The organism is Flavobacterium fragile, assembly GCF_023634865.1.
GTDB classification, from domain to species: domain Bacteria; phylum Bacteroidota; class Bacteroidia; order Flavobacteriales; family Flavobacteriaceae; genus Flavobacterium; species Flavobacterium fragile.
The window spans coordinates 57672-288357 of the sequence record NZ_JAMLJN010000001.1; the positions used below are offsets into that span (position 1 = coordinate 57672).

The 230686-nt window shown below is 31.6% G+C and carries 211 protein-coding genes, 6 tRNA genes and 1 pseudogene (2 of these 218 only partly in view); 113 read left to right on the forward strand and 105 right to left on the reverse strand.

The genetic code is table 11. The features are described from left to right. Positions 1 to 31 carry the start of a crossover junction endodeoxyribonuclease RuvC gene (ruvC, locus tag NAT47_RS00290; RefSeq protein WP_250579352.1) on the reverse strand. The gene continues 524 nt to the left of window position 1, outside the view, so the window shows 31 of its 555 coding nt (coding positions 1-31); the start codon lies at positions 29 to 31; its stop codon lies off the left edge, out of view. Positions 32 to 84: 53 nt separating this feature from the next. Between ruvC and NAT47_RS00295 the strand changes: the two genes are divergently transcribed. After that, positions 85 to 1011 (forward strand): hypothetical protein, encoded by a 927-nt coding sequence (locus NAT47_RS00295; RefSeq protein WP_250579353.1) that lies wholly within the window; start codon positions 85 to 87, stop codon positions 1009 to 1011. A gap of 7 nt (positions 1012 to 1018) precedes the next feature. Continuing rightward, positions 1019 to 2122: a glycosyltransferase family 2 protein gene (locus tag NAT47_RS00300; protein WP_250579354.1), complete on the forward strand. Its 1104-nt coding sequence runs from the start codon at positions 1019 to 1021 to the stop codon at positions 2120 to 2122. A 257-nt stretch (positions 2123 to 2379) separates the two neighbouring features. Here NAT47_RS00300 and NAT47_RS00305 read toward each other — a convergent pair whose 3' ends face one another. Further along, a complete protein-coding gene (locus NAT47_RS00305; RefSeq protein WP_250579355.1) occupies positions 2380 to 2862 on the reverse strand; it encodes a hypothetical protein in 483 nt (160 codons plus the stop codon). 66 nt (positions 2863 to 2928) lie between these two features. Here NAT47_RS00305 and NAT47_RS00310 point away from each other — a divergent pair, with 66 nt between their 5' ends. Continuing rightward, on the forward strand, positions 2929 to 3429 hold the full coding sequence (locus tag NAT47_RS00310; protein ID WP_250579356.1) for a DUF456 domain-containing protein: 501 nt from the start codon (positions 2929 to 2931) through the stop codon (positions 3427 to 3429). A 31-nt stretch (positions 3430 to 3460) separates the two neighbouring features. On the opposite strand, the gene NAT47_RS00315 is transcribed toward NAT47_RS00310, so the two are convergent. The 7 genes and pseudogenes from NAT47_RS00315 to NAT47_RS00345 all read right to left on the reverse strand — a co-directional run bounded on the left by NAT47_RS00315 (position 3461) and on the right by NAT47_RS00345 (position 11873). Then, the gene (locus NAT47_RS00315) at positions 3461 to 4729 is read right to left on the reverse strand and encodes an NAD(P)/FAD-dependent oxidoreductase (protein WP_250579357.1); all 1269 of its coding nucleotides are present in this window, start codon (positions 4727 to 4729) and stop codon (positions 3461 to 3463) included. Between the two features lie 671 nt (positions 4730 to 5400). After that, entirely contained in the window at positions 5401 to 6024 is a 624-nt protein-coding gene (locus tag NAT47_RS00320) for a hypothetical protein (RefSeq protein ID WP_250579358.1), read from the reverse strand. Further along, a complete protein-coding gene (locus NAT47_RS00325; RefSeq protein WP_250579359.1) occupies positions 6011 to 7480 on the reverse strand; it encodes an RHS repeat domain-containing protein in 1470 nt (489 codons plus the stop codon). Before NAT47_RS00325 ends, NAT47_RS00320 begins: the two co-directional genes overlap by 14 nt. 472 nt (positions 7481 to 7952) lie before the next feature. After that, positions 7953 to 8804 (reverse strand): annotated as a pseudogene (locus NAT47_RS00330) (RHS repeat-associated core domain-containing protein); the annotation flags it as partial. 172 nt (positions 8805 to 8976) lie between these two features. After that, the gene (locus NAT47_RS00335) at positions 8977 to 10356 is read right to left on the reverse strand and encodes a Fic family protein (RefSeq protein WP_250579361.1); all 1380 of its coding nucleotides are present in this window, start codon (positions 10354 to 10356) and stop codon (positions 8977 to 8979) included. 111 nt (positions 10357 to 10467) lie between these two features. Continuing rightward, positions 10468 to 11205, reverse strand: a complete 738-nt coding sequence (locus NAT47_RS00340) for a hypothetical protein (RefSeq protein ID WP_250579362.1) — start codon at positions 11203 to 11205, stop codon at positions 10468 to 10470. Positions 11206 to 11330: 125 nt separating this feature from the next. Beyond that, complete coding sequence (locus NAT47_RS00345) at positions 11331 to 11873, reverse strand: site-specific integrase (protein ID WP_250579364.1); 543 nt, start codon at positions 11871 to 11873, stop codon at positions 11331 to 11333. A gap of 32 nt (positions 11874 to 11905) precedes the next feature. On the opposite strand from NAT47_RS00345, the gene NAT47_RS00350 reads away from it, so the two are divergent. Then, the gene (locus tag NAT47_RS00350) at positions 11906 to 12412 is read left to right on the forward strand and encodes a hypothetical protein (protein ID WP_250579365.1); all 507 of its coding nucleotides are present in this window, start codon (positions 11906 to 11908) and stop codon (positions 12410 to 12412) included. 175 nt (positions 12413 to 12587) lie between these two features. Here the strand turns inward: NAT47_RS00350 and NAT47_RS00355 are convergent, their stop codons facing one another. The 19 genes from NAT47_RS00355 to NAT47_RS00445 form a co-directional block, all read right to left on the reverse strand. Continuing rightward, on the reverse strand, positions 12588 to 13046 hold the full coding sequence (locus tag NAT47_RS00355; protein ID WP_250579367.1) for a WapI family immunity protein: 459 nt from the start codon (positions 13044 to 13046) through the stop codon (positions 12588 to 12590). Between the two features lies 1 nt (position 13047). Further along, positions 13048 to 14424: an RHS repeat domain-containing protein gene (locus tag NAT47_RS00360; protein WP_250579369.1), complete on the reverse strand. Its 1377-nt coding sequence runs from the start codon at positions 14422 to 14424 to the stop codon at positions 13048 to 13050. 280 nt (positions 14425 to 14704) lie between these two features. Continuing rightward, complete coding sequence (locus NAT47_RS00365) at positions 14705 to 15163, reverse strand: hypothetical protein (RefSeq protein ID WP_250579370.1); 459 nt, start codon at positions 15161 to 15163, stop codon at positions 14705 to 14707. An 85-nt stretch (positions 15164 to 15248) separates the two neighbouring features. Beyond that, the gene (locus tag NAT47_RS00370; RefSeq protein ID WP_250579371.1) at positions 15249 to 18689 is read right to left on the reverse strand and encodes a DUF6443 domain-containing protein; all 3441 of its coding nucleotides are present in this window, start codon (positions 18687 to 18689) and stop codon (positions 15249 to 15251) included. 12 nt (positions 18690 to 18701) lie between these two features. Next, a complete protein-coding gene (locus tag NAT47_RS00375; protein WP_250579372.1) occupies positions 18702 to 22079 on the reverse strand; it encodes a hypothetical protein in 3378 nt (1125 codons plus the stop codon). Positions 22080 to 22091: 12 nt separating this feature from the next. Further along, a complete protein-coding gene (locus tag NAT47_RS00380) occupies positions 22092 to 23576 on the reverse strand; it encodes a T9SS type A sorting domain-containing protein (protein WP_250579373.1) in 1485 nt (494 codons plus the stop codon). A gap of 401 nt (positions 23577 to 23977) precedes the next feature. Continuing rightward, positions 23978 to 24622 (reverse strand): NUMOD1 domain-containing DNA-binding protein, encoded by a 645-nt coding sequence (locus NAT47_RS00385; protein ID WP_250579374.1) that lies wholly within the window; start codon positions 24620 to 24622, stop codon positions 23978 to 23980. Between the two features lie 57 nt (positions 24623 to 24679). After that, positions 24680 to 26137, reverse strand: coding sequence for a hypothetical protein (locus NAT47_RS00390; RefSeq protein WP_250579375.1), 1458 nt, complete (start codon positions 26135 to 26137; stop codon positions 24680 to 24682). 354 nt (positions 26138 to 26491) lie between these two features. Continuing rightward, a complete protein-coding gene (locus NAT47_RS00395) occupies positions 26492 to 26749 on the reverse strand; it encodes a hypothetical protein (protein ID WP_250579376.1) in 258 nt (85 codons plus the stop codon). Positions 26750 to 26799: 50 nt separating this feature from the next. Then, a complete protein-coding gene (locus tag NAT47_RS00400) occupies positions 26800 to 27798 on the reverse strand; it encodes a DUF3871 family protein (RefSeq protein ID WP_250579378.1) in 999 nt (332 codons plus the stop codon). Between the two features lies 1 nt (position 27799). Next, a complete protein-coding gene (locus NAT47_RS00405; RefSeq protein WP_250579379.1) occupies positions 27800 to 28672 on the reverse strand; it encodes an AAA family ATPase in 873 nt (290 codons plus the stop codon). Positions 28673 to 28770: 98 nt separating this feature from the next. Continuing rightward, on the reverse strand, positions 28771 to 29112 hold the full coding sequence (locus NAT47_RS00410; protein ID WP_250579380.1) for a hypothetical protein: 342 nt from the start codon (positions 29110 to 29112) through the stop codon (positions 28771 to 28773). A gap of 333 nt (positions 29113 to 29445) precedes the next feature. Then, a complete protein-coding gene (locus NAT47_RS00415) occupies positions 29446 to 29763 on the reverse strand; it encodes a hypothetical protein (protein ID WP_250579381.1) in 318 nt (105 codons plus the stop codon). Next, positions 29764 to 29970 (reverse strand): hypothetical protein, encoded by a 207-nt coding sequence (locus tag NAT47_RS00420; RefSeq protein ID WP_250579382.1) that lies wholly within the window; start codon positions 29968 to 29970, stop codon positions 29764 to 29766. Positions 29971 to 29979: 9 nt separating this feature from the next. Next, positions 29980 to 30465 (reverse strand): hypothetical protein, encoded by a 486-nt coding sequence (locus NAT47_RS00425; protein WP_250579383.1) that lies wholly within the window; start codon positions 30463 to 30465, stop codon positions 29980 to 29982. Continuing rightward, positions 30466 to 30807, reverse strand: a complete 342-nt coding sequence (locus NAT47_RS00430) for a hypothetical protein (RefSeq protein WP_250579384.1) — start codon at positions 30805 to 30807, stop codon at positions 30466 to 30468. A 145-nt stretch (positions 30808 to 30952) separates the two neighbouring features. Then, positions 30953 to 31456 (reverse strand): hypothetical protein, encoded by a 504-nt coding sequence (locus tag NAT47_RS00435; protein WP_250579385.1) that lies wholly within the window; start codon positions 31454 to 31456, stop codon positions 30953 to 30955. Further along, positions 31457 to 31633, reverse strand: coding sequence for a hypothetical protein (locus NAT47_RS00440; RefSeq protein WP_250579386.1), 177 nt, complete (start codon positions 31631 to 31633; stop codon positions 31457 to 31459). A 10-nt stretch (positions 31634 to 31643) separates the two neighbouring features. After that, the gene (locus NAT47_RS00445) at positions 31644 to 32066 is read right to left on the reverse strand and encodes a hypothetical protein (protein ID WP_250579388.1); all 423 of its coding nucleotides are present in this window, start codon (positions 32064 to 32066) and stop codon (positions 31644 to 31646) included. A 78-nt stretch (positions 32067 to 32144) separates the two neighbouring features. Between NAT47_RS00445 and NAT47_RS00450 the strand changes: the two genes are divergently transcribed. Further along, positions 32145 to 32375 carry a helix-turn-helix domain-containing protein gene (locus NAT47_RS00450; protein ID WP_250579390.1) on the forward strand — a complete coding sequence of 77 codons (231 nt, stop codon included), beginning with the start codon at positions 32145 to 32147 and terminating at the stop codon, positions 32373 to 32375. A 30-nt stretch (positions 32376 to 32405) separates the two neighbouring features. On the opposite strand, the gene NAT47_RS00455 is transcribed toward NAT47_RS00450, so the two are convergent. Beyond that, positions 32406 to 33629, reverse strand: coding sequence for a site-specific integrase (locus NAT47_RS00455; RefSeq protein ID WP_250579391.1), 1224 nt, complete (start codon positions 33627 to 33629; stop codon positions 32406 to 32408). Between the two features lie 711 nt (positions 33630 to 34340). Here NAT47_RS00455 and NAT47_RS00460 point away from each other — a divergent pair. Continuing rightward, the gene (locus NAT47_RS00460; protein ID WP_250579393.1) at positions 34341 to 35519 is read left to right on the forward strand and encodes a site-specific integrase; all 1179 of its coding nucleotides are present in this window, start codon (positions 34341 to 34343) and stop codon (positions 35517 to 35519) included. 1 nt (position 35520) lies between these two features. After that, on the forward strand, positions 35521 to 35940 hold the full coding sequence (locus NAT47_RS00465; protein WP_250579394.1) for a hypothetical protein: 420 nt from the start codon (positions 35521 to 35523) through the stop codon (positions 35938 to 35940). Here NAT47_RS00465 and NAT47_RS00470 read toward each other — a convergent pair. Next, positions 35924 to 36226: a helix-turn-helix domain-containing protein gene (locus tag NAT47_RS00470; protein WP_250579395.1), complete on the reverse strand. Its 303-nt coding sequence runs from the start codon at positions 36224 to 36226 to the stop codon at positions 35924 to 35926. The genes NAT47_RS00465 and NAT47_RS00470 overlap by 17 nt on opposite strands. A 30-nt stretch (positions 36227 to 36256) precedes the next feature. Between NAT47_RS00470 and NAT47_RS00475 the strand changes: the two genes are divergently transcribed. The 12 genes from NAT47_RS00475 (at position 36257) to NAT47_RS00530 (ending at position 47631) form a co-directional block, all read left to right on the forward strand. Further along, positions 36257 to 37576, forward strand: coding sequence for an energy transducer TonB (locus tag NAT47_RS00475; RefSeq protein WP_250579397.1), 1320 nt, complete (start codon positions 36257 to 36259; stop codon positions 37574 to 37576). A gap of 190 nt (positions 37577 to 37766) precedes the next feature. Further along, positions 37767 to 38036 carry a hypothetical protein gene (locus NAT47_RS00480; protein ID WP_187656019.1) on the forward strand — a complete coding sequence of 90 codons (270 nt, stop codon included), beginning with the start codon at positions 37767 to 37769 and terminating at the stop codon, positions 38034 to 38036. A 5-nt stretch (positions 38037 to 38041) separates the two neighbouring features. Next, positions 38042 to 38503, forward strand: coding sequence for a hypothetical protein (locus NAT47_RS00485; protein WP_250579399.1), 462 nt, complete (start codon positions 38042 to 38044; stop codon positions 38501 to 38503). Beyond that, complete coding sequence (locus NAT47_RS00490; RefSeq protein WP_250579401.1) at positions 38500 to 39522, forward strand: hypothetical protein; 1023 nt, start codon at positions 38500 to 38502, stop codon at positions 39520 to 39522. Before NAT47_RS00485 ends, NAT47_RS00490 begins: the two co-directional genes overlap by 4 nt. A 251-nt stretch (positions 39523 to 39773) precedes the next feature. Next, positions 39774 to 40742 (forward strand): ABC-three component system protein, encoded by a 969-nt coding sequence (locus NAT47_RS00495; protein ID WP_250579403.1) that lies wholly within the window; start codon positions 39774 to 39776, stop codon positions 40740 to 40742. Then, positions 40717 to 41187 (forward strand): ABC-three component system middle component 2, encoded by a 471-nt coding sequence (locus NAT47_RS00500; RefSeq protein ID WP_250579405.1) that lies wholly within the window; start codon positions 40717 to 40719, stop codon positions 41185 to 41187. Before NAT47_RS00495 ends, NAT47_RS00500 begins: the two co-directional genes overlap by 26 nt. Further along, the gene (locus NAT47_RS00505) at positions 41184 to 43097 is read left to right on the forward strand and encodes an SMC family protein (protein WP_250579406.1); all 1914 of its coding nucleotides are present in this window, start codon (positions 41184 to 41186) and stop codon (positions 43095 to 43097) included. The genes NAT47_RS00500 and NAT47_RS00505 overlap by 4 nt, the downstream gene beginning before the upstream one ends. A gap of 101 nt (positions 43098 to 43198) precedes the next feature. After that, the gene (locus NAT47_RS00510; RefSeq protein ID WP_250579407.1) at positions 43199 to 44461 is read left to right on the forward strand and encodes a DNA cytosine methyltransferase; all 1263 of its coding nucleotides are present in this window, start codon (positions 43199 to 43201) and stop codon (positions 44459 to 44461) included. A 39-nt stretch (positions 44462 to 44500) separates the two neighbouring features. Continuing rightward, a complete protein-coding gene (locus tag NAT47_RS00515; protein ID WP_250579408.1) occupies positions 44501 to 45244 on the forward strand; it encodes a SinI family restriction endonuclease in 744 nt (247 codons plus the stop codon). 2 nt (positions 45245 to 45246) lie between these two features. Further along, complete coding sequence (locus NAT47_RS00520; protein WP_246915038.1) at positions 45247 to 45804, forward strand: hypothetical protein; 558 nt, start codon at positions 45247 to 45249, stop codon at positions 45802 to 45804. Positions 45805 to 45926: 122 nt separating this feature from the next. Then, positions 45927 to 46964: a hypothetical protein gene (locus NAT47_RS00525; RefSeq protein ID WP_250579409.1), complete on the forward strand. Its 1038-nt coding sequence runs from the start codon at positions 45927 to 45929 to the stop codon at positions 46962 to 46964. Then, the gene (locus NAT47_RS00530) at positions 46954 to 47631 is read left to right on the forward strand and encodes a hypothetical protein (RefSeq protein WP_250579410.1); all 678 of its coding nucleotides are present in this window, start codon (positions 46954 to 46956) and stop codon (positions 47629 to 47631) included. Before NAT47_RS00525 ends, NAT47_RS00530 begins: the two co-directional genes overlap by 11 nt. Before the next feature lie 244 nt (positions 47632 to 47875). Here NAT47_RS00530 and NAT47_RS00535 read toward each other — a convergent pair. Continuing rightward, positions 47876 to 47952, reverse strand: a tRNA-Asp gene (locus NAT47_RS00535). Positions 47953 to 48038: 86 nt separating this feature from the next. Beyond that, positions 48039 to 48965, reverse strand: a complete 927-nt coding sequence (locus NAT47_RS00540) for a DUF58 domain-containing protein (RefSeq protein WP_250579411.1) — start codon at positions 48963 to 48965, stop codon at positions 48039 to 48041. Between the two features lie 193 nt (positions 48966 to 49158). On the opposite strand from NAT47_RS00540, the gene NAT47_RS00545 reads away from it, so the two are divergent. The 3 genes from NAT47_RS00545 (at position 49159) to aat (ending at position 51152) form a co-directional block, all read left to right on the forward strand. Further along, the gene (locus NAT47_RS00545; RefSeq protein WP_250579413.1) at positions 49159 to 50034 is read left to right on the forward strand and encodes a flavin reductase family protein; all 876 of its coding nucleotides are present in this window, start codon (positions 49159 to 49161) and stop codon (positions 50032 to 50034) included. An 11-nt stretch (positions 50035 to 50045) separates the two neighbouring features. Further along, positions 50046 to 50429 (forward strand): DUF3127 domain-containing protein, encoded by a 384-nt coding sequence (locus NAT47_RS00550; protein WP_250579415.1) that lies wholly within the window; start codon positions 50046 to 50048, stop codon positions 50427 to 50429. An 87-nt stretch (positions 50430 to 50516) separates the two neighbouring features. Further along, the gene (aat, locus tag NAT47_RS00555) at positions 50517 to 51152 is read left to right on the forward strand and encodes a leucyl/phenylalanyl-tRNA--protein transferase (RefSeq protein ID WP_250579416.1); all 636 of its coding nucleotides are present in this window, start codon (positions 50517 to 50519) and stop codon (positions 51150 to 51152) included. Here the strand turns inward: aat and NAT47_RS00560 are convergent. The 8 genes from NAT47_RS00560 to rplM form a co-directional block, all read right to left on the reverse strand. Beyond that, on the reverse strand, positions 51149 to 51361 hold the full coding sequence (locus tag NAT47_RS00560) for a VF530 family protein (protein WP_250579417.1): 213 nt from the start codon (positions 51359 to 51361) through the stop codon (positions 51149 to 51151). The two genes, aat and NAT47_RS00560, sit on opposite strands and share 4 nt — an antisense overlap. Then, complete coding sequence (locus NAT47_RS00565; RefSeq protein ID WP_250579418.1) at positions 51354 to 51926, reverse strand: DNA-3-methyladenine glycosylase I; 573 nt, start codon at positions 51924 to 51926, stop codon at positions 51354 to 51356. Before NAT47_RS00565 ends, NAT47_RS00560 begins: the two co-directional genes overlap by 8 nt. After that, positions 51916 to 52569 (reverse strand): queuosine precursor transporter, encoded by a 654-nt coding sequence (locus tag NAT47_RS00570; protein WP_250579419.1) that lies wholly within the window; start codon positions 52567 to 52569, stop codon positions 51916 to 51918. The genes NAT47_RS00565 and NAT47_RS00570 overlap by 11 nt, the downstream gene beginning before the upstream one ends. Before the next feature lies 1 nt (position 52570). Then, entirely contained in the window at positions 52571 to 56269 is a 3699-nt protein-coding gene (locus tag NAT47_RS00575) for a TraB/GumN family protein (protein ID WP_250579420.1), read from the reverse strand. Positions 56270 to 56376: 107 nt separating this feature from the next. Then, positions 56377 to 57198: a translation elongation factor Ts gene (gene tsf, locus NAT47_RS00580; protein ID WP_250579421.1), complete on the reverse strand. Its 822-nt coding sequence runs from the start codon at positions 57196 to 57198 to the stop codon at positions 56377 to 56379. A 136-nt stretch (positions 57199 to 57334) separates the two neighbouring features. Beyond that, positions 57335 to 58096 carry a 30S ribosomal protein S2 gene (gene rpsB / locus NAT47_RS00585; RefSeq protein WP_111566196.1) on the reverse strand — a complete coding sequence of 254 codons (762 nt, stop codon included), beginning with the start codon at positions 58094 to 58096 and terminating at the stop codon, positions 57335 to 57337. Positions 58097 to 58271: 175 nt separating this feature from the next. Beyond that, complete coding sequence (gene rpsI / locus NAT47_RS00590; RefSeq protein ID WP_111566195.1) at positions 58272 to 58658, reverse strand: 30S ribosomal protein S9; 387 nt, start codon at positions 58656 to 58658, stop codon at positions 58272 to 58274. Continuing rightward, positions 58658 to 59113 carry a 50S ribosomal protein L13 gene (gene rplM / locus NAT47_RS00595; protein WP_250579422.1) on the reverse strand — a complete coding sequence of 152 codons (456 nt, stop codon included), beginning with the start codon at positions 59111 to 59113 and terminating at the stop codon, positions 58658 to 58660. The genes rpsI and rplM overlap by 1 nt, the downstream gene beginning before the upstream one ends. 197 nt (positions 59114 to 59310) lie before the next feature. Between rplM and NAT47_RS00600 the strand changes: the two genes are divergently transcribed. Then, positions 59311 to 60333 carry a LacI family DNA-binding transcriptional regulator gene (locus tag NAT47_RS00600; RefSeq protein WP_250579423.1) on the forward strand — a complete coding sequence of 341 codons (1023 nt, stop codon included), beginning with the start codon at positions 59311 to 59313 and terminating at the stop codon, positions 60331 to 60333. Here the strand turns inward: NAT47_RS00600 and NAT47_RS00605 are convergent. The 5 genes from NAT47_RS00605 to polA all read right to left on the reverse strand — a co-directional run bounded on the left by NAT47_RS00605 (position 60328) and on the right by polA (position 66372). Beyond that, positions 60328 to 61038: a nicotinamide mononucleotide transporter family protein gene (locus tag NAT47_RS00605; RefSeq protein ID WP_250579424.1), complete on the reverse strand. Its 711-nt coding sequence runs from the start codon at positions 61036 to 61038 to the stop codon at positions 60328 to 60330. The two genes, NAT47_RS00600 and NAT47_RS00605, sit on opposite strands and share 6 nt — an antisense overlap. A 2-nt stretch (positions 61039 to 61040) precedes the next feature. Beyond that, on the reverse strand, positions 61041 to 62408 hold the full coding sequence (locus NAT47_RS00610) for a serine hydrolase domain-containing protein (protein WP_250579425.1): 1368 nt from the start codon (positions 62406 to 62408) through the stop codon (positions 61041 to 61043). A gap of 40 nt (positions 62409 to 62448) precedes the next feature. Continuing rightward, entirely contained in the window at positions 62449 to 63090 is a 642-nt protein-coding gene (locus NAT47_RS00615; RefSeq protein WP_250579426.1) for an SdpI family protein, read from the reverse strand. 3 nt (positions 63091 to 63093) lie between these two features. After that, positions 63094 to 63348 (reverse strand): autorepressor SdpR family transcription factor, encoded by a 255-nt coding sequence (locus NAT47_RS00620; RefSeq protein ID WP_111566189.1) that lies wholly within the window; start codon positions 63346 to 63348, stop codon positions 63094 to 63096. Positions 63349 to 63519: 171 nt separating this feature from the next. Continuing rightward, complete coding sequence (polA, locus tag NAT47_RS00625; protein WP_262918723.1) at positions 63520 to 66372, reverse strand: DNA polymerase I; 2853 nt, start codon at positions 66370 to 66372, stop codon at positions 63520 to 63522. A 137-nt stretch (positions 66373 to 66509) separates the two neighbouring features. On the opposite strand from polA, the gene NAT47_RS00630 reads away from it, so the two are divergent. The 3 genes from NAT47_RS00630 (at position 66510) to NAT47_RS00640 (ending at position 69775) form a co-directional block, all read left to right on the forward strand. Further along, positions 66510 to 68042 (forward strand): DUF4394 domain-containing protein, encoded by a 1533-nt coding sequence (locus NAT47_RS00630; protein WP_250579427.1) that lies wholly within the window; start codon positions 66510 to 66512, stop codon positions 68040 to 68042. 132 nt (positions 68043 to 68174) lie between these two features. After that, complete coding sequence (locus NAT47_RS00635; protein WP_250579429.1) at positions 68175 to 69404, forward strand: metallophosphoesterase; 1230 nt, start codon at positions 68175 to 68177, stop codon at positions 69402 to 69404. Between the two features lie 74 nt (positions 69405 to 69478). Continuing rightward, positions 69479 to 69775: a thioredoxin family protein gene (locus NAT47_RS00640; protein ID WP_250579431.1), complete on the forward strand. Its 297-nt coding sequence runs from the start codon at positions 69479 to 69481 to the stop codon at positions 69773 to 69775. Here the strand turns inward: NAT47_RS00640 and NAT47_RS00645 are convergent. Next, positions 69772 to 70410 (reverse strand): polysaccharide deacetylase family protein, encoded by a 639-nt coding sequence (locus NAT47_RS00645; protein WP_250579433.1) that lies wholly within the window; start codon positions 70408 to 70410, stop codon positions 69772 to 69774. The two genes, NAT47_RS00640 and NAT47_RS00645, sit on opposite strands and share 4 nt — an antisense overlap. Positions 70411 to 70483: 73 nt before the next feature. Next, positions 70484 to 73684, reverse strand: coding sequence for a glycosyltransferase family 117 protein (locus NAT47_RS00650; RefSeq protein ID WP_250579435.1), 3201 nt, complete (start codon positions 73682 to 73684; stop codon positions 70484 to 70486). A gap of 152 nt (positions 73685 to 73836) precedes the next feature. Here NAT47_RS00650 and NAT47_RS00655 point away from each other — a divergent pair. Further along, a tRNA-Gln gene (locus NAT47_RS00655) sits at positions 73837 to 73907 on the forward strand. Positions 73908 to 74009: 102 nt separating this feature from the next. Here NAT47_RS00655 and NAT47_RS00660 read toward each other — a convergent pair. Continuing rightward, the gene (locus tag NAT47_RS00660; protein ID WP_250579437.1) at positions 74010 to 74834 is read right to left on the reverse strand and encodes a universal stress protein; all 825 of its coding nucleotides are present in this window, start codon (positions 74832 to 74834) and stop codon (positions 74010 to 74012) included. 169 nt (positions 74835 to 75003) lie between these two features. On the opposite strand from NAT47_RS00660, the gene rimP reads away from it, so the two are divergent. The 3 genes from rimP to infB are packed head-to-tail and all read left to right on the forward strand — an operon-like array spanning position 75004 to position 79575. Then, positions 75004 to 75471: a ribosome assembly cofactor RimP gene (gene rimP, locus NAT47_RS00665; RefSeq protein ID WP_250579439.1), complete on the forward strand. Its 468-nt coding sequence runs from the start codon at positions 75004 to 75006 to the stop codon at positions 75469 to 75471. A gap of 13 nt (positions 75472 to 75484) precedes the next feature. After that, positions 75485 to 76726, forward strand: coding sequence for a transcription termination factor NusA (gene nusA / locus NAT47_RS00670; protein WP_250579441.1), 1242 nt, complete (start codon positions 75485 to 75487; stop codon positions 76724 to 76726). A 50-nt stretch (positions 76727 to 76776) separates the two neighbouring features. Then, positions 76777 to 79575, forward strand: coding sequence for a translation initiation factor IF-2 (infB, locus tag NAT47_RS00675; RefSeq protein WP_250579442.1), 2799 nt, complete (start codon positions 76777 to 76779; stop codon positions 79573 to 79575). Between the two features lie 54 nt (positions 79576 to 79629). On the opposite strand, the gene NAT47_RS00680 is transcribed toward infB, so the two are convergent. Further along, positions 79630 to 80022: an SPOR domain-containing protein gene (locus tag NAT47_RS00680; RefSeq protein ID WP_250579443.1), complete on the reverse strand. Its 393-nt coding sequence runs from the start codon at positions 80020 to 80022 to the stop codon at positions 79630 to 79632. Between the two features lie 217 nt (positions 80023 to 80239). Here NAT47_RS00680 and NAT47_RS00685 point away from each other — a divergent pair, with 217 nt between their 5' ends. The 26 genes from NAT47_RS00685 (at position 80240) to NAT47_RS00810 (ending at position 113791) form a co-directional block, all read left to right on the forward strand. After that, on the forward strand, positions 80240 to 81517 hold the full coding sequence (locus NAT47_RS00685) for a c-type cytochrome (RefSeq protein WP_250579951.1): 1278 nt from the start codon (positions 80240 to 80242) through the stop codon (positions 81515 to 81517). Positions 81518 to 81549: 32 nt separating this feature from the next. Then, on the forward strand, positions 81550 to 84585 hold the full coding sequence (locus NAT47_RS00690; RefSeq protein WP_250579444.1) for a TAT-variant-translocated molybdopterin oxidoreductase: 3036 nt from the start codon (positions 81550 to 81552) through the stop codon (positions 84583 to 84585). A gap of 30 nt (positions 84586 to 84615) precedes the next feature. Next, complete coding sequence (gene nrfD, locus NAT47_RS00695; RefSeq protein ID WP_250579445.1) at positions 84616 to 86025, forward strand: NrfD/PsrC family molybdoenzyme membrane anchor subunit; 1410 nt, start codon at positions 84616 to 84618, stop codon at positions 86023 to 86025. 4 nt (positions 86026 to 86029) lie between these two features. After that, on the forward strand, positions 86030 to 86554 hold the full coding sequence (locus NAT47_RS00700; RefSeq protein WP_250579446.1) for a DUF3341 domain-containing protein: 525 nt from the start codon (positions 86030 to 86032) through the stop codon (positions 86552 to 86554). A gap of 9 nt (positions 86555 to 86563) precedes the next feature. Then, a complete protein-coding gene (locus NAT47_RS00705) occupies positions 86564 to 87109 on the forward strand; it encodes a c-type cytochrome (protein ID WP_250579448.1) in 546 nt (181 codons plus the stop codon). A 27-nt stretch (positions 87110 to 87136) separates the two neighbouring features. Next, positions 87137 to 88627 (forward strand): quinol:cytochrome C oxidoreductase, encoded by a 1491-nt coding sequence (locus tag NAT47_RS00710; RefSeq protein WP_250579450.1) that lies wholly within the window; start codon positions 87137 to 87139, stop codon positions 88625 to 88627. Between the two features lie 19 nt (positions 88628 to 88646). Beyond that, the gene (locus NAT47_RS00715; RefSeq protein WP_250579451.1) at positions 88647 to 89798 is read left to right on the forward strand and encodes a cytochrome c oxidase subunit II; all 1152 of its coding nucleotides are present in this window, start codon (positions 88647 to 88649) and stop codon (positions 89796 to 89798) included. A 29-nt stretch (positions 89799 to 89827) separates the two neighbouring features. Next, the gene (locus NAT47_RS00720) at positions 89828 to 91594 is read left to right on the forward strand and encodes a cytochrome c oxidase subunit I (RefSeq protein ID WP_250579453.1); all 1767 of its coding nucleotides are present in this window, start codon (positions 89828 to 89830) and stop codon (positions 91592 to 91594) included. A 70-nt stretch (positions 91595 to 91664) separates the two neighbouring features. Beyond that, a complete protein-coding gene (gene ruvB, locus NAT47_RS00725) occupies positions 91665 to 92687 on the forward strand; it encodes a Holliday junction branch migration DNA helicase RuvB (protein ID WP_250579455.1) in 1023 nt (340 codons plus the stop codon). A gap of 1 nt (position 92688) precedes the next feature. Next, complete coding sequence (gene queG / locus NAT47_RS00730; RefSeq protein ID WP_250579457.1) at positions 92689 to 93615, forward strand: tRNA epoxyqueuosine(34) reductase QueG; 927 nt, start codon at positions 92689 to 92691, stop codon at positions 93613 to 93615. 89 nt (positions 93616 to 93704) lie between these two features. Further along, positions 93705 to 94586, forward strand: coding sequence for a DUF808 domain-containing protein (locus NAT47_RS00735; RefSeq protein WP_250579459.1), 882 nt, complete (start codon positions 93705 to 93707; stop codon positions 94584 to 94586). Positions 94587 to 94694: 108 nt separating this feature from the next. After that, positions 94695 to 96977, forward strand: a complete 2283-nt coding sequence (locus NAT47_RS00740) for an NADP-dependent malic enzyme (RefSeq protein WP_250579461.1) — start codon at positions 94695 to 94697, stop codon at positions 96975 to 96977. An 8-nt stretch (positions 96978 to 96985) separates the two neighbouring features. Then, positions 96986 to 97567: a Holliday junction branch migration protein RuvA gene (gene ruvA, locus NAT47_RS00745; RefSeq protein ID WP_250579463.1), complete on the forward strand. Its 582-nt coding sequence runs from the start codon at positions 96986 to 96988 to the stop codon at positions 97565 to 97567. Positions 97568 to 97630: 63 nt separating this feature from the next. After that, positions 97631 to 104791, forward strand: coding sequence for a T9SS outer membrane translocon Sov/SprA (gene sov / locus NAT47_RS00750; RefSeq protein ID WP_250579952.1), 7161 nt, complete (start codon positions 97631 to 97633; stop codon positions 104789 to 104791). Positions 104792 to 104911: 120 nt separating this feature from the next. Next, positions 104912 to 105292 (forward strand): glycine cleavage system protein GcvH, encoded by a 381-nt coding sequence (gcvH, locus tag NAT47_RS00755; RefSeq protein ID WP_250579465.1) that lies wholly within the window; start codon positions 104912 to 104914, stop codon positions 105290 to 105292. After that, on the forward strand, positions 105282 to 105632 hold the full coding sequence (locus NAT47_RS00760) for a VanZ family protein (protein WP_250579466.1): 351 nt from the start codon (positions 105282 to 105284) through the stop codon (positions 105630 to 105632). The genes gcvH and NAT47_RS00760 overlap by 11 nt, the downstream gene beginning before the upstream one ends. A 147-nt stretch (positions 105633 to 105779) precedes the next feature. Then, on the forward strand, positions 105780 to 106523 hold the full coding sequence (gene deoC / locus NAT47_RS00765) for a deoxyribose-phosphate aldolase (RefSeq protein WP_250579467.1): 744 nt from the start codon (positions 105780 to 105782) through the stop codon (positions 106521 to 106523). A 10-nt stretch (positions 106524 to 106533) separates the two neighbouring features. Next, positions 106534 to 108636, forward strand: a complete 2103-nt coding sequence (locus NAT47_RS00770; RefSeq protein ID WP_250579468.1) for a capsule assembly Wzi family protein — start codon at positions 106534 to 106536, stop codon at positions 108634 to 108636. 90 nt (positions 108637 to 108726) lie between these two features. Beyond that, positions 108727 to 109629 (forward strand): heme o synthase, encoded by a 903-nt coding sequence (gene cyoE, locus NAT47_RS00775; RefSeq protein WP_250579469.1) that lies wholly within the window; start codon positions 108727 to 108729, stop codon positions 109627 to 109629. Between the two features lie 2 nt (positions 109630 to 109631). After that, entirely contained in the window at positions 109632 to 110219 is a 588-nt protein-coding gene (locus tag NAT47_RS00780) for a cytochrome c oxidase subunit 3 (RefSeq protein WP_250579470.1), read from the forward strand. A gap of 45 nt (positions 110220 to 110264) precedes the next feature. After that, positions 110265 to 111245 (forward strand): cytochrome c oxidase subunit 3, encoded by a 981-nt coding sequence (locus NAT47_RS00785; RefSeq protein WP_250579472.1) that lies wholly within the window; start codon positions 110265 to 110267, stop codon positions 111243 to 111245. 20 nt (positions 111246 to 111265) lie between these two features. Beyond that, positions 111266 to 111616 (forward strand): cytochrome C oxidase subunit IV family protein, encoded by a 351-nt coding sequence (locus NAT47_RS00790; protein ID WP_250579474.1) that lies wholly within the window; start codon positions 111266 to 111268, stop codon positions 111614 to 111616. A gap of 77 nt (positions 111617 to 111693) precedes the next feature. Further along, the gene (locus NAT47_RS00795; RefSeq protein WP_250579475.1) at positions 111694 to 112401 is read left to right on the forward strand and encodes a hypothetical protein; all 708 of its coding nucleotides are present in this window, start codon (positions 111694 to 111696) and stop codon (positions 112399 to 112401) included. Beyond that, positions 112401 to 113027 carry an SCO family protein gene (locus NAT47_RS00800; RefSeq protein WP_250579477.1) on the forward strand — a complete coding sequence of 209 codons (627 nt, stop codon included), beginning with the start codon at positions 112401 to 112403 and terminating at the stop codon, positions 113025 to 113027. Before NAT47_RS00795 ends, NAT47_RS00800 begins: the two co-directional genes overlap by 1 nt. A gap of 2 nt (positions 113028 to 113029) precedes the next feature. After that, positions 113030 to 113569, forward strand: a complete 540-nt coding sequence (locus NAT47_RS00805) for a DUF420 domain-containing protein (RefSeq protein WP_250579479.1) — start codon at positions 113030 to 113032, stop codon at positions 113567 to 113569. After that, positions 113570 to 113791 (forward strand): hypothetical protein, encoded by a 222-nt coding sequence (locus NAT47_RS00810; protein ID WP_250579481.1) that lies wholly within the window; start codon positions 113570 to 113572, stop codon positions 113789 to 113791. A 32-nt stretch (positions 113792 to 113823) separates the two neighbouring features. Here the strand turns inward: NAT47_RS00810 and NAT47_RS00815 are convergent, their stop codons facing one another. Then, complete coding sequence (locus tag NAT47_RS00815; RefSeq protein WP_250579483.1) at positions 113824 to 115215, reverse strand: DUF4403 family protein; 1392 nt, start codon at positions 115213 to 115215, stop codon at positions 113824 to 113826. 102 nt (positions 115216 to 115317) lie between these two features. Here NAT47_RS00815 and NAT47_RS00820 point away from each other — a divergent pair, with 102 nt between their 5' ends. From NAT47_RS00820 to tsaB, 3 genes are all read left to right on the forward strand, one after another. Beyond that, positions 115318 to 116640 (forward strand): TolC family protein, encoded by a 1323-nt coding sequence (locus NAT47_RS00820; RefSeq protein ID WP_250579485.1) that lies wholly within the window; start codon positions 115318 to 115320, stop codon positions 116638 to 116640. A 21-nt stretch (positions 116641 to 116661) separates the two neighbouring features. Beyond that, positions 116662 to 117984, forward strand: coding sequence for an efflux RND transporter periplasmic adaptor subunit (locus NAT47_RS00825; protein ID WP_250579487.1), 1323 nt, complete (start codon positions 116662 to 116664; stop codon positions 117982 to 117984). A gap of 98 nt (positions 117985 to 118082) precedes the next feature. Continuing rightward, positions 118083 to 118742 (forward strand): tRNA (adenosine(37)-N6)-threonylcarbamoyltransferase complex dimerization subunit type 1 TsaB, encoded by a 660-nt coding sequence (tsaB, locus tag NAT47_RS00830; protein ID WP_250579489.1) that lies wholly within the window; start codon positions 118083 to 118085, stop codon positions 118740 to 118742. Positions 118743 to 118754: 12 nt separating this feature from the next. Here the strand turns inward: tsaB and NAT47_RS00835 are convergent, their stop codons facing one another. Further along, positions 118755 to 119543, reverse strand: a complete 789-nt coding sequence (locus NAT47_RS00835) for a mechanosensitive ion channel family protein (protein WP_250579491.1) — start codon at positions 119541 to 119543, stop codon at positions 118755 to 118757. 55 nt (positions 119544 to 119598) lie between these two features. Further along, complete coding sequence (locus tag NAT47_RS00840) at positions 119599 to 121119, reverse strand: GH3 auxin-responsive promoter family protein (protein WP_250579493.1); 1521 nt, start codon at positions 121117 to 121119, stop codon at positions 119599 to 119601. A gap of 100 nt (positions 121120 to 121219) precedes the next feature. Between NAT47_RS00840 and NAT47_RS00845 the strand changes: the two genes are divergently transcribed. Then, entirely contained in the window at positions 121220 to 122011 is a 792-nt protein-coding gene (locus NAT47_RS00845; protein WP_250579495.1) for a DUF2797 domain-containing protein, read from the forward strand. A 49-nt stretch (positions 122012 to 122060) separates the two neighbouring features. On the opposite strand, the gene NAT47_RS00850 is transcribed toward NAT47_RS00845, so the two are convergent. Next, positions 122061 to 124664, reverse strand: a complete 2604-nt coding sequence (locus NAT47_RS00850) for an AsmA-like C-terminal region-containing protein (protein ID WP_250579497.1) — start codon at positions 124662 to 124664, stop codon at positions 122061 to 122063. Positions 124665 to 124804: 140 nt separating this feature from the next. Then, on the reverse strand, positions 124805 to 126571 hold the full coding sequence (gene sppA, locus NAT47_RS00855; RefSeq protein ID WP_250579499.1) for a signal peptide peptidase SppA: 1767 nt from the start codon (positions 126569 to 126571) through the stop codon (positions 124805 to 124807). A 115-nt stretch (positions 126572 to 126686) separates the two neighbouring features. Between sppA and folK the strand changes: the two genes are divergently transcribed. After that, complete coding sequence (gene folK, locus NAT47_RS00860) at positions 126687 to 127826, forward strand: 2-amino-4-hydroxy-6-hydroxymethyldihydropteridine diphosphokinase (RefSeq protein WP_250579500.1); 1140 nt, start codon at positions 126687 to 126689, stop codon at positions 127824 to 127826. A 167-nt stretch (positions 127827 to 127993) separates the two neighbouring features. Here the strand turns inward: folK and NAT47_RS00865 are convergent, their stop codons facing one another. Next, positions 127994 to 128521, reverse strand: a complete 528-nt coding sequence (locus tag NAT47_RS00865; protein ID WP_250579501.1) for an RNA methyltransferase — start codon at positions 128519 to 128521, stop codon at positions 127994 to 127996. A gap of 129 nt (positions 128522 to 128650) precedes the next feature. Here NAT47_RS00865 and NAT47_RS00870 point away from each other — a divergent pair, with 129 nt between their 5' ends. From NAT47_RS00870 to NAT47_RS00890, 5 genes are all read left to right on the forward strand, one after another. Next, positions 128651 to 129460 (forward strand): tetratricopeptide repeat protein, encoded by an 810-nt coding sequence (locus NAT47_RS00870; protein WP_250579502.1) that lies wholly within the window; start codon positions 128651 to 128653, stop codon positions 129458 to 129460. A 225-nt stretch (positions 129461 to 129685) separates the two neighbouring features. After that, the gene (gene mutS, locus NAT47_RS00875; protein WP_250579953.1) at positions 129686 to 132253 is read left to right on the forward strand and encodes a DNA mismatch repair protein MutS; all 2568 of its coding nucleotides are present in this window, start codon (positions 129686 to 129688) and stop codon (positions 132251 to 132253) included. A 152-nt stretch (positions 132254 to 132405) separates the two neighbouring features. Beyond that, a tRNA-Gly gene (locus NAT47_RS00880) sits at positions 132406 to 132478 on the forward strand. 26 nt (positions 132479 to 132504) lie between these two features. Beyond that, positions 132505 to 132590: transfer RNA gene (locus NAT47_RS00885), tRNA-Leu, on the forward strand. 57 nt (positions 132591 to 132647) lie between these two features. After that, on the forward strand, positions 132648 to 133001 hold the full coding sequence (locus NAT47_RS00890) for a YegP family protein (protein WP_250579503.1): 354 nt from the start codon (positions 132648 to 132650) through the stop codon (positions 132999 to 133001). 50 nt (positions 133002 to 133051) lie between these two features. On the opposite strand, the gene NAT47_RS00895 is transcribed toward NAT47_RS00890, so the two are convergent. The 5 genes from NAT47_RS00895 to NAT47_RS00915 form a co-directional block, all read right to left on the reverse strand. Next, positions 133052 to 133267, reverse strand: a complete 216-nt coding sequence (locus NAT47_RS00895; protein ID WP_250579505.1) for a hypothetical protein — start codon at positions 133265 to 133267, stop codon at positions 133052 to 133054. Between the two features lie 96 nt (positions 133268 to 133363). Continuing rightward, positions 133364 to 133570, reverse strand: a complete 207-nt coding sequence (locus NAT47_RS00900) for a hypothetical protein (RefSeq protein ID WP_250579507.1) — start codon at positions 133568 to 133570, stop codon at positions 133364 to 133366. A 164-nt stretch (positions 133571 to 133734) separates the two neighbouring features. Beyond that, the gene (locus NAT47_RS00905; RefSeq protein ID WP_250579509.1) at positions 133735 to 135888 is read right to left on the reverse strand and encodes a S46 family peptidase; all 2154 of its coding nucleotides are present in this window, start codon (positions 135886 to 135888) and stop codon (positions 133735 to 133737) included. A 10-nt stretch (positions 135889 to 135898) separates the two neighbouring features. Beyond that, positions 135899 to 136348 carry a GNAT family N-acetyltransferase gene (locus NAT47_RS00910; protein WP_250579511.1) on the reverse strand — a complete coding sequence of 150 codons (450 nt, stop codon included), beginning with the start codon at positions 136346 to 136348 and terminating at the stop codon, positions 135899 to 135901. Further along, positions 136348 to 137601 (reverse strand): 3-deoxy-D-manno-octulosonic acid transferase, encoded by a 1254-nt coding sequence (locus tag NAT47_RS00915; protein WP_250579513.1) that lies wholly within the window; start codon positions 137599 to 137601, stop codon positions 136348 to 136350. Before NAT47_RS00915 ends, NAT47_RS00910 begins: the two co-directional genes overlap by 1 nt. A gap of 270 nt (positions 137602 to 137871) precedes the next feature. Between NAT47_RS00915 and NAT47_RS00920 the strand changes: the two genes are divergently transcribed. Beyond that, positions 137872 to 138999: a DegT/DnrJ/EryC1/StrS family aminotransferase gene (locus tag NAT47_RS00920; protein ID WP_250579515.1), complete on the forward strand. Its 1128-nt coding sequence runs from the start codon at positions 137872 to 137874 to the stop codon at positions 138997 to 138999. Between the two features lie 65 nt (positions 139000 to 139064). After that, positions 139065 to 140081: a UDP-glucose 4-epimerase GalE gene (gene galE / locus NAT47_RS00925; RefSeq protein ID WP_250579516.1), complete on the forward strand. Its 1017-nt coding sequence runs from the start codon at positions 139065 to 139067 to the stop codon at positions 140079 to 140081. Between the two features lie 23 nt (positions 140082 to 140104). On the opposite strand, the gene NAT47_RS00930 is transcribed toward galE, so the two are convergent. The 10 genes from NAT47_RS00930 to NAT47_RS00975 all read right to left on the reverse strand — a co-directional run bounded on the left by NAT47_RS00930 (position 140105) and on the right by NAT47_RS00975 (position 149596). Beyond that, complete coding sequence (locus NAT47_RS00930) at positions 140105 to 140359, reverse strand: hypothetical protein (protein ID WP_250579518.1); 255 nt, start codon at positions 140357 to 140359, stop codon at positions 140105 to 140107. 44 nt (positions 140360 to 140403) lie between these two features. Further along, complete coding sequence (locus tag NAT47_RS00935) at positions 140404 to 141084, reverse strand: peptidoglycan DD-metalloendopeptidase family protein (RefSeq protein ID WP_250579520.1); 681 nt, start codon at positions 141082 to 141084, stop codon at positions 140404 to 140406. Between the two features lie 103 nt (positions 141085 to 141187). Beyond that, entirely contained in the window at positions 141188 to 142420 is a 1233-nt protein-coding gene (gene clpX / locus NAT47_RS00940) for an ATP-dependent Clp protease ATP-binding subunit ClpX (RefSeq protein WP_250579522.1), read from the reverse strand. 72 nt (positions 142421 to 142492) lie between these two features. Next, entirely contained in the window at positions 142493 to 143149 is a 657-nt protein-coding gene (clpP, locus tag NAT47_RS00945) for an ATP-dependent Clp endopeptidase proteolytic subunit ClpP (RefSeq protein ID WP_250579524.1), read from the reverse strand. A 161-nt stretch (positions 143150 to 143310) separates the two neighbouring features. Beyond that, on the reverse strand, positions 143311 to 144636 hold the full coding sequence (gene tig, locus NAT47_RS00950) for a trigger factor (RefSeq protein WP_250579526.1): 1326 nt from the start codon (positions 144634 to 144636) through the stop codon (positions 143311 to 143313). A 101-nt stretch (positions 144637 to 144737) separates the two neighbouring features. Continuing rightward, a complete protein-coding gene (locus NAT47_RS00955; protein WP_250579528.1) occupies positions 144738 to 145082 on the reverse strand; it encodes a phage holin family protein in 345 nt (114 codons plus the stop codon). A 79-nt stretch (positions 145083 to 145161) separates the two neighbouring features. Further along, on the reverse strand, positions 145162 to 146727 hold the full coding sequence (locus tag NAT47_RS00960; protein WP_250579530.1) for a G-D-S-L family lipolytic protein: 1566 nt from the start codon (positions 146725 to 146727) through the stop codon (positions 145162 to 145164). A 17-nt stretch (positions 146728 to 146744) separates the two neighbouring features. Beyond that, complete coding sequence (locus NAT47_RS00965) at positions 146745 to 147998, reverse strand: OmpP1/FadL family transporter (RefSeq protein ID WP_250579532.1); 1254 nt, start codon at positions 147996 to 147998, stop codon at positions 146745 to 146747. Between the two features lie 118 nt (positions 147999 to 148116). Next, positions 148117 to 148878, reverse strand: coding sequence for an alpha/beta fold hydrolase (locus NAT47_RS00970; protein ID WP_250579954.1), 762 nt, complete (start codon positions 148876 to 148878; stop codon positions 148117 to 148119). Positions 148879 to 148882: 4 nt separating this feature from the next. Further along, complete coding sequence (locus NAT47_RS00975) at positions 148883 to 149596, reverse strand: pyridoxine 5'-phosphate synthase (protein WP_250579534.1); 714 nt, start codon at positions 149594 to 149596, stop codon at positions 148883 to 148885. A 93-nt stretch (positions 149597 to 149689) separates the two neighbouring features. Here NAT47_RS00975 and NAT47_RS00980 point away from each other — a divergent pair, with 93 nt between their 5' ends. The 8 genes from NAT47_RS00980 (at position 149690) to murI (ending at position 157923) form a co-directional block, all read left to right on the forward strand. Then, a complete protein-coding gene (locus tag NAT47_RS00980; RefSeq protein WP_250579535.1) occupies positions 149690 to 150349 on the forward strand; it encodes a CBS domain-containing protein in 660 nt (219 codons plus the stop codon). Between the two features lie 11 nt (positions 150350 to 150360). After that, positions 150361 to 151245 (forward strand): NAD kinase, encoded by an 885-nt coding sequence (locus NAT47_RS00985; protein WP_250579536.1) that lies wholly within the window; start codon positions 150361 to 150363, stop codon positions 151243 to 151245. Between the two features lie 120 nt (positions 151246 to 151365). Next, the gene (gene porG / locus NAT47_RS00990) at positions 151366 to 152049 is read left to right on the forward strand and encodes a type IX secretion system protein PorG (RefSeq protein ID WP_250579537.1); all 684 of its coding nucleotides are present in this window, start codon (positions 151366 to 151368) and stop codon (positions 152047 to 152049) included. Between the two features lies 1 nt (position 152050). After that, positions 152051 to 152794: an isoprenyl transferase gene (locus NAT47_RS00995; RefSeq protein ID WP_250579538.1), complete on the forward strand. Its 744-nt coding sequence runs from the start codon at positions 152051 to 152053 to the stop codon at positions 152792 to 152794. Then, on the forward strand, positions 152724 to 155417 hold the full coding sequence (locus NAT47_RS01000) for a BamA/OMP85 family outer membrane protein (protein WP_250579539.1): 2694 nt from the start codon (positions 152724 to 152726) through the stop codon (positions 155415 to 155417). The genes NAT47_RS00995 and NAT47_RS01000 overlap by 71 nt, the downstream gene beginning before the upstream one ends. Before the next feature lie 110 nt (positions 155418 to 155527). Then, positions 155528 to 156541 (forward strand): OmpH family outer membrane protein, encoded by a 1014-nt coding sequence (locus NAT47_RS01005; protein WP_250579541.1) that lies wholly within the window; start codon positions 155528 to 155530, stop codon positions 156539 to 156541. Positions 156542 to 156565: 24 nt separating this feature from the next. Continuing rightward, positions 156566 to 157072: an OmpH family outer membrane protein gene (locus NAT47_RS01010; protein ID WP_250579543.1), complete on the forward strand. Its 507-nt coding sequence runs from the start codon at positions 156566 to 156568 to the stop codon at positions 157070 to 157072. Between the two features lie 71 nt (positions 157073 to 157143). Further along, positions 157144 to 157923, forward strand: coding sequence for a glutamate racemase (gene murI, locus NAT47_RS01015; protein ID WP_250579545.1), 780 nt, complete (start codon positions 157144 to 157146; stop codon positions 157921 to 157923). Between the two features lie 2 nt (positions 157924 to 157925). On the opposite strand, the gene NAT47_RS01020 is transcribed toward murI, so the two are convergent. Both NAT47_RS01020 and NAT47_RS01025 read right to left on the reverse strand, forming a co-directional pair. Next, positions 157926 to 158438, reverse strand: a complete 513-nt coding sequence (locus tag NAT47_RS01020; protein ID WP_250579546.1) for a gamma carbonic anhydrase family protein — start codon at positions 158436 to 158438, stop codon at positions 157926 to 157928. Positions 158439 to 158501: 63 nt separating this feature from the next. Then, positions 158502 to 159491 (reverse strand): PorP/SprF family type IX secretion system membrane protein, encoded by a 990-nt coding sequence (locus tag NAT47_RS01025; protein ID WP_250579547.1) that lies wholly within the window; start codon positions 159489 to 159491, stop codon positions 158502 to 158504. A gap of 288 nt (positions 159492 to 159779) precedes the next feature. Here NAT47_RS01025 and NAT47_RS01030 point away from each other — a divergent pair, with 288 nt between their 5' ends. Next, positions 159780 to 160679, forward strand: coding sequence for a NifU family protein (locus tag NAT47_RS01030; protein WP_250579548.1), 900 nt, complete (start codon positions 159780 to 159782; stop codon positions 160677 to 160679). Between the two features lie 62 nt (positions 160680 to 160741). Here the strand turns inward: NAT47_RS01030 and fabD are convergent, their stop codons facing one another. From fabD to NAT47_RS01075, 9 genes are all read right to left on the reverse strand, one after another. Further along, complete coding sequence (gene fabD / locus NAT47_RS01035) at positions 160742 to 161611, reverse strand: ACP S-malonyltransferase (protein WP_250579549.1); 870 nt, start codon at positions 161609 to 161611, stop codon at positions 160742 to 160744. A gap of 60 nt (positions 161612 to 161671) precedes the next feature. After that, positions 161672 to 162196 carry an NADPH-dependent FMN reductase gene (locus NAT47_RS01040; RefSeq protein WP_250579550.1) on the reverse strand — a complete coding sequence of 175 codons (525 nt, stop codon included), beginning with the start codon at positions 162194 to 162196 and terminating at the stop codon, positions 161672 to 161674. A 6-nt stretch (positions 162197 to 162202) separates the two neighbouring features. Then, the gene (locus tag NAT47_RS01045) at positions 162203 to 162415 is read right to left on the reverse strand and encodes a hypothetical protein (RefSeq protein WP_250579551.1); all 213 of its coding nucleotides are present in this window, start codon (positions 162413 to 162415) and stop codon (positions 162203 to 162205) included. Next, positions 162415 to 162696: a GNAT family N-acetyltransferase gene (locus NAT47_RS01050; RefSeq protein WP_250579552.1), complete on the reverse strand. Its 282-nt coding sequence runs from the start codon at positions 162694 to 162696 to the stop codon at positions 162415 to 162417. Before NAT47_RS01050 ends, NAT47_RS01045 begins: the two co-directional genes overlap by 1 nt. A 44-nt stretch (positions 162697 to 162740) precedes the next feature. After that, entirely contained in the window at positions 162741 to 163454 is a 714-nt protein-coding gene (locus NAT47_RS01055) for a pirin family protein (RefSeq protein WP_250579554.1), read from the reverse strand. A 78-nt stretch (positions 163455 to 163532) separates the two neighbouring features. Further along, a complete protein-coding gene (locus NAT47_RS01060; protein WP_250579555.1) occupies positions 163533 to 164108 on the reverse strand; it encodes a Crp/Fnr family transcriptional regulator in 576 nt (191 codons plus the stop codon). 73 nt (positions 164109 to 164181) lie between these two features. Continuing rightward, positions 164182 to 166053 carry a peptidase U32 family protein gene (locus NAT47_RS01065; RefSeq protein ID WP_250579557.1) on the reverse strand — a complete coding sequence of 624 codons (1872 nt, stop codon included), beginning with the start codon at positions 166051 to 166053 and terminating at the stop codon, positions 164182 to 164184. Positions 166054 to 166222: 169 nt separating this feature from the next. Continuing rightward, complete coding sequence (locus NAT47_RS01070; protein WP_250579559.1) at positions 166223 to 167407, reverse strand: pyridoxal phosphate-dependent aminotransferase; 1185 nt, start codon at positions 167405 to 167407, stop codon at positions 166223 to 166225. Positions 167408 to 167464: 57 nt separating this feature from the next. Further along, positions 167465 to 168559, reverse strand: a complete 1095-nt coding sequence (locus tag NAT47_RS01075; RefSeq protein WP_250579561.1) for a fatty acid desaturase family protein — start codon at positions 168557 to 168559, stop codon at positions 167465 to 167467. Between the two features lie 108 nt (positions 168560 to 168667). On the opposite strand from NAT47_RS01075, the gene rsmG reads away from it, so the two are divergent. Continuing rightward, positions 168668 to 169297, forward strand: coding sequence for a 16S rRNA (guanine(527)-N(7))-methyltransferase RsmG (gene rsmG / locus NAT47_RS01080; protein ID WP_250579563.1), 630 nt, complete (start codon positions 168668 to 168670; stop codon positions 169295 to 169297). A 103-nt stretch (positions 169298 to 169400) separates the two neighbouring features. On the opposite strand, the gene pruA is transcribed toward rsmG, so the two are convergent. From pruA to map, 5 genes are all read right to left on the reverse strand, one after another. Next, a complete protein-coding gene (gene pruA, locus NAT47_RS01085; protein WP_250579564.1) occupies positions 169401 to 171026 on the reverse strand; it encodes an L-glutamate gamma-semialdehyde dehydrogenase in 1626 nt (541 codons plus the stop codon). 128 nt (positions 171027 to 171154) lie between these two features. Further along, complete coding sequence (gene apaG, locus NAT47_RS01090) at positions 171155 to 171541, reverse strand: Co2+/Mg2+ efflux protein ApaG (RefSeq protein WP_250579565.1); 387 nt, start codon at positions 171539 to 171541, stop codon at positions 171155 to 171157. A gap of 153 nt (positions 171542 to 171694) precedes the next feature. After that, complete coding sequence (locus NAT47_RS01095) at positions 171695 to 172942, reverse strand: type IX secretion system plug protein (RefSeq protein WP_250579566.1); 1248 nt, start codon at positions 172940 to 172942, stop codon at positions 171695 to 171697. Positions 172943 to 173290: 348 nt separating this feature from the next. Next, positions 173291 to 174055 (reverse strand): class I SAM-dependent methyltransferase, encoded by a 765-nt coding sequence (locus NAT47_RS01100; RefSeq protein WP_250579567.1) that lies wholly within the window; start codon positions 174053 to 174055, stop codon positions 173291 to 173293. After that, entirely contained in the window at positions 174055 to 174873 is an 819-nt protein-coding gene (gene map / locus NAT47_RS01105; protein ID WP_250579568.1) for a type I methionyl aminopeptidase, read from the reverse strand. Before map ends, NAT47_RS01100 begins: the two co-directional genes overlap by 1 nt. A 197-nt stretch (positions 174874 to 175070) precedes the next feature. Here map and NAT47_RS01110 point away from each other — a divergent pair, with 197 nt between their 5' ends. Beyond that, a complete protein-coding gene (locus NAT47_RS01110; RefSeq protein ID WP_250579955.1) occupies positions 175071 to 176348 on the forward strand; it encodes an acetyl-CoA hydrolase/transferase family protein in 1278 nt (425 codons plus the stop codon). A gap of 186 nt (positions 176349 to 176534) precedes the next feature. Continuing rightward, positions 176535 to 176864, forward strand: a complete 330-nt coding sequence (locus tag NAT47_RS01115; protein WP_073580748.1) for an RNA recognition motif domain-containing protein — start codon at positions 176535 to 176537, stop codon at positions 176862 to 176864. A 50-nt stretch (positions 176865 to 176914) separates the two neighbouring features. On the opposite strand, the gene NAT47_RS01120 is transcribed toward NAT47_RS01115, so the two are convergent. From NAT47_RS01120 to NAT47_RS01150, 7 genes are all read right to left on the reverse strand, one after another. Next, entirely contained in the window at positions 176915 to 178300 is a 1386-nt protein-coding gene (locus NAT47_RS01120; protein WP_250579570.1) for a TolC family protein, read from the reverse strand. Continuing rightward, on the reverse strand, positions 178300 to 179646 hold the full coding sequence (locus NAT47_RS01125) for an HlyD family secretion protein (RefSeq protein WP_250579571.1): 1347 nt from the start codon (positions 179644 to 179646) through the stop codon (positions 178300 to 178302). Before NAT47_RS01125 ends, NAT47_RS01120 begins: the two co-directional genes overlap by 1 nt. Before the next feature lie 2 nt (positions 179647 to 179648). Continuing rightward, a complete protein-coding gene (locus tag NAT47_RS01130; protein WP_250579572.1) occupies positions 179649 to 181301 on the reverse strand; it encodes a peptidase domain-containing ABC transporter in 1653 nt (550 codons plus the stop codon). Next, positions 181298 to 181969 (reverse strand): TetR/AcrR family transcriptional regulator, encoded by a 672-nt coding sequence (locus tag NAT47_RS01135; protein ID WP_250579573.1) that lies wholly within the window; start codon positions 181967 to 181969, stop codon positions 181298 to 181300. The genes NAT47_RS01130 and NAT47_RS01135 overlap by 4 nt, the downstream gene beginning before the upstream one ends. A gap of 108 nt (positions 181970 to 182077) precedes the next feature. After that, positions 182078 to 182266, reverse strand: a complete 189-nt coding sequence (locus NAT47_RS01140) for a hypothetical protein (RefSeq protein WP_250579574.1) — start codon at positions 182264 to 182266, stop codon at positions 182078 to 182080. After that, the gene (gene gpmI / locus NAT47_RS01145; protein WP_250579575.1) at positions 182266 to 183783 is read right to left on the reverse strand and encodes a 2,3-bisphosphoglycerate-independent phosphoglycerate mutase; all 1518 of its coding nucleotides are present in this window, start codon (positions 183781 to 183783) and stop codon (positions 182266 to 182268) included. The genes NAT47_RS01140 and gpmI overlap by 1 nt, the downstream gene beginning before the upstream one ends. An 83-nt stretch (positions 183784 to 183866) precedes the next feature. Next, the gene (locus tag NAT47_RS01150) at positions 183867 to 186278 is read right to left on the reverse strand and encodes a DUF5916 domain-containing protein (protein WP_250579576.1); all 2412 of its coding nucleotides are present in this window, start codon (positions 186276 to 186278) and stop codon (positions 183867 to 183869) included. A 150-nt stretch (positions 186279 to 186428) separates the two neighbouring features. Here NAT47_RS01150 and NAT47_RS01155 point away from each other — a divergent pair, with 150 nt between their 5' ends. Beyond that, the gene (locus NAT47_RS01155) at positions 186429 to 187199 is read left to right on the forward strand and encodes a murein L,D-transpeptidase catalytic domain family protein (RefSeq protein WP_317236564.1); all 771 of its coding nucleotides are present in this window, start codon (positions 186429 to 186431) and stop codon (positions 187197 to 187199) included. 74 nt (positions 187200 to 187273) lie between these two features. Here NAT47_RS01155 and NAT47_RS01160 read toward each other — a convergent pair whose 3' ends face one another. After that, on the reverse strand, positions 187274 to 188863 hold the full coding sequence (locus tag NAT47_RS01160; protein WP_250579577.1) for a L,D-transpeptidase family protein: 1590 nt from the start codon (positions 188861 to 188863) through the stop codon (positions 187274 to 187276). A 48-nt stretch (positions 188864 to 188911) separates the two neighbouring features. Then, positions 188912 to 189364 carry a GNAT family N-acetyltransferase gene (locus tag NAT47_RS01165; RefSeq protein ID WP_250579578.1) on the reverse strand — a complete coding sequence of 151 codons (453 nt, stop codon included), beginning with the start codon at positions 189362 to 189364 and terminating at the stop codon, positions 188912 to 188914. 141 nt (positions 189365 to 189505) lie between these two features. Between NAT47_RS01165 and NAT47_RS01170 the strand changes: the two genes are divergently transcribed. Both NAT47_RS01170 and NAT47_RS01175 read left to right on the forward strand, forming a co-directional pair. Beyond that, positions 189506 to 189581 (forward strand) — tRNA-Gly (locus tag NAT47_RS01170). A gap of 31 nt (positions 189582 to 189612) precedes the next feature. Then, positions 189613 to 189685 (forward strand) — tRNA-Gly (locus tag NAT47_RS01175). A gap of 33 nt (positions 189686 to 189718) precedes the next feature. On the opposite strand, the gene pepE is transcribed toward NAT47_RS01175, so the two are convergent. Next, entirely contained in the window at positions 189719 to 190426 is a 708-nt protein-coding gene (pepE, locus tag NAT47_RS01180; protein WP_250579579.1) for a dipeptidase PepE, read from the reverse strand. 112 nt (positions 190427 to 190538) lie between these two features. On the opposite strand from pepE, the gene NAT47_RS01185 reads away from it, so the two are divergent. The 6 genes from NAT47_RS01185 to NAT47_RS01210 all read left to right on the forward strand — a co-directional run bounded on the left by NAT47_RS01185 (position 190539) and on the right by NAT47_RS01210 (position 195977). After that, entirely contained in the window at positions 190539 to 191315 is a 777-nt protein-coding gene (locus NAT47_RS01185) for a hypothetical protein (RefSeq protein WP_250579580.1), read from the forward strand. Next, the gene (locus NAT47_RS01190; protein WP_250579581.1) at positions 191305 to 192141 is read left to right on the forward strand and encodes a hypothetical protein; all 837 of its coding nucleotides are present in this window, start codon (positions 191305 to 191307) and stop codon (positions 192139 to 192141) included. Before NAT47_RS01185 ends, NAT47_RS01190 begins: the two co-directional genes overlap by 11 nt. 16 nt (positions 192142 to 192157) lie before the next feature. Further along, on the forward strand, positions 192158 to 192664 hold the full coding sequence (locus NAT47_RS01195) for a DUF6702 family protein (RefSeq protein ID WP_250579582.1): 507 nt from the start codon (positions 192158 to 192160) through the stop codon (positions 192662 to 192664). Positions 192665 to 192678: 14 nt separating this feature from the next. After that, a complete protein-coding gene (locus tag NAT47_RS01200; protein WP_250579583.1) occupies positions 192679 to 194955 on the forward strand; it encodes a M1 family metallopeptidase in 2277 nt (758 codons plus the stop codon). A gap of 99 nt (positions 194956 to 195054) precedes the next feature. Then, the gene (locus tag NAT47_RS01205; RefSeq protein WP_250579584.1) at positions 195055 to 195402 is read left to right on the forward strand and encodes a Sec-independent protein translocase subunit TatA/TatB; all 348 of its coding nucleotides are present in this window, start codon (positions 195055 to 195057) and stop codon (positions 195400 to 195402) included. Next, positions 195402 to 195977 (forward strand): phosphatase PAP2 family protein, encoded by a 576-nt coding sequence (locus tag NAT47_RS01210; protein WP_250579957.1) that lies wholly within the window; start codon positions 195402 to 195404, stop codon positions 195975 to 195977. Before NAT47_RS01205 ends, NAT47_RS01210 begins: the two co-directional genes overlap by 1 nt. Here NAT47_RS01210 and NAT47_RS01215 read toward each other — a convergent pair. Beyond that, entirely contained in the window at positions 195961 to 196602 is a 642-nt protein-coding gene (locus tag NAT47_RS01215) for an O-methyltransferase (RefSeq protein ID WP_250579585.1), read from the reverse strand. The genes NAT47_RS01210 and NAT47_RS01215 overlap by 17 nt on opposite strands. 9 nt (positions 196603 to 196611) lie before the next feature. Continuing rightward, positions 196612 to 197664 (reverse strand): glycosyltransferase family 9 protein, encoded by a 1053-nt coding sequence (locus tag NAT47_RS01220; RefSeq protein WP_250579586.1) that lies wholly within the window; start codon positions 197662 to 197664, stop codon positions 196612 to 196614. Positions 197665 to 197748: 84 nt separating this feature from the next. Here NAT47_RS01220 and rlmN point away from each other — a divergent pair, with 84 nt between their 5' ends. Both rlmN and NAT47_RS01230 read left to right on the forward strand, forming a co-directional pair. Continuing rightward, a complete protein-coding gene (gene rlmN / locus NAT47_RS01225; protein WP_250579587.1) occupies positions 197749 to 198789 on the forward strand; it encodes a 23S rRNA (adenine(2503)-C(2))-methyltransferase RlmN in 1041 nt (346 codons plus the stop codon). A gap of 76 nt (positions 198790 to 198865) precedes the next feature. Then, complete coding sequence (locus NAT47_RS01230; RefSeq protein WP_250579588.1) at positions 198866 to 199846, forward strand: polyprenyl synthetase family protein; 981 nt, start codon at positions 198866 to 198868, stop codon at positions 199844 to 199846. An 11-nt stretch (positions 199847 to 199857) separates the two neighbouring features. Here the strand turns inward: NAT47_RS01230 and NAT47_RS01235 are convergent, their stop codons facing one another. Both NAT47_RS01235 and NAT47_RS01240 read right to left on the reverse strand, forming a co-directional pair. Then, entirely contained in the window at positions 199858 to 202239 is a 2382-nt protein-coding gene (locus NAT47_RS01235; RefSeq protein ID WP_250579589.1) for a PAS domain-containing protein, read from the reverse strand. Continuing rightward, entirely contained in the window at positions 202202 to 202648 is a 447-nt protein-coding gene (locus NAT47_RS01240; protein WP_250579590.1) for a hypothetical protein, read from the reverse strand. Before NAT47_RS01240 ends, NAT47_RS01235 begins: the two co-directional genes overlap by 38 nt. 114 nt (positions 202649 to 202762) lie before the next feature. Here NAT47_RS01240 and NAT47_RS01245 point away from each other — a divergent pair, with 114 nt between their 5' ends. From NAT47_RS01245 to dnaG, 5 genes are all read left to right on the forward strand, one after another. Then, positions 202763 to 203527 carry a response regulator transcription factor gene (locus tag NAT47_RS01245; protein WP_250579591.1) on the forward strand — a complete coding sequence of 255 codons (765 nt, stop codon included), beginning with the start codon at positions 202763 to 202765 and terminating at the stop codon, positions 203525 to 203527. Between the two features lie 105 nt (positions 203528 to 203632). Beyond that, positions 203633 to 204202: an RNA polymerase sigma factor gene (locus tag NAT47_RS01250; protein WP_250579592.1), complete on the forward strand. Its 570-nt coding sequence runs from the start codon at positions 203633 to 203635 to the stop codon at positions 204200 to 204202. Continuing rightward, positions 204189 to 204875: a hypothetical protein gene (locus NAT47_RS01255; protein WP_250579593.1), complete on the forward strand. Its 687-nt coding sequence runs from the start codon at positions 204189 to 204191 to the stop codon at positions 204873 to 204875. The genes NAT47_RS01250 and NAT47_RS01255 overlap by 14 nt, the downstream gene beginning before the upstream one ends. Before the next feature lie 34 nt (positions 204876 to 204909). Beyond that, the gene (locus tag NAT47_RS01260) at positions 204910 to 205962 is read left to right on the forward strand and encodes a kinetochore Spc7 family protein (protein ID WP_250579594.1); all 1053 of its coding nucleotides are present in this window, start codon (positions 204910 to 204912) and stop codon (positions 205960 to 205962) included. 138 nt (positions 205963 to 206100) lie between these two features. Next, a complete protein-coding gene (gene dnaG / locus NAT47_RS01265) occupies positions 206101 to 208074 on the forward strand; it encodes a DNA primase (RefSeq protein WP_250579595.1) in 1974 nt (657 codons plus the stop codon). On the opposite strand, the gene NAT47_RS01270 is transcribed toward dnaG, so the two are convergent. Both NAT47_RS01270 and nadE read right to left on the reverse strand, forming a co-directional pair. Then, complete coding sequence (locus tag NAT47_RS01270; RefSeq protein WP_250579596.1) at positions 208071 to 208700, reverse strand: response regulator transcription factor; 630 nt, start codon at positions 208698 to 208700, stop codon at positions 208071 to 208073. The genes dnaG and NAT47_RS01270 overlap by 4 nt on opposite strands. A 78-nt stretch (positions 208701 to 208778) precedes the next feature. Continuing rightward, the gene (gene nadE, locus NAT47_RS01275; protein ID WP_250579598.1) at positions 208779 to 209582 is read right to left on the reverse strand and encodes an NAD(+) synthase; all 804 of its coding nucleotides are present in this window, start codon (positions 209580 to 209582) and stop codon (positions 208779 to 208781) included. An 80-nt stretch (positions 209583 to 209662) separates the two neighbouring features. On the opposite strand from nadE, the gene gldB reads away from it, so the two are divergent. Continuing rightward, positions 209663 to 210625 carry a gliding motility lipoprotein GldB gene (gldB, locus tag NAT47_RS01280; protein ID WP_250579600.1) on the forward strand — a complete coding sequence of 321 codons (963 nt, stop codon included), beginning with the start codon at positions 209663 to 209665 and terminating at the stop codon, positions 210623 to 210625. A 4-nt stretch (positions 210626 to 210629) separates the two neighbouring features. Next, positions 210630 to 210956 (forward strand): gliding motility protein GldC, encoded by a 327-nt coding sequence (gene gldC / locus NAT47_RS01285; RefSeq protein ID WP_250579601.1) that lies wholly within the window; start codon positions 210630 to 210632, stop codon positions 210954 to 210956. A gap of 34 nt (positions 210957 to 210990) precedes the next feature. Here gldC and NAT47_RS01290 read toward each other — a convergent pair whose 3' ends face one another. The 3 genes from NAT47_RS01290 to NAT47_RS01300 form a co-directional block, all read right to left on the reverse strand. Then, entirely contained in the window at positions 210991 to 211413 is a 423-nt protein-coding gene (locus NAT47_RS01290) for a hypothetical protein (RefSeq protein ID WP_250579603.1), read from the reverse strand. A gap of 154 nt (positions 211414 to 211567) precedes the next feature. Then, positions 211568 to 212185 (reverse strand): ribosome biogenesis GTP-binding protein YihA/YsxC, encoded by a 618-nt coding sequence (yihA, locus tag NAT47_RS01295; RefSeq protein ID WP_250579605.1) that lies wholly within the window; start codon positions 212183 to 212185, stop codon positions 211568 to 211570. A gap of 36 nt (positions 212186 to 212221) precedes the next feature. Continuing rightward, positions 212222 to 212977: an alpha/beta fold hydrolase gene (locus NAT47_RS01300; protein ID WP_250579607.1), complete on the reverse strand. Its 756-nt coding sequence runs from the start codon at positions 212975 to 212977 to the stop codon at positions 212222 to 212224. Positions 212978 to 213312: 335 nt separating this feature from the next. Here NAT47_RS01300 and mraZ point away from each other — a divergent pair, with 335 nt between their 5' ends. From mraZ to NAT47_RS01375, 15 genes are all read left to right on the forward strand, one after another. Next, on the forward strand, positions 213313 to 213783 hold the full coding sequence (mraZ, locus tag NAT47_RS01305) for a division/cell wall cluster transcriptional repressor MraZ (RefSeq protein ID WP_250579609.1): 471 nt from the start codon (positions 213313 to 213315) through the stop codon (positions 213781 to 213783). Further along, positions 213758 to 214666 (forward strand): 16S rRNA (cytosine(1402)-N(4))-methyltransferase RsmH, encoded by a 909-nt coding sequence (gene rsmH, locus NAT47_RS01310; RefSeq protein WP_250579611.1) that lies wholly within the window; start codon positions 213758 to 213760, stop codon positions 214664 to 214666. The genes mraZ and rsmH overlap by 26 nt, the downstream gene beginning before the upstream one ends. 6 nt (positions 214667 to 214672) lie before the next feature. Then, on the forward strand, positions 214673 to 215029 hold the full coding sequence (locus tag NAT47_RS01315) for an FtsL-like putative cell division protein (RefSeq protein WP_194093226.1): 357 nt from the start codon (positions 214673 to 214675) through the stop codon (positions 215027 to 215029). After that, positions 215020 to 217002: a penicillin-binding protein gene (locus NAT47_RS01320; protein ID WP_250579613.1), complete on the forward strand. Its 1983-nt coding sequence runs from the start codon at positions 215020 to 215022 to the stop codon at positions 217000 to 217002. The genes NAT47_RS01315 and NAT47_RS01320 overlap by 10 nt, the downstream gene beginning before the upstream one ends. Next, positions 216999 to 218462, forward strand: a complete 1464-nt coding sequence (locus tag NAT47_RS01325) for a UDP-N-acetylmuramoyl-L-alanyl-D-glutamate--2,6-diaminopimelate ligase (RefSeq protein WP_250579615.1) — start codon at positions 216999 to 217001, stop codon at positions 218460 to 218462. Before NAT47_RS01320 ends, NAT47_RS01325 begins: the two co-directional genes overlap by 4 nt. Before the next feature lie 52 nt (positions 218463 to 218514). Next, positions 218515 to 219735, forward strand: a complete 1221-nt coding sequence (gene mraY / locus NAT47_RS01330) for a phospho-N-acetylmuramoyl-pentapeptide-transferase (RefSeq protein WP_250579617.1) — start codon at positions 218515 to 218517, stop codon at positions 219733 to 219735. 1 nt (position 219736) lies between these two features. After that, positions 219737 to 221071 carry a UDP-N-acetylmuramoyl-L-alanine--D-glutamate ligase gene (gene murD / locus NAT47_RS01335; RefSeq protein ID WP_250579619.1) on the forward strand — a complete coding sequence of 445 codons (1335 nt, stop codon included), beginning with the start codon at positions 219737 to 219739 and terminating at the stop codon, positions 221069 to 221071. A gap of 12 nt (positions 221072 to 221083) precedes the next feature. After that, positions 221084 to 222439 (forward strand): FtsW/RodA/SpoVE family cell cycle protein, encoded by a 1356-nt coding sequence (locus NAT47_RS01340; RefSeq protein ID WP_250579620.1) that lies wholly within the window; start codon positions 221084 to 221086, stop codon positions 222437 to 222439. After that, positions 222439 to 223527: an undecaprenyldiphospho-muramoylpentapeptide beta-N-acetylglucosaminyltransferase gene (murG, locus tag NAT47_RS01345; RefSeq protein ID WP_250579621.1), complete on the forward strand. Its 1089-nt coding sequence runs from the start codon at positions 222439 to 222441 to the stop codon at positions 223525 to 223527. Before NAT47_RS01340 ends, murG begins: the two co-directional genes overlap by 1 nt. Next, positions 223524 to 224729 carry an aspartyl protease family protein gene (locus NAT47_RS01350; RefSeq protein ID WP_250579622.1) on the forward strand — a complete coding sequence of 402 codons (1206 nt, stop codon included), beginning with the start codon at positions 223524 to 223526 and terminating at the stop codon, positions 224727 to 224729. The genes murG and NAT47_RS01350 overlap by 4 nt, the downstream gene beginning before the upstream one ends. Before the next feature lie 44 nt (positions 224730 to 224773). Beyond that, on the forward strand, positions 224774 to 226120 hold the full coding sequence (murC, locus tag NAT47_RS01355; protein WP_250579623.1) for a UDP-N-acetylmuramate--L-alanine ligase: 1347 nt from the start codon (positions 224774 to 224776) through the stop codon (positions 226118 to 226120). Further along, positions 226107 to 226829, forward strand: coding sequence for a cell division protein FtsQ/DivIB (locus NAT47_RS01360; protein ID WP_250579624.1), 723 nt, complete (start codon positions 226107 to 226109; stop codon positions 226827 to 226829). Before murC ends, NAT47_RS01360 begins: the two co-directional genes overlap by 14 nt. Before the next feature lie 9 nt (positions 226830 to 226838). After that, positions 226839 to 228215, forward strand: a complete 1377-nt coding sequence (ftsA, locus tag NAT47_RS01365) for a cell division protein FtsA (protein ID WP_250579625.1) — start codon at positions 226839 to 226841, stop codon at positions 228213 to 228215. An 11-nt stretch (positions 228216 to 228226) separates the two neighbouring features. Continuing rightward, positions 228227 to 230209: a cell division protein FtsZ gene (ftsZ, locus tag NAT47_RS01370; RefSeq protein ID WP_250579627.1), complete on the forward strand. Its 1983-nt coding sequence runs from the start codon at positions 228227 to 228229 to the stop codon at positions 230207 to 230209. Positions 230210 to 230312: 103 nt separating this feature from the next. Continuing rightward, positions 230313 to 230686 carry the 5' portion of a GatB/YqeY domain-containing protein gene (locus tag NAT47_RS01375; protein WP_250579629.1) on the forward strand. It continues 76 nt past the right edge of the window, so the window shows 374 of its 450 coding nt (coding positions 1-374); it begins with the start codon at positions 230313 to 230315; its stop codon lies beyond the right edge, outside the window.

The following is a 230686-nucleotide window of genomic DNA, read 5'->3' on the forward strand; positions in this document are numbered from 1 at the left end:
CGATTCCTAATATGATGCGTTCGTTTGCCAATTATTTAGTTTCAAGATTAAGGTTTCAAGTTGAAAGTTTTGTTTCTTTGCAACATGATTACAATTCCTCACAAAGCTAAGCAATTCCTTGTTTTTACCATCAAACTTTTGATTGTAATTGGAGCGTTTTATTTTATTTACGACCAAATTGCCAATAATTCAAAGTTAGAATGGAGTAAATTTCAGACTTTAGTTTTAGAAAAAACTTCGATAACAACCATCATTTTTATTTTATTGTTTAGTGTTGCGAATCGTTACTTCGAGATTTTAAAATGGCAAAACTTAGTCACTTTTATCAAACCAATTTCCGTTGGTGAAGCAAGTAAACAAGTTTTAGGGGCTTTAACTGCAGGGATTTTCACCCCAAATGGTTTAGGAGAGTACGCAGGAAAAGCCATGTTTTTCAAAAAAGAACAAACTAAAAAAGTGGTGTTTTTAAACCTGATTTGCAACGGAATTCAAATGATTTTGACTATCATTTTCGGAACTATTGGATTGATTTTAATTGGATATTGGAAATGGGCTTTAGCGATTATTGGAATTGCAATCGTATTATTTTTTGCTTCAATTCTTTCGAAAAACATTACGATTAAAGGTTATTCTATTCAGAAATTGCTTCATAAAATCAACGAAATTCCGAAGAAGATTCACCGAAAAAATATTTTATTAGGAGTTTGTCGTTACTTGGTTTTCTCACATCAATATTATGTTTTGTTTTTGGTTTTTGATGTCGATTTACCTTATCTAACATTGATTAGCTCGATTGCGGCAGTTTATTTTTTAGCTTCTTCGTTACCGAGTTTTCAATTTCTAGATTTCGCCGTAAAAGGAAGTGTGGCGATGTTTTTCTTTGGAAAATATGGGATTAACGAATGGATTGTAATTTTCATAAGTACGTTAATGTGGTTTTTGAACGTAGTTTTACCTGTAGTGATTGGAAGTTATTACGTAATGCGATTTAAGTTGAATACTTCAAAATAAATTCATTATGCTGGAATTAATTCTCGGAATTGTTTTTTTTGTTTACATCTTGTTTATTGGGCAATTGATTTATGGATTTCTTCAAATGAAACGATTTTCTAAAAAAGAATTCACTCTAAAAACAACCTTTTCAATTGTAGTTTCGTTTCGAAATGAAAAAGAAAATCTTCCGAATTTATTGCACTCGATTTCTTTATTGCATTATCCGAGAGAATTGGTTGAAGTTATTTTGGTGGATGATGATTCTGAAGATGAATTTAGAATTCAGAATTCAGAATTTAGAATTCAAATAGTAAAGAATATTCGTAAGTCAAATTCCCCAAAGAAAGATGCCATTGAAACTGCGATTCAAGTTACCAAAAACGATTGGATTATTACTACCGATGCCGATTGTTTGGTTCAGAAAGATTGGTTGACGATTTATGATCAATATATTCAAAAAAATGAAGTGGAAATGGTGGCTTCTGGCGTTTGTTATGTTCCAAAAAATGGCTTTTTATCGGCTTTTCAGAATTTAGATTTCTTGAGTTTACAAGGCGCTACCATTGGAAGTTTTGGAATTGAAAAACCTTTCATGTGTAATGGAGCCAATTTTGCGTACTCAAAAACATTTTTCAAGGAATTAAATGGATTCCAAGGTAATGAAACTATAGCGAGTGGTGATGATGTTTTTTTACTTCAAAAAGCGGTTTCAGCTGCTCCAAAGAAAGTTGGATTCTTGTTAGCCAAAGAAAGTATCGTAGCTACAAAACCAGTAGAAACTTGGACTGAATTGTTTCAACAACGTGTTCGCTGGGCTTCTAAAAGTACGGGATATTCTTCTGTTTACGGTAAGTTGTTAGCGCTTGTAGTTTTTGTCGGGAATCTGGCTTGGATAGTGAGTTTTTTGCTTTGGTTGACAAGTGTATTAGACCAAAACATTTTCATGCTTTTTGTCGCTTTGAAATTTCTTATCGATTTTATCTTGATTTACAAAACCGCAAATTTCTTCGAATCGAAATTACAATATGTGTTAGCGAGTAGTTTGCTGTATCCGTTTTTTAGTGTTTCAGTGGCGGTGTATTCTTTGTTTGGGAATTATAGTTGGAAAGGAAGAAACTTTAGGAAATAATTAGCTCGAAAAGACAAAATAAGCAAAGTTTTCGGAACACAGATTTATGAAATTGGAGAAATTAATAAATCTCGACTTCGCTCGATTTGACAAAATAGTACAATAGTTACTAATTGTTTTAACGTATAAGTCATGTAATTCTTTTGAAGTGGACAGCTTTTTCAAATTAAGTTCCGATAAGATTTTAAAAATTATTGAAATTTCTTAAATCTGTGTTCCTAACTTGAAATTGAACTTGAAATTGATTTTGCCCTTGCTTACTTCTCCATTTTGATAATCACGGGAAGCACAAATTGTGTTTTTACTTTCACGCCTCTTTTAATGGCTGGTTCTACTTTTGGAAAATCGGATAATCTGGAGGTTAAAATACTATCGATTTTTGTTTTATCTGCTAAGGCGATGCTGTCGTTGGGATATAGAGTTTCAAATTGCAAACTCGAATCGGGATTTACAGTAATTTTTACGTTGATAGTGTCGATTTCTGGATATTCAACACGTAACGTATCAATTCCTATTCGTTCTTGAATGGTTTGTGCTATATAATCGAAGAAACATTGTTTTTTTATTTCCGCATCTTTTATCGTATCACATTGCAAAACCGACGGAAATTCATCCACTTCACTCCAATTGATTTTTTTCAATTCTTGTTCCAATAGTTCTCTCTCATCAGGCACTTGTTTATCGAAGTACTGACAAGAAACCATTGAAAATAAAAGAAGTAAAACAGAAAATAATTTCATTAGTTGATTTTTAATGTATCGTATGAAAACAAAGTTATAAATTTGTTAGACAATAACTAAAATCTTATGGAATACTTTTTATTGATTCTGGGTTTCATTTTAATGATAATTGGCATTTTAGGAAGTTTACTACCTGCTTTACCAGGACCGCCAATAAGTTGGGTTGGGGTTTTACTGCTTTATTTTTGTCAAGGAATCGAAACCAATTATTGGTTACTAGGAATTACTTTAGTAATTGCTATTGTGATTGGGATTTTAGATTATGTGATTCCAGCACAAGGCACGAAATACTTTGGCGGTAGTAAATACGGAATATGGGGAACGAATATCGGTTTAGTAATCGGCTTGTTTTTTCCTCCTTTTGGGTTTTTGATTGGGCCTTTTTTAGGAGCTTTGATAGGCGAACTCATTTACAATTCAAACGAAGGAAAACGCGCTTTTAAAGCTGCTACTGGTTCGTTCTTAGGTTTCTTGGCGGGAACGTTTATAAAGTTTCTAGTGAGTTTACTTTTCTTAGGATTGTTTTTAGTTGTTGTTTGGCAGAATAAATCAATATGGTTGAAATAAAAATTCCTGAAGTAATTCAGGAATTTTTTTCTTATATTTTTTCTTTTGGTCTAATAATGATACGAAGTGATTGATCTTTTGTAAAATAGGCGATAGCCCAATTGTATAAAGTTTGTAAACGATTTCTGTAATTAACTAACGACATAATGTGAACAAACAACCACATAATCCATGCAAAAAATCCGTTAAAATGAGTGTTTCCTGGAATATCAGCAACAGCTTTAGCTCTACCGATAATTGCCATTGAGCCCTTATCTTTGTATTTGAAAGATTGTAAAGGTTTATTTAAGGATATATTTTTAAAGTTCTGTGCTAAGTTTTTTCCTTGTTGAATTGCTACCTGTGCTACCTGTGGGTGACCTTGCATGAATTTTTCATCAACATTTTCCATGATACAGGTATCTCCAATAGCATAGATATTTTCGGTGTCTTTAATTTTGTTAAATTCATCTACAATAAGTCTTTTTGCTCTGCCGTAAGATGTTGCTGGAATACCATCAAATGTAATAGCAGAAACTCCAGCTGCCCAAATTAAATTTTTAGTTTTAATATAACTTCCGTCTTTAAAAGTTACAACTTCACCATCATAATCTACTACATGAGTGTTTAATTTAATTTGAACACCTAATTTTTTTAATGATTCTAACGTATATTTTTGTGATTTTTCACTCATTGGAGAAAGAAGACTATTCCCTCCGTCAATTAAGTAAATCTGCGTTTTTCTTACGTCATTCAATTCTGGATATTCTTTTCTGATGATGGTTTTGCTCATTTCTGCAAACATTCCAGAAACTTCAACTCCCGTAGGACCACCACCAACAACTACCATTGTAAGTAATCGCTTTTTTTCCGCTTTATTTTTAGTGATGGTGGCTTTTTCGATACGTTGTAATAAGATATTACGCATGTTAAGTGCGTCATCTAATGTTTTCATGGGAATGGCGTGTTTTTTTACATTTTCCATCCCAAAAAAATTGCTTTGTGTGCCAGTTGCAAAAACTAAGTAGTCATAACTAAGTTCGCCATTATTTAGTTTCAGTTTGTTTTCTGAGGAAATGACTTCTACAAATTCTCCAAGCCAAAAACGAATGTTTTTATTTTCTTTTAATAATTTTCTAAACGGATAACTAATAGAGGAGGGTTCTAGAAAACCTGTAGCAACTTGATATATCAAAGGAGGGAAAAAATGATAGTTGTTTTTGTCAACTAACGTTATTTTGAAGTTTTTATTTTTCGACAATGAGTTTGCCAAATTTATACCAGCAAAACCACCTCCAATAATAACAATATGCTTCTTCATTTTAGATTGCTTTAAACACTAACAAAGGTATTTTTAATTGTACAGAATTGCTATACAATTAACATAATCTAAACAAAATTTGATGCCTCATAAAATCAAAAAAGCCCTGCATCAAATGCAAAGCTTTTCATTGGTCTAACTACTAAACCTTTTGGTACTTTCGTACCTAAACAACACAACTATTTTAAATATTGTAAGAGGGCAAAAAAGCCTTTCTTATTACGAAAGGCTTCCTCTAAACTGGCGGTCTGGACGGGACTCGAAGAAACTCAATTTAGCATAACAAAATTAATCCTTCACAGAGTTAGCAATTTAATTGCTCCCTTTTTAGAGTTTTAAAACAAAAAAGAATCCTAACTTTTAACGGTTAGGATTTCTTGTTTTTACTATTAAAAAAACGGCATTTCTGAATCATACATCAATGCCGTTTATTTTTTTGCGAACTAGTTAACTAATCCTATTTTAATTTAGGTTTATAATAGTATTAATGCTTAATCTGATTCATCACTACTATACAGCTCATCTTTTTTACAATTATTTTTAATTTTGTTTGATTATCAATTTGTTAAACATCAAAAAAGTGCTCATCACTAAATCTGATACATTACCAATAAATTATGAATTTTTATTTGGAATAATCATAGTAATCGGGGGGGGAAACATTACCTTAATTAAAAGACAATAAATTCATCAAAACAAGATTTTAAACATGGATATTCCTTATAATCTATTAATCTCTCAGATTTCAAACCTTTATACATGCATAACAAGTCAATATCTTTAATGTGATGTTTCTTTATAATAGACTTGAAACTTATTTTTTTATAATTTTTATAGTAATATTCCTGTATGTTAAATAATAAACTTATTAAATCATTTCCGTTAAAACCAGCTATTCTATATGAAGTCCCTTTTTCAATATCAAAAACTAAAACTAATTTGCCATCGCATTGGTTGTTATAAAAAAAACTATTTACATCAAAATTATATGGTGTTAAATCTTGATTTGTATTAATAACATTTTCATTATTTAATAACAAACATTTAACTATATATTTATTTGGCAAATTATTACTTAAATCAGTTATTTTTAATTTAATATTATCTTTAAATAAATTAAAAACTGAATCATTTTTTATAGAAACTGTATTCATACTTCCTTCTGTAAGAATATACTCCGACGTTTTTTCAATGTATATCCATTTTTTAAAAATATGCTCATAATCAATATTTTTTTCATTTTGAGAAAAGGCAATAAAAGATAATAATAAAAATAAGGTTTTAATATTTACCATAATTATAAAAATTTGTTTGAGGAATAGGGTAATATTTTTTTAAATTGTTGTAAGCTTCTTGCCAATCCATTGCTGATTTTGATTGGGTATGATTTCTATTAACTGGTTCTTGACAATCATGTAAAACTTTACAAGCATCAACATATTTTTGTTTAAATAAAGCTAAACCAAATATGTGTCCGATCTCATGGCTTAATACATCAGAAGGCCTTACATAAGGTTCAATAGTAATTTTAACTATATTATTTATTAACATACCATCTTTAAAAAAAAATTTATTTTGTGCTTTTTCTACTCCATTATCGACCCTACCTGAATAAATAATAATTTTTATTTCATTTTTAACTCCATTACCATCAGTGTAATTTAATAATTCAGCTTCTATATAACCCCAAGGATCAATATTCATGAAATTATTAATATGTGCTTCAACTGCTTGATATTTTTTATCCTCTGTTTTAAATATATCTTCTAGCTTTTCTAGATTATCCCTACTCTCTTTATATTCTTTCCAATCTTTTTTATTACTACCAAAATCTTCTTCTTTAAGATTCCTATTTGAATAAGAACTATTAAATGCTTCTTCTGCACTTGTAAAATTACGCAAAGCAGCTTGTCTAGATTGCTGATGGCCATTAATAATTCTCATCCCATCAGGATCTATAAATCTCATTGGGCTATTCATAACGTAATTATATGGAGACCATCTACGATATTGCTCCGCCAACGGGTCAATATTCATCCATCTACCTAGAGCAGGGTCGTAATTCCTTGCTCCATAATCATACATATTAAGCCCTAACTCGTCTTGCAATTCTTTACCGTTGTATTTATACTTGTAAGCACTACTATAACCATCAGGTAATTGTTCTATGTTGATAAAATAATTAGCCCCATCTTCTACTTCAACAAACTCATATTTTGTGGTGTTGTAGCTGGTGTGTTTTAAACCAAATGGGTAATAGTGGTTTTCTTCTAATATTTTAAGAACGTTTATATTACTTGGATCTTGAGCATAACTTAATCTAATATTTCCTAAATGGTCAGTGTAGTTAAACACGTAATTAAAGAAATAAAATTGTATTTGCCCATTTCTACCAACATTTCCAGTTACTTTTACATATCCTTCTGCATGTGGGAAAAATTGTAAAACACCATTTTCATAATGAAAACCACTTAAATAATCTGTAAGTGTTTCATTTTGAAATTCATCTTCAACTAATTTGTTTATTTTTTGACCAACCGCATTGTAAAGATAATAAATTGTTCCGTTTGTAGTTCCTGAAAATATTATTTCTGTAGGTAAATTTAAATGATTGTATATGATATTATGAATTTCTTTATTGTTATCTATTTTCAAATTCCCATTTAAATCATACTTATAATCATCACCACTTGAATTGTAATTATCTTTAAATCCTTGTGGACTTTGACTAGGGTCATCTACTTTTAACAACAAGTTTTTATTATTAGTATCATAGGTAAAATGTAATTCATCAATAATTAACTATTTGTTTTAAGATTAAAATAAGATGGATAGAGATAAATAATTAGAATTAATAATAAAATTAATAAACAACTAATTAAAAAATAGTTTCTTCCCCATTTACTTGAACAATTATTATATTTTGACAACAAAATTTGATGTTTTGAATTAAAAACTAGAATAAAATAATTTGGTAATAAAAACGCACAAACAAATATAATAATTGATAAAAATTTGTTTTGTATATTAAAAAAATTAAAGAATTGAAATTCAATTTTAAAAAACAATAATAAAACAAAACATATAAAAAAATAGTTAATGATATTAGTAAAAGAAATTGTTAATAAAGAAAATAATAGAGCAATATTTTCATTGTTGTTTTGAGCTTTTAATATATTATTATACATACTTACCCATATCTTGTAATATAATTTCATCATTTTTATTGTTTTTTTTCTGGTTCTGTTGCTGATGTATATAAAGCCCATGCAATTTGAGCAACACCTATAGATATCTCTACAGGATTTGATAACTTCCTAAATGTAGTACCTACACTTACCATACCGCCAATAAAAGATACAGTATCTCTTACACTTGGAAGTTCACCATTAGAAATTGAATCATACATTTTCACTCCGCTATCAATTGCTTGGAGAGCACCTGTTCCAACACCAATTACTTTTAATGCAGTAGAATATTTTCCTAAATCATCAACAACTCCAGCAGCAGTTAATAATGTTGATTTTACATCATTTGCCAAACTTAATCCTGAAGAGACTTGATTTATTTTTTCAGTGTCAATTTCACAATTAGAAGAATTCTGCTCTGGAATATTTTCAGTAGCTGCAGAAATTTCAGGACTTACACCATTATCTAGTTTTACATTTTTTTCTTCTGTAGTTGTTTTTGCAACAGTAGGTTCAGCTAAGTAGGCTTTACCGTTGGCATTTAATTCATAAGTTTTACCATCAGTTGCATTAATTTGACCTGATTTGCCTATATAAATATTACCTTTTCCAATATCTTTATCTCCTTTTCCAGTAACATTGTCTCTCCATTCTGGACGATATGTATTATTAGCAACTTTTACACCAATCCAATCATCAGCTTGCATCCCATCAGGGTCAACAAATACTAAAGGATTATTATAAGCGTAATTATATGGAGACCATCTTCTGCTTTGTTCAGCTTTCGGGTCAAAATTCATCCAACGCCCAAGTGCTGGGTCATAATTCCTTGCTCCGTAATCATACATATTAAGCCCCAACTCGTCTTGGTATTCTTTACCGTTGTATTTATACTTATACGCCTTTGTGAAATTTGTCTAAACCACATAAAGCACCTCAACTTTTTACCAAATAAGAACGTTTCAACTTCATTTTCTAAATAACGAAAATAAGATTAATCTTATTATTTTCCTAACTATTGAACATAAAAAAACTCCCAAATTAGGGAGCTTTCTGTATTTATTGTATATATTTTTTAAGAACTCTATCAAAATTATTAGATTTAATAAAGTTCTGTTTCTTTTTATTAACATGAATAATTTCTAAAAATCCCAAATCTACTAATGCTTTTAAATCTGTTCTAGCTGTAAAATTAGAAACATTAAATCTAGTTTCCATTTCTTTAATATTCAGAACTCTATCAGAATCATCATTCAAAATTTTTAGAATTTGAGCCATTCTTTCATTAACACCAGAAATTCTCATAAATCTAGCAGCTTGAACTACTTCACGTTGTTTTCTGCTTATATATTCCTTCAATGCGGCATAAGCCTTTTCCATTGTCTTAATATGATAAGTAATAAAATAGCTCAAATCATTACCATCTGCTTCAGTATATAAATAAGCCTTCTCGTATTGAGCTTTTGTATCTTTAATAATTCTTGATATTGATAAATATTCCGTCAACCAATATCCCCTTTTCAACATATACCAATAAAATAATGCTCTAGCAGTTCTTCCATTTCCATCTGAAAAAGGATGAATCCACCCAATCATAAAATGTATAATACTACCTTTAATAATTGGATGTATAAAATTTTGATTATCATTATTAAAAAAATCACATAAACCTTTTATTAAACCTTCTAATTCTTCGTGTGGGGGTGGTGTATGAACAACTTCACTATTTACATGGTTAACAACATGAACCTCATCATTATCTCTAAACATTCCTTCATCTTCAACATCTTCTAACGTTCCGTTTGTAATTAGTTTATGCAAGTATAGAATTTTTTCGGGACTAATCTCTTCGTCTTTATGCTGAACGATATGTTTCATTGTAATGTAGTTATTCATTATCATTTGTTCAGACTTATTTTTTGGCTTTTTCTCTTGTTGAATCATCTCCTTAGCCTTTTTTCTTGTCGTACTCGCTCCTTCCATTTGACTACTTGAAATTGCCTCTTCCATAATCGAACTTATCATGAACTTAGTTTTATCCGTTTCAGCTATTCCTACATTACTCCCAAGAGTCCCACCAATATTTAAGTCAAATTGGTGCAATGTTCTTTGCATATAATCAGTGATTACATACCCAAACCTATATTTACCAAAACTAATTCCACTACTTCTCAGATATCGAAAAAACTTTACAGCATTCCATAATTCCTCAGCAGAACAACTTTTAGCTTTATACTTAATCTTGTCCCAGTATAAATAATTGTCTTGAATATCTTTAATAACGCCTTCATTTTGTAATTTCACCATTAAAGGAATTACATCATCTTCTTTTTTAAATTCTGGTGGCATTTCTATCATACTATTTTTTCTTATTTTCAAAACAAAAATAAACAAAATTGCGAGATTATTTAAAAATCTCGCAATTTTTATTTTTATCATATATGTTGGAAAATTGATTTAATTGTAGTCAATCATTACTAGAACCCTAAAAAGTAATCCTCAAAAAAGTAAGGTTCTTAGAATACTTTTAAAATCTCAGTTCATTAAAAATTAAAAGAAAAGTTCTTCTTTTGTAACTTCTTTTCCCAATTGCCTAGATAGAGATTCTAAAAGCCTTTTTGTTAATTTTTCTTGTATTTCTATACTTTTCTTAATAGTTTTCTCAGAGTTAAATTGAGCTATTAGAATTTTAAATTCATTAGTTGTTTCAGCCTTTTGTGAAAGTTCATTAATAACATCATTAAACATATCATCTAAAAACTCACATATTGAATATACAAAAGCCCTTTTTAAAATAAGCTTATTATCTTGCAAATAAGAATCCGATTCATTATCTCTAAATTGTTTAGACATAAATAAAAATCTATTTAAAACCTCTAATAGTTGATGCAATTGCATTGTTAATTCAGGTATAATTTCGGTCTCATTATTAGCCACAAAATTAAATCTTTCAATTTCATTTTCAAAACTATCAATTTCATCTAATATTTGAAGTAAATAATTGTCTGGTATGTTATTTACACCATTTTCATCGAGTAACTGCTTATGTTTTACGTAAGAATGAAAAAGTTTTAAAAGATTTCCTAAAACTCTATTATATGCTTTAGATTTTTCTCTATTTTCTTTTTCATTTTGTAAACTATTTATCTTGGCTTGAAGTTCAAAATTTCTGTTGTTATTATGAGCATTAAATATTAAAGTTATTATCGCTGACAAAAATCCTAAACCACCAACAATTAATGAAGCAATTGCTGTAGAATTATTTAATAAAGTTACTTTTTCACTCATTTTAAATTGTTAAGATTACGAATATACAAAAAAGCTCTAAATGTCAATAATTTTAACTAATTGAGAATAATTAAAACATATTTAAAAGCAATGAATCCAGTATTTAAGGTAGGTTCATAGTTTTACTATATAGGAAAATACCTATTTATCAATTCCCGCTCGTTTGTAGCATTCGATTTGATGTATTTCTCCGTTGTTCCAATCCATTTATGCCCTGAGAGTTCTTGCGTTTGCTCCAATGTCAGTTTACGTTCGTTTAACCAATTACAAATAACGCTCATGCGGATAGTTTGTGGATTGAGTTTCCTATCAGGGAACAAACACTTCAACGGTTCAATTATAGACCCAACGCCATCAACGGTAAAAGGTTTTCCTAGTTTGTTTAATACCAGTATATCGGTTCTCATCATCAGTGTTTTTGGTCTAACCTCATCAATATACTTGGCTAACTGCAAATTCCAGTGATATTGACCACCCAATTCCAATTTAAAGTGACCACCTGATTCCAATTCAAATTGACCACTTAATTTCGGTGCAAAATGACCACTTCCATATTCATTAAAAACTACTTTTTTTCTTGTGTTAATTTGTGTGCAAATTCCAGTGATATTGACAACCCAAGACTTCGAGAGGCAGTTTATGTTCACATCGAATGTAGGAATCCCCACTTTTCGGTTACTATTCCAAACACGAACCCGATATGCTACAGCAGATTTACAACGACAAACAAGCCAACGGATATAAAATTACTTCTAAGAAAATGTTTGCAGTTGAGGTACAAATTATGACCGATGTAATAAAATATTTGAATTCTGTTGGTGTTAATGTTTTATACGTTTACGATGCGTTATTGTGTGAAGAAAAAGATAAAACTGTGGTAATTGAAACGATGAACAGGGTTGTACTGGAACATGGTATAAAAACAACCGTTAAGCAAGAGAATAGCGCAGAAATAAATATTGATAACGCTATTGTTGATGAGGTTGTCGAGGCATCAACTACCAATCGAATAACTTTGAAGGAATATTTTAGAAGGTTTAATATACGATACGGAACATTCGTAACCGAATCGAGCCTTGATTTAAACTATAAGGTACTTTCAAAGTATTTTACTTACGTAGATGAGGTTACTGATGAATGGAAAAAAAGAGCAATGATTGAAACCTATATCAATGGCGAATATGGCAAAAGACAGCTATTTGAATGAATAAAAAAATCCTAAGTTCAACACTTAGGATTTTTTGCTTTATAGCCTTACCCGTTATCCCTACAACCTCAATACGGCTCATTTAAGACCTTTTAAATCGTTTGAATGATTGTGATTGGTTTTAGGTTTTGGTGTGGTTTATGGGCATATGGGTTTGTGGATTGAGGCGAAACGGTTAGGAATCGCCTTTCTCATCTTTATTAGGAAACTTTAAAATTAAAGTTCTCAAACTTAATAATATCTTTTCAAGATTCAATTTATTCAATTCAAAAAAAAGTTTATACTCATAATCTTGCCCATAAACATATTTTTCTTTTTTTGGATGAAAGTTAAAATCTAAGTTTACACTAATCTGTCTTAACTCTTTATAATATTCAAATGAAATTTCATTTTCCAAAAAAAATAATTTTTCATTAATTGTTTCATGATTGAGATATAATTGTTCAAACCAATTTAATAATTCAACCAATTCATCAGTTCTTAAAAAAGCTCCCTTTGCTTTCCAAGAATAAAAATTATCTTCCGCTAAAATCTCAATGTTTAACCAATTCAAATCATCAATAAAATTAGATACTAAAAATTGATAATCTAAAATTCTAAGTTCAAATCGAACACTTTGTTGCTTTAATACCATATTATCTAACTTTTGCAGGTCTTATAGTAATAATTACTTTAGTTTTAGGGTTCCAAATGACTTCCATTCCTTTATAAGATTTTCCTATAGACCCACCTCCAGCATTGAAGGTGGTTCCTTTATTAAAAATTTGTTTAATATCATTTAAATTATTAAACCCTAAGTTAGAGGTCCTAATATCTTTTAATCTTTTAACAGCATGTCCAGATAGCTTAAAACCTGAACCTTCAAAAGCTCTAACTATTTGTTGATGTGTTAAACCTCTTAACGATAAATTTTGTATTAGTCCTCTAAATTTAAGAATATTAGCACCACCACTAGGTCCAAAAGAAACAGCACCACCAATAGGTCTTAATCTCAAAATAGTTCCATCTGCAGCTACTTGATAAACTAAACCTGTCTCAGGGTCTTCCCATTCTCTTGGCTCTAAAGTTGCCCAAAGTTTTCCTAATATTGTTTTTTTAGCTTCTAAAACTTTTTTTGCCTTTGGAGGGTCTTGATTAGCAGAATTAATTCCTGTATCTGAGTCAGAATTACTTCCTGCACTATCATGTTCACCACTTGAAATACTTTCACCATTTGAATTTGAGAAAGAACCATTACCATTATTTGTCCACTTTGTTTCTCCATCACCAGACTTATTCCACATTTCGTCTATAAAAGATTGCGACAACATTCCGTCAGGGTCAACAAAATAAACAGGATTGTCCATTGCGTAATTATATGGTGACCATCTACGACCTTCTTCAGCTAATGGGTCAATGTTCATCCATCTACCAAGTGCAGGGTCATAATTCCTTGCTCCATAATCGTAAAAGTTAAGCCCCAGTTCATCTTGATATTCCTTACCGTTATATTTATACTTGTAACTACTCACACCACCAGCAGGTAATTGCGTAATGTTTATGTAATAATCATTGCCATTTTCTACTTCAATAAATTCATATTGATTTGTATTATAGTTGCTATGTTTTAAACCAAAAGGATAATAATGATTCTCTTCTAAAATTGTTAACGGTATTGGCTCATCTATCAATAGTATTGCATCTATATCAAATGTATAACTTAATCTATTATTACCTAAATGATCTTTGTATTGGTATACATAGTTATAAATTATTGTACCTTTTCTTCCAACCGTAACATTCACATAACCCTCTGCATGAGGGAAGAAATTTAATTTTCCTGCAACATATTGAAAACCTCCCATGTAATCTGTATTGGTGACGTCTAACTGTCTCACAATTTTTCTAACTTTCTGTCCAACGGCATTGTAAATATATTCAATAGATGTGCCATTTGCAAATGTTATTTTATGTGGTAAGTTTAAATGATTGTAACTTATTCTATCAATATCTTTATTATCATCTTTGATCAAATTTCCATAAACATCATAATCATAATCATCATCAGTATCTGTAATACCATTACTATCGTCTTTAAAACCTTGTGGATGGTTGCTTTGATCTAGTACTTTTAACGGTTAGGATTTCTTGTTTTTACTATTAAAAAAACGGCATTTCTGAATCATATAGCAATGCCGTTTATCTTTATTATAAATTCTCCTCGTTTCTAATATTTTAATTACCTCATTTTTAAGCAGTTCCTTAAATGGAACCGTTTATTTTAAAATGGTTGCGGATGGTGCATGGGTATTATTATTTATCAAAAAAATAATTAAAAATATTGATATAATTACTTAATTCTACTTTTTCAGCATCACTGATTCCTGAGAAAGTAAGCTTACTCGAATAATATTTAAAATATGCTTGATTACTTTTAATTAGAAAAGTATAATATTGACAATCAAAACAAATTCCACAATACTGAAAGTATCCGTTAGTTTCCAATTTATTTAATGAATCTATAATTTCAGATTCACTAAAATTTAAAATCGTTTGAATTCTTTTCCCATTTATAATTGTAACTTTTATCCATTCATTTTGTTCATTTTTAAAAAACCTCTTTAAATTATAGTTAATACTACCTTCTTCATGATTGTAGAATATTATGTCAAAATTATTATTAGCATTATAAAATTGATTTAGTTCCAAATTACTTAGTTCACTCTCATTATCAGAGAATGACACTCTACTTAAACTATTATCTTTAATCAATTTACATTTGTCATCGATTATATTGTTTTTCGAATTTTGGGAACTACAAGAAAAAAGGAATACCAAAAATAAACTGAAAATATTTTTATTTATCTTTTTTATAATAATCATAACCATCTTTTATTGTTTTTAAATCCTTCTTATAAGGTTCTACTTTATTGTTAAATGGATTTCTCCTATAAAGCTCTTTATTATCATAGGTAGAGCGAAGTGGATACTTTTGTCCTGTAGGGTCTAATTGAGCTCTTATAATATTTTCGATATGAGTAGCCTCTATTTCTTCTTTTTCTAATATTTTTGATATATGTAGTAACATTAAATTAAAATCATCAGGATTTGTGCTATCATTTATGTAATCTCCCTCAACCATTCCTTGGTCAATTCTGTATGCATGTCCTTCTTCATGACCTATACCAATAATATTTGTTCCTAATTCTTCACCCTGTACTACTGTAGTATTTAAATTTATATAAATATCAGAACCACCACCATTTCCTTCTCCTGACTTATAACCACTCTTGGCTCTTACGTGATTCTTAATGAAATCTCCTTTTGAATCTTTTTCATTTAAATGTATTGTATGTACATTTTTTGAAGATTTAAGAGCTTTCCAATTTTTTTTTGCTTCAGGAGAATTCCTATTAAGCTCTCTTTGAGACTTTTTAAATTCTCTTCTAGCTTGTCTATTTTCTTTTTTGGTTTTGTTTGGGTCGTCTGCATATTCAACAATCATACCCGTAGGGTCAACTAATTGAACTGGATTATTAAAAACATATGCATATGAATTAATACCATAATAAAGTTCTTGCATTGGGTCAGGAACGCTAAATCTACCTAAAGCTGGGTCATAATTTCGTGCTTGATAGTCGTACATGTTCAGTCCTAGTTCATCTTGGTATTCCTTTCCATTGTACTTATAATTATAACTTCCATCCCCAGCAAACCTAGGCATAATTTCTAAAATAATTTGATTTAATTCTTCGTTGTTAAGATACTGTCGGTGGCTGGTGTTATAGGCGGTGTGTTTTAATCCAAAAGGGTAGTAATGGTTTTCTTCTATAATTTCATCTTGTGTTATTAAATTGTCGCTGTTGGCGTCTGAATAGGAAAGTCTTATGTTGCCCAAATGGTCGGTGTAGTTAAAAACGTATTTAAACTTGTAATCTTCTATGCTAACTACATCTACATAACCCTCGGCATGCGGAAAATGTTTCAGCTTATTTTGATGATACTGAAAACCTTGTAAATAATGTGTTACTATTTGCTCTGAACCGCTAACCACTTTTTGTACTTTTTGACCTGTTGCATTGTAAAGATAAGTAATTTTTCCTGATGCAAAAATAATTTCAACTGGCAAGTTTAAATGGTTGTAAGTTATATGTTTTATTTGTTTGTTAGCATCATAAGTAAAATTTCCAAAATTATCGTATTTGTAATCTAACTCTGGGTCTTCAGAACCATCAGAATCATCTTTAAAGCCTTGGGGCGAATTGCTACCATCAAACACTTTCATTAGTTGGTTTTGCTTTTGAAAATCGTAGGTGTATTCTAATTGGTCAATTACAAATTCATAATCATTCGCATCGCTATCGCCATGGCGAAGTAACGATTGTATGTTTCCGTTTTTATCGTAGGTAAGTTTTTCTAAATAACTGTCTCTGTAATTACCACCCTCGCGCTTATAATTACCTTCTAACAATCGATTTAAATGGTCATATTGATAGGCATACATTCTAAAAATATTATCAGAAGCCGTTTTCCAATGGGTCTCTGAAATATTGCCATTGAAAAGTGCTGTGCTTTCTAAAGGATTGTTGTAATTAATCTTAAACGAAAACAAATCATCGTTTAATTCCTCTGTGTTATTGATACTCGTTAACCATCCTCTAATGTTATAAGAATAGTCAACCGTTTGTAAAGCTTGTCTTGCTGAAATATCTAGACCCCCCACTTTTTTGCTAATGAGTTGGCCTAATTCGTCATAAATGTTTTTAGCAATTAACTGTTCTCGTGCATCATTGATTTGATGCGAATGAAGATCTAATTTGTCTTGTGGTGTGTAGTTAAAGGTTTCGGTAGTAGTTAAAACCGTTGCGTTTGTATTGTATTTGTGTTTGGTTACGGTTTTTTGTACTCTTCCTGCCCAATCTAATTTGCTGTCCACTTCGGTATAACCTCCTAAGAAATTTGTAGTTCTTGTTCTTATAGGACGGTATTTATAGTCATAAAGCGTATAAGAGATTTCCGCTGTTGTACTTCCTGGTGTATCTAAAACTTTAACCCAAGAACCCGTTTGCAAGCCTTTTACAGCTGTTATTGCACCTTCTCCTTCCACTGTTTGAGGCATGGTAGGAGCACCTGCAAACGAATAATTATCGTAGAAATTTTTAGTTAAAATATCACTTTGTACTAACACAAATGGATTACCTCCAGAGTTTACTGTGTTTTGGTTGTTTTTACGTTCCGTTTCAGAAACAGTCATTTGTTTCCAGCCTGTTTGCGTTACTCTTCCAAAAACATCATACTGGGTAATCATCCAACCTAAAGTTTGAGTTCCATAAGGATTATAGGCAGGACCTGTAGCAACGGGTCTGTCTAGTTTATCATACACAATAAACTCCCATGCTTTTCCTGGTAGTTTCTTTTCTACTAAACGATTTCTGCTGTCGTATTTGTATTGGTAGCCTAAATTTTCCAAATTTGTTTGAGAAGCATTCCCTTCTGCCAATGGTGGAATTACATAGGTAAGATTTCCAAATTGGTCATAGATATAATAAGTATCGTGTTTCTCTCCACCATTGTAAGTGCGTTTCAACACTACTTTGCCTTCTTTGTCTTTGAATTCTTCGGTTGTATTGTTTTTTCCTGAAGTCCAATTTTCATCCTTGGTTACCGTTTTGTATAATTGATTAGGTAAATAATGGCTGGTTTGAACAATGGCTGGTTCATATAATACTTTAGAAGCATTCCATGATGAAACCACTTTGAAAAACTTTACTTCGTTTTCTATATTGGTTTGATAGTCAAACTTAATTTCTTTACCACTTCCCATTGCCCATGGATTTCCTGGAGCTGCTTGTTTGAAAACTCTATTTAAAGGTGAACTTTCCAATTGTTTTTCACTAAAGGGATTACCTGTTGCCTCAAAATGAAGGTTTCCTGTTTGTGTTGGGTTTGGACTAGCGTAAAAATTTAATACATCTGTTTGTGCTGATGGTATATAATTTAAAGAAGCTCCTGTACTTACATAAGGCAAATATTCTCTGGTTTGTCTACCAAATTGGTCGTATTCAATATGGGTAATAATATCTTTACCTGTATTGGATTGTTTGTGTGCTACTTGCTGTATAGGTCTTCCTAGTCCATCAAAGTAACTTACTTGAATATTGGCTACATTTACATCAGGATTAGGATTTGATGTGGTAGTAGGTTGCTTGTATGTTGTTGATTTAACGTAATTCTGGTCAGTGCTTTGTCCTAAAGCAAGAACAGGGATGCATATTGCTAAATAAAATAATTTCTTCATATTACTCTTGCTTTAGTTTTGTGTTTTGTAATGATATTGATTCTCGCTTAAAATTTTATCTTGAGCATCTTTCACATACTGTAATCTACCAAAACCATCATAATGATAGGTTTGCTTGTCTCCTTTAGGGTCTGTTACTGAACTTATCCCTACCAATGGTTTGTAAGTATAAGTAGTTATCATAGCGTTTGATAAAGTAGTATCATTACGAAGCGCATTTAAAGCTATGATTAAGTTTGCTTCATTTGTAGCGTTTTCAATAGCTTGAATATGACTTGATGGAATAGCACTATAAGCTATATTCTCTAACTTAGCAACAGGTTGGGTTTTGTTATACCCCCAGATGTAGCAAATAGTCATCCCTCCTTCTTTTTGAACTTGTTTAGGGTTTCCGTTATCAGCATCTACTAAATTGTAAATAACACGTGTTTCTAATGGAGCTGTACCTTTTGAAGCTTTTATGAATTCTGGTGCTAATAAAGTAATATTTGCATCGGCATTCCAATCTTTGTAAACGGTTTCAATTGTTGAAAGCTTTTCTCCATTTTTATAAGATTCCGTTACTAATGGAATAGCCACCATGTTTTTAGCCACCATAGCATTATTTACAGGATTTGATGTATTGGAAGCATATTGGTATTTTGTTTCAGAAGTTTCCCCTAATGAATTTGTAGTGGATACACTAGCAACGTTGTAATGATTGTTATAATCATATCCATAAGTCGTTACCGTCTCCATTTCTTGACCGTTATCAAAATACTCCGTTACTTTGGTTTGATGTAAATCTAATGTACCTCCTGTTAGGAAAGAAGTTCTGTAGCCTAAGACAATAGGAGCGTTGTAAACATAGTGATTTAAATTAAATCCCGTAGAGTTAGGATAACTAAATTGTGTTCTGTTTTTTGTATAGGGAAAAGTAGAAAAATTTTCAGCCATTGGCTTTTCAATTTCAATACCATGTGTATACATTCCTCCAATAAAATCTGAATTAAATAACGAAATTGTAATTGAATTATTTAATAAATATTCGTTATTAATTTCTTTTACTTTTTTAAACACACCATTATCTTTTTTATAAAATATTTTAGATAAATCTAATCCTCTTAGCCATTCATTGTCTGAAATGGGATGATAAGGATATCTGTAATAATTTCCTAAATCTTTATAAAAACTATATCTATTTGTAATTTTATCTTTACTATTATTATCTCTATCTAAAAAATATTCGTTTACTGTATGATACCCAAAATTATCTTTTGAAAATGAACTAAAAACACCACCTAATTGATAATCTCCTTTATCATAAATAGGAAATTGTCCAACCATATATTTTATTACTCTAAAATTTGAAGTACTAAATAACGAACCGTTTGGCACATTATTAGTTTCATTTACGTAAGTGTATAATTTAGAAAATTCAATATTAGACTCAGCTGTAAAATTGCTAATCTTTTTTATTCTATTACCTGGTGCATAAATATAATTCCCATCTATTGCTTCTATCCAACTTAAGTGAACCCAAAAGATTCTTTCCAAAGTGGTTTCATCAACTGTACCATCAGGATTAGTTGTTGGAAATTGATTCCAATCTGATACATCTGGATCAAATATTAAGGTATAAGTCCCAGGTTCTAATGCTATCGAGTTTGTTCCTAAATTTTGTAGCGAAATAATATTATTATTAGAATTTCGTAAATAACAAAAATATCGGTAACTTCCACTAGTATTGATATTTACTTGGCAACGTCCAAATACATTTGAAGAAACAGTAAAAGTCGATTCATACCTACCTCTTGCTATACTATATTTTTCATAATTAAAATAACCTATAGTTTCCTCTCTATTATCGATAGGATTGGTATTAGGTATTTTATAACTATATGCATTTGCTGTTATTGTAACATCTTGAATTACATTTGAAGTTATTGGTAGTTCATTTAATACAATATTTGGTTCGTATTCAAAAGTAGTATAACCACCTGTAGGATAAATAATCTTTTTTAACAATCCCGCTTGAACTTTGATTGGATTTACAACGGCGTCATCGTAATTAGTATTTCCCCAATTGATAAAATCTCCTCTATTTTTTCCATTGTAATACCCCCAAAAGTCTATTGAATTTGAATGTCTACTTGGTAATATTTGGTCATCATACTCAAATTGATATTTTTTCTCTGTGTTTGTTCCTAAACTATCTTTAAATTCTACTGATTCCAAAAACAATCGTTTTTTGGCATAATTATCATTCAAAAGAACAGAATTACTATTAATATTATCAGTTCCTGTAAAGTTGGTATAGTAATAGTTTAGTTGTATTTGTTTAACACATTTATTGGATTTATTTATTAATTTTATTTTATCTAAACTAAACCCTCCTTGAACATCATCCCTTTGGTTTTCTGATTTGAACTCGACCTTTCCACCATCAAAATGAATTGCAGAAAGCCTTTTCTGATGAGATTGAATTTTTGAAAAATGACAAGTAACAGGTTGAACTACTCCGTCAGTATATTGATCTTTATCTCCATTTCTTCTTATGTATGTTGTGATTTCATCCTGGTATTCAAAATCAATTTCTTCATTTGTATTGGTAATAATCTTCTTTAAAAACCAAGAACTGTATTCAAAATTTGTATTAGTTCCTTGAGTACTTTCTAAACCACTACTATTAAATGTGTAAGTAGTTTCAACCCATTCATATTCATTAGTAAATTGATCTGGATAAATATTATCAACCTCTACATTCCCAAAATAATAATTATTTCCTTGATTATCTATTACTTGAAACCCAATTATTCGTAAATTATTTTCATATTGAGGAATAATTTTTATATCACTAAACTTTTGCGTTAAAAATGTTCCTGTATTTTTATCATAATAAAATTCGCCACTAAAAAAGTTGGTACTTATCATATATTTATCGGGATAAATATCAAATTCACCATCGTTTAAAGTTAAACTCAATTCATCTTCACGATGTGATTGATTCAAATAAAAACTTGAAGTTGAATTACGGTTAGGAGCATTAATTGCTGCAATAGTTCCATTATAACCATTTGTACTATCATCAGCCTTACCTCTTATTTGTCTTGAAATCATTCCACCATAGCTCAATGCCCATCCTGTTCCAACTCTTGAGGCTATCTCATTTACTTGCACTCCTCTTGAATGATAACTTAATGAAATTGGAATGGTTACTCCTCCAGAACTAACTTCTAATAAAGGGATAGAAGTATTGTGTAGTCCATTATTCAAAGAAACTGGTATCTCATTAAATTTAAATAATGCCGAAGCCTCTGGGCTTGGGGGCACTACTTGTGGTAATTCTTGAGCATTTAAAGTCACACTCAGTATTACTAAAAATAATATTGTATATAATTTTGTTTTCATTTTATTTGATTCTTACTTCTTAATCACTTTAACACTATCACTACTTACATCCGTTTTTACTTCAATTAAGTAAACTCCTTGCGGAAGTCCACTTAAATTAATTGGTATTGTGCGCTCTCCATCAATCTTAATGGTTTGCAAGCTTCTTCCGTTTAAATCAAAAAGGGTTGCTGTTCCTTCTTTATATTCGTATCCAATAATCGCATTGGTATAAGATAAAGCAGGGTTTGGTATAGCTTCAATATTTTGCTTAACCTTTTCTTCTTTGTCTTTGTCTTTTAATTTTACAATCCAAAAATCTTGTCCACCTTTCATGGAGTTTTTATCTCTTGAAATCGTTCCATTGGATGTTCCTGCTAACAGATAACCACCATCTCGCATTTCAAATAACTTTTTCAACACTTCATCTCCGTTACTTCCCACTGTTTGTGTCCAAATCTCGTCGCCATCCGCTTTTATCTTTAAAGCAATGTAATCGTTGATTCCTTCTTCGTCTTTTTTTGTAGTTTTTAAACCTTTTGCATTTGTTGTTTTGGATTTAACTTCTGATTGTGCATAACCCCCAATTAAAAAGGTACCATCTGGATTCTCTACAATAGAAGACAATACATCGTATTTTCCGTAATCATAGGTTTCTTGCCATTGTACATTTCCTGTTTCGTCTAATTTAAGTATCCAAAAATCTGAACCATTTTTGCTTGTTTCTGATTTAGTATCCGTAGCGCTTGAATTAGAACTTCCACCAACAATAAATCCTTTGTCTTTTGTTTGAATTAATGCAAATAAGTTATCGTCTTTATCTCCTCCTAATGTGCGTTGCCATTCTATTACACCTTCCTTATTTATTTTAACAACCCAATAATCTCCTTGTCCCACATTTGCCTCCGTTTTATCTCCTGAAATTGGAGAATTGGAATAACCTCCTAAAACATATCCTTCATCAGCAGTTTGAACAATGCTTTTTAATTCATCGTAGTATTTTCCACCAATGGTTTTATTCCATTGTACTTTTCCTTCTTTGTCTAATTTAACAACCCAATAGTCTAAATTACCCTTACTGTTTTCAGATTTTCCATATTCATCTACTTTCCCTTTACTATCGGCAAGAGTTCTATTAGAACTTGAAGAACCTCCTAAAATATAACCTCCATCTTTTGTTTGGATAACGCTTAATAATTTTTCCTGACTAACTCCTCCGATAGTTCTTTGCCACATTTCATTTCCTTTAGCATCTAGTTTTATTACCCAAAAGTCTTCTTGACCTTTACTATCGTCTTTTTTGTCGGAACTTTTATTAGATGAAGAGGTTCCTGCTAAAATAAATCCACCGTCATTGGTGTTTTTTACACTATACAGCATATCAACGCCACTACCTCCAAAACTTTTTTGCCATTCTGGAGTTCCTTTTTCATCCATTTTCCAAATCCAGTAATCTAAATCGCCTTTATTGTCTTCCGTTTTATTTCCATTTTTATTAGAAATAGAACTTCCAGCCAAAATAAATCCATAATCGGCTGTAGGAATTGCGTCAAGTAAGTACTCTGCATGTTTGCCTCCGTAGGAGCGCTCCCAAAGAATGTCTTGGGCTTGAAGGGATGTAACTGCTAGTAAACCAGCAATTAAAAAAAATCGAGTTCTGTTTTCATATTATAGGGGGTTATTCTTACAAAATTCGCCAAATATATACTTATTTTCTTATACAAAACAACCGTAAAAATACCTGATTTTTAAACCAGGTAAAAATACGGGGGTAACCAGGTATTTTTACGGGGGTAATACTTTAACATCTGACAAATGAATGAAAATAGTATAGAGTAATTGTTGAATAAATATGAAAATTAAGTTAAGTTTTAAGTTTTTTTATACAAAAAAAGACAGCCCTTTCGAGCTGCCTAAAATTAATTTATAAACTTCCAAATAAAGTTTCCTGCTTTTTTTCGTTCTCCTCTACAACATTTAGCAATACTTGATTTGTTAGTTTCTGTTGCTTTTGAAGCTTCGGCTATAGAATCAAAAACATTAAGTGTTTTTCCTTCAAAATCATATTGAATGACTTTCTTCTTCCTAATATCTTCTTTTAGATCAAATGTATACGTATAAGTCCAATAAAAACCATTACTAGTTTTCCTATCTCCAACACATGCATGGCTTATTGATTCTTCTGAAATTGAAGAAGATTTTGAAGCTTCTTCCAATGATTGAAAAGTTGATTCTAATTCTCCAGTTAAGTTATATTGGAATATGGTTTTTTTGAATCCACCACCTCTATCTGAATTATATCCATTATTAAACGAATCAAATTTTTGAATATAATATTTTTCTTTTAGTGCTAATTCGTCAGTATTGATTCCAGTATCAATTTGCTCCCAAATAAAACTTTCAAACCCATATTCTCTGATGGCATTTTGGAATTTATGTCCGTAATTTTTTGTTGCCTTGTTATAATGATCATTAATTCTTTCTTGTAAATTAATTGTTGTTGCTCCAATATAAACTTCTTCTGTAGCAACATTTGTTGCTTTGTAAATTATTCCTTCTTTCATCTTCTTTCTTCATTTTAAAATTAACTATAAACTTTTTCCCTGATTTAATAACTTTGTCTATTTAGCTACAGTATAAATATTGTTTTTTATTGCAACTTCATTCATAACTTTCTCTACATAATCTCCAACACTTTTTTTACAGAAAAGAGCATCAAATGTATAACCTACAACTATGTCTTTTTTATTTAATTGTTTTATTATTTCACTCATTATTTTTACTTCTAACTCAAATAATCTCCTAGAAGTAATTTCATGTCCGTTATTGTATTTATCACTTATAATTCTTTCTAACATTTCTGGTTCGTTTTCTTTATAGTATTGGTAAACAATACTTTTTTCCATTTGCTTTGGATGTTGATTAAAGAATGATAGGTGTTCTTTTTTTACAATACTAACTTCAATATTTAACACTTCTGCAATTTTTTCATGTGTTATATATTTAGCATTTCCATCATATATTTGGATTACTAAATTAGGATGTAAGGCTTTAAAATCTTTTTCAATAGTTTCCTCACCATCTATTTTATTTAATTCTCTAATCCATCCATGCATGGTATTTAAACTATCGTAAACCCTACCTCCAGCTTTTTTAAATCTTGGAGTAGGTATTTTAAATCCATCATCAACTAACAAATGAAATTTTGTAATACCCATTTCTACAAAAGATTTGTTTTTATAATCTTTAACATTTTCTCTTTTACGTTTATTTAAGAACGTTAAAACCTTTCCTTTTTTGGTTCGATAGTTATCTTTTATTTTTCTACGTGCATGTTCAATAATTTGTTTGTCATTAGGTAGTGTTAGTCTTCCGCAAAGCATTATTAAATTTTTTCCAATAGTGTTCTGCATTGCTTCATTTAGTTTTTTTAAATGCTCTTGCTTTTTTACAACTAATATTGGTTTACTCTGTATTGTATATGTTTCAAATTTCTTTCCATAAAAACAAGCATTAAGTTTAAATTGCTTTGAATTATAATTTTTGCGATATGTTTCCTTATTTTCAGCATTTTTCTTAACTTCTATAATTGGTCTTACTTTTTCAGAGGAATATTTTAAAACATCTAAAATATGTTTATACTTTCTAGTATTATCTTTATTTATTTTGGTGAGTTCATGCAATTTTTGAGCATTGAGTGAAATCCATTTATCATTATATAAAGACTGATTTAAATAAGAAACTACAAGTAAGCATAATTCTATCGCTTGATTTCTGTCAGGATTTATTTTGTCAAGTAGTGCTTTAGGAATTTGTCGTTCTAAAATTCTTCGCACTCCTCTTGGAATCTTTATTTTTGCGTAATCAATTAAAAATTTCGGGAAAGTGGTATTCTCAAGTGTGTAAAAATCACTGTTAACCCCTATGGATAAAGGGTTTTTGTTGTTTCTTTCTTTAGTAACATATATATAATTATTACTAAGGTTAATATTATTATTAGTAGATTGAAATAATAATATAGGATTAAATAATTTTGTCTTTTTTTCTCCTTCATTAAGACATTCTTCATTAAAATTCATAAATAATTTTTTAAATTAAACATTTTTTTGTCTAATTCAGTACTATGAATTTTTTTGATTTATTAGAATTGTAGTATTTGTGTAGTAATTTTAGGACTTTCAGAAACTGAAATATTTTGCAAATATATAAAAAATAATCGAGAAATCCTAATTTTTTATAAACTATTTTTATAATTAGCATTAAAAAAATGAGAATTATTTAAAATAAACACCATATTTCAGGTGTTTATTTAAATTTAGCTAAAAACTTTTTCAGTGTTTTTTTGATAAAGCAGAAAACGGCTCAAAAGTTTGGATATACAAAATACAACATAACTGCTAAAAGATACCTATTATACCTTTATATGGTGAGAATTAATACTCATCTATGATTATTTCAAAGTTGTGATAATAATAGGCTTGATTTTCAATTATAAAAATTGTTTTCAAGTTTATATCAACTTTTACTTCTTGTACTAAAACAACATCTCCAACTCTTAAATCTCCAACATTTTTTATAACAAAAACTCTAAATGGGCAGAATACTTTTTTTAGTAAGTTATTCCATGTTACGACATAAATTATGTTTGGAGATGTGTATTTTAGTATATCAGCCAATTGTTTTCTTGTCATTTTTTTGGTAAATTTTGTGTTGTTTTTTAAATGGTAACTCCAAAATTTTACTATGAAAACGCTATTATATTAGTATGCAAGAAATAATTAGACTGATTGTTTTCGAGCAAATTACCTATGTAATTCATAAACTCGTATGCATTTACATTTCGTTCTAAATTAGAATCAATATAAGTGCTTTTATTGGCTTCAGTGAAGAGATTATAAACATTCCACAAGCTAATTTTGTCATCCGTAGATTTTGAGAAATTAGTATCTAAATGATAATCTTTTACAATTGTGTTTATTTGAGAATCATTTACTTTTAATGGAAATAATGTCTTTTTAAACTCTTTCTCTAAAAAAGGATATAATTTCATTTTACCTATAAGATGAGCAAATTGATTTTCATTTAAAAAGTAATCATTCATTTTTTTCATTCTGTTTAAATGCTCCTTTTTATCGTACTGATTAATTAACGTATGAATTCTTTCACCCAATTCATAAACGGAACTTACTCTTAAATCATCTAATAATCCATCTGTTGAAATGCACAAATTAGTACATACTTTATTTTGGAATCCAACAAATACTTTGAATTTTTCAATTGATTTTTTACTGAACAAGTTTTCTTGATTGTAGGCTCTAACTCCTCCTACACAAAGGTTCAGCTTATTTCCATTTACAATTTCCGTGATTTCTGGAATCTCAAAAACAAATGCCATCCTTTCGTAGTAAATGGTTTTTTCGCTGTCCAAAAGTTCTGAAGCAGGTTTCCCAATTGCAGTAGGCACTCTGCCTTTAATGACATGAGAAACTCTTATATCAGGTATTAAGTCGCCTTGATAACCCAGTATTTCCTGAATTACATTTTTTGTTGTTGTAATAAATTCATAGTGAGAAATAGTGGTTTCATTGTCTTTTGCGAAAACTGGAATTGTACATTCATTTTTAAGATGCTCTAAAGAAACTTCAATGGTATTAGCTTCAATAAAATGTCTTTTTTCTGATGTAACAATATTGCTTTCTTCAATAACTTGATTGTCGAAATTTTGTATTACTAATTCCATATTATTTAGGGTTTTGATGGTTTATGATTGATGTTTCAGGCACCATTTGTGAACTCAATGCAGCTAATGCACTTTGTTTGGCTACAATTAAAGAATAGGTTTCTTTACTGAATTGTGGGTAAGCACTATAAACAGCCTTTAACTCCTCTTCCGTACTGCAATCATCGATTTTAGCTTTTACAGCTTCAAGTGATATGCCTTGATTACACCAATCTTTCAAAAGTTTTCCAGTATTTGAGGAGATAATAAACTCTGGTTTTCCTACAAACAACCCTGTTCTGTCTTTACTTGCATTTACAAGATGTTTGTCATTTAGAAATTCAAAATTTACGGTTAATTCATACTCGTATCCTTCACGTTGAATTTCTTTTGTACCAAGTTTCATAACCTTAGTTTTACCATTGCTGTCTTGATCTAAGCTATAATCTACTTTTCTTCTAGATGTAGTTATGATATGAATTTTAGATTGAATGATAGCATCTAAAAAGGAATTATGACGTGGAGTAACACGAGCCCAGTCATTGAAACGTCCTCCAAGTTGTTCATGAATTTCTAAACAACCGCCTTTTCCTGACCACTCGTGGCTGATACTATCAATAATTAAAACTTCAATTCCTGATTTTTCACACACTTGAATGGCTTGAATGTAGCGTTCGGGTGTAAATGGTTCTTTTAAAGGAAGGACATTAAAATCTCCTAAATGAGAATATAAACTTGCGCTATTATTTTCTGTGTCAATAATGGCAATTTTATCCCAATTCTCTGTAATTCCGTAAGCTAATAAAAGTGCGCTGTACGTTTTACCGTAGCCACTTGGTCCAGATAAGCCTACTCTTAATTTTACTTGCTGTCTTTGTGCTTTTTGTAAGTTCATAATAATTAATAATTTTTTAGTTAAAAAGAAAAGAGGCTACTCATTACAAGTAACCTCTTAAATACTAATTCTGTATGGCGTATAAATGATAATCTAGACTAAAGAACTTCTTCTCTGTGAAGATTCTTTGTTAACACAGCATCCTCATCACTCATGTACTCATAGCGATGAGTTCTTTGAATAATTTCACCAGTTTCTTGAATTGTAAATTCATAAGGTTCTACTTCAATCTTTGAAATTGTTCCAGGAAGTGAAGTGCCTACGAGTGATTTACACATTGCCTCATCGAATGTACATGAAACTCTTGCTGTTCTAGCAGTTAAATAAGTTTTGCCAGTTTGTTTACTAACAACAGCTTCAACTCCTCCTTGAACAATTAAGGAGAAAAATAAATCTCCATTTTCTTTTTCGAAAACCTTGTAACCTGTAATTTGTACCATAGTTTTATAAATTTTAAGATTAAACAAATACGAGTACTTCCCGCAAAATTTTATTTAAGTGGAATGATGATTCTACTTCTAACATTTAGTGGGGGAGTATCTCCAAATTATTGTTTAAGTCGGGGTATACGTTGGACTTATTTCACGTACTCTTTAAAATTTTAAAAAAATTTTTTTTTTAGTTAAAATGAGAAACTTTTCTAACACTAAACTTCTTTTAAAATTTAATCAATAATTAATTTAATGATGTTATTGATTTACATTAATAATAAAGCCCCTCTAGTAAGGGGCTTATGAACTGTTTTAATTATTTTATTAATGTCCGTTTTCCAATTAACAAAAAATATATATTTGAAAATTTAAACTAAAATTTTTACAATTTGGACAATAATTATCTTTTTGATTCAATGACAAATCAAAATTTCCAAAACAATTATTTCCTTCATTTTTTCCTTTAAGTTCATTATCAGTATAAAATATATAATTAGGATTGTCTTTTTCTGTTTTATAATTTATACTCTCTAACTCTTCTGTTGTCTTATTATAGGCTGGAACTGGATTGTTTGTTTGATAATCAAATCTACTACCACCGTACTTAAAACTTGTATTATAATTACAAATTCTACATTCTCCTTTTAGTATTTGCGCCATCTATTTTTTTGAAAATAATTTATAAAACACATAAATAAATAATACCATTACTACTAATAGAAAAGCAGCATAAATTTGTTCTGTTATTCCATGAAAAAAACCTTTACCATTAACCATTGAACTTAATCCCCAGAATGTAAATGCAATTATTATCAAAACAAGATAACCACATCCAGTATTATTACTTTTTTCTTTATTTTCACTCATCTCATTGTTTTATTTAAGACACTGTAATTGATTCATAAATAAACTTTTATTTTCAGTAATAGTAGAACCATATATTTTACTATTCATTTCGAAAAATATAGATTTAAGAGTGTTATTTTTCAATATGATTAAACTCCTTTTATCAATTTCAAACATACCAATAGTAACTCTCTTTCCATTCATAACAACTTGTTTATTTTCAATATTTTTTAATGAAATTCCATTATTACTATTTGTCTGTATTTTTAAATCACCAGAGATATCCTGAGAATAACCGTTTTTATGTAAAACTATAATACTCACTAAATATTGACCTGAAGTTTGATTTTTATAGATGGATGCTCCTAATTCATATTCTTTTTCCTTAATTATAGGTTTTGGATTAAAATACTTAATTACATTTCCATCTTGTCTAATATTTGTTTTGATGTCACATTGAGCATACAAATTAACAAAGGAATGACAAGCTATAATTAGAATGATTAACTTTTTCATTTATTTGCAATATAGGTTATATCCTTTTTCAGTAAAATAAAATTTTCCTTTATTAATCCCATTATTATAATCATATTCAAAAATATACAAAAGATCACCACCTCTTCTTTCATATAGTATTTTATGATAGTAAATTGTGGTTTCTTTGAATGCATCTACACCATATTCATTCAGTACAAAATCTGAACTTCTAAGTTCATAATAATAACCATTGTCTTCATAATTAGTGTCAGTTATTTTTGAATATCCATTTATGACTTTACCACTGTATGAATCCATTTTTTCAAAGGTTTTATTATTAAATGAAAAGATAAAATATTCATTAGCACAATATGTTGACATTTTTCCTCTTACAAAGTTTGTTTCAAATTCTTGAGCATTTGATTTCAAAGAAATTAAGAGCAGAATGCACAAGCTAAAAAATGTTGTTTTCATATAATATTATTTAAGTTAATGATTAATTTTTTTTTAAAATGAGACAATTTAATTATTTTTTAAAAATGTCATCAATTTCATTATTTGCTGATTTACCATTAATTATATTTTTAAAATCTTTTAGCATTTCAATATTATCAATAATAATAAATCCATCATAATTATGTTTCTTAATTTCAACTTTAAAGTCCCCGTTTTCGTAACCGTAAAAAGTAATTATATATTCATCTGCAAACTGATCAATATATTTTTTATAAAAATCATAAGTCTTTTTATCAATTGCCTTGAATCTTGAAATTTCTTTAGTAAATTGTTTGTTGTAATTATTGTTTAATTCCACCCATTTGATAGCTGTACTTATACTTGATTTTAAAATTTTCATTCCAGATGGGCCAATTCTAATAGCATCAGTTAAACTATATTGCTCATTATAACTATAATATTTATAAGTTTCGATATAAGTGTCCTTACTATTTGATAAGACATTAATTTTATCTTGTGAGTATATTGTACTTGTGAAAAGTATTAATATATATGATTTTAAATTTAGTTTCATTTAATTATTTTTAGTCTTTAATAATGCATAAATACCCCATGAAATTAATGCAAGGGCAATCAGATGTCCAATAAGTTCAGGTCCTTCATAAGTGTTTACTTGTTGAAAAAAACTTATTAATGAACCAAGACCTCCTATAGTAAGTAGTATAGCTAAAATAATTTTTATTATTCTCATATTTTTATTTTTAAATTATTGTCATTGAGTATAAAGGTTTGCCATCATCTGGGTCTTTAAGTGTGGTTATTATAACTTTACTTTTGCCTTTTGAATATTTTTCTACTTGGTTCCTCTCGCTGTAGGATTTGCCTTCATAGTTGTACCCATTAGATTTTATTTCTTTTAAAATCTTTGTGTGAAGTTGTAAATTTTTATTCATAAACAACACAGCTCCTTTACCATTGAATACTATTATGCCTTTACCATCTGTGGCTTTCCATTGAATTCCTCCTTCAAATGTTTTTAAATATTTATATTTTTTTTCTTTTAATTTTTTTTCTGTAGTAATTATGGGTTGATTTTTAAATGATTCTAAATCTTTAAAAGTGACATCTTGACCAAATAGAATATTAAAGAATAATATACAACTTACAATGATTATTTTTTTCATAATGGTTAAAAATTAGATTAATCAAATATAGGCAAATATGCCTATAGTTAAAAAATTTTATTCAACGAATTTTATCCTATGCTATTAAAGGATAAATCTGAAATATTAAAATTGTTTGGTAAAAACCTCAGAAACCTTAGAATTTCTAAGGGTTTTACACAAGAACAACTTGCAAATGAATTAGGTTTAGAAATTTCACAAATAAGTAGAATAGAGAGGGGTGTTATCAATACATCAATTTATACACTCTATCAGATTTCAACTTTTATGAAAATTGAGATTAATGAATTTTTTGTTTCTACGGAATAATCCATTTGTGTTTTTAAAGATTAAACGAAATTATCCCTTATCATTAAACTCATTTTTGGAGGTTATTTTTAAAGATAATCTACTCATCTGCTCACTAACTTTTTTATTTACAATTTTTGCATAATAATCCTGAGTTGTTGACAATTTTGAATGCCCAAGTAATTCGGAAACAATCTCCATTGGAACATCATTAAATAACAGCACTGTTGATGCAAATGTTTTACGAGCTATATGATGTGTTAGATTCTTTTTTAAACCAACAATATCAGCAATTTCTTTTAAATAAGAATTGAAGCGCTGGTTTGAAATCACAGGGAGTAATATCTCTTCATTTTGATATTTATTAATCATATCAAGTGCTTTTGGTAATAAAGGAATCATTAATGGTTTAGAAGTCTTCTCTCTATTCATTTTAATCCATTTATTCCCATCAAAACCATTTACAATGTGTTCAGGCTTTAAATTACTCATCTCTTTAAAGGCTAATCCAGTGTAGCAACAAAACACAAATAAATCCTTGACTTGCTGCAATCTTGTTTGTGAAAAATCATAATTCTCTAAAGATTTCAATTCATCATCTGACAAATAAATTACTTCTTTCTGAAGCCTTTTTGCTTTGTATCCTATAAAAGGATTCTTGTCAATATACTCTTGTTCTAATGCAAATTGGATTACTTTTCTAAAACGTTGAATTGCTTTATTAATAGTACTCTGTTCTAATCCTTTCTGTGTTTTTAAGAAGTACTCATATTCATTAAGAAAGTTTAATTTAAGGTCTTTTAACTTAATGTCATTAGCTTTATAATAAGCCTTTATAAAGGATTTTAAATGAACGAATGACTCAATATACTTTTTGTATGTAACCTTCTGTAAATCCCTTCCAATTAACTTAAGGATACGTATATTGAATAATTCATAAACCTCTAAAACTCCAAATTCTTTTTTAGGCGTATTTCCTTTAAACTTAGTGTAAATATCATCAACTGTAAACTCAGAATTGTTGATTTGTAGGTACAAAAAAACCTGATTAATTTGGTTCTTAATCAGGTTCAATTGTGAATTTATATAGTTATTATCATTATTTGGAGGTTCACACTCTTGAAGTGAATTATTCCAATTTTTGGGATTAATAAATAATCCAGTAGAAAATTGTTTTCTTTTTTCCAAATAGGTTAATCTGCAAAATAATGGGGCTTTACCATCCTTTCTAATTCGTGATTTGGACACGATAAATAATAGATTTAATTTTTTCATGGCGTATAATTTTAATTAGTTGAAATTCAAATGTTTAATATGCAACCTCTAAAATAAAAACTGCAACCTTTTTTGTAACCTTTTTTGGGGTAATTAATATGTTTTTAGTGGGAAAATTGAAAATGTAATTATATACAAAATAACTACGAAAAGTATAAAAATCAAAAAAGCCCTGCATTAAATGCAAAGCTTTTCATTGGTCTAACTACTAAACCTTTTTGGTACTTTCGTACCTAAACAACACAACTATTTTAAATATTGTAAGAGGGCAAAAAAGCCTTTCTTTACGAAAGGCTTCCTCTGTACTGGCGGTCTGGACGGGACTCGAACTTGACCATATATCTTGAGTAAATACTAGGCTTTACAAAGGCTAAAATTAAATAGGTAATGTCCTAGGGGATGTTTCCTGTAAATTTCAACACTGCAAATATATCATTTTATTCAAAAAAAACACTCCCTAATCTCTTTTTTTAAATAAACTGTCATTTAAAATTCATTTTTTGTAGTTTTTTTCCTTAAAAATAGGCTCTTAATGTTATTTTAATGTTATATTTATGTTAATTTAATGTTACCGAATTTAGTTAAATTTTTATAATTATTTGATAATCAGTAGTTTAATTGTAAAAAAGTATCTAATTTAGCTCTTGAAAAAATAAGAGAAAAAAATGCTTACTAGAGTTAATGTAAGTATTAATATTAAATATTTTAAAAATGACAATTAATTATTACACAGTAAGAGCCGTTTTAAGAACGGACAAAATTAGAAAAAATGGAACTTGTCCAATCTACGTTGTACTACAATACAACAATGTAACTCAAAAATTTTCTACATCTGAATTTATTGAAGAGAAGTATTGGGATAAAGATAAAGAACAAGGTATCGGAAAAGGCTTTGGAAATCTAAATGCTGTAATTAAAAAGAAAAAACAAAATCTGGAAGACTTTATCAGAGAATCTAAAAGTATTGGCAGACCATTATCTAAAACTGACATTTCAAACTTTTGGAATGGAAAAACTGAAACCGATAATGAAATTTTGTTTTCTACATTTTATGAATCTTATTGTAAACGCCATTTCCAAACTATTAGAAAAAGTACTCAAATCCATTACACTACACTTGGAAAAAAAATAGACGACTTTAAACCTAACTTAATGGTTTCAGAAATTGATTATTCTTTTATGGTTGAGTTTGATAATTATCTTGTAGAAACTAAAAGTGGTAGATACAATATGATTAAATTTTTAAAGACTGTTTTAAAAGAAGCTGTAAAACTAGGTGTGCTAAAAAATGAATCTTGGAAAGGTTTAAAAAATGTAAGTCCAAATGCTAGAGAAGTATATTTAACTCCTGCTGAAATAAACAAAATTGAAATTTGCGATTTATCTACAAAAAAACATTTAGAACTAACCCGATGTATGTTTTTATTCAGTTGTTATACTGGAATGCGTTATAGTGATGTAGTAGCTTTAAAAAAGGAAAATTACAAAAATGGAGTAATTACACTAAAACAAGTTAAAACTGGAGTTGATTTAAAAGTCCCTGTGAATTTAGAAGCCAAAAAAATTATCTGTAAATATTGGTCTAAAAGGAAAGAGAATGAAAATATTTTTCCACGAATAGAAAACCAAACAGTAAATAGATACTTAAAGAAAATTGGAGAGATAGCTGAATTAAAAAAGACACTTCATTTTCATGTTGCACGTCATACTTTTGGGACTACCCTATTAAATAATAATGTTAATGTATTTTATATTTCTAAAATGATGGGACATAAAAAATTGAGCCAAACTTATGCTTATACTGGTATTAATGTAAATAAAATGAAAGACATAATGGGTACTGTAAACTTTCAGCCAAAAAACGAGAATAATAACCTTAATAGATTGTAATATGTTAGATAATTTTGAATTGACTTGCTATAATTACTCCCCAACAGAAAGAATAAATTGGGTAAGTGTTGATGATACCTATAAAAAGAAAACCTTGTTTGTAGCTTTATTATACAATAGTAATAAAAAAAAGGAAAACTATTTTTTAACCTTATTTATGCTAGCAGATGAACATAAGGAAAAATTTACTTTGCTTGTAAGAGGCAATTTAAACAATTGGTATTCTCAAAAAGTTCTAGGAAGAACTCTAACTGTTGAAGAATACAAAGATTGTATAAATTTATTATTAGGTCAACTTGATGTTGAAAGAAATGACCTAATAAATGCGAAAATGAAAAATGCTGAAATTAGATTGTCTGTATTATTAAATCCGACTAGTAGAAGTAAAAAACACAAAAGTAAATTTACTCCAAATCTTTAAAAAATTCTTGTAACGTTAAGTTGTGAATTTTAAGCACTTTGATAAGGGTCTTGAGCGTAATGTTCTGACCCTTTTCTATTCTATAATATTGTACTCTATTAATATCGTTTGTAAAAGCAAAAGTTTCGTAGCTTGTAAAACCAGCTTTTAACCTTAAAGCTTTAATTTTTTCAGCAACTAGTAGTATCTCTTTATCTAATTCTTCTTTTGACTTTTCCATACAGCGAATTTTGGAAATTTGTCGCTTAAAATTTACCACATTAATAAAACTTAATAAATGCGACATTTTTTATATTTTAGCTGAAAAATTAAGACAATGAAAAAAATAATATTTACACTAGTATTTCTGATTTGTGGTATGACAAATTGTAATTCTCAAATTAATAATCTAAAAGATTTACTTGAAATCTCTGAACTAAACGTTGAAGAAATGGTAAGTGAATTACAAGGAATATGGAAATTAAACAATCCCGAACAAGACACTTCAGAGAAAGGATTTATTACTGAACGATATATTTTTTCATACAATCGAGATAATAAAAAGCAAGTCTTGAAAAAATGCGGAAGAATGGATCTCCTATCTAGTCAGACAATGTGGCTAACTAATTTTATTTCTAATGATAAAGAATTATTGAATAGAATAACAAAAAATCTAGTTTATCAAGGATTTGAATTGAAAGGAAGATTGAAATCTAATTCAATGTATGAAGATGGAAATAGAATTGTAACTATTCAAACCGAATCTGATGATGATTATAAATTACCAAAAGACTGTTATTCTATAATCGTAATTGTAGATAAAAGAATAAATGGTGGATATATAAAATCGAACAAAGAAAATCAAAATATTAAAAATAAGACTAGTAATAACGCACTTAACAATATTTCCAATTCGAGTAATTCAGTAAAAGAAAAAATTAACCTTGTCAAAAATCTTTCTGAATTGATTCTAATTTCAAAAACTTCATCTAGCGAAATCTATTCAAAATTAAATTCTAATTGGAAAAATATTGATTACCCAAAAAATGAAGAACCGCTTAATGAATGGTATTCTTTTGTTAATGAAAAGCAATATTTAGAAAGTTATGTTGGTTGGGATAATGGAACTAGAAAAGATGTCAGAATAACTACTTTTGAATTTTCAGATAAAAATCTATTGGACAATATCATAATTGATTTGAGTAAAACCGATTTTAAGCTTGAAGAAACGACAAAAGAATATTCAACTTATGTAAATAATGACGATATAATTACAATATTCTTTGATAATAAAACATCTAAAAAAGGAAATTACAAGGTTGAATTATCCATTACTCCATTAAAAGCTACAATTAATAGCAAAAGTAATTATGAAAACTACAATGATAACGGTACGGGATTGAACGGAAGAAAAATTATTAAAAAACCATCCCCAGAGTATAATTGTAATGAACAAGGTAAAGTAGTTGTTGAAATTACTGTCGATAAAAATGGAAATGTTATTAACGCAATTGCGGGAGTTAATGGAACTACAAATAAATCTGCTTGTTTATTGAATGCTTCAAAAATTGCTGCTTTAGGAACGAAATGGCAACCCGATAATAACGCTCCTGATGAACAAATTGGAAAAATTGAATATAACTTTCGATTGAATTAAAATTGTAAAAAAATCAAAATTTATTAAAGCGACCTGAAAAAATCAGGTCGTTTTTTTATTCATACAAAATACTGATTATCTGATGTTTATATTTTTTAATAAAATAAAAATGTTAAATTATTCATTTTTCAAAACAAAAAAATTGATTTCCGAGTATTATGTATTTATACACGGCAAATTTTTTTAAAGTATGAAAACAAAAATTGAAATCGAAAGAAGAGTTTACAGCAACCTAGTTAAAACTGTAATCCAAACTAAAAAACTATTAACGGAACTATCAAATCGTCCCGAATTTAACAAAGAATGGATGTCAATTTCTGATGTAGAAGTAGAGTTCGGATTGAGTAGAAAAATCATTGATGGGTTTAGAAGAAAAGGTTTAAACACTAATCAGAAAACCCGAAATGGAAAAATTCTAATCAGAAGAAGTGAACTTGAAAAATTTTTAACTAAAAAATAGAAAACATGATAATATATGATATCGCCTTATGTTGTGAAAATTATTATCCAATCAAAAAAATAAAATGGATAAGAGATGTCTCATCTGACACTAAAAATTTAACATTTTTTGAAGCTCATTTGTACAATAGTGTTAAGAAGAGAAAAAAGTATTCATTAAAATTATATACTATATACAATGAACTTGATAATTCTTGTGTCTTATTAATTATGGGCAAATTAAAGCTTTGGTTCCATCAAGAATATTTAGTAAATGAATTAACAGATGAAGAATATGAAGAGTGTTTGAAATTATTACATACAGAACTTGATTTGATTTTTACTCCTAGAAAAAGAAGAATTTTTAAATCAAAACATATGCTTTTATATCATAAAAATGATGAGTATAGATATCGTATTTGTATGGATTATCTTAGTTATGAAAAATTAGATAGACTTGAAAAACACTTAAAGGAAACATGGATATGATAGATAAAATTAAATTAATGGCTGAAAATTTTAATCCCGACTTCATTAAGGAAAATTTTAGATGGAGAGAGATTGAAATTGACGATGAAGAGTTTACAGAACTTGATTTTGAATTAAATAGATATTTACAAACTAATATAACTAAAAAAACAAGGATGTTTAGTTTAAGAATGCTTTTGACTGAAAATTTAAGAACTGGTACTTATTCATTATCAATAAACGGAAGTATTAGAAAATGGTATTTTGATAAAAATTCTCGAAAAGACTTAAACTATTACGAATTTATTGATTGTATAGAAATACTGGGTTGTAAACTTGGTTTAAAAAAAGGTGAAATCTGGAGAATATTTAAAGTTACTCAATTGGAAATTGGAGTTACATTATTATTAAAATCATTTACTAATGACATACTGGATTGTTTTGTAAAATATAGAAATGCTAAAAGAGATGATAAAAATGTAACCAGCATCTACTTTAGATTTACTAATTACGATTTGTTAATTTATGACAAATATCTTGAAATTTTAGGCAAAAAAGAGTTAACCGAAACGGATAAAAATATTATCAATAAATATTTAATGTTAAGATTTGAAATAGACATTAATAAAGTTAGTATTCCTACTTTTAAAATGAAATATCACAAATTAAGTTCATTAAAATCGAATTGGAATGAATTGCCTAACGAACTTTACAAATATCTGAATGCGGTTAAATTTGTAGATACTATTTCAAAGAATGAAGTAATCAATGAAAATCATAAACCGAAAATCTCTAAAAATGATTTTGTAAATTGGGGTTTTTATTCCTACATGAAAATTACTGGAATACATAAGACAATAATGGACTTTAATGAAATGGTTTTGCCAAATAATAAATCTAAACATTTTAATGATTTAATGAATATATATAAATCGCATATTATCAGCGAAAAGGATTACAAGGCTATTATTTTATATGAATTAAAGAAGAAAACGGACAGGTTATATAATAAGGGTAACTTTCGATATATAAATACCTAATGTAAATATAACAAGGTATATAATAAATAAAATACCCTTTTAGAGCCAAACGAAATTGAAAAATAAGCCAAAGCGGAGTTAAGTAAACAAGGTCAATTACTTTCTCTGCTTTGTTTGTTTTTTTAAACCTTAAATGATAAACTATTTTGAAATTATTCTTTAGAATTATAAATTTTGATTTGAAAGTTAATATGTACGATTTGTTGTGTTTATTTTGTTAAATTTGGAGATATTATAATAAATTGTTATTTGTGAGTAGAGATTTTGATTATTTATTGAAGAAGCACGGAAAAGATGGCTCAAGAGCTGTTTTTGAAGATGCTTGTACTAAAGCATTTTCTGCGAAATATAAAGATGCCTTTCCGATTAAATGTGATCCAGGTGATGAAGGAATAGATATTTTTATTGGAGACTTTAAAGAACCTATAGAAGTTTACCAATGTAAATGTTTCTTTTTTGAAATTGGAGAAAGTCAAAAAAAGCAAATTAATGCCTCTTTTAAAAAAGCTATCGAATCTACTACCTATGAGATGAAAAAATGGTGCTTATGTGTGCCTAAAAGTCTTACTATTGATGAAATGAATTGGTGGTCTGACTGGAAAAAGAAAAAAGTTAATAATCATTCCATTGAAATTGAACTTTTAGATAGTACAAAACTTTTAAAGTTAATTAAAGAAACGGATATACATTTGGAAATATTCGATGAAGAAGAACTCCAAAAATTAAATGAAATATTATTACTACTAGAAAAAAAAGAGGAACGTCTAAAAGAGATTTTTTCTGTTCCAGATGAAATAGATTACGATGAACGGATTTTTACTTTAAAATTAAAATCCGCAAATATTAATGAGAATTTAGACGTTTACAACAAGCAATTTTTTAATGCTGAAATATTAACTAAAGAAGTTCAAAGTAAAGGGATTGAAGAAGAGTTAAAAGAATTGAAAAGTCTTAAAAGTCTAATACAAGATATGTGGCTAACTCAATATTTAATGTATGAAGATGAAATTGATGGGAATAAATTATTGGGAATGGTTAATATGAGAATTGAAGATAAGAATAATGATATTTTAAAAACGGTTTTGTCAGTTGGAACTATTGAAAAGAAAGGGATTTTACATCAATTAGCTGACGAATGTACTGTAGGTTGGGTAAAAAAATATAAAGAAAGATTAAAAGATTTTTTAGAAAAAAATGATAAAACTAGAGGGGAAATATAAGTATTTAATTGGTATGATGAGAGTACTTACATTGATGAGTGCTTTTGAAAAGTCTAAATCGTATCAAATGACTTTTGATAAATTGATTTTGCTTGATTTTTATATGAGATTTCCAAAAACTATGTTGAATTTAGAAAATTATTCTTTGGATTTTGAAGAGCTTTATTCATTTTATCATTCTTATCCTGATAGAGAGTATTATCAAGAAATATTGAGAATATTGATTTCAAAAAAATTAATTGAAAAAGAGATACGTAATTCTAATTTTATATATACTATTAGCCATTCAGGTTATGAATTAGTAAATAGTATTGATAATCTTTATTCAAAAAATTTAATAAGTACTGCCCTATTGATTAAAAAGAATATTTCAAAATTGAGTGAAGCGAATATGAAAGAGGAAATATCAAGTAAAAGTTTAAACAACATCCATCTTTTAATATGAGAATAAAATTTAATAAATTATTGCTTATTGGCGATAATCATAACTATGAGGTTAAGTTTAAAGATGGCTTAAATTTTATTACTGGTCCAATTGCTACTGGTAAATCAACTATTTTAGAATTAATAGACTATTGTCTTGGTAAAAAGAGTCATAAAGATTATCAAGAAGTAAAACTAACTTGTAAATATGTTAGTTTAGACCTTTTTTTGAATAATGAAAGGTTTTTAATTCAAAGACCTCTTTTTGCTTTTGATTTACCTGTAAAAGTATTTAAATGGAGTGCTGAAAAAAATGATTTTTTGAGTGAGTTTGAATATTATTCAGTGGCTATTCCTAGTGATGAAAAATCATTATCTCGTTTTTTAAATGAAAAAATTGGAATGCCTGAATTTAAGCTTTCAGGACAAACTTTTAGTTTTAGAGATTTATATAAATACTGCTACATTGGACAAACTAAAATTGATAGTGAAGATTTACTCAATGAAAAAATCTATGCTGTAGGATTTAAACGTAAGCCAACTTTGGAAATTATTTTAAACTCATTAAATCAACTTTTAAATGAGTTAAAAAATGATGAAAAAAAACTAAAAGATAAGATTGGTATTTTATTAGACAAAAAAGAAGCTATCGTAAAATTTTTACGAGATGTTGAACTCTTTTCTTCAAGTGCTGAAAATGAAAAAAATAAAGCAGGATTGATTTCTAAAAAAAATGAATTATTTAAAGCTTTAAATGAATTTAAAACTAATGGAAAAATTGAGAATGATAATACAAAATCTAAAGAACGAGAATTATTCCTAAATAGAAATCTATTATCCAAGATAGAAACTGATATTGAAGAAATTAAAAACTATATTAAAAAATTAGTTGTATTGAGTAATCAATATTCCAATGAAATTATTAAAATAGAATATTTAATTCTTTCTAATGGAAAGCTTCAGAATATAGAGTTTTGTAATTGTCCCTCTTGTAATGGAGAAATTGAAAAGAAAGATTTTAATGTATGTAATTTATGCGGTAACGACCTAACCGAATTTAATGATGAAGAAGAAAAAGCAATTAAGCTTGAAAGAAAAAGATTGAATTCAAAATTAACTTCTTTACTTACTTTTATTGAAAACCAAAATGAAATATTGGCAGACCTAGAGAATAGAAGAAATAAAATATTATTTTCAATAAACAAAATTGAAGTTGAAATTAACAACATTCAGAAAGAATTTATAAGTCCATTTATTGAAAAAATTGAGACATTGAATAGAGAAATAGGAGAAATAAATAAGCAAATTGAAAACCTTGATTTAAACTTAAATGTACAAAACCAATTAGCTACTTTATCTAACGAAATCCAAAGAGAAGAAAATAAACTATCTGATATAAAAAATCAAATTAAAGATATTGAAGATGAAGAAACTAATTTTGATGAAATAATAAAAAAATTAAGTGATATATTCCAAAAAACATTAAAAGCTTTTGATTTTCCAAAACTCTATGATGCTTACATAGATAATAAATCTTATTTGCCTTATGTTAGAGGTGTAAAGTATGATAATATTGGAAGTTTAGGAGCTGTTACATTGATAAATATTGCTTACTTTATGTCAATACTAGAAGTAAGTTTATCATTAAAAAAATCTTTTCATCCAAAAGTAATATTATTTGATACAATTGGTAAAAATTTAGGAACGAGAGAATCAAATAATGAAAATGATGAATTTAAGGATAGTAAAATTTTCAAATCTTTATTAAAATATTTTTCTGAATTTTCTAAAAAACATAACGATAGGATTCAAATTGTTATAATTAACAATGATTACACATCTGATATAAAAGAAGAAGATATTATTATAAAATTTGACGGAGAGGGAAATAAAGGTTTTGATTATGGATTGATAAATGATATTTTGAATTAATCATTTTTTTATTATATCTAGGTTAATAACGTAGTTTTTTGTTTAAATTTTATAAAAAAGTTGAGCTTTTTAAAAGAATAAAAAAATTATACCTTTACGGAATGGTAAAAGAAGTAATTGAAGATAGAATTTCTAAAATAAAATTGAATAAAAATGAATTGACTACTCTTTCATTTTTTTCAGGTGCTTTAGGTTTAGATATTGGTTTAGAAAAAGAGGGTTACAATATTGTTTTAGCTTGTGAATTTGATAAAGCTTGTAGAAATACTATAACGCTAAATAAACCTGAAATTGGTTTAATTGGAGATATAAGAAACTATTCAGCCGAAGAAATAATTAAATTTTCTGGATTAAAAAATAAAAATCAAGTTGATGTTATAGTAGGCGGTCCACCTTGTCAGGCATTTAGTACTGCTGGTAAACGATTGGGTTTTGCTGATTCTCGTGGAAATGTTTTCTTAAAATATTTAGAAGTTATTGAAGAAATCTCACCTAAATATTTTGTAATAGAAAATGTTAGAGGATTAATGTCTTCTATTCTCCAAATTGATGAAAAAGATTCTATAATTGAGCAAATACCTGATTGTATTTTAAACGAAAAAGGTTCTTCTTTATACTATGTTATTAAGAGATTAGAAAGTGCTGGATATAACATTAATTTTGATTTGTATAATTCAGCGAATTTTGGAACTCCACAAATTAGAGAAAGAGTTGTAATTATTGGAACTAAAGGAGATAAAAAGGTAAATAGATTAACTCCAACTCATACAGAAAATGGGGAATTTGGATTACCTAAATGGCAAAATTTAAAAGACGCTTTTAATTCACTTAATGGTATTAAAAATCATGAGTTTATTACTTATTCTGATAAAAGAAAAAAATTATACGAAAACCTAAAAAGTGGTCAAAACTGGAGAGATTTGCCTTTAGATTTACAAATGGAAGCTTTAGGTAAAGCTTTTTTTCTAGGAGGAGGTAAAACAGGTTTTATGAGAAGATTAGATTTGAATAAACCATCTCCAACTGTAGTAACTAATCCTGCTATGCCAGCCACGGATTTATGTCATCCTACCGAAATTAGACCTTTGAGCGTTGAAGAATATAAAGCTATACAACAATTCCCTATTGATTGGATTTTGGCTGGTAATTCTTCGGATAAATATAAACAGATAGGCAACGCCGTTCCTGTTGGATTAGGTCAAGCTATTGGTAGAGAAATAAAAAATCATTTAAAAAATATTGATAATAAAGATTTTGAAAACTTTAAGCATTCAAGATACCTTAACACTAAATATGAAGACTTTATTAAAAAGTTTGAAAAACTGAATATTCCCAAAGAAGTAACTTACTCCCTATTTGATTAATTATCGAATTATTCATACATTGGCTAAAAATATTTGCCGATGGATAATAAAGTAAAATTTGATGATAAATTAGACAAAATTTTCACTTACGCTAAAGAATATTTAGGAAATTTACCTAAAGATATTGAAGTCGTTTTAAAAACGGCTTTTAGTGACGTGAAAAATTTGCCAACTCTTGGGTATAACGCAAAAAAAACTAATGATTATAACGATGTAATTTCTTTAAAAGAATACGTTGTAAAGTTTGTTGATAAATATACTAAAGGTTTTGAAAATAGACCATCGGTAAGAACTGGAAATAGTTCTAAAACTTTTCCTGATCCAATTGTTGGAAAAATACTATCAATTAGAATAAATACTATAAATAACAATGATTTAAAAAAAATCCTTGATGGACATAGTTTACAAATGTCTATTGAAAATATTGTTGGGGATTTACTTGAGGAATATTTATCATTGAGATTAGCCGATTTAGGTTGGTATTGTTGTTGGGGAAGTTCTATTGATGCAGTTGATTTCTGTAATGAAAAAGGAGAACTACTCCAAATTAAAAATAGTGATAATTCCGAAAATAGTTCATCTAGTAGAGTAAGAAATGGTACTCAAATAATGAAATGGGCTAGAAGAAAATCTACTAAAGAAAATACTTTTTACTGGGAAGATTTAATTGCTTTAACTGGAGCTAAAAATATTTCCGAAGAGGATTTTGTAAAGTTCGTAAGTGCTACAATAGAAAAAAATCCTGCTTGTATTTATGTCGCTAATGAAGAAATGTATAAATGAAGATGGCGTACAAGCAATATAATAAAGATGGTATTGAAATTACCCCGCAAGATTTACAAAATAAAACACTTTGGTGTAAAGATGGTGAAAAAATTGAAGAAGCTTTTGTAGATAAATTTGGGGAGAAATTAGATTTAATCATTAACCCAGAAAAAGTTAATAATCCTTATGCTCCTGACTTATTAAAATCGAATTTATACATAGCGGATTTAAAAACTCAAAATACTCCATTTTTTAAAGCTAATGATTTATATGGTATTGACCCTACTTATGCGGTAGTATTTAATAGAAAAGATGCTGAAAGATATTGGAAAAACTACAGAGAAATAATTATATATTTTTGGGTAGAATGGCATTCTGTAAAATTTGAGATGGGAAATTTAGTTAAGGAGGTAGAATTTTTAAATGGAGTTTGGAGTATTAAATTTTTAGATTTGGTTGAATTGTTAAAAGTAGCTCCTGAACATATGTATCAACAACGAGTTAATGACACTAAAGGTAATGCCAAAGGGAGTTTTGTTTTGGATATAAGAAATAATGCTTTTGAAAGATTAATTTAAAATTGATTTTTTAGACTTTCGTAAATGTTATTAAAGAATAAAAGAAAAATACTAAACCCGTTAAAAGCGGGTTTTTTTATTAAATTTGATTATTCACAAACTAATCTGTAAATACTAAAAAAATGGCAAGAAATCCTAAAATTGAATTTTTTAAAATAAAATTAAACGCTACTAAATCTGATGAAAATATCACATTTAGAGATTTATTTACTGGGATTTACAATACTAAAAATCCTAAAAATAATAAAGACAATTTGTCTGATAAAATTTTAATGAAAACTTTCCTTCAGCATATCTTTACAAATATTAGCGGTAAATTTAAAGTTGACAATAGTAAAAAGAAAGCATTTTATGTAAAAGGTAGTGCTAAAGACCAAAATGATAGTGTTAAATTAGGAACTGATAATTATATTGTACACGGATTAGTAAAAGGGGGTCCATATGATACTGGCAAAGAAGAGGGCGACTTAAATAATCCCCTTGGAGAAAATAAAAAACTTAAAAAGGCAACTATACTTTTAGATGATTTTTACTTTTTATTGTACACTCCCTTAGATAAGGGAATTGGCATATTAATTTTACAAAACTATACCTCTGACCAAATAGCTGATATCTTTAAACCTTTTGTAAAAGGATTATTTAGAGTTGAAAAAAAATCTTATAATGCTTATTTAGAAGAATTTATGCCTATAGAAATGCAGAAAGATTTTAAAGAAAATAGTGCTATTAAAAAATTTGTGTTTTCTAACCAATATTTAATTAGTGATTTAGATGAAGATGTAAAATCAACTGGTAAATTTAATATCCAACTAACAGTTTCTTCCTCAGATACAAATATTAATGTTAATAACCTCTCTTTGTGGAGAAAAGTAATGAGAAAAATTAAATTTGATGTACCAGGAAATGAGCCAAGATTTATAGAATCTTTTAATAAACAAAGTGCCTATATTAAAGATGAAACTGCTAAATCAAATCCTACTAAATTTAGTCTTGATGATGACTTATTAAAAATTAAGGCTACAATCTATTTAGAAAACTATATTGGACTTGAAGAAAATAGGATACCTAAATGGAAAGAGTTAGAAAAATTTGCTCAAGAAACCCTAAAAGAAATAGTAATACCCGAAGTTTATCCTGAAGATTTTATAGATGAAAATTAAAGAGTATGTTAGTGGAAATATAGTGAAAATTCTTTCTGAAAGTTATAAGTGGAGAAATCGTGAATTATTAGAAAAAAGCGACGTACAAGCTCCTAAACTGACTTTTGGGAAAGTTTTGTTAACTAATAAATACTATATAATTGTAAGTATTATACTTTCACTTTTTTTAGAAAAATTATTTAGTGAAGATATTACAACTTTTATTATGACATCACTGTCTATTTTTATTGGACTTTTTATTTCAATTCTAATATTGATTTTCGATAAATTTTTAAACCATAATGAAAATTATAATAAAAAGAAAAATGAAAAAAGCAATGAAAATAATGATTTAAAAGTGAATTTTATCCGAACTAGAAACTTTACTAGGAGATTTGTATTCGTGCTTTTAGAATCGCTAATAATAGCCTTTACAACGATTATCTTGTTATTGATTACATTAATATTTAATGATTTGTTTTTAGAAAATATTTTTGACTATGAATTTAAAGATATAGAAAATATAAATGCTAATGATGTATTAATTTTTTTTGAAAACGTATTCGTCCTAACAGTTAAAACTTTAATCGTTGTTTTAATGTTGAGATTTTGTGTGTTTTTATTTTTTCTATTTGGAGCATTAGGAGAATATATGAAGGGTGTTTTATATGGAAAAGTTAATCTTTAAATATCTAGGTAACGGATTAGGGGATGGATATTGGGCAAATTAAAGCTAAAGAAGTAAAAAGAATTTCGCCTTTATCAACGAATAGAAATTTCTATAAAGCAAAAAAGCCATCCCAATAGGGAAAGCTTTTCATTGGTCTAACTACTAAACCTTTTTGGTACTTTCGTACCTAAACAACACAACTATTTTAAATATTGTAAGAGGGCAAAAAAGCCTTTCTTGTTACGAAAGGCTTCCTCTAAACTGGCGGTCTGGACGGGACTCGAACCCGCGACCCCATGCGTGACAGGCATGTATTCTAACCAACTGAACTACCAAACCAGTGCTTGATTGCGAGTGCAAATATACTACGCTTTTTCATTCCTGCAAATATTTTTGCAAAAAAAATTAAACTTTTTTCAGCGTTTTCAGCCAAACTTTTGTTTTTCAACCAAATAAGTTAATAAAATTTTTTCAAAATTTTCACCTACAGAAACGGGAACATAACGAATTTGATACTGCATACATGTTGCTTCTATCGTTTTGAAATATTCTTGCACCACTTTTTGATACGATTCTTGCGTATTTTCGGCAAATAAATTGATTTCTTCTCTTGTTTCTACATCAATAAATTTTCGAGGCGCGTTATCAAAATTAAAATTTAACTCGGTTTTTTCATCATAAACATGAAAAACGACCACTTTATGTTTGTTGTGTTTTAAATGCTGAAGCGCTTTGAAAATTTTGTCGTTGTCTTCATTTTGGAACATATCGGTAAATAAAATCACCATGGAACGACGATGAATATTTTCAGCTATTTGATGTAAAAAAGTTACCGTGTCGGTTTTTCGAGTGGTTTTGTTTTGCGACAAGACTTCTTCCAGCTTGTTTAAAATCATACGATGATGACGTTCACTTCCTTTTTCTGGCGAATAGTATCCGTAAGAGTCAGAGTAAATACTTAAACCAACAGCATCGCGTTGTTTTTTTAATAAATTCATTAATACAGCTGAAGTTAAAACCGAAAAACCAATTTTACTCTCATAAAACGGCTGATTTTCTTTTAATTTAGGATAATGCATGGAAGATGAATTATCTAAAATCAAATGACAACGTAAATTGGTTTCTTCCTCAAAGCGTTTGGTGTATAATCTGTCGGTTTTGGCATATAATTTCCAGTCGATATGCTTGGTGCTTTCACCAGGATTATAAATTTTATGTTCGGCGAACTCAGCAGAAAACCCATGGAAAGGCGATTTATGCATACCCGAAATAAAACCTTCAACTATCTGATTAGCTAAAAGTTCTAAATGTTGAAAACTAGAAATTTTTTCTATTTGCTGTTCTAAATTCATAATCTCAAAGATAGAAAAAGATTTTATATTAATAGAATGACAATGAGTTTGAATCTATTTTTAATTTGAATAATTTTAACATATTTTAGGACATTTTCCGACTTTCTTTTATGTTTATTTGAATTTGATTATCAAGATTTTTTTCCTTGCACTTGCACTTGTTCTTGTTATCTTTGTAAAAAAAAAAATTAACATGTTAAGCATTGATCCAAAAGAAATAGCGCCAGCAAAATTACAAGGATATTTACAAAGTGCCGTAGCACCTAGACCTATTGCTTTTGCTAGTACAATTGATAGTAATGGGAATCCAAATTTGTCTCCATTTAGTTTCTTTAATGTATTCAGTTCTAATCCTCCGATATTGATTTTTTCTCCAGCTAGACGTGTTCGTGATAATACGGTAAAACACACTTTGACTAATTCAGAAAACACTAGAGAAGTTGTGATTAACGTAGTGAATTTTGATATCGTAGAACAAATGTCATTATCAAGTACCGAATATCCTGATGGTGTAAATGAATTTGAAAAAGCAGGATTTACTATGCTAAAATCGGATATCGTAAAACCATTTCGTGTGGCCGAAAGTCCGGTGCAGTTTGAATGCAAGATTAACGATGTAATCGCATTAGGAGTCCAAGGTGGTGCAGGAAATTTGGTGATATGTGAAGTAGTGAAAATTCATATCAGCGAAGCTATTTTGGATGCTAATGGGATGATTGATCAACATAAAATCGACTTGGTAGCTCGTATGGGAGGTAATTGGTATAGCCGTTCTAACATGGGTATGTTTGAAGTAGAAAAACCTTTGACTACTTTAGGAATTGGGGTTGATATGATTCCCGATTTCATTAAAGAAAGCGGCTATTTTACAGGGAATGATTTAGCAAGATTAGGAAATATAGAAAGTATTCCAACTGAAGAAGAAATTGCTATATTTGTAAAAGAAAATTTTGAAGTTAAAGCGGTGTTAAGTGCTGATGATATGGCTACAAAATTTCAAAAAGCAAAAGAGTATGTAGATAATGGAAGGGCGATTGATGCTTGGAAATTGTTATTAGCAAAAAAATAAATTTTAGTATTATGGAAGTTTTAGGAAGAGTAAAAGTAATCAATCCAGTGCAACAAGTAAGCGCATCTTTCAAAAAGAGAGAACTTGTAGTAACTACAGAAGAGCAATATCCACAACATATTTTAATCGAGTTTACACAAGATAAAACCGATTTGCTGAATAATTATAATGTTGGGGAACAAGTTAAAGTTTCAATCAATTTAAGAGGAAGAGAATGGGTGAATCCACAAGGAGAAACTAAATATTTTAACTCTATCCAAGGTTGGAGAATTGAAAAAGTACATACAGAAGCGCCAGCAGCGCCAGCATCTCAAATGCCTCCAATGCCACCTGCAGCAGCTTTTGAACCAGCAACTAACTTTAACGAAGAAGAACACGACGATTTACCTTTCTAAAAGATTAAATTCAGAAGTTAGAAGTCAGAAGTTTTTTTAATTTCTGGCTTTTTCTTTTTCTAATTTCTGAATTCTAAATTTAAAGAGATGTACTATTTAACCAAAGAATTATATTTTCCACCTGTACAAACTGCTTCTCCAGAAGGAATTGTTGCGATAGGAGGTGATTTGTCTCCAGAACGATTAGTTTTAGCCTATAATTCGGGAATTTTTCCATGGTTTGAAGAAGATGAACCCATTTTATGGTGGAGTCCCCCAGAACGTATGGTTTTGTTTTTTGAAGATTTGAAGATTTCAAAAAGCATGCGAAATATTATCAATCAAAGAAAGTTCAAAGTTACTTTTAACACTGCTTTCAGAGATGTTATTCTAAATTGTAAAAAGATTTCAAGAAAAGACCAGCCTGGCACTTGGATTACTGATAATATGGTTGAAGCCTATTGTAAACTTCATGAATTAGGTATCGCTAAAAGTGTTGAGGTTTGGAAAGATGGTGAGTTAGTGGGTGGTTTGTATGGCGTTGACTTAGGTCACGTTTTTTGTGGCGAAAGTATGTTTTCTAAAGTTTCTAATGCGAGTAAAATGGCTTTCATTGCTTTAGCAAAACAATTAGAAATGGCGAATTATCGATTGTTAGATTGCCAAGTTTACAATAATCATTTAGCAAGTTTAGGTTGCGTAGAAATTGATCGTGAAGATTTTTTGATGGTGTTGAGGAGTTAAAATTTAGGTAAAGTCCTAACATACAATTCCTCTACTTTTTCCCTTGCCCAATCGGTTTTTCTCAAGAATTTCAAACTTGAATTTATGGATGGATTTTCTTTAAAACAGTTGATGTTTATGAGTTTAGCTAAAGTGTCGAAACCATAAAAATCAACCAATTGTTCTACAATAGTTTTTAAAGATTTTCCGTGAAGTGGGTCGTTATTCATAATTTTTATTTCTAGTCCAGCAATCTATTACATGATCATTCACCATTCCAGTTGCTTGCATGTGAGCATAAACCACAGTTGAGCCTACGAATTTGAATCCGCGTTTTTTTAAATCTTTACTTAAAGCATCTGAAATAGGAGTGGTGGCTTTAACTTCGCTTAAGTTTTTAGGTTGATTATCTATGGGTTTTCCATCTACAAATCCCCAAATGTATTTAGAAAAAGTTCCAAATTCTTTCTGCACCTTTAAAAATGCTTGCGCATTAGTAATTGTGGCTTTAATTTTTAATTTATTTCTTATGATTCCGGGATTTTGCGCTAATTTATTCATTTTTTCTTCCGAATAATTCGCTATTTTAATTAAATCGAAATTATCAAATGCTTTTCTAAAATTTTCCCTTTTCGATAACACTGTATACCAACTCAATCCCGCCTGAAAGGTTTCTAAAATCAAAAATTCGAAAATAGTTTTATCGTCATATACTGGTTTTCCCCATTCGTTATCGTGGTAATTTCTATATAAGTCGTCTTTTTCGCACCAAGCGCAACGGGTTTTATTTTCCATCTTTACCTAAGTATTTTTCAATTAAATAATGACCAAGGTAAATAAAAGGCGTTAATCCAACAGCAATTAATAACTTAACTGTATAACCTGTTAATGCGGATGCAATAAACATTTTGGTATCGATTTTTCCAGGTAACCAAAAAGCAATTCCAAGAACGATAAAACTATCAAAAAGTTGTGAAATTATGGTTGACCCGGTACTTCTTAACCAAATCATTTTTTTGCCTGTTCGGTTTCTAACAAAATGAAAAACGGTAACATCAATTAATTGAGACACCAAAAAAGCGGTAATACTTCCCACGATAATCCACATACTTTGTCCAAAAACAGCTGTGAATTGTTCGTCTGTTATCAAACCATCTCCCTTAACCGCAGGAATTTGAAGTCCAATTAACAACAGAAAAAACGTATAGGCTATTAATCCTGCAGTGATTAAGGAGAGTTTTTTTACTCCTTTTTCGCCAAAATATTCATTGATTAAATCGGTTGTGATGAATACGATTGGCCAAGGTAAAATACCTAAACTCATTACAACTTCTCCTATGTAAATTAACTTTCCACCAATTAATTCTGCAACTAAAGCGTTGGTGATAAAAATCCCAGCTAATATAACGTAAACTATATCTTTTCTTCTTTGAAACATACTAATATTCTTCTACATATAAATCATTAAACAATGAATTCCCTTTTTTTTGCTTACCAAAGGAGGCCCTTTTGTGATTATCATTTAAGGATTCATCAATCATTCCTTTTATTAAATTTTCAATTTCCTTTTCTTCTAAATAGGTTTTAGCGCTTAATTTATAAAACTCTTTGATATTTATTTTTCCGTTTTCAGTTATGAAAGCAATTCCGCTAATTTTTTTTTGATTAGACTTATATGAATTTTCTTCAATATTTAACTTTTTAAAGAAAAAATACATGATTTTTTTCCCATTAAATTTTACTTCTTTTGAATCATAGAATGTTAAAGAATCTTTTTTATTATCAATATTTTCAGAATAGATTACAGCTGCCATAGCAATTTCTTTTGCATCAAATTTGTTTAAAAAAGAGTTGTCTTTTGCATGGTGCATCATTAAAAATCCTACGAATTGTGTTTTTTCATTTTTTAGAATTTTATTCAACGTATTTTCTTCAACTTGATTGTTTTTTTCCAATTGAACTTCGGCAAAAGCCAAATCTAATTCGTCAATATTTAATTCGCTTGCTTTTTTAAATAATTGAACAACTTCTTTGTCGGTTTTAAAAGGGTGTAAGATAGTGTAATAACTTATGAAGTTTTCAATAGGCGCCTCATTTTCATAATATTCTTCTTCGTCTTCAGATTTTATGTTTTGCTTGTTTTTCCAACTAGCTAAACGCTTAAATTCGAGTTTAGCATTGGTTAAGAGCATTTTTTTGAATGATTTTATTTTTTTAGCATTTCCATACTTTTTTATCAAAAGTTTGTGAGTTAAAGACACAATGGGTTCATGATATTCTTTAATACTGAAATATTGAAATATATTTGGAAATAAAACCTGACTGTTTTCTAAATCTTCCTCAAATTGGTTGAATAATCCAATTATTTCATATTCATTATCCGAAATGGGTAAATCATATTCTAACAATTCTACTATTTTTTTATATGCTTCTTTGCTTTTTTGTAGCGTTAAGGCACGAAGGATAGCAAACTGAATTACTGTGTTTACGTCTTCTTTTTTGTAAACGTTTTCTAGATAAGCAATTACTTCAGGAGTTTTAATTCTTCCGAGTTTTTCATATAATTCGCCCAAAACTTCAGTCTCATCATCTCTAAATTTAAAGGTGTTTAATAATATTTTGAACTTAGGTAAATCCTCTTTTTCAATCTTTAAATATTCAATTGATTTCAGTGCAGAGTATCGGATGCTATCGTGTTTACTAAGAACGTCATTCAAGAATAAATCCATTTTGTTTTCAAAAATATTTTCAGAATCTTTGTTTTCTAAACGAATAGAATTGAACGTTTTTTCTACAAAAGGATCTACATTTTCGTTATTTTTTGCAACCAAAGTAGATAATTCATAAACATTGTTTCCTTTTATAAGAAGCTTGTATTTAATGGCTTGTTTCGAGTTGTTCTTTGAAACTAAAGCTTCGAAAGTATGTACGTTATTGTCTGAGTTGATTTTTTCCTCTATTATTTTCAGTTTTTCTTCTTTTGGGAACAGTTGCGAATTCCAATTAGATTCTAAATAATGCGCTGGTAGATTCACATCCAAGTCTGGTACTGCTACTTCAATTATGTCGCCATAATTGGCATCATTTTCTTGTTTTTGATTGATGAATTTATCACCTGTGATTTTTTTTCGGTATTCGTTCCAAATACTATCTATTGATTTTTCATTCTCATAGCGATGGTATTTGTAATAATTGAGTTGAATGATTGAGCCATTACTACCTAAGAATTGATAGTTTTTTGATTTAGCGGTAAAGTGATTTTTCTTTTTTGTGCCATTATTTATTTCATTTTCAATTAAGAAATCCAAATGTTCGTTTTGCTTTTTTGGAATTTCAATGCTAAAATGATTTATCGAATCTCTAAAAGTTTTATAACTTTCAGAATCTATAGTAGGTTGCATCGTAAAAGATTCGAAGAAACGTTTGGTGTCATTTTCTTCAGAATTCACAGATCCTAAAAGGTAATATTTATTCCCGTTTAATACAGTTTTGAGCTGGACTTCTTTGTTCTCAATTTTCGATTTAGAATAGAAAACTGTTCTTCCCTTGTTAAATTTTGTTTGTGTGGAATCCAATTTGTGTTGGTTGTAAAATTCTTGATGAATACGTTTTAACTCATATTCTGAATTTTCCAAATTATCAATTTCCGAAAGCGTTTTCTCGATTAGAAAATAGAAACTTTTTTTCTTTTCGTCTAATGCGGTTATAGTAATATCAGAATTATCTTTTCCATTGTTTTTATTTCCTGAATAGCTGTTATAGGCTGGAATTTCAACGGTAAAACTTCCTTTTCGTGGACGAATAGTTTCCCAATTAGTTTTACTTTCCTTGATTTCAATTTTTGAAAAAATTTCTTCTTCGAATCGTCTTACATAATCACCTTCTCCTCCCATAATTACTGCTATGATTTCAAGTGGAGTAATGTAGTATCGATAGCGTTGTGCGTTGCCGGTTTTGGTTTTGCTTTTTAAATCGTATACCCAATAATTTTTTTCTTGGTAGGATTTTTTTTCTAAAATTTCTCCCGGAATGTTTTCATAAAACAAACTATCTAATGTTTTGATATTAAATGTTTTATCCTTCTTGTTGATAAAATCATTCAAGGGTTTTCTTTTAACATTAATAAAACCACCATTTGCCAAATCTGGGGATTCTAAATCTTCTCCGTTTTCAAGTACGATTTCAAAAAGAGGAAGTGAAATCATACCATCGGCTGTGGTTTTGTTTTTTAATTCTGGTTTGGTGAAGTATTCTTCAATTTGCTTTTTGACTGCCTTTCCTTTTTCGGTATAATTCCCAAAAACTGGAGTTACCTTATAACCTTTTGCCCGTAATAATTCGATAACGCCATTAGGACCAGGTAAGTGAGCCGCTCCAATGGCACTAAATAAACTTCCCGTTTTCATGATAGAATCCATGTTTTTTACCATTTCAATATTACGGTCAAACAACATGGCTTTGAGGAATGATTTAGGCGAACTTAACATAGTTAAAGAATCAATCATGTCTAAGTCTTTTTCACGGTAGAAATCATTTAAAGCTTGATCATACGATTTGTTTTTTACGATTTTTAAAATAGCCTGACGGTTTTTATCGACTTCACTTTCATCCATTTTTGCTTGTGCCATCATGATGTTCAGTGTAGATTGTTTTACATCTTCTAAACCCACCGTTTTTTTGTTGAATTTTCTACCTGTTCTATAGATAAACATATCCAAATAGGTTTCTTCTTGGTAGTCTTTTTGTGCTTCATCGGTTCGGGTAAGTAAACTTATAAGGTTGTAATTACTGCTTTTGAATAGGGGATATAAGTCGTTTTTTTCAAGTGGTTGAATATAGAATTTGCTGTAGAATTTCCCTTGGTTTATGTATTGACTATAAAAACTAAATAAATCAAATAGTGAAGTCCATGTTCTAGGTTCACTTTCATTAGCGATAATATCTGCTTCTTGAAGATGTTTAAAAAAGTTATCTGATAAATGATATGAAACTTTATCGCTTACGTGCATAGATCCATAAACGTATGATTTTTTTTGGAGTCCATTTCCACTAATTTCCCATAATAAACTTTGGTATTTTTTTTCTTGAGCAAATAATGAAGCTGATAGCAGGGCTAATAGAAGAGCAATTTTTTTCAAAGCTATTTTCTTTTTTCGTTTACCCAAATATACAGTATTTTAAAAAGAAAAAAACCTTAACTCTTGTTAAAGAATTAAGGTTTTGTATTTAAAAGTTTAGAATATAATTATCCTAAAGCAACTCTGCTAAATCCAGTTACAGTTAAGTTTGCATTTACTGATTTAATATAAGCAGCAACACTCATTGAACTGTCTTTGATGAAATCTTGGTTTACTAAAGTATTATCTTTGTAGAAACGTTGGATTTTACCTTTAGAAATGTTATCCAACATTGCTTCTGGTTTTCCTTCCGCTCTTAATTGTTCTTTAGCGATTTCAATTTCTTTTTCAATGATTGCAGCATCAACTCCAGCTTCGTTTAAAGCAATTGGGTTCATAGCAGCAGCTTGCATTGCTACGTTTTTAGCAGCTTCTTCAGCACCAGCAACGTTAGCAGATAGCGCTACTAATGTAGCGATTTTACCAGCGTGGATGTAAGAACCTACGAAAGCTCCTTCTAATCTTTCGAAAGCACCGATTTCGATTTTTTCACCGATAACACCAGTCTGTTCGATTAATTTCTCAGCAACAGTGATTCCATTGAAATCAGAAGCTAATAATTCTTCTTTAGTAGCATAGTTTAAAGCTTGGTTAGCTAAATCATTTGCTAATTTAACGAATGATTCGTTTTTACCTACGAAGTCAGTCTCACAGTTTAATGTGATTGCAACACCCGCAGTTTTATCAGCGTTGATAACAGCAACAGCAGCACCTTCAGTAGATTCTCTATCTGAACGGTTAGCAGCTACTTTTTGACCTTTTTTTCTTAAGTTTTCGATAGCTAAATCGAAATCTCCTTCAGCCTCCACTAATGCTTTTTTACAATCCATCATTCCAGCACCAGTGATAGTTCTTAATTTATTTACGTCTGCAGCAGTAATATTTGCCATTTTGTATTTTTTTTATTTGTTGTTTATAAAAGTAAAAATTCCAATTACTAAATCCCAAATTCCAATTTTACTAAATTGCTAACGAAAAGTTAGAACAAGTTTGGAATTTGGAATTTAATTCTTGGAATTAATTGATTTATGCTTCAGTTTCAGTAGCAGGAGCTTCAGTAGCTTCTACTTCTTTAGCTGGTAATTCATCTTTTTCAACTTTTCTATCAGAAAGACCTTCTACGATAGCAGAAGAAACTAATGATAAAACTTTTTCAATTGATTTAGAAGCATCGTCATTTGCAGGAATTACGAAGTCAATTGGACGTGGATCCGAATTCGTATCTACCATTGCGAACACTGGAATGTTTAATTTTTGAGCTTCTTTAACAGCGATATGCTCCGCTTTTACGTCAACTACGAATAATGCAGCTGGTAATCTAGACATATCTGCAATTGAACCTAAGTTTTTCTCTAACTTAGCTCTTAAACGATCAACTTGTAATCTTTCTTTTTTAGATAAAGTCATGAAAGTACCGTCTTTCTTCATTCTATCAATAGAAGCCATTTTCTTAACAGCTTTACGGATAGTTACGAAGTTAGTTAACATACCACCTGGCCATCTTTCAGTGATGTAAGGCATGTTACAAGCTGCTGCTTTTTCAGCAACGATATCTTTCGCTTGTTTTTTGGTAGCAACGAATAATACTTTTCTACCAGAGGCAGCAATTTTTTTCAAAGCTTCGTTAGCTTCTTCAATTTTAGCTGCAGTTTTATATAGGTTAATGATATGAATACCATTACGCTCCATATAAATGTAAGGAGCCATGTTTGGGTCCCATTTACGAGTCATGTGTCCGAAGTGTACACCTGCTTCTAATAACTCTTTAACGTCAATTTTGTTTGCCATTGTGTAATAGTTTACGTTCCGTGATTAGCAATTTTCAAGTAGTCACTTGCGTTAGTCTTGAAAATTTAGATGCTAAACTAATTCCCTTTTTACAAGGAATATCGACAACTTTGTTTTTAATTCAATTTTAATTATAAAAATAAATCTGAAAAAATATTCTGATAAATATCGAATATTAACGTTTTGAGAATTGGAATCTCTTACGTGCTTTTTTCTGACCGAATTTTTTACGTTCAACCATTCTAGGATCTCTTGTTAATAATCCTTCTGGTTTAAGGATAGCTCTGTTTTCAGCCTCAACTTCACACATTGCTCTAGCAATAGCCATTCTTACAGCTTCTGCTTGTCCTGTTGAACCACCACCATATACGTTTACTTTAACGTCAAAGTTTGATACATTTTCTGTCATAGACATTGGTTGTAAAACTTTGTACTGTAAAGTTGCAGTTGGGAAGTAGTTAGTGAATTCTCTTTTGTTTACAGTGATTTTTCCTGTTCCTTCTGAAACATAAACACGTGCAACAGCGCATTTTCTTCTACCGATTTTGTGAATAACTCCCATTACTTAAGATCGTTTAGGTTAACGGTTTTAGGTGATTGAGCTGCATGTTTGTGCTCAGGACCTACATATACATTTAAATTACGGAATAATTCAGCACCTAATTTGTTTTTAGGTAACATTCCTTTGATAGCTTTTTCTACTAATAATGCAGGATTTTTTTGTTGCATTACTTTAGCAGTTAAAGTTCTTTGTCCTCCTGGGTAACCTGTGTGACGAACGTAAGTTTTGTCCTCTAATTTGTTACCAGTAAGGTTGATTTTTTCTGCATTGATAACGATTACGTTATCTCCACAGTCAACGTGCGGTGTATAACTTGGTTTGTATTTACCTCTTAAAAGCATCGCTACTTTTGTAGATAAACGACCTAAGTTATGACCTTCAGCGTCTACAACAATCCACTGCTTGTCTGCAGTAGCTTTGTTAGCTGATACTGTCTTGTAGCTTAATGTGTTCACAATAATTAATTTAAATTAAACATTCCATTCCCAATAAAGGGAGTGCAAAAGTACAATTATTTATTAGAATTGCAAATCACTTATGTAAAATATTATTTTTTATAATTAATTAAACATCACGTTTTTAACTAAAATATATTTAAACTTCTTTCTAAGAATGAGAGAATTATATTATTTTTACATCCTAACTTATGTATATGAGACCAAAAGCAACTCTAAAACAAATAGCACTCGAATTTGGTGTATCAATATCTACTGTATCTAAAGCATTAAGCGATAGTTCAGAAATTAGTGAGGCTACTAAGATAAAGATTCAAGAGTACGCTGCTTTGCAGAATTATAAACCTAATAGTATTGCTAAGAATCTAAAAAATCAACGTACAAATACTATTGGATTCATTATTCCTAATATACTAAATCCTTTTTTTGCAAAAGTTTTTACTGGTATTGAAAAAGTTGCTCTTGCCAACGGTTACAATGTTATTACGGGTATTTCAAATGAGTCTTTTACTAAAGAGAAGCAAGTGATGGACATGTTGAACAATGGTACTATTGACGGTTTTATAGTTGCTATTGCCGAAGAAACGCAATCTTTAAAAGATTATAAACATTTTAAAGATATTATTATTAGTGGTACACCAATTGTTTTATTTGATAGAGTAGCAGATGGTATTAATTGCGATAAAGTGGTTGTAGATGATTTTGATTCAGCTTATCATGCTACGACTCATTTGATAAACTTAGGGAGTAAAAAAATTGCTTTACTTTCTACGATTCCTAATTTGAGTGTTGGTAAGTTGCGATTTGAAGGTTATCAAAAAGCGCTTTCTGATGCTAATGTCCTTGTTGATGATAGGTTAATTATTCTAGAAACTGCAATAGAAGACTTCGATGTGAAATTAAAACAGTTGATTGCTTCGAAAAAAATGGATGCTATTTTCGCGTTAGACGAACATAGTTCAACTGCTTCAATGAAAATGGCAATGAAACAAGGAATTAAAATTCCAGAAGAATTGAATATTATAGGTTTTGCCGATGGTGTTTGGTCAAGACGATTAACACCGAGTCTATCAACCGTGAGCCAACATGCGCCAGAAATTGGAGCTAGAGCAGCCGAATTATTAATTCACAAATTGAATTCTAAAGACGAGTTTTATCAACCGCAAACCGTGGTGATTAAAACAGAGTTACGTCAGAGAGAATCTACGAGGAAGTTATAACTGTTTCGCTTTATCATCCTTCCAAGTTATATAACCTAAAATCGCATTGAACATATAAAACACATACTTTGCAGTGTTGGCAATGTTCATTAGCATTACGTTTTGTACAATTTTGAATAAATTATAAACTTGCCAGTTGATCCAATTGTCAGGATACATTCTTCCTATATTAAAGGTGCCGCAAAAACTAATTCCAGCCGGAATGGCAATAGCGAAGAATAATTTCCAATCAATCGCTTTGTCTGAGAAAGTGGTGAAAGCAATGTAGTTCAAGACTAACGAGAGCAGTAACCCAATTGCCATATTTCGGAAAAAGATGCTATCAATCGCATTCAAATATTGTTTCTTTTTCCAAATTCGGAATGCAAAATAATTTCCAAAAAACGAAACGGGATAGGTTAAAATTGCACCAATATTTCCCAAAAGATAATCGATACTTCCACTTAATAAGGTATTGCAAGTACTAATTAAATTCCCAATATTGTTTTTCTTGGTCACCAATCGCGTCGCCATCATGGATAAGCAAGTGTTTAAAATGGAAAAATAACCTAAGTAAAAAGAATAACTTTTTCCATCAAAACTAAAATCGAACGTAGTTTTATAATATTCTAAATATACCGAAACGCCCACCACCAAAACCACTCCAATGATATCGAGATATTTACTATTGGTAATGCTTTTGATGGTAGCGATAGTGTTTTGCATCTTTATTCTTTTGTAAAGTTAATCTTCATTCCGCTCTGAATTAGCACGAACGAATTATCTCCAAAAACCATTTCAATTCCTGCTGGGGCAAAAACAAAAGTCTTTTCTTCTTTAAATGTTAAAGGGAAAGCACCTTGTCCTGTAGCTTGCGCTGATAATTCACCTTTTTTTTCAGAAATTGTAATTTTCAAAGGTAAATCTTTTGAAACATAAGTTCCAATCAATTTTGCTAATTCTGCTTTATCCATTATCATGAACTTTGGAAAGGGGAACGGCATTTTATAATAAATACTTAAAATTCCAATGATAATATCGTTTTGTTCAAAATTATCTCCATTTGAAATCAAAGAAAAACTCAATTTTTCGGTTGGATAATAACCTAACATCGAACTGAAATTCTCAATTTTTCCACCATGACCATAAAAACGTCTTTCGCCAAAAGGAAACTGAATTAAGGCTTTTCCGTAACCTTCTTTAATTTCTTTCATTTGGTCTAAAGAAGTTGGGCTAACTAATTTTCCATTGAAAAGCGCATGAATAAATTTTGTCAAATCAGCAGGAGTAGAAGTAATACCACCAGAAGCAAACGGAATCGAATTATGATTTTCTGGTGATTTCATCCAATTAGTGCCATCAAAATAATAGGAATAACTTTCTTTGTTTGCTGTATTTGTTGCGTCTTCTACATAATAGGTAGTTGGAACGAAAACTTTATTAGTAACCGCACCTTTAGCGGTCATTTCGGTTTTGTTTTCGTAAGTTCCTAATTCAGCTTTTTTAACGATTCGATTTTGTAAATTTTCCTCGTATGATTTTTTAGTCAACTTTTCGATAATACAACCTAAAATAAAAAAGTTAGAATTGCTGTATTGATATTTACTTCCAGGCTCAAAAATAGGTTCGTAAGAAGCAATTACTTTTAAAATATCTTCTTTAGAGTGTTTTTTGTCCAAAGAAGCATGAAAACTAGCATCCTGATTTACGTAATCTACAATTCCTGTTCTGTGGTGTAATAAATCATAAATCGAAATCTTTTCGGCATTTTGTATTTTTGGATAAAAACGATTCAATTTGGTTTGTAAAGTCAATTTTTTCTCTTCGATTAATTGCATCACCATTACCGCAGTGAAAGTTTTAGAAATCGAGCCTATTTTATAACGTGTTAAACGATCGGCTTTGCTATTTTTTTCAACATCGGCAAAACCATAGGCTTTATTAAAAACTACATTTTCACCTTCACGAATGGTTAACGAACCCATGAATTTATTGTTTTCGTATAAATAGTTCAACAAACTATCCATACGGGTGAACTTATCTTGCGCAAAAGTAAAACTAGAAAAAGCGAATACAAAAAGAAGTAATTTTTTCATTTTATGTTATTTTCTTATTAGTAGCTAAGATATAATTTTGTTATTTATTTTTGATTTTTTTGAATACCAAATACGAATACACTATTGGAACAATGGTAATAACGCCAGTAATTCCTAAAAAAGTATACAATTGCATTTCGTTTGGTAATACAAATGTCAATGCCATTAAAAGTCCGCCTACAAACCATAGTTTTCCGCCCAATTCATGTGTTTTTTTCCAAACTTCTTCGTTTTCTAACGTCCAAGGTGTTCTAATTCCGATGAAATAATTTGGTTTTATGGTTTTGAAATAATTACCAAGGAAAGCAAAAAGCAAGCCAATAATTGCAAATACAAATCCGGGATTGCTACTTTTTTGTTGAACACTATACAAAATAAAAACCGCTAAACCCGACATGAATAAAGTAAGAATCATTCGTAAATTATTCAGTTTGTTGCCCATGTTTTGTAATTTTTGTTTTGGGTCAATAGAAGGAATAATAAGAAAAACAAAATAAGTGATTCCAACTAACATGAATAACATTACAAGAAGTTCTTTTTTATCGCCATAGCGATCAATTTCCCCAGCGCCATTCCAATGCATTGGAACCTTTTCTGGTAAACGATTCCAAATGTAAATTAGATAAGCAAAAGGAATTAATGCAATTGCTAAAAACGGAATTTCTTTTTTAAACTTCTCCATAATTTATTTTTTTAGAGTAATAATCCATTTTAAAATGTCGTCAACAATTGTAGTGTTTAAAGAATAGACTACAAATTGTCCTTTTTTCTCGCTCGTGACTAAATCGGCACGTTTTAAAATATCCAAATGATGCGAAATACTAGGTTTTGAAATATGAAATTGGTCCGCAATATCGCCAGCCGTCATTTCCTGTTTGCGCAGCAATTCCAGAATATCTCTTCTGGTTTCGTCGTTTAAGGCTTTGAAAATGGCGTTCATAATAATTTATATATTTAGACAAATATCTAAATATTATTTGAGATAGCAAAATGTTTTCAAAAAATAAACCCGATAGGTTTTGAAACGTATCGGGTTTGAAATTATATAAGATTTTAAATGAAAGACAAAACTAATCCAACTGCCAACTGCTACTGTTCACTGAACACTTTCCTAATGCGCTTCCAACCAATTTTTACCCAATCCAATTTCCACATCTAACGGAACTGCCATTTTAAAGGCGTTTTCCATTTCATGTTTGATCATCGGTTGGATTTTTTCTAATTCAGAGTTATGCACGTCAAATACTAATTCGTCATGTACTTGCAATAACATTTTAGATTTCCAGTTTTCAGAAGTCAGTTTTTTATGAATGTTAATCATCGCAATTTTGATGATATCCGCAGCCGAACCTTGAATTGGTGCATTTACCGCATTTCGTTCCGCACCACCACGAACAATGGCGTTGGCTGAGTTGATGTCTTTTAAATAACGTCTTCTTCCTGAAATGGTTTCCACATAACCGTTTTCTCTAGCAAAATCTACTTGTTCTTGGATGAACGATTTTAATCTTGGATACGTTTTGTAATATGCTTCAATTAAATCCGCACTTTCTTTTCTTGATAAGTTGGTTTGGTTGCTCAATCCAAATGCCGAAACGCCATAAATAATTCCGAAGTTCACGGTTTTCGCGTGACTTCTTTGCTCTTTGGTAACTTCGTCTAAAGGCACATTGAACACTTTTGCAGCTGTACTTTTGTGAATATCTTCGTGATTTTGAAACGCTTTAATCATATTTTCTTCACCACACAAAGCCGCAATAATACGCAATTCAATTTGAGAATAATCGGCAGAAAGTAGCGTGTAATTTTCATCGCGCGCAATGAAGGCTTTTCTAATTTGTCTTCCTCTTTCGGTACGAATTGGAATGTTTTGTAAATTCGGATTGTTCGAACTCAAACGACCTGTAGCGGCAACTGTTTGCATGTAATCGGTATGCACACGACCAGTTTTTTTATCGACCTGATTTGGTAAAGCATCAATATACGTGCTTTGCAATTTCACCATTTGGCGCCATTTTAAAATATCGCGTACAATTTGATGTTCGTTAGCCAAATAACTCAACACGTCTTCGCCTGTGGCATATTGACCGGTTTTGGTTTTCTTTTGTTTTGCACCACCAATTTTTAGTTTGTCGAATAAAATATCGCCCAACTGTTTTGGAGAAGCCAAATTGAATTTCTCACCAGCGGTTTCATAGATTTGTTGTTCTAACGCATCGATTTCTTTTTGCATGTCAACCGACATACTTTTTAGAAATTCCACATCCAAACGAATCCCTTCTTTTTCCATATCGGCTAAAACAGGAACTAGCGGAATTTCGATTTCGTCGAACAATTTTTTTGTACCTACTTTTTCTAAAATCGGTTGGAAATGTTCTTTTAGTTGGAAGGTAATATCAGCATCTTCGGTTGCATATTCTTTGATATCTTCCAAAGGAACATCGCGCATCGACAATTGATTTTTCCCTTTTTTACCAATTAAGGTTTCGATTGATTTTGGCGAATATTTCAAATAGGTTTCCGACAAAACATCCATATTATGTCGCATATCTGGATTAATTAGATAATGAGCAATCATGGTGTCGAATAATTTCCCTTTGACTTGAATGTTGTAATTCGAAAGAATTTTCAAGTCGTATTTCATGTTCTGACCAATTTTTTCGATGTTTTCATTTTCGAAGAATGGTCTGAATTTTTCAATTAACGTCTGGGCTTCTTCCTGATTTTCGGGAAACGGAACATAAAACCCTTTTCCTTTTTCGAAAGAGAACGAGATTCCTACTAATTCAGCATTCAAAGCGTCAATCCCAGTAGTTTCGGTATCAAAACAAACCGAAGTTTGATTCAATAAATTCTGCATTAACAATTTTACTGGTAAATCACCTTGAGCAATTTGATAGAAATGCGTAGTGTTTTCTAAAGTTGCATAATACGAATGATTCGCAGTTGATTCATCCGATTCATCACTAAAACCGAATAAATCAAATTGGTCTTCGTTTGATTTTTTTGCAGGCGCTTTTTTAGTAGGTTGTGGAATTTCAGAAGTATTTCCGTTATTATCAATTTCATCATATTCTTTTCCAGAACCGAATAACTTATCAAATTGCGCTTTCATCTGACGGAATTCTAATTCTTGAAAAATCGCATCCGTTTTTTCTACATCAGGTTTTGATAGTTCGAAATCGGTCGCATCAAAAGTAACTGGACAATCGAGTAGGATAGTGGCTAATTTTTTCGATAAAAGCCCTAGTTCTTTGTTTGCCTCGATTTTTTCTTTCATTGCACCTTTTAGTTGATGCGTGTTGGCTAATAAATTTTCCAGAGTGCCATATTCTGCCAAGAATTTTTTAGCCGTTTTTTCTCCCACGCCAGGTAATCCTGGAATATTATCGGCAGAATCGCCCATCATTCCTAAGAAATCAATTACTTGTTCTGGACGCTCGATTTCAAATTTTTCTAAGACTTCGGGAATTCCCCAAATCTCGATATCATTCCCCATTCGAGCAGGTTTGTACATGAAAATATTTTCCGAAACCAATTGAGCAAAATCCTTATCTGGTGTTACCATGAACACTTGAAAACCTTCTTTTTCGGCTTGTTTCGCTAAAGTTCCAATCAAATCGTCGGCTTCAAAACCTGCTTTTTCGATAATTGGAATATGCATTGCTTTTAATAATTCTTGAATGTATGGAACTGCAATTTTAATTGCTTCAGGAGTTTCGTCACGATGCGCTTTGTATTCTTGATACATTTCGAAACGGTAATCGCTTCCGCCTTTATCAAACGCCACCGCTAAATGATCTGGTTTTTCGCGTTTAATTACATCCATTAAAGAATTCATGAATCCCATAATGGCAGAAGTATCCATTCCTTTAGAATTGATTCTTGGGTTTTTAATAAAAGCGTAGTAACCTCTAAAAATTAAGGCATAGGCATCGAGTAAAAAAAGACGTTTTTGTGACATAATTATGCAATTCTATATTTTTTCAAAGTTATAAAAATATATAGGTTTTTGGGCTTTTTTGTTTATTTCAGAAAAAATATTAGAAAAATAAAACCATGATTTCCTGTTTTTCGTAAGTGAAGAAAAACAAATTAATTATGAAACAAATTTTATTTCCTGTGAAATCAGTTTTACTGATGAGTCTTTTGACAATTTTTGTAGCATGTTCGGATGATGATACCGCTCCAATGCCGCAACCAGAGCCAACTCCAATGCCTGAAGTGGCTCCCCTTGTAGAATTTTCCGCCTTGAGCAATGACAATAAAGTAATTTATTTCAATGCGAGAAATTTAGCTTCTCCAATTCGAAATTTAGCCATTACAGGATTGCCATCTGGAGAAAATATTATCAGTATTGATTATCGTCCGGCAACAGGCCAATTGTATGGTTTAGGTTCTACAAGTCGCTTGTACATTATTAACGAAACTTCGGGATTAGCAACGCCACTTGGTACAGCTCCATTTTCACCTCAAATTGCAGGGACTTCAAGTTCAATTGATTTTAATCCAACGGTGGATAGAATTCGTTTGGTGTCTAACAATGGTCAAAATTTAAGATTACACCCAGAGTTAGGAACTGTGGTGGCTACTGACGGAAGTATTAATGGTGTAGCTAACGCAAGAATTGAATCGATTGCATATTCAAATAGTTTTGCAGGAAGTACTGCTACTTTATTATATGATATTGATTATGCAACAGATAAATTATATGTTCAAAATCCACCAAATGACGGAGGACTTCAAGAAGTAGGCGCTTTAGAAGTAGATTTTGAAGGAACTGGCGGATTGGATATTTTACCTGATTCTAACTATGCAATGGCTGTAAACAATAAGAATAACGAATCAAGATTGTATACGATTAGTTTGATGACAGGAAAAGCGCGTTGGATAGGAACTTTTTCACAACAAATTGTTGAGGTTGCTTTTAAATCGAAACCAATTGCGTATGCGACTTCTTCTTCTAACATGTTATATAGAATTCATCCACTTTTAGGTTCTTCAAATTCGGTTGCTTTGATAGGATTAAATGCAAATGAACAAATTGTAGGATTAGATTTTAGACCAGCAAACGGTGCTTTATATGCGGTAACGAATCAAAGTAGATTGTTAACAATAAATACAGCAAACGGACAAGTAACAGCGGTAGGTTCTGGATTGACTCCGGCACTTTCTGGTTCAGATTTCGGCTTCGACTTTAACCCAACAGTTGATAGAATTCGATTGGTAAGTAATACTGGACAAAACTTACGTTTACACCCTGATTTAGGAACGGTTGTGGCAACGGATGGAAGTTTAAATCCAGGAACGCCATCTGTAACTGCTGCAGCTTATACTAATAATTTTGCCCAAAGTACAAGCACTCAACTTTTCGTAATTGATACGAATAACAACAATTTATATTTGCAAAATCCACCAAACAACGGTACTTTAGTTTTAGTTGGTAGTTTAGGTGTAACTGCTTCATCTATGAATGGTTTTGATATTGGTGGAAATAGTAATGAAGCATTCTCAATTTTAACTGTAAATGGAATACAATCAGTTTATAGAATTAATTTAACAACAGGTGCTGCAACTCGAGTAGTGAATTTTTCACCTAGCGTTACTGCAATGGCAGTGGGATTGGGTTTTTAAATAGTTTTAATTATTAATCTCTGAAGGCTGTAAATCTCTTGTGTTTTACAGCCTTTTTTTATCGTTAAAATTTTAATAAATACGTATTGAATTGACAAAGTTGTAGTTACTTTGCAAAAAAAAAAAGAGCTAATGATTCGTTGGATTGTTTTTTTAATTTTCGTTGCAATATTGGAAGTATATGCTTTCCAGGCATTTAAAACTTTGATTAAATCCAAAGCATTTTTTGTATTTTACTTTATCACTTCGGCAATTGCTTTGATTTATATCGTTTATCAATTGACTAATTTTGATCGTAGTGTAGGGCAAACACCACAAACAATGATGACTTTCGGGTTGTTATTATTACTTTATGTACCCAAATTATTGGTTACAATTATCTTGTTTAGCGAAGATATTTTTAGATTTTTTGCTGGAATAATAGGATTGTTTTCCAAAAGTAGTGAGCCTGGTTTTTTACCAGACAGAAGAAAATTTGTGAGTCAAGTTGCTTTAGGGGTTGCGGCAATTCCATTTGCTTCCTTTATTTATGGAATGTTACAAGGAAAGTATAATTTTAAAGTAATCAAACAGACTCTGTATTTTTCAGATTTACCACAAGCTTTTGATGGGATAACTATTACCCATATTTCAGACATTCATAGTGGGAGTTTTGATGATGCTGAAAAAATTCAATATGCCATTGATTTGATTAATGAGCAAAATTCGGACATGGTTTTATTTACGGGTGATATTGTGAATACACATGCTACCGAAATGGATCCTTGGATCGAAACGTTCAAAGGAATTCATAATCCGAAATTTGGAAAATACTCAGTGCTAGGAAATCACGATTATGGTGAATATATCAATTGGACTTCCCAACAAGATAAAATCCAAAATTTTGAAAATATAAAGGCAATTCATGACAAAATTGATTTTAAATTGTTGTTGAATGAACATGTAAAAATCAAAAAAGATAATCAAGAATTAGCAATCGTCGGAGTTGAAAACTGGGGAAGAAAATTTGGAGAACGTGGCGATTTGAATTTGGCTTCTCAAGGACTAAGAAAAGAAGATTTCAAAATCGTATTAAGTCACGATCCAAGTCATTGGGATGAGAAAATTCAGTATGACGACAATCATTATCATTTAACACTTTCGGGTCATACTCATGGTTTACAATTTGGAATTGAAATTCCAGGTTGGGTAAAATGGAGTCCTGTTCAATATGTTTATAAACAATGGGCCGGATTGTATGAAAATGCTGGGAGATATGTTTATGTAAATCGCGGTTTTGGTTTCCATGCATATCCAGGAAGGGTTGGTATTATGCCTGAAATAACGGTAATTGAACTAAAAAAAAGAGAAAAAGTAGCGTAATTCATTAAAAATGCTACATTTGTATAATATTTTCGTGAGAAAATAGTTATTTTTGATACTAATAAATGCAATTTATGTCAAAATTTGGAGAACTTATCGATGCTCAAGTACCCGTACTTATCGATTTTTTTACCGAGTGGAATGAACCTTCAATAGCCATGAACGAAGTAATTCGTCATGTTGCAGCTGCCCTAGGGGATAAAGCTCGTGTAATTAAAATTGATGTCGAAAAAAATCAGGAGTTAGCTGAAGCGCTTCGTATTAAAGGTTTACCTACTTTAATGATTTATAAAGAAGGTCAAATGGTATGGAGACAAAGTGGAGAACTTGATGCTAACACTTTAATTTCTTTAGTACAAGAACAAGTCTAAGAAATTACATCAAAAACAAACCCCTTATCTTTTAATATTTGTATTGCTTTGGGTAATGCAAATTTCAGATTTTTTTCTGCTTTAAGGCTATCGTGAAATACGATAATGCTTCCTTGTGACGTATTAGAAACTACATTTTCTAAACATTTTTCTTCAGAAACGCTTGAGTCAAAATCACAACTCAATACATCCCACATGATTATTTTATAACCTAAATTACGAATAGCTTTAGATTGTTTAGGTTTGATTTTTCCGTAAGGAGGACGAAATAAAAATGAGTGTTTGGTGTTCAGTTTCAAGTGTTCAGTTTCGCACAACTTGAAATTATCAATGTAATGATTAGTCTTAGTTTTCCATCCGTTTAAATGGTTGAAAGTGTGGTTTCCGGTTTGATGGCCTTCAATAAGTATTCTTTTATAAATTTCTGGATGTTTTTTGATATTATCCCCAATGCAAAAAAAAGTAGCTTTAACATTATTTGATTTTAAAAGATCTAAAACCCATTCGGTTACCACTGGAATTGGACCATCATCAAAAGTTAAATAAATTTTTTTTTCTGAATTTGGGATATCCCAAACCAGTTTTTTAAAAATTTTTTTGATTAGAAGATGTGTTTTAACCCAATTGAACTTCATGTTTGTAAAATGAATTTTAAAAAAAATGTTCCAAACAATTTTTATTTGGAACATTTTGTCTTTTGGAATTTGATTATTCCATTTTTATACCAAAACGAAGAAATGCTTTAATATAGTTGTTAAATTTAGCTTTCTCAGTATTGTAAAATTCTAAATCGTCAGCTGCCTTTGCCGTTTGAAGCATACCTCTGTAATAGTAAATGTCATTAGCAATATCCATAGCATTAAAGTTTTGCTCACTTGGTTTCCAACCGCTATAGAATTTTAAATTCTCTTGATATTTTTTAATTACTTCAGAAATTATGCCTCTAGCTTTGTCTTTCTTACCTAATTCGTAATATCCGGCTGCAAAAGGTTCTAACAAAGAATAATATTCAAAATATTGAATTGGCATTTTTTGCATAGCTAAATTAATGACCTTTTCGGCTTTGTCTAGTTTACCTTCGTTGATTAAAGTTTCCATTAATCGAGCTAAATTAGTTCTATATGTTATACTGTTTTTTCTTGTTTCTGGATCGTGATAAATAAAAGGTTTTCCGCTGTTACCCCAATCCCATTTCATAACAATATTGTACATTTTTTCTGAATCAATCAATCCCATTGAAGTTGGACTTGGTGATTCTGTTGGGGTTTTTATTGGAACTAATTTAAAGCACATACCGTCAAGTTGAAGGTAATCTTTCATCCATAAATAATCGTCTTCACCAAAACTTCCTCCTGTAAAATAAATAGGTCTTTTCCAGTTGTTCTGATTGATGATGTCTAACATCATTAGTCTATTTTTATATAATGCATCGTCTTTTATTTCGAATTCGATTACTGGAACGATAGAATCATAGTATTTTTCAGAAACCACTTTGTTTTTAATAACAGCCGCTTTGTCCACAGGATAAATTACTTTTTTTGAAGGAAAGTAGTTCATTTTACGTCCGTTATTTAATTCTATTTTAGCTCTTTCATCTTCTAACGCAATGAATTTAATCATTTCGTCTAAAACTAAAGGCTCTTTAGTTCTTTCTACAAATAAGCTGTAATCTCTATGATTTCCAACGTATTGACTTCTTTGAAATGAACTTGGTACGGGTTCAGAATTATGCGTTTTCATTTTCATTTGGTCAATGTACCAATCAGTCATAAACAAACTTGTGTTTACGATTCTAATATCGGTTCTATAGCCCTCAATTTCTTGCATATACCAAAGAGGAAAAGTATCGTTATCTCCAATAGTAAACAAAATTGCATTTGGTTCACAAGAGTCTAAATAAGCTTTTGCCATAGTATAAGCAGTGTCTTTGTTAGAGCGATCGTGATCATCCCAGTTCTCAGCTGCTAATAATACAGGTGAAGCCAATAATGAAATTACTAACACAGTAGGAATTGCAACTTTTGGTTGGATGTATTTTTTTAATGTGTCAAAAATAGCATACACGCCATAAGCAATCCACATAGCAAACACGTAGAAAGAGCCAACTAAAGCATAATCACGTTCTCTAGGTTCAAATGGTCTTTCATTAAGGTAAATTTTTAATGCTAATCCTGTAAAAAGAAAAAATACTAATAATACATAAAAACTTTTAATGTCTTTTTTAGCATGGTAAAATATTCCAATGACTGCCAAAATAAAAGGTAAAAAGAAATAAGTATTTCTTCCTTTATTGTTTTGCATATCAGAAGGTAGGTTTTTTTGAGTGCCTATTAGTATTTCATCAATAAATGGAATTCCACTTATCCAGTTTCCGTTTGTATTGTCGTATTTTCCTTGAACATCGCTTTGTCTTCCAACAAAATTCCACAATAAATAACGAACGTACATGTATCCAAATTGATATTGAACCATGAACTTCATATTGTTGATGAATGATGGTTTTTCAACAATTAAATATTCTCCATAGCCTTTCAAGAATTTATCATAATCACCTTCATTAATTTCTCCAGCTTGATATGCTTTTCTAAATTCAGTAACGATTTGTACTAATTCATCTTCATGAGCGTATTCAGGATTGATTCTGAATTCTAAGGGCTCTGTAAAAATCATATAATTTTCTCTGTGCTCACTGCTCCACATTCTTGGTAAAAATGCTTTATGAGCATCATCAGTATTTTGTTTGGCATTAATATAATCGTTAGTTATTACATATTTGCCAGATTTATAATCTCTTTCATAGTTTGGTTTTTCATCAGAATATGGATTTTCTGGGTCTAAACCTGAGTAGGTATCAGAGAATTGAGGTCCATAAAATAGTTTTTGTTCTCCGTATTGTTCACGGTTATAGTAAGCTAAAACTTCTGCTGCATCTGATGGTTTGTTTTCATTAATAGGAGTGTTAGCATTAGCTCGAATTGGCAACATCATCCAAGTAGAAAATCCTATCAATATGAATAAGGTTGATAAAATTAAAGTATTATAAAAAACATATCCTTTTTTCTTGGTGTAATTTAATCCAAAATAGAAAGAAGCAACAATTAGAATAAAAGCAAAAATGGTTCCCGAATTAAATGGCATTCCTAAGCTATTAACCATAAAGATTTCTGTTTTACCAAAAAAGGCCAATGTGTAGGGTAATAAAAACTTAAAAATGAAAAGCAAAATAGCAATAATTACTACATTGGCAATAAGGAAACTCTTGATTGTAATGTTGTTATATTTTTTAAAGAAATATAAAAATCCAATAGCTGGGAAGGTTAATAATGCCATGAAGTGCACCCCAAATGACAGACCTATTACTAATGAAATTAATAACAACCATTTATTTCCGCGAGGGGTGTTAATTTCTTGTTCCCAACGCAAACCAAGCCAAAACAATAAAGCAATTAAAAAAGTTGCCATTGCATATACTTCAGCTTCTACAGCATTGTACCAAAAACTATCTGTAAAAGCAAAAGACAAACTCGATATGGCTGCACTCCCTAATATCATTACTGCATTGTTAGTAGAAAGTTCTTTTTCTCCAACAATTAATTTTCTTAATAAAATAGTCAGTGACCAAAACATGAAAAGTACGGTAAATGCACTTGAAAATACAGAAAGATAATTTACCATTAACGCAATTTTGTCAGCACTTAAAGCAAACATTGCAAAAAATGCACCGAGCATTTGAAATAAAGGAGCTCCTGGTGGATGCCCTACTTCTAAATTAGCAGAGGTAGCGATGTACTCACCACAATCCCAAAAACTTAATGTGGGTTCAACAGTTAATGAATAAGTAATTAAAGCTACCATAAAAGTAGCCCAACCGAGAATGGTGTTCCACTTTTTAAAGTTGAATGAATTCATAAAATAGTTTTTCTATATTCTCCTACAAAGAAACTATTTTTTTGTTTACTATTTTAGTTAAATAATTTTTTTAATATTTTTTTTGGAAAAATTTGCAGAATAAAAAATATGTATTACATTTGCACTCGCAATCGAAAAGGTTGTTTAGGTATTGGCCTATGGTGTAATGGTAACACTCCGGTTTTTGGTACCGTCATTCAAGGTTCGAGTCCTTGTGGGCCAACAAAACTCCGCTATTTTTAGCGGAGTTTTTTTATGTCTTTTTTTAATAATTAAATAAAAAAAAAGACCTCAAAATGAGGTCTTTTAATTTAAAATCTAATCATTAGATTTTAAATGTTATTACAGGTCGTTTTGCGTGATTTACTAAATCTTCACTTATGCTTCCGTTAAAGAAGTGAGATAGGCCTTTTCTGCCGTGTGTGCTCATTCCTATAATATCCGCATCTATACTTTTAGCAAAATGTAAAATTCCTTTTTCAACATTAACATCATTATAGATGTGAGTGGAAAAATTGTTTATTTTGAATTCTGACACAAATTCGTCCATTTGCTTTTGAGCAACTTTTGTTGATTTAAAGTTGTTTGGAGTATTAATGTTTACTAAATATAAGTGAGATTTAAATTTGTTTACAAAATCAACTACTTTTTCAAATGGTTTTTTAATTTCATCTGAGAAGTCAGAGGCGAAAACAAATTTTTCAGCACTAAAATTAGATTCCTCTCTTTTGATAACTAACACTGGGACATTAGAATTTCTTACAACTTTCTCAGTATTAGAGCCTATGAACATTTCTTGAAATCCGCTTGCTCCGTGAGATCCCATTACGATTAAATCAATATTGTGAGTTTCTCCATTTTTGATAATTCCATCAAAAGCCATTTCAAATTGAATAATTTTAGATATTTTAACCCCGTCTAAAAAGTTGGAGTTCATGATTTCGTCTAATTTGGCTACTGCTGCATTCTTAAAAAACATCAATTCAGGAATATCATGAGCTCTTGAAAGGGCGTCATTACCTGCTGATGGCAATTCAAGCATATGTAGTAAAAAGATTTCGCCGTCATTATTTTTTGCAATCTGAGCGGCAACTTTTAATGCATAATCTGCGTGTTTGGAAAAATCTGTTGGTACTAAAATTCGTTTCATAAGTTTGTTTTTGGTTATATAAGCATGTAAATAAATTACACCCTAAAGGTACAAATAATATCCAAATAGACAATCTTTTTTTTATTCAAAAAAAATATATTATATTTGCTGCGTAATTAAGAGACAAAGGATTATGAGGCACGCAAGGCGTGCCTCTTTTTATAAAAGTATGATGTTTAGAAATAAAGTTCAGGAGTTGTTAGATGCTGCATTAGCAGAACGTGAGCATCTTTTTTTGATTGATTTAAATATCAATGATACTAATAAAATTAGCATTACTTTAGATGGAGATTCGGGTGTAAATTTACAAGATTGTATCGATGTTAGTAGAGCAATCGAAAATTCTTTGGATCGAGAAGAACAAGATTTTTCTTTAGAAGTTGCATCTGCTGGTGTTTCGAGTCCGTTGAAATTGGTGAGACAGTTCAAAAAAAATGTAGGCAGAACATTAAAAGTGAAAACTATTTCTTCAGAGGAAATCGAAGCGGAGCTTACATTTGCGGATGATGAAAAAATAATCTTGGAATGGCAGGCTCGAGAGCCAAAGAAAATTGGAAAAGGTAAAGAAACTGTAAGTAAAAAATTAGAACTTCCTTACAATAGTATTAAAGAAGCAGTTGTTATAATATCATTTTAAATAAAGCGTTAACATGGAAAATATTGCGTTAATCGAATCGTTTTCAGAATTTAAAGACGATAAACTCATTGACAGAGTTACACTAATGGCAATTTTAGAGGATGTATTTAGAAATGCATTGAAGAAGAAATATGGATCAGACGATAACTTTGACATCATTATAAATCCTGATAAGGGAGATATGGAGATTTGGAGAAACCGTGTTGTTGTAGAAGATGGTGAAGTTGAGGATCCAAATTCTGAGATTTCTTTGTCTGAAGCGAGAAGAATTGAGCCTGATTTTGAAGTGGGTGAAGATGTTTCTGAAGAGGTAAAATTAATTCAATTGGGGAGAAGGGCTATTTTAGCATTACGTCAAAATTTGATCTCTAAGATTCATGAGCATGACAATACAAATCTTTACAAACAATTTAAAGATTTAATAGGGGATATTTATACAGCTGAAGTGCACCATGTTCGTCCAAAAGCTGTAATTTTGATGGATGATGAAGGGAATGAAATTGTTTTGCCAAAAGAAAAACAGATTCCAAACGATTACTTCAAGAAAGGAGATAATGTAAGAGGTGTGATTGAAAATGTTGAATTAAAAGGGAATAAGCCTCAAATTATCATGTCAAGAACGGCTCCAGAATTTCTTGAAAAATTATTTGAACAAGAAATTCCAGAGGTATTTGACGGTTTAATAACAATTAAAAAAGTAGTTCGAATTCCTGGTGAAAAAGCAAAAGTAGCTGTAGATTCTTATGATGATAGAATTGATCCTGTTGGTGCATGTGTGGGAATGAAAGGATCGCGTATTCATGGTATTGTTCGTGAATTAGGAAATGAAAACATTGATGTTATTAATTATACAACTAACGCACAATTATATATTACAAGAGCCTTAAGTCCAGCAAAAGTTTCTTCTGTAAAAATTAATGAAGAAGCAAAAACGGCAGAAGTTTTCCTTAAGATAGAAGAAGTTTCTAAAGCTATTGGTAGGGGAGGTAATAATATTAAGTTGGCAAGTTTGTTAACTGGATATGAAATCGATGTAATACGCGAAGGTATTACAGAAGAAGAGGATGATGTAGAATTAAGAGAGTTTTCTGACGAAATTGAAGCTTGGGTAATAGAAGAGTTTGAAAAAATTGGTTTAGATACTGCTAGAAGTGTATTAAATCAGGATGTTGCCGATTTAGTAAGAAGAACTGATCTTGAAGAAGAAACTATTTTAGAAGTTATCAATATTTTAAAAGAAGAATTAGAAGGATAATTTTTAAATTTAACAACACAACAACAAACAAAGAATTTTAAAAAGATTATATGTCTGAAGAAAGAGTAATAAGAATAAACAAAGTTTTAAGGGAGTTAAATATTTCTCTAGATAGAGCTGTGGATTTTTTAAAGGAAAAGGGTCACGAAATTGAGTCGAGTCCTAATGCTAAAATCTCACAAGAGGAATACAATGTCTTATGTGGTCAATTTTCTGCTGACAAAGGGAATAAGGTTGCCTCTCTTGAAGTAAGTGAAGAAAAAAGAAAAGAGAAGGAGGCGCTGAAACGCGAACTTGAAAAAGAACAAGAAGCTAAACGTTTGCAGGAAGAAGAGCGTCAAAGACAGGAAATTATCAAAGCTAAGGCCGTTTTATCAGGTCCAAAAGCTGTAGGTAAAATCGATTTAGATCCTAAAAAACCTGAAGTTAAATCTGAAAAGCCAATTTCTGAAGAAAAACCTGTTGAGGTTGTTGAAAAGGTAGTAGGAGAAAAAGTTTCTGAGCCTGTTAAAACTGAGATAAAAGAAGAAATTCAAGAGGTTAATAAGCCTGAAATTGTGAAACCAGTTAAAGAAGTAATGGTTAAAACTGAAACTTCAACTGATGAAGCAATTGAGGAAAAGATAGAAACACAATATCAAAAATTGTCTGGAGCTACTTTTACAGGTCAAAAAATTGATTTATCGCAATTTGATAAGCCTAAGAAGAAAAAAGAAGATCCTAAAAAAGATTTCAAAAAACCTGGAACACCTCAGGCGCAAAATGCTGTAGGTGCTAATGCTGCAAATAATAATAAAAACAAGCGTAAGCGTATTGTTAAGCCAGGTACTACTGGAACTCCTGGGGCTAATAATGCTGCCGGAGGACCTAAGAAAGAATTTATTAAAGGCGGAGCAGGTGGTTTCAATAAAGGTAAAAAACCAATTATTCAAAAGGTAGAGCCTTCTGAAGAAGACGTTAAAAACCAAATTAAAGAAACACTTGAAAGACTTCAAGGTAAAGGTAATAAATCAAAATCTGCTAAATATCGTAGAGATAAAAGAGATTCTCACCGTCAACGTGTAGATGATGAATTGCAAGCACAAGAAGAAGGAAGTAAAATATTAAAAGTAACAGAATTTGTTACAGTTGGTGAAATTGCGGCCTTAATGGATGTTCCAATTACTAAGGTAATCGGAACTTGCATGTCATTAGGTATCATGGTTACCATGAACCAACGTTTAGATGCAGAAACTTTATCTATTGTTGCCGATGAGTTTGGATATGAAGTAGAATTTATTACTACCGATATCGAAGAAGCTGCAGTGGTTGTTGAAGATAATCCAGAAGATTTAGTTCACAGAGCACCTATTGTTACAGTAATGGGGCACGTTGACCATGGTAAAACTTCGTTATTGGATTACATTCGTAAAGCTAACGTTATTGCAGGTGAGTCTGGAGGAATTACGCAACATATTGGGGCTTACGGAGTAGTTCTAGAGAATGGTGAAAAAATCACGTTCTTAGACACACCAGGTCACGAAGCGTTTACTGCGATGCGAGCACGTGGAGCTCAAGTTACCGATATTGCTATTATCGTGGTAGCTGCTGATGATGAAATTATGCCACAAACTAAAGAGGCGATTAGTCATGCGCAAGCTGCAGGTGTACCAATGATCTTTGCTATTAATAAAGTGGATAAACCAACGGCTAATCCAGAGAAAATCAAAGAGCAATTAGCAGGTATGAACTTATTAGTTGAGGATTGGGGTGGAAAATATCAATCTCAAGACATTTCAGCTAAATTTGGTCAAGGAGTTCCTGAATTATTAGAAAAAGTATTGTTAGAGGCTGAAATTTTGGAATTGAAAGCTAATCCAAACAAACCTGCCTTAGGAACTGTAGTGGAAGCTCAGTTAGATAAAGGAAGAGGTTATGTTTCAACAATTTTAGTACAAGCAGGGACTTTAAAAGTGGGTGATTATGTATTAGCAGGAAAAAATCATGGTAAGATTAGAGCTATGTTTGACGAAAGAGGTCACCAAATTAAATCTGCTGGACCATCAACTCCGGTATCAGTTTTAGGATTAGATGGTGCACCAACAGCAGGTGATAAGTTCAATGTTTATGAAGACGAAAGAGAAGCAAAACAAATTGCAGCTAAACGTACTCAGTTACAACGTGAGCAATCGGTTCGTACTCAAAAACATATTACACTTGCCGAAATTGGACGTCGTATTGCATTAGGACAATTTAAAGAATTGAATATTATCCTTAAAGGAGACGTGGATGGTTCTGTTGAAGCCTTATCTGACTCATTCTCAAAATTATCAACTGAAGAAATCCAAATTAATATTATTCATAAGGGAGTTGGAGCAATTACGGAATCTGACGTGTTGTTAGCTTCTGCTTCTGATGCTATTATTATTGGATTTAACGTTCGTCCACAAGGAAATGCGAAACAATTAGCTGAAAAAGAAGAAATCGATATCCGTAACTACTCAATTATTTACGATGCAATTGATGATTTAAAAGATGCCATGGAAGGAATGTTGTCTCCAGAAATGAAAGAGGAGATTACTGGTACAGCCGAAATTAGAGAATTGTTTAAAGTTTCTAAAGTTGGAACTATTGCTGGATGTATGGTTACAGATGGTAAGATTTTCAGAAATTCTAAGATTCGTTTAATTAGAGAAGGAGTTGTAATTTACACTGGTGAATTAGCTACTTTAAAACGTTTTAAAGATGATGTAAAAGAAGTTTCCAAAGGATACGATTGTGGAATGCAAATTAAAAATTACAACGACATTCGTGAGTATGATTTAATTGAAGGATTCCACGAAGTTGAAGTTAAAAAGAAATTAAAATAATTTCTAAGATATAGTTAAAAGGCCATTCGAAAGAATGGTCTTTTTTATTTGTGTTTATTGATTGGATGGTTTAATAATTAATGCGTTAGGGTATTTCTTTTGGATATCTGTCAAAGCTTTTTCTACTTCAATTCTAGATTTAAAATTGCCCACCCAAACTTTATAATTTGGACTATTGAAGATAATAGTTCCATCTAATTCATTAAATTCTTTTTTAAATTCATTTAACTTCTTTTTTGAATCTTCGCTATTCCCGTAAAATATTTGAATTTTATAAGCTTCATTTAAAAATAATCCTGAATTTATTCTCCTTTTTTCTTTTAGTATCTGATCTATTTTTTGATCTACAATAAGAGTTGTTTTGTTGTGCTGGCCATAAGTGCATAAAGTAAAAAACAGATTTAGAATAAAGAAGTACAATAAGTTATGTTTTGATGTGGTTTTCATAGTTAAATAATTTTATTACAAAAATACAATTAATGTTTAAAATGGTATACTAAGTTATTATTTAGAACAAATATAAATTACATTTTATGATAAAATTAAGGTTTTAATAATAGTTCTAATATTGTATTTTTGTCGGAGTTTTGAAAAAATAACGTGTTCTTTTAGATATGGTGTATCTAAAGGTATGCCAAAATTAAAGTCGATAATCATTTTAAATATGAAAAAGGTGGGTAACCATAAGTCGTTTTCAAAGATTTTCTTCAGTTTAGCATTAGTGCTAGTGACATCTTTATCAGCATTTTCACAGGATGCCGCGAAAGGTAAAGAATTGTTTAATACCAATTGTGCTGCTTGTCATAAGTTAGATGGTAAAGCTACGGGGCCTGCACTTCGTAACGTTGAGTCTAAATATGATAAAGAATGGTTGTACAAATGGATTAAAAACAGTGGAGAATTAATCAAGTCAGGAGATGCGCAAGCTGTAAAAGTATTTGAAGAGAACAATAAAGTTCCAATGACAGCATTTCCACAATTGTCAAATGAAGATATTGACAATATTATAGCATATACTTCTGAACCTGCACCTCTGGCTCCTGCTGCAACTCCTGGTGCTCCTGTTGTTGCAGGTGATGCAGCTGCTGATGATTCAGGTGTTTCTAATAATGTAATATTAGGAGTGCTTTCTTTGGTTATGATGATGTTGGTTGTCATGTTATTCCTTGTGAATAATATGTTGACTAAGATTGCTAGTGCCAAAGGTTTGGAAGTTGAGCAAAAAGATCGTTCAGTAGCTAATGTTTTCAGAGCTTATGCTAAGAATCAATTTTTGGTAATCGTTACTGTGATTTTGTTGTTGTTAACATCTGCTTACTTTGCTTATGGATGGATGATGCAAATTGGTGTTGATCAAGGGTATGAACCAATTCAACCAATTCATTATTCGCACAAGATTCACGCTGGAGATAATGCTATTGATTGTAAATATTGTCACTCTGCTGCTAGAGTTTCTAAACACTCTAACATTCCTTCATTGAATGTTTGTATGAACTGTCATAAAAATATTAGTGAGGTGGCTGAGACAACAGCTACTCCTGAATATTCTAAAGCATTTTATGATGGTGAAATCCAAAAATTATATGATGCGGTTGGTTGGGATAAATCATTGCAAAAATATACAGGAAAAACTAAACCAGTTAAATGGGTTAGAATTCATAATTTACCAGATCACGTTTATTTCAATCACTCACAACACGTAACTGTTGCAGGTGTTGAATGTCAAACTTGTCATGGACCTGTTCAAGAAATGGAAATTATGCGTCAACATTCTCCTTTAACTATGGGATGGTGTATCAACTGTCATAGAGAAACTAATGTGAAAGTTGAAGATAATGCTTACTACAAAAAAATACATGAAGAACTTTCTAAAAAATACGGAGTATCTCAGTTGACTGCTGCTCAAATGGGAGGTTTAGAATGTGGTAAATGTCACTATTAATAAAATAATTTAAGAAGCTAATATACTATACAATGGCATCAAACAAAAAATACTGGAAAAGTGTTGAAGAGCTAAACGAAAATAGCTCTATTGTTGAGACGCTAAGAAACAACGAGTTTGTGGAGCCAATTCCGGTTGACCAATTTTTAGGAGATAAAGAATCTTTGTCTTCTTCGTCAACTACTCGTCGTGACTTTTTAAAATATGTTGGATTTAGCACGGCTGCAGCTTCATTAGCGGCTTGTGAAGGTCCTGTTGTAAAGTCAATTCCTTACGTAGTTCAACCAGAAGAAATTATTCCTGGTGTTGCTGATTATTATGCAACAACAATGGCTGATGGTTTTGATTTTGCTAATATTTTAATCAAAACTCGTGAGGGTCGTCCTATTAAAGTAGAGAACAATAATTTAGAAGGAGCAAAAACTGGAGCTAATGCAAGAGTTCATGCTTCTGTTCTTTCATTATACGATAGTTTGCGTTTGAAACAACCTAAAATTGCTGGTAAAGATGCAACTTGGGCTGACGTGAATACTAAAGTTAAAGCTAGTTTAGAAGAAGCTAAGGCAAAAGGTGGAAATGTAGTTGTGCTAACAAATACTATGGCTAGTCCTTCAACTGATGCTTTAATTGCTTCTTTAGTTGCTAAATATCCAACAACTAAACATGTTGTTTATGATGCAGTTTCTGAATCAAACGCTTTAGACGCTTTTCAAGCTGTTTACGGTGTAAGAGCTTTAGCAAATTATGATTTTTCAAAAGCAGACGTTATCGTTTCTGTTGGTGCAGATTTCTTAGGAGATTGGCAAGGTGGAGGTTTTGATGCAGGATATGCTCAAGGTCGTATTCCTAAAAATGGAATGATGTCTAAACATATTCAAATTGAATCGAACATGTCTTTAGCAGGTGCTAATGCAGATGTTAGAATTCCAATGACAGTTGCGCAACAAAAACAAGCTTTAGCTGATTTATATTATGCTGTTTTAAGTGGTGCTCAACCTAAAAATGCTCAAATAGCTAAAGTAGCTAAACAACTTAAAGATGCTAAAAACAAAGGAGTTGTTGTAACTGGTTTAGATGATGTAAATGCACAATTAGTAGTTTTAGCTATTAATATTGCTTTACAGTCTGAAGCTTTCAATCCTTCTGATGCGATCCTTACAAGAAAAGGTGATGCAAAAGCGGTTGCTCAATTAGTAGCAGATATGAAAGCTGGAAAAGTTCATACATTAATTATGAACGGAGTTAATCCTGCTTATACTTTAGCAAATTCTAAAGATTTCGTTGCGGCATTAAAATCTGTTAAGCTTTCGGTTGCTTTCTCTATGAAAGAAGACGAAACTTCAAGTTTAACTACAATTGCTGCTGCAGCTCCTCATTATTTAGAGTCTTGGGGTGATGTTACTATTACTAGAAGTAATTACAGCATTATACAACCAACGATTCGTCCTTTATTCAATACAAAACAGTTCCAAGAGGCTTTATTAACTTGGACAGACAATACTGTTGCTTATTACGATTTCTTAAAATCTTTCTCTGCTACTTCTTTAGCTGGAAAATCTTGGAATCAAGCAGTTCATGATGGTTTTGTTGCTTCAGTAGCAAGTCCATTAACTGCAGTTTCTGCTGATTATGCTTCGGCAGCTTCGGCTCTAGCGCAAGCAAAATCTTCTAACTTCGATTTAGTATTATATTCTAAAGTTGGAATGGGAGATGGACAACAAGCAAACAATCCTTGGTTACAAGAATTCCCAGATCCTATTACAAGAGTATCTTGGGATAACTACGTAACTATGTCCAAAGCAGATGCTGAAGCTAATGGATTTAAAAACTGGAATGTGGCTAATGGAGGTTTAAACGGAAGTTATGCCACTATTAAAGTAGGAAATACTACTTTAGAAAATGTACCAGTTATTATTCAACCAGGTCAAGCAAAAGGAACTTTAGGTTTGGCTTTTGGATATGGTAAAAAATTAGGTTTAAAAGAAGAGATGCAAGTAGGTGTTAATGCTTATGCTTTATACGCTAACTTAAACTCAAATCAATCGGCTACTATTACTGTTGCTGAAGGTGAGCACGAATTTGCTTGTGTTCAGTTACAAAAAACATTAATGGGTAGAGGTGATATTATCAAAGAAACTACATTAGAAGTTTTCAATACTAAAGATGCTAAAGTTTGGAATCCTGTTCCAATGGTATCATTAGATCACAAACCAACAGCAGCTACAGAAGTTGACTTATGGGATTCTTTTGATAGAAGTGTTGGACATCACTTTAACTTATCTATTGATTTAAATGCATGTACGGGTTGTGGAGCATGTGTTATAGCATGTCATGCTGAAAATAACGTACCAGTGGTAGGTAAAGCAGAAGTTAGAAGAAGTAGAGATATGCACTGGTTACGTATTGATAGATATTATTCTTCTAAAGAAACTTTTGCAGGGGATGTAGAATTGAAAGAATCTGCATCTGGATTATTGAATTCGATTGATACCTTTACAGGTATGGAAGATCCTTCAGAAAATCCACAAGTTGCATTTCAACCTGTAATGTGTCAGCATTGTAATCACGCACCTTGTGAAACAGTATGTCCAGTAGCTGCGACATCTCATGGTAGAGAAGGTCAAAACCACATGGCATACAACAGATGTGTCGGTACTCGTTACTGTGCAAATAACTGTCCATATAAAGTAAGACGTTTCAACTGGTTCCTATATAACAAAAACAGCGAGTTTGATTATCATATGAATGATGATTTAGGTCGTATGGTTATTAACCCAGATGTAAATGTCCGTTCTCGTGGGGTTATGGAAAAATGTTCTATGTGTATTCAAATGACTCAGGCGGTTAAATTAAAAGCTAAACGTGAAGGTAGACCAGTTGGTAAAGATGAATTCCAAACAGCTTGTTCTGCAGCATGTACAAGTGGAGCAATGAAATTTGGAGATATTAATGATTCAGAATCAGATGTTGCTAAATTGGTTGAATCTGACAGAATGTATCATTTATTAGAGCACATCGGAACAAAACCAAACGTGATGTACCACGTGAAAGTTAGAAACGATAAATAAGTATTAATTAAAGAAACAATATAAAGGATTATGTCGTCTCATTACGAAGCACCCATTAGAAAACCTTTAGTAGTAGGAAGTAAATCTTACCACGATGTAACGGTAGATGTGGCTAGACCTGTTGAAGGTAGAGCAAACAAACAATGGTGGACAGTATTTTCAATTGCATTAGCCGCTTTCCTATGGGGATTAGGTTGTATGATTTATACCGTTACCACTGGTATTGGAACATGGGGATTAAATAAAACAGTTGGTTGGGCATGGGATATCACCAATTTCGTTTGGTGGGTAGGTATCGGTCACGCAGGAACTCTTATCTCTGCCGTATTATTATTATTCCGTCAAAAATGGAGAATGGCTATTAACCGTTCTGCAGAAGCAATGACGATTTTTTCGGTAATGCAAGCTGGTTTATTCCCAATTATTCACATGGGTCGTCCATGGTTAGGTTATTGGGTATTACCAATTCCAAATCAATTCGGTTCATTGTGGGTGAATTTTAATTCTCCCTTATTATGGGACGTATTTGCAATTTCTACGTATTTATCGGTATCATTAGTTTTCTGGTGGACTGGTTTATTACCTGATTTTGCTATGTTACGTGATAGAGCAGTGACTCCTTTTACAAAAAGAGTTTATTCTATTCTTTCTTTTGGATGGTCTGGTAGAGCTAAAGATTGGCAGCGTTTTGAAGAAGTTTCTTTAGTTTTAGCTGGTTTAGCAACTCCACTTGTACTTTCTGTACATACAATCGTATCTTTTGACTTTGCTACGTCTGTCATTCCAGGATGGCACACTACTATATTACCTCCATACTTTGTTGCAGGAGCTATTTTCTCTGGATTTGCAATGGTAAATACCTTACTTATTATCATGAGAAAAGTTTCGAATCTAGAAGACTACATTACAATACAACATATTGAATTAATGAATATTGTAGTTATGATTACTGGATCTATTGTAGGTATAGCATATATAACTGAGTTATTTGTAGCTTGGTATTCTGGAGTTGAGTATGAACAATATGCTTTCTTAAATAGAGCAACAGGTCCTTATTGGTGGTCATACTGGTTAATGATGACATGTAACGTAATTTCTCCACAAGTTATGTGGTCTAAGAAAATTAGAACTAACATTATGGCCTCTTTTATAATTTCAATTGTAGTGAATGTAGGTATGTGGTTTGAGCGTTTTGTAATTATCGTTACTTCATTACATAGAGATTATTTACCATCTTCATGGACAATGTTTCAACCAACTTTTGTTGATGCAGGTATCTACATTGGAACTATCGGATTCTTCTTTGTTTTATTCTTATTATATTCAAGAAGTTTCCCTGTAATTGCTCAAGCAGAGGTTAAGACAATCTTAAAATCTTCTGGAGATAACTACAAAGCAGAAAGAGAAAAACACGGTCATAATCATTCAGATAATCATTAATATCATGAGTAATAAAGTAATACACGCTATATATAATGATGATGATGTTTTAATGAATGCTGTTAAACAAACAAGAGCAGCTCATCATCATATTGAAGAAATTTACACACCATTCCCAGTTCACGGTTTGGATAAAGCTATGGGATTAGCTCCAACTAGACTTGCTATTTGTGCATTTATTTATGGATTAGTTGGTCTTTCAATTTACACAGCTTTAATGAATTTTGTGATGATAAATGATTGGCCTCAAGATATTGGAGGTAAGCCTAGTTTCAGTTACATTGAAAACATGCCTGCTTTTGTGCCAATTATGTTTGAAGGAACTGTTTTCTTTGCTGCTCACTTAATGGTTATTACATTCTACATGAGAAGTAAGTTATGGCCTTTTAAACAAGCAGAAAATCCAGATGTTAGAACAACTGACGATCATTTTCTGATGGAAGTTGGTGTTCATGGTAATGAAGAAGAATTAATTTCTTTCTTTACTAAAACTGGAGCAGTTGAAGTAAAAGTCGTAGAAAAGCATTAATAGATAGTTATGAAAAGTTTATACAAAATAGTAGCAGTAGTAGGATTGTCTTTCATGGCAACTTCATGTTTCGATAAAGCACGACCAAACTATCAGTTTTTTCCCAACATGTATGAGGCCGTTTCTTACGAAACTTATTCTGAACATGATGTGTTTAAAGGTGGTGTAGAGGCGCAATTACCTGCTAAAGGATCGATTAAAAGAGGTTTTGTTCCATACGAAATCCCTAACACTCCTGAAGGTTATGCCTTAGCTAAGGCTACATTAAAGTCACCATTAGATTCTTTATCTTTAAATCCTGATAAAGCTAAAGAATTATACACAGTTTATTGTGCAATTTGTCATGGTGATAAAGGAGATGGTAAAGGTAATTTAGTTCTTAAAGAGAAATTTTTAGGTGTTCCAAATTATAAGGATAGAGAAATTACAGAAGGTAGTATTTATCATGTAATCACATATGGTTTAAATTCTATGGGTTCTCATGCCAATCAGTTATCGCAAGAGGAAAGATGGCAAGTAACGGATTACGTTTTAAAATTAAAAGCCGGTTTATAATATTAATACTTTTTGAAAATAATAGATATGTACACGTTTTCAAGTAAATTAAAAACTTTTTCATTCATCCTAATGGCTCTTGGTGTTATAGGTATTGCTGTTGGATTTTTAAATGCTCCAAAAACAATTGAGGATGTTGAAAAATTATTAGCAGATAGTCATCATCATGAGGCTTCTCATTCTGAAAAAGTGGCACCACATGCTGCCGATGCTCATGTTGTTGCTGATACTGTCAAAGTAGCTCAAATTCACTCTGACTCAACTCATGTTGGAACAAATGTAGTTGTAGACTCGACAAGTAAGTCATCTGATACTACAATGGTTACTTCTGCTGTGGTAAATGACCATAATGATAATCATGATGCTAATGCTGATGCTCATTCACATGATGATCATAAAGCTCACTTAGAACATGTTTTACATCAATTGCAAAATAAGCCTTGGGCTGCTTTGTATGTTGCTTGTATTTTCTTTATGTTAATTTCTGTTGGTGTTCTGGCTTTTTATGCTATTCAATATGCAGCTCAAGCAGGTTGGTCTCCAATATTATTTAGAGTAATGGAAGGTATTACATCTTATTTGTTACCTGGTTCAATTATTTTCTTTTTATTGTTGGTAGCTGCTGGTTTACATTTTAATCATTTGTTTGTTTGGATGGATCCTGCGGTTTTAGACAAAGCTAGCGTTAAGTACGACAAATTAATTGACTTAAAATCGGGTTACTTAAATGTTCCTTTCTTCTTAGGTAGAGCAGCTTTATTTTTAATAGTTTGGAATTTATATCGTCATTTTTCAAGAAAAAATTCAATAGCTCAAGACAATTCTACTGATAATACTTTCTACAAGAAAAACTTCAAGATGTCTGCCGCTTTCTTAGTGTTCTTTATTGTTTCAGAGTCAATTATGTCTTGGGATTGGATTATGTCTGTTGATCCACACTGGTACAGTACTTTATTTGGATGGTATGTATTTGCAAGTTTCTTTGTAAGCGGAATTACTGTGATTGCAATGGTTACCTTATACTTAAAATCTAAAGGATATTTAGAGCATGTTAATACAAGTCACATTCACGATTTAGCTAAATTTATGTTTGGTATTAGTATCTTCTGGACATATTTATGGTTCTCACAGTTCATGCTGATATGGTATTCAAATATTCCAGAAGAGGTTACTTATTTTGTAACTCGTATAGAACATTATAAATTACCATTTTTTGGTATGTTGGCTTTAAACTTCATCTTCCCATTGTTAATCTTAATCAATACTGATTTCAAACGTTTAACTTGGATTGTTGTTATGGCTGGTATTGTAATTTTATTTGGTCATTATATTGATTTTTTCAATATGATTATGCCTGCTACTGTTGGTGATCAATGGTTTATTGGTATTCCTGAAATAGGAGCTTTAATGTTCTTCTTAGGGTTATTTATTTTCGTTGTATTTACTGCTTTAACTAAGGCTCCATTAGTTCCAAAAGGTAATCCTTTTATTGAGGAAAGTAAACATTTTCATTATTAATAGTTAAAAAGAAATAAAAATGACAAGTTTCTTGGTATTTATAATTTTAGTTCTAGTTGGGATTGCAGTTTGGCAATTAACTAAAATTTTTGATTTAACCCAAATTGGTGGAATTGCTGAAGATTCAGAAATTGCTAATGATAAAGATAATAGTGTTAATGGTTACTTAATGTTTGCTTTCGTTGGATTCATTTATGTATTTACGATTTATTCATTATACGCTTGGGGTGATTTAGTATTGGGTACTCCAGCTTCTGAACATGGTACAGATTATGACAACTTAATGTATATCTCTTTAGCTATTATTTTCTTTGTTCAAACGATTACTCAATTTTTGTTGCATTACTTTGCTTTCAAATATAGAGGTAAAGAAGGTCAAAAAGCGCTTTACTTTGCTGACAACAATAAATTAGAGGCTATTTGGACAATTATTCCTGTAATTGTTTTAGCTGGATTGATTATGTATGGTCTTTACACTTGGAACAACATTATGTTTGTTGATGAGGAAGATAAGCAAGATGCTATCGTAATTGAATTATATGCAAAGCAATTTGGATGGGAAGCTCGTTATGCTGGTGACGATAAAACTTTAGGTAAAGCAAACGTTAGATTAATTGAAGGGGTCAATACTCTAGGTGTTGATTTGGCTGATCCAGCTGCTCAAGATGATAAAGTTGTTACGGAACTACACTTACCTGTTGGAAAAAAAGTAATTTTTAAAATGCGTTCACAAGACGTATTACATTCTGCATATATGCCACATTTTAGAGTACAAATGAATTGCGTTCCTGGAATGATTACTCAATTTGCTTTCACTCCTACTGTAACAACAGCAGATATGAGAGCTGATCAAGCAATTATGGCTAAAGTGGATAAAATTAATAAGATTCGTACAGAGAAAAGTAAGAAACTTGTTGCTGAGGGTAGTACAGCTTTAGATCCTTATACATTTGATTATTTGTTGTTATGTAACAAGATTTGTGGTGCTTCTCATTACAATATGCAAATGAAAATCGTTGTTGATACCCCTGAAGATTTTAAAGCTTGGTTAGCTGAAAAGCCTACTTTAGCTCAACAATGGAAAGAAGCTAATGCTCCTGCGCCTGCAGCTTCTGAAGTTGCTCCTACATCAGTTGATTCAACTAAAGTTGTAGCTCAAGTTATTAAATAATTTATTTTATATCACATAATAGAATTAGTATGTCACACGATCACGGTCATCATAAAGAAACTTTCATTACTAAATATATCTTTAGTCTTGATCACAAAATGATAGCGAAACAATACCTTATCTCAGGTTTATTGATGGGTATTGTTGGAGTTGTTTTATCTTTATTCTTCCGTATGCAAATTGCATGGCCAGAAGAATCTTTCGAAGTATTTAAAATTTTCTTAGGAGATAATTTTGCACCTGATGGTGTAATGAGAAATGATATTTATCTTGCATTGGTAACTATTCATGGTACCATTATGGTATTCTTTGTTCTTACTGCTGGTCTGAGTGGAACATTTAGTAACTTGTTAATACCATTACAAATTGGAGCTCGTGATATGGCTTCAGGATTTATGAACATGCTTTCTTTTTGGTTGTTCTTCGTATCTTGTATTATCATGATTTGTTCTTTATTTGTAGAATCTGGTCCTGCATCTGCTGGATGGACAATTTATCCTCCTTTGAGTGCTTTACCTCAGGCTATTCCTGGTTCTGGTTTAGGGATGACATTATGGTTAGCTTCTATGGCTATTTTCATTGCATCTTCTTTGATGGGTTCTTTGAATTATGTTGTTACTGTAATCAACATGAGAACTAAAGGGATGACCATGACAAGATTACCTTTAACAGTTTGGGCTTTCTTCGTAACTGCTATTATAGGTATCGTTTCATTTCCTGTTTTATTTTCTGCAGCTTTATTATTAATTTTCGATAGAAGTTTTGGGACTTCATTCTTCTTATCAGATATTTTTATCCAAGGTGAAGTTTTACATTACCAAGGAGGTTCTCCAGTTTTATTTGAGCACTTATTCTGGTTTTTAGGTCACCCTGAAGTTTACATCGTATTGCTACCTGCATTAGGAATCACTTCTGAGATTATAGCAACCAATGCAAGAAAACCTATTTTTGGTTATCGTGCCATGATTGCATCTATTTTGGCAATTGCGTTTTTATCTACTATCGTTTGGGGTCACCATATGTTCGTGTCAGGTATGAATCCTTTTTTAGGTTCAGTATTTACATTTACTACTTTATTGATTGCAATTCCTTCAGCTGTAAAAGCTTTTAACTATATAACAACTTTATGGAAAGGTAATTTACAGATGAATCCTGCTATGTTGTTCTCTATTGGATTAGTTTCTACTTTCATTAGTGGAGGTTTAACGGGTATTATTCTTGGAGATTCAACTTTAGATATTAACGTTCACGACACTTACTTTGTTGTGGCTCACTTCCACTTAGTTATGGGTATATCTGCTTTATACGGATTCTTCGCTGGAGTTTACCATTGGTTCCCTAAAATGTTTGGAAGAATGATGAATAAAAATTTAGGTTATGTTCATTTTTGGGTAACTGCTATTTGTGCTTATGGAGTTTTCTTCCCAATGCACTTCATTGGAATGGCCGGATTACCTAGACGTTACTATACAAATTCTGCTTTCCCATTATTTGATGAATTAGCTGATGTTAACGTATTGATTACAGTTTTTGCTATTGTAGGTGCTGCATTCCAAATTGTGTTTTTCTGGAATTTCTTCTACAGTATCTTCTACGGTAAGAAAGCATCTCAAAATCCATGGAAATCTAATACTTTAGAATGGACTACTCCAGTTGAACATATACATGGTAACTGGCCAGGTGAAATTCCTGAAGTTCACAGATGGCCATATGATTACAGTAAACCAGGTCATGATGAAGATTTTGTTCCTCAAGTAGTTCCTATGAAGGATGGCGAAGAGCAATTACATCATTAAGATTTTAAATAGAAAAAAAACCTCTCAATTTGAGAGGTTTTTTGTTTTATAACTTTATTATCTTTGTTGTATGAATGAAAATCTAAACCCAAACAAAGAATCGTTTTCTCCCCAAGATATAGATATCGAAAAGGCATTACGTCCATTAAGTTTTGATGACTTTACTGGTCAGGATCAGGTATTAGATAACTTGACTGTTTTTGTCCAAGCGGCTAATTTAAGAAATGAAGCTTTAGATCATACATTGTTTCATGGACCTCCAGGTTTGGGAAAAACTACTTTGGCTAATATTTTGGCAAACGAATTGGGAGTAGGAATTAAAATTACTTCTGGTCCAGTTTTGGATAAGCCCGGTGATTTAGCAGGTTTGTTAACAAATCTTGAGGAACGTGATGTTTTATTTATTGACGAGATTCATCGTTTAAGTCCTATTGTTGAAGAATATTTGTATTCGGCAATGGAAGACTTCAAAATTGATATTATGATTGAATCGGGTCCTAATGCAAGAACCGTTCAAATTAACTTGAATCCGTTTACTTTAGTTGGCGCTACAACTCGATCAGGATTGTTAACTGCACCTATGCGCGCACGTTTCGGAATTCAAAGTAGACTACAATATTATAATACCGAATTATTAACAACTATTGTACAACGAAGTGCTTCAATTTTAAAGATGCCAATTACGATGGAAGCTGCCATTGAAATTGCTGGTAGAAGTAGAGGAACACCTCGTATTGCAAATGCTTTATTACGTCGTGTGAGAGATTTTGCCCAAATCAAAGGGAATGGTAAAATTGATATTGAAATTGCTAGATTTGCTCTTAAAGCACTCAATGTAGATGCGCATGGTTTAGATGAAATGGATAATAAAATTCTTTCCACAATTATCGATAAATTCAAAGGAGGACCTGTCGGATTAACTACATTGGCAACAGCAGTTTCAGAAAGTGGGGAAACCATTGAAGAAGTTTACGAGCCCTTTTTAATTCAAGAAGGTTTTATTATTAGAACACCTCGCGGAAGAGAAGTGACTGAAAAAGCGTACAAGCATTTAGGAAAAATTAAAAACAATTTTCAAGGAGGTTTATTTTAGTTTGATAAACAATAAAGAAAAATACACACAGTTGATAAAAGCCGAAGCCCAACGCCTCGGTTTTTTGTCTTGCGGTATTTCCAAAGCTGGTTTTTTGCAAGAAGAAGCGCCTCGTTTAGAAAATTGGTTGAACAACCAAATGAACGGTCAAATGAGTTATATGGAAAACCATTTTGACAAACGTTTGAATCCAACACTTTTGGTGGATGGTGCAAAAAGTGTCATTTCTTTGTTGTTAAATTATTATCCTTCCGAACTTCAAAATGAAGACTCTTATAAAATCTCAAAATACGCCTACGGACAAGATTATCATCACGTCATAAAAGAGAAGTTAAAGGAATTATTACACTTTATTCAAACTGAAATTGGAGAAGCGTCAGGAAGAGCTTTTGTGGATTCGGCACCGGTTTTAGATAAAGCTTGGGCTGCTAAAAGTGGATTGGGTTGGGTTGGAAAAAACAGTAATCTCATTACGCAAAAAGTAGGCTCATTCTATTTTATTGCTGAATTAATTATCGATTTGGAATTAGATTACGATACGCCAACAACCGATCATTGTGGAAGTTGTACCGCCTGCTTAGATGCTTGTCCAACGGAATCTATTGTGGCGCCATATGTGGTTGATGGGAGTAAATGTATTTCCTATTTCACGATTGAATTGAAAGATAATTTACCACAAGAAATGAAAGGCAAATTTGACGATTGGATGTTTGGTTGTGATGTGTGCCAAGATGTTTGTCCGTGGAATCGATTCTCAAAGCCGCATAATGAACCTCTTTTTCAAGCGAATCCTGATATTTTAAACTTCTCAAAAGCAGATTGGGAGGAAATCACGGTGGATACATTTCAGAAAGTATTCAAAAATTCAGCTGTAAAACGAACCAAATATGAAGGCTTACTTCGTAATATCAATTTCTTGAAGAAATAAAATGATATAGTGTTTTTCAAACAAAAAATATTTTCAATATCAAAACTTTACTGTAGTTTTGAGCGTTATTAAAAAGAAAAAATACAATTATGGCATCAGGATTTTTCGCAATCTTAGACGATATCGCTGCATTGATGGACGATGTAGCAATGACAAGTAAATTAGCAACCAAAAAAACAGCAGGAATTTTAGGAGATGACTTAGCAGTAAATGCCGAAAAAGCGACAGGGTTTTTAGCTTCAAGAGAAATTCCAGTTCTTTGGGCAATCACAAAAGGTTCGTTTATCAATAAATTGATTATTCTTCCGGTTGTTTTTGTTTTAAATTGGTTGTATCCGCCAGCCATTAAAGCAGCTTTAATAATTGGAGGAGTTTACTTAGCCTACGAAGGTGTGGAGAAAATCATCGAATACTTTTTGCATCGTGCTAAAAAAGGAGAAGAAGTTATTGCTGAAAGTCAATTAGAAGAAAGTGATGTACATTCGGAAAAAGCAAAAGTAAGTTCGGCCATTAAAACCGATTTTATTCTTTCGCTTGAAATTATAATCATCGCTTTAGGAACGGCAATGGAAAAACAACATCCCTTGATTACCCAAATTCTAAGTGTAACTTTCGTAGCTATTATTGCTACTGTAGGAGTTTACGGAATCGTAGCTTTAATTGTAAGAATGGACGATGCAGGTTTTTATTTGATGAGAAAATCAGATAACAAAGGATTTATGTCTTCTTTTGGAGGAATTTTAATCAAAGCTTTACCATTAGTAATTAAAGGACTTGCAGTATTAGGAACTATAGCACTTATCTTAGTTTCTGGAGGAATTTTTCTTCACAATATCGAATATATTCATCATTTAATTCCGCACAGTATTCCATCAACAATAGCTGAATTTGGCGTCGGAATCGCATTCGGAATAGTAGCGGTTTTATTAATGACAGGCTTGAAGAAAGTGAAGGGTTATTTAAAGAAATAACATTTTTTTGTTGTTTTATTTCTCAAAACTTTTTTCAAAAGAATGCCAAAATAATTTCTCATTTTATACGTATACCCTTATATTTGTAAGTTAGTAAAATAAAAAATCATGCATAAAGATAGTAAACGTAGAGAAGCCTTATTATATCACGCAAAACCTACACCTGGAAAAATTCAGGTAGTACCCACAAAAAAATATGCAACACAAAGAGATTTAGCTTTGGCTTATTCTCCAGGAGTAGCAGAACCTTGTTTAGAAATTGAAAAAGACGTTAATAACGTTTATAAATATACCGCAAAAGGAAATTTAGTAGCTGTAATATCAAACGGAACCGCAGTTTTAGGTTTAGGAGATATTGGTCCAGAAGCTTCAAAACCTGTAATGGAAGGAAAGGGTTTGTTGTTCAAAATCTTCGCTGATATTGATGTTTTTGATATCGAAGTTGGAACAAAAGACATTGAAGAATTCATTGCAACGGTAAAAAATATCGCGCCAACTTTCGGAGGAATTAATCTAGAAGACATCAAAGCACCAGAATCTTTTGAAATAGAAAGACGTTTGGTAGAGGAATTAAATATTCCAGTAATGCACGATGATCAACATGGAACCGCTATTATTTCTTCAGCTGCTTTATTGAATGCTGTAGAATTGGCTGGTAAGAAAATGGAAGATGTGAAAATGGTCATTTCTGGAGCAGGTTCGGCAGCGATTGCTTGTGCTAATTTGTATGTTGCTTTCGGTGTGAAACCTGAAAATGTGGTGATGTTTAACAGTAAAGGTGCTCTACGAAAAGACGATCCAAGAGTTACCGATATGCAACGTCGTTACGCAACTGACAAACATTATGACGATTTAGCGCACGCTATGAAAGGCGCTGATGTATTCATCGGATTGTCATCTGGGGATATTGTTACACCAGAAATGTTGTTATCAATGGCAGATAATCCTATCGTTTTTGCGATGGCGAATCCTACACCAGAAATCAATTATAATTTGGCAATTGATACGCGTAAAGATATCATTATGGCAACAGGCCGTTCTGATCATCCTAACCAAGTGAATAATGTGTTAGGTTTCCCATTTATTTTTAGAGGGGCGCTAGATGTTAGAGCAACTAAGATTAATGAGGAGATGAAAAAAGCGGCTGTTATCGCTTTAGCGGAATTAGCAAAAGAATCGGTTCCAGAGCAAGTTAATATTGCTTATGGCGAAACGAAATTAACGTTTGGTCGCGATTATATCATCCCAAAACCTTTTGATCCAAGATTAATTGCAGCAGTTCCGCCAGCTGTAGCCAAAGCGGCTATGGAATCAGGTGTGGCAACAGCGCCAATTACCGATTGGGAAAAGTACAAAGATGAATTATTAGAACGAATGGGGTCTGATAACAAAATGATTCGTTTGTTAACTAATAGAGCAAGAACGAATCCAAAACGTATCATTTTCGCTGAAGCAGATCAAATCGATGTGTTAAAAGCAGCGCAAATTGTTAATGAAGAAGGCATTGGTTTTCCAATTTTATTAGGAAATCACGAAATTATTAAAGAACTTAAAGCTGAAATTGGGTTTGACGCTGAAGTGCCAATTTTTGATCCAAAAACTAAGGAATCTGAAGCTAAAAGATTAGAGTATGCAAAACATTTTTGGGAAACCAGAAAACGCAAAGGAATTACTTTACTAGAAGCTGAAAAATGGATGCGTGAACGTAATTACTTTGGTTTGATGATGGTAAATACAGGCGAAGCTGACGCTATGGTAACAGGATATTCAAGAAGTTATCCAACAACTATTAAGCCTGTAATGCAATTGATTGATAAAGCTCCAGGAGTTTCCAAAATTGCTACAACTAATATGATGATGACTGCAAGAGGTCCGATTTTCTTATCAGATACTGCTATAAATCCAAATCCTACTGCAGAAGAATTAGCAAGAATTGCTTTAATGACAGCTAAAACAGTTAGAATGTTTGGAATGGAGCCTGTAATTGCTATGGTTTCTTATTCAAATTTTGGTTCGTCTCATAATGAAGGACCTAGCAAAGTGAGTCAAGCGGTGGCTTATTTACATGAAAATTTCCCTGATTTAATTGTAGATGGAGAAATTCAAACTGATTTTGCTTTAAATCCAGATATGCTAAAAAGCAAGTTTCCTTTCTCTAAATTGGTAAATAAAAAAGTGAATACACTTATTTTTCCTAATTTAGATGCTGCAAATATCACTTACAAGTTGTTGAAAGAGTTGAATAAAGCGGAATCTATAGGTCCAATTATTTTAGGATTAGATAAGCCAGTTCACGTTTTTCAATTAGGTGCAAGTGTTGAAGAAATGGTAAACATGGCTGCAGTTGCTGTTGTTGATGCACAAGAAAAAAGTAGAAAACAAAACAGATAATAATTTATATGATAGCACACATTCAAGGAAGATTAATTGAAAAAACACCCACCGAAGTTGTAATTGATTGCAATGGTGTGGGCTATCATATTCATATTTCATTGCATACTTTTTCATTAATTCCAGATTCTGAGAGTTTGAAATTATACACGTTTCTTCAAGTTAAAGAAGATTCGCACAGTTTGTTTGGATTTGTTGAAAAACAAGAAAGAGAGCTTTTTAAGTTATTACTTTCAGTTTCAGGAGTTGGAGCAAGTACGGCTAGAACGATGTTGTCATCTTTGGCGCCAGCCCAAATTATACAGGCTATTGCCTCAAATGATGTAGTAACGATTCAATCAATGAAAGGAATTGGAGCTAAAACAGCCCAACGAATTATCCTAGATTTGAAAGAAAAAGTGTTAAAAGTGTACAGTCTTGATGAAGTTTCTGTTGTAGAAAGCAATACAAATAAAGATGAAGCGTTATCTGCTTTAGAAGTTTTAGGATTTGCCAGAAAATCAGCCGAAAAAGTGATTGATAAAATCATAAGAGAAACCCCAAATGCCTCAGTAGAGAACTTAATAAAACAAGCTTTAAAAAATTTATAAAACTTGGAGAACACAAAAACTAAAGTAATTAGTAAATTACATTATTGTCTTGCATTGTTATTTATGCTTTGTTCTTTTTCGCTACAAGCTCAAGTAGATGGAGAAGAAAAAGATACTGTTAAAACGGGTGTTGATTTAGGTAAACTCAAAATGCCAAATCCAGTAAGTGTCTTAGATCGGTATGTATATGATGCCGCTACAGATCGATATATTTACACTAGTTCAGTAGATGGGTTTAATATTAATTATCCTTTAATTCTTACACCCAAACAATATCAAGAATTGGTGTTGCGCGAACAGATGCGAAAATATTATCAGGATAAGTCTGCTGCTTTAGACGGGAAAAAAGCTGGTTCTGAAGCTGCTAAAAAAGACTTGTTGCCTAAATATTATGTGAATTCAAAGTTTTTTGAATCTATTTTTGGAAGTAATACAATAGACGTAAAGCCCACAGGTTCTGTGGAAATTGATCTAGGTGTTCGTTTTACAAAACAAGATAATCCTTCATTTTCTCCAAGAAACAGAAAAACGACAAGTTTTGATTTTGATCAAAAAATAAGCGTAGGTCTACAAGGTAAAGTGGGAACACGATTAAATGTAAACGTAAATTATGATACGCAATCTACTTTTGCCTTTCAAAATTTAATAAAATTAGAATATACTCCTACAGAAGACGATATCCTTCAAAAAATAGAGGTGGGTAATGTAAGTTTTCCGCTTTCCAATTCTTTAGTTCGTGGTGCTCAGAGTTTATTTGGGGTAAAAACTCAGTTGAAGTTTGGTAAAACAACATTTACAGGCGTTTTCTCAGAACAAAAATCTCAAACAAAGTCTGTAACAGCTCAAGGAGGTGGAACACTTCAAGACTTTGAAATTTTTGCTTTAGATTATGATGCAGATCGACATTATTTTTTATCACAATACTTTAGGAATAATTATGATAGAGCATTAGAGACTTTTCCTTATATAAATTCTCGTGTTCAAATTAATAGAATTGAAGTTTGGATCACAAATAAACAAAATAGAGTAAGTACAACAGATAACAACTTGCGCAATATTGTTGCACTTCAGGATTTAGGAGAATCACTAATAAATGGAGTTTTACCTCAGGAAACGGTACATATTAATTTAGGATCAAATCTTAATTTTTTTAATGTTCCAGCCAATTCTCCTTCGAATAATGCCAATAATAAATATGATCCTAATGCTATAGGGAGTAACTATTTGAACGCTTCTATTCGTGATGTTTCATTGGCGTCTAACGGATTTAATATTGTAGGTGGAGCAGCAGAGGGAATTGATTTTGCAAAACTTGAAAATGCAAGAAAATTATCTCCATCAGAATATACCTACCATCCACAATTGGGATATATTTCGTTAAATCAGAAGTTAGCAAACGATGAAGTTTTAGCTGTTGCTTATCAATATACTATTGGAAGTGATGTGTATCAGGTGGGAGAATTTGGTACAGATGGTGTTGACGCTACAAATGTGTCGACGGGAATTCCAAATTCGCAAGCATTAATTTTAAAATTATTAAAAAGTAATTTAACAGTTAATGAATACCAATTAGCAGGAGTAGATTATACGATGCCTACTTGGAATTTGATGATGAAAAATATTTACCAAATTCCAGGAGCCTTTCAATTACAGCAAGAGGATTTTAAATTAAATATTCTTTACACAGATCCTTCTCCATTAAACTACATTACACAAGCGGGAGTTGATGCACTACCTTCAGATGTTGAGCAAACTCCTTTATTGAAAGTTTTCAATCTAGATAAGCTAAATTATACTAACGACCCTCAAGAAGGTGGAGATGGTTTCTTTGATTTTTACCCAGGTTTGACCGTTGATACTCAACGAGGAAAAATTATCTTTCCGAAAGTGGAACCTTTTGGTAAACATTTGTTTGATAAATTAGATGTATCTACTTTAGGAGAAGATTACAATCAGCCTTTAACATATAATAGTAACCAAGCGAAGTACGTGTTCAGAAATTTGTATAGAAATACTCAAGCTGCAGCTTTGCAAGAAAGTGCCAAAAATAAATTTCAATTAAAAGGGCGCTTCAAGTCTACGGGTGGTGATGGAATTTCTATTGGCGCTTTTAATGTGCCTCAAGGTTCCGTAGTTGTAAGAGCAGGTGGAAGAATCCTTGTTGAAGGTGTTGATTATACCGTAAATTATCAAATGGGTAAAGTAAATATTGTAGACCCATCACTTCAAGCTTCAAATACACCTATTGAAGTATCAGTAGAAAATAATTCTGTTTTTGGTCAACAAACTAGAAGATTTTGGGGGTTAAATGTAGAACACAAGTTTAATGATAAATTCCTTATCGGTGCTACAGTTTTGAATATGTCTGAAAGGCCATTCACTACAAAATCAAATTACGGACAAGAGTCTGTTAATAATACTATTTTTGGTCTTAATACTAACTTCTCAACTGAAGTTCCTTTCCTTACCCGATTAGTAAATAAGTTACCAAATATTGATACCGATGTTCCTTCTAATTTGTCTTTTAGAGGAGAAATTGCATATTTGAAACCCGGAGCTTCTAAAACAGATCAATTCAATGGAGAAGCAACTACTTATATTGACGATTTTGAAGGATCACAAACTACAATAGATATGCGTTCCCCTCAAGCTTGGACTTTAGCAAGTGTGCCACTTGAGGGAAATTTTGATGGTAATCCAACAACTGCAGAACCGCCAGTTGATGATTTAAGTATAGGTAACAAAAGAAGTAAGTTATCTTGGTATACCATTGATCCTGTTTTCTATGTACAAACTCCAACGGGTGTTAGCGATGATGACTTATCATTTAACAAAACAAGACGAGTTTTTAGTAGAGAATTATATCCTGTTACCGATATCGCTCAAGGACAATCAACGGTAATTAGCACGTTAGATTTAAGTTATTTTCCAAAAGATAGAGGACCTTACAATTTTAATCCAAGTTTAACTGTAAACAATCAGTTTTCAGATACTGAAGCGCCAGATACTTGGGGTGGAATTATGAGAGCTATTAATTCAACTAATTTTGAACAGTCTAATGTTGAATACATTCAGTTTTGGGTTATGGATCCTTATTTTGGTAATGCTGGAGATCGTGTAGATCCAAATAATACTGGGAAATTAGTTTTTAACTTGGGGGAAATTTCTGAAGATATTTTAAGAGACGGAAAGAAATTATACGAGAATGGTTTGCCGGAAGTAGGTTCCAGTCAACCCACAATTAATTCAGCTTGGGGTAAGGTTCCTGCATCTCAGTCCTTAATTTATGCATTTGATACTAATGAAGGTAACAGAGCTGTTCAAGATGCCGGTTTCGATGGTTTAACAGATACTGAAGAAGCAGCTAAGTTTTCAAATTTTGCTTCTTTCCCAGACCCTGCAGCTGATAATTATAGATTTTATTTAGATGCCGATGGTGATGTAGTAAATCGTTACAAAGATTACAATGGTTTTGAAGGAAACTCACCCGTGAATGTTACAAATAATAACAGAGGTAATACAACATACCCAGATGTTGAAGACGTTAATCGAGATAATACAATGAACACGATTAATGCTTATTTTAAATTTGAAGTTCCTTTTCAGTATTATGGAGATAATATTGCAGATGTTCCGGTTGGACAAAATTATATTGCAGATGTAAGACAAACACAAAATATAGAATTGCCTAATGGTGAAATAGGAAATGCTAGATGGATTTTATACAAAATTCCAATTTTAGAATTTACGAATGCTAATAAAGTAGGGCCAATCAACGATTTTCGTTCTATTCGTTTTATGAGAATGTACATGACTGGATTTAAAGATCAGGTTACTTTACGTTTTGGAGCTTTAGATTTAGTAAGAGGTGAATGGCGTCGTTTCACTGGAAATTTTGATGAATTAGATACTGATCCAGATGATGAGAATACGGGTTTTGATGTAGTATCTTTAAATGTTCAAGAAAACGGACAACGTAATCCAATTCGTTATGTAACTCCACCTGGTGTGGTTAGAGAACAGTTATACAATAATAATACTGTAATTAATCAAAATGAACAATCATTGTCTTTACGTGTTTATGATAAGTTAGGAGGAACCACTAATGGTTTAGAACCAAACGATTCTAGAGCAGTATTTAAAAATGTAAGTGTAGACATGCGTCAGTTTAAAAAATTACGTATGTTCTTACATGCTGAAGCAGTTAGAGAAAATGATTTACAAGATGATGAATTAACTGCGTTTATTCGTTTTGGAAATGATTTTACAGATAACTTCTATCAAGTTGAAATTCCATTAAAAGTTTCAGCTTACGGATCTTCCACTCCTGAAGCAGTTTGGCCAGCCGAAAATGAAATTCAGTTACCATTGGATTTATTAACCAAGTTAAAAATATTAAAACTTCAAAACGATCCTGTTATTACCATAGAACCAAACGGAATTGGTTATGTTGAGGAAGAATTGATTGGATCTTCAGACAACAGATTAACGTTGGGAATTAAAGGAAATCCAAACATTGGTTTGGTTAGAACGTTAATGATTGGTATTAAAAATAAAACGGGAGACATTCAACGAGGAGAGGTTTGGTTTAACGAACTTCGCATGTCTGATATGGATAATCAAGGAGGATATGCTGCAATTGCTAATCTAGACACAAACTTGGCTGATTTTGCTACAGTATCTGCAACTACTCGAATGAGTACCATTGGTTTCGGGTCTTTAGAGCAAGGACCTAATGAGAGAAGTAGAGAAGATGTTTTTCAATATGATATCGTAACTAATGTAAATGTTGGAAAATTATTACCTAAAAATTGGAGAGTAAATTTGCCTTTCAATTATGCGGTTGGAGAAGAAACAATAACACCAAAATTTGATCCATTTTATCAGGATATCGAATTAAACCAGCTGTTAGACATAACCTCTGATGCTACTCAAAGAGCTAACATAGAACAAAGGGCTATCGATTATACAAAACGAACAAGTTTTAATTTAATTGGGGTTAAGAAAGAAAAAAATCCAGAAAAGAAATCGAAAATTTATGATGTTGAAAATTTAACGTTGTCGTATTCATTAAACGAAACAGAACATCATGATTATGAAATTGAAAACTTAATAGATAAACAAAACAGAACATCAGTAGATTATGCATACGCTTTTCAACCTAAAGCTGTTGAACCATTTAAAAACACAAAGTTGTTTAAGAAAAGTGGGTACTATAAAATGTTGAGTGATTTCAATTTTAATTATTTGCCATCAAATATTTCTTTTAGTTCTAATATTATTCGTCAGTTTAATAAGCAACGATTTAGATTAGTCGATGTTCAAGGAATTGGGTTAGGTGATTTATACCGAAGAAATTATTTCTTTAATTACACTTATGGATTCAATTATAATTTAACAAAGTCTTTACGTTTAAATTATACAGCATCATCCAATAATATTGTTCGAAATTATTTAGACGAGAATAATTTACCTATTGATGGTTTAGATATTTGGGATGATTATTGGAACATTGGAGAATCAAATCAACACAACCAACAATTGGTGGTTAATTATGATTTGCCAATTAATAAAATACCATTGTTCAGTTTTGTAAAATCGACATATACTTACACTGGAGATTACAACTGGCAACGTGCTTCTGATGCATTTTCAACTATTACAGGTCAAGATGGAAATATTTACGCATTGGGAAATACTATTCAAAACGCTAATTCGCACAAGTTGAATACTTCGTTAAACATGGATACTTTTTATAAGTATATTGGTTTAACAAAAACTAAGAGGATTAAGAATAATAAAGCGAATGCATCAAAAGACAAAAATGCAATTCCAAAACCTGGACAACAAGTAACAGCTCCTAGAAACAATATTTCAAATGAAAGAAGTGTTTTTATGACGGGTTTAATAGGGGTCATAACAAGTGTTAAAAATATTCAGATAAATTATAACGAAAATAACGGTACTGTTTTACCAGGATATCTTCCAGGTTTAGGATTCTTTGGATCTTCTAAGCCCACATTAGGTTTCGTTTTTGGAAGTCAATCGGATGTAAGATATGAAGCTGCTAAAAATGGATGGTTGACTACATTTCCTGAATTTAACCAGAACTTTACTCAGGTACAAAATAAAAAGATAAACTTTACCGCTAAGGTTGATTTGTTTCCAGATTTAACGATAGATTTATCTGCAGATAGAACCTATGCTTATAATTTTTCTGAACAATATGATGTAACGGGAGGACAATATAATTCTCGTTCACCTTATGATTTTGGTAATTTTAATATTTCAACAATATTAATAAAAACAGCATTTTCTCAAAGTGATGTTAATTTCTCTGAATCTTTCCAACAATTTAGAGATAATAGATTAATCGTAGCCAATAGGTTGGCAGAAACTTATTATAATGGAACTACTTTCCCAAGAGATGCTGAAGGATATCCTGTAGGCTTTGGTAAAAACAGTCAACAAGTTTTATTGCCAGCTTTTATTGCAGCATATTCAGGTCAAGGAGCTGAGAAAGTTTCAACAGGAGTGTTTAGAAGCACACCTTTGCCAAACTGGAATGTTAAATATACCGGATTAATGCGATATAAATGGTTTAAAGATAACTTCAAAACATTCTCCATTCAGCACGGTTATAAGGCTAGCTACAATATTAATGCTTTTAGATCTAATTTAAATGCTTCGCCAGTTGATGCGAATGGGAATTTCTTTGCATCGAAAATTATATCTAATGTGAATCTTACAGAACATTTTAATCCATTGATTAAAGTGGATATGACATTAAAGAATTCTTTTAAACTTTTAGCTGAAATTAAAAAAGAAAGAACTTTAAATATGAGTTTCGATAATAATTTGTTAACTGAAGTTAGTTCTTATGAATACATTTTTGGTCTTGGTTACAGAATTAAAGATGTAACTCTAAATTCCGCATTGGCAGATAATGTAAGTGGAGTAATTAAGAGTGATATTAATATAAAAGCAGATTTCTCACTTCGTAAAAACAATACTATTGTTCGTTATTTAGATTATGACAACAACCAATTAGGTGGAGGGCAAGATTTGTGGTCGCTAAGATTAATGGCTGATTATTCTTTTAGTAAAAATCTTACAGCAATTTTCTTCTACGATCATCAGTTTTCAAAAGCAGTTATTTCAACTTCATTCCCAATTACAAATATTAGAAGTGGATTTACATTGCGCTATACTTTTGGTAACTAACATGAATAACCAATCAAATGGTGGTTTTACATTTTCGAAATTTGCTAAAAAATAACAAAAACCTTTTTTAAAATTCAATTAATACAATTACATTTGTACAACACAAAATTTTAATATATCATGAATATACCAGCTAATTTAAAATACACTAAAGACCACGAATGGGTTTCAATAGATGGAGATGTAGCCACAGTAGGAATTACAGATTTTGCTCAAAAAGAATTGGGAGACATCGTTTATGTTGAAGTTGAAACATTAGATCAAACTTTAAGTAAAGACGAAGTTTTCGGAACTGTTGAAGCTGTTAAAACTGTTTCAGATTTGTTTTTACCGTTATCAGGTGAAATTATTGAATTTAATGATAATTTAGAATCAACTCCTGAAAATGTAAACTCTGATCCTTATGGAGATGGCTGGATGGTAAAAGTGAAAATTTCTGATGCTTCTGAAATTGACACATTATTATCAAGTGAAGATTATAAAGCACTTATTGGAGCGTAATTTTATCTTAGCTTTAATTTGGACGTTGTTTATTGCGGTTTCAAGTTTAATTAGTTCTGATAAAATTTCTGATGTTCAAATAACAATTAACGATAAGATTATACATTTCTTGTTTTATTTTTTATTTGTACTTCTTTGGAGTTTTGCTCTTAATAATTCTATATCCAAACTCAAGATTGATTTGGCGATTCTTTTTTCTGCTGTATTTTATGGTATAATTATGGAAGTTTTACAAAGTATATTTACCAGTACTAGACAAGCAGATTTATATGATGTAATAGCAAATTCTATTGGAGCGGTAACAGGTTTAGTTTTGTTTCGCTTAATTAGAAAAAGCTAAATGTAAATCATCTATAAAATAGTTAATTTAAATTTCTTAAATTAAAACTTTTGAATTTTTAAATCATTAACAATAAAATATTATTCTTTTAAAAGTCCCATTTCGGTGGGATTTTTTTATTTTTACACATTATAATTCGAAGCGAAAATGAACATCAAACAATATTTAGATTCAACTTATCTTAAAACCGCTGAACAAGCGAATCTTTCAGAGCAAGAAAACACAGAAATAGTAAAGAATTGTATTCAAGAAGCTATTGATAATGACTTTAAGTTGATCATGATTCGTCCTGATAAAGTTACTTTGGCAAAAAAAATGATTGATGAAGCAAATTCAAAATTAACTATTGGAACCGTTATCGATTTTCCATTAGGCAACGGAACTTTAGAAGAGAAATTGGCTGAAGCTAAAGAAGCTATAGAAAACGGTGTTGATGATTTGGATTTTGTAGTTGATTATGAGGCTTTTAAAAGAGGTGAGATTGATATTGTAAAAAAACAAGTTTTTGAAGGAACTAAATTAGGCTTGGCACATCACAAAATCGTAAAATGGATAATTGAAGTTGCGGCTTTAGATAATCATCAAATTGTACAATTATCTGCGCTAATTAAAAATGTGGTGATAGCGAATTTTGATGAAAATGATTATGAAAGAGTTTTTGTGAAATCTTCAACTGGTTTTTATAAAACTCCAGAAGGCGTACCAAACGGAGCGACCGTTCCAACAATCAAATTAATGCTTGAAAATTCTTGTCCGTTACCAGTCAAAGCTGCTGGTGGTGTTCGAACCTATGAAGAAGCTGTTGAAATGATTCAATTGGGTGTAAAACGAATTGGTACTTCTGCCGCAAAAGCCATTGCAAATGGTGAAATTTCAAATAGCGATTACTAAAAATAACCATATGAAAAAGTTTTTCAGTTTATTTTTTTTAGTGTTAAGTGGTGTTATTATTGGACAAAATTCAAGCGAACAATTTCCAAAATTTCCAGATTGTGTTAACGCAATGGGGAACCAACAAGAATCTTGTTTTTATAATACTCTACAGAATTATTTTTACAATAATTTTAAAGTACCGCAAGAACTTTTGGCTAAAAATTATGAGGGTACTATAATTGCTGTTTTTGAAGTGGATACAATAGGTGCTTTCAAAGTTTTATATACAGATGCCACACACGAATCGCTTAAAAAAGAATCAAATCGTGTTTTTGAATCTTTACCAAAAGTAACTCCGGCTACTTTCTCAGGAAGACCAACATATACCAAATTCTCAATTAAGATTAACATACCTTTAGTGGCTCCAATTTCACATGAAGAAAATGAGGCAACTAAATATGCTAAAACCAATACAACACTGATCGATAACAAAAAAGAACTATCGGAATACGATGATATTGTTTATAAGCCTTTTGAAAATCCACAATTCAAGAGTTCGGGAGTTCTGCCTTTTTCTCATCAAAACTATGGTGTTTTTGAAGCTTTGATGAATCAAGTAGGCGCAAATAATCACACGGCATCAAAACCGTATTCGTATGATGAAGTAGCTAAATATTATGATTTTGAAACTGTGAACAAAGCTTTTTTAAAGCAAAAAGAATCATGGTGGGGAAGAAAATTGTGGAATGAAAATTTAGTGGCGATTCAAGGTGAAGAATATTGGTTTACCTTAAATCCAATTTTTGATTTTAGAGTTGGGAAAGACACAGAAAGTGAAGCTTCCAATACTTTTGTCAACACAAGAGGGGTTGTATTTAATGGAGGTTTAGGAAAACATCTTACGTTTTCAACTTCCATTTTTGAAAGTCAAGGGCGTTTTGCGGATTATTACAACGCCTATGCAGAAAGTATTCGACCATCTGGAGGAAATCCTGCCATTATTCCAGGTATTGGTATTGCGAAACGTTTCAAAGAAGATGCTTACGATTTTCCATTAGCAGAAGCAAATATTAAATACAAACCAAATCAATTTATCGACCTTCAATTAGGGTATGGTAGAAATTTCTTAGGAGATGGTTATCGTTCTTTGTTGCAAAGTGATGGTGCAAGTCCGTACCCATTTTTTAAAATCAATACGACGTTTTGGAAAATCAAATATACCAATACCTACATGTGGTTGAAAGATGTTCGTGATGCTGCAACCATAGACGGAACATATGGAACAAAATACATGGCAAGTCATTATTTGAGTTGGAATGTAACCAAAAAATGGAATTTAGGTTTCTTTGAAAATGTGGTTTGGACGAATACTAACGAAAGAGGTTTCGACTTCAATTTCGTAAACCCATTGATTTTTTACAGAGCGGTTGAATTTGGTTCATCTTCTAAAACTGGTAATGCTTTACTAGGTTTGGCTTCTAAATACAAATGGAATAATAGCGTTAATTTTTACGGACAATTTTTAATTGACGAATTTGCTATTGGCGATGTAAGAGAAAGTAATCAAAGTTGGAGAAATAAATTTGCTTACCAAATTGGAGTAAAATATTACGACGCTTTCAAAGTGAAAAATTTATTACTTCAAGTGGAGTACAACCAAGTACGTCCTTATGTGTATTCGCATAGTAATCCTATTACCAATTATGGTCACAACAATCAAAGTATGGGACACATGTGGGGAGCTAATTTTAGAGAATTTATTGCTATTGCTCGTTATTACAAAGGAAGATACTTTGCGGATGCTAAATTTATTTACGGCCAACGCGGATTTGATTTCAATAATGGAACGGATAACTTTAATTACGGAGGAAATATCTATTTAGATTACGATGAAAATCGCCCATACGACACAGGAGTTTCAATTGCACAAGGAAATAAAACAACCGTTATGATTGCCGATTTACAAGTAGGGTATTTGGTGAATCCAGCACATAATTTAAAGGTTTTTGGAAATGTAATGTTCCGAAATTTTGATCCAACAGCGGTAACAGCTTCAACAGTTCAATCTAATACTACATGGTTTTCTATTGGACTAAGAAGCGATTTATTCAATTGGTATTTTGATTATTAGTAGATTTAACTAATTTCTGTAGTTTGTTAAAAGGAAATCAATAATCTTATTTGTATCTTTGCGCCCAATTTCACAGCGAAAAACACAAAATTGGACACGAATACACAACCTCAAATTAAAAAATCTCTTTACAAAGACTTTGTAGAAATTACAAAGGCACGTTTATCTATTAGTGTAGTGGTTTCTACTATTGCAGGATATTTGTTGGGATTTAACGAGGAACAGCCTTTTCAATGGTTGGTTTTATTATTGTTGGTTGTTGGTGGTTATTGTATGGTGGGAGCTTCTAATGTTTTCAATCAAATCATAGAAATTGAATTAGACGCAAAAATGGATCGAACTAAAAATCGTCCATTACCATCGGGAAGTATCTCTAAACAAAAGGCATTTATTTTAGGTTGCGTTTTAACTATTTTAGGGTTGATTATTTTATACAATGTAAATCCTAAAACCGCCATGTTTGGTGCTATTTCGATTTTCATGTACGTGAGTTTATACACTCCTTTAAAAACAGTAACACCTCTTTCGGTATTTGTTGGAGCTTTTCCAGGGGCTATTCCTTTTATGTTAGGCTGGGTTGCAGCAACAGGCTATTTCGGAATAGAAGCAGGAACTTTGTTTATCATTCAATTCTTCTGGCAATTTCCACATTTTTGGGCTATTGGTTGGTTCTTATATGACGATTACAAAAAGGCTGGTTTTTTTATGTTGCCAACAGGGGAACGCGATAAGAAAACAGCTCTTCAGACCATATTATATACCATTTGGATGATTTTAGCCTCAATAATTCCGGCTTTTGGGTTTACAGGTGATTTGTTTTTATCTAAAGTTGCGGCTGTAATTGTTTTATTGTTAGGATTGTGGATGTTGTTTTATGCGGTTCAATTACATAAAAAGATGGATGCCCAAGCGGCAAGAAAACTAATGATAGTAAGTGTTTCGTATATTTCCTTATTGCAAATAGTGTATGTTATAGATAAATTTTTACGATAGTTATGGAAAATAGAATGACTTTTGAAGAAGAACAAGCTCGCAAAGGCAGAACCTACAAAATGCTACTTTGGTTTGGTATGATTAGTATTTGTATGATTTTTGCTGGATTAACAAGTGCTTATGTAGTAAGCAAGTCAAGACCAGATTGGTTAAAAGATTTTGTATTGCCCTCTGCATTCGTTATCAGTACGGTAGCAATGTTGGTGAGTAGTTTTACTTTTTATTTAGCTTTACAAGCGACAAAAAAAGACAATAGAAATGGTGCTACTGTCTTTTTATTGATTACTTTAGCGCTTGGAATTGCATTTATTGCATTACAATTTAAAGGATTTGGTCAAGTTATCGAAAACGGTTATTTCTTTACAGGAAGTGAAAGTAATGTAACTACTTCATTTTTGTATATTGCTGTTTTGGTTCACATTGCGCACCTTTTAGGAGGTATTATATCGCTTTTAGTGGTAATTTATAATCATTATAAACAAAAATACAATTCGACTCAAACCCTTGGTATTGAGCTAAGTGCGATGTATTGGCACTTTATGGATTTTATTTGGGTTTATTTGTTTTTATTTTTCTATTTTTTCAAATAGAAAAAAAATAATAAATTTGGGAACTTTTTAACAATTAAAAAATTTATGGGAGCGACAGTTATTACAGACGAACACGCTTTAGATGGAGGTCCAGGACCATTAGGAACAACCTATGGTAAAATGATGATGTGGTATTTCATCTTGTCAGATGCTTTAACTTTTACAGGTTTCTTAGCGGCGTATGGTTTTTCAAGATTTAAATTTATTGAAACATGGCCTATTGCTGATGAGGTTTTTAACCACTTTCCATTTTTACATGGTGTAAACGCGCCAATGTATTATGTAGCGTTAATGACTTTTATCTTAATTTTCTCTTCGGTTACTATGGTTTTAGCTGTTGATGCAGGTCATCACTTAAAAAAATCTAAAGTAGCATTTTACATGTTTTTAACTATCATTGGTGGTTTTATCTTCTTGGGTTCTCAGGCTTGGGAATGGAAAAACTTCATTAAAGGAGAATATGGTGCAGTAGAAACTAATGGAGGTTCAATCTTACAGTTTGTTAAAAAACAAGAAGATGGAACTTACAAAAGAGTGGCTTTAGCAGATTTTGCTCTTACTTTACCTGAATCTAGAGAACAATTAGATAGAAATGATGGAGTTTGGTTTATGAAAGAATCGACTCTTCCAACATATTCTGTTAATGAAGTAGTTCAAGGTTTTAAAGCTGACGAATCTATTTTAGTTCGTTCAGAGTTCATTAATGCTGAAAAACACAAAACGGTTCTATCAAGGGAAGAATCATTAAAGAAATTACAAGATGCCAAATATGTAGTAGAAGGAGCTAATCTAGTTAGAAATGAATACGGTCATAAATTATTTGCTAACTTTTTCTTCTTTATTACAGGTTTCCATGGATTCCACGTATTTACTGGGGTGTTGATTAACATCATCATTTTCTTTAATGTTTTATTAGGCACTTACGAGAAAAGAAAAAGCTACGAAATGGTTGAAAAAGTTGGATTATACTGGCACTTTGTCGATTTAGTGTGGGTATTTGTATTTACTTTCTTCTACTTAGTATAACAATAAAATAAAAGTATATCATGGCACACGCACACGAATCAAATACAATGAGAATTTGGATAGTTTTCGGAATTCTATCTTTAGTGACTATAGTAGAAGTTGTTTTTGGTATTTTTAAACCAAAATCGTTATTCTTTACAAATTTTTTAGGTATGAACTTACTTAACTGGTTGTTCATTATTTTAACAATAGTAAAAGCTTACTATATCACTTGGGCTTTCATGCACATGGAAGGTGAAAAAACTTGGTTCAGAAGATCAGTTGTTTGGACAGCTGTTTTCTTAATGATTTATTTGTCTTTCATTTTGTTAGTTGAAGGTGACTACGTTTATGAAGTTTTCAAAAATGGACATATAAAGTGGATTTTTTAACACTTGTTTTTGATACATAATCCCGATTTACATCGGGATTTTTTTTACTTTTGTAGGAACTAAACGCGACTTTTCTAATGAAAAATAAAATAGTTCTTATTTCGCTATTAATATTGCCAATTGCTATTTATTTGGTATTTTCAACGGCATCCCACAATTCGATATTTTTGCCTACTATCTCAAAAAATAATCAAGATATTCCTTCTGATTGGACAAGCTTAGACAGTACGAAAGAATCTATGAAAGACAAAATTACAATACTTGGTTTTGTTGGAGATAAAGTAATTGAAAATCGAGGAAATTTTTTTAATCTAAATCAGAAGATTTATAATAAATACAAAGGATTTAAAGATTTTCAGATGATTATGGTTGTTCCTGTTGGGAATGAAAAAAAATGCCAACAAATTATTGATGAATTAGCTCCAATTACTGGCGATATGAAAGGATGGAGATTTGTTTTTTCAACTCCAGAAAAAATTCAAGAGTACTACGATAGTTATAAATTAATGGGACATTTGGATGAAAACAAAGGAACTCCTGCGGTTATTATCGTAGATAAAGAATTGAATCATCGAGGAAGAAAAGGTAAGAACAAAAAAGGAGAAGAAGAATATAAAGAAAGTTATAATACGATTTCTGCAGCCGATTTACACAATGAAATGACAGATGATGTAAAAATTATTCTTCGTGAATATCGTTTGGCTCTTAAAAAGAATAATAACGCTAGAAAAGATGCTTTTAGAGATAATATCAAAGAAAATATAGAAAAACAAAAAAATCAGTAATGAAAAATAAATCTTATATAGGGATATCTTTTATTGTTTTGATTTTTGGAATTTGGGCGGTACCTAAAATTGTGGCCAAGTTTCAAAAATCGGATTTAGTTGAAATTGGTCCTGTTCCTGAATTCAAACTGACCGACCAAAATAATAAATCCATTTCAGATAAGGATTATCTTGGGAAAGTATATGTTGTAGAGTTTTTCTTTACTACTTGCCCTACTATTTGCCCAAAAATGAATGAAAGTATGTTGCAACTTCAAAATGAATTTTATGGAAATCCAAGTTTTGGAATTGCTTCAATTACAATAGATCCCGCAACAGACTCACCACAAGTTTTAAAGGAACACGCTGATTTGTTGGGAGTAAAACATTATAATTGGCATTTTTTAACAGGAGACAAAAATTATATCTATAATTTAGCTAACAAGGGTTTTAATTTATACGCAGGTGAAAACAATAAAGTAGCTGGGGGGTTTGAGCATTCAGGTTTATTTGCCTTAATTGACAAAGAAGGTAAAATTAGATGTAGAAAAGACACACAAGGTAATCCAATTTTATACTACGACGGATTAGATGCTGCTGGAGTAGAAGCCATTAAAGAAGATATCAAAAAATTATTAGAAGAATAATTATGGAAAATAATATCGAAACCAAATACAATAAATTAATTGTTGTTTTATCAGTAGCAATTCCTTTGGTTGTTGCTTTGCTTTTTGGTGTGAATTTGAGAAAATTAGGTTATGATGTGCAGCCTTTGTCATTTTTACCTCCAATTTATGCCACAATCAATGGTTTAACCGCTTTTATTTTAGTTGCTGCTGTTATCGCTATAAAGAATGGCAATAGAAAGTTACATGAAAATTTAATGAAATTTGCCATCGCATGTTCGGTTGCATTTTTAGCAATGTATGTAGCGTATCACATGACTTCTGATTCTACTAAGTTTGGTGGAGAAGGCATTATTAGATATGTTTATTTTTTCATTTTAATATCGCATATTTTATTATCGGTTATCATCATTCCTTTGGTCTTAATTACTTATGTAAAAGCTTTGGCGCAACGATATGATAAACATAAAAAGATTGCAAAAATTACATTTCCTATTTGGTTGTATGTTGCCGTTACAGGAGTTATAGTTTATTTAATGATTTCGCCTTATTACACAAATTAGATGAAAAAGTTTTTATTTGGAATAGTTTTCTTCATTATCAGCATTTCTGCTCAGGCGCAATGTGCGATGTGTCGCGCAGCTCTTGAAAGTGAAGAAGGAGGCGTTCAAGCTGAGGCTGTGAATGATGGAATCGTATATTTGATGGCAATTCCATATATATTAGTCGGAATTTTAGGTTTTGCTATCTACAGATTAAAATACGGAAAGAAAAAAGAGATATAAAAAAGTCGTTTCAAGTGAAACGACTTTTTGTTTTATTCTAAACCATCAATTTTAATATCCATTTTTCCGCTTGTGGTTATAAAAGCAATAATAGCTTTATCAGTGAGTTCAACTTTTTCAAATTCGAAATCATTGATAGTTCCATTTACGAAAACGCCTTTCATGGGAGAATAATTACTCAAATAAGGTTTCATGTTTTGTTTTCCTTCTTCCAAGTTTTCCTTTATTGAATAGCGGCAATTAGCTTGAATGCTTTTTAAAATTGTTCCATGTAACAGCCAATTGGCCGATTTCATTAAAACATTTTTTGTATTCAAAACGTATTCCATTTGGTCAAAATAGATTTCTTTTGTGACGGAATTGTAATTTGGAATTCCGGATAAGTATATAGTACCATTAATATTTCCTAGAACATCTAGAGCAATAATCATTCTACCATCTTTTTGCCATAAATCAACTTTTTGAACGCTAATTTTTCTACTTCCCGAAGCAAATTCTTTTCCTTGAAAATTTTTAGTTACTATTTTACTTGCACTTTCAAAAGTAGAAACCGCAACTACAGAAACTGTTGTGTTGTCTGGAATTTTTTCTACTGGTTTTAATACAATTTTTGAAGCATCAAAACCGTTTTTTGGTTTTTGTCCTACCATAGTTTGCAAGTTGCATTTTAGTCCCATGTTCAATAGGATTTTGGTTTTGGTCAATTTGGCTTCGGTAACATACAATTCTATTGGCACCATTTTGAACCAAGTTTCATATTGCTCACTGGTTAAAAGAGGGTAGCTTAATTTGTCTAAAGCGTCTAAAACTTGAGGCTTAAAATCACAAGTTTTGTCAATAGCTTCATCAATCTTTTTTGAAATTTTTGATTTAAAAAGACTTAATGTTGGGTTGATGATATAAGTAATAGGCACATTTTTTCCAGCCACTAAAATAGTTGGACTTTCGCTCCATTCAAAATCTTCAATCTTAGAAGTGGTGGTAAGTTTCCAATTGGATAAATGGGTTTTGCTGTTTAAGGTAATAATGCCGTTTAAGTTGATTTCTCGTGTATCGTTTAATCCCATAAAATCAGTTCCATATTTGAATTTAGCCCAAATCTTAAGCGGAATTGCTGATACAATATTTCCGTCTTTTTCACTTAATTTAATTGGAGCTGTTTTCCAAATTTTCATTTCAGTTTTATCGTCATTCAGTAATGAATCATTGTAAATTAAACCGTTCACATTTTTATTTAGTTGTTGTTCTAAGTCTTTCAGTGTAATTTCAATAGGCATTGCAATGAAAGATACTTTATTCTTAAAAACAACAGGATTGTTATTAGAAGGGGTTGGTTTTAAAGCTTCAATTTTTTTTGAAGTACCGCAAGAAATGGTAATTAATATAGTAAAAAGTATGGCTAGAACTGTAATAATGGTTTTCATATCAAATATAAATTTCGTTGTAAAAGTAAAATTTTAATTGATATGCTGTAACAAAATAAATAAAAAGAGGTCTTATAAGAAATGAGATTTAAAGCACATAAAATGACAACAAAAAAAATAGTTTTTTTTCTATTGCTGGTCGGGTTTCAACTTTCGGCACAAAATAAGAAATGGACTTTAGAAGAATGTGTAGATTATGCTATAAAGAATAATATTTCAATTAAACAATCGGAATTGGATTTGAAAATTTCTGATGTAGATAAACTTGAAGCGATAGGTGGTTTTTTACCTACTTTAAACGGAAATGCCAATTATAGCATGAACACTGGAGCAAGTATTAACCCGGTTACTAACCAGTTTCAAAATCAAACTTTCAAGTCGATGTCTGCTTCTGCAAATTCAGGTTTAATGTTGTTCAATGGATTAGCTAATTGGAAAACATTACAAAGGGCCAAATTAAGTAAGATTGCAAATTCATATCGTTTAGACAAAATGAAAGATGATATTGCTTTGTCTATTGCCAATTCTTATTTGCAGATTTTATTTAACAAAGAACAATTAAAAGTTCAAAAAAATCAAAATGCCATTACAAAAGAGAACATCAAGAGGACTCAAGAGTTAATTCAAGCAGGTTCTCTTCCTGCTGGAGATATTTACGAACTTCAAGCTACCGATGCTACTCAAGAGCAACAAATTGTTACTACTGAAAATGCTATTTTGATATCTAAAATTGGGTTGTGTCAAATATTGTTTTTAGAGGATTATATGAATTTCGATATTTCTGATGAAGTAATCGATTTACCATTAACGAATATTGCGAATGAATCACAAGAAGCAATTTTAGAAAAAGCTAAAGAATCGGTAAAAGATGTAAAAATTGCTATGGCAAATTTTGATGTGGCTAAAAAAGATGTGGCATTATCACGCTCTTCTTATTTACCAACTATAACTGGTTTTTTAGGATATAACACACGTTGGGCTGAGAGTATTCCTTTTAATTTCATCGATCAGTTAACATTATTTGATGGAACTGCTGTTGGGTTACAATTAAGTGTGCCAATTTTGAATGGCTTTGCCACTAGAGGAAGAGTACAACGAGCAAAAATAAATCAAGAACGTTCTGAATTTCAGTTAAAACAAGCAGAATTAGATTTAGAGCGAAATGTTTATCAAGCTTATAACGATGTGATAAATGCTAAAAAATCTTTTGAAGCAGCTCAAAAAACATTAGAAGCGAGAAAACAATCTTATAATTTTTCTAAAGAACGTTATGAAGTAGGCTTAATGAATTCATTTGATTACTCACAAGCCACAATTGCATATGAAAATGCGCAATCAGAAGTATTAAGAACCAAATACGATTACATTTTCAGAACTAAAATTTTAGAGTTTTATTTTGGAATTCCACTAGTAAAAAAACAATAGTCAAAATATAAATACATAATCATGTCAAAGAAAACCATATACATTTTAATAGGAAGTGCCATCGGATTGATCTTGTTGTTAGTTGGACTTAAAAAAGCGGGTGTTATAGGAAATAACGATGATTCAAAAGTTGTTGAATTATCTAAAGTTGCCCAAACTACAATTATTGAAACGGTTTCCGCTACGGGTAAAATTCAACCTGAAATTGAAGTAAAAATATCTTCTGAAGTATCTGGAGAAATTATTGCTTTGCCAATAAAAGAAGGACAACAAGTTAAAAAAGGTGATTTATTAGTAAGAATTAATCCTGATTTGTATGAATCTGGAGTGAATCGTTCTGTAGCTTCGATGTCTACCACAAAAGCGGGTTTAAGTCAAGCAGAAGCTCAAGTAAAAGAAGCAAAAGCTAATTACGATAGAAATCAAAAATTATTTGAAAAAGGTATAATTTCTAAAGCAGAATGGGACAGAATTGTTTCTGCTTATGAAGTTGCTGTTGCAAACAAAAGATCTGCATATTTTCAAGTTCAAAGCGCTTCTGCTACCGTTACAGAGGCGAATGATAATTTACGAAGAACTACTATTTATGCCCCAGCTGATGGAACTATTTCATTGTTAAATGTAGAGTTAGGAGAGCGAGTTTTAGGAACGCAACAGATGGCGGGAACTGAAATTTTAAGAATCGCGAACTTAAATAACATGGAAGTAGAAGTTGATGTTAATGAAAATGATATCGTAAAAGTAAACATTGGAGATTCAGCTAATATTGAAGTGGATGCTTATTTAAAGAGAGAATTCAAAGGAATTGTAACAAGTATTTCAAATTCGGCTAGTACGGCTTTAACAGCAGATCAGGTAACGAATTTTAAAGTAAAAGTTAGAATTTTAAAAGAATCATATCAAGATTTATTAGAAGGTAAACCAGATAATTATTCCCCATTCAGACCTGGAATGACCGCTACAGTTGATATTATTACGAAAAGAAAAGAGAATATCATGGCGGTTCCAATTAGCGCAGTTGTAGTGAAAGACGATACAACTTCGGTTAAAAAAGATATCGTTGCGGAATTGGAAAAAGAGGAGCAAGAGAAAAAAGGTACAGCTCCAAAAAGTGATAAAAAGTTCGAATGTGTTTTTGTGAAAGTTGGCGATAAAGCTAAACTAAGAGTAGTGAAAACCGGAATTCAAGATGATACTAACATTGAAATTATTTCTGGATTGAAACCTGGAGAAGAAATCATTATCGGACCTTACACAACTGTTTCAAAAGATTTAGTTTCAAATGATAAAGTTCGAGTAGAAACTGAAAAGGATAAAAAAGATAAAAAAGAAAGTAAGAAATAGATTTCTTATTAGTTAATTGGGTAGATAAGGCGTAGTAAACTATGCCTTATTTTTTTTACGATTTTATCTTCTTAACTTTGCAATTCAAAAATCCAAAAATGGCCATAATTCTAAATTTAGAAACCGCTACTAAAAATTGTTCTGTTGCTTTAGCAATAGAGGGAAAAACCATTGCATGCAAGGAAATTGCGGAGCAAAATTTCTCTCATGCCGAAAAATTACACGTTTTTATTGAAGAATTACTAACTGAAAATAACTTGAAATTTTCGGATTTGTCTGCCATAGCAGTTAGTCAAGGTCCAGGATCTTATACAGGTTTACGGATTGGAGTTTCTTCGGCTAAAGGGTTTTGTTATGCTTTGAATATTCCATTAATTGCTATTGATACGTTGCAACTTTTGGCCAAACAAATTCAAATTGAAGAAGGAATCATAATCTCGATGATTGACGCTCGTAGAATGGAAGTTTTTACTGCGATTTACAATAAAAATTATCAACAAATTAGAAACACCAAAGCTGAAATTATTGATGAAAATTCGTATCAAGAAATTTCTGAAAAGATTCATTTGGTCGGTGATGGAACCGAGAAATTCAAAAATACATTAACTCATGAAAAGTTTATTTTTCATTCTGATGTAATTTTTCCTTCGGCTAAAGAAATGAGTGGATTGTCATTTGATAAATACAAACAAAACGATTTTGTTGATGTCGCTTATTTTGAGCCTTATTATTTAAAGGATTTTGTATTAACGAAGTAATTTTGAGATAAATTATTTCATTTCAATTCCGATTTTATCAAAAGCAATTTTTGTTTTTTCTAATATTTCTGATTTTACCTTTAGTAAATTTTCATTTTTCACATAAGGTTTAACAGCAAAATCTATAGCATTAGCTCCCAAATTTAAAACGTAAACCGAAGCTTGTGGTTGTGACAAAATTTCAGGAATAGATTTCAAAATATTTTCTATAGTTGATTTTACTATTGGTAAATCGTTTTTATAATCGACAGTAATTACAATTTCAATTCTTCTAATTCCTTTTATAGTATGATTAATAATTACACCATTAGATAAAACGGCATTAGGTATTACGATTTGTTTGTTGTCGGGCGAAGTAATTACGGTAGAAAATATTTTGATATCATCAACAGTCCCTTGAACTCCTTGCGCTTCAATAATATCTCCAATTCTAAAAGGTTTGAAAAGAATTATTAAAATTCCTCCTGCAAAATTAGATAAGGAACCTTGTAATGAAAGTCCGATAGCTAAACCTGCTGCTCCTAAAATAGCAACAAAAGAAGAAGTTTCAATACCAAGTTTTGAAATAACCGTTACAAAGAGAAGCACTCGAAGCGTCCAGAAGATTAAATTCCCAATAAATGTTGAAAGGGTAACTTCTACTTTTCTTTTCAACATTATTTTTTTTGCTGTTCTTGTAATGAAACTAGTTGTCCATAATCCTACTAAAAGTATTATAATGGCAACAACAAACTTTGGAGAATATTCTAAAACTAATGTTTTGATGTTTTCAAAATAATTATGAATTTCTTCTGGAGTCATTTTTTTTTGGAAATATATTTTTAAAATTGATTTTAATCCAAGGAATAATTTTTTTTTAATTTCGGTTTTGTAATGCTAATAAAGAATCTAAATAAATTCTGTCGTTAGACAATCTTGGAACTTTATTTTGTCCTCCTAATTTACCTTGTTGTTTTAACCAATCATAAAATAGATTTTCACGAGCTACATTCAACACCAGTGGATTTAATGTCATATTGTTATAACGTTTCGCCTCATAATCAGAATTTAAATTTTGAAGATTTTCGTCTAAAGCTTTTCTGAAGTTTTCAATATTATCAGGTTTAATTTTAAATTCGATAATCCATTCGTGAGCTCCTTTTTGTTTTGCATTCATAAAAATTGGCGCAACAGTATAATCGGTAGTTTCACAATTGAATTCTTTACAAGTTTTAGTCAAAGCTGTATCAGTATTTTCAACCATTAATTCTTCACCAAAAACGTTAATGTGGTGTTTGGTTCTTCCCGTTACCTTAATTCGGTATGGGCTTAATGAAGTAAATCGAATCGTATCTCCAATTAAATAACGCCATAAACCCGAGTTAGTGGTAATTACTAAAGCATAATTTTTATTCAATTCTACTTGATTCAGTCGAATAACTTGTTGGTTTAAGCTTCCAAAGGTGTCCATCGGAATAAATTCATAGAAAATCCCGTAATCTAACATTAACAATAATTCGCTCGAATCATTCTGGTCTTGAATGGCAAAAAAACCTTCCGAAGCATTATAAATTTCGTAGTATTTGAAAGTATCTTTTGGAAATAATTTCTTGTATTGCTCTCTGTACGGATCAAAATTGACACCTCCATGAAAATAGACTTCTGCATTTGGCCAAAGCTCTAATAAGTTTGATTTTCCTGTAGTTTCTAACGTTTTTTGTAATAAAACCATCATCCAACTCGGAACGCCAGCTAAACTCGTTACATTTTCATTAATGGTTTCGTTTATAATGGCGGGAAGTTTTGTTTCCCAATCGCCCATTAATGAAATTTTGCTACTTGGAGTGGAACTAAATTCGGCCCAAATCGGCATGTTGTCAATTAAAATGGCTGATAAATCCCCAAAGAACGTGTTGTTGTCTTCATACAATTGTTTACTTCCGCCCAAGCGAAGACTTTTTCCTGTAAACATTTGCGATTCTTCATTATTGTTTAAATACAAACACAATAAATCTTTACTCGCTTTGTAATGACAATTTTCTAAAGATTCTGAACTTACCGGAATAAATTTACTCTTGGCATTAGTTGTTCCACTAGATTTAGCAAACCATTTGATGTTGGAATTCCAAAAAACATTTTGTTCGCCTTGTCTGGTTCTTTCAATTAAAGGTTCTAAATCTTCGTAAGTAGAAACAGGAATTCGCTCACTAAAAGAGGTGTAATTCTTCATAGAAGAAAAGTCGTATTTTCTTCCCGTTTGCGTGTTTTCGGCAGATTTTATAAGGTTGAAAAGCAATTCTTCTTGTACTTCATGCGGATATTTTAAAAACAATTCCATTTGATGAATTCGTTTCTTCAAAATCCAAGTGGCAACAGAATTTATAATTTGTAATGGCATTTACCTATTTCTAATTTTGAATTATTAAAACGGAATAATAACTTTACCAAAAATAGCATTTTTTTTAAATAATAAAACGAAAAAGTAAATCTTAACACAAATGAATTATCAAGGCACGCTAAGTAAAATGCAAACCGAATTTGGAAACCCAATTCAATACTATTTGGTTTTTGAAAATAGTTTTTTAAACCTGAACCAACTTTTAGGGAAACCAATGGAAATTGAATTTCAAGGTTACCAATGTTTGAATTGCGGAAAAGCCAAGAAGATTTTTCGTCAAGGATTTTGTTACGATTGTTTTATGAGCAGCCCAGCAGTAGGGGATTGGATTATGAAACCCGAATTAAGCACCGCGCATTTAGATATCGAAGACCGTGATTTAGAGTACGAAAAACGCGTACAATTACAACCTCACGTAGTGTATTTAGCGTTATCAAGTGAAGTAAAAGTTGGCGTAACCAGAAAAACCCAAGTTCCCACTCGTTGGATTGACCAAGGCGCCGTACAAGCGATTCCAATAGTTGAAGTGCCCAACAGATATTTAGCAGGAATTACAGAAGTTGCTTTGAAAAACCATTTTGCCGATAAAACCAATTGGCAAAAAATGCTAAAAAACGAATATTTACATATGGATTTGATTGCAGAACGCAACAAAGTGTTTGATTGGTTACCAACCGAAGTAAAAGATTATTTTCCAAAGGAAGAAAAAATTATACAATTAGATTTTCCTGTGTTGCAATATCCTAAAAAAGTTACGAGTTTGAATTTAGATAAAACACCAAATTTCTCAGGCACTCTAACCGGAATTAAAGGTCAATATTTAATTTTTGAAGACGGAACCGTTTTTAATGTAAGAACTTATGAAGGTTATGTGGTGAAAATGAGTTTATAAACAAAACCCTTTCAAAATTTGAGAGGGTTTTGTTTTTTGATTCAAAATACTATTCTTCTTTTTTCTTTCTGCCAAATAAATCTTTCAGAGCACCTGTAGCTTTGTCTTTAACGGTATTTTTAATTTCTTCTTTAGGAGTTGAAGTTGTCTTAGTAGAATCAGTTGTAGTATTGTTTTTAGTTCCACCTAATAAATTTCCTAATGCATTGGATCCTTGCTTTACTAATTTTTCTTTCTGCATTTTAACTAATTGCGTAGTTAAATTGGTTGTAGCTTGTTTTAAATCAGTATTGAATTTAGGTTGCGAAAAGTTCCCTGTCATTAAGCCATTTACTGGAATACTAGTTATTTGTTTTTGGTCGGCAGGCGTTAATTTTGCCAATAAATTAGTTACGTCTTTACCTAAATATTTCACCGGAACATCAAACTTTAAATTGTAATTCATCGTTTGGTCAAACCCATGACTTCCGCCAACATTTACGGTTATGTCTTGATATTTAATATCAAAAGGTTTAACATTTACTTTTCCATCTTTAAACGATAAAGCCGCTTTTACATCGTTTAGATTTAGTTTGTTTAAATCAATGAATTTCATGTTTGAACTTAATGCAGTTAGCATAGCAGAGTTTTTTTCATTGATAGTTGTAGATAATAATTGCCCAAATAAATCTCCAGAAATCGTTTTTAAATTTGGCGTCATATCATTTTGTAAATTTCCAGAAAGTTTGATGGTCGAATTTAGTTTTCCATTAATTACACCAGCAATTGGAGCAATCGATTTTAACATGTCTAATTGGGTAAACGATTCTGCAATATTTACAGAGTTTAAGCCTAAATCCATATCAAATTTTGGAGTTTTTCCTTTGGTAGAAACAGTTCCGGTTAAACCAATATTTCCGCCAAAGATTCCCATTTTTAAATTATTCAATGTAACGGCTTCGTCACGAATAATCATATTTCCAGAAACATCTTTCAAGTTCAAATTATCATAAACAACAGTTCCTGCTTTAGCTGTAATACTACAATCTAAGAAAGAAGGAATTTTTACCGCTTCTGTTGTTTTTTTGCCTTCTTCTGTAGTAGTTGTAGTTGGCGCCATGAAATCAGAAACCACTAATTTGGTAGAACTCATATTGAATTTACCTTTCAGGATTTGGTTTTTAAACATGAATCCGTAGAAATTGTCTAAAGTTCCATTTATTTGAATGTCAGACGAACCTGTTTTAGCATCAAACTTGCTCAAGTTGATATGGTTTGGATTAAATGCTACATTAGCTTGATTGATTTTAAAAGGTTTTGCCATATCTGGACCTTCGTAGTGAAAACCAGTCAAACTAACCGTTCCCGAATTTTTTATATTTTGATACTGACTTTTCTCTACCGATTGCATGTCAAATATCGTTTCTACGTCAGCTTTTAAAATTCCACTAAGAGGTTTGTCTAGTTTTACAGGATACGCTTTTGTAACATTTGCTAAGTTGATGGTTCCTTTTAATTCGGCATCTACTATAGCATTTGTTGCAATGTTTTTCACAATTGCCTTCGCATTAAAAACGTCTTGATCTATGGCAAAAGATAGTTGGTGTAAATTCACATAAGTATCATTTATTGCGCCACTTTCATTAATAATATGGGTGTCAATCACAATATTTTTAACCGATTTTGGTAAATCTGGATATTGGAAAGAAGCATTATTTGAAGCAATTTTCACATCGAAAGCGGGAATAGTAGTTTCGGTTAAATTTCCTTTTACTTTTCCATCTACTGAGAATTGTCCAGTAGTTTTTACTTTACTAATATCACCTGAATAAGCAGCCGGGACTAATCCTAAGAAGTTTTTAAAATCAGAAGTTGGGGTTTTAAATGTTAAGTCATACGTTTGACCTGCTTCCACCATTTGAATAAATCCATTAAATTCTAATGGTAATTGATTAATTAACGCTTTATTATCTTTGAATTCGTATTTGCTTTTCTCTAAATCGATTCCTAAAATAGCATCTAAAGAGATTCCCACATTGTTCATGTAGTTTGTTTTTTCCATTTCAAAAGAAAGTTTAGCTGTAGTTTTGGTTTCTAAATCTAATTTTTGAGCCGCAAAATTTCCTTTTCCTTCATGATAAATGCTGTCTAAAACCATTTTCATATTCGAACCTTCATCGGTATAACTGAATTTTAAATTTTCTACGCCATACTTCTGAATGTCTAGAGAAAACGGCTTACTTTCAGACGGTTTTGTTTCTTCTGCTTGTTTTATTGCAATGTCAAAATTACCAATTCCGTCCTTATTAAAAAAAATGTTTACAATTCCGTCAACAGCATTAAAACTCTCTAAACTCATAGCTTCTCTTTCGCCTTTAAAAAGCTCTTTAACACTCATGGTAACATTAGTTTCTCCGGCATACAAAAGGGTGTCGCCTTCAAATGGTGCTTTGTTAATGATGCTAAGTTTATCAATTGTTACATGAGCTTTTGGGAAACTTTTTAACAAGCTTAAATCAACATCTTCAAAGGCTATGTTTGCATTTACATTTTCGTTTAATGTTTTAGCAATCATTTCCTTGATTTTGTCTTTAAACAAAAAAGGTGCGGCTGCTAATGCGATGATGGTTACCAAAAGGAATATCCCAAGTCCTTTTAAAACTTTCTTTAACATGATTGTATTTTTTGAAGTGAATGATTTTAGCTACACAAAAGTAATACCAACTGTAAATTTACGCATTAAATTTGAGTAAAACTTATAAAAAAATCCCAAAAACGAATTGTCTTTGGGATTTTGTTGTTTATAGTAAACAATTAATGAATCTCGATTTCGTAAGGCATCATAGCTTGAATTCCTTTTCTGCTTTTTACTCGTTTAATTTTTTCTAGCATTTGAAATCCTTCTTCTCCTAGTTGTTCTTTCAGCAATTGCTCTTTGGTTTTAAACATAGCAAGTCCAGTAAAATTAGCCAGCATATCTTCAAAGCTTTTTTCATATTCTGGAAAACTTTCAGTTCTATAAGATGAGGTTTTTCCTAGTTTAGCGGCATATTTAATTGCTGCATCTAAACCGCCAAGTTCATCTACTAATCCTATTTTCTTAGCATCTACTCCTGTCCAAACACGGCCTTGCGCTATAGCATCAACTTGTGTGATTGACATTTTTCTGCCATCAGCAACTCGTTTTAAAAATATATTATAGGTTCTTTCTATTCCTTCTAAAACATATCCTTTGAAACCTTCATCGATGGGTTCAAAAACACTATATCCACTCGCGTTATCGTGGGTTTTAACTTGTTCGGCATTAATTCCAATGTTTTTTCCTAGTTGGTTCATATTAGGCAACATTCCAAAAACACCTATTGAACCTGTTATGGTGTTTGGTTCAGCGAAAATTCTATCTGCATTAGCTGAAATGTAGTAACCTCCTGAAGCCGCATAATCTCCCATTGAAACCACAACTGGCTTAACTTTTTTGGTAAGTTCAATTTCTCTCCAAATTAATTCTGAAGTTAAAGCACTACCTCCCGGACTGTTTACTCGTAATACAATTGCTTTTACATTTTTGTCTTCACGAGCTTCGCGCAAAGAACGATTTATAGAACCTTCTCCAATTATGTTAATATCACCTTCTCCACCTAGAATTTCCCCTTGAGCGTAAATTACAGCTATAATGTCCTTTTTAGTATAATCTTCTACTGTTGAAGCTGAAGTTTGTGCATAATCTGTAATGCTAACAAAGTCGTACTTTTCGTCTTTTGCTAATTTTAATTTGGTGCGAATGGCGTTGTGATATTCGTCTTCATAAGCTATTTTGTCAATTAGTTTGTTCGCTAATGCAAGTTCTGGTGTTCTTGCTCCAAGGGAATTAGCAATAGCATTCAATTGAAGAATCGATAATTTTCTACTTTTAGCGATGTCTTCAACAATAGTATTCCAAACGGAATTTAATAAAACCGTCATTTGTTCACGATTTTCTGGACTCATTTCTTGTGAAAGATAAGGTTCAACAGCACTTTTATATTTACCGTGACGAATTACTTCAAACTTTACGCCTGATTTATCTTGTAAATCTTTCATGTAAATAATTTCAGAGGAAAGTCCTTTAAAATCAACTTCTCCAGCTGGATTTAAATACACTTGATCAGCTACAGAATTTAGATAATATTCTCCTTGAGTAAAATAATTGGCGTAAGCATAAACAAATTTTCCAGATTTTTTAAATTCTTCAAGTTTGTTACGAATCGCTCTACTTTGAGCTAATCCTAATTGTGATTGGTTATTTAAAATAGAGATACCTTTGATTTTGTCGTCCGTTTTAGCAGCATCTATTGCATTTAAAATATCAGTCACTCCATCATGTTGCGCTTCAAAATAATTGAAGTCTTTGTAATTGGTTTTTCCTGCGTAGTCTAGGGTTACTTTTGATAAATCTAATTCAATAACAGAATTGTTTTCAATCGTTACAGTTTCTTCACCGCCACCAACAAGCAATCCTATAACCATAAGACCAAAAAAGGCAAGCATGAAAAATACAAAAAGCCCTACAATTGTGGCTAATACATTTCCTAAAAATCTCATTTCAATTTCATTTTAATTTAAAGTATTAGTAGTAAAAACTCAAAAATTGTTACATGTTCATAAAAAAATGAAAAAGGTAAATTAGAAGTCTAAAATTGTTTGTTATTTTGCCAATATGAGTCAACATCAAGTTATTTTATCTCTAGGAAGTAATCAAGGCAATCGCTTAGAAGCGATTCAGTCTTGTATCGATTTGATTCATAGTGAAGTAGCAACTGTTGTAAAGGTTTCTAAAGTTTATGAAACACCGGCATGGGGTTTTGAAAGCGAATCTTTTTATAATGCTGTAATTTTGATTCATACGACAAAATCGGCTCAAAAAATATTGAATCAGGTTTTGAAAGTAGAGAAAAAGTTAGGTAGAGCTCGTTCTAAAGATTCGGGTTATCAGGCTAGGATAATTGATGTAGATATAATCGCTTTTGATGAAGAGATTATTTCAACCGAAAATCTGCAAGTTCCTCATCCGTTAATGCAAAACCGAAAATTTGTGTTACAGCCGATGTTAGATTTAGGATTGAATTGGGAACATCCTCTTTTGAAGAAATCCATTTCTCAATTGTTAGCTCAAACGGAAGATACAAGCGAAATAAAAGCAATTCATTCTATAATTTCACCAATTGAAAAACTCCAATTACAGCAATTCAATTACATCGCCATTGAAGGTAATATTGGAGCAGGAAAGACCACTTTATCAACCAAATTATCAGAAGATTGTAACGCAAAATTAGTGTTAGAACGCTTTGCCGATAATCCGTTTTTGCCAAAGTTTTACAAAGACCAAAGTCGTTATGCGTTTCCGTTAGAAATGTCATTTTTAGCGGATAGATACCAACAATTATCAGATGATTTAGCGCAATTTGATTTGTTTAAGGATTTTGTGGTGGCAGATTATCACATTTTCAAATCACTAATTTTTGCCAAAGTAACCCTTCAAGAAGACGAATACCGTTTGTACAAAACCATGTTTGATATTATACACAAAGAAATGCCAAAGCCAGATTTGTACGTGTATTTGTATCAAAATACGGAACGTCTTTTGGAAAATATCAAAAAACGTGGCAGAAGTTACGAACAAGAAATTCCAGCCGATTATTTAGAAAAAATCAATCAAGGCTACTTAGATTACATCAAAACACAAACCGATTTGAATGTGTTGATTATTGATGTTTCTGATTTGGATTTTGTAAAAAAACAGGAAGATTATGTGTTTTTGTTGAATGAAATTAACAGAAAAATTGCATTAGAACGCTGATAAAACTAATGCTGCGCAATGTTAATTTCAACGTATTTTTTCCCCAAAACTTGTTACGCTGAAAGGCTCTCTTTTGACTTAATTAAACACGAATTTTACGAATTATCACAAATTCATAGCGTCTTTTGCGAAAAAACTTTGCTTCTTTGCGGTTAAATAAAAATTTTCTAGCGAAGCTTCTGAAACAAATCCCAAATCACAATTCCAGCACTCACCGAAATATTCAACGAATGTTTACTTCCCAATTGCGGAATTTCAATCACGCCATTGCTCAAATTAATCGCTTCTTGAGAAACGCCTTTCACTTCGTTTCCAAAAATTAAAGCGTATTTTGTATTGGTTTCAGGTTGAAAATCATCCAACATGATTGCATTTTCAGTCTGTTCAACTGAATACACTTTTACATTTTCTTGTTTCAATTGATTTACCACTTCTAAAACGTCTTTTGCGTATTCCCAAGCAACAGTTTCTGTAGCGCCAAGGGCTGTTTTGTGGATTTCTTTGTTGGGCGGAGTAGCCGTAATACCACACAAATAAATCTTTTCAATCAAAAAAGCATCCGAAGTTCTAAAAACCGAACCAATATTATGCAAACTTCTAATATCGTCTAAGATTACAATAATGGGTGTTTTTTGAGCTTCTTTAAACTCGTTGATGTTTTTGCGTTCTAATTCTGCGTTGGCTAATTTTCTCATGTGGCAAAGATATTTTATTGAGTTGAAGTTTCAAAGTTTCATGTTTCAAAGTTTGTGTTGTGAAATAATTAACAACTTAATAACAGCAACCTGAAATGATGCTTTGTAAATTGGCAAAAAAAATATTGTATGAAATTCGTATTTGTTTTATTTAGTTTGTTTTCCTTTTTTGGATTTTCTCAAAATTCAAATGCTTCAAAGGAAGTTCAAGAAAAGCAGGAGTTAATAGTAAAAGAACATCTTAATGATTGTGCTAAACATTATGATTTTAGAATTTTAATGTCTGAACGTCAAAAATGTTTAGATGCAGGTTTAGCTAAAGATTCAACGATAGCTTATTTGTGGCAACAAAAAGCAATGCCGTTATTTAAAATGAGAAAATACGAAGCAGGAATGGTTTTCTTAGATAAAGCGGTAAAATACGACGAAAGAAGATGGTTAGATTATAGAGCATTCATAAAATGTATTTTTGTTAAAAGTTATAAGGATGCTATTGTAGATTTTGAAAAATGTAAAACTTTATTTGGGAATTCGTATGTTATGGATCATAGTTATGATTTTCATATCGCCCTAAGTTATTTACAATTAAACGAATTTGAAAAAGCTGAAAAAATTTTTAAAAAGGATACAGATGATCAAAAGGAGCGTTTAGGAGAAGCACATCATTTGGATTTATTTTACTACGGAATTTCACTTTATGAACAAAATAAATTTAAGGAATCAATTGAAATTTTCAATCGAGCTTTAATGCAATATCCAAATTTTTCTGATGTTAAGTTTTATAAAGCAATTGCAATGATTAGAGAAGGACAACCCAGAGAATTGGCAGATATGTTACTCGAAGAAGCGAAAAAAGATTTAGAAAAAGGATACACAATTAATGAAGACCAAGTTTTTTATGAAATGTATCCCTATCAAATTAGAAAATTAATAAACTAAACCATTTTGTTCATAAAAGCCTTTGCAAACTTTGCGAAAACTTTGCCTCTTTACGTTAAAATTTGAAATCGAAATTAAACTTGTATTTGAACTTGAAAATTGTTGTTGCTCTTGCCCTTGAAATTGTTTTTGATTTTCATACCTTCGCAATCATACTTAAAATTTTTAATTGTGGCGAAAAAATCTGCAGCAACTCCTGATAAAGCACCCAAGGAAACCCCTTTAATGAAACAATACAACGAGATAAAAAATAAATATCCCGATGCGTGTTTGTTGTTTCGTGTGGGCGATTTTTATGAAACTTTTGGAGAAGATGCTGTTCGTGCCGCAGGAATTTTAGGTATTACTTTGACGAAGCGAGGAGCTGGAAGTGACAGCGAAACCGCCTTGGCAGGATTTCCGCATCATTCTTTAAATACCTATTTACCTAAGTTAGTTAAAGCGGGACTTCGAGTAGCGATTTGCGATCAATTAGAAGATCCAAAAATGACGAAAACCATTGTAAAACGTGGTGTTACAGAATTGGTTACTCCAGGTGTTTCGATGAATGATGAGGTGTTGCAGTCGAAGTCGAACAACTTTTTAGCATCAGTTCATTTTGGAAAGAAAACGGTTGGGGTTTCATTTTTAGATGTGTCAACAGGCGAATTTCTGGTAGCACAAGGTAATGAAGAATACATCGATAAATTGTTACAAAACTTCCGCCCGAGTGAAATTTTAATTCCAAAACAGTTTAAAAATCAATTTCAATCTGTTTTTGGCGATGATTTTCATACCTTCTTTTTGGAAGATTGGGTGTATAAAGAAGATTATGCCTTAGAAAGTTTGACGAAACATTTTCAAACCAATTCATTAAAAGGTTTTGGAGTAGAAGAATTAACGGAAGGTTTGATTGCCTCAGGTGCGGTTTTGTATTATTTGTCGGAAACGCAACATAATAAAATCCAACATATCACGAATATCCAGCGGATTGCCGAAGATGCTTACGTTTGGATGGATAAATTTACTATTCGAAATTTAGAATTGTATCACAGTTATAATCCTAATGCGGTGACGCTTTTAGATGTAATTGATAAAACGCTTTCACCAATGGGAGCAAGGCTTTTGAAACGTTGGTTAGCACTTCCGTTGAAGGACATTGCAAAAATCAGAAGTCGCCATGAAGTGATTTCGTATTTGAAAGCCAATCCAGAAGTTTTACAACAAATTCAATATCAAATCAAACAAATTTCCGATTTGGAGCGTTTGATTTCAAAAGTAGCTACAGGTAAAATTTCGCCAAGAGAAGTCAATTTCTTAAAAGATTCGTTAGATGCTATTATTCCAATTAAAACCTTGGCTTTAGAAAGTTCGAATGAGGCGTTGCGAGTAATTGGCGATAGTTTACATGCTTGCGAATTGTTGCGAGAAAAAATCAAAACTACTATTCAAGAAGATGCGCCAGTAAGCGTGAATAAAGGAAACGCAATTGCTGTTGGAGTTCATTCTGAATTAGATGAGTTACGTGCAATTTCATCTACTGGAAAAGGATATTTAGAAGAATTAGAGCAAAGAGAAAGCGCTGCTTCTGGCATTCCTTCTTTGAAAGTTTCGTTCAATAACGTTTTTGGTTATTACATCGAAGTTCGAAATACACATAAAGACAAAGTTCCAGTAGAATGGATTCGTAAGCAAACCTTAGTGAATGCTGAGCGATATATTACTGAAGAACTAAAAGAATATGAATCTAAAATTTTAGGTGCCGAAGAAAAGATTCATCAATTAGAAACGCAGTTGTTTGAACAATTGGTGAATTGGATTGCTACTTACATCAAACATGTTCAGTTAAATGCGAATTTAATTGCGCAATTGGATTGTTTGACCTCTTTCACGCAATTAGCGATTGATAATAAATACGTTTGTCCAGATTTAGATGAAAGTTTCGATTTGGAAATTAAAGACGGTCGTCATCCTGTAATTGAAAAGCAATTGCCTGTTGGTGTGCCATACATAACGAATGATGTTTATTTAGATAGAGAAACCCAACAAATCATTATGATTACCGGTCCGAATATGTCGGGTAAATCGGCAATTTTACGTCAAACGGCTTTGATTGTGTTGATGGCGCAAATGGGAAGTTTCGTTCCAGCAGAAAGCGTTAGAATGGGTGTAGTAGACAAAATTTTTACCAGAGTTGGAGCAAGCGATAATATTTCGATGGGTGAATCTACTTTTATGGTGGAAATGAACGAAACCGCTTCGATTTTGAACAATATTTCCGAAAGAAGTTTGGTCTTGTTAGATGAAATTGGAAGAGGAACTTCAACCTATGACGGAATTTCGATTGCTTGGGCGATTTCAGAATATTTGCACGAACATCCAAACAAACCTAAAACGCTTTTCGCTACGCATTATCACGAACTAAACGAAATGGAAGTTACGTTTGAACGCATTCAGAATTATAATGTTTCAGTAAAAGAATTAAAAGATACGGTTTTATTCATTCGTAAATTAGTGAAAGGCGGAAGTGCACATAGTTTTGGAATTCATGTAGCAAAAATGGCAGGTATGCCTCAAATTGTAATTCAAAAAGCACAAAAACTATTAAAGCAATTAGAAAAAAGACATTCGAGTGAAGAATTGTCTGGAATTAAATCGGCAAATGATGAACTGCAATTGAGTTTCTTTAACTTAGATGATCCACTTTTGGAAGAAATTAAAGAAGAAATCGTGAATATTGACATCAATACATTAACTCCAGTAGAGGCTTTAATGAAGTTAAACGAAATTAAACGAATGTTGGTAAAAAAATAATTTTAAATAAATTATTCGTTATCAAAAGGTTAAAGAAAAGTTCTGAAAAAGTTTTAATTTTTATTTAAAAAGTGCTTGCAAGAATAAAAATATGTTCTATATTTGCACTCGCAATACGGAACAAGTATGGCAAAGTTCTAAAAAAACGCAATGCGAAAATAGCTCAGTTGGTAGAGCGCAACCTTGCCAAGGTTGAGGTCGCGGGTTCGAACCCCGTTTTTCGCTCAACACTACCAAATTAAAATATTTTTGCTCGAGTGGTGGAATTGGTAGACACGCTGGACTTAAAATCCAGTGGGTAGTAATGCCCGTGCGGGTTCAAGTCCCGCCTTGAGTACAAAAAGCTTCAAACTATGTTTGGAGCTTTTTTTGTTTATAATCTTTTAAAAATAAAATGGGAACTTTTGTAATTAGCAAACGACTTAACGGAAATTATAAATACGAGTTTGTATCTCGAAAAGGGAAAGCCATTTTTACGAGTAATGATTTCGAGTTGCGATTTGAATGCGAGGAAGAGATTGAGCGTTTGAAAGTTTCTATTGATAAATGCGTTTTTATGCGTTTTAAATCGTCTAGTGGCAAGTTCTTTTTTAGATTGATATTAGATGAGCATGAAATAGCTGTGAGTCGAAAATATACAACTCAGTTGTTGCTTCAAAAGGGGATTGATGAAATTGTTAAGTATGCAGGCAAAGCAGAGTTTTTAGATTTCTCTTTAGGGGACAATATTTTTAATGACGCTCAATAACAAAAATTAAATTCTAAAAAAAAAGACTCTGAACAACCAGAGTCTTTTTTTTATTCATCTACTTTTTTAAGTTCTACTTTAACAGCTTCCTTAAGTGCGGCTGCAGTAGAGTCTACAGTGTTTGTAACTGAATCAGTAACAGTTTCAATTTTTTCATTAACTTCAGTTTTAGTCGAATCTATTGTGTTTTCAACTTTGTCTGTAGTTTCTTTGCAGGAAACAAATGTTAACGATGTAAGGATTAGGCTTAATGCAATTTTTTTCATTTTTGAATTTTTATAGAATTAATTGGTTCAAAAATACGAATTAAAATAAAAAAAAGCCCCACAAAGTGAGGCTTAATTTTTTCTGTTAGCAATAAATTACTTTGCAGGTGCAGCTTCAGTAGCTGGAGCAGCAGTAGCAGCAGAATCAGCAACTACAGCAGTAGAATCAGCAGCAGGAGCTTCTTCAACAGCAGGAGTTTCAACTACAGTTGAGTCAACAGCTGGAGTTTCTTCAGCAGCATTTTCTTTACATGAAACGAACATAGCAGCAACGATTGCTAAACTTAAAACAACTTTTTTCATCTTACTAAATTATAAAGGTTAATTATTAATTCGGAGCAAAGATATAAATTTTTTAACATGTCAAAATATTTTTAGACAAATTTTTTTATTTTTTTTTCTTTGGATTCCGAAATGCATTATTTCAAATTACGTGCCAAAATTATTTTTTTTGAAAAAAAATGTAATTATTTGGTTTTTTGTGACTTAGGGTAAATAATTGTCATTTCTTCAATAAGGTTTTTAGCACCTGCGTATTTATCGATTATGAATAAAATATAGCGAGCATCTACCATGATGTTTCTACAGATTTCTGGACTATAATAGATGTCACTCATAGTACCCTCCCAAACTCTATCAAAGTTCAATCCGATTAGGTTTCCTTTTGCGTCTAAAGCCGGACTTCCTGAATTTCCGCCAGTAGTATGATTTGTAGCTATAAATGCTAATGGCATTTTACCATTTTTATCAGCATATCTTCCATAATCTTTTGCATTATACAAATCGATTAATTTTTTTGGAACATCAAATTCGTAATCGCCCGGAATGTATTTTTCAATAACACCATCTAAATAACTTACAGGTTCATAAATAACGGCATCGCTTGGCTTGTATCCTTTTACTTTTCCATAGGTTACACGTAATGTACTGTTAGCATCAGGGAAAATTCTGTCGTTAGGGAAGAATTCCATAATTCCTTTCATGTAGGTTCTTTGTAATGCAATGTTTTTCAAATTGATTTCGTCAAACTTTGGCGCTACATTTTTTTGGTAACTATCTGCAATCGATTTAACCAATTGATATCCTTTATCTTGATTTAATTTTTCTAAAACTAATTTGGCATCACCATTCAATAATTCTTTCAAACCATTGAAGTTAGTTAATTTCGAAGAACCAAAAACACTTGCTGTTAGATCGGTAGCATTAATTTTAATTAGTGTTTCTGGTAAAAATTGTTTTGGAGACTTATTAGCATATAAATGGATTAGTTGTTCAAACACTTTCTCATCCACTTGAGCGCTATAATCTTTATATAAACCTTCGAATCCTGAAATTAAATTGCTTTTTCTATCATTGAAAGCTTGCTCGCCTCTTGTATTATAAACTTGTTCTAATTGGTATAAACGGTATCCAAAAGATAAAATTTCTGAATTACGTAAAACTACTTCCGTAAAGTAATCTCTTGCAATAGCATATTCTCTAATTTCTTTGTAGTTCTTTTCGAAATCAGCTAAAATAGTTCCGTATTCGACTTGTTTGCCAGCTTTATTTACTTTTTCTTGAAATTTCTTTTCGAAATCTTGTTTAAAGGCAACTGCATTCGACTTTTTCAAACCTTTAGTTTCGCCAATCCATTTTTTCCAATAATTGGCAACACCTGCGTATTTTGAGGCATATTGAATTTTAATGGCATTGTCTTTTCTCATGAAACCATCTTGCACTTTTAAAGCGGCATCACGAATTTCAATTTTAGCCGGATTCAAATCATTTACAATTTGTTCTACGGCGAATGAAGGTAAATACTCCTGAGTTCTTCCAGGATATCCCATTACCATAGTAAAATCGTTTTCTTGAATTCCTTTTGCAGAAACTGGGAAAAAGTGTTTTGGTTTGTATGGAACGTTGTCTTTTGAATATTCAGCAGGGCGATTGTTTTTGTCTGCGTAAATTCTAAATAAAGAGAAATCTCCTGTGTGACGAGGCCAAACCCAGTTATCAGTATCCGAACCAAATTTTCCTATTGAACTTGGTGGTGCACCTACTAAACGGACATCCTTAAATGTTTCAGTTACGAATAATAAGTATTGGTTTCCGTCATAAAAAGCACGAATCATTATATCTTGCCAAGATTCTTTTTGGAAACTTTTGCTAACTGTTGCAATATTTTGTTGGATTCTTTTTTGTTTGTCGCTTTCGGTTGGAAGGTTTAAAACACCTTCAAAGATTTTGTTGGTAACATCTTCAATTTTGATGATGAAAGTTACCGTTAAATCTTTGTTTGGTAATTCGTCTTCCATTTTGTAAGCCCAAAAACCATTCGTTAAATAATCATGTTCAACTGTAGAATGACTTTGAATATTGTCATATCCACAGTGGTGATTGGTTAATAAAAGTCCTTTTGGCGAAATCATTTCTGCTGTACAACCGCCATCAAAATGAGGAACAGCGTCTTTTAAGCTGGAATTATTTACCGAATAAATATCATCGGCACTAATTTTCATTCCCAAGGCTTTCATTTCTTTTTCGTTGGTTCCTTTCAATAACGAAGGAATCCACATGCCTCCTTGTTGCGCTTGAACTTGGAAAACAACTAAAACAAGTAGTAATTTTAAAAATTTCATAGGTTTAATTTTATTTAGTGACTTTGTACTTCATTAATTTTCTGTTGTGAATTTCAAAATCGTGTGCAAGATACAATTTTTGAGCCTTTTCGTTATGAGGTTCCACTTCTAGATAGAGTAATTTTAACGATAATTTAGGAACTTCCTGCTGAATAAATTGAATCGCTTCTTTTCCAAAGCCTTTTTCGCGAGCGGTTTCTTTGATGAATAATTCTTCTACAAAAGCAATTTTTCCGCCATACTCAAAACTGAAAATAAAAGTCAGAATGATGTAACCTACAATTTCATTTTCAGAATAAATCAACCAAGATTTACCAAGAGGTTCATTAGAAATAAATTCTTGAAATAAAGTTTTCGTTACTTCAATATCCATCGGATAATTGTCAATTGCGTGGAAATCTTGCATCATTTGGGTTATGATTTCAATATCTGCAATTTCTAATGGTTTGAAGGTTGTCATTAGTTCAAAATATGATTCATAATCGTTTGTGTAGCTCCTTTATTCATTTGAACAAACGTGCTGCAAATGTGCCCCTTTTCTAATCGTTCGTCTTCATTGTGAAGTAATAAATCAAAAGCTTCATTTAATTGAGTTTGATTCTGAATCGAAATACAACCTTCCATATTTACCAAAGCTGTTGCTTCAACAAAATGCGAAAAATTTGGACCAATCACTACCGGAACTCCAAAAGTCGCCGGTTCCAAAATATTATGAACACCTGGATTTCCGAATCCGCCACCCACATAAGCAATATCGGCATAGGAGTAAATTTTGGTTAAAATTCCAATGGTATCGATGATGAAAACCTGAAAAGTCTCTATTTTGTCATGATGATCTTCTTTCAGCATCTCATCTTTTTCCGAATATAAAATCGTTTTCTTTTGAATTTGATTTTTGAGATTTGAAATTTGCTCTTGTTTGATGTTATGCGGTGCAATAATAAATTTTACATCATCCGAACTCTGATTGATGTAATTCACCAATAAACTTTCATCTTTTGGCCACGAACTTCCAATGACGATGGTAGTTTTGTTATTTTTGAATTGTTCGATAAAATCCAATGAATTATCACGTTCTAATATCGAAACCACACGATCAAAACGGGTATCGCCAGAAACTTTTACATTGTTAAATCCGATAGTTTGTATAAGATTTTTTGAACTTTCATTCTGAACAAAAAAGTAATCAAATGTTTTTAAGGCATTTCTGTAAAATCCGCCATACCATTTAAAAAACGCCTGGTTTTCTCGTAAGATTCCAGAAATCAGATAAGTTTTGATATTTTGATTTTTAAGTTCATTCAAATAGTTTGGCCAATATTCGTATTTAATGAAAAACGCCATTTCGGGATGAACTAATTTGATAAATTGTTTTGCATTTGAAATTGTATCTAACGGTAAATAAATCGTTACATCAGCAACCGTGTTGTTTTTACGGACTTCAAAACCAGAAGGTGAAAAAAAAGTAACCACAATTTTGTGATTTGTGAATTGTTGTTTGATTGCTTCAATTACGGGTAAACCTTGCTCATATTCGCCTAAAGAAGCCGCATGGAACCAAATCGTTTTATCGGAAGATTGAATTGAATTCGCTAATGTTTTGAAAACCTTCTTTCTTCCGTCTACAAAAAGTTTCATTTTTGGACTAAAAAGCGCAATTATTTTAAGTAATTGTGAAGCTAAAATTACAATTAAATTATATATTTGAGTCATGCCTAAGATTAAGGTTATAAAAGTACAATTGTTTCATCAAATAAAAAAAACATGAAATTGATTTCAAAACAAATGGCAGTTCTAGCAGTTGTCTATTTTATATCTATGTTGGCAATAAATAAATATTTTTTTGAAGAAGAGTTTAATTATAAGTCTCTTGTAAAGGCAATTCTTTCAACTATATTTTTTTGTTTATTTATCTATTTTTTGAATAGAAAGAAATCTACATCTAAAGATAATTAGTAATTTTGCAAACTGAAAATTTCAAATATGAGAAAATTACAAATGGTTGACTTAAAAGGTCAATACGAAAAGATAAAAGAAGAAGTAAATGCTTCGATCCAAGAGGTTTTAGATACAAATACATACATTAACGGACCTTTAGTTCATCAATTTCAGGCAGATTTAGAAAAATATTTAGATGTAAAACACGTGATTCCATGCGCTAATGGTACTGATGCGTTGCAAATTGCCATGATGGGGTTAGATTTAAAGCCTGGTGATGAGGTTATTACGGCCGATTTTACTTTCGCAGCTACGGTTGAAGTAATTGCTTTGTTGCAATTAACTCCGGTTTTAGTGGATGTGGATATGAACAATATGAACATTTCATTAGACGGAATTCGTAAAGCCATTACGCCAAAAACAAAAGCAATTGTTCCAGTGCATTTATTTGGTCGTGCTGCCAATATGGATGCGATTATGGAAATTGCAAACGAACATAATTTATATGTTATTGAAGATAATGCCCAAGCCATTGGCGCGGATTATACTTCAAAAAATGGTTCTAAAAAGAAAGTAGGAACTATTGGACATGTAGCGGCAACATCGTTTTTTCCATCTAAAAATTTAGGTTGTTATGGTGATGGAGGTGCTATTTTTACCAATGATGATGCTTTAGCTCATAAAATCAGAGGAATTGTAAACCACGGAATGTATGAAAGATATCACCATGATGTGGTAGGAGTGAATTCACGCTTAGATAGTATTCAGGCCGGAGTTTTAAAAGCGAAATTGCCTCATTTAGATGCTTATAACAAAGCACGTCAAGAAGCAGCAAGAAAGTATTCTGAAATTCTTGGAGAAAACCCTAATATTTGGGTGCCCACTATTTGTGAATCTTGTGATTGTCACGTATTTCATCAATATGTAATTCGTATTATGAATGGAAAACGCGATGGTTTATTGGAACATTTACAAGCAAAAGGAATTCCTTGTGCTATTTATTATCCAATTCCATTACACAGTCAAAAAGCATATGCTGATTCGCGTTACAAAGAAGAAGATTTTCCAGTTACGAATCAATTAGTAAAAGAGGTAATCGCATTGCCAATGCATACGGAATTAGATGACGAACAAATTAAATTTATCACAGACGCTGTTTTAGAGTACGTGTAATAGTGCTCAGTATCGGTATTCAGTCTTATTTACTGTTTACTGCGACTGTCACTGAAAATTAAAATATGAAGATATTAGTTACAGGAGGTTTAGGTTTTATAGGTTCTCACACTGTTGTAGAATTACAAAATGAAGGTTTTGAGGTAATTGCTGTAGATAATCTTTCCAATTCATCAATAGATGTTTTAGAAGGAATTGAGCGCATTACGGGTAAAAAACCGTTGTTTGAAAACATTGATTTACGCGATAAATTAGCAGTTCAAACTTTGTTTTCAAAATTTCAAGATATTTCGGGAGTAATTCATTTTGCTGCTTCAAAAGCGGTTGGTGAAAGTGTTGAAAATCCGTTATTGTATTATGAAAACAATATCAATTCTCTAGTTTATTTACTGCAAGAATTACAAAAGAAATTAGAATCAAATTTCATTTTTAGCTCATCTTGTACGGTTTACGGTCAAGCCGAAAAAATGCCAATTACAGAAGACGCTCCGATACAAGTTGCGATGTCGCCTTATGGAAACACGAAACAAATTGGCGAAGAAATCATTACTGATGTTGTAAAAGTTACGAATATCAATTCTATTTTATTGCGCTATTTTAATCCAATAGGAGCACATGCCTCTGCTGAGATTGGAGAGTTGCCAATTGGAGTTCCGCAAAATTTAGTTCCTTTTATTACACAAACCGCTATTGGGTTGCGTGAAAAGTTATCGGTATTTGGCGATGATTATCCAACTCCTGATGGAACAGCAATCCGTGATTATATTCATGTAGTAGATTTAGCAAAAGCTCATGTAGTTGCATTAAAGCGATTATTAAATAAGAAAAACAGTAATAAAGTAGAAACTTTTAATATTGGAACAGGTAAAGGAAGTTCGGTTTTGGAAGTGATAACTGCTTTTGAAAAAGTTGCCCATCAAAAATTAAACTATCAAATTGTAGGTAGAAGAGAAGGTGACGTAATTGAAGCTTATGCAAACACTGATAAAGCAAATACTGTTTTAGGTTGGAAAGCACAATCTACTTTAGAAGAAGCTTTAGCAAGTGCATGGAAATGGGAACAAAAAATAAGAAATAAATAAAAAAATCCTCATTGAGGATTTTTTTATTCTTCAACAGATTCTTTTACTTTTTTAGCGCCTTCTTCCACTTTTTCAGCTCCTTTAGCAATAATGTGTTTTGCTTTTTGACCTATTTTAGAAGAATCAATAGCTTTTTTAGCTTTTACTTTTGCTGAATCTGCAGTTAGTTTAATATCAGATTCAACGGCTTCTGTGGCTACCTTTACTTTTTCTTTTGTTTCTTCTCTGCATGAGAATAAAATGGTCGCTAAAGCTATTCCATAAAATACATTCTTCATAATTTATTTCTTTATTAGTTTAACTTCACAAAAGGGATGCCAATTTATTTTACAATCTTCAAAAGAATGTTCGGATCAGGGCAATTTGATTTGTAAAACGGCAACGTTTTTTCACTACATACTCCAGGATAATCTCCAACTTTTCCTTCCATATCAATAATGATTTGAAAATGCAAGTGAGGTGCATAATCGCCATTTATAGGTGGTAGTCCTAAAGTAGCAATTCGTTCTCCTTTTTTTACGATATCACCCACTTTTTTCCCAATTAAACATGCTTCGCTTAAGTGACCATAAAGCGTATGGAATTTAATCCCTTCTATTTCATGTGATAAAATAATGGTTGGGCCATAATCACCTAACGCAGTATTGTTTTGAAAGCTGTGAATACTTCCATCTAATGCAGCATGAATTGTGGCTGATTCATTCATCCATAAATCTAAACCGATATGAATATTGCGTTCGTCTGAATTAGTATTTTTAAAAACTGTACTTCTTTGGTATAAATTTCGGGTTTCAATATAGCCTCCAAAAGCAATTTTACCTTTATTTTTATCTAAGTGATTTTGAATGAAAATTTCATAATCTTGAGCGGTTTCTAATTTATGTTGATTCAACTCAGGATTCGTTACAGATAAATTCAAGGGAACATAGTCAGAATAATCGATTCCAGGTGAAATAACTTTAGCAGCTTCAATAGATTTAAATAAAGTGATTAGATTTTCCATAGTTTTTCTTTTCTCAAAAATAAAAATTCCTCACAAATAATACTTTATGAGGAATTTTATTTTTTAAAACATTTTGTGTAGTGAAACAGAAATAGCCACTTATTTACGAAACTGCTTTTAACCGTTGTAGTAAATTTTTACTCAAACTATTTTTGGCATAATCCTTAGTAACTTGTAAATGTTTGTCTTGCGAACTTGGTAATTCGTACATAGCGTCTGTTAAGATGGCTTCACATAATGAGCGTAAACCTCTGGCGCCTAATTTATATTCCAAAGCTTTTTCAACGATGTAATCTAAAGCTTCTTCTTCAAAATGTAATTCCACTTCATCCATTTCAAACAATTTTTGATATTGTTTTACTAAGGCATTTTTAGGCTCGGTTAAAATAGCTCTTAACGTTTTTGCATCTAAAGGATCCATGTGGGTGAGAACAGGTAAACGTCCTATGATTTCTGGAATTAAACCAAAATCTTTTACATCTTTTGGAATTAAATATTGTAATAAATTATCCTTGTCGATAGCATCTGTATCTTTTGAAGAACCATAACCAACTGCTTGTCTGTTTAAACGTTTAGAAATAATGCGTTCTATTCCGTCGAAAGCACCACCAGCAATAAATAGAATGTTTTGCGTGTTCACTTCTACAAATTTTTGATCTGGATGTTTTCTTCCTCCTTTTGGTGGTACATTAACAACAGTTCCTTCTAATAACTTCAACAAGGCTTGTTGTACTCCTTCACCCGAAACGTCACGAGTTATTGATGGATTATCGCTTTTACGAGCTATTTTGTCAATTTCGTCAATAAATACGATGCCTCTTTCAGCTTTGGCTACATCATAATCAGCCGCTTGTAGCAAACGAGTTAAAATACTTTCTACATCTTCTCCTACATAACCAGCTTCGGTTAAAACAGTTGCATCCACAATAGCCAAGGGAACATTTAACATTTTTGCAATAGTTTTTGCTACTAATGTTTTACCTGTTCCGGTTTGCCCTACCATTAAGATGTTACTTTTTTCGATTTCAACTTCGTCTTCTAATTGGGTTTGCATTAGACGTTTGTAATGATTGTAAACCGCAACACTCATTACTTTCTTTGTTTGGTCTTGTCCAATTACATAATCATCTAAAAACGCACGGATTTCTTTTGGTTTTAAAAGAATTAAATCGGCAATCAAATTCGAATTACCTGATTGTTTTAATTCTTCTAATACAATTCCGTGTGCTTGTTCGATACACTTGTCGCAAATATGCGCATTAATCCCTGCAATTAATAAATCGGTTTCAGGCTTTTTTCTTCCGCAGAATGAACACTCTAATACTTCTTTAGCCATTTTTTAGTGATTAGTGAAAAGTGATTAGTAAGTAGCTTTTCACTAATTACTAATCACTAATTACTTTTTAAATTATCTTGTTAACACTTCATCTATCATTCCGTATTCTTTTGCTTCAGCAGCAATCATCCAGTAATCTCTTTCGCTGTCTTTATAAACTTTATCGTAAGGTTGTTTTGAATGATGAGAAATGATTTGGTATAATTCTTCTTTTAATTTCAACATTTCTTTCAAGTTGATTTCCATATCAGTTGCTACCCCTTGTGCGCCTCCTGATGGTTGGTGAATCATTACTCTTGAATGTGGTAAAGCCGAACGTTTCCCTTCCGCTCCTGCACACAATAAAACGGCTCCCATTGAAGCTGCCATTCCGGTACATATAGTTGCTACATCAGGTTTTACGAATTGCATGGTATCATAAATTCCTAATCCGGCATAAACACTTCCTCCTGGTGAATTGATATAAATACTGATGTCTTTAGAAGCATCAACACTTTCTAAAAACAACAATTGTGCTTGAATAATATTGGCTACATAATCATCAACTCCCGTTCCTAAGAAAATGATTCTGTCCATCATTAATCGAGAGAAAACGTCCATTGAAGCTACGTTTAATTGACGTTCTTCAATGATATAGGGCGTCATACTACTAACAATTTTATCGTAATACAAACTGTTTACTCCATGATGCTTGGTAGCATATTTTTTGAATTCTTTTCCGTAGTTCATAATTTTTTGTTTAAATGTTTAGCGTTTAAAAGTTTAAATGAATAGAACTAAAAAACAATATAATTTGTAAGGTTATCTCTGTATTGGTAAAATCAAAGGTTTTCAATAAAAAAGCGCCAAAACTAGTTTGACGCTCAAAGATAATTATTTTTTACGATAAATTATTCTCCGTACATTTCTTTGATGAATTGTTCGTAATTTACTTCTTTAGTTTTAGCTTTTACTTTCTCTTTGTAAAGACCAAGTAATTTTTCACTCATCACTTGCTCTGATAAACGTTTTACTTCATCTTGGTTTGACATTACGCGAGCTACAATTCCGTTGATTTCATCTTCTGATGGATTTAATTGACCAAATTGTGCCATTTGTTTCTTTATTAAATCAGCAGTATGTGATTGTAAATCTTCGAAAGTAATTTGTAAATTATTATCTGCTAATACTTTTCCTTCAATTAATTGAAAACGTAATCCTTTTTCAGATTTTGCATATTCCTCTTCAGCTTGTTCAGCAGTTAAAGGTGTTTCACCTACATTTTGAATCCATCTTTTTAAGAATTCAGCAGGTAAATCAAATTTCGTAGTTTCGATTAAGAATTCGGTAACATCATTTAAGAATTTTTGATCCGCTTGTTGTGCAAATTGTGCTTCAGCATCTTCTTTAATTCTTGCTTTTAAATCTTCTACAGAGGAGATAACTCCAGGACCGAATAGTTTATCAAATAATTCTTGGTTTAATTCTGCTTTTTCAACTGAGTTGATTTCCTCAATTGTAAAATCAACATTGATATCTAAACCATGTACATCATCATGGCCTACTTTTAAATAATCCATTAATTTGTGGTCATCGTCAAATAAACCTTTAGTTCCGATAGTCACCACATCACCTACTTTTTTCCCGATGAAAGCTTTTGCAGCTTTTTTATCAGCAAAAATATCTAAAGCAAAGTTAGCTGGAGCGTTGATTCCTTTTTCTTCATTAGTAAAAGTTCCTCTTACTTCATAGTCTGCTTTTACTTCAGATTGAGAAATTAATTTACCATATTGTTTTTGGATTCTTTCTACTTGGTCATTCAACATTTTATCATCAGCAATAACATTGAATTTTATGATATTATTTTTAGCAGTTAAATCAACTGAAAATTGAGGTGCTAAGCCTAATTCGAAATCAAAAGATAAATCATCATTATCCCAGTTGAAATCCTCATTTACTTTTGGAAGTGGATTACCAAGTATATCTAATTTCTCAGCTACTAAGTAATCGTTTAAAGAGGATTGTAAAATTTTATTCACTTCGTCTAACAATACTGCTTTACCATATTGTTTGTGAATTAAACTCATTGGAACAGCTCCTTTTCTAAATCCAGGGATGGAAGCATTTTTTCTATAATCAGCTAATACTTTTTCTACTTTATCAGAGTAATCTTCTTTTGTAATTGCTACTGTTACAATAGCATTTAAGTCATCAACTTGCGTTTTTGTAATGTTCATTATTTCTTTTGTTTAAGTACCATAAAATTTGGGTTGCAAAATTATAGAATTTTTACAACCCAAACAAGTTTTTAATTTATTGAAATTCAATTCGCTAAAAATTAACTTTCACTTATAAATATTTTATTTAAAATAGATTGAATAATGGATAATAAAATACTGAACAATAAAGCACTAATAAATCCATCAACATAGAATTCTGCAATGAAATAATCACATATTAATATGATGATTGCATTGATTACAAGTAGGAATAAACCTAAAGTGAAAAAGGTGACTGGAATTGTAAGTAAAATCAGTATGGGTTTTAAAAATGTATTTAATAATCCTAGCACGACAGCGACCATAAGCGCACCTGTTAAGTTGGTTACATGAACACCGGGAAGAAAATACGATAATACAAAAACTATAATTGTACTGATTAATAATTTGATAAGTAAATTCATTTATGTTAAAAATTAAAATTTAAAATTACAAAAAAAGGCATCAATTATGATGCCTTTTATAGAAATATTAATTGTAAAATTAGTTTGAACCTACGATATTAATTCCTGGGAAATAATTTACATAATGTAATGGTAAATTGGCATTGTAATGACGATTGATTACTTTGATAATTTCATTTGCAATAACTGCATAACCACGTGCATTAGGATGAACACCATCTAAAGAAAATAAAACTTTACTTTCAGATGTTACTCCACTAAAATAATTTGCTGTGTAAACTTGGCCAGTCTCAATTCTCAGTCCAGTTACAAGTTGATTCAAGATAGAATTCATGTCTGCAACAGCAAGGTTTTTTGAAGCTGCTATAGAAATAATAGCGCTATTGTATGCTGCTGTAGCATTAGCAACCTTTGTTTTTTCAGTTGAAGTTAAAACCCATTTGTTAGCCATTGGGAAAGTTACCCCGTTAATGTTAATTGATGTAGAAGGAGAAGAAGTATTTACGGTTCCAATCACTGATGAAGCCGGAAGTACTATTAAATCATTAGCCGTTGTTTGACGAGCTTTTCCAAAAACTTGTCCAAAAGCAGTTGCAGTTGGAGCTCCTAATGTTGGTGTTAGAGCAGCTGCAATTTGTGCTGATCTATCTGTAGCATCAACATCAATAATCAAGATTGGATTTGCAGATGTTGCAGATAATGGATTAACACGATTTGGTTCTCCTAAAGCTGTAAATATGGCATCTAAATTATTATAAAGTTGAGCGTTTAATGTAGCTATATTAGTTGCTCCCCCAAGTGCAGATGGAGATAACGGTGCAAATGGCACAGTTGTAAAATATGGAATTGATGTCACGCTTGGAATAGTTGCAACAACACCTTTAGCACCATTAGCAGTTAAAGTGTTGATGATTGTAGAATATACACCAGCAAAAGTAGTTGCATTTGTAATATCGTTACTTCCATAAGTAGAAGGGGTCGTATTTCCAGTTTCGTTGTGATCTGCTGCAGGAGTATTTCCATTGGATTGAGCACCACCATTTGTTGCATAAGAAAGTACGTCATTTGCTCCAATCCAATTGGTAAAGAAAGTAGGATTTTTTGTCATTGCATCTCCTAAAACCGTTGCATTTGAGGAAGTTGCATGTCTCACGAAATATGGATTTGCTTGACCAAGTGCTAATCCAGCAGGGTTTCCATAACCCGGTGCTAACAAATGAAATGATTTAGCTCCAGGAACACCCATGTTATTGAAAGCTGTAGCCTGAGGAGTTAATGTAATAGTTGGTGTTCCTGCAATATTTTCCGGTCTACCTTGAGAAGCATCAATTACTAATCTTGTTGGTGCTAAACCTTGAATACCTCCTAAATTATTTACGTCTTCTGCATATGAAGGTTGTGTAAATTCTCCACCTCCTACAAGAGCAAATTTTTGAGCTAATAAATTTGGGAATGAATAAGTTTGTCCAACACGAGAAACCGTTCCATCCATATAACCTGCTGTTAATGAATTTCCAACAGCTACATAAGACGTAAAGTTAGCATCACCTGAAGTGTAATCAGCATTTACGTTGTTTTCAAATTCTGGCTCACAAGAAGCAAAACCAGCAGCTAAAACAGCTAGATATATAAAATTATTTTTCATTTTTTTTGATATTAATATTAGAAACCGTAAGTAATTCCTATCCCTGGAGAGAAAACCACTGATTTGTATGTTCCTCCAAAATTAGGGTTAGGTTGTTGTGTTATTGGGTCAACAGAATGATTATAAGAATTGTCAATTTCATCAAAATGTAAGTATAAGAATGAAAAATCTATTCCTAATTTGTTATTTAATTGGTAAGTTAAACCTCCAGTATATCCCATAGAGTCATTTCTAGGAGTCTCTGGAGCGAAATAGCCGTCTTGAACAGGGCTCTCATCTACATACCAACCAGCTCTGAATGTGAATTTATCATTGGCTTTATATTGAGTACCTAATCTATAAGTGCTAGAATTTTTATAGTTTCTAGGGTTTAATGATTCAGAACCATTACCAAATTTAACGTCAAGTGCTTTGTAAGCACTCCACATTGTTCTGTTGTAATCAAAAGCTAAAAGCCATTTGCTGGTAACTTGATATGACAAACCTACAGTTAATTCCGCAGGTAAAGGAAGGTCAGCATCAAAAGTAGTATTGGATAATAAAGATTGAGCAAAATCTGGAACATCTGCATAAGTTGCATCACCATCTCTAGCTTCCATCATAATTTCGGATCTATAGTTCATACCTATTCTTAGTTTATCACTTGGATTAAACATAAATCCTGCAGTGTATCCTAATGCTGTGATGCCTTTAGCATCTAAATTTACATCAGTGCCACTTCCGTTAACAGAGAATAAAGGGTTCATAGATAAATTTCTGTTGAATTTAACAGATCCATTAGCAATAATAGGTCCACCACCAATACTAAAATGTTCTCCAACTCTTACAGAAATTGTAGGTTGAACAAAAATTGCTTGTAAGTCAATATTATTAACCAAGTGAGCTCCTTGCCAATCTTGATCCCATTCAACAGCACTACCATAAGGAGTGTAAACAGCTAAACCAGCAGTAAGCCAATTATTAATTTTGTAAGTTGCGTATACGCTGAAAGGAGTCCCAATATTCTTTGTTTCCGCTTCCCAATTATACATTGAGTTTTGAAACTTAGTGTTAGCGAAAAGTCCGTTTCCTCCAACAGATAAATTAAACTTTTTGTCTAAGTACGCCATTCCGGCAGGATTGAAAAAGGCAACTTCTGCACTATTTACTACGGCAACTCCTGTATGCCCCATAGCTAATTGTTTTTGACCTTGAAGACTTACTCGATATCCTCCTGCAAATACAGTCGAGCCAGCCAAAGTCAATAATGTTAAAGAAAGTAATTTTCTCATAATGTAAAATGTGTTAGTTTTTCTTTATTTGTAAAATCTCAGATTCAAAATTAGAACAAAATATGAATTTTACAATTTTTTTAACTAAAAAATTATGCATGCATAATTTTTTGATTAATTATTTGATAAAATCTATTACATAGTTAAAAAAATCATTTGGATTTTCTGCATGCAACCAATGTCCAGCATTTTTCACAGTTTCAATTTTTGCCAATGGAAAATGATGATAAATAGTTTCAAAATCACCATCTAAAATATAATCTGATTTATCACCTCTTAAAAATAGCGTTTCTTTTTTAAATTCGTTTTCAAAAGGTAATGCTGTTCCTATAGTTTCAATTTTTTCGTTGAAAACTTTTAAGTTAAATCGGAATGCTAATTGCTCTGGGGTGGCCCAATACAAATTTTTTAGTAAAAATTGTCGGGTTCCAAAATCTGTTATGTATTGCGAAACAATTTCTTCTACTTCGCTTCTGTTGGGTTTTTTTGAAAAGTCAACGGCATTTAAAGCAGCTAATATTTTTTGGTGATGTGGTGCGTAGTATTTTGGACCAATATCGGCCACAATTAATTTTGAAACCAATTCAGGATGTTTCGTTGCTAAAAGCATCGCCACCTTTCCACCCATTGAGTGTCCTAGGATGATAATATCTTTCAATTGATGATATTCGCAATATTGTTTGATATCTTCGACCATAATTTCATATGAAAAATCATCAGAATGAAAACTTTTCCCATGATTTCTCAAATCTAGTGCATGCACTTGAAAACCTTGATTAGCAAATTGAGTTCCTAGTGTTTTCCAATTATCAGACATACCTAGAAAGCCATGAACAATTATAAAGGGTTTTCCTTCTCCTTCAATTCTTGAATGTAACAACATCTTATTTTAATTTTTGAAGATACATATTCACTACATTATCTAAACCTAAATATAAGGATTCCGAAATTAAAGCATGACCAATAGAAACTTCAAGTAAACCTGGAATATTATCTTTGAAAAACTTGATGTTATCTAAACTCAAATCATGTCCAGCATTAATTCCTAATCCTAATTCATTCGCTTTTAAAGCCGCTTTTACATAAGGTTCAATTCCGTTTTTATTTCCCAAACCATATTCGTGTGCAAAAGATTCGGTATACAATTCAATTCTTTCTGTTCCTGTGGCTTTTGCTCCTTCAATTATGCGCTCATCAGGGTCTACAAAAATAGAAGTTCTGATTCCGTTTCGTTGAAATTCTTGAATTACTTCTGATAGGTAGGATTGGTGTTTTATGGTGTCCCAACCCGCATTGGAAGTCAAAGCTCCAATAGCATCTGGAACTAAAGTTACTTGAGTTGGTTTGCATTCTAAAACCAAATCAATAAAATTATGTTGCGGATTTCCTTCAATATTATATTCTGTGTAGACAACCGATTTTAAATCGCGCGCATCTTGATAGCGAATGTGTCTTTCATCGGGTCTTGGATGTATGGTGATTCCATCGGCACCAAATTTTTGAATGTCTTTTGCAACTTTCAATAAATCAGGAACATTTCCTCCTCTTGAATTACGAAGGGTCGCAATTTTATTAATATTTACCGATAACTTTGTCATAATAATTTTAATTTATACAAAAATACAAAGTATAAGTTAGCTAGCATGTGGTATTTTTTGATTATTTTGCGATATATTTTCACCACATCTAAAATGAACAATTTAACAAGCTACATCAATAACGAAGTTAAACCACTTAAACACACCGATTCTATAGCGGATGCTCAAGATTTGTTTTTAGATTTTCCCTATACTCACTTTCCCATAACTGAAGATGGAATTTACATAGGTTGTGTAAACAAAGAAAGTGTAGAATTATTAAATAGTAGTGCTATTATAAATGATAGTCGATTTCATTTTGAGCGTTTTTTTGTCCGTAATACAACTATTTGGTTAGATGTTCTAGAAATATTTGCCAAAAACGAAAGTAATTTGATTCCAGTTTTAGATGATAAAAATAACTATCTTGGATATTATGAATTAGAGGATGTGATTCGATTTTTTCACGAAACACCATTTTTAAAAGAAGAAGGAGGAATTATTGTAGTTAAAAAAGAATCGGATAAATTTTCAATGAGTCAGGTAGCACAGATTGTTGAAAGTAATAATGCAAAAATATTAGGGTTGTTTATATCAAATTTCATAGGGAATAAGGTTGAAATTACTATAAAAATTAGTCAAAGTGGTTTGAATGATATTATTCAAACATTTAGGCGTTATGAATATGAAATTGTTTCTGAGCATCAGGAAGATTCTTATTTGAACAGCTTAAAAGAACGTTCAGATTATTTAGATAAATACCTAAACATTTAATATAGTACACAATGAAAATAGCATTATTTGGCCAATATTATCAAACAAGTACAGCAGAAACGGTACAGAAAGTGCTTTCGTTTTTAGAATCAAAGCAAATTGAAATCGCTTTTGAATCACATTTTTTAGCTATTCTTAAAGAAAAAAATATCGTTACAAAAAACTACGAAACCTATTCCTGTCACAAAACACTAAATAATGATTTTAAAGCTTTAATAAGTATTGGTGGAGACGGAACTATTCTAAAAGCAGCCACTTTTGTTAGAGATAAAGATATCCCAATAATTGGAATTAACGCTGGAAGATTAGGTTTCTTAGCAACGATTCAGTTTGATAACATCGAGCCTCTTTTGCAAAAACTATTGGATAATGATTATGCTATTTCAAAACGTACTTTACTAAGTGTTCAAACTACACCAGAATATGAAAATTTTTGTGAATTAGATTTTGCTTTGAATGAAGTTACAGTTGCTCGAAAAGATACAACCTCTATGATTACAATCGTGACCTATTTAAATGGAGAGTATTTAACCTCTTATTGGGCAGATGGCTTGATTATATCTACTCCAACGGGTTCTACAGGATATTCATTAAGTTGTGGAGGACCTGTTCTTACGCCGAATGTTGAAAGTTTAGTTATAACGCCCATGGCACCGCATAATTTAAATGCAAGACCGTTAGTGATTACAGATGATACCGAAATTGAACTAAGAATATCTGGAAGAGAAGAGCAATTTTTAGTTTCATTAGATTCACGAATTTCTGCAGTTTCAAAGGAAACGGTTGTCAAAATTAAAAAGTCGCCATTTACAATTTCAATTATAGAATTTAAACAAGAATCTTTTTTAAATACTATTCGTAAAAAGTTGCTTTGGGGTGAAGATAAAAGAAATTAATTACCTTACTTATATTATTTTTCATTTTTCAACGTTTTTAATTACAATTAAATGACAAAAAAAATCCTTAAAATAGGGATAAGAAGTCAATATTGTTATATTTGCAAACTATTTAAAAAAATGAAGCACTTTTTAATTTTTACATTGCTGATTTTCTGTGGCTTTAATTCTTATTCTCAAATTAATGAATTGGGAATATTTGCTGGGGGTGTCAATTATATAGGAGATGTTGGTCCAACGGATTATGTTGCGCCAAACAAAGCTGCTTTTGGTGTTTTATATAAATGGAACAGAAGTCCAAGGCATGCTTATAGATTTTCTTATACTCAAGGAAACTTAACTTCTAATGATGTTGATAGTGATGTGCCAAGTCGATACTTGAGAGGGAATTCATTTGAAAATAGTGTAAAAGAATTTTCTGCGGGATTAGAATTCAATTTTTTAGATTTTGATCTCCACAGTGGTGATCATAAAATATCACCATATGTGTATTCAGGTCTTAGTTATTTTGTTTATGACGAAATTTTCATTCTTGACAAAAGTAGCAAAGAGGATTATCAAAGTAGTACATTTGCTATACCTATGGTAGTTGGAGTAAAAGCAAGATTGTTCGAAAGATTTGTTTTGGGGGCGGAAGTAGGTTTTAGATATACTTTTACTGATAATTTAGATGGTAGTAATCCTAAAAATGATAACTTTGAAACCTTGCGTTTTGGAAATAAAAACAGCAATGATTGGTATGTTTTTACGGGATTAACATTAACCTATATTTTTGGTAAAAATCCGTGTTTTTGTGCAGAATAAAATGAAATTATTAGAAAAAATAAATAAAGAGCAACTTCCACAACACCTAGCCATTATTATGGACGGAAATGGGAGATGGGCTAAACAAAAAGGGATGCTTCGGGCTTTTGGTCATGAAAATGGAACTAAGTCGGTAAGAGTAACTGTTGAAACATGCGCAAAACTTGGAATTAAAAACTTGACTTTGTATGCGTTTTCAACAGAAAACTGGAATCGTCCAAAAGTTGAGGTTGATACTTTAATGAAGCTTTTAGTTTCTTCTTTAAAAAAAGAAATTAAGACTTTACAATCGAATAATATTAGATTAAATGCTATTGGAAATTTAACAAATTTACCATCAGGTGTACAAAAAGAACTGCAAGAAGTAATTGAAAAGACAACCGAAAACACTAGAATGACGCTTACTTTAGCTCTTAGTTATGGTTCTCGAGAAGAACTCATTCAAGTTGTTAAAAAAATTGCTAACAAAGTTAAAAATAATATAATTTCCGAAGAGGCTATTGATGAATCAATTATTAATCAGCATCTTTACACACACAATTTGCCAGATGTTGATTTGGTTATTAGAACAAGTGGTGAGCACAGAATAAGTAATTTTTTACTTTGGCAAATAGCTTATGCTGAATTCTATTTTACAGAAGTGCTTTGGCCTGATTTTACGGAAAATCATTTGTATGAAGCAATTATTAGTTATCAGAAACGTGAACGCCGATTTGGAAAAACAAGCGAACAAATTATACCTTAGAAAAATGTTGAAAAAAGGATTACAATTATTTACATTATTAACAATATTATTTAGTTCTTCGCTTTTTGCTCAAGAAACAAATTTAGAAAGTGGTAAATCATATATATTAGCGAAAATAAACGTTACAGGAAAAATTAGTTACAATGAACAAACAGTAACTACTTTTACTGGTTTGGAAAAAGGACAAGAAATCATTGTCCCTGGAGAAGACATAAGTAGTGCCATAAAAAAATTATGGAAATTAGGTTTGTTTTCTGATGTTAATTTTTACGTAAATGAAATTAAAGGAGATAGTATTTACCTTGAATTAAATATTAATGAATTACCTAAGTTATCTGATATTAAGATTCAAGGTGTTAAAAAAGGTAAAGTTGAAGAATTAATCAAAGAAGCAGACCTTAAAAAAGGAAAAATTGTTAATGAGAATTTAATTACTACAACAAAAAATTATTTCGAAAACAAATACAAGAAAGAAGGTTTCTACCAAACAAAAGTTTCTATTAACACTATTCAGGATAGTTTAGAAACAGAAGTAAAAATGGTGGTAAATATTGATAAAGGCGAAAAAGTAAAAGTTAGAAGAATTGTTTTTGAAGGAAATGATCAAGTAAGTGATGCTAAGTTAAGAAAAGCCTTTAAAAACACCAAGCAGCGCAATCCCATTCGTATATTTAAGCGTTCAAAATATATTAAAGATAAGTACAAAGAAGATTTAGTTTCTGTTGTTGATAAGTACAAAGAAAGAGGAAATCGAGATGCGCGTATTATTTCTGATTCTGTTTCTTATGATAAAAAATCAAATACTGTATCTATTAATGTAAAATTAGAAGAAGGAAGAAAATATTATTTTGGTGATATTCGCTATTTAGGAAATACTGTTTATACTGACAATCAATTAAATTCTATATTGGGAATTAAAAAAGGGGATGTTTATAATGGTACTATCCTTCAAAAAAGAATAGCAGATCAGTCGAAGCCTGATGGTGAAGATTTGACGAATTTATACCAAAACAACGGATATTTATTCTCTAGCATCAATCCAGTTGAGGTAAAAACAGCTAACGACACGATTGATTTTGAAATTAGAATTACAGAGGGACCAATTGCGTATTTTAATAAGATTACTGTAGTTGGAAATGACAAAACGAATGACCATGTAATTTATAGAGAATTAAGAACTAAGCCGGGTCAAAAATATAGTAAAGAAGATTTAATTCGTTCTATTCGAGAAATTGGTCAGTTAGGATTTTTCGATCCTGAAGCAATTAAACCTGATTTTAAAAACGTAGATCCACAAGCTGGAACAGTAGATATTGAGTTTAATGTTGTAGAGAAAGGATCTAGTCAAGTGGAACTTCAAGGGGGTTATGGTGGAGGAGGCTTCATCGGAACACTTGGTTTATCATTTAATAATTTTTCTGCACGTAATATGTTTAAAAAAGATGCTTATAAACCACTTCCTATGGGAGATGGACAAAAAATGGCATTGCGATTACAAGGTAGTACTTATTTCCAAACGTATAGTTTGTCATTTTCTGAACCTTGGTTTGGAGGTAAAAAGCCAGTAAGCTTTTCTTCATCAATATCTCACAGTAAGCAGTTTTTGTATAACTACAGAAGCAGAGCCGTAAATCGTAGTCAAAGTTTTAACATTACCTCATTATCGATTGGTTTGGCAAGACGTTTGACGGTTCCTGATGATTATTTTGTATTGTCACAAGCCTTATCTTTTCAGTATTATGATTTGAATAATTACAATACCGGATTGTTTACTTTTGGGAATGGTTCTTCTAAAAACTTAGCTTACACAATTGCATTGAGTAGAAATAGTAAAGGTGTTAATCCAATTTTCCCAACTACTGGATCTGAGTTTACGGTATCTGGTAAATTTACATTACCTTATTCATTGTTAAATGGTGTTGATTACGCTAATCTAGGTAATCTGCCAGAATACAAAGTAAGAGCAATTGTAGCAGGTGAAGCTCCTGATGGTACTAACTATCCTGCAGGTTCATACCTTAATAGTCAAGGCTATCCTGTAGATAACCCTGCAGATGCGGCAGTAGACCAAGGTAAGGTAGATCAAAAGAAATTTAATTGGTTAGAATACTATAAAATTAAATTTAAGGCCGATTGGTATACTAGAGTTTATGAAAAATTAGTTTTAAGAACTAATGCTGAATTTGGTTTTATGGGAGCCTATAATTCTCAAAGAGGTTTAGTTCCATTTGAGAGATTTTTCCTTGGAGGTGATGGTTTAGCTAATTATGCATTAGATGGACGTGAAGTTATTCAGTTGAGAGGGTATCCAAATAATTCCCTGTCTTCTCAAGATGGTGGAACAGTTTATAATAAGTTTTCGTTAGAATTGAGATATCCGATAACAATGAGTCAATCAGCCTCTATTTATGCCTTATCATTCTTAGAAGCGGGTTCAGCTTTTGATGAATTTAGAGATTATAATCCATTTAAATTACAACGTTCTGCAGGATTTGGATTACGTGTGTTCATGCCTGCTTTCGGATTGTTAGGTATTGATTTTGCACATGGTTTTGATGCTGTTCCTGGTGAAACAGTTAAGAGTGGTTGGCAAACACACTTTATTATTGGACAACAATTTTAAGATTTGTTAGTACTTTTTTGTTAAATTCGTAAAAATAATTTTGTTCTAATTGCGTTTGGTAATAAAAGTCAATCGGAGTCAAAAGATTCAACGACCAAAAAACAACTAAAATGAAAAAACTACTTTTTATCCTTGCATTAATTTCTGTAACATCTTTTGCTCAAACCGCAAGAGGAGTTAGAATTGGATATATTGATATGGAATATATCTTAGAAAAAGTTCCTGATTATGCTGATGCTTTAAATCAGTTAGAACAAAAAGCCCAAAAATGGAAGCAAGAAATAGAAGTAAAAAGGATTGAGATTACAAAGTTAAAAGACGCCTTAAAAACAGAACGAGTACTTTTAACAAAAGAATTAATTGAAGAAAGAGAAGAAGAAATAGCTATTTCAGAGCAAGAACTTTTAGATTATCAAGAAAAAAGATTTGGGCCTAAAGGTGATTTAATTATTCAAAAGTCAGTTTTAGTTAAGCCTATTCAAGATCAAATTTTCACGATAGTTCAAGATGTAGCTGAGCAAAGAAAGTACGATTTTATTTTTGATAAATCATCTGATTTAACGATGTTATTCGCTGCCCAGAAATATGATATTAGTGATTTCGTTGTAAGAAAATTGAGTGCTTCTCAAAAGAGAGAAGAAATGTCTAAAAAACAATTTAAGGCACTAGAAGCTAAAGAAGCATTAGAAGAGTCTCTAGAAGAAAATCCTGCATTTACAGAAAGACAAAAGATTTTAGATGAGAAGAAAGCAGCTAGGGCAAAACTTATCGAAGAACGCAAGTTAGCGAATGAAAAAAAGAAAGCTGATGCCGCTGAGAAAAGAAAAAAAATGATTGAAGAACGTGATGCTAAAAAAAATGGCACAGTAATTGAAAACAATTCTTCGGAAGAGAATAAAAATAATTCAGATGAAGTAAAAAAGAATACTAAAGCAATCGAAAAAGAGAATACAACTACTAAACCTACTGCAGCAGAAATTAGACAAAAAGCAATTGACGATAGAAATAAAAAACTAGAAGATCGTAAAAAAGCTTTAGATGAAAAAAAGAAAAAAATAGCAGAAGATAAAGAAGCTGCCAAAAAGGCAAAAGAACAAAAAACAGAAACAGAGAATAAAAATTAAATAACTTAAATTTTACAATTAAAAATGAAACAATTAAAAACTTTAGCAATTGCAATCGTACTTTTTATTGGAACTCAGGTTTCAGCTCAATCAAAAGTGGCGCATATAGACGTACAAGCTTTAATGACAGCTATGCCTGAAATGAAAGCAGCACAAGATCAAATGAAAAAAATTCAGGAAACATATGACAAGGATTACAAAAATATGGTAACTGAATATCAAACTAAATTGCAAAAGTATGAGCAAGAATCAGCTACAGCGGGTGATGCATTGAATGAAACTCGTACCAAAGAAATGCAAGATATGGGAAATCGTATTCAGCAATTTCAACAAACAGCGCAAAAAGAATTAGGTCAAAAAGAAATGGACTTAATTAAGCCAATTATGGAGAAAGCTCAAAAAGCAATTCAAAAAGTAGCTAAAGCAAAAGGAGTAAACTATGTATTGGATGCTACAACTGGTTCAGGAGTTCTATTTGCAGAAGGTGGAATTGATTTACTAGCGGATGTTAAAAAAGAATTAGGATTTTAATAAATAAAAATCTTTTTTAAAAACTGCTCAGTCTTGTTTAAGATTGAGCAGTTTTTTTTATTTTTGTTTTAATGAACAAAGAAAACCCTATAGGATTATTTGATTCGGGAGTAGGAGGAACTTCTATCTGGAAAGAGGTTCATGCTCTGTTGCCTAATGAAAATACAATTTATCTTGCAGATAGTAAGAATGCGCCTTATGGGATAAAATCTAAAGAAGAAATAATCTTTTTAAGTTCTAAAAATACCGAGTTTCTTCTTGAGCAAAATTCTAAAATTATTGTAGTGGCTTGTAATACAGCCACAACTAATGCAATCAAAGAACTTAGAGCAAAGTATGATGTCCCTTTTATAGGAATAGAACCTGCTATAAAACCTGCTGCACTTCAGTCCAAAACACAAACTATAGGAATATTAGCTACAAAAGGAACTTTAAACAGCGAGTTATTTCATAAAAGTGTATCCAATCATCCAGATGTTAAAATTATTGAGCAAATAGGTCATGGTTTAGTTCAGTTGATTGAAAATGGTGATATTAACACACCAGAAATGGAAGAGCTTTTGAAGAGTTACCTAATTCCGATGGTAGAAAAAAATATTGATTATTTGGTTTTAGGATGTAGTCATTATCCTTATTTGATTCCACAAATTAAAAGACTTATACCTTCCCATATTAAAATTATAGATTCTGGAGAAGCTGTAGCAAAGCAAACAAAAAGAATATTGGAGTCTTTGAATTTAATTAATGGTTCAAATAAAAAAAGCTCGCAAATATTCTACACGAACAGCGAGCCTGAAGTTTTACAAAAGCTTTTAAATTACGAGCAAAACGTGGTTTATAAGAGTTTTTAAATTTATTCTTTAAACCAACTTGAATACATTACATAGTTGTTGGATATGCGTTCAATTTCACCTGCAAAGTCACTTTGATTAATATCTTTTACTTTTTTAGCAGGAATACCTGCATAAATACAACCCGATTCTACTACAGTATTTTGTGTAACTACTGAACCTGCTGCAATAATTGAATTGCTTTCAATAACGCAATTATCCATTACTATGGCCCCCATTCCTATTAAAACATTATCATTTACCACACAACCATGAACTATAGCATTGTGGCCAATAGAAACATTATTGCCTATTATGGTAGGATGTTTTTGATAGGTACAATGAATAACAGCTCCGTCTTGAATGTTTACCTTATTTCCTATGGTAATGGAATTAACATCACCTCTAATTACAGTATTAAACCAAACACTACAATTAGAGCCAAAAGATACTTCACCAACAATTGTTGCATTTTCTGCCACATAACAATCCTCAGGAATTTGAGGATATTTACCATTAACTTCTTTAATTAGCATAATTTATTTTTAAAAAAAATGTCCCGAATAACCGGGACAAATATATTTGTTTTTTTCTTAAAATTAATTAACAGCTGGGCAGTTACAATCCCATTGCTTGTCTTTGCAGAATATATTTATACCTAAAGTGATCTGATGAAAACCACCATTGTCAAATTTAATATCTCCCATAACATGAGAATATGTATAAGACAACATAAATTTATCATAATTAATACCTACAATAGGTGATATCCATTGTAGATTTTGTTTTCCACCAGAATACTCAGCGCTATCAATACTTCTTCTGTATGACAAAGCACCCCAAACTCTACCAAAATCTAAGCCTTTATATACTTTTAAGTTTAAATCTATCGAAGATTCTTTAGTTTCTGAAATTCTTTGATACATTAAAGATGGCTCAAAAAGAATTCTAGATTCATCACCAAAAGTAGCTCCAACACTCCATAAAAGTTTACTTAAATTATCAGATTCAAAACCTTCAGAGTATAATTCTCTTCTTTGACTAGCTAAAAAGTTCTTAACGGTTACGTGTGTAAAGAAATCTAAATAGAAATAAGAAATACCTAAATCTACGTTAAAGTAGGCATCTTTTTGAATCACACCAGGAACAATAACTGGATCATTTCCAGTAAATGTAGATCCATCTAAAGTACTTTGTACAAATGCTGTACTTAAACCAAAAGATAATTGATTTAAATCAATAGTATTTCTCGAAAATCTTAAGTGATGAGCATACGTTAATTTAGCACCTTTTTGTGAGTGATATCCATTTTTATCATTAAACATAATCATACCAATTCCTGATATTCCTTCTTCACCCAAAGATGTGTTGAAACTAGCAGTTTGTAATGAAGGCGCTTCGTCTTGTCCGAACCATTGTTGGCGTCCAGTTAATCTTATTTTGCCACAATTTGCAGCTCCTGCCATTGAAGGATGAATTAAATAGTAATTATCAGATAGATAATCAGTGTAAACAGCTATTCCTTCTTGCGAAAAAGAAAATTGTGATAGTATAAATGCTAATATTAAATAACTTTTTTTAAAATTCATTTTAGTTATTGTTTGGTGTAAATAAAATCTGATAACTATCTCTTTAGTTAAAGTGTAACAAAATATTTTTTATTACGAACTTGCCAAAGATATAAATTTTTGGTATTCTTTTTCAATTCGTCTTAAATATTATTTTTTTTTGAACAAAAAAAATGAAATTTAAAGGGAAAGTGGTTTTTAAAAAGAATTATTTCCATAATAATTAATAAAAAGTTAAATAATAAATCTCTCTGAATAAAACTTTACGTTACATTTTTTTTAGTTTGTATCTTTGAAAAAAATTAAAAAATGAAAGTTACAGATATTAAAAACACCAATAATCCATCAATTTTGAAATTTGAATTGGATGAGATTATAAGTAGAACTGAAAATTTTGAGTTTAAAAATATTGATGAAACAAAACGTTCTCCTTTAGCAAAGCAGCTTTTCTTTCTGCCATTTGTGAAAACAGTTTATATTTCCGCAAACTTTATAGCAATAGAAAAATTTTCAATTGTAGAATGGGAAGATGTAAAACAGGATGTTGCTGATCAAATAAATGAATTTATTTCAAACGGTGGCATAGTAATTACAGAAGATGAAAATAAGGGAAAAAAAGTTCCCACTACCGTTTATGCTGAAACTACTCCAAATCCCACTGTTTTAAAATTTGTTTGTAATAAATTGTTAACTAAAACAGCTCTTGAGTGCAAAAATATCGATGAAACTTTAGCTTCACCATTAGCAAAAGAATTATTTAAGTTTCCTTTTGTTAAAGAAGTTTTTATCGACGAAAATTATATTTCTGTAACAAAGTTTGCTGTAACTGAGTGGGATGAAATTACTTTAGAATTAAGAACTTTCATTAAAGAATATATTGAAAATGGTAATGAAGTTATTGATGAAAGCGCAATTGTAAAAACTGATATTCATCAAAAACAACAAGAAGCTTATTTTGATGCATTGGATGTTACTTCTCAACAAATTATCAATATTATTGAGGAATATGTAAAGCCTGCCGTTCAAAGTGATGGAGGAAATATCATGTTTGAATCTTTTGATCCAGAAGAAAAACGAGTAAAAGTAGTTTTACAAGGTGCTTGTAGTGGTTGTCCATCTTCAACTTTTACTTTGAAAAATGGCATTGAAAACATGTTGAAGGACATGCTTAAAGATAACGAAATTAAAGTTGAAGCTATAAACGGATAAGCTTAATTAAATAAAAAAGGGATGATTTAATCATCCCTTTTTTATTTGTTGTTCTATTTATTTTACAACGAAATTGTTTCAATTTCTTTGTTAATTTTATTAACCAATCCAACTAATACTTTACCTGGGCCAACTTCTGTAAAGCTTGTAGCTCCATCGGCAATCATTTGTTGTACCGATTGTGTCCATTTAACTGCTCCGGTTAATTGCAAAATCAAGTTTTTCTTAATTTCTACTGCATCAGAAACAGCGTTTGCTGTAACATTTTGATATACCGGGCAAGTTGGAGTAGAAAAAGTTGTCGCTTCTATAGCTGCTGCTAATTCTTCTCTAGCTGGTTCCATCATCGGTGAGTGAAAAGCACCGCCTACAGGTAAAATTAACGCACGTTTTGCGCCAGCTTCTTTCATTTTTTCACATGCTAATTCTACAGCTTTGTACTCTCCAGAAATTACTAATTGACCAGGGCAGTTGTAATTTGCAGCTACTACAACGCCATCTATTGAAGCGCATATATCTTCTACAATTTTATCTTCTAAGTTTAACACGGCTGCCATAGTAGAAGGCATAATTTCACAAGCTTTTTGCATGGCCATAGCTCTTTGAGAAACTAATTTTAATCCGTCTTCAAAAGATAAAGTGCCATTTACAACCAAAGCAGAAAATTCTCCTAAAGAATGCCCCGCTACCATATCGGGTTGAATATTTGAAACTTTTGCCAAAATAACCGAGTGTAAGAAAACCGCTGGTTGCGTTACTTTAGTTTCTTTCAATTCTTCAGCAGTTCCTTCGAACATAATATCTGTGATTCTAAAACCTAAGATTTCGTTCGCTTTTTCGAATAATTCTTTTGCCAAAGGTGAGTTTTCATATAAATCTTTACCCATTCCTGTGAATTGAGCGCCTTGACCTGGAAATACGTATGCTTTCATAAATTTTGTTTCAAGTTTAAAATTTCAAGTTTTTCTTGAATGGCAAAAATAACATTTTTATTAGAATTCGATTGAATTAACAATTTTTACGAATTCATTTTTTAATTCTTCGTTAGTAATTCCTTTTTCAGCATCGAAATTCTCCCCGAAACTTGGTAATGAAAAACTTCCTTTAATAATTCCTCCTTGAAATGGGAATCTGTTTTTTGCAATTTCTAAAACCGTACTTCCTCCTCGTGGTCCAGGAGATGTAGCCAATAAAAACATAGGCTTGTCTTGAAATACGTTCATGTTAACTCTTGAAGTCCAATCGAAAATATTTTTAAAAGCCGTAGCATAAACGCCATTGTGTTCTGCAAATGAAATAATGATTAAATCTGCTGTTCCTAGTTTGTTGTAAAAGTCATGAGCTAGCTGTGGAATGCCGTTTTTTTCTTTATCAATTGAAAAAATAGGCATTTCATAATCGTTTAAATCTAAGATTTCAATTGAAGTATTTTCAAATTGATTTGCGGCATAAGTTGCCAATTGTTTATTAATCGAAGTTTCACTATTTGAAGCTCCAAACGCAATTATTTTCTTCATTGTATTTTATTTGTTAAGCCAATTTCCTGAAATTTTACGCAATATGGGTAATGATACGAAAATCATTAAAGGAACTAATATTCCCATCATGATTAAAGTTTTTATAGGTAAAGGCAAGTTGTTAATTTTATCGCTAATTAGATAAGTTAATAATGTTATTGCCGGATATATAGCAATCCAAACCATAACGGAAAATTTCCATTTAGGAGTTTGTTTCATTATAATACGTCGGTAAATTCTGGAGTTTTATCAAAAACACTTTTTGCAAACGGACACAAAGGCACAATTTTGATACCCTTTTCTCGAGCAAATTCCACTGCTTTTAGTACCATTTTTTTACCAAAACCTTTTCCTTCGTTCCCTGGATTTACTTCGGTATGGTCGATAATGATTTTATCTTCGCCAGCAAAAACAAAGGTCATCATTGCTTCTTGTTTGCCTTCTACTTCAATGTAAAAAGCGCCTTTGTTGTCGTTTATTTTAAGTTGTACTTCACTCATGATTTAATTTTTTACTGCGACTGACTACTGCGACTGCTAACTAATTATTGTTCCATCGGAATTTCCATCACTAAAAATTTAGCATTAGAATTCGCTTTAATTTCGATTTCATTGGTTTCCCAAATTCCTATGGCATCTCTTTTTTCTAATTTTTGACCGTTAACATTGATTTCTCCTTCAATATTCATGATGTAAAAACCATTTCCTTCTTTTTTAAGTGCCAATTTTTTTGAAAAATCAGCATCAAAATCACTTAAATAAAACCATGCATCTTGATGAATCCAAACACCGGCATCATCTGGATTTGGGGATAAGATTTGAGCAAAATCATTTTTCTCTAATGATTTGTCTAAAGTAATTTGCTGATAACGAGGCTCTACATTTCGATATTTCGGAAATAACCAAATTTGGAATAATTTTGTGTGTTGGTCAGCATTAGGATTGAATTCACTATGAAGAATTCCTGTTCCAGCGCTCATTACTTGAATGTCACCACTTTTTATAGTTGTACCATTTCCCATACTATCTTTATGAGCTAAATCGCCTTCTAGGGGAATCGTAATGATTTCCATATTGTCGTGTGGATGTGTTCCAAAACCCATTCCTCCAGCAATAGTGTCATCGTTTAGAACACGTAACATTCCAAACTGAATTTTTTCAGGATTATACCAATTGGCAAAACTAAAACTATGATAAGCATTTAACCAACCATGATTAGCATGACCTCTTTCGCTTGATTTGTGAAATATAGTTTTCATATTAAGTAATTTTAGTAATTATTATGATACAAATTTACATCCATGAATAGGGAAGAGTACTTAACCTAGATTAAGAAATTATTTTTTTAGCAAACGAGCTTTCATCTTACTGAAAAATTCGGGTGTAACGCCAATGTAAGATGCTATGTGTTTTTGTGGGATTTTTTGAATTAAGCTTGGGTATTTTGAACAAAATTTCTCAAAGCGTTCTTCAGCAGTTAAGCTCAAATTATCCATTAAGCGTTCTTGATGTGCTACTAATGAGTTTTCCGCTAAAATTCTAAAAAAACGTTCTAATTTTGGAATTTCTTGATAAAGTTGCTGTTGATTTTCTTTGGTGATAATTACTACTTCGGAATCTTCTAAAACTTCGATAAATAAGTTGCCAGGTTTTCCCGAAATATAACTATACATATCACCAATCCACCAACCTTCGCAAGCAAAATGTAATACGTGTTCGATAATGTTATCATTAATATTGAAACTTCTCAAAATTCCGGAATTCACAAAATACGTGCAAGTCGCCACTTCGCCCGCACTCAATAAAATGGTTTTAGCTTTGAATTGTTTGGTTTCAGTTTTAGACAAAAACAACTCTTGCTCTTCAGGAGTTAGCGTAACATGTTTGGCGATATTTTCTAAAATAGATTGCATTACTCCAAAAATACAATTTAATTTTGGGATTCCAGAAACAAAAAAACCGATGCATTACACATCGGTTTCTATATTAATGAAAGTGATCTTCTTCAATTTCAAATTCGGCATCTTTTTCCCAAATTTCCATTTCACAAGGTTTACAATTGAATTTTAATTTGTATTCCAATTCGCCTTGTTTTAAAACTAAAGGTTCTTTTAGCTTTTTGTCCATGTTTTCACGATGGTATTTTGGACAACGTTCTAATTCGTATTTGATGCAATATTTAGTGGTCATTACACGAGATTTTCCTGGATCCCATTGCAATTCAAACGCTTTTTCAATTTCGGTTACACCATGACGTTCGTAAAATTTACGAGCCGTTTTATTAGCTACATTGTACATGAAATCCAATTTTGTTTCTGGATATGGATGCGATGTTTTTACCAATTGGTGTTCTTTACGAACATAATTTTTCAAACGAATTTCCGATAATTGTTCGTAAACCGTTCTTCGCATTTCGTTGATTTTTGAAATCGGAAGGAACCAATTTTCAGAGAATATAACTGAAATTTCATCAGCAGTATAAGGCGTAAATCCTGTTTTAGCCAATTGCGTTTTGATATTTTCTTCTATAGATTCGTTGTTTTTAGTACGCTCTTTTGAATGCTCTAATTTAACAACACTTACATTTCCATCTTCATCGGTTGCAATTAATTCGAAACCATTTTCGTTTTCAGTCATCAATAAAGTAGTGCTGATTTTTCGAACTGCACTATCTTCTCGTTCTACTAATTTGATGAAAGCCGCATCATTATTTCTATAAATGAAAGTACCTTCTTTGATTTCTTTCAATACGTTTGGATATACAATTCCATTTTCTACTTTGTTTACGTAAATACCTTCGGCTTCGTTATTGGCGTTGATGTAGCATAAACCATCACCATTATTAAGTAATTCACCGTTTTCAATTACATAAGAATTCCCAACCGTTTTTATTAATTTACCAATATATTGCCCTTTTGATTTTGGACTTTCCCAAGAACCAATGGCTTGATGTCTTTCGTTAACGAAATAATCAGTATAACCACGATTGAAGGTTCTGTTTAAAGCCGCATCAAAAGTGTAAGTACAACTTCCCGAAGAAGCTTTAGTGTATTTATCGCTGTTTTTTTCTAAGAAATCATCTAACTTCTGACGTAAATAAGAAACGTTGTTTTTTACATACACCACATCTTTTAAACGCCCTTCAATTTTAAAAGAAACAATACCCGCTTCAATTAAATTTGGAATTTGGTCCGTGACATCAAAATCTTTAATCGAAAGTAAATGACTATTTCGAATTAAAGTATCGCCATTTCCATCAATTAAATTATAAGGTAAACGACAATTTTGTGCACAAGAACCTCGGTTTGCCGAACGTTCGCCATTAGCAACACTCATATAGCAATTTCCGCTAAACGAAACACACAAAGCACCTGTTACGAAAAATTCTAATTCTACATCCGTAGACTGGCTAATTTCTTTGATTTGGTGTAAGTTTAACTCACGTGCCAAAACCACTCTTTGGATTCCTGCATCAGCTAAGAATTTAATTTTATCGGCATCACGATTATTGGCTTGTGTGCTCGCATGAAGTGCAATAGGAGGTAACTCCATTTCCATAATCGCCATGTCTTGAATGATTAAAGCATCAACTCCAGCATCGTATAATTTCCAAATCAACTGACGACACGTTTCTAATTCATCATCGTATAAAATAGTGTTGATTACCACAAATACCTGAACATTATACAAGTGCGCATATTGAACAAGTGCCGCAACATCTTCTAGCGAATTATGAGCATTTGAACGCGCTCCAAATTGTGGTGCTCCAATATAAACCGCATCGGCACCTGCGTTGATTGCAGCAATACCAGTTAGTAAATCTTTTGCTGGAGCTAAAATTTCAATCTTCTTCTTCATTTCTAAATCTTTAATCTTTCGGGATTTGCCGAAAAAAAGTGTGCAAAGTTCTTATAAAAAATCCAAGATTTCTAATTCGAGTTCGCTTTTTTTGAATTTAGAGCATAAAAAAACACGAATTGGTCTAAATTAATAAATCAATTCGTGCTAATTTGTATTTTAATTTTGTTTAAGAAACCGCTTCTTTGATTCTTCTCATTGCTTCTGTTAATAAAACTTCGCTTGTAGCGTATGAGAAACGAATACAATTTGGATTTCCAAAAGCATCACCAGTTACAGTCGCCACATTTGCTTCTGCTAATAAGAACATTGAGAAATCTGTAGCGTCTTTGATTAACTGCCCTTTTAAAGTTTTTCCGAAGAAATAGGATACATCTGGGAATACATAAAAAGCACCTTCTGGAACATTCAATTTGAATCCTGGAATTTCTTTCACCAATCCAACAACTAAGTCTCTACGGTTTTTGAAAGCAGAAACCATTTCGTTTAATACACTTGGATCAGCTTCAACAGCAGTAATTGTAGCTCTTTGTGCAATAGAATTGGCTCCAGAAGTTACTTGTCCTTGAATTTTTGTACACGCTTTTGCAATGAATTCTGGCGCTCCGATATAACCAATTCTCCAACCTGTCATAGCGAATGCTTTCGCAACTCCATTAACCGTGATCGTTCTGTCAAACATGCCCTGAATAGAGGCAATACTGCAAAATGTTCCTGAGAAGTTAATGTGTTCGTAGATTTCGTCAGAAACTACATATACGTGTGGATGTTTTTCTAAAACTTTAGCTAAAGCTGTTAGTTCTTCACGATTGTAAACCGAACCACTTGGATTACAAGGTGAACTGAACCACATCATTTTTGTTTTTGGTGTGATAGCAGCTTCTAATTGTTCTGGTGTAATTTTGAAATCACTTTCAACAGAAGTAGGAACTTCAACTGGAACTCCACCAGAAAGTTTAATAATTTCGAAATACGAAACCCAATATGGAGCTGGAAGAATTACTTCGTCGCCTTCGTTTAACATTACTTGTGCAATGTTGTATAAGGATTGTTTTGCTCCTGTAGAAACTACAATTTGGGATGGTTTGTAATCTAAATTATTATCTCTTTTGAATTTTTTGCAAATCGCCTCTTTCAATTCTAGGTAGCCTTCTACTGGAGTATACGTACTATAGTTTTCATCGATAGCTTTTTTTGCAGCTTTTTTGATGAATTCAGGAGTGTTGAAATCTGGTTCTCCTAAACTAAGGCTGATAATGTCTTTTCCTTGTGCTTTTAATTCTCTTGCCAAAGCCGCCATTGCTAAAGTTTGAGAAACGGCTAAGTTGTTGATTCTGTCCGATAACGGGTTCATTGTGTGTTAGTTATTATAGTTAATACAAAAGACGCGATTCCTCGCGTCTCTTCTTTATTATGCTAATTGTGGTTTTCTTCCTAATTCTCTCAAATGCTTGAAGTGAGAAGCGATGGCTGCTCGAGTCGTTTTGAACTCGTGATACGGCAAGTTACATTCTGCAGCAGTTTGTTTTACAATTTCTGCAATCTTATCGTAGTGAATGTGACTGATATTCGGGAAAATATGATGTTCAATTTGGTGATTTAATCCACCTGTATAATAATTTACAATCCAGTTTTTAGGAGCAAAGTTAGCTGTTGTGAACAATTGGTGAATGGCCCAAGTGTTTTCAATTTCTCCGTTTTCATCTGGCATTGGATTTACGGTGTCTTCTACAACGTGTGCTAATTGGAAAACAACACTTAGGATTAAACCTGCAGTGTAATGCATTACAACAAAACCTAAAAGAACTTTCCACCAAGTTACGCCAAATACAATTGGTAAAACAATCCAAATAGAGAAATAAATTAACTTCGTTATGATTAAAGTGGTCCATTGAAAAGCTGGACTTTTTGCTTCACCATATGATAATTTTCTTTTTAAGTAACGTTTCATCTGTAAGAAATCAGTTGTGATTGCCCAGTTGAACGTTAATAATCCGTATAAGAAAACAGAATAATAATGTTGAAATCTGTGGTGACTGTACCATTTGGCTGTTTTAGAAAAACGTAAAATTCTTCCCGCTTCTAAATCTTCATCATGGCCTATGATGTTCGTATATGTATGGTGTAATACATTGTGTTGTACTTGCCAGTTGTACACATTTCCAGCTAAGATGTAGATACTTCCGCCCATTAATTTGTTTACCCAAGACTTGGTTGAGTAAGCACCGTGATTTCCATCGTGCATTACATTCATTCCAACTCCTGCCATTCCAATTCCGATTACTACGTTTAATAATAAATATACCCAAAACGGCATATCCATAGCTAATAGGAAGAAATAAGGTGTTAAGAAAAGACCGAACATTACAATTGTTTTTAAATGTAATTTCCAGTTTCCAGTTTTGTTGATTTTATTTTCTTTGAAATAGTCGTTTACTCGTTTATTTAAAGTTCTGAAAAATTTCAGATTGTCCTCTTTTGAAAAAATCGGGGTTGTGGTATTCATATATTGTGTATTCAAATTTCGTCAAAGATAATTATTATAATTTTTTCATTTATGATATTCGTCATTTTTTATTCACCAAAAAGCGTATTTTTGTGTAAAATTTAACGAATGGAAGAAATTTTAAAGCAATTTCCTAATTTGACTGAAAATCAAATACTTCAGTTTCAAAAATTACAAGGTTTATACGAAGATTGGAATGCCAAAATTAATGTGATTTCACGAAAAGATATCGACGAATTATATACACGACACGTTTTACATTCACTTGGGATTGCAAAAATTATTGATTTTCGTCCAGGTTCTAAAATTATGGATGTAGGAACAGGTGGTGGTTTTCCTGGAATTCCATTAGCAATTTTATTTCCAGAAGTTGATTTTTATTTGATTGATGTAATTGCAAAGAAAATCAAAGTTGTGAATGAAGTGGCATCCGGTTTAGGATTAAAAAATGTAAAAGCCGAACAAAAACGTGCCGAATTAGTCAAACAAGAATTCGATTTCATCGTTAGTCGTGCTGTAACCAATATGCCTGATTTTGTTAAATGGGTAGATGATAAAGTTTCAAAAAAACAAAACCACGAATTAGCCAACGGAATTTTATACCTAAAAGGCGGTGATTTAACCGAAGAATTAAAGGATTTTCCAAAAGCAACACAATATAATTTATCTGATTTCTTCTCAGATGAGTTTTTTGAAACTAAGAAAGTGGTGCATTTGCCTTTGAAGTATAAGAAGTAAGTGAATAGTGAATAGTGAATAGTAATTAGTTAATAGCTACATAAAAACAAAACCCGATTCTCACATGAAAATCGGGTTTTTTATTTCTACTTCGTATTTCGGATTAACCTAAAAACGGATATTTATAATCTTCTGGTGTTACGAAAGTTTCTTTAATAGTTCTAACAGAAGCCCAACGCAATAAGTTTTGTGCAGACCCTGCTTTGTCGTTAGTTCCAGAACCTCTTGCTCCTCCAAATGGTTGCATTCCTACAACAGCACCTGTTGGTTTATCGTTGATGTAGAAGTTTCCAGCTGCATTTTGTAAGGCAACGGTTGCTTCTTCCACCGCATAACGACATTGGCTAAATACTGCACCTGTTAAAGCGTATTCTGAAGTTTCGTCAACTAATTTTAATGTTTCAGACCATTTTGCGTCTTCGTAAATATAAATGGTAACTACTGGTCCGAATAATTCGGTTTCCATAGTAGAGTATTTTGGATTTGAAGTTAAAATAACTGTTGGTTCAATGAAGTACCCTTTTGATTTATCGTAATTTCCTCCCATGATAACTTCTGAATCACTATCGTTTTTAGCTTGGTCAATGTAACGCGCTAATTTATCAAATGAAGCTTCTGAAATAACTGCTGTAATGAAATTACTCATATCTTCTGGAGAACCCATTTTCATTGAAGCTAAATCTGCTTCTAAATTAGACTTAACTGCTGGCCATAAACTTTGTGGAATGTAAACACGAGAAGCTGCACTACATTTTTGTCCTTGGAATTCAAAAGCACCACGAGAAATTCCGGTTGCTACTTGTTTTGCATTAGCTGATGGATGTGCAATGATGAAATCTTTTCCACCTGTTTCTCCAACGATTCTTGGATAGGTTTTGTAAGTTGCAATGTTATTTCCGATAGTTTTCCAAATGTCATTGAAAACACCAGTCGAACCTGTAAAGTGAACTCCAGCTAAATGTGGGCTTGATAAAACCACGTCAGAAACCATTCCAGAATCACCCATTACCATGTTGATAACGCCATTTGGTAAACCTGCCTCTTTGAAAACTTGCATAATTACATTAGCAGAATATACTTGTGTAGCAGCTGGTTTCCAAACTACCACATTCCCCATTAAAGCTGCACTTGAAGGTAAATTTCCTGCAATAGCGGTAAAGTTAAAAGGTGTAATTGCATATACGAAACCTTCTAATGGTCTGTATTCAACACGATTCCACATATCTGAAGTTGAAGCGGGTTGATCTGCATAAATTTTTGTCATGAATTCTACGTTATAACGTAAGAAGTCAATCAACTCACAAGCTGAGTCAATTTCTGCTTGGTGAATTGTTTTTGATTGTGCAATCATAGTTGCTGCATTGATTTTAGCGCGGTATGGACCAGCTAATAATTCAGCCGCTTTTAAGAAAATACTAGCACGATTTTCCCAAGCCATTGCCGCCCATTTTTTACGAGCTTCTAATGCTTCGGTAATTGCTTTTTCAACTAAAGCTCTGTCTGCTTGATGATAAACACCTACAATGTGTTGGTGATCATGTGGGGCTGTCATATTTTTGGTATCGCCAGTTTTAATTTCTTCGCTACCTATATATAATGGAACTTCAACTTGAGAATTCCACATCATTTTGTATGTTTCTGCAACTTTTGCTCGTTCAGGAGAACCTGGAGCGTAAGATTTTACGGGTTCGTTTACCGCCTTTGGGACATTAAAAAATCCTTTTAACATGGTGTTGTATTTTGAGATTAGACAATTTTGTAATCAGAATTACGAAAAAATCGTAAATGATTACAAAAATACAAAGTATATTTTGAATTTTCTATAATAAAAATTACAAAGCTTAATTGATGAATTTTTTAATTCAGTGCAAAAGGAGCGCTTAATTTAAATGTAGGTATTATCACTTTAAAACTTCTTGTTGAAGTGAAGTTGACCATATTGAAATAGCCTTTCATAGCGCCAATAGGAGAGGAAAGTAAGCATCCAGAAGAATAGGTGTAGCTTTCACCAGGCTTAATTACAGGTTTTTTACCTATAACGCCTTCACCATCTACTAACTCAAGATTGTTAAGGGCATCATAAATTTCCCAATGACGCGTAGTTAATTGAACAGAATCTTTACTTTGGTTTTCAATGGTAATATGATACGAAAAGGCAAAATGAATTTTATAGTTCTTGAAGTATGTTCCTTCAAAACTAGTTAAAACAGAAATCTTTATGCCTTTTGTAATTTGACTTACCATAGAGAAAAAATAGTCTTATTTAGTAAAGTGTTGTTAAAAATTGCAATACCCTAGAAATAAATTCAATAATGATTTCAAAATTATAAATTTTAAATTGTAATTCAATCGCTTTTTTTATAAAAATTTCTTAAAGGTTTAAGGGTTTAATCAATTTTAATTTCTGATGACTTCGCTATTTGTATTGGCAATTCCAATTACCCTGTCATACCTATCGTTGTTTCCTCTGTAGTAAATGATAGCAGTGTAATTGTTTTCGGTTTGGAAAAAATTGCCATCAATTGCATTTTTGTAATCAATTTTACCTGATTTATCTGTAATTATGTATTGATAATTGGTAAATCCTTGTTTCATTAAAATAGCTTTTTCATACAATCCAGAATTTTTATTGAATTCCATTTTGTATTCATCGCTAAGATTATAATTGTTAAACATACCTGCTACATAAATATTTTTGTCCATCATATTTGGAGTATCTAGTGCGAAATAAACCCAAGTATAATCTGATTCAATTTGGCTATTTACAACATTGATATTTTGAACATAGAAATTGCCGTTAATATCAGGAAAATAGGTGTAAGGTTGGTTTTTTCTAGGTGTATTAACATAAAGATAAGTGTTGTAAATGTTTTCGCCTGAAGTTACACGAGCTACAGTATTATTGGTTGTTCTGATTAGTTTGTTGTCGATGCTGTACGATTCGTTTCCACCCCAAAATTGCGTTTCTTTATTGTAGCGATAAATGAGTTCAGATCCTAATGTAAATTGAGGTTTGATATTTGAAATGCTGTTTTTCCAATTCCCATTTTGAAACAATGTAACTTTTACGTTTTGAATAGGATTTTGTAAAAGGCGATCACCATAATTAATGGTCATTTCAATGTTTTGTTTTCCGTCTAAACTATCAAAATCTCGAGCTCTTCTAACCAAAAGTCCAACAGCTACTTGTTCTTCATATATTACAATTTTTCTTGAAAAAACGATTTCATTTTCTTCATTCAGAACTGAAATTAGGTAATTACCGCTTTTCGTAATTTGATTGAATTTGTTTGGAAAAACTTGACGATAGTGGGAGTATAATTGTAAAGTGTTAAATGAATTTTCATACGTAATAATACGCTGGTTGTCCATGCCATTTAAATATTCCACTTTTGCCAAATCAGATGGGGCAGACCAATCATAATTGTATTGTGTAATGGTGTAGTAATAATCTGCTTCATCTCCAAATAAATCATCAAAACTTAAGTCGAAAGTTTCACCAAGTTTGAAAAATGGAATGACATTATAATTATTAACCCTAAAAGAAATAGTTTTAATATTAAATGGAGGTTCTTTTTCAATTGCTTCTTGAGCTGATAAGAATTGAATTGATATGATTGTGAGTATAAAGAAAATTTTATTCATTTTGAAATTGTATGGTAAGTAAAAGTAATAAAAGTTTGAATTGAAATACAAATCATATGAAATAATTAAATATAGTTTAACTAAATGATTAATTAAAATAGGTTTTTGTTAATTTAAATTCGAAATTTATTAGCTCTATACTCATAAAAATACTTTTGTAGAGATTCATATTTGTACAGATTAATTTGAATTTTATTTTAGAAACCTATTCAAAAGAATGACAATATTTTAAAATTAATATTACATATTCTTTAATTTAAAAGTACGATCAAACTTGACTTTTCATTCTATAAAAAAAGCCCTCAAAAAGTGTCAAATTTTTGAGGGTAGTGTAAATTTAAAGTTTTTTTATTTATAACAAACCGGAATAATTTCTCCTTTTGCTAAACAATATTTTTCTACTAATTCGGGAGCTATTGCTATGGTGTAATCTACTTCATCTACTTTAAAGCCTACGCTTCTTAATTTATCAAAATAATCTCTTCCATAAACTCTCACGTGGTCATACTGTCCGAAGATTTTTGCACGTTCTTTAGGATCTGTTATAGAATCATCAGTAAAAGTTGTTGCTCTAGATAAATCTTGTGGAATTTGAAATATTCCCATTCCGCCTGGTTTTAAAACACGATATAATTCTTGCATGGCTTTCGTATCATCTGGAATATGTTCCAAAACGTGATTGCATAAAACGATATCGTATGAATTGTCTTCAAAAGGCAAATTACAAATATCTGCTTTTACATCTGCCAATGGCGAAAATAAATCGGTAGTAGTGTAATCTAAATTCGATTGTTTTTTAAAACGCTTATAAAATTCTTGCTCAGGTGCAAAGTGTAATACTTTTTTGGGTGCCGTAAAAAAATCCGTTTCGTTTTGTAAATATAACCATAATAAACGATGTCTTTCTAATGAAAGGGTACTTGGTGATAATACATTATTTCGTTGTGTTCCATATCCATAAGGTAAAAACATACGAAAGCTTTTCCCATCAATAGGGTCCGTAAAACGATTTCCTTTCAATAAAAAAGCTAAAATTGGACGCACTACAATACTCAAACGAATTAATATCGGACGAGGAATGGTGTTAAGTATTAGTTTGAATAATTTTTTCATTACAGCACTAAAGGTTTTTGTCTCAATCCATCTTCTTCATTGCTTACAATTCCTAAAGTTTCATAAATGTAGGCAAAAGTGGATAATAATTCTGGTTTTCCATCAACGATTGCAACATCATGTTCAAAGTGAGCACTTGGTTTTCCATCGGCTGTGGTAATGGTCCAGCCATCCTTGTGTTGTTTGATATTTCTCGTTCCTAGGTTAATCATTGGCTCGATAGCAATTACCATTCCGTTGACTAATTTTTTTCCACGACCGCGTTTTCCGTAATTCGGAACTTCTGGATCTTCGTGCATTTTTCTTCCTAAACCGTGTCCACACAACTCGCGAACCACACCATAACCATGTTTTTCACAATATTGTTGAATAGCATATCCGATGTCTTCTACACGATTTCCAACTTTAGTTTCACGAATTCCAACGTATAGTGATTCTTTAGTAACTTGTAATAATTTTTTAGTTTCTGGAGCTACTTCACCAACTTCAAAAGTATAGGCATGATCACCATAAAAACCATTTTTCAAAGCACCACAATCAACCGAAATGATATCGCCATCTTGTAACGGAATATTATTAGGAATACCATGAACTACTTGTGTGTTTGGACTCATACATAGGGAGTTTGGAAAACCGTACATCCCTAAAAATGCAGGCTCAGCCCCATGCGAACGAATAAAATCTTCCGCTAATTTGTCTAAATATAAAGTAGTTACACCGGGTTTAATTTCCTTCGCAATCATTCCAAGTGTTTTGGAAACAATTAACGCACTTTCGCGCATTAATTCAATTTCTTCTAAGGTTTTAAGTACAATCATAATACAAAATTTCATCGCAAAAGTACGAATTCGAGTTCAATTACAAGAACAAATTAATCGTCATATAATAAACAGCTTACAGTTAATTTTAAAAGATGTAATAAATTTCGTTATTAAACTTATGATTTTAAAAATGAGAAATGTCATATTTTATCCCTAAATTGGGGCATAAATTTGTGCTATTAATTTCATTAGGTATGGGAAAATATGTAACCGCAGCAGAAGCTGTACAAGTAGTTAAAAGTGGTGATAGGGTTTATGTTCAGGCTGCTGCCGCTACACCAACAATCTTAACAAAAGCCTTGTCTGATCGAGCTTTAGAACTCAGAGATGTAGAAATTTGTCATTTACATACAGAAGGAGAAGCACCTTATGCCAATCCAGAATTATCAGAAAGTTTTCATGTAAATTCTTTTTTTATTGGAGCCAATGTGCGTCATACATTAAAAGCTGGAAATGGTTCTTATACACCTGTTTTCTTAAGTGAATTGCCATTGTTGTTTCGTAAAAATGTAGTGAAATTAGATGTTGCTTTTATACATGTTTCACCTCCAGATATTCACGGGTATTGTTCTTTAGGAGTTTCTGTTGAGGCTTCAGTAGCTGCGATTGAAAATGCAAAAATTGTTATAGCCCAAGTAAATCCGCAAATGCCAAGAACTTTTGGAGATGGAATTCTTCATATATCTGAAATTGATTATTTAGTAGATGTAAATGTACCAATTCATGCTCATGCAGTTTCCCCTTTTACAGCAGAGGAGGAAAAAATTGGGGCTTATGTGGCATCTTTAATTGAAGATAAAAGCACTCTTCAAATGGGAATAGGATCAATTCCAAATGCTGCTTTAAGTAAATTAAAAAATCATAAAGATTTAGGGTTACATACTGAAATGTTTTCAGATGGTGTAATCGATTTAATTGAAAGTGATGTTATCAATTGTAATTATAAAGGTACATTGCGAGGAAGAGCTTTAGCAACTTTCTTGATTGGTTCAAAACGATTGTATGATTTTGTAAATGACAATCCTTTCATCGAAATGAAAGAGGCTTCTATGGTAAATGATTCGGCTCGAATTAGAAAAAACCCTAGAATGGTTGCTATTAATTCGGCTATTGAGGTAGATGTTACAGGTCAGGTTTGTGCAGATTCTATTGGAAGTTCAATGTATTCTGGAGTTGGAGGTCAAATGGATTTTATTCGTGGAGCATCATTAAGTGAAGGTGGAAAAGCAATTATTGCGTTGCCTTCAATTACCAAAAGAGGAGAAAGTAGAATTGTTCCTTATTTAAAACAAGGAGCAGGAGTTGTTACAACTAGAGCACATGTTCACTATATAATAACAGAAAATGGAATTGCTGATTTATATGGAAAAACGTTGAAACAAAGAGTAAAAGAATTGGTTAAAATTGCCCATCCATCTCATCAAGAATCAATTGAGCGTTCTTATTATGAAATGATTGGTTCAAATAAATAGTTCTTAAAACAGGTTAGCATCACGGGCGACTTTTAGTCGCCTTTTTTGGTTAAAAAAATTTCAAAAAAAGTAAATTTTTTTTATAAAATTTTTACTAAAAAATCTCATTTTTTGAAAATAAATTAAACTTTAACCTTTTCACAACATTAAATAGTCTACCTTTGTAAGGAATTAAATTTTTCATAGATGAATATTTTTGTAGGAAGTCTTCCTTTCAGCGTAGAGGAAGCAGATTTAAGAGGTTATTTTGAAGAGTATGGAGCTGTAGAATCAGTTAAAATTATCTCTGATAAATTTACCGGAAGAAGTAAAGGATTTGGATTTGTTGAAATGGCTAATGATGCTGAGGCTCAAAAAGCAATCGACGAATTAAACGGTGGTTCTATCGAAGGTAGAAAAATCGTGGTTAACAAATCTGAACCAAAACCAGAAGGAGAAAGAAGAAGCTTCGATCGTAATTCAGGTGGTAGAGGTGGTTATTCGAACAATAGAGATAACAACAGAGGTCGTTACTAATATTTTTTTGGATATAGAGCTAAAAACCTTCGCATTGCGAAGGTTTTTTTTTACAGATTAGCTAATGTTTTGAACAATTCAATAATAGAGTTTAAATATCGATTTTCTAATGCGATTTCATTTATTTGAGAGCTCACTAAAGAGTTTTCTCTCGAATTGATAATGAATAAAGAGCTTTCTCCCATTTCAAACAATCGATCTTCAGCATTCAATAAACGGATGAAGTCTTTAACTAAACTGTTATTGTATTCTCTTTGTTTTCGAAGTGATGTAATTTCTTGTTGTTGCGCTTTGATTTTGTTTTCTAAATTTTTACGTTCAAATTGCAATCCAAATTCCGAATCTTGAATTTTTAAATCGGCTAGTTTTAAACTTCCGCGTTCTTTTCTCAAAAATACTGGGAATGAAAAGTTTGCGCCAATCTTATAATCTTCAAAGCGATAATTATCAATATAACTGGGTTCCGAAAGATAATTATAGCTTAAATCTAACTTGGGTAGGAGCGCATTTGCCTTTAATTTTCGATCCACTTTTAGCATGTTTATTTTTGCTTCTAATGCCTGAATTTTAGGATGATTGTCCAAATCAACTGTTCCAAGTTCATTAACTTGAAGTGTTTCTTTAATTGTGGTTGATAATAGATTTTCTGGCTGTAAATTATCATTTAACTCTAATGGGATGTTGTTTTCTAACCATAAATAATTCGATAAATCTAGCTTTGCTTTCGTTAGTTTTAACTTCGCATCTTCTAGATTTAAACGTCTTGTTTTAACTGCAATTCCAGCTTCAACACTATCAATAGCAGGTTTGTCTCCTTGCTCAATTAATTTTGAAACACCAACATATCTTATCAAGGCATTTTCTAAATACGTCTCGTATAACTTTACTTCATCAAAACTTCTTTTCCAGTTTATATAACTTACAGAAGCTTCATAAATTACTTCTACAGCTTGTAAGTTTCTTTCGGCAACATTCAAATTACGAGCAATTTTAGCTTTTCTCAAATCGGCCATGCGTTGGTTGATAAATAAACCTTGTCCCACAGGAACAGTTATTCCAAACGAAGTTAATCCCGTATTTGGCAAAGTGTTTTCTGGATTTAAGTAGATTCCTTCAGTATTGTCAAATCCTGCTTTTAACTCAATTCCATACCAAGTTGGGATTTTAAAGCTACTATTTAAAATGGAATAATATTCGCTGTCTTTGAATTGTTTTTCACTAAAGTCAACTTCGATTTTAGGATCGAAAGCACCGCGAGCTTGCATCAAATTGGCTTGTGCTTCATTGAGTTTTAAGTCCGCTTGTTTTACTAAAGGATGATATTTTTTTACATAGCCTAAAAATTCATTGTAGGAGAATTCAGTTGGTAAATTTTGTCCAAAGACAAACACCGAACTACAAATGAAAATAAGGATATAGAATACTTTTGATTTCATCATTTTTTTGCTTTTTCAGTAGTTGTTGGTTGGTAGAAATTAGGCGGGAAACCATTTAAAGTTCTCCAAATTTCAAACCAAATCGGGACATCATCTAATAAAGCTAAAGATTGAGTTCCTGCACCAATACTCAATTGCTCTGGCCATTTTTTGTCTTTTGGATCAGGAGCAATTAAGACACGATATTTACCGTTTGGACTAATAAAGTTTTCTTTTGCTACTATAATTCCACCAAAAGTTCCGTAGGAAACACCAGGCCAACCACTAAATACAATAGTAGGCCAACCATCAAACCATACACGAACTTTTTCGCCTTTATTGATTAGTGGAAAATCCATTGGATTCACATAGGTTTCAACCGCGATATCGTATTTAGCGGGCATAATGCTTACAATTGGCGTGCCTTCTTTTATGGTTTCCCCAATACCTGATTGCAAAGCCCTGTTTACAAATCCGTCTTGTGGAGCTGTGATGTAATATAAACCATTTCTGATTTGATAGTTAGTGTATTGATTTTTAAGTTTGTTGACTTGTGCCTCTGTATCAAATTGAGAACTTAATGCAGTTTGTTTATCACTACTCGCTTTAGCATTTTTTTCTGCATATTCAGCGCTAATTCTATTAAGTTCCATAGTGGCGTTTAAAACTTCATTCTTACTTGCAATATATTTGTTTTCTTGCGTGATAATTTTTGCTTCCGATTCTTGAAGTTTTACTCTTTTTTCCTCTACATCGGTCATAGGTTTTAAGCCTTCTTTGTTTAAATTTACAGAACGATTAAATTGTGTTTTAGCAATCGTTAATTGTGTTTTTGTAGCTTCAAAATCAATGCTATCATTTTGAACTTTCAAATACGCTTGTTTTAATTTGTTTTGTGCTTGTTTTAGTTTTAAGTTTTTTTCGTTTTCAATTGCCCCCATTTGAGCTTCTAAAGCCTTAACTTTTTCGGCATATGAAGTTACCGCATTCTGTTTTGCTTTTACTTGATTTCCAGTATTTTCAACTAAGTTAGGGTCTAAATAATCTTCCTTAATTTCCGAAATAAATAAAATAGTATCACCTTTTTTTACAAAATCACCTTCGTTAACATACCATTTTTCAATTCTACCGGCAATTGCTGTATGTATGGTTTGTGGACGTTGATTTGGCTTTAAAGTAGTAACATTTCCTGTTCCTTGAATGTTTTGTGTCCAAGGAAGAAAAAGAAACAAAACTACAATGATAACAAATGCCCAAATAATTTTTCTAATTACTTGATAATGCTTTTGTTCTTTAAATATTTGCCCCGATTTGAATTGGTCTAGCTTTACATGTTGATCAATTCTATTTTTTGTAATATTTAACATAATTAAATAGCTTTAATTTCTCCTTTTTCTAGAAGAATGGTTTGTTTGCATATTTTTGACCAATAACTATTTTTACTTACAACTATTAAAGTCCAAGGATGTTTTTCATCGCAAAGGAAATCTATAATTTCTTTGTTACTGTTTTCATCTGATTTGTCCAATGGATTTTCTAAAAACAATAATTTTGGTTGGTTAATAATGCAACGTGCCAAAACAATTTTTTGAATGGTTGAAGAATTTATCTGTTTTCCTTCAGATGAAATACGAGTGTCTAATCCTTTTGGTAGTGCTTTAATAGCATCGGTAAGCTTTAATTTTTCAATTAATTCAAAAACGGTATCTATTTTAATTTCGGGATTATTACAAGTGATGTTTTCTAAAATGGTACCTTCGAAGGGCATTTCATGAGCAGTTATTATCCCAATTTTAGAGCGATATTCATCAGAAGAATATTTTTTATAATTGGTATTGTTTATGAAAATACTTCCTGATGTGGGTTCTATTAATCTTGCTAATAATCGAATTAAAGTCGTTTTTCCAGAACCATTTTCGCCTAAGATTAGTGTATGTTGCTTAGGTTGAATGGATAGATTTACATTTTTTAAAATTTCTTTATCTGATTTAGGATATGTAAATGATACATTTTCTGTTTCAATCGTAATATTGTTTTTATCTACTAGATAATTTGAATTTTGGATATCTTCCTCTAATTCCATATCCACAACCGATCCTAGTTTTTCAAGCGATGTTAATACATCATAAGATAACTCCAATCCTGAAAAAAGTTTTTCGACAGCTGCGATTATGCTTAAAATTACGATTTCAGCTGCAACAAATTGTCCAATGTTCATTTGTTGGTTAATCACCAATAATCCTCCTATAATCAGTAATCCTGCTGTAATTATAATCTTAAAACCCGTTAGTTGAATAAATTGTTTTAAAAGTACTTGAAAGTGACTCTCTCTTTGTTTGAGATATTCGTTAACTAGTTTATCGTTTTTATGTAAGGAAAAATTGAAAATATAATTGCTTTTAAAACTTAAATGATTTCTAGCAATTTCCTGAAGCCAATGTGCTATTTTGTACTTGTATTTAGATTCTTTTAAACTAGTTTCTAATCCTATATTGAAATTAATTCTGAAGATTAGGTAGAGTAATATCAATAATACAATCCCAAAAAAGATAAAAAAAGAATGATATAAGGACAAAAGTAAAATCCCGAAAAAAATTTGCAAAGCAGCTCCTGAAATATCTAATAATAACTTCGCAAATCCCTTTTGAACAGTTAAAGTGTCGAAAAATCGATTCGCTAGTTCTGGTGGATATTGATTGTGTAATTCGTGGAATTTTATTTTTGGGAAGCGATAAGCAAATTCAAATGAAGAACGAACAAATATTTTTTGTTGTAAGTTTTCTGTAATTCGAAACTGCATGATTTTTAATAATCCAACAAAAGTTACTCCAAGTACTACAACTCCCACCAAAACAATCCAAGATGTACTTACTTTTCCAGCCTGAATAAAGTTTATTATTGACTGAATACCAAGGGGTAAAGACAAACTAACTAATCCTGCAATTATGGAATACAGAAATATTTGATAAATGTCTTGTTTGTCGATTAGTATTAGGTTTTTAAATCTTTTTAAAGGGGTCATAGTAGTATTTTTTTAGCCATATCTGTATAGAATTCAGTTGCGCATTCTTTTTCAGATAAATTGGTTATAGTTTTTAAATGATTTTTTAAAAAATGTTGATGAAGGGAACCTTCTACAATATTTGAAGCTAAGCTTTTTGCAAATGGATAATTTGGATTTACTTCTTTTATAATATCAATTATGCGATTGATAACTCTTTTATAAACTAAGAAAAAACCTTCTTTATTTTCGTTGTCAACTTCTTTTGTCATTAAGGTTTTTGTAAATTCCTCTACAATAATTCGGCTTAGAATTCCTTCATTAATGTGTGGAGTTGCGTTATCATCTGCTATATTTTCGGTAACTAATTTAATTGCCTTTTCTAATTTTTCAACTGGATTTGAAACATTGGTTGTCGCAAACGCCATTCGGTATTCCATCCAAGACCAATACCAAGAAGTTAGATAAACCAATAGTTTATGCTTATTTTCGAAATAACGATAAATAGAGCTTTCGTTAGACTGAATTCTTTCCCCTAATTTTTTGAATGTGAAAGCTTCAAATCCAATTTCGTCTATTAATAGAATGCTGTTTTTTAAAATATTAAGCCCAAGTTCAGAAGTCTCAGGATCCTTAACATACAGTTTTTCGTTAATGGTTATTTTTAAGTTGGATAGTAAATTTTGCATACCTTAATATTTAACAATGCAAATATAATAGTATTACTATCAAAGTTCAAAAGTTTAACTTTTATTTTAGAATCGTTCAAAAAAATCCCGACGAATCGGGATTGATAATTATGCTTTTATACCTATTGTTGTACTTTTATTTTTTCCATTTTTTCCGTCTTCACCATCAGCACCTTTTTGTTCGGTTCCGGGTTTTCCATCTTCGCCAGGTTTTCCATCCTCACCATTAGAAGCTTTGAAAGTCGAAGTACATCCAACAAATGATAAACAAATTAAAATAAATAAAATACGTTTCATTATAATAAAGATTTACAAGTCATAACAATAGGTTTTTCAATTCCCATTAAATCTAAAATAGTAGGAGCGATGTCACCTAAGACACCATTTTGAATAGTTGTAAGTTCTTTATCTACTAAAATAATAGGAACTGGATTAGTAGTATGAGCAGTGTTTGGTGACCCATCAGGGTTAATCATAGTTTCACAATTGCCGTGGTCGGCTATGATAATTGTGGTGTAATTGTTTTCTAAAGCAGTTTCAACCACTTCTTTTACGCAAGCATCAACCGCTTCACAAGCTTTAATTGCAGCTTCCATTACACCTGTGTGCCCAACCATATCACCATTGGCGAAATTTAAACAAACAAAATCTACTTCTCCTTTTTTGAGTTCAGGAACTAAAGCATCTTTTAGCTCGAAAGCACTCATTTCAGGTTGTAAATCGTAAGTAGCTACTTTTGGCGAATTTTTCAAAATACGAGTTTCGCCCACAAAAGGTTCTTCTCTTCCGCCTGAAAAGAAGAAAGTAACATGCGGATATTTCTCCGTTTCTGCAATTCGAATTTGTTTTTTACCTACTTTTTCTAAAACTTCACCAAGTGTTTCCGTAATGTTGTCTTTGTCATAAATTACATGAACATTTTCGTAGGTTTCATCATAATTGGTCATGGTTACATAATATAAATTCAATTTGTGCATGTTGAACTCATGAAAATCTTTTTGCGATAAAACTTCGGTTAATTCTCTTCCTCTGTCGGTTCTGAAATTGAAGAAAATCACTACATCATCTTCCTGGATTTTTGTAATTGGATTGTTGTTTTCATCCACCATAACAATCGGTTGAATAAATTCATCGGTAACCTCTTTAGCATAGCTTTCATTGATGCTTGCAACCGCATTTTTCGAATGTATTCCTTCGCCATTCACCACTAAATCGTAAGCTAATTTTACTCTTTCCCAGCGTTTATCTCGATCCATTGCATAATATCTTCCGATTATAGATGCTAACTTAGCATTCGTATTTTGAAGATAATTTTCTAAATCTAAAATGTATTTAGCTCCCGATTTTGGGTCTACATCACGCCCATCGGTAAAGGCATGAACAAACATATTTTGAACGCCACTTTCTTGAGCAGCATCAATTAAACCTCTTAAATGCGAAGTGTGAGAATGAACACCACCATCAGAAACCAATCCTAAAAAATGAATGGATTTGTTGTTCTTTTTAGCATACTCAAACGAATCTATGAGCGGTTTTTCTTGACTCATAGTTTTGTTTTCAACAGCTAAATTCAGTTTGGCTAAATCTTGGTAAACAATTCTTCCAGCGCCCAAGTTCATGTGTCCAACTTCAGAATTTCCCATTTGACCTTCTGGTAAGCCTACGTTTAAACCATCCGTTCTTAATTGAGCATTTGGGTATTTTGTGTATAAACTATCTATAAAAGGAGTGTTGGCATTATCAATAGCCGAAACTTTTGGGTCGGGTGATTTTCCCCAACCATCTAATATCATTAAAATAACTTTTTTGTTCATTTTTGTGTGTTTGCACAAATATAAGCAATTGGTCAATTTTTAAATAAAAAAGCGACTTAAAATTACGAAAACGATTAAGTAAATTAACCTTTTCGAATCCAATTTTTAGCTTGGTTGTAATCGATGAAATAACGAACACTTACAGACAAAACATGATTCAAATTGTCTTCAAATAAATTGGAAAAATTAGAACCAAAGTCTTTATTTATTTGACGTTCAAAAGTGGAAGCATTGTTACGATATAAAATCGACATTTGACTTCCTGGAGCAAACCACCAAGAATAGCTTAAATCTAGATTCCAGGTACTAAAATTTGAGTTTCTGTTTCCAGTGTAAGTTGTGTTTGTAGATAAACTTCCGTCTTCATTTAAGTTGTTTATCTTGTTGTTTTCTGCCAATGACCAATAATGTCTTACAGATAAATTAAAGTTCATTTCGCTGCTTATCGAGAATTTACTTGTGATAGAATTCGTGTAAGTATCTCTATCTCTTCTGGCAAAAATGATGTTTGAATTTTCAAAATCTATCCAACCAATGTCGTTTTTCAGTTTGAAGTAGTTGAAACTGTAAACCAATGAAAATTTATCACTAAAACGATACCTAGGGCTTATGTTAACTCCAGCTTCATATCTGTTTTCATTGATTACATGAGTTAAAAAAGGTTCAACATCAATAGCAAATTTGTAGTTGTAATTTGATGAAAAGTAGAAAAATCCGCCCACATTTGTTGGATTTACAAAATATCGATTTGCAACTCGAGGTTCGTAATAATCATAATTTTTAAATGGGTTAACATTAATTCCAGCGCCATAATAATGATTTTTCTTGTCAGTTGAATTTAAGCTGGTACTAAAAACACTTGCTTGAATTTGATTAGTAGGCGTATAAAATTCAAAATAAGAATTCAGGTTTACTCTAAACGTATTAAAGGTTTTGTTTGGATTTAAGATTCTGTAACTTGTGTTTCCTGTAAAGGAATAATAGTTGGTTCTAAAATTGATACCCAAATCATTTATTTCATAATCTTTTGAAACATAATTTCCTCCAAAAGTATATCGAAACTTCCCATTAGTATCCGCAAAATATAAGGAAGTGTTTAGTCCGTTCGAACTTATTTCGTCATAAATGCTACTTGTTTTAATTTCTCCAGATAAATTATAGGAATTAGTTTTGTTGTTTAAATTAAATAATAGTCCAGAAACATTGGCATCTCTAAAACTTCCATTTCGGGTAACATTAGTATTGATAAAAGTTACCGATGAATTTTGATTGAATCGTTGATCAAAAACGGTTACATTGTAATTCGTTAGAGGCGAAACCACAATTTCTCTAGAATTATTCGTCATCTCATTAATGGCTATTGCTGTCGTTTTTTCTGTAACGGCATTTAAAAAACCAATTCCTAAGCCATTTTTATCTCTTCCTGAAATTTTTAACGCATTTAAAAGATTAATAGCTGAAGGTAATTCCAAAACTCTTTCGTTTTCATTTAATTCGAGATTTAAATTAGGTGTTGCTCCAATTCTTCTTGAATATAAGAGGTTTCCTTTGCTAAAAATATCCGTTCCTTCCGTAAAAAAAGGGCGGTTTTCGTTGAATTGTTGTTCGAACGGACCTAAATTTAAAATAACATTATCAAATTTTGTTTGGCCAAAATCGGGAACTAAAATGGCATCTAAAGTAAAAGCATCATTTATTCCATATTTTATATCCATTCCGCCTTTTAATTCCCCTTTTGTTTTTTGAGTTTCACTTCCTGAAAGGTAAAAAGAGGAATAAGGAATTAAAAATAATCGTGTTGGAGTTTTAATTTTTTCAATCCCAGTTAAAATGCCAGCTTGTTGAGAGACAGCTCCAATTTTATTGTCGATTGGATTCCAAGTGTACTTTTGACGCTCTCTTCGTACTTCTCTAAAAAAATTAATTCCCCAGGTTTGTTTGTCTTGTTCAGGAAATCGAAGTGCTGCATAAGGGATTTTCATTTCGATCACATAACCAAAATCGGTTATTCGGGCATTACTTTCCCAAATTGCATTCCATGAACCATCCTCACCACCTGATGAGGTGAAATTAGTGTCAATTTGTCCGTTAGCTGCTGTTACAAAAAAGCGAAACTCTTGTTGACCATCGTTATATCCGTTTATGAAGACACCGAAATAATCTGATGTTCCAATATTATCTCGCTCAACAAGTTCTTTTAGAATTTTTTCAGGATTCGGATCATACAAGGCAGCTCCTATATAAATAGCATCATCGGAATACATGATTTTTACTTCGGTTTTGAATTCTTCTGGAATTGGTGTTCCATTTTTAGGTTCTAAAGAAACAAAGTCGGTTGCAATTTCTGCATTTTTCCATGATTCTTCATTTAGTTCAGCATCTATAGATATGTTTTCAGCTGTTTTCTTTGTAGAAACACTTTTCTTGGTTTGTGAAAACGAAAAGAGAATGCTTGATAAGCAAATAAATAGAGTGATGCCGAATTTATTTATCATGTAAAAATTTTTGTATGCAAAAATATTGGATTACTACATAAGTCTACTTTTTTTATATAATGTTTAACTTTTGTGCGAATAATCGACTAAAAGTTAAAAATTTCGATAAATGCATAAAAAAGTTTGCGGGTTTAAAAAAAATAAATATATTTGGCACATCACAACAATAATACAACTACAAGATTAACAATGATTTACAGGTTTTTACCCCTAATTTTATTTTGCATTTTTTCGTTCAAGCCTTTAAATACTGTAGAAAGTAATAAGAATGAAGTTAAATCTACAGATCCTAAATTAATTGCAGCAAATGCCAAAGCTAATTTTGAAGCTAAAAGTAAATCATTCTACACTGTTATTGATGCTAATGGGTTTTCTTTACCAACTTATGAAAGTTTTTTAGCTGCTTTTGAAGGATATGAGCAGTTAAAACAACAAGGAAAAATCGAAAATGAGATTTTAACGATTGTTGATTTTAGTTTATCATCTACTCAAGAAAGAATGTGGGTTATTGATATGAAAACACAAAAAGTGATTTTAAAATCATTGGTGTCTCACGGAAGAAATTCTGGTTCTGAATATGCAACGGATTTTTCTAATGAGAATGAGTCTTACAAAAGCAGTTTAGGGTTTTACATTACAGGGGAAACTTATACAGGAAAACACGGATTATCTTTACGTTTAGACGGAATGGAATACGGAATTAATCATAATGCTAGAAGTAGAGCGGTAGTGGTTCACGGCGCAGATTATGTAAGCAAGTCATTTATTAAAAATACAGGAAGATTAGGAAGAAGTCAAGGCTGTCCTGCTGTTCCTTACGAAGTCCACAAAGAGTTGATTGAAACTATTAAAGGAAAGTCTTGTATTTTTATTTATCATCCATCAAGAACTTATGTGGCAAAATCTAAGTTAGTTTCATAAATGTGGATTTGATTTTTTTAAGTTGTCATTTATGTAATCGCTTTTTTTATTGGTTTTGCTAACGCAAAGTTTTATTAATCGCGATTCCTTAATTTTAGAAATAATGCTTTATCGAGTTCGTAAATGTCATCTCTAAACTGGAGTTTGTCATTTTCAATCCAACTCGTCCAATAAAATAAATATACATTTACAGTGTCTTTAACGGACACTGTCTTTGTTTTTTCTTGTTTTAGAATTGAATCAATTTCGCCTCCGCTCCATTTTTCAGGATTGATTTCGGTTAGAATTTGTTTTGTTAAAGCCAAAGGATTTTCCACTCGAACACATCCCGAACTCAGAGATCGATTCGATTTTACAAAGTAATCACGATGATTTGTGTCATGTAAATAAACGGAGTGACGATTCACAAAATTGAACTTTACCAATCCCAGAGAATTATCAGCTCCAGGTTTTTGAACATATCGATAACTTTTTGCTTTGGATGGTTCCCAGTTATACGGACTTACTTCTTGTCCTTTGCTGTTGTAAATTGTAAGTCTTGTAGAAGAAAAATAATTTCTATTTTTTGTTGCGGCCGGAGTTAAGTCTTCTTTTATGATGGTTGGTGGAACAGTCCAAGTTGGATAAAAAACAAAATTTGATAATTTTGAGGTAAGAATTGGTGTTTTTCTTTTTTCTTTTCCTACAATAATCTTGTGCGAACTTACAGTGTCATTGTTTTTTACATAATACAACATATAATCAGGAATGTTAGCGATCAAATATTTCTCACCTAAATCAGATGGATACCAACGCCAACGCTCTAAATTTGCAAATATTTGTTCTATTCGTTCACTTTTGGTAGTGTTTAAAGCCTTTAGAGTTCCAATTCCGATAACGCCATCAGGAGCTAATCCATGACGTGCTTGAAAACGTTTTACCGCCTTAAGAGTCAAAGTATCGTAAGCCCAAGTAATAATACTATCTTTGTTTTTGTAATCTTTCCAATAGGCTAAACGTTTTTTGATTTTTACCATTTCGGGTAAAGTGTCGTTTACAACAATTTTATTTTTTGTGCTTATTTTTTCAAAAGTTACGTTTGGGAATTTATCAATTTCAACTAAACTTTTTTTAAGTAATTGGTAAACAATATGATTTGGTTTTAAATCTTTAAAGGTTGATGCGATGATTTTCTCTTTAATCCCTTTTTCTAATAATGGAGAAAGTGCTATTTCTTTTGGTTTTAAATCCCAATCGGTATATAATTCTTTCGGATTTAATTTTCCTTTGTGGAGATGGTTAGCTAATTTTTCAAAGGTTTCGGTAAGTAGAATATCATATTTTACAATGTCTTCATCATTTAATTTCGCTCTTTTACTTTCTAAATCTTCAATAATATTAATTTCATAATCGTTTGGATTTAATCCATCTTCGTAGCAAAATTTAATTTCATTGATTAAATCTCTTCGGTTTTCATCTAAATACCAAATTTCGTGAAAGTTCATTTTTTGATAGTACAATTTTATACTGTCGGATTTTTCGCTAAGTAAATCAGGATGAACAGGTCTTATGATAACATTTAAAATAGTATCTTTAATGATACTGTTGTCAAACGCAATAGGAGCAGGTTCCTTTTTGCAAGAAATAAAAGAAAAAATAAAGAGAAGTAGCGCAATTTTTTTCATAAAACCTCAATTGTGATATAAATATAAGAAGAATAATTGAATTACTTCTCAGTGTATTTTCTTATACATTACAAAATGAATGCCAACATTTGGAATTAAAAAAGAATCGCCAATGATTTTATAGTCTAATTTTTTATAAAAGGGAACTGCATTTTCTCTAGCGTTGAACCAAATTAAATCAGCATTCAAATTAATACAATGATTTTCAGCTTTTTTTACTAATTGGGCTCCAAATCCTTTTCCTTGAAACGCTTCTAAAACCGCCATTCCTCTAATTTGAAATTGATTTGATTCTGAAAATAAATTATTTTTTTCTTTAAAAATGGAGATGATTCCAACGAGTTTATCATCAAAGTAGCAACCAAAATGACTGGTATTTTCATCATCATCACCTTTAAATTGGCAAGTTTCGATTGGTTTTCCTTTTCTTAAAACTTCATGTCGCACTGTATAAGTTTCAATCGAACTAATTTTTTTTATTTTCATTATTATATAACTCATTAAAAGTTAATATTTTAGAGAAAAGCTTTAATTTTAGGGTAAAGTTAGGATAATAGCTTTGAAAAAAATATCGAAAAAAATTTGCAATTACTAAAACTTTTAAAGTATATTTGCACCCACAAAAGTTAATGCTTTTGTTATGCGGAAGTAGCTCAGTTGGTAGAGCTCCAGCCTTCCAAGCTGGTTGTCGCGAGTTCGAGCCTCGTCTTCCGCTCCAAAACAAGATAAAGTTTTAAAAATTATCACCTGCGGAAGTAGCTCAGTTGGTAGAGCTCCAGCCTTCCAAGCTGGTTGTCGCGAGTTCGAGCCTCGTCTTCCGCTCTTCCAAAAAGCCTTGCAATTGCAAGGCTTTTTTTATTTCAAATCGTTTAGTTCGGTTTCAGGAGCAACTTCAATTGGAGTTTCGTTTCTTTTGAATATTCTAGCGGTTAGATTCCCTTTTAATTTTACAGAATCGCCTTTAACTTCTAACCAACTTCCTTCTCTCAATCCCACAACAGGTTGCGGATTAAAATGATGAAATTCATTAATTCTTGTTTCACGCGTTTCTCCCATGTGGGTTGAACCTTCAGTTGGGTCTAAATAATGAGGATTAATATTAAACGAAACAAATCCTAAAGTTCTAAAACTTGGTGGATAAACAATAGGCATATCGTTAGTAGTACTCATGGTTAAACCACAAATATTACTTCCTGCACTAGTTCCTAAATAAGGTGTGCCGTTTTTAACTACTTTTTCTAGCGTATCAATAACATTGTTTTTATACAATTGACTTACCAATAAAAAGGTGTTTCCTCCGCCTGTGAAAATTCCATGTGCTTTTTCAAGGGCTTCTATTGGATTTTCAAATTCGTGAATTCCTTTCACAACAATGTTGATTTTAGCAAAAGCTTCACTAACTTTTTTCGTATAATCATCATGTGAAATACCACTTGGTCTTGCATACGGAATAAAAAGAAGTTCTTTTACATTTTCAAAAAACGATTGCAATTCGGGTAGTAAATAGTCTAAATATTCGCCTCCGTGTAAAGTAGAAGTACTTGCAATAATTATATTTTTCATGGATTATTTTTTTACAAAGCTACCAAATTTGTCTTAACAAAAGTTTATCATCTTGTTAGGATTTCATTTTAATAGAATACAACTAAATTTACGAAACATTAAAAAGAAATTCATGGCAAAACGATTACTTCTGTTTCTTGTTTTTTATCCTTTAATCGTTTTGTCGCAAAATGATTCCATTGTTAATGGGAAAGTAGTTTCAGAATCTTCTCTATTGGAAGGAATTCATGTAATAAATTTATCCAAACGAATTCCCACAACCACTGAATCAAGAGGTTATTTTAAAATAAAAGTTGGAATTTCAGATACACTTCAGTTTAGTGCGGTTAATTTAAAGGCAACCCGATATATAGTTAAAGAGACTGATTTTAAAAGTGATTTATTGTTAATCAAAATGGAATCACTCATCACGGAATTAGAAGAATTAGCCATTATTGATTATAAAAATATCAATGCTGTTTCTCTCGGAATAGTTCCAGCCAATCAAAAAAGCTATACTCCTGCAGAACGAAAATTAGCTGCGGCTGAAGATTTTAAGTGGTATAGCCCTTTGTTAATACCATTTGGAGGAATGAGTGTTGATGGATTAATTAATTCCATAACTGGAAGAAAGGCTATGTTAAAGAAAGAAGTGCTAGTAGAAAGAAAAGAAATGTTACAAGCTAAGACTTCTGATTATTTTGGAAGAAAATATTTTGTAGAAACTTTAAAAATCCCATATGAATACGTTGACGGCTTTCTATTTTATATAGTTGATAATGATAAGTATGTTGATGCCATGAAAAATAAAAATAAAATAATGGCAAATTTTGTTCTTTCGGAATTAGCGGTTGAATATTTACAATTAAAAGAATTAGAACTTTCAAAAAAGGTTTCGAATGAAAAATAATTACTTAGTAGTATTGTTTCTTTTCTTTATGTCGAATTTAGGAATGGCGCAGCATGTAGAACGAAAAGTTTTGAGAGGAAGAATCGTAGCAGATTCTATTAAAGTTGAAAATCTTACAGTATTTAATATTACCTCAAACATTGGTGCAATTACTAATGTTGATGGAAAATTCTCCATTAAGGCCAGACCAACAGACACTTTATATATTCAAGGAGTTTCATTTGATTCAAAAAAATATGTTTTGACTGATAGGGATTTCTGGTTAGAAGAATTAGAAATTAGACTTCAGGTTAAGGTTAATGAATTGAAAGAGTTGGAAATTATTTTATATTCCTTGACAGGTATAGTGGAAGAAGATGTGAAAAGAATTAAGGTTTATGGTGAACCTTTTTACGGAATAGATGCTAAAGTTGTAAAACATTATGAAGATGATGTTAGGACAAGAACTCCATTAAACAATGCTGTTTCAAGTCAATTAGCTCCTAATGGATCCAGTTTTAACTTTATAGCCATTGGAAGAGGAATAGGTAAACTTTTAGGGATAAAAAGTAATTCCAAGAAAAATTCAGAATTTGTTTTTGAACAAAGAAGGCAAAATGACATTCAATCAAAATCTTTTTCTGATCACATGTATGAGCGTTTTTCGCATCATTTTTTTGTGGAAACTTTAAAAATTAAGCATGAAGAAATACCACTTTTTTTTCAATTTGCCGAAATGCCAGTAAAAGATTTATCTCTATTTTTGAAACCAGAATATGAAATTCAACTCATCGAATATTTAACGGCTAAAGCAAAAATGTTCAAATCTGAAAAACGAAAAGAATAATTGCTATTTTTACCAAATGAAAAAGAATTTACTACGAGTTTTGTTACCTATTTTTTTGGTTGTTTTATTAACTTCGTTTGCTTGGCATAAGTTTTATGTTTCCGTAACACAGATTGATTTTGTTCCCAATAAAAAAAGAGTAGAAATTACGTCTCGTATTTTTATTGATGATCTTGAAAAAGCATTGGAAAAAAAATTTAAAAAGAAATTTTATTTAACATCTTCAAAAGAAATTGAAAATGCAGATATATTAATTCATGAGTATTTGAAAGAAAAAATTAAAATTTCCATCAATAAAAAGTCTCAGAATATTGATTTTTTAGCTAAAGAATTGGAAGGAGATGTGTTAATTTTTTATAGTAAAATTGCAATTTCAAAAAAAATAAATACCTTCGAAATCTTTAATTCATTATTAACAGAAATATACAGAGAACAACAGAACATTGTTCATACTAATATTAATGGTAACAAAAACAGCTATTTGTTTACTAATAGTGAAACCAACCAAAAAATAGACTATTAAAATAATTGAACCTTATGAAAAAGTCAATCGTATTTAGTGCTTTTTTAACTTTAGCAATCTCTTTTGGAGCTTTTGCTCAGGAAGTAAAACCAGAAGAAAAAAAGCGTGAGCCTGGACATTACAACGAGAATAAGTTTCGTCAGATGTATGAAGAAATGGCAACTCCGAATATGTTTAGAACTGCTTCTGGAGCTCCAGGGCCAGCGTATTATCAGCAAAAAGCAGATTATAAAATGAATCTGGAATTGGATGATAATAACAAGAAATTGTATGGTTCTGAAACTATCACCTACTATAATAACGCACCTGAGTCATTAGAATATTTATGGGTACAATTAGAACAAAATATTGAAAGATCGGATTCTAAGACGCCTTTGATTGAAAGTCAAAACATGGATAAGGCTGTAACAGTTAGCAACTTTACAAAAAAGTATATGAATAATCCTTTTGAAGGCGGATTCAATATTGAATATGTAAAAGACGCCAAAGGTAATCCAATGAAATATACCATCAACCAAACCATGATGCGTATCGATTTACCAAAGCCCTTGAAAAGTGGACATAAAATTTCGTTTTCTATTAAATGGTGGTATAATATTGTGAATTACATGGAAGGAGCTAATAACGGAAGAACAGGTTATGAGCAATTTCCTGATGGAAACCGTTTGTATGTAATGGCACAATTTTTCCCAAGAATGGCTGTTTATAATGATGTTGAAGGTTGGCAAAATATGCAATTTTGGGGAAGAGGTGAGTTTGCATTAGTGTTTGGGGATTATGAAGTAAATATCACTGTTCCAGCTGATCACGTGATGGAAGCAACAGGAGTGCTTTTAAACAGAAATGAAGTTTTTACTGCTGAACAAGTTAAGCGTTGGGAATTAGCAGAAAAGACTTTTGATAAACCAGTAGTGATTGTCACTCAAGAAGAGGCAATAGCGGCTGAAAAAGGTTTCTCAGATAAGAAGAAAACTTGGAAATTTAAAGCACAAAATGTTCGAGATTTTGCTTTTTCAACTTCAAGAAAGTTTATTATAGATGCTATGGCGGTTGATTTACCAACAAACAAACCTATGGCAATTTCAATATACCCTAAAGAAGGGAATCCACTTTGGGGCGAATATTCAACACGAGTAGTGGCTCATACTCTAAAAACATATTCTCATTACACATTCGATTACCCTTATCCAAAGGCTGTTTCTGTTTCGGCAGAAGATCAAGGTATGGAATATCCAATGATTTGTTGGAATTATGGACGTCCAGATGAAAAAGGATTTGTTAGTGATCGCATTAAATATGGAATGTTAGGAGTTACAATTCACGAAGTTGGACATAATTTCTTTCCTATGATTGTAAATTCAGATGAAAGACAATGGACTTGGATGGATGAAGGATTAAATACATTCTTAGAATATTTAACCGAAACTTCTTTCGATCCTAACTTCCCAGCCACAAGAGGTCCGGCTAAAAACATTGTTCCTTATATGAAAGGGAATCAAAAATTTTTAGAGCCTATCATGTCTAACTCTGAGAATATTTACAATTTTGGAGCCAATGCTTATGGTAAGCCGGCAACAGGATTAAATATTTTGAGAGAAACCATCATGGGAAGAGAATTATTTGATCATGCTTTCAAAACCTACGCAAATCGTTGGAAATTTAAACATCCAACTCCTGAAGATTTCTTTAGGACTATGGAAGATGCTTCTGCGGTTGATTTAGATTGGTTTTGGAGAGGTTGGTTCTACTCAACGGATTATACCGATATCGGAGTAAAATCAGTAAAACAATATTTTGTTTCAACAGAAGCTTCAAAAGAAACACAAGCGATGTTCAATAGAAGAGGAAGAAAAATTAGCGATGGAGAACCAATGCTATATTTAGTTACTGAAGACACTCCAGAATTTAAAATGGAACTAAAAAAAGGATTTGATCCAAAAAGTGTACAAGCGCTTTCAGAATACATCGATAATAATTACACAGCTGAAGAAAAAAGTGCGTTAAAATCTCCAAAATACTTCTACGAAGTAGAGTTTGAAAAGCCAGGAGGTTTAATTATGCCAATTATCGTTGAGTTGCAATTTGAGGATGGAACCAGTGAAATTCAAAAATTTCCAGCTCAAATTTGGAGAAAAAATAATGATTTAGTTAAAAGAGTTTTTGCTACTGAGAAAAAAGTTTTAAAAATTCAATTAGATCCAAAATTAGAAACTGCTGATATTGATGTAGAAAATAATTATTGGCCTAAAGCAGAAACGATTTCTAAATTTGATACTTTAGAGAAAAAATAAAAGTAAGACTATCTTCGGATAGTCTTTTTTTTGATTACTTTAAGATAATGTAGGATTAAAACTTTGTAACTTTGCGAAGTTAATTTTCAAAAATACACTATGTTTGGAATAGGTGGAGGTGAATTGTTTTTCATACTTTTAATAGTTTTGATGTTGTTTGGATCTGATAAGATTCCAGATATTGCTCGTGCTTTGGGCAAAGGTATGGCGCAATTGAAAAATGCTACAAACGAAATTAAAAGTGAAATTCAAAAAGGTTCACAAGATGCAGGCTTGGACATGAATTCCTTAACAGGAGGTGTTTCGGAAGAAATTGCAAAAGCTAAAGAAGGGATTTCTAAAATGGTCAATCCTGTAGAGAATATCAATTTAGAGGTTCAAAATCCTATTGAACAAGTAAAAGAAGATATAGAAAATATTAGCGGACCTATCAAACGACAAATGTAATTTTGGAACAATTAATTAATATCGATAAAGAATTATTCCTTTTTTTAAACGGATTAGGTTCTGAACCATTTGATGGTTTCTGGAAGATTATTACTAAACAAGTTTATTGGTCTCCTTTTTTCATCGCAGTTTTTTGTCTTCTTCAAAAGAAAGTAGGATGGAAGGGTTTAGGGATTATCATTCTTTTCTTGGCTACCTTAATTACTTTTACAGATCAAATAACCAATCTTTTCAAAGATTCATTTGATCGTTTACGTCCATGCAATAATCCAGAATTTGATGGAATTATGCGTAAAGTAATCACTAGAAATTCATTTAGTTTCTTCTCTGGACATGCTTCTAATTCTTTCGCTACAACCACTTTTATTGTATTAATCATGCGCAAGTATTACAAGCACACCTATTTGCTGTATTTGTTTCCTTTAATTTTTGCCTACAGTAGAATATACTTAGGATTACATTATCCAGGAGATATTTTAACAGGCTACATAGCGGGAGGGATTTTTGGTTTTGGATGTTATAAATTGTATTTATTCTTAGGCAATAAATACAACTTTATTATAAAACACGACTAACTGTCAAACCATCACGAATAGGCAATAAAACCGTTTCTACTCTTGGATCAGTATTCAATAGTTGATTGTATTCTAATAAAACAGGAGTGCTTTTGTCGTTTGCTTTTACTTCTTCCAACACCTTTCCGCTCCACAATACATTGTCAGACAAGATAATTCCACCTTTATTCATCATAGGAACAATTAGGTGAAAATAATTTACGTAATTTTCTTTATCCGCATCAATAAAAACCAAGTCGAATTTTTTATTCAAAGTTGGGATAATTTCAACTGCATCACCTAAGTGCTGGAAAATTTGATCCTTCCAAGGAGAAGCATCAAAGTATTTTCGCTGAAAATCCACTAGTTCTTCTTCTATATCAATAGTATCTAAAGTTCCGTTTTCAGCTAATCCTTCCGCTAAACATAAAGCGGCATAACCAGTATAAGTTCCAATTTCCAAAATATGTTTAGGACGAATAATTTTCGATAGCATGCTTAAAACTCTACCTTGAAAATGTCCACTAAGCATTCGAGGCTGTAAGATTTTTTGATGCGTTTCTTTGTTCAATTGCGCTAATAATTCAGGTTCGGCCTGAGAATGATTGGTGACGTAGTTTTCAAGGTCTTCAGATATAAAATGCATGGCTTAGGTTTATAGATTTGAATTTAAAATTGTTTTTACCATTTCAATAATTTCTAAATTAGAAACATGATTGGTATTAATACCTCTATTCATTTTGCCATAAGGTTCGTATGTAACAGGATTTGTAATAGAAAATAGGCCCAGTGTAGGAGTTCCTGATGCTGTGGCTAAATGCATCATACCACTATCGGCACCAATAAAAACAGAGGTGTTTGCTATTACTCCTGCAATATCTCTAATCTCCTTACTATAATAGGAAGGTATGCTAAAATTAAGTTGAGAAATATTTTCTACCGGTAAAATTTCAACAAAGTTAACTTCGGGTAGATTATTTTTTAAATCTTTATAAAAAACATCCCACCATTCTTTGCTATAACATTTGTCTCCGGTAGCATAGGTGAAAAGTGAAACTGTTTTTAGATTATTATTGTAAATTTTTTCTAGATGTAATTTGCCCTTTGCTATTTCATCTTCATTAAGTTTTAGGTTTAAGGAAGGTACTTCAGTTCGAACTGTTTTAAATCCCATTCGATCTAGTTCTGCTCTCAAGTTGTAAACGGGTTGTTTTGCAATGTGGTTAAAATCATCTTTTGAAGGAGAAGTATTTTCAAATTCTTCGCCATAAAATTTATAGGTTGCATTGGCAACTTTTACAGAAATTCTACCTGAAGAGGAACCTTTTACAACATTAATTGCCAAATCATATTTTTTTCTTTTTAAGTTGAACCAGGCTTTCAAATAGGAGCCAAGTTCTTTAAAGTGCTTTTTAGGTAGCGAAATGATTTGGTCAACTTGAGAATAGTTTTTAAAAATTTCATGAGAAACTCCTCCCTTAACAAACAAGTCAATTTTGCTTTCAGGGAATAGTGTTTCAAGTTCTTGAAGTAATGGTGTAACCAATAATTGGTTTCCGAGCCTGTGATTGGGCCTGCTCACTAAAATTCGTTTTATCTTAGTATTAGAGTCAAAAGGTTTGTTTATTTTGTTATTCTTACCAATACCTGAAGTTAGCATTTTTGTAGCTTTTCTTCGAAAAACATTTATTTTTTTTAAGAGACTCATGGGGTAAAATTTTAACAAATGTATTAAAATCAATTAAAAGTAAAACATTTTAAACAATTAAACATTTTAATCTAAATTTGCAACATGCAAACAAATAGGAAAGACATAAGAGCGCTAACAAAAGAACAATTGCGTAATTTTTTTGTATCAAACGGTGATAAAGCCTTCAGAGGAAATCAGGTTTATGAGTGGTTGTGGCAAAAGAAAGCGCACTCTTTTGAAGATATGACGAATTTATCAAAAGAGGTTCGCGCTATGTTAGAAGATAACTTTGTGATTAATCATATAAAAGTAGATTTGATGCAACGAAGTGAAGATGGAACCGTAAAAAATGCTGTTCGTTTGCATGATGATTTGGTGGTAGAATCGGTTTTAATCCCTACAGAAACCAGAACTACGGCATGTGTTTCATCTCAAGTAGGATGTAGTTTAGATTGCAATTTTTGTGCTACCGCTCGTTTAAAACGCATGAGAAACTTGGAACCAGGAGAAATCTATGACCAAGTCGCTGCCATTGATAATGAAAGCCGCTTATACTACGACCGACCTTTATCCAACATTGTTTTTATGGGTATGGGCGAACCTTTAATGAATTATCCTAATGTGATGAAAGCTATTGAGATGATTACTTCGAATGAAGGTTTAGGAATGTCACCTAAAAGAATTACAGTTTCCACCTCTGGAATTCCAAAAATGATTAAAAAAATGGCGGATGATGAGGTGAAATTCAAATTAGCAGTTTCTTTACATTCTGCAGTGGAAGAAATTCGCAACGAAATCATGCCTTTTACAAAGAATTTTCCCTTAACCGATTTACGTGAAAGTTTGGAATATTGGTACAGAAAAACAAAAAGTAAAGTTACTTACGAATATGTAGTTTGGAAAGGGATTAACGATGATAAAAAATCGATAGATGCTTTAGTTAAATTCTGTAAATATGTTCCTTGCAAAGTAAATCTTATCGAATACAACCCAATTGATGATGGCAAATTTCAACAAGCTTCAAATGATGCAATTGACGCGTATATTGCTGCTCTAGATAAAAATAATATTGTAGCCAAAGTAAGAAGAAGTCGCGGTAAAGATATTGATGCGGCTTGTGGTCAATTAGCAAATAAATCTTAGTTTGTTTATGTTTTTTAGGGTTAAACTTTCTTTAAACTTTTGGCCAACGAGTTTCTTTTTGTAATTTTGCTTAACTATGAAAATAACTGAGCAAATAAAGCTGCCCATCGCCCCAGAAATGGAACTTTTTGAAGAAAAGTTTCGCGATTCGATGTCTTCTAAAGTGGCTTTATTAAATAGAATAACTCATTATATTGTTAATAGAAAAGGGAAACAAATGCGCCCGATGTTTGTTTTCTTAACCGCTAAAATGGTTTCGGGTGGTACCATTAATGAAAGAACGTATCGAGGTGCTTCAGTAATTGAGTTAATTCATACTGCTACTTTAGTTCATGATGATGTGGTAGATGATAGCAATAAACGTCGTGGTTTTTTCTCATTAAACGCCCTTTGGAAAAATAAAATTGCAGTTTTAGTGGGTGATTATTTGCTTTCAAAAGGATTGTTACTTTCTATAGATAATAATGATTTTGATTTGCTTAAAATTATCTCTGTCGCTGTTCGCGAAATGAGCGAAGGAGAATTACTTCAAATTGAAAAAGCACGAAGATTAGATATTACAGAAGATGTTTATTACGAAATTATTCGACAAAAAACAGCTACCCTAATAGCGGCATGCTGTTCATTGGGAGCTTGTTCGGTTGCTCCAGATGATGCGGTTTTGGTTGAAAAAATGCGCAAATTTGGAGAACTTATTGGGATGGCGTTTCAAATTAAAGATGATTTATTTGATTATACGGATGAAGCCATTGGAAAACCTACAGGAATCGACATCAAAGAACAAAAAATGACATTACCATTGATTTATGCTTTGAATAATTGTTCCTCAAAAGAAAAGAGTTGGGTAATTAATTCTGTAAAAAATCATAACAAAGATAAAAAACGTGTAAAAGAAGTAATCCAATTTGTAAAAGACAAAAACGGATTGACTTATGCCGAAGAAAAAATGGTGCAATTTCAACAAGAGGCACTTTCTTTACTTCAAGATTTTCAAACATCTCCATACAAAGATTCTCTCACTTTAATGGTAAATTACGTTATTGAAAGGAAAAAATAATTGTTGTCTTTTTAATTTAGTGAACGTAAGTTTTGTTTGTATGGAAATTCTAGGGTTACAATTGTAATTTCATTTTCTTTGCTAATCATTGAAATTGTTCCGTTTAGTAATTCAGTAAATTGCTTTGCTATAATTAAGCCTAATCCAGAACCTTTGATAGTTGATGTATTACTTCCTCTAAAAAAGGATTGAAACATGTGTTTTATCTCATTTTCAGGTATTCCAATTCCAAAATCTATAACTTCAATTTTGAATCTTTTTTCTAAGTAGCTAATTCTAATAATTGGATTTGAGCTACCAATTGAATATTTAAAAGAATTTGAGATTAAATTATTTAAAATATGAGTGAGTAAACTTTCGTCAGATTCAATAAGTGGTTGATAATCTTCACTTTCAAAAATTATTTTTCGCCCATCAATTTCATTAAAAAAATAAGTGTCTATAAGATTTTCAACAAAAGTATTTAAGTGAAATTCTTTTAAATCAATTTTTAGATTGTTTGATTCAAAAGCACCATAAATCAGAATGTTATTCATAAGTTCTGTCATTCTATTAACTTCATTATGAATTCTATTTTTTATTAAATCAATTTCACTTCTTTTCTCATCTTCAATTTTTGCAATTCTAAAATTTAACAATTCAAGATTGGAATATATAACCGAAAGCGGAGTTCTAAATTGATGTGACACCATGGAAACAAAACCGGATTTCAATTCATTTAACTCTTTTTCTCGCTCTAGTGCTTTTTCAACATTCTCTTTATCTTTTACTCTTTTTGTAATATCGCGGCTTGAAGTTTGTAGTCCTATAATATTATTTTTTTCATCAAATAATGTTTTTGAATACGTTTCTAACCAAATATATTTTCCATTTTTCTTTTTGAATCGAAAAGTTACAATCTCATTTTTGTTATTTAAGATATTTTGATGTTGTTTCGAAATGATTTCAATATCTTCGGGATGATAATAATTATAAGGATTTTGATCAATTAGTTCTTCTGGTTTATAACCTGTAATTTTTTCAGAGTTTTGAGAAACATAGGTTATAGTTCCATCAATTAGATGTTGCATTATCAAATCAGAAGTGTTTTCAGCAATAAATTTATATTTCTGTTCTGAGATTTCAAGTTTATTTTTAAAATTGATGGTGTCATTAATGTCTGTGATACTTCCAATAATAATTTTCTTTTGACTACTAATATCAAAATCAATATTTAATTGAATTAATCCCCAAATATGTTCTTTGTTTTTCTTGATAAGTTGAACTTCTTTGCTTATTGGATGAAGTAGTAATTCTTTTACTTCATCAATGTTGAAATTTTCAAAGTAATTGAATATGCTTGTGCCTAGACAAGTTTCAATAGAATGTTCGGTGATTTTTTCCCATTGATCATTTAAGAAAAATAAATTCCCTTTTAAATCGGTTTTAAAAATGATTTCAGCAAGATTGTTAATCAAATGATCATATTCGTTTCTTTGATTAGCTAATTCTAACTCTTTTTCTTTAATGTCGTTGATGTCGATGTGCGTTCCAATGATTTTTTCAACATTGCCATCATTGTCCAATATTTTTAAAGCTGAATATTTTACCCAAACATAATTGCCACTCTTAGAACGAATTCTGGTAATCCCTTCGTATTGTTCAATTTTGTTATTGATGTAATCATTTACCTTTTGCTTAATTCTTAATTTGTCCTCAGGATGAAGCAATGACTCCCAAGTTGCCACTGAATGTTCTAGCTCATCATCCTCATAACCAAGCATACCAAACCAGTTGTAGGAAAATATTACTTGATTGGTTTTAATATTCCATTCCCATTTGGCTTGTTTTGAACTTTTCATGTAAAAATCAAGTTCAAATAAAGTATTTTCTAATTTTGAAGTAACGGTATCTTGACTTAGTCTTAAACCGATATTATGAGCTACAGTGTGAAGTGTACTAACTACATCTTCAGTCCAAATTCTTTCGTTTTCACAATCATCAAATCCTATCCAACCCCAAAAAAAACCATCCGAAAATATAGGAGTAAAAAGATATGCTTTAATATTTTGCATTTCCATTACTTCTTTGAAAAGGCGATTAGAACTATCTTTCACTAATCCATAAACAGGTAAATTTTGAGAGAGTGGAATGTAAAGTCCAGGTAAAGTGTCATAATTATGACCACTAAGCTCAGGATTTCCTATGAATGGTTCGGTATTTTTATTGCACCATTCATATTCGTAGTTTAAAATTAATTCACCTTCAACAATTTCATTTTGAAAAATATAACATCTATCAACATTAATATTTTGGCCTAAAGCAGTAATGCAATTTTGAAGTGCGTCGTGTATATTTTTTTCTTTCAGTAGAAAATTATTGGCTTCTGAAATCCCTTTTAGTAATAATTTCATTTGGTTCTAAATCTGTAGTAAACTTATGAAAATTGAAACCTTTTTCCAAATTTAAAAATAAGTCAACATCTTCTGAATGAATTTTTATGCTATGAATTTCATTGCGACGCTTAAATTCTACATGATAGTTGTATTGCTCTAAGAATAAAAAGCTAAACGCGTAAAGCAAGAAATGAAAAAAAACTACATTCCATTCAAATTTTATCAAGTAAATACTCAGTATAATTAGATTTTGCCAAATCATAATATTTATGTATGATTTTTTTACTTGTCTAGAAATTTTTAAACTACAAAATTCTAAAACATCATATTCGTTTATGAAAGTATTAAATCTTAAATAAGAACTATCAAAGTTGTTGTTTTTTGATAATTTTTCGTAAATTTGATAAGTCTTGTATGTAAAGTCCATTTTTTACTGTTTGTTCTACAAAACTAATTGTTAAATTTAATCTAGTAGCGTATTTAGCTATTGTTTAAATATTTATGCAAATAATTTAAAAAAATATAATTTAGTTTTGCTTTTATGGAAATTAAAAAAACTCAAATACTGTTAGTTGAAGATGATAAATCTTTAGGACAAACAATTTCAGAATTATTACAGATTAATGATTATGAAGTTATATGGTGTGAAAATGGACTTGAAGCCTTCCGATATCTAGAAGAACATCTTCCTGATATCATCGTCTGTGATTTAATGATGCCTGTGATGTCTGGAGAGGAACTTTTCTTAAAAGTAAGGAACTTTAAAAGATTTAATCAAGTTCCTTTTATTATCATTACAGCGGATATGACATTTGATAGTAAAATAAAGCAACTTCAAAATGGGGTTAATGATTTTATAAATAAGCCTTTTAAAATTCAAGAATTAATTTTGAAAATTAAAAACTTTTTAAAATACAAAGATGATTTAATCAAAACCAATCAAGATCCTTTGTCTAAGGTTACTATAAAAATTAGAAAGAATGATTTTTTTGATAAGTTGAATGCTATTTTATTAAAAAATATTCAATCCGATATTTCGATCGACAGAATTGCAATTGAAATGTTTGTTAGTAAGTCTACTCTCGATAAAAAAATTAGACTTCATAAGAAAATGAATATATCATCTTACATACGTGAGTTTAAGATTAACTATGCAATTAAAATGATTGAAGCAGGTGAAAGTAGAGTAGATTTCTTAGCTTCAGAATGTGGATTTAACTCTCTTTCATATTTTTCAACTTGTTTTAAAAATTACACCGGAATTCCTCCAAAAGATTACATAAAAAGACTAAGAGTTACACTTTAATGTAATCAACATACAACCTTTTTATTTTCATTTCCGTCTGTAATAATATTAGAGGGCATTTAAACAATTATATTTGTTTTACCTTTGATAATAGTAGATTGTGAAATGAAAGTTATCCAGTTACATCAAGAAGAAAAAAAGCTTATATTATTGGCTGTTGAAAATAATCGACAAGCTCAACAGCATATTTATGCCAAATTTTCTCCTAAAATGTTAAGTGTATGTCGTCAATATATCAAAGATATTCACCATGCAGAAGATGTAATGATTACAGGATTTATGAAAGTCTTTACGAATTTAAAAAACTTTGAACATAAAGGGAGTTTTGAAGGTTGGATTCGGCGTATTATGATTTATGAATGTATTGATTTTTTAAGAGTAAAGAAGAATAATTTCAATCACCAAGATATTAATGATGTTACGATAAACGAAAACGAATCGGTTTATGAAATGGAAGATTTTTCGATTGATGACATTCAAAACATGATTGATAATTTGCCCTATGGTTATAAAATGGTATTTAATTTATATGCAATTGAAGGCTATAAACACCAGGAAATAGCCGAAATGCTCAAAATAAGTGAAGGAACATCAAAATCGCAATTGTCACACGCCCGAAAGTTATTGCAACAACAAATCACCGACTTAAAGAACAAATTAAATGGAACCAAATAGAATAGATAATCAAATAAGAGAAAAGCTGAATGCTAGAGAAATTCAGCCTTCTGCTCAAGCTTGGGATCGCTTAGATGCTATGCTTGCAGTTTCAGAAGAGAAAAAGTCAAAGAAAGGTTACGGATGGTTTTTTGTAGCCGCTTCTACGATACTTTTTTTCGGATTGGGATTTTTCCTTTTCAATTCAAACGAAACGACAGAAATTAATAATTCAACACCAATTGTAACCACTATTAACAAAGAAATTGATACAGTTGAAACCAATAAAATAAATAGAATTTCAATTGAAAATGTGAAACCTATTTTAGTTCAGAATGAAGAAAATATTTCAAAAAAAGAAAAACGAAATATAAAATCAGTTGAAATAAATAAAAAGATGAAAGAGGAAAACGTTTTGGAAGAAAAAATAACTCCCCACTCCCATCACCCATCACCCATCACCTACAAATACGTTTCTCCAGAAAATTTATTAGCGGAAGTTCAAACAGGTGAAAAGGTAATTATATCGGAGAATAAAATTATTTCAAAACCTAAAATGAAAGTAGATGCAAATTCCTTACTAACATCGGTTGAGAAAGAATTAGATGAAACACACAAAGAAACCACTTTAGAAAAATTAAGTAGAAAATTTCAAGATGCTAAATCAGCATTAGCCAATAGAAATTACGAATAAACAAAAATCATCATTAATTAAAAATCAAACAGTCATGCAAAAAATTATTTTGTACACAATTGTTATTGTGTTTAGTTTAGTAACAAAAGCCGTTGCGCAAGAAAAAACTTTTGAGCAACAAGCTAAAGAAATTGCTTCAAATATCGAAACAATTACTACTGAAGAAAAAAATGCATTAAAAAAAGAAATCGAAGCAATCGATTTGCAAGTAAAAGAAGGGAAAATATCTGCTGAAAAAGGACAAGAGTTAAAACTAAAAATTGCTGAAGAACGGGCAAAAAATATCGAAACTAAAGTAGCTATTGAAGAAGCTAAATTGGCGCAATTGGTTCAAGATAAAGTAGATGGAAAAGTTTTAGATTCAGAAACAATAATTAATGGTAAGCATTCAATATCATTTCCTGGAGGGTATAGAAATGGTAAAAAAAATGTTAATAATAAAGAAAGGAGAACTACATCACAATTTGTATTGGCAATGGGATTTAATAATTTAGTAACTGATGGTTCTATTGCTAATTCTGATTTTGGTTACTTACGTTCAGTTTTTTGGGAATGGGGAATTACCTTAAACACAAGATTGTTGCAAAACTCTAACTTATTGAATTTAAAATATGGTTTAGGTTTTCAATATAATATGTTGCATGCAACTGAAAATAGGGTTTTTGAAGATATAGGAAGTGAAACTGTTTTAGTGACTTATCCTTTAGATTTAAAAGATAATCATACATATTTTAAAAATGTTTATTTCGTTGTGCCTGTTCATTTAGAGTTTGATTTTTCTAAAACAGAAGTAAAAGACGGGAAAAAAATATTCAAATCGCATCAAGGTTTTAGATTTGGTTTCGGTGGATTTACTGGAGTTAACACAAATTCTAAGCAATTTATTAGATATGAAACTGAAGGAAGAAAAGTGAGAGAAAGAACAAAAGCTGATTTTAATGTAAACGATTTTACCTATGGTTTAAGCACTTACATAGGTTATAGAGCAACCAGTCTATATGTTAAATATGACTTAAATCCGATGTTTAAAAACAATAATATTGATCAAAACAACGTTTCATTAGGTATACGCTTTGATTTAAATTAAAATTTGGGGTTAAGTTAAGTTCTCTGTTAAAAAAGGCACTTCGATTTTATCGAGGTGCTTTTTTGTTTTTCTAAGTTTTTTTGTTGTTTACCTTTACAACTTTGTATCTTTGAAACGTTCCAAAATAAATCTGCAAATTTGATATCAAAAGACACCATAGAAAAAGTATTTGAAACCGCCCGAGTTGAGGAGGTGATTGGTGATTTTGTACAACTCAAACGCGCCGGAAGTAATTTGAAAGGATTGTCGCCGTTTGTAAACGAGAAATCGCCTTCGTTTATGGTTTCTCCAGTGAAGCAAATTTGGAAAGATTTTTCATCTGGAAAAGGCGGAAATGCCGTGACTTTCTTAATGGAGCACGAACATTTTACCTATCCAGAAGCGATTAAATATTTAGCGGTAAAATACAATATTGAGATTGAAGAAACGGTTCAGACCGATGAAGATGTAGCGCAAGCCAATGAAAAGGAAAGTATGTATTTGGTTTCGGAATTCGCTCAGAAATATTTTCATCACACTTTATTAGAAACCGATGAAGGAAAAGCCATCGGATTATCGTATTTTAAAGAACGTGGTTTTACTTCTGATACAATTAAAAAATTCGGATTAGGATATTCGCCAGAAACTTGGGATGCTTTTACCAAAGAAGCGCTTGGGAAAGGTTATAAATTAGAATATTTAGAAAAAACCGGACTTTCGATTTTTAAGGAAGACAAACAGTTTGATCGTTTCAAAGGTCGTGTGATGTTTCCGATACAAAGTATGAGTGGGCGTGTTTTGGGTTTTGGTGGTCGTATTCTGACGAGCGATAAAAAAGCTGCAAAATACCTAAATTCGCCCGAAAGTGATATTTACCACAAGAGTAAAGTTTTGTACGGAATTTTCCATGCAAAGCAAGCTATCGCCAAACTAAATAATTGTTATTTAGTGGAAGGATATACCGATGTTATCCAAATGCATCAAGCCGGAATTGAAAACGTAGTCGCTTCTTCAGGAACGGCTTTAACGTCAGATCAAATCCGATTAATTAATCGCTTAACACCAAATATTACGGTTCTTTTTGATGGCGATGCTGCCGGACTTCGAGCGTCAATTCGTGGAATTGATTTGATTTTGGAAGCTGGAATGAACGTTAAAGTGTGTACGTTTCCTGATGGTGATGATCCGGATAGTTTTGCAAGAAAAACTTCGTATGAAGATTTGTTGCAATATTTCGAAGATAACGCCAAAGATTTCATTCAGTTCAAAGCTTCTTTGTTAATGCAAGAGGCCAAGAATGATCCAATTAAAAAAGCCGATTTAATTCGCGATATGGTTATTAGTATTTCTAAAATTCCAGACCGAATTAAACGTGAAGTTTACATAAAGGAATGTTCCCGAATCATGGATATTTCCGAAGATGTACTTTTCAATACGCTAGCGCAATTAGTTAAGAAAGATTTATCGGAAGCTAATAAGCAATTTAAAGAGGAACAAAAGGCGTTTGAAGTTGTAAGAAACGATATTGCCCAACCCACGCAAGTTGATATTCAATACGAATTGGAACACAAAATTATTCAGATTTTATTGTTGTATGGAGATAAAGAAGCAGAATTTGAAGACACCATTTTGGCTCAAAATGAAGAAGGTGAAACAATTGAGGTAAAAGAGCAAAATAAGTATAAAGTTTTTCAACGTATTTATCTGAGTTTGCAAGAGGATGAAGTAGAATTAGCGAATCCAATTTTCAAAGCGATTTACAATCACTTAATTGCGTATTTCAATGAAAATGAAGTGTTTGAGTTGGATAAATACTTGATGCAATTGCCTGATGAATTAGCACAAGAAGTAACCACAATTCTTATGAACGAAGAACGTGAAGTTTTACATAATTGGGAAGTCCAACAAATTTATGTGAAGCAAAAAGAAGCCACCATAAGTCAATATGTAACAGAGACCATTATTACTTTACGATGGTATTTAGTAAATAAGATTATTGATGACTTGAAAAACAATATTTCAAACGGGGAACAATCTGATAATTCCGAGACATTAGAAATGGTTATGGCTTACTTGGGGCTTACGCATATTTTTTCAAAAAGCTTAGGAAGAGTTTTATCAAGATACAACTAGATAATATCTAAATCTTTAGCTTTTTTCAGTAAATCAACTAAGTTAGTCACATTTAATTTCGCTAACAAACGTAATTTGTATGTACTGATTGTTTTTTCATCTAGTCCAAGAATTTGAGCGATTTCCTTATTTTTTTTACCATCGTTTAGATAGCGCAGCACTTCAATCTCTCTAGTAGATAATTTTTTAAACAATCTTTCTGATTTTTTCCCTTTACTAAGAAGTTCAATACTTCTCTTTACAGATTCGCTGAAGACTACTTTACCTTCAATAACTTTCTCAATAGTGCTTTCTAATTCTTTTAGCGAACTTCTTTTTGAAACATAAGCTGAAACTCCTGCTTTTATTGCTGTGGCAGCATACATTTGTTCGGAAACGTTAGTAAAAAGTATAATTTTACTCTTAGGAAAATCTTTTAGTAAACTTTTAATGTCTCTTATACTTGATAATCCGTCAAGAGCAACATCCAAAAGAACTATGTCAAAGTGTTTACTGTTTAAGGTAGTTAGTAAAGATTCTAAGTGATTAGCGGTTGCGGTAATTTCTATTTTGCTATTTCCATGAAAATAAGACTGCAATCCCTGAACCACTACGGGTAAACTATCTGCTATACATATTTTAATCATAACTAAAATATTAATGGTTTTTAATATACCAAAGTTACTAAAAAAAATGTAAACACTTATTAATTAATAGAATGATTATTAAAAGTTTTCGGGCAATTTACAAAAAGGTATAGGGCTCATTTTATGCTGATTGATTGTATTTAATCTTTTGTAAATTTGAATTACTTCTGCTTCTCTACCATAAAAATCTTCTGTAGTTTTTCCTTTTTCAGCCTGTTCCATAGCCCATTCTAATTCGTCATAATTAGCTCCAATTTGATCTTCATCACTTCTGTCATCACCAAATAATCCATCGGTAGGTTTGGCGTTTAGAATGCTTTCTGGAACTTGTAAATACGAAGCTAGCAAACGAACTTCACTCTTAACTAAATCCGCAATTGGACTTATATCTACACCTCCATCGCCATATTTTGTAAAAAATCCAATACCAAAATCTTCCACTTTATTTCCTGTTCCAGCAACTAAAAATCCGTGTAAACCTGCAAAATAATATAAAGTAGTCATTCGCAAACGAGCACGAGTGTTGGCAAGTGATAAATTCAAAACAGCTTCGTTTTCACTAGAAGGAACTTGATTTTTAAAACTTTCAAATACGGGAGTTAAATCCGCTCTTGAGTTAAAAACATTTGGAAAACGCTTTTTCAATTGATCAATATGTTCATTCGCTCTATTCACGTGGCTTTCCGCTTGGTGTATCGGCATTTCAACACACAAAGTAGGCAAACCGGTCTGTGCACATAAAGTAGAAGTTAAAGCACTATCAATTCCGCCTGATATGCCCACAACAAACCCCTTAACTTTTGCGTTAATAGCATAATCATATAGCCATTTTACTATAAATTGATTGATTTTTTCTGCTTGAAAGTGGTTGGAATTTGTCATTTTTTTATGAAAATTTATGTGTCGATAACTGTATATTTGCAAATTAATTTTGGTTTATAAAAGTATTAAAAATGCACAATATGAAGAAATTATTATTTGCTCTTTTTGCTATTTCTTTATTCTCTTGTAAAGAAGAAAGTAAGGTGGAAGAAGCGGTTGCAAAAATTCCGGTTGAATTCAAAGTGGAGCGATTTGACCAAGTATTTTATCAATCAAAGCCAGAGGATTTACAAAAGATTAAAGCGCAATATCCTTTCTTTTTTCCGGTAGGAAATCCGGATTCGGTTTGGGTTAACAAAATTAAGAATCCTTTATTGCAAGAGTTGTACAAGGAAGTTCAAATGAAATATCCCACTCTTGGTCCAATCGAAACGGATATGGAAAAGATGTTTGCTTATGTGCAATATTATTTTCCGAAATTTAAAACACCAAGAGTTATTACTTTAATTAATGAAGTGGATACGGAAGCCAAATCCTTTTATGTGGATACTTTAGCTTTAGTTTCATTAGATTGTTATTTAGGTAAAGAACATCGTTTTTATGTTGATTTTCCTGAATATAAAAAGCAAAGTTTGGAACCAAATCAAATTTTACCCGATTTAGTCTCGACCTTTTGTTATGGTAAAATTGCACCTCCAACCGATAGAACGTTACTTTCTGCTATGATTTACTACGGAAAAGAATTGTATGTAAAAGACAAATTGATTCCGTTTTATTCGGATGCAGATAAAATTGGTTACACCGATATGCAAATTAAATTTTGCCAAGAAAACGAATATTTCATGTGGAGCCATTTTATAGAAAATAAATTATTATTCGATACCAATTCTAAAAATGAATTACGATTTATAAAACCCGCACCTTTTTCAAAATTTTATTTAGAAATTGATAATCAAACGCCAGGAAGAGTGGGTCAATGGTTAGGTTGGCAAATCGTAAGAAGCTACATGGAAAACAATGAAAAAGTAACCTTAGAACAATTGTTAGCAATGGATGCTAAAACCATCTTTGATAATTCAAAATATAAACCCAAGAAACCCTAGTTAAATGAAAACGTCAGATATAAAAATTACCGTAGCATTAGACGAAAATAATATTCCAGAGAAATTATTGTGGACTGCTCAAGATGGTGGTGTGGAACAGGAAGAGGCTAAAGCAATGTTGTTATCCGTTTGGGATAGCAAAGCTAAAGAAACGCTTCGTATTGATTTATGGACAAAAGATATGCCAGTAGATGAAATGAAACAATTCTTCCATCAAACTTTAGTAGCCATGGCAGATACTTTTCAACGCGCCACTGCCGATGAGAAAATGTCAGATACCATGAGAGATTTCTGTGAGTACTTCGCCGAAAAAATGGATTTAAAAGCATAAAAAAAGTCGCTAGAAATAGCGACTTTTTTGTTTTTTATAGTATGGATTTTTCATCTAAATCCTTAAAAATCTTTTTCAAAGAGCCAAACAATAAACTCTGAGATGATTTTGAAAAGGTAACATCACTGTTGCTCTTTTCAGGATTTCCAGTAACCCCAAAGGCGTTTTTATGGTAAATAACTTGTTTAGTATTTAAATCGTAAATAATGAGTTGTATTGAAGCTTCATTAGTAAGGTTACTATTGAATCTTGCTGGTGTTGCATCGATGGCACCTAATTCATTTTTAGAATTCCCTGATTTTATTTGAATGAAGAAATCATAATTAGTGCCTATTTTAATTTGCTTTAATTCTTCACTGCTTAATGGAAAATTATTTTTTTGAGAAATTAATACTTTTTCATTAAAAACAGTATTAAACCTTTGGTCTAACTTTTTTTCAAAAAAATCGGTTGTCATTTTTGTAAGTTTGTCCTCATTTTCTTTAGAGGTTTGAATTCTGTCCAATAGCCACTTTCCTTCAGAAAAATCAACACCGGTGGTTATAGAATCGTCCTTAAAGTAATATTTTGGTAGATTACATGAGGAAAATAAAAATACTAAAAACAAAAATTTAAAAGCCTTCATTCTTAAAAATATCTTCGTTGATTTGATCAATATACTCTAATATAGCATCTCTACCTGTAGCTTCTAGTGATGAGGTTATAAAATATTGAGGCATTTCGGTCCAGTTGTTGGCTAACATTTGTTTTTTATAAGCCGCAACGTGAGAAGCTACTTTTGTTTTTCCAATTTTATCTGCTTTCGTAAAAATTATCGCAAACGGAATTTCGCTTTCGCCTAAGTATTCCATAAATTCCAAATCGATCTTTTGGGCTTCTAAACGAATATCGATTAATACAAAAGCGCAAATTAATTGCTCGCGTCTTTCAAAATAATCTGTTATAAATTGTTGGAAAACAGCTTTTGTCTTTTTTGAAACTCTAGCATAACCATAACCCGGTAAATCTACTAAAAACCAATTATTATTGATTTTGAAGTGATTGATTAATTGGGTTTTTCCTGGTTTTGATGAGGTTTTTGCCAAATTTTTATGGTTCGTCAACATGTTAATCAATGATGATTTTCCTACATTGGAACGACCAATAAAAGCGTACTCAGGTAAACGTTCTTTCGGACATTTATCTACTTCTGAATTACTGACAATAAATTCGGCGGTATTAATTTTCATAGTATTTAAAATAAAATTCCCCAAAAAGGGGAACCATTATATATTATTTTTTTGTAACCAATTAAAAAGAATTTCATTGAATTGTTCAGGATGCTCCATCATGGCAGCATGTCCGCATTTTTCTATCCAAAACAATTCTGAATTCGGTAATAATCTGTCAAATTCTTCCGCTACATTTGGAGGGGTTACTTTGTCATTTCTTCCCCAGATTATGCAGGTTGGAGTGGTCATTTTTGGTAAATCTTTTGCCATATTATGACGAATTGCACTCTTAGCAATTGTCAACGTTTTAATCAATTTGATTCTGTCGTTTACTGTAGCAAAAACTTCATCAACAATTTCCTTAGTTGCAATCGCTGGATCGTAAAATACATCTTCTGCTTTCTTTTTGATGTATTCGTAATCACCGCGTTTTGGGTAACTTTCACCCATTCCACTTTCATATAAGCCTGAACTTCCTGTAATTACTAAAGCTTTTACTAATTCAGGGTACATTTTGGTGAAATATAATCCAATGTGTCCTCCTAATGAGTTTCCAAGTAAGATAACTTTGTCATATCCTTTAAAAACCACAAAGTCTTTAACAAATTTGGAAAAAGCCTTAACGTTAGTTTTTAAAATGTTTTGAGTGTAAATAGGTAATTCAGGAATCACCACTTTATAACCTTTTGGTGGAAAATAATTTGCCACACCATCAAAGTTACTCAATCCTCCCATTAATCCGTGTAAAATGATAATTGGTGTTCCTTCGCCAGCTTCAAAATAAGTATATTTCTTTTCTTTTTTTAACATAAATGCCACTTGATGTGTTAATTCTCATGTTCGACAAATATACTATTTTCTTAAAGAATCTAAAGAAAAAAATGTCATAGATATTTTTAAGCTCAACGCATTTGTAAATGGTTAGTTATCAACAATTTTGTTAGGATTTTACGAAACGAGCTTCAATTTTTTTGCATAGTTATCATTTGTTAAAGCCTTCTTAAATCTAGGATTTGCAAATGATATTAAGTTAAAAGTGGAAAACAGAGTTTTAAATTCCAAAAACTTATTAACAAAGTGGTAGTTTGTGGTAAAAAGTGGTAAAATTTTTCTAAATTTGTCCTTATTCTAATCGAAAAGAAAAGTTGAAAACATTAATCGGAACATATGAATGTAAAGTGGATGCCAAAGGAAGGCTGATGCTGCCTACTTCGCTAAAGAAACAATTGGGTTCTTTGGAGGATGGTTTCGTATTGAAACGTTCGGTTTTTCAACCTTGTTTGGAGTTGTTTCCAATGGCGGAATGGAATAAAATGATGTTGAAAATCAATAAACTAAATCGTTTTAATAAAAAGAACGATGATTTTATTAGAAGATTTACAGCAGGAGTTAAAATAATTGAGATTGATGCAACAGGGCGACTTTTAATTCCGAAAGATTTAGTGGTTTTTGCTCAAATTGATAAAGATATTGTGTTGAATTCAGCTATCAATATCATCGAGATTTGGGATAAGGATAAATATGAAAATGCGATTGAAAACGCTGTGGGTGATTTCGCAGACTTGGCAGAAGAAGTAATGGGTAATTTTAATGACGACGAAGATGGAATATCATAATCCAGTATTGTTAAAAGAAACAGTTGATGGATTGAATATTCATCCTGATGGTATATATGTGGATGTTACTTTTGGTGGTGGCGGTCACTCGAGAGAAATTATGAGTCGATTGGGTGAAAACGGAAAACTATTCGCTTTTGACCAAGATTTAGACGCTTTAAAAAATGCAATTAACGACGAGCGATTTACTTTAATCAATGAAAATTTTCGCTATATAAAAAGGTTTTTACGTTTCCACGGAATCAAACAAGTAGATGGGATTTTGGCTGATTTAGGCGTTTCGTCTCACCAATTTGATGTGGCAGAAAGAGGTTTTTCAACCCGTTTTGATGCCGAATTGGATATGCGAATGAATCAAAAAGGTGACATCAGTGCGTATCACGTGGTGAATGAATATGACGAACAAGATATTGCAAGAGTTTTGTTTGATTACGGCGAACTAAAAAACGCTAGAGCGATGGCTAACGTAATCGTAACGGCTCGAAAAGATAAAGAAATCCGAAATTCGGACGAATTGAAAAAAGTGTTGGCAAAATTTCTTCCGGGTCACAAGAGTAATAAAATTTTAGCTCAAATATACCAAGCCATTCGTATCGAAGTCAATCAGGAAATGGATGTGTTGAAAGAGTTTTTAGAACAATCCTTAGAGATTCTGAAACCTGGAGGCCGACTGAGTGTTATCTCGTATCACTCATTAGAAGACAGATTGGTAAAACGTTACATGCGAAACGGCATGTTTGAAGGAGAACCAGAAAGAGATTTCTTCGGAAATTTTAAAGTTCCTTTCAAAATCATTGAAAAATTAATTGTTCCTACAGAAGAGGAAATAGCATCAAACAATAGAGCACGAAGTGCAAAACTAAGAGTAGCAGAAAAAATATAGCAATAAATGAAAAACGGAATCTACAGTTTACTAAAAGCAAAATTTCTTATAAGTGATGACGCTCTTAAGAACTGGAAATTCATCGTTTTTTTGGTAATCTTAGGAATGATGGCTATTGCAAACAATCATCAATACGATGCGAAAAATTACCGAATTACCGAATTAACCAATCAAGTAAAAGAATTGCGTTCTGAATTTGTAGACCGTCGTTCGGAATTGATGAAGTTAAAAATGGAATCTACAGTGGCAAAAAAAATGGAAACTCGTGAAATCTTTCCATCTGAAGTGCCACCGGTTAAAATAGTTGTTGAAAGTCAAGAAAATAAAAAGAGTTTTTGGGATAAATTGAAAATATGGCAGTAGAAGATAAAAAAATATCGTACCGCATGTATTTTGTAGCTTTCATGTTTCTCGTGATGGCTGTTTTGATATTGATAAAACTCAACAATATTCAATGGGTTGAAGGACCTTATTACCGAAAGTTAGCTAAAGAAAGAACCGTTAAAAATTTCACTATTCCAGCAAACAAAGGAAATGTGTACTCAGCAGATGGAAGTTTATTAGCTACATCAATTCCAGAATATTCAATTTATTTCGATGCTGTAGCACCTTCTTCTGAACTTTTTAAAGAGAATATTAAAGCGCTTTCGGATTCACTTTCAGTGATGTTCGGAAAATCATCCGGGCATTATCAAGCGAAATTACAAAAGGCACGTGCGAATAAAAGTCGCTATTTATTCATCGCAAAAAAGTTGAGTTATACGGAGCAAATGCGAATCAAATCGTTTCCATTATTTAATAAAGGAGCTAATAAAGGTGGTTTGATTATCGAGCAAAAAATTGTAAGAGAACATCCAATTGGTTTGGTAGCAAAAAGAACTATCGGTTATGAACGTTCAAACGAAGATGGAAAAGGGTTGGAGTACGCTTTTCGCGATTATTTGAATGGGAAAAATGGCCACAGAATGATGCAAAAAATTGCAAAGAATCAGTGGAAACCTATAAATGATGTAAATGAAAAGGAGCCTGTAGATGGTTACGATATAATTTCTACAATTGATGTTTATATCCAAGATATTGCTCATCATGCTTTATTGAAACAATTAGAGTATTATACAGCAGATCATGGTTGTGTAGTAGTGATGGAAACCAAAACGGGTCACATCAAAGCGATTTCAAATTTAGGAAGAGCAGAAGATGGATCCTACTATGAAACACAAAATTATGCCATTACAGAATCGCATGAGCCTGGTTCTACATTCAAATTAATTGATTTGATAGCGCTTTTAGATGATAAAAAAGTAGATACAAGCACAGTTTATGATTCAAGAGGTGGCGTAGTAGAATATTATGGTAAAAAGGTGAAAGACTCAAAGCCTGGTGGTTATGGTAAAATATCAGTTGGAAAAGCTTTTGAGGTTTCTTCTAACACGGTTCTAGTGCAAGCTGTTGTTGATCATTATAAAAACAATCCTAAACAATTTGTAGATAGAATTAATAGTTATGGATTGAACAAACCTTTGGATTTACCTATCAAAGGAGAGGGGAAACCATATATTCCACAGCCAGGAACACCGGGGTGGTATGGAACTACTTTACCTTGGATGGCCTTTGGTTATAACGTCTCAATTACTCCTTTACAAACATTGGCATTGTATAACGCGGTTGCCAATAATGGAGTAATGGTAAAACCAATTTTCGTTAGCGAAATAAAAGAATGGAATAAAATCATCAAAAAATTTGATACCCAAGTTATCAACCCTAAAATATGTTCTCAGGAAGCTTTGAAAAAAGTGCACAAAGTTTTAGAAAATGTAGTGGAAAAAGGAACTGGGTCAAAATTATACTCTAAAGATTTTTCGATGGCGGGAAAAACAGGAACCGCTCAAGTAAATTACAAAGACAAGTCGAATATGTATTACGCTTCGTCTTTTGTAGGCTATTTTCCTGCTAACCAACCTAAATATTCTTGTATTGTTGTGGTTCATAAACCTAATGTTACTGCAGGATATTACGGAGCTGATGTTGCCGGACCTGTATTCAAGAGAATTGCTCAAAAAATATTTACCGATTCACCTTCTATGAATCTTGTTAAAAATATCGATGCAAAAGTGGTGGCTCAAGAAAAAAGTTATGCTGAATACTACAAAAAAGTAGAAAAAGAAGAGCAAATTGTACCTAATGTTAAAGGGATGGAAGGCATGGATGCAGTTGCTTTATTAGAAAATCTAGGATTAAAAGTAAAAGTTATAGGTGTAGGAAAAGTTAAGAAACAATCTCTAACATCAGGTCAGGCTTTTAATAAAAATCAAATTATCATAATTGAACTATCGTGAAAGTACTTAAAGACATATTATATAAAGTAGGAATTGAAGCGGTTCATGGAACCACCGATATTGCTATTTCAAAAATTGAATTTGATTCTAGAAAAGTTGAGTTAAATGATGTTTTTGTTGCGATAAAAGGAACCCTATCAGACGGTCATGATTACATTCAAAAAGCGTTAAATCATGGAGCTATTGCAATTATTTGTCAGGAATTTCCGAGTGTAATTGTAAATGGGGTAACCTACATTAAGGTGAAAGATTCTAACGAAGCTTTGGCCTTACTAGCAACAAATTTTTATGAGAATCCATCTGAGAAAATTCGATTAGTTGGGGTAACAGGGACAAATGGAAAAACCACAATTGCTTCACTTTTATATCAATTATTCAAAAAAGCAGGTTATAAAGTAGGTTTGTTATCAACTGTAAAAATTATGGTTGATGAGCAAGAATTTAAAGCTACTCACACAACACCTGATTCTTTGACTATTAATAGGTATTTAGATTTGATGGTTCAAGAAGGATGTGAATTTTGTTTTATGGAAGTGAGTTCACATGGAGTTCATCAAAAAAGAGCAGAAGGTTTACAATTTGAAGGCGGTATTTTTACGAATTTATCACACGATCATTTGGATTATCACAATTCGTTTGCAGAATATCGCGATGTAAAAAAATCATTCTTTGATAATTTACCCAAAAATGCTTTTGCTTTAACTAATGCAGATGATAAAAATGGAGCTGTAATGCTTCAAAATACAAAAGCAAGGAAACTAAGTTACGCCTTAAAATCGTATGCCGATTATAAAGCCCAAATTTTAGAAAACCAATTATCGGGATTGTTATTAAAAATCAACGACAGTGAAGTTTGGGTAAAGTTGATAGGTTCGTTCAATGCATATAATTTGTTAGCTATTTACGGAGTTGCCGTAGAACTAGGAATTGAAAAAATGGAAGCTTTGCGATTGCTTTCGGAATTAGAAAGTGTATCAGGAAGATTTCAATACATTATTTCGGAATCCAAAATTACAGCAATTGTAGATTATGCCCATACGCCTGATGCATTAGAAAATGTATTAAAAACAATTGAGAATATTCGTACCAATAACGAACAATTGATTACTGTCGTAGGTTGTGGTGGCGATCGAGATAAAACGAAAAGACCTATCATGGCCAACATAGCTTCAACCATTAGCGACAAAGTCATTTTTACTTCAGATAATCCAAGAACCGAAGATCCGGAGATCATTATCAAAGAAATGGAAAAAGGAGTGGAACCTCAAAATTTCAAGAAAACGGTTTCTATTTTAGATAGAAAACAAGCTATTAAAACGGCATGTCAATTGGCAAATCCAAACGATATAATTTTAATCGCAGGTAAAGGTCATGAAACCTATCAAGAAATTAATGGAGTGCGTCACGACTTCGATGATTTAAAAATAGTAACGGAGTTATTACAACAATTAAATAAATAGTAGCAGTAAAGTTTTCAAGCGCAAAACTTTTAAACATTTAAACTTTAAAACTATGTTATATTACATCTTTCAATACTTAGACAAAACCTTTGATGTTCCGGGAGCGGGAGTGTTTCAATACATTACTTTTCGCTCTGCATTGGCATTTATTTTGTCGCTTTTAATTGCTACAATTTATGGTAAAAAAATCATCAATTTTTTGAGAAAACAGCAAGTTGGTGAAACCGTTCGTGAATTAGGTTTGGAAGGTCAAACTCAAAAAGCGGGAACACCAACAATGGGAGGAGTTATCATTATTTTGGCAACTTTGATTCCGGTTTTCTTATTAGCGAAGTTGAATAATATTTACATCGTTTTGTTGATAATGACTACACTTTGGATGGGAACTATCGGTTTTATTGATGATTATATTAAAATTTTCAAGAAAGATAAACAAGGTTTAAAAGGAATTTTCAAAATAATCGGACAAGTAGGTTTGGGTTTAATTGTTGGAACTGTATTGTATTTGAGTCCAGATGTAACAGTAAGGAAAGATACAATAACTTCAAGAGTAAAAATCGAAAACAACATAAAACCATCCGATTTAGAGGAAAAATCAACAGCAACAACTATTCCTTTCATGAAAAATAACGAATTTGATTATGCAGAAGTTTTGTCTTTTATGGGGGATGGTTATGAAAAGTATGCTTGGTTGATTTTCATCCCAATGGTAATCCTCGTAATTACTGCTGTATCAAATGGGGCCAATTTAACAGACGGAATTGATGGTTTAGCTGCTGGAACCTCCGCTATATCAGTACTTACATTAGGGATTTTCACCTTCGTTTCAGGAAATATCATTTTTTCAGATTATTTGAATATCATGTATATACCAAATTCAGGGGAAATGACGATTTACATCGCTGCCTTCGTAGGAGCTTTAGTCGGTTTTCTCTGGTACAATGCTTATCCAGCATCGGTTTTTATGGGGGATACAGGAAGTTTGACCATTGGTGGAATTATAGCGGTAATTGCTATTTCAATTCGTAAAGAATTAATGATTCCAGTTTTATGTGGAATTTTCTTAGCGGAGAATTTATCGGTAATGATTCAAGTGAGTTATTTCAAATACACCAAAAAGAAATACGGTGAAGGAAGAAGAATATTCCTAATGTCGCCATTGCATCACCACTATCAGAAAAAAGGCTATCACGAAAGTAGAATTGTAACGCGTTTTTGGATTGTCGGAATTCTGTTAGCAATTTTTTCACTTGTTTCTTTAAAATTAAGATAAAATGCGACTGGTAGTTTTAGGCGGAGGCGAAAGTGGAGTAGGAACCGCCATCTTAGGTAAGAAAAAAGGATATGATGTTTTAGTATCCGATTTTGGAAAAATTAAAGAAAATTATAAAGAAGTTCTGACTATTAATGGAATTGCTTGGGAAGATGAAAAGCACACAGAAGAATTAATTCTGAATGCCGATGTGGTAATGAAAAGTCCAGGAATTCCCGAAAAAGCTCCCATCGTTAAAAAGCTAATCGAAAAAGGAATTCCAGTAATTTCTGAAATCGAATTCGCTATCCAATTTACCGATGCAACAACGATCGGAATCACAGGAAGTAACGGAAAAACAACCACAACGCTTTTGACCTATCATTTGTTAAAACAAGGTGGTTTGAATGTGGGACTAGCTGGGAATATTGGGAAAAGTTTTGCTTGGCAAGTGGCAGAAAACAAACACGACATTTATGTGTTGGAATTGAGTAGTTTTCAATTAGATGGTATCATCAATTACAAGCCACATATTGCGATACTAACAAATATAAGTCCAGACCATTTAGATAGATACAATTACGATTATAGTTTGTACATCAATTCAAAATTTAGAATTACAAAAAATCAAACTGAAGCCGATTATTTGATATACGACAATGAAGATGAAGCGATTCTAAATTGGTTAAAAAACAACAAGATTAAAGCAAATAAAGTTCCTTTTTCATTGACAGGAAAACCTGAAAAAGACGGAGGATATATAGAAGAAAACAACATCAATAGTACCATTAAAAACGAATTATTTACTATGCCAATCAACGAACTAGCACTAGAAGGGAAACACAACATTAAAAATGCAATGGCAGCAACGGCTGTAGCACAATTGTTGAACATTAGAAAACAAACTATCAGAGAAAGTTTGACTAATTTCCAAGGAGTAGAGCACCGATTAGAAAAAGTATTAAAAATTCAAGGTGTGCAATATATTAACGATTCTAAAGCTACTAATGTAAATTCGGTTTTTTATGCTTTGGATAGTATGACCACCCCAACGGTTTGGATTGTAGGGGGTGTTGATAAAGGAAATGATTACGATGAGTTAATGCCTTTAGTTCGTGAAAAAGTAAAAGCAATCGTTTGTTTAGGTGTTGACAATACTAAAATCATCAACGCATTTAATAATGTAGTAGACGTGATGGTAGAAACAACTTCAATGTCTGAAGCAGTTCAATTAGCGCAACGTTTAGCAGAAAAAGGGGATAGTGTTTTATTATCACCAGCATGCGCAAGTTTCGATTTGTTCGAAAACTATGAAGACAGAGGAAATCAATTCAAACAAGCGGTTCATAATTTGTAAAAAAATAAAAAAATGTTCGATATCATTGGTAAAATAAGAGGAGATAAAACCATTTGGGCCATAGTTTTTCTATTGGCTTTGGTTTCCTTTTTGCCAGTATATAGTGCTAGTACTAACCTAGTTTACGTTATAGGAAACGGAACTACAATTGGACATTTAATCAAACATGCTATCCATGTTTTATTAGGTTTTGGAATCATTTATTGGATTCATAAAATGCCTTATCATTATTTTAAAGCATTATCTATTTTTGGTATTCCTTTAGTAGGTTTGTTATTATTGTACACTTTATTTAAAGGAACTGAAATTGGAGGAGCAAATGCAAGTCGTTGGATCCAAATTCCTTTTGTAGGTTGGAGTTTTCAAACTTCTACCTTAGCATTCATCGTTATAATGGTTTACGTAGCGCGTTATTTGGCAAAAGTTAGCGATAAAGTGTACTCATTTAAGGAATCATTTTTAGAATTATGGATGCCTGTTGGAGCGGTTTTAGTACTAATTTTACCAGCTAATTTTTCAACAACAGCCCTGATTTTTGCCATGATTTGTATGCTAATTTTCATCGGACAATATCCTTTGAAATATCTAGGATATGTTCTAGGGATGGGAATCGCTGCACTTTTGTTGTTCTTGTTATTAGCCAAAGCATTTCCAGATAATAAATTTTTTAGTAGGGTAAGTACTTGGGAAAACCGTATCGAGCGTTTTACCAAAGACACTCCAAATGAAGATGATTACCAAATTGAAAAAGCTAAGATAGCCATAGCCTCTGGAGGAGTTCTTGGTTTAGGAGCAGGAAAGAGTGTTCAGAAAAACTTTTTGCCACAATCGTCTTCCGATTTTATTTTCGCCATTATTGTAGAAGAATGGGGATTAGTTGGCGCAGTAACGATTGTTGGGTTGTATTTATTGTTGTTGATTCGATTTGTGATTAATGCTCAAAAGGCATCGAGTTTATTCGGAAAATTACTAATTATCGGACTTGGGTTTCCCATCATATTTCAAGCTTTTGTGAATATGGGAGTTGCTGTAGAATTATTACCAGTAACGGGTCAGCCTTTACCCTTGATTAGTAGCGGAGGAACTTCAATTTGGATGACGTGTATCGCTGTCGGAATCATATTAAGTGTGACTAAGAAAGAAGAAGAGGTTGCTTTAGACTTAGAAGAAAAACGCAAACGTGATGAAGCTTTACAGCAAATTATCGATGCGCAAGTGGCTTTGAATGAAGAGAAAGATGCCGATGAAAATCAGCAAAAAATAAACGATATTAAAAGTTCGATTAGAGAATCTTTAATTGAAGATGAAAACGGAAATGTGCTAGTAAATGGACAAAATCCAATGAACGCAGTTTTAAATAAAAAATAATGAAAAAACCAAGATTCATAATTAGCGGAGGCGGAACCGGCGGACATATTTATCCAGCCGTTGCGATTGCGAACGAATTAAAATCTCGTTTTCCAGAAGCAGAGTTCCTTTTTGTTGGTGCCAAAGATAAAATGGAAATGCAAAAAGTGCCTCAAGCAGGTTATGCCATCAAAGGATTATGGATTTCAGGAATTCAACGAAAATTGACATTGGATAATGCAATGTTTCCATTCAAGCTGCTTTCTAGTATGTGGAATTCATTTCGAATTATCAAAAGTTTTAAACCTGATGTAGTTATTGGAACGGGAGGTTTTGCAAGCGGTGCCGTTTTGAAAGTGGCTTCGATGTTTGGAATTCCGACAGTAATTCAAGAGCAAAATTCGTATCCTGGAATTACGAATAAATTATTGGCTAAAAAAGCGAATAAAATTTGTGTAGCTTACGAAAATTTGGAACGATTTTTTCCAAAAGATAAAATGATCTTAACCGGAAACCCTGTGCGTCAAGATTTGATTAACGAAGCAAGCAAAAGTGAAGCTATCGCTTATTTTAAATTAGATGCAAATAAAAAAACATTGTTGGTTTTAGGCGGAAGTTTAGGTGCTAGAAGAATCAATCAATTGATTGAAAAAGAATTGGATTTTCTATTGAGTCAAAACATTCAAATTATCTGGCAATGTGGTAAATTATATTTGAATGATTACGAGAAATATAACGAAAAAGAAAACGTTCAAGTAACCGCCTTCATCGATCGAATGGATTTGGTATATGCTGCCGCTGATGTGGTTATTTCGCGTTCAGGTGCTTCCTCTGTGTCGGAATTATGTATTGTTGGGAAACCTACGATTTTTATTCCGTCACCAAATGTGGCCGAAGACCATCAGACTAAAAACGCAAAAGCCATTTCAGATAAAAATGGCGCGCTTTTAATGAAAGAAAATGAATTAGATACCCAGTTTGAAATTGTTTTTTCTGATTTAATTTCGAATGAAAGTAAACAAGCAGAACTAAGTGAAAATATTAAAAAATTAGCACTGCCAAATGCAACAAAAGATATTGTTGAAGAAATAATAAAATTGATAAAATGAAAAAATATATTTTAATTTTTTGTTTTTTTTATTCCTTTTTCAGTTGTGCGCCTTCACAAATAGAGATGTTGAGAGGTGGAGCAATTGAAAACGCAGTTTATCGTGACACAGTTTCATTTAATTTTGATTATAACTTACCTATTATTACTGTTGAGATTGATCAAGTAAATTATAATTTCTTACTTGATACAGGTGCACCATCAGTAATTTCTCCGGAGTTGTTTGTTAAATTAAATCTTAAAAAGAAACTTACATCAAAAATAAAGGATTCTAATAATATTTCAAATTCAGAAATTTTCACACAAATTCCACAAATGAAAATTGGTAATTTACAGTATACAAATATTGGAGTTTATGTAATAGATTTGAGAAAATCTTTCGCTTTAAAATGTTTAAATATCGATGGAATTATTGGTGCGAATCAAATGGCAAAATCATATTGGAAATTGGATTATGAAAACAAATTGTGCGTGATTTCAAATGATTTACCAAAATCTGAAATTGAAAATTATGAAATTGTAAATTTTATACCAAAGAATGGACAATTAACTCCATTAGTAGATATATTTATTGACAAGATAAAGTTTGGAAATGTTATTTTTGATACTGGTTTTAATGGTGCAATTTCATTACCAAATAATAAAAGTCTAGACTCAGTTTTTGAGAAAAAAGTGGAACTATATGGAGTCGAATCAGCAGGAATTTACGGCTTAGGAACTACTAAAACTTTTGTTGAAGCCCTATTGCCTTTTGTTATACTTGATTCTTTGGTGCTAAGCAAGCAGTCAGTTACGTTTTCTGATGATCCGTCAATGGTTATTGGGAATGAAGTTTTTAAAAATTATAGTATTATTTTCGACTGGAACTTACAAAAAATGTATTTTAAAAAGAATGCAAATTTAAGTAGTAAGAAAACAAGTGAATTTATTTCCTTTGGTTTTGGATTTATTAAAAATGGAGATAAAATTGAAGTCGTTAAATTGATTAAAAATTCTGAAGCTGAAAAAAAAGGATTGTTAATTGGAGATGAAGTATTAACTATTAATGATGTCATTTTTAAAAATATTAAAGATAACCAATTTTGTGATTTCTTTTATTTTGGATTGAAGGAGTTTAAAGTGGGCGATATAATTAATGTTAAAGTATTACGTAATAATGAAGAATTGAAATTTACTTTAACTAAAGAAAATTACTTTAACTAAAACTGATTTTTCAATCGTTTGACTAAAAAGGAAACAAATATAATATGAATCTAAATCAAATACATAACGTTTATTTCATCGGAATCGGAGGCATCGGAATGAGTGCTTTGGCACGCTATTTTCAATACATTGGAAAAAAAGTAGTGGGTTACGACAAAACACCAACGCAGTTAACAGATGAGTTGCAAGCTATTGGTTTAGAAATTCATTTTGAAGATAATATCAGTTTAATTCCAAATGATTTTTATGTTGAAAATACATTAGTAATCGTAACGCCAGCCGTTCCAGTTTCGCATTCCGAATGGAATTATTTCATCGAAAGAGGATTCACTATTAAAAAACGTGCTGAAGTTTTAGGAATCATTACAAAAGATACCTATTGTTTCGCAGTTGCTGGAACACACGGAAAAACTACAACATCGAGTATTTTAGGTCACGTTTTATACGAAAGTGGTGTTGATGTTACCGCTTTTTTAGGTGGAATTGTTGAAAATTATAGTTCAAATTTAATCGGTTCAGGAAAAACAGTTACGGTGGTAGAAGCAGATGAGTTCGATCGTTCGTTCTTGCATTTACATCCTAACATTTCTTGTGTAACTTCGATGGATGCGGACCATTTAGATATTTATGGAGATGCCGCAAGTATTGAAGAATCATTCAAAGAATTCGCAGCCAAAACACCAAGAGAAAATTTATACATAATCAAAGGATTGCCATTAGAAGGAAACACTATCGGTGTTAATAATGATGCTGATTTTTCTGCTCAAAACATACGAATTGAAAACGGTTTTTATGTATTCGATGTGAAAACTCCAGACGAAGTAGTTCACAATGTAAAATTTGGTTTGCCTGGTCATCACAATTTAACGAATGCTTTGTTAGCTTTTGCAATGGCGAAATCTTACGGAGTTTCCAATGATAAAATCTGTGCAGCTTTAGCAAGTTTTAAAGGAGTAAGAAGACGTTTTTCGTTCCAAATTAGAGAAGAAAAATTAGTTTATATTGATGACTATGCGCATCATCCAACTGAAATTAATGCGGTGCATCAAGCGGTTCGTGAATTGTATCCAGGAAAAAAAATCATCGCAGCATTTCAACCGCACTTGTTCAGTAGAACAAAAGATTTTGCGGATGGTTTTGCAGAAAGTTTAAGTCAATTTGATGAAATTTTATTGTTGGAAATTTATCCCGCTCGCGAGTTGCCAATGGAAGGGGTAAATTCGACTTGGTTGTTGAATAAAATTAACAATCCAAATAAGAAATTAGTCAGTAAAGACGAGTTGTTCACGGCTTTTGAAAATTCAGATGCCGATGTGTTTGTAACTATTGGTGCAGGCGACATTGGTGAGCTTGTAAAAGATCTAAAAAAAGCGCTTCATGAGAAGAATTAATTGGCATACGATTCGCTTAGTGTTAATCATTTTTGCTATGATTTTCCTATACTCTTTTTCGTCAAAGAGAAATAGTCAGCGTAAAATCAGCAAGATAGATATCAAATTCGAATCGAAAGAGAATATGTTTTTAACACATGAAATGGTTAATAACTTGTTAATACAAAATTTAGGAGGGTCTTCAAGAATTCAAAAAGATAAATTAGATTTGAATACTTTAGAAGCTGTTCTCGATGATCACGAGATGATTGAAAAAGCACAAGTTTTTTCAACCGTAGACGGTTTTCTAAATACGCGTATTACTCAAAAGACCCCAATCGTAAGAGTTATTACCGATAATGAAACCTACTATCTTGATAAAAAAGGAGATAGAATACCATTGTCGGAAAATTTTTCGGCACGTGTTCCGCTGGTTGTCGGCGCAATAAGTGACAAAAATTGTAAGCCTTATTTGAACTTGTTTAATGAAATCAAGAATGATGATTTTTTAAGCAAGAACATCACGGCTGCTGAAATATTGCCCTCTGGGAATGTGGTGTTAGCCAACAGAAGTTATGATTATAAAATAGTTTTTGGGCAACCAAAAAATGTGGAACGAAAGTTTAAAAATTACAAAGCTTTCTATCACCACGCTATAAAAGACACATTGATTAAAAATTATAAAGAAATAAACTTGATGTTTATACAACAAGTGGTTTGTAAGAAATAAGTTTAAGTTATGAACAAAGACAACATTGCAGTAGGATTAGATATCGGTACCACAAAAATTGTGGCAATGATAGGGAAGAAGAATGAATACGGTAAACTTGAGATCCTTGGAGTAGGTCAATCAAAAAGCTTAGGTGTTCACAGAGGTGTTGTAAACAATATTACACAAACCATTCAGTCGATTCAGCAAGCAGTAACTGAAGCTGAAAATAAATCGGGTTATAAAATAAATGATGTAGTTGTTGGTATTGCAGGACAACACATCCGTAGTATTCAACACAGTGATTACATCAGTCGTCCTAATCCAGAAGAGGTAATAGGAGATTCGGATATCGATGCTTTAATTGGTCAAGTACATAAGTTGGCCATGTTGCCAGGAGAAGAAATTATTCATGTGTTGCCTCAAGAATTCAAAATCGACGGCCAAGCTGAAATTAAAGAGCCTATTGGAATGTATGGAGGAAGGCTTGAGTCAAGTTTTCATGTTGTAGTAGGACAAGCGGCTTCTATTCGTAATTTAGGAAGATGTATTAAAAGTGCCGGATTAGAATTATCTGGTTTAACTTTAGAACCATTAGCTTCTGCAGATGCGGTGTTAAGTCAAGAAGAAAAAGAAGCAGGTGTTGCTTTGATTGATATAGGAGGTGGAACTACTGATTTAGCTATTTTTAAAGATGGTATCATTCGTCACACTGCTGTAATTCCTTTCGGGGGTAATGTGATTACGGAAGATATCAAAGAAGGATGTTCCATTATTGAAAAACAAGCGGAGTTATTAAAAACACGTTTTGGTTCGGCTTGGCCTGGTGAAAACAAAGACAATGAAATTGTTTCAATTCCAGGATTAAGAGGAAGAGAACCAAAAGAAATTTCGTTGAAAAACTTATCAAAAATTATTCATGCGAGAGTGGTGGAAATTATTGAGCAAGTTTATGCCGAAATTAAATTATATGGGCACGAAGATCCAAAGAAAAAATTGATTGCAGGTATTGTATTAACAGGTGGAGGAGCCGAGTTAAAGCATATCAAGCAGTTAGTAGAATACATAACAGGCATGGATACTAGAATTGGATATCCTAACGAACATTTAGCTGGTGATTCAGACGAAGAATTATCGAGCCCATTGTATGCTACGGCGGTAGGTTTAGTAATGAATAGTATTAGAAATAATACCAAAAGTGCTACTCCACTAGTAGAATTGAAAAAAGAAGAACCGGTAAAAGTTCGTCCTCAAGTTGTGGTTGAAGAGCCTATTATTGAGGAAGAAAAAGAGGAGCCAAAAGTTACTCAACCTATCAAACACGAAACAACAGATGATAAAATCAAACGTTCGTTTTTTGATAAATATATTGATAAGATTAAAGAATTTTTAGATAACGCAGAATAAAAGGAGATACTATGTCAGAATTTGGAAACATTTCATTCGATTTACCGAAAAACCAATCTAATGTAATTAAAGTGATTGGTGTAGGTGGTGGAGGTAGCAACGCCATTAACCACATGTTTAAACAAGGTATTAAAGGTGTTGATTTTGTAGTTTGTAATACCGATTCTCAGGCATTACAAAATAGTCCTGTGCCAAATAAAATTCAGTTAGGTGTTAGCTTAACAGAAGGTTTAGGTGCGGGTGCTAATCCTGAGGTAGGGCAACAATCTGCTATTGAAAGTATTGCCGAAATTGAAAAAATGTTGGACAGCAACACCAAAATGGTTTTCATCACAGCCGGAATGGGCGGAGGAACAGGTACGGGTGCTGCTCCTGTAATTGCGCAATTAGCAAAAGAGCGCGACATCTTAACCGTAGGTATAGTTACAATTCCTTTCCAATTTGAAGGGAAAGTTCGCTCTGAGCAGGCGTTAGCCGGAGTAGAACGTTTACGTAAACAAGTAGATTCTTTAGTTGTTATCAATAATAATAAATTACGTGAAGTGTATGGAAACTTAGGTTTCAAAGCAGGTTTCTCTAAAGCAGATGAAGTGTTATCTACTGCGTCAAGAGGAATTGCTGAAGTAATTACGCATCACTACACTCAGAATATCGACCTTAAAGATGCTAAAACTGTATTGTCTAACAGTGGTACTGCTATCATGGGTTCTGCAACTGCGTCTGGACCAGATAGAGCAAAACAGGCGATAATGAGCGCTTTAGATTCTCCTTTATTAAACGATAATAAAATTACAGGTGCTAAAAACGTATTGTTATTAATCGTATCAGGAACTGACGAAGCAAATGAAATCACAATTGATGAAATCGGTGAAATCAATGATTTTATTCAATCAGAAGCAGGTTACAATGCCAACATCATCATGGGCGTTGGAGAAGAAGAAGCTTTAGGAGAAGCTATTTCGGTAACGGTTATTGCTACGGGTTTTAATGTAGAACAACAAGCAGAGATTGTAAATTCAGCACCAACAAAAATCATCCATACTTTAGGCGATGAACAAAAAATGGTTCATGAGTTATTAAATAAAACAGCTTTTAACGTAACTATTAATAATCCCATTTTTGAATCACCAAAAGCAGAAGAAGTTAAGGCAGATATTATAAATCCAATTAGCGATAGAGTAGAAGAGCAAAAAATAGTTTTTACTTTAGAGGATGAAGTGGAAGCGCCAAATTTTGAAATTCATACACCTATTGCTCCAGCAATGGATTTAGTCCCAACATCAGAATTGATAAAAAATATTGATGTTCAATTTGAGGTAATTGCACCAAGTGTGGCACCTTCATTTGAAATTATAACTCCTCAAATTAGAGAAATCGAAGTAAAGGATCCTGAATTTGTGGTGGCTAAAGAAGAAGTAACATTTTCTTTGGATTTATTTGCTCAGAAAGAAGAAATTAAAGAAGTTGCTCAAAATACAATCGTTTTTGATTTATCACCGGAAACTCGACAAATGGAAGTAAAAGATCCAATCAATGTAGTTCCAGTTACAGAAGTAAATCAAAATGGAATTATCAAATATTCCTTAGAAGATTACTTGGAGAAAGAAAACGAATTGGCAAATTCTAAACCAGTTGAATTAGTGAATGAACCAGTGGATGAGGAATTAAACTTCACAATGAAAACGAACGTTCAAAAATTTGAAGACGAAATAAAATTAGATAATGTTTCTCCTTTAGAAATGTCAATTGAAGATACATTAAAGTTTAGAGCGGAAGAACGTAAAAGAAAAATGAAGGAATTCAATCATAAATTCAACAATAATGCACAAATTGATGAATTTGAAAGAGTTCCAGCTTACAAAAGAATGGGATTTGATGTGACGTCTACACCAAATACAAACAGCAATCAGTCTAGAATGTCTTTAGGAACAGATAGTAATGATGATATTCAATTACGATCTAATAATTCGTTCCTTCACGATAATGTAGATTAATCTATTACAAACTAACCTAACCCGAAACCCGAAGAGCAATTTTCGGGTTTTTTTATTACTTTTGCGATGCATTAGTAAAAGAACAAACTGTAAACGTAAATATATGAGTTTAGAAGTAAAAATCATGGATCAAATGAAAGAGGCCATGAAAGCAAAAGATAGCGTGGCTTTAGAAGCATTAAGAGCAATTAAATCGGCAATTATTTTGGCTAAAACAGAAGCTGGAGCAACTGATAGTTTAACAGAAGAGCAAGAAATAAAAATGTTACAGCGTTTGGTTAAAATGCGCAAGGATAGTGCTGAAATATTCACAAAACAAAATCGTCCTGATTTAGCGGAACCAGAATTAGCACAAATAGCTGTTATTGAAAAATTCTTACCAGCCCAATTGTCAGAAGAAGAAGTAGAAGCAATCATTTCTAAAATCATTGCAGAAACAGGAGCTTCAGGAATTGCTTCAATGGGAAAAGTTATGGG

Bases quoted from the DNA above. Each gene is read 5' to 3' on its own strand.
- NAT47_RS01045 (WP_250579551.1), bottom strand. From the start codon at position 162,415: ATGAAACAAACTCCTAAATGGAAATTTTCCGTTATGGTTTGGATTGCT.
- gldC (WP_250579601.1), top strand. From the start codon at position 210,630: ATGAAAACGTCAGATATAAAAATTACCGTAGCATTAGACGAAAATAAT.
- NAT47_RS01270 (WP_250579596.1), bottom strand. From the start codon at position 208,700: ATGATTAAAATATGTATAGCAGATAGTTTACCCGTAGTGGTTCAGGGA.
- NAT47_RS00740 (WP_250579461.1), top strand. From the start codon at position 94,695: ATGCATAAAGATAGTAAACGTAGAGAAGCCTTATTATATCACGCAAAA.
- NAT47_RS00615 (WP_250579426.1), bottom strand. From the start codon at position 63,090: ATGGAGAAGTTTAAAAAAGAAATTCCGTTTTTAGCAATTGCATTAATT.
- pepE (WP_250579579.1), bottom strand. From the start codon at position 190,426: ATGAAAAATATAATTATTGCAAGTACTTCTACTTTACACGGAGGCGAA.
- NAT47_RS00305 (WP_250579355.1), bottom strand. From the start codon at position 2,862: ATGAAATTATTTTCTGTTTTACTTCTTTTATTTTCAATGGTTTCTTGT.
- NAT47_RS00980 (WP_250579535.1), top strand. From the start codon at position 149,690: ATGAACAATTTAACAAGCTACATCAATAACGAAGTTAAACCACTTAAA.
- NAT47_RS01200 (WP_250579583.1), top strand. From the start codon at position 192,679: ATGAAAAAGTCAATCGTATTTAGTGCTTTTTTAACTTTAGCAATCTCT.
- NAT47_RS01120 (WP_250579570.1), bottom strand. From the start codon at position 178,300: ATGAAATCAAAAGTATTCTATATCCTTATTTTCATTTGTAGTTCGGTG.
- sppA (WP_250579499.1), bottom strand. From the start codon at position 126,571: ATGAGATTTTTAGGAAATGTATTAGCCACAATTGTAGGGCTTTTTGTA.
- NAT47_RS00610 (WP_250579425.1), bottom strand. From the start codon at position 62,408: ATGAAAAAATTACTTCTTTTTGTATTCGCTTTTTCTAGTTTTACTTTT.
- NAT47_RS00850 (WP_250579497.1), bottom strand. From the start codon at position 124,664: ATGTTAAAGAAAGTTTTAAAAGGACTTGGGATATTCCTTTTGGTAACC.
- NAT47_RS00515 (WP_250579408.1), top strand. From the start codon at position 44,501: ATGGATAATAAAGTAAAATTTGATGATAAATTAGACAAAATTTTCACT.
- NAT47_RS00780 (WP_250579470.1), top strand. From the start codon at position 109,632: ATGGAAAATAGAATGACTTTTGAAGAAGAACAAGCTCGCAAAGGCAGA.
- NAT47_RS01340 (WP_250579620.1), top strand. From the start codon at position 221,084: ATGTTCGATATCATTGGTAAAATAAGAGGAGATAAAACCATTTGGGCC.
- NAT47_RS00870 (WP_250579502.1), top strand. From the start codon at position 128,651: ATGAAATTCGTATTTGTTTTATTTAGTTTGTTTTCCTTTTTTGGATTT.
- nusA (WP_250579441.1), top strand. From the start codon at position 75,485: ATGGAAAATATTGCGTTAATCGAATCGTTTTCAGAATTTAAAGACGAT.
- NAT47_RS00805 (WP_250579479.1), top strand. From the start codon at position 113,030: ATGGAAAATAATATCGAAACCAAATACAATAAATTAATTGTTGTTTTA.
- NAT47_RS01235 (WP_250579589.1), bottom strand. From the start codon at position 202,239: ATGAAATTATTACTAAAAGGGATTTCAGAAGCCAATAATTTTCTACTG.
- NAT47_RS00510 (WP_250579407.1), top strand. From the start codon at position 43,199: ATGGTAAAAGAAGTAATTGAAGATAGAATTTCTAAAATAAAATTGAAT.
- NAT47_RS00865 (WP_250579501.1), bottom strand. From the start codon at position 128,521: ATGAGAAAATTAGCCAACGCAGAATTAGAACGCAAAAACATCAACGAG.
- aat (WP_250579416.1), top strand. From the start codon at position 50,517: ATGTACTATTTAACCAAAGAATTATATTTTCCACCTGTACAAACTGCT.
- NAT47_RS01245 (WP_250579591.1), top strand. From the start codon at position 202,763: ATGGAAATTAAAAAAACTCAAATACTGTTAGTTGAAGATGATAAATCT.
- NAT47_RS01005 (WP_250579541.1), top strand. From the start codon at position 155,528: ATGAAAAAACTACTTTTTATCCTTGCATTAATTTCTGTAACATCTTTT.
- NAT47_RS00815 (WP_250579483.1), bottom strand. From the start codon at position 115,215: ATGAAAACCATTATTACAGTTCTAGCCATACTTTTTACTATATTAATT.
- NAT47_RS00795 (WP_250579475.1), top strand. From the start codon at position 111,694: ATGAAAAATAAAATAGTTCTTATTTCGCTATTAATATTGCCAATTGCT.
- NAT47_RS01315 (WP_194093226.1), top strand. From the start codon at position 214,673: ATGAAAAACGGAATCTACAGTTTACTAAAAGCAAAATTTCTTATAAGT.
- ftsZ (WP_250579627.1), top strand. From the start codon at position 228,227: ATGTCAGAATTTGGAAACATTTCATTCGATTTACCGAAAAACCAATCT.
- NAT47_RS00540 (WP_250579411.1), bottom strand. From the start codon at position 48,965: ATGAATTTAGAACAGCAAATAGAAAAAATTTCTAGTTTTCAACATTTA.
- NAT47_RS00460 (WP_250579393.1), top strand. From the start codon at position 34,341: ATGACAATTAATTATTACACAGTAAGAGCCGTTTTAAGAACGGACAAA.
- NAT47_RS01290 (WP_250579603.1), bottom strand. From the start codon at position 211,413: ATGACAACCGATTTTTTTGAAAAAAAGTTAGACCAAAGGTTTAATACT.
- NAT47_RS00700 (WP_250579446.1), top strand. From the start codon at position 86,030: ATGAGTAATAAAGTAATACACGCTATATATAATGATGATGATGTTTTA.
- NAT47_RS00525 (WP_250579409.1), top strand. From the start codon at position 45,927: ATGGCAAGAAATCCTAAAATTGAATTTTTTAAAATAAAATTAAACGCT.
- NAT47_RS00965 (WP_250579532.1), bottom strand. From the start codon at position 147,998: ATGAGAAAATTACTTTCTTTAACATTATTGACTTTGGCTGGCTCGACT.
- NAT47_RS01115 (WP_073580748.1), top strand. From the start codon at position 176,535: ATGAATATTTTTGTAGGAAGTCTTCCTTTCAGCGTAGAGGAAGCAGAT.
- NAT47_RS01240 (WP_250579590.1), bottom strand. From the start codon at position 202,648: ATGGACTTTACATACAAGACTTATCAAATTTACGAAAAATTATCAAAA.
- NAT47_RS00640 (WP_250579431.1), top strand. From the start codon at position 69,479: ATGTCAAAATTTGGAGAACTTATCGATGCTCAAGTACCCGTACTTATC.
- NAT47_RS00320 (WP_250579358.1), bottom strand. From the start codon at position 6,024: ATGGTAAATATTAAAACCTTATTTTTATTATTATCTTTTATTGCCTTT.
- NAT47_RS01100 (WP_250579567.1), bottom strand. From the start codon at position 174,055: ATGAAAAAATTATTCAAACTAATACTTAACACCATTCCTCGTCCGATA.
- NAT47_RS01300 (WP_250579607.1), bottom strand. From the start codon at position 212,977: ATGTTAAAAAAAGAAAAGAAATATACTTATTTTGAAGCTGGCGAAGGA.
- NAT47_RS00705 (WP_250579448.1), top strand. From the start codon at position 86,564: ATGAAAAGTTTATACAAAATAGTAGCAGTAGTAGGATTGTCTTTCATG.
- NAT47_RS00785 (WP_250579472.1), top strand. From the start codon at position 110,265: ATGGGAGCGACAGTTATTACAGACGAACACGCTTTAGATGGAGGTCCA.
- NAT47_RS00310 (WP_250579356.1), top strand. From the start codon at position 2,929: ATGGAATACTTTTTATTGATTCTGGGTTTCATTTTAATGATAATTGGC.
- NAT47_RS00355 (WP_250579367.1), bottom strand. From the start codon at position 13,046: ATGGTATTAAAGCAACAAAGTGTTCGATTTGAACTTAGAATTTTAGAT.
- NAT47_RS00895 (WP_250579505.1), bottom strand. From the start codon at position 133,267: ATGAAAAAAATTGCATTAAGCCTAATCCTTACATCGTTAACATTTGTT.
- NAT47_RS01250 (WP_250579592.1), top strand. From the start codon at position 203,633: ATGAAAGTTATCCAGTTACATCAAGAAGAAAAAAAGCTTATATTATTG.
- NAT47_RS00660 (WP_250579437.1), bottom strand. From the start codon at position 74,834: ATGAAACGAATTTTAGTACCAACAGATTTTTCCAAACACGCAGATTAT.
- NAT47_RS01020 (WP_250579546.1), bottom strand. From the start codon at position 158,438: ATGCTAATTAAAGAAGTTAATGGTAAATATCCTCAAATTCCTGAGGAT.
- NAT47_RS00910 (WP_250579511.1), bottom strand. From the start codon at position 136,348: ATGACAACCTTCAAACCATTAGAAATTGCAGATATTGAAATCATAACC.
- NAT47_RS01055 (WP_250579554.1), bottom strand. From the start codon at position 163,454: ATGAAAACTATATTTCACAAATCAAGCGAAAGAGGTCATGCTAATCAT.
- NAT47_RS00350 (WP_250579365.1), top strand. From the start codon at position 11,906: ATGCTACAGCAGATTTACAACGACAAACAAGCCAACGGATATAAAATT.
- murI (WP_250579545.1), top strand. From the start codon at position 157,144: ATGAACAAAGAAAACCCTATAGGATTATTTGATTCGGGAGTAGGAGGA.
- NAT47_RS00565 (WP_250579418.1), bottom strand. From the start codon at position 51,926: ATGGAAAATAAAACCCGTTGCGCTTGGTGCGAAAAAGACGACTTATAT.
- pruA (WP_250579564.1), bottom strand. From the start codon at position 171,026: ATGTTAAAAGGATTTTTTAATGTCCCAAAGGCGGTAAACGAACCCGTA.
- murC (WP_250579623.1), top strand. From the start codon at position 224,774: ATGAATCTAAATCAAATACATAACGTTTATTTCATCGGAATCGGAGGC.
- NAT47_RS01165 (WP_250579578.1), bottom strand. From the start codon at position 189,364: ATGAGTTATATAATAATGAAAATAAAAAAAATTAGTTCGATTGAAACT.
- NAT47_RS00545 (WP_250579413.1), top strand. From the start codon at position 49,159: ATGTTAAGCATTGATCCAAAAGAAATAGCGCCAGCAAAATTACAAGGA.
- NAT47_RS00685 (WP_250579951.1), top strand. From the start codon at position 80,240: ATGAAAAAGGTGGGTAACCATAAGTCGTTTTCAAAGATTTTCTTCAGT.
- NAT47_RS01185 (WP_250579580.1), top strand. From the start codon at position 190,539: ATGGCAAAACGATTACTTCTGTTTCTTGTTTTTTATCCTTTAATCGTT.
- NAT47_RS00520 (WP_246915038.1), top strand. From the start codon at position 45,247: ATGGCGTACAAGCAATATAATAAAGATGGTATTGAAATTACCCCGCAA.
- fabD (WP_250579549.1), bottom strand. From the start codon at position 161,611: ATGAAAGCATACGTATTTCCAGGTCAAGGCGCTCAATTCACAGGAATG.
- NAT47_RS00400 (WP_250579378.1), bottom strand. From the start codon at position 27,798: ATGGAATTAGTAATACAAAATTTCGACAATCAAGTTATTGAAGAAAGC.
- NAT47_RS00450 (WP_250579390.1), top strand. From the start codon at position 32,145: ATGCTATTAAAGGATAAATCTGAAATATTAAAATTGTTTGGTAAAAAC.
- NAT47_RS00735 (WP_250579459.1), top strand. From the start codon at position 93,705: ATGGCATCAGGATTTTTCGCAATCTTAGACGATATCGCTGCATTGATG.
- deoC (WP_250579467.1), top strand. From the start codon at position 105,780: ATGAACATCAAACAATATTTAGATTCAACTTATCTTAAAACCGCTGAA.
- NAT47_RS00410 (WP_250579380.1), bottom strand. From the start codon at position 29,112: ATGGTACAAATTACAGGTTACAAGGTTTTCGAAAAAGAAAATGGAGAT.
- NAT47_RS00530 (WP_250579410.1), top strand. From the start codon at position 46,954: ATGAAAATTAAAGAGTATGTTAGTGGAAATATAGTGAAAATTCTTTCT.
- NAT47_RS00505 (WP_250579406.1), top strand. From the start codon at position 41,184: ATGAGAATAAAATTTAATAAATTATTGCTTATTGGCGATAATCATAAC.
- NAT47_RS00480 (WP_187656019.1), top strand. From the start codon at position 37,767: ATGAAAACAAAAATTGAAATCGAAAGAAGAGTTTACAGCAACCTAGTT.
- NAT47_RS00960 (WP_250579530.1), bottom strand. From the start codon at position 146,727: ATGAAAAATAATTTTATATATCTAGCTGTTTTAGCTGCTGGTTTTGCT.
- NAT47_RS00435 (WP_250579385.1), bottom strand. From the start codon at position 31,456: ATGAAACTAAATTTAAAATCATATATATTAATACTTTTCACAAGTACA.
- NAT47_RS01075 (WP_250579561.1), bottom strand. From the start codon at position 168,559: ATGAATACCACAACCCCGATTTTTTCAAAAGAGGACAATCTGAAATTT.
- NAT47_RS00820 (WP_250579485.1), top strand. From the start codon at position 115,318: ATGACAACAAAAAAAATAGTTTTTTTTCTATTGCTGGTCGGGTTTCAA.
- mutS (WP_250579953.1), top strand. From the start codon at position 129,686: ATGAAACAATACAACGAGATAAAAAATAAATATCCCGATGCGTGTTTG.
- NAT47_RS00560 (WP_250579417.1), bottom strand. From the start codon at position 51,361: ATGAATAACGACCCACTTCACGGAAAATCTTTAAAAACTATTGTAGAA.
- NAT47_RS01125 (WP_250579571.1), bottom strand. From the start codon at position 179,646: ATGTTAAATATTACAAAAAATAGAATTGATCAACATGTAAAGCTAGAC.
- NAT47_RS00390 (WP_250579375.1), bottom strand. From the start codon at position 26,137: ATGAATTTTAATGAAGAATGTCTTAATGAAGGAGAAAAAAAGACAAAA.
- NAT47_RS00935 (WP_250579520.1), bottom strand. From the start codon at position 141,084: ATGGAAAATCTAATCACTTTATTTAAATCTATTGAAGCTGCTAAAGTT.
- NAT47_RS00840 (WP_250579493.1), bottom strand. From the start codon at position 121,119: ATGCCATTACAAATTATAAATTCTGTTGCCACTTGGATTTTGAAGAAA.
- rsmH (WP_250579611.1), top strand. From the start codon at position 213,758: ATGACGACGAAGATGGAATATCATAATCCAGTATTGTTAAAAGAAACA.
- NAT47_RS00370 (WP_250579371.1), bottom strand. From the start codon at position 18,689: ATGAAGAAATTATTTTATTTAGCAATATGCATCCCTGTTCTTGCTTTA.
- NAT47_RS00915 (WP_250579513.1), bottom strand. From the start codon at position 137,601: ATGACTCAAATATATAATTTAATTGTAATTTTAGCTTCACAATTACTT.
- NAT47_RS00690 (WP_250579444.1), top strand. From the start codon at position 81,550: ATGGCATCAAACAAAAAATACTGGAAAAGTGTTGAAGAGCTAAACGAA.
- sov (WP_250579952.1), top strand. From the start codon at position 97,631: ATGCTTTGTTCTTTTTCGCTACAAGCTCAAGTAGATGGAGAAGAAAAA.
- NAT47_RS00955 (WP_250579528.1), bottom strand. From the start codon at position 145,082: ATGAATTTACTTATCAAATTATTAATCAGTACAATTATAGTTTTTGTA.
- rpsB (WP_111566196.1), bottom strand. From the start codon at position 58,096: ATGGCAAACAAAATTGACGTTAAAGAGTTATTAGAAGCAGGTGTACAC.
- NAT47_RS00550 (WP_250579415.1), top strand. From the start codon at position 50,046: ATGGAAGTTTTAGGAAGAGTAAAAGTAATCAATCCAGTGCAACAAGTA.
- NAT47_RS01195 (WP_250579582.1), top strand. From the start codon at position 192,158: ATGAAAAAGAATTTACTACGAGTTTTGTTACCTATTTTTTTGGTTGTT.
- NAT47_RS01030 (WP_250579548.1), top strand. From the start codon at position 159,780: ATGAAAGTTACAGATATTAAAAACACCAATAATCCATCAATTTTGAAA.
- NAT47_RS00415 (WP_250579381.1), bottom strand. From the start codon at position 29,763: ATGGCGCAAATACTAAAAGGAGAATGTAGAATTTGTAATTATAATACA.
- NAT47_RS01065 (WP_250579557.1), bottom strand. From the start codon at position 166,053: ATGAAGAAGAAGATTGAAATTTTAGCTCCAGCAAAAGATTTACTAACT.
- NAT47_RS00825 (WP_250579487.1), top strand. From the start codon at position 116,662: ATGTCAAAGAAAACCATATACATTTTAATAGGAAGTGCCATCGGATTG.
- NAT47_RS00455 (WP_250579391.1), bottom strand. From the start codon at position 33,629: ATGAAAAAATTAAATCTATTATTTATCGTGTCCAAATCACGAATTAGA.
- gldB (WP_250579600.1), top strand. From the start codon at position 209,663: ATGAAGAAATTATTATTTGCTCTTTTTGCTATTTCTTTATTCTCTTGT.
- NAT47_RS00430 (WP_250579384.1), bottom strand. From the start codon at position 30,807: ATGTCAACATATTGTGCTAATGAATATTTTATCTTTTCATTTAATAAT.
- NAT47_RS00340 (WP_250579362.1), bottom strand. From the start codon at position 11,205: ATGAGTGAAAAAGTAACTTTATTAAATAATTCTACAGCAATTGCTTCA.
- tsf (WP_250579421.1), bottom strand. From the start codon at position 57,198: ATGGCAAATATTACTGCTGCAGACGTAAATAAATTAAGAACTATCACT.
- apaG (WP_250579565.1), bottom strand. From the start codon at position 171,541: ATGGTAAGTCAAATTACAAAAGGCATAAAGATTTCTGTTTTAACTAGT.
- NAT47_RS01000 (WP_250579539.1), top strand. From the start codon at position 152,724: ATGAAGCAATTATTAGTTATCAGAAACGTGAACGCCGATTTGGAAAAA.
- NAT47_RS01205 (WP_250579584.1), top strand. From the start codon at position 195,055: ATGTTTGGAATAGGTGGAGGTGAATTGTTTTTCATACTTTTAATAGTT.
- NAT47_RS00920 (WP_250579515.1), top strand. From the start codon at position 137,872: ATGAGAAAATTACAAATGGTTGACTTAAAAGGTCAATACGAAAAGATA.
- NAT47_RS00470 (WP_250579395.1), bottom strand. From the start codon at position 36,226: ATGTCGCATTTATTAAGTTTTATTAATGTGGTAAATTTTAAGCGACAA.
- NAT47_RS01140 (WP_250579574.1), bottom strand. From the start codon at position 182,266: ATGAAACGTATTTTATTTATTTTAATTTGTTTATCATTTGTTGGATGT.
- map (WP_250579568.1), bottom strand. From the start codon at position 174,873: ATGATTGTACTTAAAACCTTAGAAGAAATTGAATTAATGCGCGAAAGT.
- NAT47_RS00800 (WP_250579477.1), top strand. From the start codon at position 112,401: ATGAAAAATAAATCTTATATAGGGATATCTTTTATTGTTTTGATTTTT.
- NAT47_RS00905 (WP_250579509.1), bottom strand. From the start codon at position 135,888: ATGAAATTTTTAAAATTACTACTTGTTTTAGTTGTTTTCCAAGTTCAA.
- mraY (WP_250579617.1), top strand. From the start codon at position 218,515: ATGTTATATTACATCTTTCAATACTTAGACAAAACCTTTGATGTTCCG.
- NAT47_RS00570 (WP_250579419.1), bottom strand. From the start codon at position 52,569: ATGTTTCAAAGAAGAAAAGATATAGTTTACGTTATATTAGCTGGGATT.
- NAT47_RS01025 (WP_250579547.1), bottom strand. From the start codon at position 159,491: ATGAATTTTAAAAAAAGTTATTTAATATTAGCATTTATACTATCACAA.
- NAT47_RS00620 (WP_111566189.1), bottom strand. From the start codon at position 63,348: ATGAACGCCATTTTCAAAGCCTTAAACGACGAAACCAGAAGAGATATT.
- NAT47_RS01070 (WP_250579559.1), bottom strand. From the start codon at position 167,407: ATGAACCCGTTATCGGACAGAATCAACAACTTAGCCGTTTCTCAAACT.
- NAT47_RS00710 (WP_250579450.1), top strand. From the start codon at position 87,137: ATGTACACGTTTTCAAGTAAATTAAAAACTTTTTCATTCATCCTAATG.
- folK (WP_250579500.1), top strand. From the start codon at position 126,687: ATGAGTCAACATCAAGTTATTTTATCTCTAGGAAGTAATCAAGGCAAT.
- NAT47_RS00300 (WP_250579354.1), top strand. From the start codon at position 1,019: ATGCTGGAATTAATTCTCGGAATTGTTTTTTTTGTTTACATCTTGTTT.
- NAT47_RS00295 (WP_250579353.1), top strand. From the start codon at position 85: ATGATTACAATTCCTCACAAAGCTAAGCAATTCCTTGTTTTTACCATC.
- NAT47_RS01160 (WP_250579577.1), bottom strand. From the start codon at position 188,863: ATGAAAAAAATTGCGCTACTTCTCTTTATTTTTTCTTTTATTTCTTGC.
- NAT47_RS00900 (WP_250579507.1), bottom strand. From the start codon at position 133,570: ATGAAAAAAGTTGTTTTAAGTTTAGCAATCGTTGCTGCTATGTTCGTT.
- NAT47_RS01060 (WP_250579555.1), bottom strand. From the start codon at position 164,108: ATGCAATCTATTTTAGAAAATATCGCCAAACATGTTACGCTAACTCCT.
- murD (WP_250579619.1), top strand. From the start codon at position 219,737: ATGCGACTGGTAGTTTTAGGCGGAGGCGAAAGTGGAGTAGGAACCGCC.
- NAT47_RS01110 (WP_250579955.1), top strand. From the start codon at position 175,071: ATGGGAAAATATGTAACCGCAGCAGAAGCTGTACAAGTAGTTAAAAGT.
- yihA (WP_250579605.1), bottom strand. From the start codon at position 212,185: ATGAAAATTAATACCGCCGAATTTATTGTCAGTAATTCAGAAGTAGAT.
- gpmI (WP_250579575.1), bottom strand. From the start codon at position 183,783: ATGAACAAAAAAGTTATTTTAATGATATTAGATGGTTGGGGAAAATCA.
- rimP (WP_250579439.1), top strand. From the start codon at position 75,004: ATGATGTTTAGAAATAAAGTTCAGGAGTTGTTAGATGCTGCATTAGCA.
- NAT47_RS01320 (WP_250579613.1), top strand. From the start codon at position 215,020: ATGGCAGTAGAAGATAAAAAAATATCGTACCGCATGTATTTTGTAGCT.
- NAT47_RS01135 (WP_250579573.1), bottom strand. From the start codon at position 181,969: ATGCAAAATTTACTATCCAACTTAAAAATAACCATTAACGAAAAACTG.
- NAT47_RS00395 (WP_250579376.1), bottom strand. From the start codon at position 26,749: ATGACAAGAAAACAATTGGCTGATATACTAAAATACACATCTCCAAAC.
- NAT47_RS01360 (WP_250579624.1), top strand. From the start codon at position 226,107: ATGAGAAGAATTAATTGGCATACGATTCGCTTAGTGTTAATCATTTTT.
- NAT47_RS01215 (WP_250579585.1), bottom strand. From the start codon at position 196,602: ATGCATTTTATATCTGAAGACCTTGAAAACTACGTCACCAATCATTCT.
- NAT47_RS00810 (WP_250579481.1), top strand. From the start codon at position 113,570: ATGAAAAAGTTTTTATTTGGAATAGTTTTCTTCATTATCAGCATTTCT.
- infB (WP_250579442.1), top strand. From the start codon at position 76,777: ATGTCTGAAGAAAGAGTAATAAGAATAAACAAAGTTTTAAGGGAGTTA.
- rlmN (WP_250579587.1), top strand. From the start codon at position 197,749: ATGCAAACAAATAGGAAAGACATAAGAGCGCTAACAAAAGAACAATTG.
- clpX (WP_250579522.1), bottom strand. From the start codon at position 142,420: ATGGCTAAAGAAGTATTAGAGTGTTCATTCTGCGGAAGAAAAAAGCCT.
- NAT47_RS01350 (WP_250579622.1), top strand. From the start codon at position 223,524: ATGAAAAAATATATTTTAATTTTTTGTTTTTTTTATTCCTTTTTCAGT.
- NAT47_RS01150 (WP_250579576.1), bottom strand. From the start codon at position 186,278: ATGATAAATAAATTCGGCATCACTCTATTTATTTGCTTATCAAGCATT.
- polA (WP_262918723.1), bottom strand. From the start codon at position 66,372: ATGTCACAAAAACGTCTTTTTTTACTCGATGCCTATGCCTTAATTTTT.
- NAT47_RS00715 (WP_250579451.1), top strand. From the start codon at position 88,647: ATGACAAGTTTCTTGGTATTTATAATTTTAGTTCTAGTTGGGATTGCA.
- NAT47_RS00650 (WP_250579435.1), bottom strand. From the start codon at position 73,684: ATGAATTCATTCAACTTTAAAAAGTGGAACACCATTCTCGGTTGGGCT.
- NAT47_RS00770 (WP_250579468.1), top strand. From the start codon at position 106,534: ATGAAAAAGTTTTTCAGTTTATTTTTTTTAGTGTTAAGTGGTGTTATT.
- NAT47_RS00315 (WP_250579357.1), bottom strand. From the start codon at position 4,729: ATGAAGAAGCATATTGTTATTATTGGAGGTGGTTTTGCTGGTATAAAT.
- NAT47_RS00425 (WP_250579383.1), bottom strand. From the start codon at position 30,465: ATGAAAAAGTTAATCATTCTAATTATAGCTTGTCATTCCTTTGTTAAT.
- NAT47_RS01130 (WP_250579572.1), bottom strand. From the start codon at position 181,301: ATGACCCCTTTAAAAAGATTTAAAAACCTAATACTAATCGACAAACAA.
- NAT47_RS00405 (WP_250579379.1), bottom strand. From the start codon at position 28,672: ATGAACTTACAAAAAGCACAAAGACAGCAAGTAAAATTAAGAGTAGGC.
- NAT47_RS00485 (WP_250579399.1), top strand. From the start codon at position 38,042: ATGATAATATATGATATCGCCTTATGTTGTGAAAATTATTATCCAATC.
- NAT47_RS01040 (WP_250579550.1), bottom strand. From the start codon at position 162,196: ATGAAGAAAATAATTGCGTTTGGAGCTTCAAATAGTGAAACTTCGATT.
- NAT47_RS00890 (WP_250579503.1), top strand. From the start codon at position 132,648: ATGGGAACTTTTGTAATTAGCAAACGACTTAACGGAAATTATAAATAC.
- nrfD (WP_250579445.1), top strand. From the start codon at position 84,616: ATGTCGTCTCATTACGAAGCACCCATTAGAAAACCTTTAGTAGTAGGA.
- porG (WP_250579537.1), top strand. From the start codon at position 151,366: ATGAAGCACTTTTTAATTTTTACATTGCTGATTTTCTGTGGCTTTAAT.
- ruvA (WP_250579463.1), top strand. From the start codon at position 96,986: ATGATAGCACACATTCAAGGAAGATTAATTGAAAAAACACCCACCGAA.
- rsmG (WP_250579563.1), top strand. From the start codon at position 168,668: ATGGAAGAAATTTTAAAGCAATTTCCTAATTTGACTGAAAATCAAATA.
- NAT47_RS01260 (WP_250579594.1), top strand. From the start codon at position 204,910: ATGCAAAAAATTATTTTGTACACAATTGTTATTGTGTTTAGTTTAGTA.
- NAT47_RS00790 (WP_250579474.1), top strand. From the start codon at position 111,266: ATGGCACACGCACACGAATCAAATACAATGAGAATTTGGATAGTTTTC.
- NAT47_RS00445 (WP_250579388.1), bottom strand. From the start codon at position 32,066: ATGAAAAAAATAATCATTGTAAGTTGTATATTATTCTTTAATATTCTA.
- NAT47_RS01220 (WP_250579586.1), bottom strand. From the start codon at position 197,664: ATGAGTCTCTTAAAAAAAATAAATGTTTTTCGAAGAAAAGCTACAAAA.
- murG (WP_250579621.1), top strand. From the start codon at position 222,439: ATGAAAAAACCAAGATTCATAATTAGCGGAGGCGGAACCGGCGGACAT.
- NAT47_RS00500 (WP_250579405.1), top strand. From the start codon at position 40,717: ATGATAAAACTAGAGGGGAAATATAAGTATTTAATTGGTATGATGAGA.
- NAT47_RS00930 (WP_250579518.1), bottom strand. From the start codon at position 140,359: ATGAAGAATGTATTTTATGGAATAGCTTTAGCGACCATTTTATTCTCA.
- NAT47_RS00465 (WP_250579394.1), top strand. From the start codon at position 35,521: ATGTTAGATAATTTTGAATTGACTTGCTATAATTACTCCCCAACAGAA.
- tsaB (WP_250579489.1), top strand. From the start codon at position 118,083: ATGGCCATAATTCTAAATTTAGAAACCGCTACTAAAAATTGTTCTGTT.
- NAT47_RS00605 (WP_250579424.1), bottom strand. From the start codon at position 61,038: ATGCAAAACACTATCGCTACCATCAAAAGCATTACCAATAGTAAATAT.
- nadE (WP_250579598.1), bottom strand. From the start codon at position 209,582: ATGACAAATTCCAACCACTTTCAAGCAGAAAAAATCAATCAATTTATA.
- ftsA (WP_250579625.1), top strand. From the start codon at position 226,839: ATGAACAAAGACAACATTGCAGTAGGATTAGATATCGGTACCACAAAA.
- NAT47_RS01095 (WP_250579566.1), bottom strand. From the start codon at position 172,942: ATGAATAAAATTTTCTTTATACTCACAATCATATCAATTCAATTCTTA.
- NAT47_RS00630 (WP_250579427.1), top strand. From the start codon at position 66,510: ATGAAACAAATTTTATTTCCTGTGAAATCAGTTTTACTGATGAGTCTT.
- NAT47_RS00490 (WP_250579401.1), top strand. From the start codon at position 38,500: ATGATAGATAAAATTAAATTAATGGCTGAAAATTTTAATCCCGACTTC.
- NAT47_RS01050 (WP_250579552.1), bottom strand. From the start codon at position 162,696: ATGAGTGAAGTACAACTTAAAATAAACGACAACAAAGGCGCTTTTTAC.
- NAT47_RS00385 (WP_250579374.1), bottom strand. From the start codon at position 24,622: ATGAAAGAAGGAATAATTTACAAAGCAACAAATGTTGCTACAGAAGAA.
- NAT47_RS00600 (WP_250579423.1), top strand. From the start codon at position 59,311: ATGAGACCAAAAGCAACTCTAAAACAAATAGCACTCGAATTTGGTGTA.
- clpP (WP_250579524.1), bottom strand. From the start codon at position 143,149: ATGAACTACGGAAAAGAATTCAAAAAATATGCTACCAAGCATCATGGA.
- NAT47_RS00645 (WP_250579433.1), bottom strand. From the start codon at position 70,410: ATGAAGTTCAATTGGGTTAAAACACATCTTCTAATCAAAAAAATTTTT.
- NAT47_RS00440 (WP_250579386.1), bottom strand. From the start codon at position 31,633: ATGAGAATAATAAAAATTATTTTAGCTATACTACTTACTATAGGAGGT.
- NAT47_RS01230 (WP_250579588.1), top strand. From the start codon at position 198,866: ATGAAAATAACTGAGCAAATAAAGCTGCCCATCGCCCCAGAAATGGAA.
- NAT47_RS00420 (WP_250579382.1), bottom strand. From the start codon at position 29,970: ATGAGTGAAAATAAAGAAAAAAGTAATAATACTGGATGTGGTTATCTT.
- galE (WP_250579516.1), top strand. From the start codon at position 139,065: ATGAAGATATTAGTTACAGGAGGTTTAGGTTTTATAGGTTCTCACACT.
- NAT47_RS00720 (WP_250579453.1), top strand. From the start codon at position 89,828: ATGTCACACGATCACGGTCATCATAAAGAAACTTTCATTACTAAATAT.
- NAT47_RS00845 (WP_250579495.1), top strand. From the start codon at position 121,220: ATGAATTATCAAGGCACGCTAAGTAAAATGCAAACCGAATTTGGAAAC.
- rpsI (WP_111566195.1), bottom strand. From the start codon at position 58,658: ATGGGAGTTATTCACAAAATCGGTAGAAGAAAATGCGCTGTTGCACGT.
- NAT47_RS01190 (WP_250579581.1), top strand. From the start codon at position 191,305: ATGAAAAATAATTACTTAGTAGTATTGTTTCTTTTCTTTATGTCGAAT.
- NAT47_RS00635 (WP_250579429.1), top strand. From the start codon at position 68,175: ATGATTCGTTGGATTGTTTTTTTAATTTTCGTTGCAATATTGGAAGTA.
- NAT47_RS00975 (WP_250579534.1), bottom strand. From the start codon at position 149,596: ATGACAAAGTTATCGGTAAATATTAATAAAATTGCGACCCTTCGTAAT.
- ruvB (WP_250579455.1), top strand. From the start codon at position 91,665: ATGAATGAAAATCTAAACCCAAACAAAGAATCGTTTTCTCCCCAAGAT.
- NAT47_RS00375 (WP_250579372.1), bottom strand. From the start codon at position 22,079: ATGAAAACAAAATTATATACAATATTATTTTTAGTAATACTGAGTGTG.
- NAT47_RS00680 (WP_250579443.1), bottom strand. From the start codon at position 80,022: ATGAAAACCACATCAAAACATAACTTATTGTACTTCTTTATTCTAAAT.
- NAT47_RS00995 (WP_250579538.1), top strand. From the start codon at position 152,051: ATGAAATTATTAGAAAAAATAAATAAAGAGCAACTTCCACAACACCTA.
- NAT47_RS01010 (WP_250579543.1), top strand. From the start codon at position 156,566: ATGAAACAATTAAAAACTTTAGCAATTGCAATCGTACTTTTTATTGGA.
- NAT47_RS01255 (WP_250579593.1), top strand. From the start codon at position 204,189: ATGGAACCAAATAGAATAGATAATCAAATAAGAGAAAAGCTGAATGCT.
- NAT47_RS00475 (WP_250579397.1), top strand. From the start codon at position 36,257: ATGAAAAAAATAATATTTACACTAGTATTTCTGATTTGTGGTATGACA.
- NAT47_RS00835 (WP_250579491.1), bottom strand. From the start codon at position 119,543: ATGACTCCAGAAGAAATTCATAATTATTTTGAAAACATCAAAACATTA.
- NAT47_RS00985 (WP_250579536.1), top strand. From the start codon at position 150,361: ATGAAAATAGCATTATTTGGCCAATATTATCAAACAAGTACAGCAGAA.
- NAT47_RS00335 (WP_250579361.1), bottom strand. From the start codon at position 10,356: ATGATAAAAATAAAAATTGCGAGATTTTTAAATAATCTCGCAATTTTG.
- gcvH (WP_250579465.1), top strand. From the start codon at position 104,912: ATGAATATACCAGCTAATTTAAAATACACTAAAGACCACGAATGGGTT.
- tig (WP_250579526.1), bottom strand. From the start codon at position 144,636: ATGAACATTACAAAAACGCAAGTTGATGACTTAAATGCTATTGTAACA.